Below are 205747 nucleotides of genomic sequence, written 5' to 3'. Positions count from 1 at the left end.
GATCTATGCGCCGCCCCCCGTGGTTTACGCACCGCCCCCGCCGCCGCGGGTGATCTATGCCCCGCCGCCCGTCGTCTATGCGCCGCAGCCGGTGGTTCCGGGCTTCGGCCTGAGCGTCAACATCCGCTGATCCGCCGCTGACCGCACACCGGCACCAAAAAGGACGGCTTCCGGCGGAGCGCCCACCGCATTATGGTGCACGCCGTTCGGTAAAGCCGCCCCGCCGGGGCGCTGCAGCCAGGGAGACGGCATTTGCGGGTTCTTAGTGTGTGCGCCGTAGTCGCGGGCAGCCTTTCGATTGCCTGCGGGATCGCGACCTTCGCCAGTGCGGCGGAGCCGCGCCTGATGGCGGCGCTGGGCAACACCGTGCTGACGATGACCGACATCGGGCCGAAGCACACCCAGGTGGCGGTGAACGACAAGCCGGTGTTCGACGACAAGGAGAGCGACCTGCTGTCCTTCGTCGGTGCCTATTCGATGAAGGATCGCTGGATCGCCCTGTTCCAGTCCGACACCGGCGCCAAGGACTGTCCGACCCGCTTCCGCATTCTGGAGGTCGGCGGCCCGCAGCCGACGGTCTCCTACCCCTTCGGCTCTTGCAGCGATGCCGCCCAGGTCACCATCGACAACGACACCCTGACGGTTTCCATGCCCCAGCCGGGTGGCGGGGCGGACGCCGCCTGGACCTACCGCAACGGCAAGATCGGCCGCAGCAAGTAGGCGGCAACCGGTGCGGGACCTGCGGCCGAGGCTATGCTGGGTCCCGTATCCTTCGCCACACCCTCGATTGACGACGACAGGCGCAGCTTTTAAGGTCCGGACCTCCGCACATTCCCGTTCCGGGACAGGAAGTTCGCCCCAGAAAGTTCGCTCCATGACTGCCAGCAGCGCCAGCCGGCCCAGCCGCCGGCCCAACACTCCGCTCTTCTCCTCGGGTCCCTGCGCAAAGCGTCCGGGCTGGTCGCTCGACGCGCTGGACGGCGCGCTGCTCGGCCGCTCCCACCGTTCCAAGCCGGGCAAGGCCAAGCTGAAGGAGGTCATCGACCTCACCCGCGCGGTGCTGGGCATCCCCGGCGACTACCGCATCGGTATCGTCCCGGCCTCCGACACCGGTGCGGTGGAGATGGCGCTGTGGTCGATGCTGGGCGCCCGCGGCGTCGACATGCTGGCCTGGGAAAGCTTCGGCAAGGAATGGGTCACCGACGTCGCCAAGCAGTTGAAGCTGCCGGACGTGCGCAATCTGATCGCCCCCTATGGCGAGTTGCCGGACCTGTCGACGGTCGATTTCAGCCGGGACGTCGTCTTCACCTGGAACGGCACCACCGCAGGCGTCCGGGTGGCCGATGGCGACTGGATCGCCGACGACCGTGAGGGGCTGACCATCTGCGACGCCACCTCGGCCGCCTTCGCCATGGCGCTGCCCTGGCACAAGATCGACGTCGCCACCTGGTCCTGGCAGAAGGTGCTGGGCGGCGAGGCGGCGCACGGTATGCTGGTGCTGAGCCCGCGCGCGGTGGAACGGCTGGAGAGCTTCCAGCCCGACCGGCCGCTGCCGAAGATCTTCCGCATGACCAAGAACGGCAAGCTGATCGAAGGCATCTTCGAAGGCGACACCATCAACACCCCGTCGATGCTCTGCGTCGAGGATGCCATCGACGGCCTGCGCTGGGCCCTGTCGCTGGGCGGCCTGACACAGCTGATCCGCCGGTCGGAGCAGAATCTGCGCATCGTCGCCGAATGGGTGGAGACCAGCAGCTGGGCCGGTTTCCTGGCGACGGATCCGGTCAACCGCTCCTGCACCTCGATCTGCCTGCGCTTCACCGATCCGGAGGTGACCGCCCTGTCGGAGGAGGCCCAGGCCGCCTTCGCCAAGAAGCTGTCCGCCCTGCTGGAAAAGGAGGAGGCAGCCTTCGACGCCGGTTCCTACCGAGATGCGCCTCCCGGCCTGCGGCTGTGGGGCGGCGCCACGGTGGAGAGTGAGGATATGGAGGCGGTCCTGCCCTGGCTCGACTGGGCTTACGCCACCGTGAAGGCTGAGACGTTCGGTCCCAAGCAGGGCTGACGCCGGAACGGGCACAGGCGGGCAAGCGCAAGCCGGACTGTCGTCCACAGCATCTTCCGCAGCCATCGAACGGCCCCGCCGTGGCACAACCGCCACAGCGGGGCTTTTCGCATGGGCTGGCATTGTGCTTTGCAGCAAAGGATCCGGCCAAGCAACCGTTCGTACACAGCAGCATTTCTGCACCAGTGTGACCGGCGTGACTCGCGTTCGAACCTCACAAGCTTGACCATGGTTATCCACAGAACCGTGGACAAGGTGGTGGATAACCCTGTTGAACCATCGGTCCCGCCTGTCCGGAAACTGTCATGGAGGAAGTGCGGCCGATTCGCCCCTGCCGTCGCCGGACGGACGACGCTGCCTCCCCTGTTGGGGCCCCGCCCTATCCCGAAGATGGTCTGGCAAACCGCCGGTTGTGTCCCGACTCTTGAAGGGGATTTCCGGCAACCCCGCTGCACTGCGGCAAAGCCGGTGCAACGAAGGAAGGGCTTTGACCGACCATGGCGCACTACCTCATCACCGGCGGCTGCGGTTTCATCGGCTCGCATCTGGCCGACCGGCTGCTGGCCGACGGGCATCGGGTGACGATCCTCGACAACCTGTCGAGCGGCAGGCTGGAGAACAAGCCAAGCGCCGCGAAGCTGGTGGTGGGCGACGTGGCCGATCCCGACGCGGTGCGGGAGGCGATGGCCGGCGATGCCGGTGAGGGGGTTGACGGCGTCTTCCATCTTGCCGCCGTGGCGTCGGTCCAGAAATCGCGGGAACTATGGGCCGAGACCCACCGCACCAACCTGTTGGGCACCGTCACCGTTTTCGAGGCGGCGCGCGATGCCAAGCGCGGCGGTCCGATCCCGGTGGTCTACGCCTCTTCCGCCGCCATTTACGGCGACAACGGCAACACCCCGCTGAATGAGGACGAACTGCCGCGCCCGCTGTCCGCCTATGGCGTCGACAAGCTGGGATGCGAGATGCATGCCCGTGTCGCCTGGGCGATCCAGGGAGTGCCGACGGTCGGCTTCCGCTTCTTCAACGTCTACGGCCCGCGCCAGGACCCGATGTCGCCCTATTCCGGCGTGATTTCGATTTTCGCCCGCCGGGTCGCCCGTGGCGAGGATGTGGAGATCCATGGCGACGGCCAGCAGGTCCGCGACTTCGTTTTCGTCGGCGACGTGGTGCGCATCCTGACACTGGCGATGGAGCGGCGCTTTGCCGGGGCGCAGGTCTACAACCTCTGCACCGGCCGCGCGACGTCGCTGGTGATGCTGCTGGAGGTGTTGCAGGAGCTGTGCGGCAGCAAGGTCCGCCGCCGTCACACCGAAGCGCGGGCCGGCGACATCCGCGTGTCGATCGGCGACCCGTCGCTGCTGCGCTCCACCTTCGACACCGTGTGCCAGGTCGGCCTGCTCCAGGGATTGAGCGCCACCCTGACCGGCCGCATGCCTTGAGGTTGGATCCGATACCGGGGTATGAGGAGGCCGATTAAACTCCGTCTCCCGCCCCGGGAGAGGATGCCGCCATCAGGATGATCGAACCATGGCCCGCCGCCGATCCCTTCCCATCCGGGCGCTGCTGATCGTCCTCGCGATCCTCGCCGTCGTCGCGGTGGCCGAGCGGCTCCACATCATCCCGCCCGGCACCCTCGACCGCCTGCTGGGCGAGGAAACACACCGCCCTCGCCAGCCGCGCAAGCAGGAGCCCGCCGAACCGCCACCGCCAGTCGTCGCCCGCCCCACCGACCGGATCGACTATGCCGAGGTCGCCCGCCAGCTCGACGGCATCCGGGTGGAACCCGAAAAGCGCAAGGGCTATCAGCGCGAGGAATGGCCGCACTGGCTGGCACTCGACGGCGGCTGCCTGAATGCCCGCGAGAAGGTGCTGATCCGCGACTCCCGCCGCCCGGCGACGCTCGACGCCAAGGGCTGCGGCGTGAAGTCCGGCGACTGGCTCGATCCCTACACCGGCGAGCGCTACACCGACCCGCAGATGGTCGACATCGACCACCGCGTGCCGCTGGAGGAGGCCTATGCCAGCGGCGGCTATGACTGGAGCCGGGAGAAGCGTGCCGCTTACGCCAACGACACCAGCGACCCGCTGACCCTGCTGGTTTCCAGCCGCGAGGCCAACCGCGCCAAGGGCTCCAAGGGGCCGGAGGACTGGCTGCCCCCCAAGCGCGACGGCATCTGCCTTTATGTCGCCGACTGGATTCTGGTGAAGGCGCGCTGGAGTCTGACCATGGATGAGCGGGAACGGGTGACCGTCGGCAACATCCTGAACGACTGCCGTGCCTCGGCCGGGCAGCAGCGCTGACGCAGCCCTGCCCTGCCCGGCGCTTCGTTGGGCAAACCACCGATTTCGCGCTACCGTCCGCCGCATGATTGGAAGGTCGGAAACGGGAAGACACATGACCGGAGGAGACACCCCGCTGTGGCGGGAAGGCGCCGTCGCCCTCGCCGCGCGGCTGGCCCGGCGGGAGCTGTCGGCCCGCGAGGCGGTCGAAGCGCATCTGTCCCGCATCGCCGCGGCCGAACCGGCGCTGTCCGCCTTCCTGACCGTCGCCGCCGACGAGGCCCTCGCCCGCGCCGATGCGCTGGACGCCCTGCCGTCGCCCGTCGGGCCACTGCATGGCGTGCCGGTCGCGGTGAAGGACCTGACCGACACCGCCGGCATCCGCACCACCTACGGCTCGGCGCTCTATGCCGACCATGTGCCGGCCGACAGTGACATCGCAGTCGCCCGGATCGAGGCGGCCGGCGGCATCGTCATCGGCAAGACCAACACGCCGGAGTTCGGCTTCGGCGCCATCTGCAGGAACCGCCTGTACGGTCCGACCCGCAACCCGGCCGATCCGAACCTGACCTCCGGCGGGTCGAGCGGCGGATCGGCGGCGGCGGTCGCGGTCGGCATGGCACCGTTGGCGCATGGCACCGACTATGGCGGGTCGGTGCGGATTCCGGCGAGCTTCTGCGGCATCGCCTCCATCCGGCCGACGCCTGGGCTGATCCCGGCGCCCGGCCGGGCCTTGGGCTGGGACACGCTGGCGACCCATGGCGTGCTGGCCCGCGACACGGCCGACTGCGCGCTGCTGCTGTCGGCGATGGCCGGCAGCGATCTCCGCGACCCGACCTCCCTCTTCGGCGACCGCGATAGCGGGTCGGAAACCCGGGTGGGTGCCACCGCCGATTTCGGTGTCGCCACCGTGTCCCACGCTGTGCGCGAGCGCTTCGCCGAGGCGGTCGACCGGCTGGAGCGGGTTGCCGGGCCGATGGCGCGCCGCCATCCCGACTGCGGCGACGCCATGGCGACCTTCCGCACGCTGCGCGCCGCCCAGACCCGTCATGCCTTTGGTCCGATGCTGGCAAAGCATGGCGAAGCGCTGACCGACACCATCCGCTGGAACATCGAGGCCGGGGCCGGCATCACGGCCGATGCCTATCTGGAGGCGCAGGCCGCCCGCACAGCGCTGTACCGCCGCTTCGTCGCGCTGTTCGGGGAGATCGACGTGCTGGCGGCGCCAGCCTGCGGCGTGCTGCCCTGGCCGAACCAGGATGGCGAGGTGACCGTCATCGACGGGCAGCCGGTGGGGTCGATCCTCGACTATCTCGGTGTCACGGCAATCGTCACGCTGATCGGCTTCCCGGTGCTGACCCTGCCGGTTGCCGGAGACGGACTGCCCTTCGGCATCCAGCTGATCGCCCGGCCGGGAGAGGAACGGCGCCTGATCCGCCTGGGCCTGATGCTGGAGCGCGAGGCGGGCTTCGCTCATCGCTGGCCCGCCGGCTGGGCAGGTTAATGGGAATCGGGTGACAAGACGCCGCTCCCGACAGCCATTGCGGGCAGCTGACCCATAGGCTATGCACCCCCGCATGAGCGCCGACACCCTTCCCGAATCCGCCCTGCCCAGTTCTGTTCTGTCCCGGTCATCCGCCGCCACGCCTTCGATGGCGGAGGTACGGCGCGCCACCGGCATCGGCTCCATCGCCATCCTGCTGTGGGCGACGGCGGCGCTGCTGACATCGATGTCCAGCGCCATGCCGCCGCTGCAACTGGTGGCGGTCACCTTCGGGCTGGCCTTCCTGACCGGCAGCAGCGTCGCGGTTCTGCGCGGCCGTAGCGTGATCGGAACCCTGCGCCAGCCGTTGCCCGTCTGGCTGGTCGGGGTCGGCGGACTGTTCGGCTATCACGCCTGCCTGTTCCTTGCCTTCCATCTGGCCCCATCGGCGGCGGTCGAGGTCAATCTCATCAACTATCTCTGGCCGCTCTGCATCGTCCTGTTCTCCGCCCTGCTGCCGGGGGAGCGGCTGAAGGCCGCCCATGTGGCCGGCGCGCTGTGCGGGCTGGCCGGCACCGCGCTGATCGTTTCGGGGAGAGGCGGCGGGCTGCACCTGGACGCCGGCACGCTGGGAGGCAACCTGCCCGCCTACGGTGCGGCCCTGGCGGCGGCGTTGATCTGGGGGGCCTATTCGGTCCTGTCACGCCGCTTCGGCTCGGTCCCGACCGAGGCGGTCAGCGGCTTCTGCCTCGTCACCGCCCTGCTGGGCCTGACCGGGCACCTGCTGTTCGAGGATGCCACCGTCTGGCCGCAGGAGGCGCTGGGCTGGCTGGTCCTGCTGGCCCTCGGCATCGGGCCGGACGGGCTGGCCTTCTTCGTCTGGGACCATGGAATGAAGCGCGGCGACATCCGGGCGCTGGGCGTGCTGTCCTATGCCGTGCCGCCGGCCTCCACCCTGCTGCTGATCCTGTTCGGGCAGGCCAGCGGCGGCTGGGCCGTCTGGGCCGCCTGCGCGCTGATCGCCGGCGGGGCGCTGATGGCGAGCTGGGACATGATCCGCGCCAAGTGACAGCGATTTCATGCCCCGGCCGAGGCAAAGGGTGGTAATCGGCAAGCATCGTCCCGACCGCTTGCGAGTGCCCAACCAATGCCCGCGCGTGCGTATTCCCCACCGTCCTCTTCCGGACGCCTGTCCGCCGCCCGCCAATTCCTGTCCGATGTCTGGCGGCTGACCAAGCCCTATTGGTCGTCGGAGGAGAAATGGGCGGCGCGCGGCCTGCTGGCGGCGATCGTCGTCCTCAATCTGGCGGCGGTGTTCATGGAGGTCTGGTTCACCCAGATCAACGCCGACATCTTCAACGCATTGCAGGAGAAGGATGAGAACGGCTTCATCCAGGCCCTGCTGGTGTTCGGCGGGCTGGCGCTGGTCTTCATCGCGGTGGCGGTCTATCGCCTCTACCTGAACCAGATGCTGCAAATCCGCTGGCGCCGCTGGCTGACCGAGCGCTATCTCGGCGACTGGCTGGAGAACCAGACCTATTACCGCCTGCAATTCGCCGACACCGGCACCGACAACCCCGACCAGCGCATCGCCGAGGATCTGCGCAGCTTCGTTCAGCTGACGCTGAGCCTGTCGCTGGGCTTCATGACCAATCTGGTTTCGCTGGTCTCCTTCCTCGCCATCCTGTGGAGCCTGTCCGGATCGGTCACCATTCCCTGGCTCGGCATCGACCTGCCCGGCTACATGGTGTGGGTGGCGCTGGTCTATGCCGTCGGCGGCACCTGGATCACCCACCGGATCGGCAAGCCGTTGGCCCGGCTCAGCTTCGACCAGCAGCGGTACGAGGCCGACTTCCGCTTCTCCCTGGTCCGCCTGCGCGAGAATGCCGAGAGCGTCGCCCTGCAACAGGGCGAGGTGCAGGAGGCGCGCGGCTTCGGCGACCGCTTCGCCCGTGTCGTCGCCAACTGGTGGTCGCTGATGCGCACGCAGAAGCGGCTGGTCTGGTTCACCTCCGCCTATGGGCAGATCGCCATCATCTTCCCGCTGCTGGTCGCCGCCCCGCGCTATTTCAGTGGTGCTCTGCCGCTGGGATCGCTGATGCAGACCTCGCAGGCCTTCGGGCAGGTGCAGGGAGCAATGTCCTGGTTCATCGACGCCTATGTAAACCTCGCCGACTGGCATGCCACCACCAGCCGCCTGACCGGTTTCCACCACGCTGTGGAGACCGTCCGCGCCGATGCCCGCGACCATGCCGGGGTGGAGCGCACTGCGGCGGCCGACGGCGCCCTGACGCTGGACGGGCTGGCCCTGACCCTGCCGGACGGTGGCACGCCGCTGGTCCGCGCCGACCTGACGGTGCAACCGGGCGAGTCCCTTCTGATCACCGGTCCGTCGGGGTCGGGCAAGAGCACCCTGCTGCGTGCCATCGCCGGCATCTGGCCCTTCGGCCGCGGCCGGATCGCGCTGCCAAGCGGCATTATGGCGGCTGGCGGCACCACCGCGGCCAACGGCAGCATGGTCCTGCCCCAGAAGCCCTACCTGCCCATCGGATCCCTGCGCGCCGCCGTCACCTACCCCGCCACTCCCGACGCCTTCCCCGATGAGGCGGTGCGCGAGGTGCTGGACGCCGTCGGCATGGCCGGTTTCGCCGACCGTCTGGCGGAGGAGGACCACTGGTCGCAACGCCTGTCCGGTGGCGAGCAGCAGCGCATCGCCGTCGCCCGTGCCCTTCTGCACAAGCCCGACTGGCTCTATCTCGACGAGGCGACTTCGGCCTGCGATCCGGAGACGGAGGAGCAGCTCTATGGCCTGCTGCGCGCCCGCCTGCCCGGCACGACGCTGGTCAGCATCGGCCATCGTCCCAGCCTCGCCGCTTTCCACGACCGGCGGATGACAGTCCGGCGCAACGGAGACGGGGTCGGAGAGTTGGCGGCGGTGTGACCTACGCCTGAGGTTGCTCTCCCCGCGCCTCGGCCAGCAGCCATTGCCGGAAGGCGGCGAAGGGCGGATGGTTGGCTTTGCCGCGGGGGTGGACGAGGTAATAGGCCCGTGCGCTTCGGTGGGGCCGGTCGATGGCGGGGAGCAGGGTACCGTCGTCAAGCTCGCCACGGACCAGCAGGGTCGGCAGCAGGGCGACGCCCAGCCCGGCCTCGGCCGCCTGGGCGGTGGTGGCGAACTGTTCGAACACCATGCCGGCACCGGGCCGCGGAGGCAGCCCCTGTGCCGACAGCCACTCGTTCCACGCATCGGCGCGCGTGCTCGTGTGCAGCAGCGGCAGGGACAGCAGGTCCCCCGGCTCCGCCACCGGATGCGCCTTGAGGAATGCAGGGGAGCAGACCGGCAGCACCTCCTCGTCCAAAAGATGGTCGCAGACGGCGTCGGGCCAGTCGCCGAAACCGTAATGGATCGCCGCATCCAGATCGTGCAGGCGGAAATCGAAAGGCGCCAGTTTGGTGGTGAAGTGGATCGTCACCTGCGGGTGCGCCGTCTGGAAGGCCGGCAGCCGCGGAACCAGCCAGCGCGTGCCGAAGGTCGGCAGGATGGCGAGGTTCAGCACGCCGCCCTTGGGCGCTGCGATGGTCCGCACCGTGGCCGCCGCGATCTGGCGCAACGCGTCGCGGATCGGATCGGCATAGAGCGCCCCGGTCGGGGTCAGCGTCACCCGCTGGCCCTTGCGGATGAACAGGGCGGTGCCGATCTGGTCCTCCAGCGCCTTGATCTGCCGGCTGACCGCCCCTTGCGTCAGCGACAGTTCCGCCGCCGCGGCAGTGAAGCTGCCGGTGCGGGCGGCCGCCTCGAAGGCGGACAGCATGCTCATGGACGGGAGAAGGCGGCGTTGCAGATCCATGACGACCTCATTACCAAAGCTCATGACGTCTGGAAAGAAAGTCGTTTGCGCCCTGGCGCGCGGCACGGCACGCTCGATATCCTGGAGATCCGGAACATTCCCATAGGCAGGCGGGGCGGGTTCGCGATGAAGACCGGTGGTCAGTTGATCGTCGAGGCGCTGGAGGCGCAGGGCGTGCGGCGGGTGTTCGGCGTGCCGGGCGAGAGCTATCTCGCCGTGCTGGACGCCCTGCACGACAGCCCGATCGAGATGGTCGTCGCCCGCCACGAGGGCGGTGCGGCGATGATGGCGGAGGCGCAGGCGAAGCTGACCGGCCGCCCCGGCGTCTGCCTCGTCACCCGAGGCCCTGGCGCCACCAATGCCGCCTCCGGCATCCATGTCGCCCAGCAGGACGAAACCCCGCTGATCGTGCTGGTCGGCCAGATCGAGCGCGGCATGCGCGGCCGCGATGCCTTCCAGGAGGTGGATTACGGCAAGCTTTTCGGCGGCATGTGCAAATGGGTCGCCGAAATCGACAGCGCCGACCGCGTGCCGGAGATGATTTCCCGCGCCTTCCACACCGCGATGGCCGGCCGCCCCGGCCCGGTCGTGCTGGCCCTGCCGGAAGACACGCTGACGGAAACCGCGGACGTCCCCGTCGCCCCGCGGGCGGAGACGGTCGATGGCGCCCCCACGCCGGCGCAGGTGGCGTCCTTCGACGCCCTGCTGGCCAAGGCGGAACGGCCGCTGCTGGTCGTCGGCGGCTCCCGCTGGACCGAGGAGTCGGTCGCCGAACTTCAGCGTTTCGCGGAACGGCTGGCCCTGCCCGTAGCCGTGACCTTCCGCCGCCAGATGCTGTTCGACCATTGCCACCCGCTTTATGCCGGCGACATCGGGCTGGGCATCAATCCGAAGCTGGCGGCGCTGGTCAAGGACAGCGACCTGCTGGTGCTGCTGGGCGACCGTTTTTCCGAAGTGCCGTCGCAGAGCTACGATCTGCTGGGCATTCCCAATCCGGGCAAGGCGGTGGTCCACATCCACCCCGGCGCCGAGGAGATCGGCCGTGTCTATCGCCCGACGCTGGGCATGGTCGCCACGCCGGCCGCCTTCCTCGAGGCGATGGCCGGGCTGAGCGTGACGGCCAAGCCCGGCTGGGCCGCCCGCGCCGAAGCGGCCCACGCCGCTTACGACGCCTGGAGCACCCCGCCCGACGCCATCCCCGGCGACGTTCAGATGGGCCGCATCATGGCTTGGCTGGACGAGCGGCTGGAGCATGACGCGATCTTCACCAACGGCGCCGGCAACTACGCAACCTGGATCCACCGTTTCCACCGTTTCCGCCGCTTCGGCACCCAGGCGGCGCCGGTCTGCGGCTCGATGGGCTACGGCCTGCCGGCCGCCATCGCAGCCAAGCTTCAGCATCGCACCCGCGATGTCCTGTGCTTCGCCGGCGACGGCTGTTTCCAGATGACGGGGATCGAGTTCGGCACCGCCGTGCAGCAGGGGGCCGCCGTGATCGTGCTGGTCGTCGACAACGGCATGTACGGCACCATCCGCATGCATCAGGAACGCGAGTATCCCGGCCGCGTGTCCGGCACCAGACTGCAGAATCCGGATTTCGCCGCCTTCGCCCGCGCCTATGGCGGACATGGCGAGACGGTGGAGACCACCGAACAGTTCGCCCCGGCCTTCGAACGCGCCCGCGCGTCCGGCCTGCCGGCGATCATCCACATCAAGCTCGACCCAGAGGCCCTGACCCCCAGCCGGACGCTTTCCGAGATCCGCGCCGCCGGGAAGGGAATGTGATCTGAGCGAATACCTCCTTCTCCCGGCATGGGACAGGGAACATCATATGCCTCGCTTTTTGACCCAAGGAGCCACCCCGGTGCAGCACAGCGACATCCTCTCCCGTTTCGGCCTGACCTCCAGCGGAGCTGGGCTCACCGCCCGTTCGCCGGTCGACGGCGCCACGCTCGCCACGGTGGCGGAGACCGCGCCGTCGCAGGTTTCGGACATCGTCGCCAACGCCGCCCGCGCCTTCGAGGCCTGGCGCTCGGTGCCGGCCCCGCGCCGCGGCGAGCTGGTCCGCCTGCTGGGCGAGGAACTGCGCGCCGCCAAGGAGGATCTGGGCCGTCTGGTTTCGCTGGAAGCCGGCAAGATCTACCAGGAAGGCCTGGGCGAAGTGCAGGAGATGATCGACATCTGCGACTTCGCCGTCGGCCTGTCCCGCCAGCTCTACGGCCTGACCATCGCGTCGGAGCGTCCGGGCCACACCATGCGCGAGACCTGGCACCCGGCCGGCCCCTGCCTCGTCATCTCCGCCTTCAACTTCCCGGTGGCGGTGTGGTCGTGGAACGCCGCCCTGGCCCTGGTCTGCGGCGACCCGGTCGTCTGGAAGCCGTCGGAGAAGACCCCGCTGACCGCCGCCGCCTGCCAAGTAATCTTCGACCGGGCCGTCGCCCGCTTCGGCGATGCCCCGGCCAACCTGTCCCAGATCGTCCAGGGCGGCCGTGAGGTCGGTGAAGCGCTGGTCGCCCACCCCGGCTTCCCCATCGTCTCGGCCACCGGCTCCACCCGCATGGGCCGCGAAGTCGCCAAGGTGGTGGCGGAGCGCTTCGGCCGCTCGATCCTGGAGCTGGGCGGCAACAACGCCATGATCGTCGCGCCGTCGGCCGACCTCGACATGGCGCTGCGCGCCATCCTGTTCTCCGCCGTCGGCACCTGCGGCCAGCGCTGCACCACGCTGCGCCGCCTGATCGTCCACCGCTCGGTCAAGGACCAGCTGCTGCCGCGCCTGAAGGCGGCCTACGCCTCCGTTCCGATCGGCAGCCCGCTGGAGTCTGGCGTGCTGATGGGTCCGCTGGTCGATGCAGACGCCTTCAAGGCGATGCAGCGCGCGCTGGAGGCCGCCAAGGCCGAGGGCGGCACGGTGACCGGCGGCGAGCGCACGCTGACCGACCGCTTCCCCAACGCCTATTACGTCACTCCGGCCATCGTCGAGATGCCGGCCCAGACCGAGGTGGTCCGGCACGAGACCTTCGCGCCGATCCTCTATGTCCTGACCTACGACACGCTGGAGGAGGCCATCGCGCTTCAGAACGCGGTGCCGCAGGGCCTGTCCTCCTGCATCTTCTCGACCGACCTGCGTGAGACCGAGCGCTTCCTGTCGGCCGCCGGGTCCGACTGCGGCATCGCCAACGTCAACATCGGCCCCAGCGGTGCGGAGATCGGCGGCGCCTTCGGCGGCGAGAAGGAGACCGGCGGCGGCCGCGAGTCCGGGTCCGACTCCTGGAAGGCCTACATGCGCCGCCAGACCGCGACGGTGAACTACTCCTCCGCGCTGCCGCTCGCCCAGGGCATCAAGTTCGAGATCGGCTGAAGGCTCATAGGCTGAGGCTTTTCCAGCCGGGACGGAGCCGCCGTTGGCGAGCCTGTTCCGGCCGGATCGGCAAGCGTTTCAAATCGCCAGTATCAGATCGCCAGCCTCCCCCGGACCGCTTCGGCCTTGGCCGTCAGATCGTGGGGAGGCAGCCGGCCGATCAGCAGGGCGGCATGGTCCGACCCGTTCCAATAGGCAATGGACAGCCCGCCACGCACTTCCTGCTCCACCCCACGCACGGTGCCGGGACGGCGCAGGATGCAGAGCGCCAGCGGGCCGCTGCGCGGATCGAGATAAGTGATCTGGGCGAGCGGCATGTCGTCATAAGACAGAATTTGCGCCCGGCGGAATTCCGCTCCGGGGACCTCCACCGCCTCCGGCGTCAGGGACAGGTTGAGCGGACGGTTCAGGGCAGCGAGCTGTGCCGACTGGGCGTCATGGCCGGGCGTGGCCCCGCTCAGCGTTTCCCGCGTGTACAACCCCATATATTGCGCGACCACACCATGCCAGTGGTGCTCTCGGTCAGGCCCGCCGTCATCGTCGGCCAACTCGTCGCCGTCACCGGTTCCGAACAGCCGGACCAGAAGCCGGTCGCCCAGCACGCCCGCCGCCACCGACGCGGCGATGGCGCCGAACAGACGGCGGCGTGTCTGCGGAACGACCGCGTTGGCGGCAACCGGCGGCGCGGTCATCCCGTCGAGCATGCGTTGCAGATCCGCCGCCGGGGCGGTGTCCAGCAGGGGCTGGAATGCCTCGCCGTAGGGCAGGCTGGCGCGGGAAAGATGCTCCACCCTCGCGGCGACCGCCGGATCGCGCTCGATCAGGTCAAGCAGGCGGGCGCGACGCTCCTCCTCCAGTTCGCCGTCGATGAAGGCGGTCAGTTCCTCGTCGGAGGGCATCGGGGGATCGTCGTTCTCTCCGGTCATTTTGCCGCTCCGTCACTCATTCTGTCCGCCAGCTTCGCCCGCGCCGCCGCCAGACGGCTCATCACCGTTCCGACCGGCACGTCGAGAACCGCGGCGACCTCGCGGTAGGTCAGGCCCTCCACATAGGCGAGGAACACCGCCGCCCGCTGCGCTTCCGGCAGATCGCCGACCAGCCTCATCACTTGGCCTGCCAGAACCTTCGCCTCGGTTTCGCGCGCACCGTCGACTTCCAGGCTCGTCTCCGCCTCGACGGTTCCCTGGCCGAAGCGGACCCGCCGGGCCCGGACCTCGTTCAGCCAGAGCGAATTCAGGATGGCGAACAGCCAATGGTCGATGCGGGATCCGGGCTGGAACTGGCCGTGCCGCTCCAATGCCCGCAGGCAGGTCTGCTGCACCAGATCGTCCGCCCAGTCGCGCTGCCGCGACAGGACGAAGCCATAGCGCCAAAGGCGCGGCAAGGTGACGGACAAGCCGTGCCTGACTTCCGCTTCGCTTGCGATCTCACCGCCCCCTCGCATGGCATCCGGGCCGATCCGGTCCTTTTGGCACTGTACCGGCCGCGACCAACCATATGCCTCACGGCCGCTCTCGACGATAGCCATCATCCGCCTTCCCGATGACTGGACAATGCGGCGGGAACGCCCCCGCACGGCGTCCCCGCCGGTGGCGTCAGCCCCTGGCCGGCGCGGCGATGGCCTCTTCCAGGTCGCGGTACTCCTCGCATCCTGTGCCGCAGATCGAACGGATCGCCGCCAGCTGCTCCCGCGCCAGATCGGAGCGCCCCTTGAGCATGTAGGCTTCCCCGAGATATTCCCGGACCTTGGCGTAGGAGGGGTCGGCCGACACCGACTTCAGGTAATAGCCGATGCCCTCGTCGATGCGGCCCAGCTTGCGGGTGGCGTAACCTCGGTAATTCAGCACGACCGGGCTGTCCTGGTTGCGCGCCGTCGCGAGGATGGCCAGCGCCTCCTGATAGCGCTCCGCCTTCGCCAGCGAATAGGCGTAGTCGGCGATGTTGTCGTCGGTGAGATTGGCGCCGCTCTGCTTCACGCATTGCTTCGTCTTCTTGTCATAGACCTCGCCCGGCTTGCAGGTCGGGGTGGTGTCGTCGCCCATGGCACGGGCGGAGACGGGGGCCAGCAGGCCGGTGCCGAGAACGGCGGCGCACAGCAGGCCGGCCAGGATGGTGCTTCCGGCTCTTCCGGCCTGGTAACGAACGCTCATCATGACTTCTCCTGGAATTCGGGGGGACGGTTCGCCGTATCTCGGCGCTGGCGGACAACACGCCATCCCCGGCGGCTATTCGGTCGCAGATAAGTTTTTTCGGGCCCTCGGCGGCAGCGAATAGACGGCCCCACCGGCGTGTTCCCCACCCGCCGCACCGCCAGCATCCCGCTTGCGACCGCGATGTCCTGAATGGAGCCGCCCCCCGTGTTCCCACCCGTGGCTTTGCTTGGCTTGGGCCTCGGCCTGCCGCCCCATGTCCTGTCCCAGGAGGAGGCCGCTCTCCTCACCACCCGTATCTTCGGCGACCGGCTTGCCGGATTCCCCCAGTTCGAGCGGGTTTTCGCCAACACCGGCATCGCCCGGCGGCACTGCGCCCGTCCGGCAGACTGGTACGCCGCCACCCATGGTTGGAGCGACCGCATGGGCGCCTACCGGCAGGCGGCGGAGGCCCTGTTCGTTCAGGCGGCGACCGCCGCCCTGGCGGATGCCGGCGCCGCTCCGGCGGAGGTCGATTGCGTGGTCGTCTCTTCCTCCTCCGGCTTCGCGGTGCCGAGCCTGGAAGCGCAGCTCGCCGAGGCCATGGGCTTCCGGCCCGACATCGAGCGGCTGCCGATGTTCGGGCTCGGCTGTGCCGGCGGCGTGGCGGGGCTGGCGACCGCCGCGAGGCTGGCGGCACCCCCCGGCCGCACCGTGCTGTTCGTGACCATGGAGCTGTGCAGCCTCGCCTTCCGGCAGGACGACGGCAGCCGCGCCAATCTGGTGGCAACCGCCCTGTTCGGCGACGGTGCCGCCGCCTGCGTGCTGCGCGGCGGTGCGGAGGAGCGCGCCTTCGCCGTCATCGACGGTGCCGGCCAGCATCTGTTCCCACGGTCGCGGGACATCATGGGCTGGCGCATCGACGATGGCGGCTTCGGCATCGTGCTGTCGGCGGCGCTGCCGCAATTCCTGCAGACCCATCTCCGCCCCGCCCTTTCCCGGCTGCTCGCCCAATGCAGCGCGGAAGAGGAGCGGATCGGCCGCTTCATCTGCCATCCCGGCGGCACCCGCGTGCTGGCGGCGCTGGAAGAGGTGCTGCGGCTGGAGACCGGCAGCCTTGACCATGAACGGGCGGTGCTGGCCGATCACGGCAACATGTCCGCTCCCACGGTGCTGTTCGTGCTGGACCGGGCGCGCCGGGCAGGCTTGCCGGACCGGGCGGCGCTTCTGGCGCTCGGCCCCGGCTTTGCCGCCAACCTGATCACGATGCGGCGGGGGCCGCGATGACGGCCCAGGCCATGACAGTTCCGATCATCGTCATGCTGCTGGTGACGGCGCAGCGCCTCAGCGAACTGGTCATCGACCGGCGCAACCGCGCGGTGCTGTTGGCCCAAGGTGCGCAGGAGCATGGGCGCGGCCATTACCCATGGATGGTGCTGCTGCATGTCGGATGGCTGGCCGGCCTCTGGGATGCCGCACTGGGAGGCCCGCTGTGGACTCACGGACCGGGCATCGTACCCGTCGAGCCCGCCTGGCTGGCGGTTCTCCTCACCATGCAGACGCTCCGTCTCTGGGTGCAGGCGACGCTGCGGCAACGCTGGACCACCCGGGTCCTCGTGCTCGACGGAGCGCCGCTGGTCCGCACCGGCCCCTACCGCTTCACCAACCATCCCAACTATCTGGCGGTCGCGGTGGAAATCGCCGCTCTTCCGCTCGCCTTCGGCATGGCCGGCTACGCCCTTCTCTTCTCCCTCCTCAACGCCACGATGCTCGCCGTGCGAATCCGGGCGGAGGACCGGGCGCTCGGTCGAAGACAGGAGGCCGCTCTCCGCGCCGGTTAAGACAATTTGTGGGCACAGGGTTTGATTTGACGCAATGCCGCAACGCGGCGAAGGGGGCTATCCTTGGGTCTGGTGGTCGATCTGGTTGACGCGTTGCCCTCCACCCCGATGGCGCCGCTCCCGGCGCCCCTTCCCCTGGTCGACGGGGGAAGGTTGGGTGGGGCTTCTTCCCGCAGCGCTGCCGTCGTCATCATCGTCCTGCACGGTTCCCATCCTGCCCAACCGGCCGGAGTGACCATGTCCGTTCAGTCTTCCGCCGAAGCCTCCGCCGACAGGCCCGCCGCCCCGGAACCGCCCCCGGAACCGGGACAGGTGGTCGCCGTCCGCGGCTCCGTCATCGACCTGCGCTTTCCTGAATCAGCCCTGCCGCCGCTGTTCGACGCCGTGGAAATTCTGTGGGACGGCCCGGAGCGGCTTGTGGCAGAGGTCCAAAGCCATCTGGACGCCCGGACCGCTCGCGCCATCGCCCTCCAGGGCACCTCCGGCCTGCGGCGCGGCACACCGGCACGCCCGACCGGCGGCCCGCTGACCGCTCCGGTGGGCGAAGCGGTGCTGGGCCGGTTGCTCGACGTGATGGGGCTTGCGCGCGACGACGGGCCGGAACTGCCGCCCGGCACGCCGCGCTCCCCGATCCACCGTCCGCCACCGTCGCTGGCCCGCCGCAGTCCGCGCCGCGACCTGCTGGAGACCGGCATCAAGGTGATCGACCTGCTGGCCCCGATGGCCCGCGGCGGCAAGGCGGCGATGTTCGGCGGCGCCGGGGTCGGCAAGACCGTGCTGGTGATGGAACTGATCCGCAAGATGGTGGAGCGCCACACCGGCATCTCCGTCTTCGCCGGCATCGGCGAACGGTCCCGCGAGGGGCAGGAGCTTTGGGAGGAGATGAAGCGGTCCGGCGTGCTGGACCGCACCGCGCTCGTCTTCGGCCAGATGAACGAACCGCCGGGCGCGCGCTGGCGCGTCGGCCTGACCGCATTGACCATCGCCGAGCATTTCCGCGACGAGGAAATGCTGGACGTGCTGCTGCTGATGGACAATGTCTTCCGCTTCGTCCAGGCCGGTGCGGAGGTGTCGGGCCTGCTGGGCCGCCTGCCGTCCCGCGTCGGCTACCAGCCCACGCTTGCCAGCGAGATCGCCGAGCTGGAGGAGCGCGTCGCCTCCACCCCCGGCGCCGTGGTGACGGCGATCCAGGCGGTCTATGTCCCGGCCGACGACTTCAGCGATCCGGCAGTGGCGGAGCTGTTCAGCCATCTCGACAGCTCCATCGTGCTGTCACGCGCCATGGCGGCGGAAGGGCTCTATCCGGCGGTCGATCCGCTCGGCTCCACCTCCAGCCTGCTCGACCCGCTGGTGGTGGGCGAGGCGCATTACCGGCTGGCGGAGGAGGTGCGCAAGACCATCGCCCATTACCGCGAATTGCAGGATGTCATCGCCCTGCTGGGAATGGAGGAGTTGAGCGCCGCCGACCGGCTGGCCGTGCGCCGCGCCCGCCGCTTGCAGCGCTTCCTGACACAGCCCTTCCTGGTGACGGAGGCTTTCACCGGCCATGGCGGCGTCAGCGTACCGCTGGAGGAAACGCTGAAGGGATGCCGCGCCATCCTCGACGGCCAGTGCGACGACTGGGCCGAAAGCGCCTTCTTCATGACCGGTACCCTGGACCAGATCCGCGAGCGCGACCGCGCCGGGAGGACGGGATGAACAGCCTTTCCCTCATCGTCACAACTCCAACCTCTGTCGCCGCGAAACTCACCGGCATCCGCCACCTGCGGGCGGAGGATGCCAGCGGCGCCTTCGGCATCTGGCCCGGGCATGCCGATCTGCTGACCGCCCTCGCCATCTCCGTCATCAGCTGGCGCACCGCCGACGGCCGGGAAGGCCACTGCGCCGTGCGCGGCGGGGTGTTGACCGTCCGCGGCGGCGCGCAGGTCGCGGTGGCGACGCGCGAAGCGGTGCCGGGCGACGACCTGCGTACGCTGGAGCGCGACGTGCTTGCCCGCTTCCGCCGCACTGTGGAGGAGGAGGGGGAGGCCCGCTCCGGTGCCCGCCGCATGCATCTGGCGGCGGTCCGCCACATCCTGGCCTATCTGCAGCCGGACCGCCGCTCCACGGGTCCATTCGCCCCCACTGCGGACGGCGGGGAGGACAGGCCATGACCGACGACAAGGATCCGCTTCCCGGCAGCGTCCGCCGCCACCGTGAACGGCGGGAGCATTGGCAGCGCGAGGGCGAACGGCCGATGGGCCGCAACCTTGCCCTGATCGGGGCGCTCGGCTGGCTGGTGATCGTCCCGACCCTGGCCGGGCTGTTCGCCGGACGCTGGCTCGACGAGCGGGCCGGCAGCGGAATCTTCTGGACGGCGGCGCTGCTGGTCGCAGGCGTCGCGCTCGGCGGATGGCTCGCCTGGAACCGCATCGAACAGGAACGCTGACATGACAGTGCCGCCCTATCTGCTCCCCATCCTTGCCGGGGCACTGGCCGGTCTTGCGCTGGGAACCCTGTTCTTCCGCGGGCTGGCGGCGACGGCACGGCTCTATGTGGTTGGCGGGGTGCGGCGGGCGATGCCGCTCTATCTGTTGCGGCTGGCCGGCGCCACCGCCGGCTTCACCATCGCCGCGGTCTGGGGCGGGGCGGAGGCCTTGCTGGCGATGCTGGCCGGTTTCCAGCTGGCGCGCAGCGTGGTGCTTCGGCGGGAGCGGCGGATGCAGGAGGGGCCGCAGGAGAGGATGCCATGACCGAATCCCCGCTGACGACACCGGTCGTCTTCCTGCTGGGCCCGGTCCCGGTTACGCTGCCGGTCATCCTCACCTGGGGACTGATGGCAGCGATGACGCTGGGCTCCGCACTCGCGACCCGGCGGCTGCGGGTGGAGCGGCCCAGCCCGGTGCAGACCGTGCTGGAACTGGTGGTGGAGACCCTGCGCCAGCAGATCGCCGAGACGATGCAGACCGACGCCACCCCCTTCCTGCCGCTGCTGGGCACGCTGTTCCTCTATCTGGCGGTCGCCAACCTGTCGGGGCTGGTACCGGGCATGAAGGCGCCGACCGCCTTCCTGGAGACGGCGGCGGCGCTGGCGCTGATCGTGCTGCTGGCATCGCAGGCGCTGGGCATCCGCCGGCGCGGCCTGTGGAGCTATCTGAAGGGCTTCGCCCACCCCACCCCGCTTCTGCTGCCCCTGAACCTGCTGTCGGAGCTGACGCGCGCCTTCTCGCTGTCGATCCGCCTGTTCGGCAATGTGATGAGCGGGGAGTTCGTCATCGCCATCGTGCTGTCGCTGGCCGGGCTGTTCGTGCCGGTGCCGCTGATGGCGCTGGAGCTGCTGCTGGGCCTCGTCCAGGCGTACATCTTCACCATTCTCGCCGCGGTCTTCATCGGCGGTGCTGTCGGAACCATCGAGAAAGGGTAGCAACCATGGACGTCCATGCCATCAGCATCCTGGGCGCGGCACTGGCGGTGTCGGTTGGCGCCATCGGCCCGGCGCTGGCCGAGGGCCGCGCCGTCGCCGCTGCGATGGAGGCCATCGCCCGCCAGCCGGAGGCTGCCAACACCCTGTCGCGCACCCTGTTCGTCGGTCTGGCGATGATCGAGACGATGGCGATCTACTGCCTCGTCGTGGCGCTGCTTCTGCTGTTCGCCAATCCGTTCGCCTAGTGCTGCAACCGCGAGGTCCGTCATGCACATCGACGGTTGGACCCTTCTGCTCCAGGCGGTCAATTTCCTGATCCTGGTCTGGCTGCTGCGCCGCTTCCTCTACCGGCCGGTCCTGGCGGTGATCGCCGAGCGCCAGGCCGCCACCGAGCGTGTCCGCAGCGAGGCCGAGGCCGCGCGCCAAGCCGCCGAAGCCGCGCGCCAAAGCCTGGAGGACCAGCGCACCGCCCTGCCCGCCGAGCGCGACCGCCTGATCGCCGCCGCCCGCGCCGAGGCGGAGGCCGAACGCGCCGCCCTGCTGGAAAAGGCCAGGGGCGAGGCCGAGCACGCGCTGGAGGAGGCGCGCAGCCGGCTGGCCGAAGAGCGGGCGCAGGCGCTGGAGGGGTTGCAGCGCCATGCCGTCGATCTCGGCATCCGTCTGGCGACCCGGCTTCTGCGCGACGCCCCCGCCGCTGTCTTGACCGTGCCGCTGCTGGACGAGGCCTGCGCGGCGGTGGAGTCTTTGAGCGCGCCCCAGCGCCATGCCCTGGCCGATGGGATCGACCCGGTGCCGGTGCGGCTTACCATCGCCGCCCCGCTGCCGGAAGGCGACACCGCCCGGACGCGCGACCGGCTGGCGACGGCGCTCGGCCGTTCGGTGGCCTTGGAGCTGGTCGAGGACCCGTCGCTGATCGCCGGGGTGGAGCTGCATTTTGCCCACAGCGTCGTCCGCCGCAGCTGGAAGCAGGCGCTGGCCGAGGCGAAGGAGGAGATGACGCGTCATGACTCCGAAAGACACACTGCCGACGCCGTCGCTTAAGGAAGCGCTCAACGCCTGGATGCCGGGCACGCTGCGCCGGCTCGATGGGCTGGAGACGGCTGCGCGGCTGGAATCGGTCGGGCGCGTGGAGTCGGTGGGCGACGGCATCGCCCATGTCTCCGGCCTGCCCGACGTCCGGGTCGACGAACTGCTGCTGTTTCCCGGCGGCGTCGCCGGTCTCGCCATGGATCTGGACGGGCTGATCGGCTGCGTCCTGCTGGGCGATGCCTCGGCGGTCATGGCCGGCGGCACCGTCCATGGCACCGGGACGGTGCTGCGCGTGCCGGTCGGCGACGGGCTGATGGGCCGGGTGGTCGATCCGCTCGGCAACCCGCTCGACGGCAACTCTCTGGAGGGCGGCCCGCCGGTCGAGGCCGAGCGCTGGGAGCCGGTGGAGCGCCCCGCCCCGACCATCGCGGAGCGGGCGGCGGTGTCCGAACCGCTGCTGACCGGTACCGCGGTCATCGACGCCATGTTCCCGCTCGGCCGCGGCCAGCGCGAGTTGTTGATCGGCGACCGCGCCACCGGCAAGACCGCCATCGCGGTGGACGCCATCCTCAACCAGACGGATGGTGACGTGTTCTGCGTCTATGTCGCCATCGGCCAGAAGGCGTCGGGCGTCCGCGCGGCCATCGAGGCGGTGCGGCAGGGGGGCGCGGCTGCGCGCACCCTGTTCGTCGTCGCCGCCGCTGATTCCGCCCCCGGCCTGCAATGGCTGGCCCCCTATGCCGGCTTCACCATGGCCGAGCATTTCCGCGACAGCGGCCGCCACGCCCTGGTGATCGTCGACGATCTGTCCAAGCATGCGGCGGTCCATCGCCAATTGTCGCTTCTGCTGCGCCGCCCGCCGGGGCGGGAGGCCTATCCGGGCGACGTGTTTTACCTGCACAGCCGCCTGCTGGAGCGTGCCGCCAAGCTCAGCCCGGCCAGGGGCGGCGGGTCGCTGACCGCCCTTCCCATCGCCGAGACCCAGGGCGGCAACCTGTCGGCCTACATCCCGACCAACCTGATCTCGATCACCGACGGCCAGGTCTGCCTGGATGCCAAGCTGTTCTACGAAGGGCAGAAGCCGGCGGTCGACATCGGCCGCAGCGTGTCGCGCGTCGGCGGCAAGGCGCAGCCGCCGGTGCTGCGCGCCCTGGCCGAACCGCTGCGGCTCGATTACGCCCAGTTCCTGGAGCTGGAGGTCTTCACCCGCTTCGGCGGTCTGGTGGACGAACGGACCCGCAAGGCGGTGGCGCACGGCCAGCGCATGCGCGCCCTGCTGGCCCAGCGCCATCTGTCGCCCTGGCCGCTGGCGGTCCAGGCGGCACAGCTGCTGGCGCTCGCCGACGGCACGCTGGACGGGCTGCCGCTGAGGGCGATTCCCCGCTTCCAGGCGGCGCTGGCCGGACTGGTCGCCGCCCGCCCGCCGAAGATCGGCGAGGCGCTGGACGACGCCACCAAGACGGCGCTGCGCGACCTGATCGCCCAAGCCGCCACCCAAGCCGCCGCCGCCGGGCTTGACGGAGAGACGCCATGAGCGAGCGGCTGGCCGATGTCGAGGCCCGGCGGGCCAGCGTGCAGGAGCTGGAGGCGGTGACCGACGTCATGCGCTCGCTCGCCGCCATGCGGCTGCAGCAGGCGCTCGGCACGCTGGCGGGAACCCGCGCCTATGCTGAGGTCATCGCCGGGGCGCTGGCCCAGGCGGCTGCCCTGCTGGACGACGTGCCGGTCCAGTGGCCGGCGGACGGGCATGATGGCCGTTCGGCACGGGTGCTGTTCGCGCCGGAGCACGGCTTCGTCGGCGCCTTCGCCGAAAGGCTGGTCGAGGCCGCGCTGGCCGCCCCGGACGGCTGCGCGCTGTGGGTGGTGGGGCAGCGCGGCGCCGCCCTGCTGGAGGAGCGCGGATGCCCGCCGGACTGGAGCACGGCGATGGCGACCAACACCGATGCCGTCACCGCCACCGCCCGGCGCATCGCCGAGGCGCTTTATCGGGCCGCGGCGGAGGGGCGGCTGGTCCGCGTGGAGCTGCTCTACGGCCGGACCGAGGGCGGCGCGGCGCCGGAACCGGTGCGCCGGCCGCTGCTGCCGCTCGGGTTTCCGCGGGACGGCGCCCGGCCAGTGCCTCCGCTGATCAACATGCCGCCGCGCGACCTGATCGCCCGGCTCGTGGACGAGTATGTCTTCGCCCTGCTGGCCGATGCCGCGATGGAGAGCTTCGCCGCCGAGAATGCCGCGCGCCTCTCCACCATGATGACCGCGCGCCACAACATCGAAACCACGCTGGACGGGCTGACAGCCACGGCGCGCCACCTGCGGCAGGAACAGGTCACGAATGAACTGATCGAGCTGGTGTCGGGGGCGGAGGCGATGGGGTGAGAGAAATGAGCCTCTTCCGCCCCGGGAGAGGGAGGGACCCGCCGAAGGCGGGAGGGTGAGGGGCGATCCGGACATGGATTCCTTGATCCTTGCCTCACCCCTCACCCTTCCCAAGCTTCGCTTGGGCCCCTTCCCTCTCCCGGGGCGGGAGAGGGCGCACGAAGGCCACCAGCAGTTCCGCCGCGACGAGGGCCGCGATCACCTCCGGCCGCTTGTCGCCGGTCAGCGCGGTGCCGATGGGACAGGTCAGCCCCGCCAGCGCATTCACCTCCCGCCCGCGTGCCCGGAACCAGCGTTCGAACTTCGCCCGTTTCGTCGCCGAGCCGATCATCCCGACATAGGCCGCGTCGCCGCGCCGCAGGGCCGCCTCGGCGATCTCGAAGTCAAGCGCGTGGCTGTGGGTCAGCACCAGATAGCCGGACCCGGACGGCGCGCCGGCCAGCGGGTCGAGCGGGCTGTCGGTCAGGATGCGCTCCACCCCGGCCGGGATCGTCTCGGGAAACTCCTGCACCCGGCCGTCGATCCACAGCAGCCGCAGCGGCAGCGGGGCGAAGGCGGTCGCCATCGCCCGTCCGACATGGCCGGCGCCGAACAGCAGCAGGGTCGGCCGCGCCGCCCGTACCCGGCGTTCGAGTTCCTCCAGGGCGGCAACGGTGCTGGCATCGGCGCGCTCCAGCCGCAGCACCACATACCCGCCGCAGCACTGCCCGGTCGCCGGTCCCAGCGGAAGGTCGAGCATCTCGGCGGCGCTGCCGTCCTCCAGCATCCGCCGCGCGGCGGCGATGGCGGTCCATTCCAGCCGGCCGCCGCCGACGGTGCCGGCGCAGGCCTCCCGCCCCACCAGCATGCCGGCTCCTTCCTCCCGCGGGGTGGAGCCGCGCGCTTCGGCGACGGTCACCAGAATGGCGGGTTCATCGAGGGAGAGCCAGCGCGAGAGGGTGGCGGAAAGCGGTGTCATGGCTGGGGAGACGCCGCCTCCCGCTCCCGCAGGGCGGCGATGCAGGCCAGCACGCGTTCCGGCGTGGCCGGCGCGTCCAGCCGCGGACAGAGGCGATGCCCGGCGAGGCTCGCCACCGCGTCGGACAGGGCGTGCAGGACCGACATGCCCAGCATGAAGGGCGGTTCGCCCACCGCCTTGGAGCGAAAAATGGTGTCCTCGCGGTTCGGCGCGTTTTCCAGCAGCGCCACGTTGAAGATGCGCGGGCGGTCGGAGCAGGCCGGGATCTTGTAGGTGCTGGGGGCGTGGGTGCGCAGGCGGCCCTGGCCGTCCCACCACAGCTCCTCCATGGTCAGCCAGCCCATGCCCTGGACGAAGCCGCCCTCGATCTGGCCCTTGTCGATCACCGGGTTCAGCGACCGGCCGCAATCGTGCAGGATGTCCACCCGGTCGACGACATATTCGCCAGTCAGCGTGTCCACCGTCACCTCGGCGCAGGCGGCGCCATAGGCGAAATAATAGAAGGGGGTGCCGCGCCCGGCCGCGCGGTCCCAATGGATCTTCGGCGTCTTGTAGAAGCCGTTGGCCGACAGCTGCACCCGCGCCATATAGGCGGCGCGGACCAGATCGGCGAAGCTCATGTCGCGGTCGCCGACCAGCACCCGGTTGCGCTCGAACCGCACCGCGTCCGGCGCCACGCCCCAGTTCTCCGCCGCGAAGGCGACCAGCCGCTCCTTGATGGTGCGCGCCGCCGCCTGCGCCGCCTTGCCGTTGAGGTCGGAGCCGGAGGAGGCCGCGGTGGCGGACGTGTTGGGCACCTTGCCGGTGTTGGTGGCGGTCGGGCGGATGGTGGCGATGTCGACCTGGAACTCCTCCGCCACCACCTGGGCGACCTTGGTATAGAGCCCCTGCCCCATCTCGATCCCGCCATGGTTCAGCTGGATGCTGCCGTCGGTGTAGACATGGACCAGGGCGCCGGCCTGATTGTAATGGCTGGCGGTGAAAGAGATGCCGAACTTCACCGGCGTCAGCGCCAGCCCCTTGCGCAGGATGCGGCTGTTGGCGTTGAAGGCGCGGATTTCCTCCCGCCTTGTCCAGTAACCGCTGCTTTCCTCAAGCTGCGCCACCAGTTCGGGCAGGATGTTGTCGGTGACGGTCTGGTGATAGGGCGTCAGGCTGCGGCCGTCCGTCCCGGGATCGCTGCCGTAGAAGTTCCGCTTGCGGATCTCCAGCGGGTCCTTGCCCAGGGCATAGGCGATTTCGTCGATCACCCGCTCCGCCGCCACCATGCCCTGCGGGCCGCCGAAGCCGCGGAAGGCGGTGTTGGACACGGTGTTGGTCTTCAGCGGCAGCGATTGCAGCCGCGCCGCCGGATAGAAATAGCCGTTGTCGGCATGGAAGAGCGCGCGGTCGGTCACCGGGCCGGACAGGTCGGCGGCATAGCCGGCGCGGGCGGCGAACAGCATGTCCACACCCTGGATCAGCCCGCTGTCGTCGAAGCCGACGCGATAGTCGATCTCGAAATCATGGCGCTTGCCGGTGATCTGGAAATCGTCGTCACGGTCGGGGCGCAGCTTGGCGGCGCGGCCGGTCCGTCCGGCGACCAGCGCGGTGCAGGCGGCGAACAGGTTCGACTGCGTCTCCTTGCCGCCGAAGCCGCCGCCCATGCGGCGCACCTCGACCGTCACCGCGGCGCTGGGCAGGTCCAGCACATGGGCGACGATGTGCTGCACCTCCGTCGGGTGCTGGGTCGAGACGTGGATCAGCACCTCGCCATCCTCGCCCGGCACCGCCATGGCGATCTGGCTTTCCAGATAGAAATGCTCCTGCCCGCCGATGGCGAGCCGGCCCTCCAGGCGGTGCGGCGCCGCGGCCAGCGCCGCGTCGGCATCGCCGACCCGGAGATTCATCGGCGGGGTGACCAGAGTGCGCTCGCCGTCGCGGGCGGCGGCGATGGTCAGGATTGCGGGCAAATCCTCATACTCGACCACCGCCAGCTTGGCGGCGCGGCGGGCCTGGTCGCGGGTCTCGGCGGCAACGGCGAAGATCGGCTGGCCGACATGCTCGACCAGGGATGACGCGAACAGCGGCTCGTCATGCTTGCCCATGCAGCCGATGTCGTTCACCCCCGGCACGTCTTCGGCGGTGAAGACCGCCACCACGCCGGGGGCCTGCCTGACCGGCGACAGGTCGATGGCGCGGATGCGCGCATGGGCCCGGCTGCTGAGGCCCAGATAGACGTGCAGCAACCCGGCCGGCTCGGCGATGTCGTCGACATAGACCGCCTCGCCGCTGACATGCTTGTGGGCGCTCTCGTGCCGGCGGGAGTCGTGGACGGCGCCCTGGATGCGGTCCGGGCTGCGCTCCGGGGCGGCGGCGGGTGCGATGGGTGTCGTGATGTCAGGCGCCATGGAATCAGGCATGTGCAAGCCTCCGGTCGCCGACCAGACGGGTCTCCGCCGCCGGGTCGCTGGTCTCGACATACAGCTTCATCAGCAAATTCGCGGCCACCGTTGAGCGGTAGGCGGCGCTGGCCCGCCAGTCGGACAGCGGCGCATAGTCCCCCGTCAGCGCCTCCATCCCCAGCCGCACGGTTTCCTCGGTCCAGTGGCGGCCCAGCAGCACCGCCTCGGCCCCGGCGGCGCGTTTGGGCGTGCCGGCCATGCCGCCGAAGGCGATGCGGATGTCGGCGACACGGCCCTCGCCGTCCAGCGTCAGGCGGAAGGCGCCGCAGACGGCGGAGATGTCCTGGTCGAAGCGCTTGGCGATCTTGTAGGCACGGAACCGCTCCCCCGCCCCCGGTTTGGGCAGGATCACCGCCTCGACAAACTCACCCTCGCGGCGGTCCTGCTTGCCGTATTCGAGGAAGAACTCCTCCAGCGGCAGCTCGCGCGTCTCCTCGCCGCGCCGCAGCCGCAGGGTGGCGGCGCAGGCGATCAGGGCCGGCGGCGTGTCGCCAATGGGGGAGCCGTTGGCGATGTTGCCGCCGATGGTGCCCATGTTGCGCACCTGCTCCGCCCCGATGCGGCGGATCAGCTCGCCGAAATCGGGATAGAGTGCGGCGATCCGCTCCGCCGCGTCGCTGTAGGTGACGCCGGCACCGATCACCAGCGCGTCGCCACGATCCTCGATCCGCCGCAGGTCCCGGACCCGGCCGGTGTAGACCACCGTCGCCAGCACGCGCTGGAACTTGGTCACCCACAGCCCGACATCGGTCGCCCCGGCCACGATGGTGGCGCCGGGGTTGTCGAGCAGGAGCTGCGCCAATTGCGGCACGGTGGCCGGAGCCAGGAAGCGGCGCCCGGCGGATCCCACGCTGAGGATGTCCTCGTCGCGCAGGGCCTTCAGCTTGTCCGCCACGGCGGCGCGGTCGGCGAACCTGTCCGAGGTTTTGTCGCCGATCTCATACATGGCGTGGGCGGCGCGGACGATGGGCTCGTAGCCGGTGCAGCGGCAGAGGTTGCCGGCAAGCGCGTCATCGATACGCTGGCCGTCCGGCCGGTCCTCGTTCAGGTACAGCGCCAGCAGCGACATGACGAAGCCGGGCGTGCAGAAGCCGCATTGCGAGCCGTGGCAATCGACCATCGCCTGCTGCACCGGATGCAGCGTGCCATCCGGTGCCTTCAGATGCTCCACCGTCAGCAGGCGGCAGCCGTCCAGCGTGGCGAGGAAGCGGATGCAGGCGTTCACCGCCTCGTAGCGCAGGGTGTCGCCGTCCAGCCGCCCGACCACCACGGTGCAGGCGCCGCAGTCGCCCTCCGCACAGCCTTCCTTGGTGCCGACCCGCCGTTCCGACAGCCGCAGCCAGTCGAGCACCGTCAGGGTGGGATCGACCGCGTCGATCTCCCGAAGCTCGTCCCCGAGATAGAAGCGGAGGCGCTGGCGCATGGCTGCTCCCGTTGAACTGGTGACGATGTGACGCAGTATTTCACTGACGTTAACTCTGTCACCAGATCGGCAGCACGGGAAAGAGTTTCAAACGATTTGCAAAAGAGCGGCGGGACGAAGGCCTCCTCGGGCGACAATGCGAAGCGCATCCGGGGGGTGGAACAGCGTGGAACGGTTTCCGGCGGCTGTTCCATCCCGCCCGCCTCACCGGCGGCCGAAGGCGGCCTTGCCGCGGCGTTCCAGCGCCGAGCCGAGGGTGGGATAGGGATCGTCGGGGTTGAGGGTGTAGGGATAGACACCCTTCGGCCCCGTCGATTCCGGGCGGGCCAGGATGGCGGCGACGGCGCGCGGATCGGGCGGGGTGCGTTCGCGGAAGGCGCCGGGGATGCTGTCGTCGTCGAGGTCGGGGACGGTCTCGGCGAGCGGGTCTTGCGGCTGCGGCGCCGGATGCTGCGCCGGCTGTGCTCCAAGCCCGTCGGGGATGCCGAGCCGGTCGGCCAGCCAGCGCACGGTGGACGGATCGCCGGAGGAGACCAGCCGTTCGATCTGCTCGACCACCAGACTGCGCAACGACGACAGGCGCAGGTCGGCCTCGCGGTTCAGGGCCTGCCGTTCCCACCACACCCTGTGACGGAAATCCTTGGAGCCGTAATAGGCACGCCAGAGCGTGGTGCGGCTGCACCCCATGGCGCGGGCGACATAGAGGAAGCTGCTGCCGCGCGCCAGCATGCCGGCGGCCATGACCCATTGTTCCTCGTGGAACTGCGAACCGGGGACCAGCGAGCCTTCCGAGGGCACCGGCGGCTCTTCGGCCCAGAGCGGGAAATGGTCGTTTGCAAGGGTACGGCTGTCGAGGGCCATGGCGTCGCTCCGCAGGATGGTGGAACCGTTTGCGGAGAGGTTATAGGATTCTGTTCCTTTTTTGGTGGAGTTTATGAAAACCGGGAGTTCGGGACATTCCCGGTGCCCCTACGCATTCCCCTCCGGAATCATCCCGGCCAGTCCCACGGCCGCGCCACCTGCGGCGCGCACGGACGCAAGGGTCAGTGCATGCCAGTAGAGGTCCAGCAGGGGCGCCGGCATGCCGCCCTGCTCATGGCCCTCCATCGGCAGGATGGCGGCGGCATGGGCCAGCGCCGCGGTGGCGGCATTCGGGCTGCGCGACACCGCATCGCCCAGCAGCCCCAGCGTCTGGCCCAGTGCGGCGGCGTCGAAGCGCAGCAGGGCGGGCGGCACGGTGATCTGCGCCTCGCCGCCGCGCAGGCGGCCGACGGCAATGTAGACATGCAAAAGGTCGGGCCGCTCCTCCGGCCGCAGCAGGGCGGCGACGATGCGGTTGCCGGTCAGCGGGCCGGTGCCGTCGAACTCGTACATCGTAGCGCGCTCGCCCTGGCGGGTGGCGGCAAGGCCGGCGAGACGGGCGGTCAGCGGCTCGCCCGCGCGGCGGTTGGCCTCGTCGAACAGAGCGGGGTGGCTACCGCCCTCGCTCAGCACCACCAGCGGCGCGTCGGTCGCCGCGGCGGCGGCCAGCAGGCGGGCCAGCACGGCGAAGGGGTCGCTTTCAACAGCGCTCGCTTCTTCCTCCAGCAGGCCGGCGCCACGGCGCAGCATGGCCTCGGCGAAGCTGATGTCGTTGTCCATGGCGGATCCCTTTCCCGTCCGAAGGCGCCCTTTTTAGGCCGGGGCGCCCTCTCCGCTCAATGGTAACCGAAGGCCCCCGTCACCTTTCCGCGGAAGACCCAGTAGGAATAGGCGGTGTAGCCGAGGATCGACGGGATTAGGAAGGCCATGCCGACGAGCAGGAACACCTGCGTCTTGGGCGGCGCCGCCGCCTCCCACACGGTGACGCCGGGCGGGATCAGGTGCGGCCACAGGCTGATGGCAAGCCCGAGATAGGACAGGGCGAACAGCGCCATCGACAGCACGAAGGGCGCCACATCCCGGCTGTTGTCGAGGGCCCGCCACAGGGCGAAGGCCAGCACCGCGGTGACGATGGGCACCGGCGCCAGGAAGAACAGGTTGGGCAGCGAGAACCAGCGCTCGGCGATCTGCGGCAGCAGGAAGGGCGTCCACAGGCTGACCACGGCGACGCCGGCCAGCACCACCAGCATCAGCCGCCGCGCCATGCGGAAGCACCAGTCCTGCAACGGCCCGATGGTCCGCCAGATCAGCCATGTCGCGCCGAGCAGCGCATAACCGACCACCAGCGCCGCGCCGCAGAACAGGGCGAAGGGGGAGAGCCAGTGCAACATGCCGCCGACGAACTGCCGCTCATAGACCGGGATGCCCTGGATGAAGGAGCCGAGCACGACGCCCTGCGCGAAGGTGGCCGCCAGCGACCCGACGAAGAAGGAGCGGTTCCACCAGTGCCGGCCCGCCCGCGCCTTGAAGCGGAACTCGAAGGCGACGCCGCGGAAGATCAGGGCGATCAGCATGACCAGCAGCGGGATGTACATCGCCGGCAGAACCACGGCATAGGCGATGGGAAAGGCGGCGAACAGGCCCGCCCCGCCCAGCACCAGCCAGGTCTCGTTGAAGTCCCAGACCGGCGCCACCGTGTTCATCATGGTGTCGCGGTCCTCCTCCGTCGGGGCGAAGGGGTAGAGGATGCCGATGCCGAGGTCGAAGCCGTCCATCAGCACATACATGAACACCGCGAAGCCGACGATCCCGACCCAGATCAGGGTCAGCAGACTTCCTTCCGCTATTTCCTGCATGGGGCTCACTCCGCGGCTTCGATGGAAGAGTCGGCGGCCGACAGCGGGCGCTTCGGGCTCTGCGCCTCCGGCGGCTGCCGGGCGTCATGGACATGGGTCGGGCCGGTGCGCAGCAGGCGGATCAGGTAATAGGTGCCGGCGCCGTAGATGATGGTGTAGGCGACGATGAAGGAGACCAGCGAGACCAGCGCCGCCTCCACCGTCAGCGACGGGGTCACCGCGTCGGCAGTGCGCAGATGGCCGTAGACGACCCAGGGCTGGCGCCCGATCTCGGTGGTGAACCAGCCGGCCAGGATGGCGACGAAGCCGATCGGCATGCAGCCGACCAGGATGCGGTGGAACCAGTCGCTGTTGTAGAGCCGTCCGCGGAAACGCAGCACCAGATGCACCGCCGCCACCGTCAACATCAGGAAGCCAATGCCGACCATCAGGCGGAAGGTCCAGAAGATGATGCGCGGGTCGGGCCGCTGGTCGGCCGGAAACTGCTTCAGGCCCGGCACGCTGCCGTTGAAATCGTGGGTCAGGATCAGGCTGGACAGGGCGGGAATGCCGATCTCCAGACGGTTGGTCTCCGCCTTCACGTCGGGGATGGCGAAGAGGACCAGCGGGGCCCGCGGACCGCCCTCCCAGTTGCCTTCCATCGCCGCGATCTTGGCCGGCTGATGCTCCAGCGTGTTCAGCCCATGCTCGTCGCCGAGGAAGATCTGAAGGGGCGCCAGCACGGTGATGAGGGCGAGCGCCATGCCGAGCCCCAGCCTGGCATGGTCGAGATGCCGGCGCCTCAGCAGGTAGAAGGCACTGATGCCGGCGACGACGAAGCTGGTGGTCAGGAACATCGCCGTCACCATGTGGGCGAGGCGATAGGGGAAGGACGGGTTGAACACCACCTGCCACCAGTCGGTGACGAAATAGCGGCCGTCCTTGATCTCGAAGCCGGCCGGGGTGTGCATCCAGCTGTTGGCCGACAGGATCCAGAAGGACGACAGCAGCGTGCCCAGCGCCACCAGACAGGCGGCCATCAGGTGGATGCCGCGCGGCACGCGGTCGCGTCCGAACAGCAGGATACCGAGGAAGGCGGCCTCCAGGAAGAAGGCGGTCACCACCTCATACTGGATCAGCGGACCCAGCACGTTGCCCACCGTGTCGGACCAGCGGCTCCAGTTGGTGCCGAACTGGTAGGACATGACGATGCCCGACACCACGCCCAGACCGAAGGACAGGGCGAAGATGCGGGTCCAGAATTCCGCCAAGCTGCGGTAGATGCCCTTGCCGGTGCCGACCCACAGCGCCTCCAGAAGCGCGATCCAGCAGGCGAGCCCGACCGTGAAGCTGGGAAACAGGATGTGGAAGGAGATCGTGAACGCGAACTGTATCCGCGACAGGATCAGCGGGTCGAGGTCCATGGCCGCCGCCTCTTGTGTTTGGGCGCGTGGATAGGCGAGCGCCGGGCGAACACCCGGCGTCGACTGTGGCAGGACCCCATGTAGGCTGGGCGGTTGGGCTGGAAAGGGGGACTGGTCTTTCGGGCTCGGACGAGACTGCGGGAAGCGGTAGCGAGAAAGTGCCGGCGGCAGCGCGCTGCCCCTTTGGACGATTTTGCTGGGTTGGCCGGAGATCAGTGGGGCGGATAGACGGCGGTGATGCCGGAAATCACCGTCTGCGCGGCCAGCGCCGCCAGCACGATGCCGAGCACCCGGCTGACCGTGTGGATCACCGTGCGGCCCAGCAGCCGCCCGACCCGGTCGGCCCCCAGCAGGATCAGCGTCACCCCGCCGATCACCGTCGCCGCCGCCCCCAGCACGCTGACCTGTCCCGCCGCCGTTGTGCCGACGCGGTCCATCAGCAGCAGGATCGAAGTGATGGCGCCGGGCCCGGCGATCAGCGGCACCGCCAGCGGGAAGACGGCGATGTCGTGCGCGTCCTCGTCGGTCATCGCCTCGCCGGTGTCGCGCTCCTTGCGCTCGGAGCGCTTGGCGAACAGCATCTCGAAGGCGATCCAGAACAGCAGCGCCCCGCCGGCGATGCGGAAGGCCGGCATCTCGATGGACAGGGTCTGCAGCACGACCTTGCCGAAATAGGCGAAGAAGACCAGCACGACGAAGGCGATGGCGGTGCCGCGCAGCGCGATGATCCGCTTGTGCCGGTCGTCGAAGCCGCGGGTCAGCGCGATGAACAGCGGCACCAGCCCCGGCGGATCGACGACGACGAAAAAGACGACGAGATTGCTGATGTAGTCCGACAAAGCGGGCTCCAGCCTTTTGTGATCGTGGATTTGGTGGCGACGATCATAGGCTTGGCGGTGCGGAGTGTCACGCCTCCGCCAGGGCATGGGCGAACGCCTCCACCCCCTTGACGCCGGCCGGGGTCAGCGCGTAGGTGCCGCGCCCGACCCGCTCGAACCAGCCATAGACATTGCGCTGCAGCATCGGCCCGACATCCTTCGGCGCCCCGGCCTTGCGCAGCGCCGCGACGGTCAGCGGCCCGCCGCGCAGCAGGCGGGCGATGCGCAGCGCATCCTGGCGGTAGGCGGTGACGATGGCGACCCGGGTGGAGCCGCCGCGGTTGGGATCGCCGACCCGGCGGGCATGCTCGCCGAGCAGGCGGTGGGTGCGCTTCCTGTCCTTGCGCGGGGTGTAGGGGACGGGGTCGAGCAGCACGGCGACCTGCCGCCCTTCGGCCAGACCCGGATCGACCATCAGCAGGCCGAGCCCCAGCCGCCGGCAGAGCTTCTTCACGTCGCCGTCGAGGGGAGACGGCCCGGTCGCCTTGCGCCCCGGCTGCGGCACGGCGAGATAGACGCTGTCGCTGAGCGCCAGCCGGTCAACGCCTTGCAGCACAAGGTCGAGGGTGAAGCGCTTCTTCAGCTCGACGATCACCGGCGGCTCGTCCCCGCGCGTGGCGACGAGATCGCAGCCGCGGATCTCCGCCTTCACGTCATAGCCCTGGGCTTCGAGGAAGGCTTTGACGGGAGCGTAGAGGTCGGTTTCGGCGGTGACGGTCAAAAGTCGCCTGTCAGGACGTCGATGGCGCGGCGGATGTCGGAATGGGCATCGGCTGCGGACGCGATGACGGCGCCGATTTGCGCAACGGGCAAAGCGATGATCTGCGGCGTCACGACGACGAACTGCTCGTTACCGATCATGATCGGGGGCATGATCTTGGGAATTGGAGTTTCAACTTCGGACGACCGCATCAACGGAACGACCACACGGGTTCTGTCGATGCCGACATAATCACCCTGAACGATCAAGAGATAGGGAATGGGGTGATTTTTCTTTCCCTTCGCTGCCGGATTGAGGCAAACGTCGAGAAATCTCATTCGAAGTTCCGGTGCTCTTCACCGAAAAGGCCAAGCCGGTCCACCAACGCATCGTAGGCGGCAAACGCCGCCCGATTGTCCTCCATCCATTTCTTCTTTTCGGCATCCATGGACGACACAGGGGATGCATTTTCCAGCGTATCGGAAACGGGATGCTCATTCTTCTTGGCTGGATCGATCCTGGACATCGAACGGCTCCCGACCATGCGTCACTGTGCTAAGGATAGTGACACTGCTCTATCCTGTCCAGTTCGGGGCCGCCCGAAACAGGAACGGGAAGAGCCTTCGCCCTTCCCGCCACCACTCATCACGCCGCAGTCTTCTGCTTGCGCAGGATGCCCAGGATGTCCGATGCCGCCTTCGGGATGTTGGTGCCCGGACCGTAGATCGCCGCGGCACCCGCCTTGTAGAGGAAGTCGTAATCCTGCGGCGGGATCACGCCGCCGCACACCACCAGGATGTCGCCGGCGCCCTGGCGGCGCAGTTCCTCGATCAGCTGCGGCACCAGCGTCTTGTGGCCGGCGGCCTGGGACGACACGCCGATGACGTGCACGTCGTTCTCCACCGCCTGCCGCGCCGCCTCGTCCGGGGTCTGGAACAGCGGGCCGATGTCGACGTCGAAGCCGATGTCGGCGAAGCTGGTGGCGATCACCTTGGCGCCGCGGTCGTGGCCGTCCTGGCCCATCTTCACCACCAGGATGCGCGGCCGGCGGCCTTCCTCGGCGGCGAAGGACGCCACCTCCTCCTGGATCTTTTTGAAGCCCTCGTCGCCCTCATAGGCCGAGCCGTAGACGCCCGACACCGAACGGATGACGGCGACATGGCGGGTGAAGGCCTTCTCCAGCGCGTCGGAGATCTCGCCGACGGTGGCGCGGGCACGGGTGGCTTCGACCGACAGGGCCAGCAGATTGCCGGTCTTCGCCGCGGCGGCCTCGGTCAGCGCCGCCAGCGCCGCCTGACATTTGGCCTCGTCGCGGCTGGCGCGGATCTGCTTCAGTCGGGCGATCTGCGCCTCGCGGACGGCGGTGTTGTCGATGTCCAGCACGTCCACCCCCTCGGGGTTCTCCGGACGGTACTTGTTGACGCCGACGATCACCTCCTCGCCACGGTCGATGGCGGCCTGACGGCGGGCGGCAGCCTCCTCGATCAGCAGCTTGGGCATGCCGCTCTCGACCGCCTTGGTCATGCCGCCCATCTCCTCGACCCGGCCGATCAGCTCCAGCGCCGCGTTGGCGAGGCTGTGGGTCAGATGCTCGATGTAGAAGGAGCCGCCGAGCGGATCGACCACCTTGGTGACGCCGGCCTCCTCCGCGATGATCAGCTGGGTGTTGCGGGCGATGCGGGCGGAGAATTTCGTCGGCAGGCCCAGCGCCTCGTCGAAGGCGTTGGTGTGCAGCGACTGGGTGCCGCCCAGCACCGCCGCCATCGCCTCGATGGTGGTGCGGATGACGTTGTTGTAGGGGTCCTGCTCGGTCAGCGAGACGCCGGAGGTCTGGCAGTGGGTGCGCAGCGCCAGGGAACGCGCGTCCTTCGGCTGGAACTTCTCCTGCATCAGGGAGGACCACAGCAGGCGCGCGGCGCGCAGCTTGGCGATCTCCATGAAGAAATTCATGCCGATGGAGAAGAAGAAGGACAGGCGCGGCGCGAACTTGTCGACCGGCAGACCCTTCGACATCGCGGCGCGGACATACTCAAGGCCATCGGCGATGGTGAAGGCCAGCTCCTGCACCGCCGTCGCACCCGCCTCCTGCATGTGATAGCCGGAGATCGAGATCGAGTTGAACTTCGGCATGTGCTGGGAGGTGTACTCGATGATGTCGGCGATGATCCGCATCGAGGGTTCGGGCGGGTAGATGTAGGTGTTGCGGACCATGAACTCCTTGAGGATGTCGTTCTGGATGGTGCCGCTCAGCTTGTCCTGGGAGACGCCCTGCTCTTCCGCCGCGACGATGTAGCCGGCCAGGATCGGCAGCACCGCGCCGTTCATGGTCATCGACACCGACATCTTGTCGAGCGGGATGTCGGCGAACAGGATTTTCATGTCCTCGACGCTGTCGATGGCGACGCCGGCCTTGCCGACATCGCCGACGACGCGCGGATGGTCGCTGTCATAGCCGCGGTGGGTGGCGAGGTCGAAGGCCACCGACAGGCCCATCTGGCCGGCCTTGAGGTTGGCCTTGTAGAAGGCGTTCGACTCCTCCGCGGTGGAGAAGCCGGCATATTGCCGGATGGTCCAGGGCTTCACCGCGTACATCGTGGCGCGCGGACCGCGGGTGAAGGGCGGGAAGCCCGGCAGCGTGTCCAGCTCCAGCCCTTCCAGGTCGGCGGCGGTGTAGAGCGCCTTGACGTCCAACCCTTCCGGGGTCTTCCAGACCAGCTTGGAAATGTCGCCGTCGGCGCCGAGATCCTTGGCGGCCAGCTTGTCCCAGTCGGCAAGGGTCTTCTGCGGGAACTCGGTCATCGACGCCTCCTGATGGCTTCTTATGGGCGTAGGGTGTTGGCAGTGCGGTCCCCCCGATGCCCCCTTCCGCCAGACGGACGGCCGGTGGAAGGGGGCAGGGGCGACGCTTCCTCTCGATTGCGTTTCTTCTTCTTATACGGTTACGCGAATTCCACGATCTTCTGATCGACCGCCAGGCTGCCGCCCGGCACCGCGTGGATTTTCGCGACCGTCCCGTCCTGCGACACGCGCAGAATCCTGTTCATCCTTTTCATCCTCGCCGCGCCGAACAGCGGGCGACGATTTTCCAGGCGGCCTGCATCAGCACCGCACCCAGCGCGGTCTTCAGCAGGGTGGCTGCCCAGAAAGGCCACAGGCCGGCCGCCAGCGCCTTGTCCACGCCGAACAGCAGCGCGAGCCACGCCACGCCCGGAACGAACAGCATCGCGTGGCCCAGCGCCATGGCGGCGACCGCCTTGGCCGGGCTGCGGTCCCAGCCGCGTTCGGCCAGCAGGCCGATCACCCCGGCCGCGAGGACGAAGCCGACCAGATAGCCGGCGGTCGGCCCCATCATGTAGGCCGGGCCGGCACCCGCCCCCGCGAAGACCGGCAGGCCGGCCAGCCCCTCGGCAAGATAGAGCAGCACGGTGGCGACCGCGAGCCGACTGCCGTAAGCCATGCCCAGCAGCATGACGACCATGCTCTGCAGCGTCATCGGCACCGGGTAGAATGGCACCTGCACCTTGGCGGAGACCGCCATCAGCACGCTGCCGAGCACGGCCGCCATCGCCATCTTGGCGAGGCCGCCTTGCGGCACCAGCGTGCCGAGCAGCGGGACCGGACGGACGAGGGGCGAAAACTCGTAAGCCATGTCTGAATGCCCTTACGCTGTAAGAGTTTTCCCGTCAGGCGAATTCCACGATCTTCTGATCGACCGCCAGGCTGCTGCACGGGGCTGCGTGGATTTTCGCGACCGTCCCGTCCTGCGACGCGCGCAGGATGTTCTCCATTTTCATCGCCTCGACCACAGCCAGCACCTCGCCGGCCTTGACCTCCTGGCCTTCCGACACCGCCAGCGACACCAGCAGGCCCGGCATCGGCGACAGCAGGAACTTCGACATGTCCGGCGGCGCCTTGACCGGCATCAGGGCGTCCAGCTTGGCCGCCTTCGGCGTCAGAACCTTGACGACCGCCTGAGAGCCGCTGTGATGCAGGCGATAGCCGATGCCGACGCGGTCGATCTGGACGCAGACGTCGGCGCCGTTAACCGTGCCGCGGAACAGAGGCTCGCCGATCCGCCAGTCGCTCAGCACCGTATGGCGCTTGCCGTCGACCTCGACGGTGTAGCCGATGCGCTGCGCATTGCCATCCGCCGGATGCAGGTGCACCGGATGCTGGGTGCCGTCCAGCACCACCACCCAGTCGTCGCGCACAGTCACCTTGTTGCCGGGCATCTTGCCGGAGATCTGGATGTCGCGGTCGTTCAGGCTGCGGTGGATCACCGCGCCAACCGCGACCAGCACCGCCGGGTCTTCCGGCGGCAGGTCGGAGGCATGGAAGCCGGTCGGATATTCCTCGGCGATGAAGTTGGTGGTCAGCCGCCCGTCGACGAAACGCTGGTTCGCCATCAGCGAGGCCAGGAACGGGATGTTATGGCTGACGCCGCGGATGTAATACTGGTCCAGAGCCTCGCGCATTTCAGCGATGGCCTCGTCGCGCGTCTGCCCCCAGCTGCAGAGCTTGGCGATCATCGGATCGTAATACATCGAGATCTCGCCGCCCTCGAACACGCCGGTGTCGACGCGGACATGGGGGCCTGCGGCCGGCGGCCGGTAATGGGTCAGGCGGCCGGTCGAGGGCAGGAAGTTGCGGAAGGGATCCTCGGCATAGACGCGCGCCTCAACGGCCCAGCCGTTGAGCTGCACGTCCTCCTGGCGGAGCGTCAGCTTCTCGCCGGCGGCGACGCGGATCATCAGCTCGACGAGGTCGAGGCCGGTGATCAGCTCGGTGACCGGGTGTTCGACCTGGAGGCGGGTGTTCATCTCCAGGAAATAGAAGTTGCGCTCGGCATCGACGATGAACTCGACCGTGCCGGCCGACTTGTACTGCACCGCGTTGGCAAGCGCGACAGCCTGCTCGCCCATCGCCTTGCGGGTGGCGGCGTCGAGGAAGGGGCTCGGCGCCTCCTCGATCACCTTCTGGTGGCGGCGCTGGATCGAGCATTCACGCTCGTGCAGGTACAGGCAGGTGCCCTGCCCGTCGGCCAGAAGCTGGATTTCGATGTGGCGCGGCTGCTGGATGTACTTCTCGACGAAGACACGGTCGTCGGCGAAGCTGGAGCGCGCCTCGTTGGTGGCCGAGCGGAAGCCCTCGCGCGCCTCCTCGTCGTTCCAGGCCACGCGCATGCCCTTGCCGCCGCCGCCGGCCGAGGCCTTGATCATCACCGGATAGCCGATGTCGCGGGCGATGGTCACCGCCTCGCTGTCGTCGGCGATGACGCCGAGATAGCCGGGGACGGTGGAGACGCCCGCGGCCTTCGCCAGCTTCTTGGACTCGATCTTGTCGCCCATCGCCTGGATGGCGTGGGCGTCCGGGCCGATGAAGGCGATTCCGGCAGCCGCCAGCGCCTCCTGGAACTCGCGCTTCTCCGACAGGAAGCCGTAGCCGGGATGGACGGCCTGGGCGCCGGTCCGCTTGCAGGCATCCACGATCCTGTCGATCAGCAGATAGCTCTGGGCCGACGGGGCGGCGCCGATGTGGACGGCCTCGTCGGCCATCTCGACATGAAGCGCGTTCCTGTCGGCGTCGGAATAGACCGCGACGGTCTTGATGCCCATGCGGCGTGCCGTGCGGATGACGCGGCAGGCGATCTCGCCACGGTTGGCGATGAGGATCTTCTCGAACATGCTGCCGGCCCTCACAGCGGAATGTTGTCGTGCTTGCGCCAGGGGGTCTGGAGCTGCTTGTTCTTCAGCATGGACAGCGCCTTCGTGATGCGGCGGCGGGTTCCGTGCGGCATGATGACGTCGTCGATGTAACCGCGCGACGCGGCGACGAAGGGATTGGCGAACTTCTGCCTGTACTCTTCCGTACGTGCCTCGATCTTCTCGGCGTCGCCGATGTCGCCGCGGAAGATGATTTCCACGGCACCCTTGGCGCCCATCACCGCGATTTCAGCGGACGGCCAGGCATAGTTAAGGTCGCCGCGCAGATGCTTGGACGACATCACGTCGTACGCGCCGCCGTACGCCTTGCGGGTGATGACGGTCACCTTTGGCACGGTGGCCTCGGCGTACGCGTACAGCAGCTTGGCGCCGTGCTTGATGATGCCGCCATACTCCTGGCTGGTGCCGGGCATGAAGCCGGGGACATCGACCAGGGTGAGGATCGGAATTTCGAAGGCATCGCAGAAGCGGACGAAGCGCGCCGCCTTCTTGGAGCTGTCGATGTCGAGGCAGCCGGCCAGGACCATCGGCTGGTTGGCGACGATGCCGACCGTGGAGCCGTTCATCCGGGCGAAGCCGATCAGGATATTCTTGGCGTATTCCGGCTGGAGTTCGAAGAAGTCGCCCTCGTCGACGATCTTGAGGATCAGCTCCTTCATGTCGTAGGGCTTGTTCGGGTTCTCCGGCACCAGCGTGTCGAGCGAGAAGTCCTCGCGGTCGAGCGGGTCGCTGCAGGGGCGGACCGGCGCCTTCTCGCGGTTCGACGAGGGCAGGAAATCGACGAAGCGGCGCAGCTGGAGCAGGGCCTCGACATCGTTCTCGAAGGCCAGATCGGCGACGCCCGACTTGGTGGAGTGGGTGACGGCGCCCCCCAGCTCTTCGGCGGTCACGACCTCGTGGGTGACGGTCTTCACCACGTCGGGGCCGGTGACGAACATGTAGGAGCTGTCCTTCACCATGAAGATGAAGTCGGTCATGGCCGGCGAGTACACCGCACCGCCGGCGCACGGCCCCATGATGAGGGAAATCTGCGGGATGACGCCCGAGGCATCGACGTTGCGCTGGAACACCTCGGCATAGCCGCCGAGCGAGGCGACGCCCTCCTGGATGCGCGCACCGCCCGAATCGTTCAGGCCGATGACAGGGGCGCCGACCTTCAGCGCCTGATCCATGATCTTACAGATCTTCTCGGCATGCGCTTCCGACAGCGCGCCGCCGAAGACCGTGAAGTCCTGGCTGAAGACGAAGACGAGGCGGCCGTTGACGGTGCCGTGGCCGGTGACCACGCCGTCGCCCGGGACCTTCTGGTTTTCCATGCCGAAGTCGATGCAGCGGTGTTCGACGAACATGTCGAACTCCTCGAACGACCCTTCGTCGAGGAACAGCTCGATCCGCTCACGCGCGGTCAGCTTGCCTTTGGCGTGCTGGCCGGCGATGCGCTTCTCACCGCCGCCCAGCCGCGCCGCGGCGCGCTTGGACTCCAACTTGGCCAGAATGTCTTGCATCGGGCGTTCCCATTCCTTGTCGTCTCAATGACCGTCCCCGTTCCGGCGGCAGGCGACGCAATCGTTCACCGGAACGCCGCGGATTATTCACAAACTTCGCAGCGCTTCAAACAGCCTCTTCGCAAAAAGGTGCGAAGTTGCGAAGCCCTTTGCAAATGCCGATTTGTGCTTGCTAAGATTGCGAAGAACGGCTGATTTCCAAGGCCGGCGCCGGGCAGGAATTTATACGCATGCAAAAGAAGCTGTTCCTTGGCTACAAGCTGCGCCGCCTGCGCGAACAGCGCGGCCTGACCCAGGCGTCGCTGGCCAAGACGCTGGAACTTTCTCCCAGCTATCTCAACCAGTTGGAGAACAACCAGCGTCCGCTGACCCTGCCGGTGCTGATGCGGATCGCCGCCACCTTCGAGCTGGAACTGTCGGCTTTCCTGGAGGACGAGGACAGCCGGCTGGTCTCCGACCTGCGCGAGGCGCTGGCCGACCCGCTGTTCGCCGGTGCGCCGCTGACCGCGGCGGAACTGCGCAGCGTGGTGGGATCCAGTCCGGAACTGGCCCGCCGCGTGCTCAGCCTGCATCAGGCCTATCAGAAGCTGCATGAACGGGTGCAGTCGCTGACCGACAGCCTGTCCAACAGCGAGCAGAATGACAGCTTTGCCGGACCGCAATTTCCGTATGAGGAGGTTCGGGACTATTTCCACTACTGCAACAACTACATCGGTCCGCTGGACGAGGCGGCGGAGCGGCTGTGGGACAGCGAGAAGATCCATTCCGGATCGCTGCTGAACGAACTCGCCGCCTATCTGAAGCGGCGCCACGACGTGCGGGTGAAGATCGTCGCCGACGAGGCGGGCGACACCGCCATGCGCAGCTACGACGCCTCCACCGGCACCCTGCGGCTGTCGGCCCTGCTGACCAGTTCCAGCCGCGCCTTCCACATGGCGAACCAGATCGCGCTGCTGGAATTCGGCGACCAGATCGACGAGCTGGTGGAGCAGGCGAAATTCTCCAGCGAGGACGCGCGGTCGATCTGCCGGGTCGGGCTCGCCAACTATTTCGCCGGGGCGCTGGTGCTGCCCTACCGCGCCTTCGCTGCTCAGGCCCGCGCCCTGCGTCACGATGTCGAGCAGTTGCAGAGCCGCTTTTCCGCCAGCTTCGAGCAGGTCTGCCACCGGCTGTCCACCCTGCAACGGCCGGGCGCCCGCGGCCTGCCCTTCTATTTCGTGCGGGTCGACATGGCCGGCAACATCACCAAGCGCCATTCGGCGACGCGCTTCCACTTCGCCCGCTTCGGCGGCGCCTGCCCGCTGTGGAACGTGCACGAGGCCTTCGCCCAGCCCGGCAAGATCCTGGTGCAGTTCGCCCAGATGCCGGACCGCACCGCCTACATCAGCATCGCCCGCACGGTGACCAAGCGCGGCGGCGCCTATCTGAAGCCGTCACGGCAATTCGCCGTCGGGCTGGGCTGCGAGGCCAGCCACGCGCCGGAACTGGTCTATGCCGCCGGCATCGACATCACCGACATGAAGGCAGCGGTGCCGATCGGCGTGAACTGCCGCCTGTGCGAACGCACCGACTGCCAGCAGCGCGCCTTCCCGCCGATCGGCAGCGAGCTGCGGGTGAACGAGCATCACCGCAGCTTCGTGCCCTACCTGTTCAACCCGCCGGACACACCGTCCGGCTGACCGCCCTGCCGCTCTCCCGGAAATCGAATCCGCCATGCAGCCAGGTCTCCGGCGCCGGTCGCCACAGCTTGGTCGACTTACCCAAGTATGTCGTTGCAGGATAACGCGCTTTGCCGCGCGCGGCGCGCGAAACGATGCGCCGCTGGCCCGCAACTTGCTGAGAATTGGTCGCAAGATCGGCCGGATCGCGGACCTCGGTCCTTTTCTGAGCCGATCGATGCAAGCTGCTTTGCATTTTGCCAATGGCGGGCCATGAACGGTGACATTCTGCATCACGCCCCCCACCACAGGGGGACGGCGTTCGCTCCGGAAGCGATGGCCCGCATGCTGGCGGTTTCCACCACGGCCCTGGCGCTGGGGCGGGGGATCTCCCTGGATGTCGGCGTTCGGACCGGCACGCCGCCGCGCCTGATCGGCAATGCGGAAACGGTCAGCAGCCTGTGCAACGCACTGGCCGCCAGCGCCATCGCCAGCGCCGCACCGGGCCGGCTCGATCTGCGGTTGTCGGCGCTGCCCAGCGGTGAGGACTCGGTCGTCCTCCGGGCGGAGCTGCATGGCCGCTATGAGGCCAGGTGCGAGGACGGGTTCAACAAGGATTTCATGCGACGGCTGCTGGCGGGCCTGGGCGCGCAGATGAGCGTGACCGAGGAGGCCGACGGATCGCGGCGCGCGGTGCTCGACATGCCGGCGGCCCTGCCCTCCCGCACCACCGACGGCGAGCTTCTGTTGAACTGGGCGCGGTCGCGCGGCGGGCGGCTTCTGGTGGTGGACGACAGCGCCACCAACCGCATGGTGGTGGCCGGGCTGCTCGCCAAGGCCGGCTTCTCGGTCGAGACCGCCAATGGCGGGGCGGAGGCGGTGGAGGCCGTCGCCCAGGCGCCGGTGCCGCCCGAGGCGGTGCTGATGGACGTCGCCATGCCCGACATGGACGGCGCCACCGCCACCGCCACCATCCGCCGGATGGGCGACGACCGGGCGCGCATCCCGATCATCGCCGTCACCGCCAACGCCCAGCCCGAGGACCGCATCCGCTGCCTGGCAGCCGGGATGAACGACTATCTGACCAAGCCGGTCCGCCGTGCCGACCTGCTGGGTGCGCTGGAGCGCTGGCTGGCGCCGCAACCTGCTTGATGTCGCTGCCGGCCTGGCCTCACATCCTCAGAAGGAGGAGTCGGGTTCCTGGAGGAATGCCTCCTCCTCCGGTGTGCTCGCACGGCCGAGGATGGCGTTGCGGTGGGGAAAGCGGCCGAAGCGCCCGATGATCTCGCGGTGGCGTTCGGCATAGCGGATCGTCGTCTCGTCGCCCACCCGTTCGGTGAACAGCGCAACGGAGCGTTCCTGGCTGCCCATGTCCTCGTCATGCTCGAAGGGCAGATAGAGGAAGGTCCGCTCGTCGGCGGTGCATTCCAGATCGAAGCCGTTGGCGACGGCATGCTCGCTCACCCCCCGCGCCTTGGCATCGGTGGCGAAGGCGCGCGGGTCGTCGCGGAACATGTTGCGCGGCACCTGATCGAGCAGCACGCACAGCGCGATGCAGCCGTCGACATCCTCGATCCAGTCATCGTAGTCGCCGCGGGCCGCCGCCTCGTAATGCGGGCCCAGCGTGTCGGCCACCGCGCGGTCGAAGCTGGCCGACCTGCGGAACCAGTAGGGCTTCATCGCCTCGTCGAACCAGAAATCGACGATCTCGTCGATCAGACTGTCCACCATTGTCTTCTCCGCCTTGCCTTGCGTCGCCCGACGACACGCTCCCCCAAAAAGAACAGGGCGCCCCATGGGGCGCCCTGTCCAGATACCAATTGCCTCAACCGAACCGTCAGGCTCAGTGCAGCGTGCTCCACAGCTTGCGCTTGGCGGCGTACATCAGGCCGGCCAGCACCAGCAGGAACAGGATGACCTTGACGCCCATCTGCTTGCGGGCGTCGAGGTGCGGCTCCGCGACGAAGGTCAGGAAGGTCGCCACGTCGTGCGCCTGCTGCTCCACCGTCGCCTTGGTGCCGTCGGCGAAGGTGACGCCGTCGGGCTGCAGGATGTTCGGCATGCCGACCTGATGGCCGGGGAACACCTTGTTGTAGTTCATGCCGGGCATCACGTGGACGTCGGCCGGCGGCTCCTCGAACCCGGTCAGGAAGGCGTAGAGGTAATCCTCGCCGCCGACGCGGGCCTTGGCCATCAGCGACAGGTCCGGCGGCAGGGCGCCGTTGTTCGACGCGCGGGCCGCCTGATCGTTGGCGAAGGGCGACGGGAAGCGGTCGGACGGCAGGCCCGGGCGCATGAACATCTCGCCCGCGTCGTTCGGGCCGGCCTGCACCTCATAGCCGGACGCGATGCCCTTCAGCTCGTCTTCCTTGAAGCCGATGCCGGCCAGCGTGCGGATCGGCACCAGACGCATGGAATGGCAGGCCGAGCAGACTTCCTTGTAGATCTGGAAGCCGCGCTGCGCCGCCGCCTTGTCGATGGTGCCGAAGATGCCGGCATGCGGCCAGGTCTGCTTGGGGATGTGCACGCCTTCGGAGGCCTGCGCGGCCCCGGCGATGCCGAGAGCCAGCGCCGCCGAGAGGATTGCAGTCTTCAACGCGCGCATCAGGCCTTCTCCATCGGCTTGGCATGGGCGCCGGCGGCGATGCTGCCCCCGCCCTTCAGAATGGACTCGGAGATGCTGTTGGGAAGCGGACGCGTGCGCTCCAGCTTGCCCAGCACCGGCAGCAGGACCAGGAAGTGGAAGAAGTAGTAGAAGGTGCCGATGCGCGCGATCACCAGCCAGGAGCCCTCGGCCGGCATGGCGCCGGCATAGCCCAGGATCAGGGCGTCGATGGCCAGGATCCAGAAGAACTGGCGGTAGACCGGACGGAACTTGCAGCTGCGGACCTTGGAGCGGTCGAGCCACGGCAGGAAGGCCAGCAGCGCGATCGAGCCGAACATCGCCAGCACGCCGCCCAGCTTGTCCGGGATCGCGCGCAGCATGGCGTAGAAGGGCAGGAAGTACCATTCCGGCACGATGTGCGCCGGGGTCACCAGCGGGTTGGCCGGGATGTAGTTGTCCGGATGGCCCATGTAGTTCGGCATGAAGAACACGAACACCGCGAAGATGATCATGAAGATCACCACCGCGAAGCCGTCCTTCAGCGTGACGTACGGGTTGAACGGAACGGTGTCCTGCGGGCCCTTCGGGTCGATGCCGAGCGGGTTGTTCGAGCCGCAGACATGCAGCGCCGCCGTGTGCAGGATCACCAGACCCAAGAGGACGAAGGGCAGCAGGAAGTGCAGCGCGAAGAAGCGGTTCAGCGTCGGGTTGTCGACCGAGAAGCCGCCCCACAGCAGCGTGACGATGGGGTCGCCGACGATGGGGAAGGCCGAGAACAGGTTCGTGATGACGGTGGCGCCCCAGAAGCTCATCTGGCCCCACGGCAGCACATAGCCCATGAAGGCGGTGCCCATCATGACGAGGAAGATGATGACGCCCAGGATCCACAGGATCTCGCGCGGGGCCTTGTAGGAGCCGTAATAGAGCGCGCGGAACATGTGGATGTAGACGGCGATGAAGAACATCGACGCGCCGTTGGCGTGGACGTAACGGATCAGCCAGCCGTAATTCACGTCGCGCATGATGCGCTCGACCGAATCGAAGGCCAGCGAGGTGTGGGACGAGTACTGCATCGCCAGGAACAGGCCCGTGGCGATCATGATCATCAGCATGATGCCGGCAATCGCACCGAACGCCCACAGATAGTTGACGTTCCGCGGCATCGGGTAGTGGTTGTACTCGTGATCCAGCATCGTGAAGATCGGCAGGCGGCTGTCGATCCAGTTCACGACCGGATTCTTGAACTTGGTGGCTTGAACCTGAGCCATCTCGGGGGTCTCCAGAACCGTTGGGCCGCGTTAACCGAGCCGGATCTTGGTATCGCCGGTGAAGGCGTACGTCGGAAGGACAAGGTTGGCGGGGGCCGGGCCCTTGCGGATGCGCCCAGCGGTGTCGTAGTGCGAGCCGTGGCAGGGGCAGAACCACCCGCCGTAGTCGCCGCGCGGATCGGTGACCTTCTGCCCGAGCGGCACACAGCCCAGATGCGTGCAGATGCCGATGACGATCAGCCATTCAGGCTTCTTCACGCGGGCATCGTCGGCAACCGGATCGCGCAGATCGCCAAGATTGACCTTCTTGGCGGACTCGATCTCCTCGGCGGTGCGGTGGCGGACAAAGACAGGCTTTCCGCGCCAGGTGACCGTGATCGCCTGACCTTCGGCCACGGGGGCCAGATCGACGTCGATGGAGGCAAGCGCCAGGGTGTCGGCCGCCGGGTTCAGGCTGTCGATGAAGGGCCAGGCCGCCGAGGCCGCCCCGACGACACCGACCGCACCGGTGGCAAGATACAGAAAATCGCGGCGGGAACCCCCCTCGCCGCTGGAGGCCGCGTGGCCACCCGTCCCGGGCGGATGCGTGGTCTGAGCCATAAGCCTGTTTCTCCTCAAGGCATGCCCGACGCCCTTTGCCCGCGCCGGACGACCGATGGACCATTTTTATGCATGACACGGCACGCCCGCCCGCCGAAGGAAAAACCCTCAGGCATGCCGCATCGGTCCGGAGTGGGTATCTCCAGCTTCTGCGCTGCGGTATACCGTCGCGTCGACATCTTGAAAAGTCCTTGGCCGGGAGACAATTTGTCGCGTGTACAGGGGCAAGAACATTTGTATGCAAAACAAACACTTCGAGGCAAGGCCCGCGTTGCGCCTTGTGCTGTTCGAACCCGACATTCCGCAGAACACCGGAACCCTGATGCGACTCGCAGCCGGGCTGGGGGTGGCTTTGGATCTGATCGAACCCTGCGGTTTCGTGCTGGATGACCGAAGGTTGCGCCGCGCCGGGATGGACTATCTCGACCATCTCGACTGGACCCGGCACAGCTCGTGGGCCGCGTACCGCGCGGCTCCGCAGGGCGGCCGGCTGGTGCTGCTGACCACGCGGGCGGCGATCCCCTACACGGAATTCCGCTTCGCCCCCGGCGACCGCCTGCTGGTCGGCCGCGAGAGCGCCGGGGTGCCCGACGAGGTGCATGATGCCGCCGACGCCCGGCTGGTGATCCCGATGGTGCCGCCCGCCCGCTCCTTGAACGTTGCGGTCAGCGCGGCGATGGTGTTGGGTGAGGCCTTGCGGCAGACTGCCGCATCCTCTTGCGCACAGCCGGAAATGCCATCGCTATGACAGCCGACTCCAGCACCGTCGAAGAGCGCAAGGCCCGCGCCGCCGCCTGGTTCAAGGAACTGCGCGACCGCATCTGCACGGCCTTCGAGGCGCTGGAGGACGAGCTGACCGGCACCCATGCCGACCTGCCCCCCGGCCGGTTCGAGCGCAAGAGCTGGACCCGCCCGGACTATGGACAGGATGGGGGCGGCGGCGAGGGCGGCGGCGGCACCATGTCGGTGATGAAGGGCCGGGTGTTCGAGAAGGTCGGGGTCAACATCTCGACGGTCCACGGCACCTTCAGCCCGGAATTCCGCGCCAACATCCCCGGCGCGGCCGAGACCGGCGCGTTCTGGGCGGCGGGCATCAGCCTGGTCGCGCACATGCGCTCGCCGCTGGTTCCGGCGACCCATATGAACACCCGCCACATCGTGACCACCAAGGGCTGGTTCGGCGGCGGCGCCGACCTGACGCCGATGATGGAGGACGAGCGGGACACCGCCGACTTCCACGCCGGCCTGCGCGCCGCCTGCGACCGGCACGACCCGGACTATTATCCGCGCTACAAGGAGTGGTGCGACCGCTATTTCTTCCTGCCCCACCGGGGCGAGGCGCGCGGCGTCGGCGGCATCTTCTTCGACAACCTCGAGTCGGGCGACTGGGAGGCGGATTTCGCCTTCACCCGCGATGTCGGCACCGCCTTCCTCGACAGCTACGCCGCCCTGGTCCGCCGCCACATGAACCGGCCCTGGACCGCCGAGCAGCGCGAACACCAGCTGGTCCGCCGCGGCCGCTATGTCGAGTTCAACCTGCTCTACGACCGCGGCACCACCTTCGGCCTGAAAACCGGCGGCAACACCGAGGCGATCCTGATGAGCCTGCCGCCCGAGGTGAAGTGGCCGTGACGCGACGACGCGCCTTCGGTTAGGCTGCCGGGCTTGCCCGGTCCGCAGCCGGAAAGGCCCCGCCGGGATTGTCGACGCGGCCGGCCCCGGTGCGGAAGTAGCCTGTCGGCGTCGTCCCCATCGCCTTCTTGAACATCACGATGAAGGCGGTGACGGACTCGTAGCCCAGGTCGCCCGCCACCCGCTGGACCGTCGCCCCGCCGGCAAGCTCGCGCAGCGCGATGACCAGATGGAGCTGGCGGCGCCACTGGCCGAAGGTCAGCCCGGTTTCCTGGACCATCAGCCGCTTCAGGGACCGCTCGCTCATGGCGACATGCGCGGCCCAGCCGGCGAGCGTACGGCGGTCGCCCGGCTCGGCCGTCAGCGCCCTGGCGATCATGGCGATCTTCGGGTGGCTGGACACCGGCAGCCTCAATCCCTCCCTCGGCATCAGCACCAGCTCGTCCAGCAGAACCCGCACGAGGCGGCCGGTGTGGTCGTCCGACGCATAGCCGCCCGGTACATGCGCAAGGCGGAGGATCATCTCGCGGAGCATCGGCGATACGGAGAGCGTGCAGCATTCCCGCGGCAACGCCGCCGCGTCGGGTTCGACGAACAGGTAGGACAGACGGGCGTTGGGCGTGACCTGATTGCTGTGCGGGACGCCGCCCGGAATCCAGACTCCGCAATCCGGCGGGACGAGCCAAAGGCCGTTCGCCGTCGTGCAGGTGACCGCGCCGTGCAAGGCCAGGATGAGCTGGCCCTGCCGGTGGCTGTGCTGCGGCACTTCGGCCTCGTAATCGCTGAAGTCGAGATGCAGGGCAACCGCCGGACGGTCCGAGCGGTCGGAGTCGCAGTCGAAGTCGTCGATGCAGGGACGCGGCGTCACCGCTGATGTGGTCACTGATTGGCCCATTCTGGAGATCCTATGGCATTATCTCCAAATTCATGCGGACGGCAATCCGCTATCACTGGGGAACGACAGCGCGGTCGCCACCCACCCGAGGCGACCCCAAACAGCTGAAACCCATTGGAGATTGCCATGAAAATTGCCGTCGTCGGCGCGACCGGCAGGATCGGCGCCACGCTCACCCGCACCCTGCTGGGCGCCGGGCACCACGTAAAAGCCCTGTCGAGAGGCGGTCCGGCCCTCGACGCCCTCGTCGCGGCCGGAGCGGAGCCGTTCCTGGGAAGTTTCGACACCGGCACCGGACATCTCGGCGACTTCTTTCAGGACGCCGATGCCGCCTTCCTGATGGTGAAGACCGACTGGACCAACATTCACGGGCATTATCCGACGGTCGCCCAGCGCTTTGTCGATGCGCTCCGCGGCTCTCCGGTCAGGCTGGCCGTGAGCCTGACCGCCATCGGATCGGAAGTCGGCGGCAGCACGGGCCATTTCGAAAGCTTCCACCATCTGGACCGGACGCTGAACGGGCTCGACGCCATCGACCTCGTGCATCTGCGTGCCGGCTGGTTCATGGAGAACATGCTGTTCTTCGCCGATGGGGTCGCAAATCATAGCCGGATCGGCTGGTCGCTCGCCCCCGATGTGGCGCTGCCCTGGGTGGCGACGCAGGACATCGCCGCCCTGGCTGCCCGGGAACTGACCAGCCCGACGGGCCAGCACCGCGTCGTCCGCGAGGTCGGGTCGGAGGATCTCACCATGCCCGAGGTGGCGGCGCTCATCGCCCGGGAGATCGGCCGGCCGGTGGAGTATCGCTTCGTCGACCGGAACCGGCCAGAGGTCGAAGCCGCGTTTCTGGAGAGGTTCGGTACGCCGGAGCGATGGCTCGACGACAGCCTGACCCTCGACGCGCTGAACAGCCGGCGGGTGCGGTTCCATGACAGCCGCAGCCCGCTGCCCACCAGGATGGAGGGTTTCCTCAGGGATGTCTGGAAGCCGGCCTATCTGCGGTCGCTCGCCGGGCGCCAGGAAACCGAGACCTTCTTCACATGGTGCGCTCAGGACTGACCGCGGAGGCCATCAGCGCTGCGACGCCGAGCCGCCCCGGCCCCACGGGCTACCCTGGAGCCAGGGCGCCCAGGCCTGCCGCACCATCTCGCCCCACAGCCGCATCGGCGCCATCCACAGCTCGGCCATCCCGGTGGCCGACGCCATCGGGTTGGCGCCGCCTTGCCCGGTCTGCTGGCCGGCCCGCGCGCCGAAGGCGGGGCCGGCCAGCAGCAGCGGGTTCATCATGGCAGGGGCCAGCATGCCGGCGACCGCGTCGAAGGACGGCGTGGCGCGCAACTGGATGGCGATGACCTCCGCCCCATCCTCCCCGGCCTCGCGGTGCCGGATCTGGATTTCCAGGTTCGGCAGATGGGCGGTCAGAATCGTCTCGTCCGGCTTGCGGTCCATGGTCTGGCGCTCCAATCGGAATCGGGTCGGGGTCTCGCGGGGATCTTGCGTCGCAACACTACGGTTTTTGCAACTGCGAAGAAACCCTCTCCGAAGGAGGTAGCGGAAACCAACGCCCGTTCCGGCCGTTGTTGGCCTTATGGACAGCCCCCTCCCCCCGCCCGATGGCGCCACATCCGATGCCGCATCCGACAAGGACGGCCCCTCCCCCGAACAGGAAGCCGCCTGCGCCGGGCTGAGCTACAGCGCCGACGAGACGCCCGGCATCCGGCGGCGGCGCTACGGCAAGGGCTTCCGCTTCCTGTGGCCCGACGGCACCCCGGTGACGGAGGAGGACACGCTGGCGCGCATCAGGAAGCTGGCGATCCCGCCGGCCTACAAGGACGTGTGGATTTGCGCCGATCCCGACGGCCATCTCCAGGCGACCGGACGCGACGCCAAGGGGCGCAAGCAGTACCGCTACCACCAGCGCTGGACCGAGCTGCGCGAGGGCACCAAGTTCGGCCGCATGGTGGAGTTCTGCCACGCCCTGCCCAAGCTGCGCGAGCGGGTGAACGCCGATCTCGGCCGGCGCGGCCTGCCGCGGGAAAAGGTGCTGGCGGCGGTGGTGCGGCTGCTGGAAACCACGCTGATCCGTGTCGGCAACGAAGCCTATGCCCGCGAGAACCGCAGCTATGGCCTGACCACCCTGCGCGACGACCATGCCGAGATCGAGGGGACGGAGGTCCGCTTCTCGTTCAAGGGCAAGTCGGGCAAGGAATGGAACGTCGCACTTAAGGACCGCCGGCTCGCCCGCGTCGTCGCCGCCTGCCGCGACGTGCCGGGGGACGAGCTGTTCCAGTATCTCGACCGCGACGGCCAGCGCCATGCCGTGACCTCGGGCGACGTCAATGCCTATCTGCGCGAGGCGACCGGCGCCGACTTCACCGCCAAGGATTTCCGCACCTGGGCCGGCACCGTGCTGGCCGCCATGGCACTGCGGGAATTCGAGAGCTTCGACAGTGCCAGCGCCGCCAAGCGCAACATCACCCGCGCCATCGAGCAGGTTGCCACCCGCCTGGGCAACACCCCCAGCGTCTGCCGCAAGAGCTACGTCCACCCTGAGGTGCTGGACGCCTATCTGGAAGGCGGGCTGCTGGCGTCGCTCAAGCAGGAGGTGGAAGCGGAGCTGCGCGACGATCTGGCCGGGCTGAGCGGCGAGGAGGCAGCGGTGCTGGCCTTCCTGCGCCAAAGGCTGGAACGGGAGACGGCGGCGCGGGCGCGGGAGGGCGCGCGGCGGAAGAAGTAGGGGGCGGGCGGGAGCATCGCCAGCCGACGCTCCCCCCTCGGACTGCCCCGGTTGTCAGACCGCCTCGGCCGTCTCGGTCACCGGCAGCAGACGGCGCATGACCAGACAGACCAGATCGCCGGCAAGAATCCCGTCCGCGCCGACATGCGCCTGTACGGTGCGCAGGACCATCTCGGTGCGGTCGCGGACGGACATGCCGCGGCTGTGGGCGAGCGCCGCGGCAAGGCGGGCCTCGCCGAAGGGCTCGCGCTGGCCGTCGACGGACTGGAGCACGCCGTCGGTGCACAGGAACAGCGTCTCATCCTGGGTCAGAACCGTCGTGGCTTCGCCGTAGGGGGCGCCGCGGCGCACGCCCAGCGGCGGACCGCCGGCCTCGGACAGATACTGCACCGCGCCATCCGTCGCGATGCGGGCAGCGCCGCGATGGCCGGCGGAGGCATGCACCAGCGTGCCGGTGACGCGGTCATAGAGGGCGACGAAGGCGGTGGCGAAGCCGTTGAAGGGGCTCTCGCCGCACAGGCGCTCGTTGGCATGGGTCAGGATGGCGGCCGGGCCGACACCCGGCCGGGCGGCCTCGCGGATGGCGCCGCGCACCATCAGCATCAGGAAGGCGGCGGGCACGCCGCCGCCCGACACGCCGGCGGCGACCAGCAGGCTGTGCCGCTCGTCCAGCTCGACCACGTCGTAGAAGTCGCCGCTGACGGTGTGTCCGGGCAGCAGGATGCCGTAGAACTGGCTGTCGCGGCCGACCGGAAGCTGGCGCGGCAGCAGGCCGGACTGCACGTCGCGGGCGGCGCGCTGCTCCTCCTCGATCAGCTGTTCGGCGGCGGCCAGCTTCTCGCTCTTGGTCTCAAGCTCCGCCCCGCGCATGACCAGCTGGGCGTCGAGGGTCTCCTCGCGCGCCGTCGCCTCCATCGCCATGCGGCGGAAGACGCGGGACAGGCGGCCGAACTCGTCGTCACGGTCGGCGGCCTCGTTCAGGGTGAGGGGGTTGAAGCGGCCGGCCTCCACCGCCTTGACCGCCTCGCCCAGCCGCTCCACCGGCGCCATCTGGTCGCGGGCGAAGCGCATGCAGGCATAGACGCCCAGCGCCAGCACGAAGATGCCGACCAGCCCGCCGATCTTCAGCTGGCGGCTCAGCATCGCGCCCGGCTCGGTATAGGGCACACGGACAGCAGCGACCGCCGGCACGCCGGCCGCCGAAGCGGCGGCGGCAGTGGGGGTGGGGCCGGCATATTTGATCGGCGCCAGCGCCAGCAGGCTGTTGCCCGACACGCGGAACGTCACATCACCGCCGGGCGGGACCGCCTTGGCCGAGGCGGTGTCGGCATCGGACAGCGACGCGCCGTCGGCCGCCACCGCGCCGCGGGCCAGCACCCGGCCGTCGCGGTCGAGCAGCCACGCCGCCTCCACGGCACGGGTGGCGATCAGCCCGTCGACCAGCCCGTCGGCCCCCGATTTGCGCAGCAGGTCGCCCAGCCGCCGCACGTCGGCGCCGACCTGCACGATGCGCGGCTTGTCGACGCCGGCCACCCCGGCGAACTTCATCAGCTTGCCGTTCTCCATCGCCGGTTCGGAGACCACCGACGCCGGGGAGCGGTTGAGCAGGCCGGCATAGGCGCCATGGCGCGGACCGCCCTTGGCATCCTGGCCGAACAGCGGATCGGGGCCGGACAGGTTGTGCAGATAGGCACGGCCGCGGTTGTCGGTGATCCACATCTCGTCCGGGCCGCCGGCCTCGGCGATCTGCTTCAGCCGGTCGTTGATGGCGCGCGGCGCCAGCTTCGCCGTTTCGGCCAGCGCCACCAGATGCGCGGTCAGCGTCGCTTCCGACAGCAGCCGTTCCGACAGCAGGGCGTCGACGTCCTGCGGGATGTCGCGCGACTGGGCGGCGGCGCGGGCGAGCAGGCCGGCGGCCAGCCGCGCCTCCGTCTCGATCCGTTCGGTCAGGGCGGCGCGCGTCGTCCAGGCCATCGTCGTGGTGACCGCCGCAACCGCCAGCAGCACCAGACCGGTGACCAGCAGGATCAAACGCTGTTGGAACGTCATGGGATTGCGCCCGCCCCTGTCGCTGAAGAAATGGCCGATGCCACCGCTTCTACCGGTCCGGGACGCGCAAGTCCAGGCACCGGGGCGCTGCGCCCCTCATGTCACGGCGACGGATGGCCGCAGCGGCCCGGCGGTCGCCCTTGCACCGGGTTCGGAGCCGATCCACGCAAGATTCGACCGGGAGCGCGACATTATCTCTTTCGTAACCAGATGGCCGGTAAGACGAAAAATCCCGCCGCCCTCCCGCTGGTGCACGCCGATGCCGATGAATGTCCTGGAAATCGCCATCTATGCGATGGTCCTCACCGCGAACCAGCCGCAATCCTTCGAATGCGTCGCGGTCAAGCCGGAGGGGGTGAACTGCACCAACGGCCTGTCGGCGAAGCCCGACGGCCCGAACCTGCTGTTCAGCACCGGCATCCAGGTGATCAAGGACCGTCAGGGCCGGGTGCAGCTGAGCAACGGGGTGCAGACCCGCTTCGACAGCTCCGCCTGGGTGGAATTCCAGGATGCGGGGAAGAAGCCGGTGGTCAGCGTCCGCAAGACCGGTCCGCTGCGCTTCAAATTCTCCAACGGCTTCCAGTGCGAGGCGATGGGCAACCCGGAAGACATGGCCCGCTGCTACAAGCCCTGACGGCCGGCCTTCCTCAGCGGTTGATGCCGCGGCGCTCCATCTCGTCCTCAATGGCGCGGCGGTTCTGCCGGAGCTGGCGCTGTTCCTCGCCCAGCCGGTCATACTGGCTGCGCAGATCGCGGTCGGAATAGTCGCTGTAGGCATTGCCGCGGCGGTTGCCCGATGAGCCTTCGTAGCGGCGGTTATCGCGGTTCACGTCGCGGCCGGCATCGCGGTCATCCGCCGCGCGCCCGTCGCGGTCCTGCGGATAGGCGTTGGGATTGACGGCACGGTTCAGCTGGTCGAGCGCGCCGCCCCAGCCGTTCTGGGATTGGCCGCTCTGGGCCAGGGCGGGCGATGACAGGGCCAGGACGGCGGCGGCAGCGAGGATGACTGTACGCATTGGACGAACTCCCCTAAGCGGTTGTCGTTTCCTTCTGACAACCGCCGGAGAGCCGATCCGTCACGCGTCACACCGGATCCGGCCCGAGACCGCCGCGCCCGTGCGGCGCATCGAGGTCCAGCTTCGGCCCCTTCGGCACGATGCCGGTCGGGTTGATGGTGGCGTGGCTGCCGTAGTAATGGCGCTTGATGTGGTCGAAATTCACCGTCTCGGCCACACCCGGCACCTGATAGAGGTCGCGCAGATAGCCCGACAGGTGCGGATAGTCGGCGATCCGCCGCTGGTTGCACTTGAAATGCCCGACATAGACGGCGTCGAAACGCACCAGCGTGGTGAACAGCCGCCAATCCGCCTCGGTCAGGCGGTTGCCGACCAGCCAGCGCTGCGTCGCCAGCCTGGCGTCGAGGCCGTCCAATGCCGCGAACAGCGCGTCGAAGGCCGCCTCGTACTTGTCCTGGGAGGTGGCGAAGCCGGCCTTGTAAACGCCGTTGTTGACGGCGTCATAGACGTGGGCGTTGACGCGGTCGATCTCCTCGACCAGATCCGGCGGGCAGAAATCGGTGCGGACGTCGGTGAAGGCGTCGAATTCGCGGTTGAGCATGCGGATGATCTCCGCCGACTCGTTGTTCACGATGCTGCCGGTCTTTTTGTCCCACAACACCGGGACGGTCACCCGGCCGCTGTAGCCGGGCTTGGCCTTCAGATAGACCTCGTAGAGCCGCCGGGCGCCGGTGACCGGCTCCGGCTCGGCGAAGGTCCAGCCGTCCGCCAGCATCAGCGGATCGACCACGCTGACGCCGATCACCTCGTCCAGCCGCTTCAGCTTGCGGAAGATCAGCGTGCGGTGCGCCCAGGGGCAGGCCAGCGACACCATCAGGTGATAGCGCCCGGCCTCCGCCGGATAGGGGGTGGAGCCGTCGGCCGACACCCGGTCGCGGAACTGCGCCTCCGTCCGGACGAACGCGCCGCCGGTCTTTTTGGTGTCGTACCACTGGTCTTGCCACTGTCCATCGATCAGCAGGCCCACGGCTCCCTCCCCTTCTTTACTCTATACCCGGTATCAACCGTGCAGCTTGGTCGTGATCTCGGCGACATGGCGGCCCTGGTAGCGGGCACCGTCCAGTTCGACCGCGCTCGGGCGGCGCGAGCCGTCGCCGTCGGCGATGGTGCTGGCACCGTAGGGCGAGTTGCCCATCACTTCCGAAACGCCCATCTGGCCCTGGAAGGAATAGGGCAGCCCGACGATCACCAGACCCAGATGCAGCAGGACGGTGTGGGTGCTGAGGATGGTGCTCTCCTGCCCGCCATGCTGGGTGGCGGTGGAGGTGAAGACGCTGCCGACCTTGCCGACGAGCGCACCCTTGGCCCACAGCCCGCCGGTCTGGTCGAGGAAGTTCTTCATCTGCGAGGCCATGTTGCCGTAGCGCGTCGGCGTGCCGATGATGATCGCGTCGTACTGGGCCAGCTCGTCGACGGTGGCGACGGGGATGTTGCTCTCGTCCTTGTAATGGGCGGACTGGCGGACGGCTTCCGGCACCAGCTCGGGCACGCGCTTCACCGCCACCTCGGTCCCGGCGACGGAGCGGGCGCCTTCGGCCACCGCCTGCGCCATCTCCGACACATGGCCCCAGCTGCTGTAATAGAGGACCAGAACCTTCGCCATCGCCGTCACTCCCTGTTGGTTTGCGTGAATGGGTCGTCGATTTCCGGCCGCCGCGGGCCGTTGCCGGCGCGGCGGTGACATCAGAAATAGGGCGCGGCGGCGCTTCCGGTAATCCCGGATCTTGGCACCTTATTGTTTCCGGGTGTACAACAATGCCATGGATCGCCTCGACGACATGCTCGCCTTCATCAAGGTGGTGGACACCAAGAGCTTCACCGCCGCCGCCGACCGGCTCAATCTGTCGAAGTCGGTGGTCTCCCGCCGTATCGGCGAGCTGGAGAACCGTCTTGGCGCGCGGCTCTTGAACCGCACCACCCGCAAGCTCAGCCTGACCGAGGTGGGGCAGGCCTATTACGAGCGCTGCACCCGCATCCTCGCCGATCTGGAGGAGGCGGAGCAGGCGGTCGCCGACCTGCATGCCGCCCCGCGCGGCCGGCTGCGGCTGAACGCACCGGTCAGCTTCGGCATCATGCATCTGGCCCCGGCGGTGGCGGAGTTCCTGGAGCGCTATCCGGCCATCGAGATCGACATGGACCTGAACGACCGCACGGTCGATCTGGTCGACGAGGGGTACGATCTGGCGGTGCGCATCGGCCGGCTGCGCGACAGCTCGCTGATCGCCCGGCGGCTGGCCCCGGCGCGGATGGCGCTGTGCGCCAGCCCGGCCTATCTGCAAAAGCACGGCGTGCCGCAGACGCCCGACGAACTGAGCAACCACGCCTGCCTGATCTACACCAACGTGCCGACCCCCGACCTCTGGCCGTTCATCGTCGACGGGGAGATGCGCAGCATCCGGGTGTCAGGGCCGATCCGCAGCAACAACGGCGACCTGCTGCGCGAGGCGGCGGCGGCCGGCGTCGGCTTCATCATGTCGCCGACCTTCCTGTGCGGGCAGGCGCTGTCGCGCGGCGAGCTGGTCAGCATCCTGCACCGCCATGTCCCGGCAGAGGTGAGCGTCAACGCGGTCTATCCGCAGAATCGCCACCTGTCGCCGAAGGTGCGGGTGTTCGTCGATTTCCTGGTTCAGCGCTTCGGCCCGCGCCCCTACTGGGACTGCGCGCTGCTCGACACGCTGCCGGAGGAGGCATGGCCGCAGGATTAGGGAGGATTAGGGCGCTGCGGCAGCCCGGCCGAACGGCCTCAGGTGGGCGAGTTCGGCCGGCGGCGGGAGCGCAGGTTCAGCGCGGTGATGAAGTTGGGCTGCTGGCCGACGACCTGCCCCTGGGGAACCGGCTTCTTCGGGGCGGTGGACAGGAAGCCGCCGACCCGGCCGCGCAGCTCGACCGAGTGATGCGCCGCCTCGTCCGCGGTTTGCGCCACCTGGCGGCGGACCGACGGTTCCAGCGTGTTGAAGGCGCGGGAGGCGAATTCGAAGGCCGGCTGCGATTTGGTGGCGATCACCTGACGCAGCGCCTTGGACACCAGCACCGTGTCGAGACCGCCCGGCCCCTCGACCCCATCCAGCACGTCGGCCAGGATGCCGATGGCCTGGAGCGTGCGGTTGTCGTCCAGCGAAAGGTCGTGAGCGTCCATACGGGTCTTCCGATCGTCTCAAGCGGTACGGGTCTCGCCCCTGAGGACACCCGGCTTCTACCGCTTGAATCATAGTGTTTGCGCCGGCATCTGGCAATGGACGGCAGCGCGGGCCGGCAGTTGAATCGTTAAGACCGTGGCGGCCACGCTACTCGGCGACGGTGGTGAGGACGGCGGAACGGACGGCCACGGCGCCCCTGGCGTCGGCAGGCAGCGCCGCCAGCGCGGCGCGCAGGCCCGCCAGATAGGGGCCGGCGGGCTCGACCTCCTCCCGGTCGGCGGGGAACAGCGGGTCGCGGGTCACCAGCGCCAGGATCATCGCCGGGCCGAAGGGCGGTGAGATGGTGTAGATGCGGTCTGTCGCCGACTTCGCGACGCCGAGCATCACCGGCCGCCCGGCCTCCACGTGGTCGTCGCGACGCAGGCGCATCGGTACCATATGGATGACGCTGCCGTCGCCGTCGATGTAATCGACGGTCAGATGGCCCGGCATGCCGGCGGTGACCGTGATCTCCAGCGTCTCGCCCTTGCGGTAGACCAGTGACGGCCTGTTGAAGGAGAGCGTCGGGGCGTCGGACTCCCGTCCATGCGGATTCCCCTCCGGTCCGCCCGCCAACCCGGCGATGCCCAGCGCCTCGCACAGCGGCCAGGGCCGCACGGCCACCTGCGCATCGAGATCGCTGCCGGGCGGCAGCGCGGTGAGCACCGCCTTCAGGACATCGGCATCCTCGACGCTGCCGACATAGCCGGAGATGCGCAACCCCTTGCCGGTCTCCGTTATTTCGACACCGGCGCAGGTCAGGCGGCCGACCGCCGCGTCCACCTCCTTGCGGGCCTCGGCGGTCGTCGGGCGCGGCGTGTCCACAGCGGTCGCCGCCGGCAAGGACTGTGCCTGCGACACCCCGGCCATCAGGAAACCGGCGAGGCCGGCCGCCAGAGGAAGCCGGGTTCCCCGCCTTCGCGGGGACGGCGGATCGGAAAAGAATCGGATCATGATGGACGGTTCCGAACGGGCGCTTTCCAAACAGGCACACTCAAAACAGGCTCTCAGGGCTTCGCCGGCTCCGGCGCCGCCAGCGGGAAGGGGTTCAGTTCGTTGCCGCCGGTCTTGAAGATGGCGGACTGGTTCCACCGCTTTTCCCGCGCCAGACGCGGCACGGCGCGGTTCACATACTGGCCGAGCGTCAGGTTGTAGACCGCCTCGTCGCCCGGCAGCAGGGCCTTGCCCCTCAGCCCTTCCAGCACCGCATGGGCGAAGATGCCGTTGCGGCCGTCATAGCTGTCGAGCGCCTCCTCCTGCTCCGACGAAGCCGCCAGCAGATAGCGCTGGCCCATGTCCTGGTACAGCTTGTCGACCGTGCCGGCGGACACGGCACCCGAATGGCAGGTGTCGAGCAGGACCAGCACGTTGCGGGCGGCAATGGCGCTGACCAGCCGGTTCAGATCCTTTTCCGACAGGCCCTGCCGGGTGATCGCCTCGGGCGTTGTGGCGGTCACGTCCTGGGTGATGAAATGATACAGCTTGACCGACGGGTCCTTCGGCGACGGCACGATCACGCCATGGCCGGCCAGGTAGAGCACGACCGTGTCCTGTTCGCGCGCGGCGGCGGCCAGCGCCTCCAGCCCGGATATGACGGCGTCGCGGCTCGCCTCCTCGTCATAGAGCGTCCGCGACAGCGCCAGCGACTGCTCCCGGTCGTAGGTCGCGGGAATGCGGCCGCGCACCGCCTCGGCGAAGGAGGTGGCGTCGGCACGGGCGAAGCGCAGCTGCGAGCCCGCCGGCCGGTATTTGTCGATGCCGACGACGAAGGTGATCAGCCGCGGCCGGTCCGGCACGTCCCGCGCCTTGCCGTCCTCCGCCTCTGCGACCGGTACCGGCGCCGGCAGAACGAAATCGACCAGGGCCGAGCGCTCGTAGATGGCGTCGGACCCGCTGTAGGCACGGATCTGCACGCGGTTGCTACCGGGATCGAGCCGGACGGTGCTGACCCGCTCCTCCGCCACCGGCGGTCCCTGGTCCTTGGCGGCGTCGCCGACAACCGGCGGGGTCGGCGGCGTGGAAAGCTGCTGGGATGGCGGCGGGGCCGGCTGCGGTACAGGCTCCTTGGCGCGGGCGAAGGCGCGGGACTTGTCCTGGCCGCTGACGTTGCGGCCATTGCGGAACAGATCGACCGACCCGATGCCGCCGCCGGTGTCGGCGATGCGGTAGCGCAGGCGCACCGCGCCGATCCCCTCCGGCAAAGCCACGGTCAGGCGGGGCGTGTCGGCCGTGCCGTCCGGATCAGGCCCCTGCCCTGCCCCTTGCGTTCCGCCCTGCGGCGTCGTCTTGGCGGCGGCTGCCGCAGGTGCGGGAACCGGTGCGGGGGCCGGCTCCTTGGCGCGCGCGAAGGCGCGGCTGACCGGCGTCATGTCCAGCGGATGGCAGGTTTCGGCGTCCGCCGTCACCGCCGGGGTCGCGGCCGGCGCGGCGGCTTCGACCGCACCGCTGCCGAGCGACAGACCGCGGGAGGCGGCGGGCACGGTGCAGTAGTCCAGCAGGGTCACCTGCGGACGGCGCTGGGTCAGCAGGCGGATGTCGCCGATGGCCGACAGGCGCGCCGCGATCTCCGCCTGCCCGGTCTGGCGCAGCTTGGCGCGCACCAGTTCGGGGGCGTCGAACACGCGGTAGACCTGCTTGAACTCCACCCATTGCAGCCCCTTCTTGTTGGGGTCGTTCAGATGGAAGCCGACCAAAGTCTCGCCGCCGCTCTCGGAATGGTCGAAGAAGGCCTCCGGCGTCCACAGCACCCAGCGGCGGCCGTCGCGGTGCGGGAACAGCGCCGCCAGCTCCTCCAGCGGGCGGGCGCCGCCGGACAGGGCATACCAGCGCAGCGTGCCGTCGCCCAGCGCCGCCACGGCGACCCGGCCGTCGGCCGACGCGACGACGCCCCACACGGCGGCCGGCACCTCGGCGCGGGCAAGCTCGGCCCCGGCGGAATCGAGCAGGCGCAGGCTGAACTCGCCGCCCAGCAGGACGCGGCGCTGCGCGCCCAGCACGGTGACGCTGCGCGCCCACTCGCCGCTGTCCAGCTTCACCGGCTGGCCATTGATTTTGGCCGTCCGGCTGTTGCGCCAGTCGGAGACGCCGATCCCCGGCCCCTCGGCGGACGGGCGGTTCAGGCCGGGCAGCGCGTCGGGCGCGGGGGTCAGGCTGCGGGTCAGCACGTCGAAGCGCATCGGCCGCCGGCCGCCCTGCTCCATGCCGAATTCCAGCACCAGCCCGTCGTCCGACAGGCCGAAACGGCCGAGATGGATGTCGCGGTAATCGGCGATGTCGCCGATGCGGGCGAACAGCAGCCGGCCGGCCGGATCGAGCACGCCCCATCCGGGATCGGCGGCGGCGAAGGCCACCCCGCCGCCGGACAGCGCCAGCAGGTGGGTCACCGAATCGCGCGCCACGGGGGTGTCGGCGAAGGCGCCCTTGCCGCCGTCGGCCCAGCGGCGCACCACGTTGCGGGTGCCGTCCTGCGTCGCGGTGCCGGCGGCGACCAGCGCCGTGCCGTCCCAGGCGACGGCGGCGAAGCTGCCGCCGGTGATGCCGGTGGTCTTGGGCGACAGGCGCGCCTTCAGGTCGCTGCCGGACAGCACGTCGACCCGCGTCTGGTCGGCATAGCCGACGGCCAGCAGCGATCCGTCGGGCGAGAAGGCCACCGAATAGGGCATTCCGCTGCCCGGCTTGCGCTTGGCCTTCTGCTTGAAGCCGGCATCGTAGAGGCGGATGTTGCCGTCGAAGGACGCGGTGGCGAGCCGGCCGTCGGGCGAGAAGGCCAGCGCCGAAACCCGCGCGCCGTAGCCGGCATCCTCGGCGACCAGCTTGAAGCCGGCGCTGTCCCACACCCGGATGCCGGCGGTGCCGCCGAAGGCCCCGGCGACGAACCGCCCATCGGGCGAAAAGGCCAGATCGTTCAGCACCTGCGGCTGGCCGGCAAGGCGGGCCTTCAGCCGCTGGGCCTTCACGTCGAACAGGTAGAGCGTGACGCCGTCGCCCCAGCTCGTGCCCGTGTTGCCGGCCGCCACGGCCAGCGACCCGTCGGCGGACAGGGCGACGGCATAGAGCGCCCCTTCGTCCCCCGCCTCCATCGGCACGCGCAGCACGCCCAGCGGCTCGCCGTCGCGGCTCCACAGCCGCAGGGACTTGTCGTTGGACACGGTGGCGATCAGCCGGCCCTGGGCATCGCTGGCCAGCCGGTTGACGCGGGCGGTGTGGCCGCCGGTCTCGATGCGCAGGAACGCACCCGTCGATGCATCGCCCGCCAGCGCGCTTCCCATGGCCAGCCAGCCCAGCAGAAGGCCGAGGAGGGCCGCAAGGAGAGCGCCGGAGCGGATGCCGATACGGGCACCGCGCCGAAGCCGCGCGATCGGGTGAGTGAGACAGCCGGCCATCGTCGGTTCCGCTTGCACTGAATGTCGAAGACCGCCCGGCCGCGGCACCTTTGGAGATGCTGCGGCCGGGCGGATCCTATCGGACCTTGTCGGATCGCGCCTCAGACCGCGCCTCAGACAGCGTCGAGGGTGGCTTCCTTCTGGGCGATCTGCTGGATGGCGTTGGTCGAGGCGTTGATGCGCTCCGACGTTTCGAAGGCGGTGTTGGTGCGCTGGACCACCTGCGACGGCGAGGCGGCGCCGGCGGTAGTGGTCTGCTTGGCCGGCTTCTTCTTGGTCTGCGCCTTGACCGCGGTCTTGGTGCGGATCTTGGCGGCGGCGCCCGGCTCGATGTTGTCGGCGGCGATCAGATACTCGTCGCGGCGCTTGACGATGTTCTGGTTGATGGCGCTGGCGATGGTGTAGTCCTTGTCCAGCTGGCCGCGGATCAGGGCGAGGCGCTGCTCGGCCTCCGGTTTGCCGATGCGGTTCGCCTTGTAGTCGGCCTTGACCCGCGCGATCTCGGCGCGGCGGCAGTTCACCAGTTGGTCGAGCGCGACCTGGGTGCGGTCCAGGTTCTGGTTCTCGGTGTCGAGATCGTTCGCCACGCCCAGGATCGCCTGGTCGCGGCCCTGCTGCATCCTGGAGTTCCAGTAGCCGCCGAGCGTGCCGACGGCGGCCCCGGCCGCGGCGCCGATCAGGGCGCTCTTGAGATTGCCGCCGGCCAGCGCACCGGTCAGCGCCCCGGCACCCGCACCGATGGCGGCGCCCTTCAGCATATCCTCGGCGTAGTAATTGCCGGTCGAATCGAGGGCGACCCGGTACTGGTAGCAGGCATCGGACCCGTCATTCGCGCCGATGCGGTCCTGCTGCGTGGTCACGCAGCCGCTGAGCGCCATGGCGACGATGGTGACGGAGAGGAGGCTTGCCCTGACACGGTTGCTTCGCATTGCCTGGATTCCCGTTTGCTTTTCTGTTTGATCGCGTCTTGCGTTTCAGATCCGAAACCGTGACCATCGGCGCCACCCCCCAGCGGCTGCATCGTCACGGCGGCTCGAACCCGGCTGCAACGCTGCCACAGCAACAACCCTGAAGGAAGGGGTCATTGCTACCAATTCGTGCAGTCTTTTAACTATCGTCGGCCGTAACCCGTTCGGGCGGGCCGGCCTCTTCTGGGGTATCAGGGGGCATCGAATGATTGCAGGATTGCGGCGGCTGACCGTGTTGGCGACGGTGTTCGCGGGCCTCTCGCTCGCCGCCGGACCGATGCTGGCAGCAGGCCCGGCGCGGGCGGAAATCGCCGCGCTGGTGATCGGAATCGACAAATACAGCCGGATCAATCCGCTTCAGGGGGCGGTCAACGACGCCCGTGACATCGCCGATGCGCTGAAGGGTCTGGGTGTGCGGAAACTGCGCCTGTTCCTCGATGGCGAGGCCGAGCGCAGCCGGATCATCGCCGCATGGCGGCAGCTGATCGCCGAAACCTCCCCCGACTCGACGCTGGTGCTGACCTTCGCCGGCCATGGCGCACAACAACCGGAGCGTGTGCCCGACAGCGAGGCCGACGGGCTGGACGAATTCCTGGTGCTGGCCGATTTCGCCCCGCGCGGCCCCGGCACCGCGCAGCGCCTGACCGACGACGAGATCGCCGTCCTGTTCAAGGAGGCGGCACCGCGCCGGGTGATCTTCGTCTCCGATTCGTGCCATTCCGGCACGATGACCCGCGCCTTCGACGACCGTGCCGGCAAGCTCGGCACGCGGGCGGCGACCATCGACGGGGTGCCGGTCGACCGCATCGAGGACGACGCCCTGCCCCCGCCCACCCGCGCCGCCTTGCAGGCGGAGGCGGAAGAGCAGCCGAACGTCACCTTCTTCGCCGCGGTGGCCGACCACGAGCTGGCGCCGGAGGTGCTGATCGACCGCAAGCCGCGCGGCGCGCTGAGCTGGGCCTTCGCCAACGCGCTCCGCGGGCAGGCCGACCGCGACGGCGACGGCGTCGTCACCAAGGGGGAGCTGGAGGCGCACATCCGCGGCGCCGTGCGCATGGCGCTGGAAGGGCGTCAGCATCCGCAGGTCCAGCCGCGCGGCCGGGGCGAGGTCCCGCTGATCGACCCGGTCGCCGGCCGGCCGAAGCCGCCCTCCCTGCTGCCGGCGGCAGGCGCCATCCCGCTGCGCATCCTGGGCAAGCCGGCCGCGGCGAAGACGCTGGCGGCGGGCTTCACCGGCATCGAGCCGGCCGGAAAGGACGATGCTGCCCTGATCTGGGACAGCGCCTCCGGCGAGGTGGTCAGTTCGACGGGCGATGTGCTGGCCAGCATTCCCGGCGATCCGGCGGCACCGGAGACCCGGCGGCGGGTGCAGGGGGTGATCGACAAATGGGCGCTGGTGCTGCGGGTGAAGGCGGCGGCGCAGGACCGCTCGCTCGCGCTGGCCGTCGAGCCGGGCGACCGCGATTACCGCAAGGGGGAGACGGTCTCGCTCGACATCGGCGGCAACAGCGGCACCTATTTCACCCTGATCAACCTCGCCGCCGACGGCACGGTGAACTACCTTTACCCGCTGGCGGACCGCAAGGACCCGCCGCAGATCCCGCGCGGCGGCCCCTACCGGCTGGCGCTGACGGTGGAGCCGCCCTTCGGCGCCGACCATTTCCTCGCCATCGCCTCGCCCAAGCCGATGGCGGCGCTGCAACGCGACCTCGCCGCACTCGACGGCAAGCCGGCCGCCGCGGAGGTCGCCACCCTGTTGAACCGCCATCTGGCCGGACAACCGGTGGAGTTCGGCATCCACGGCGTCTACAGCACGGCGCGCTGAAGCAGGGTGCGCCGACCGGCCGTCGCCGGACCGTCAGCCGAGCGCCGGCAGTTGCGGGGCGAGCGCCAGATGCAGTTCGTGGCGCCCCTCCTGCTGGCCGGGCCGATGGCCGAAATCGAGCGCGATCCCCGACAGCTTCAGCCCGTTGGCCTCGGCATGGGCATGAAGCCGGGCGAAGCCGTCGGCCATCGCCGCCTGCGGGCCGTCCTGCACGGTGCGCAGGTAGCGGCCGGCGTCGAGGTCGAGGCGGACCATGCCGTCCGGGATCTCGCTGGCCTTGGCCGCCATGAAGCCGACCAGCCGGCGGCGGAGCCCGGTCTCGTCCGGCAGCGACACCGCGGCGTAGGCCGCCGTTCCGACATCGGCAGCGAACACGCGCTCCCACGCGGCGGCGACGGCGGCGGGCAGCTCGTCGCCGCCCGCCTCCACCATGCAGCCGATGAGTGTCAGTTCGGGAAAGCTCACGGTTTCGATCATCACGGTCCCTTGGATGGCGACGGATTACAGGTCGGGATCGGCCAGCAGGCGAGCCAGAACCGGTCCCGCCGCCCCGCTGCCGACCGGGCGGCCATCGACCGCCACCAGCGGGCGCAGGCCCAGGCTGTTGGTCAGGATGGCCTCGTCGGCGCGGGCGAGGTCTTCGGGGGTGAGGGGCGCTTCCTCGGCGCCATGGCGCTCCAGGATCAGGGCGCGGCGGATGCCGGGAAGGGCGCCGTCGGCCAGCGGCGGGGTCAGCAGACGTCCGCCGATGGACAGGAACAGGGTGGCGACGCTCGATTCCGCCAGCCGGCCGGCGGCGTTCAGCAGCAGCGCCTCGTCGGCGCCACGCTCCGCCGCCTCCTGCCGGGCCAGGATGGAATCGAGGTAGTTCAGCGACTTCAGGCGCGACAGGGGCGAATGCTCGTTGCGGCGGGTGCTGCGGGCGACGATGGCGGCCACCGGCGCCGTCATGTGGGCGGCGGGCGCCACGGTCATCAGCAGGGTCGGCCGGGCGTCGGCCGGCGGCAGCACGCCGCGCGCGCCGGTGCCGCGCGACAGGGTCAGGCGCAGCACGCCGTCGGCGATGCCGGCCGCCCCGACCAGCGCCGCCATCGCGTCGGTCAGTTCCGCGGTGCCGTAGGGCAGCGGCAGGCGGAGCAGTGCAACCCCAGCCGTCAGCCGGTCGAGATGGCGCGGCAGGTGGCGCGGCAGGCTGTCCTTGATCCGGATCGTCTCGAACAGCCCGTCGCCGAGGGTGAAGCCGCGGTCGGCCGGGTCGATCCGCGCCTCCGCCGCCTGGATCAACCGCCCATTCAGCCAGATCGTCATGGCGTTCCCTCCCCCACCGGTTCCCCCGCCGCGCGCAGCTGGGCACGGGCCTTGACCAGCATTTCCTCATGCTCGTCCGCCGGATCGGAATCGGCGACGATGCCGCCGCCGGCCTGGGCGATCACTGCGTCCGGCGTCACCGACAGGGTGCGGATGACGATGTTGCTGTCCATCGCGCCGTCGAAGCCGATCCAGGCCACCGAGCCGCAATAAGCGCCGCGGCGGGCAACCTCCAGCTCGTCGATGATCTGCATGGCGCGGATCTTCGGCGCGCCGGTGATCGACCCGCCGGGACAGGCGGCGCGCAGCAGATCGACCGGCCCCAGCCCGGGCAGCAGGCGCGCGGTGACCACGGACACAAGGTGATGGACGGTGGCGAAGCTCTCCAGCCCGAACAGCACCGGCACCTTGACGCTGCCGATTTCCGACACGCGCGCCAGATCGTTGCGCAGCAGGTCGGTGATCATCAGGTTTTCCGCCCGGTCCTTGATGCTGGCCGACAGTTCCGCCGCCGCCGCCGCGTCGGCTGCCGGGTTCGGATGGCGCGGACGGGTGCCCTTGATCGGCCGCGTCTCGATCCTGCGGTCGGCGCCGAGCCGGATGAAGCGCTCCGGCGACGCCCCAGCCAGCCGCAGCTTCGGGCCGCAATTCAGGAAGGCGGCGAAGGGCGCCGGGCTCAAGGCGCGCAGGCGCTCGTAGAGCGCATAGGCATCGATGGAGCCCGGCACATCGGCCAGGAAGCGCTGGGTGAAGTTGGCCTGATAGATGTCGCCGGCCCGGATATAGTCCAGCACCCGTCCGACGCGGTCGAGATAGTCGGGGGGCGCCAGCTCCGACCGCCAGCGCAACGGGGCCGGCCCGGCCGATTGTTCCGGAGGCGGAATGGACAGCCGTGCCGCCATGCGGCGGGCGCGGTCCTCCGCCTCCGGCCGGGCGGCGATGACCCAGGCCCGGCGCTCCTGCCGGTCGAAGGCGGCGACGGCATCGTAGAGCCCGAAGGCGAAGTCCGGCTGGCCGCCCGGATTGCCATGGCGGGAGATCAGGCCCTCCAAAGCCGTTCCGGCTTCGTAACCGACGAAGCCCACGGCCCCTCCGGTGAAGGGGACCGGGCCGGCGGAGGGGAGCGGACATGCCGCCAGCGCCCGTTCCAGCGCATCGAAGGGGCTGCCGCCGACCGGCCGGCCGTCGACCAGGGTCTGCCCGCCGGTGGCCTCCACGGTTTGGAACGGGTCCGCAACGATGTAGGAATAGCGCCCGTTCTGCGGGTGAGGGGCGGCGCTGTCGAGCAGCATCGCCCAGGGCTCGGCGCTCCAGGGACGGAACAGGGCGGCGGGATCGCCGCAGGAGATCGGGATCGTCAGCATGGCGGTGGGCAGTCTGCCGGCGGCTTACATCAAGATGGTGGCGCCGCCATCGACGACCAAGACATGGCCGTTGACATAGGACGCCGCGGCCGAGGCCAGGAACACCGCGGCACCGGCGATCTCCTCCGGCCGGCCCCAGCGGCGCATCGGCGTGCGGTTGGCGAAATAGGCCCCGCGTTCGGGATCGCCGGCAATCCCCGCATTCGTTTCGGTTGCGAAAAAGCCGGGGGCGATGGCGTTGCTGGTCAGGCCCTGCGCGCCGTACTCGGCGGCCAGTGCCCGCACCATGCCGTTCAGACCGGCCTTCGCCGCGGCATAGACGCTGTCGTTGGCCCGCGCGATCTGCCCGGCGACGGAGGTGACGGCGATCAGCCGGCCGCTGCCCCGCGGCAGCATGAGCCGCGCCGCTTCCCGCGCCAGGATCAGGCTGGAGGCCAGATCGACGTCGAGGAGGGTGACGATCTCGTCGTCGGTCAGGTCGGCCAGCGGCTTGCGGTTGCGCTGCCCGACATTCTGGACCAGCACGTCGAGGCGGCCATGCTCGCGGTCGATCCGCGCGAAGGCGTCGCGCACCGCCGCCCGGTCCGACACGTCGAAGGCCAGCGCCGACGCGCTGCCGCCAGTGGCCTCGATCTCGGCGACGCGGGCCTCCAGCGTCGCGGTGTCGCGGCCGTTCAGCAGCACATGCGCGCCAGAGCCGGCCAGCGCCCGCGCGATCTCCAGCCCCAGCCCGCGCCCCGAGCCGGTGACCAGCGCCACCTGACCGGCCAGCGAGAAAGTCGACAGGTAGGCCAAATTGGAAGGCGTCGTCGCGGTCATGTCCTGCCCCCTGTCCGGTGCGGCGTTGCAGCGGTCATTTAGCAGACGCAGCGGCCCAAGGGCAGCCCCGGAAATGGAAAAGGGGGCGCAAAGCCTGCGCCCCCCTTCCCCGTCACGTGTCACCCGGTCAGTGGACCGTCAGTGGACCGAGGCCTCGCGGCTGGCGGCGGAACTCGCCACCGGCGGCAGGGCGAAGCCGAGCGGCGGGCGTTCCGGCGCCTTGAAGCCGTGCGCCCGGTCCTCCTCGACCACCACGCCGTCCAGCGCCAGCCGGCCGTCGACCACCGACAGGGTCATGGCGGTCTTGCCCTCCACCTCCTCGTCGAGCAGACGCTCGGCGATGGGGTCCTCGACAAGGCCCTGGATGGCCCGCTTCAACGGACGGGCGCCGAAGGCCGGATCCCAGCCCAGATCGCCCAGCCGCCGCTTGGCCGCCGCGTCCGCCGCCAGGGTGACGTCGCGCTCGGCCAGCCGCTCGTTGACGCGGGACAGCTGGATGTCGACGATCCGCGACATCTGGTCCCGGCCCAGCCGGCGGAAGATCAGGACGTCGTCCAGCCGGTTGAGGAACTCCGGCCTGAAGGCCTTGCGGACCGCGTCCATCACCTCCACCGTCACGCCGGCCATGTCCTCGTCGTCGCCCAAGGCGCTCAGCGCCTCGGCCCCCAGGTTGGAGGTCATGATGAGGATGGCGTGGCGGAAATCGGCGGTGCGGCCCTGCCCGTCGGTCAGCCGCCCGTCGTCGAGCGCCTGCAACAGGACGTTCAGCACGTCGGGGTGCGCCTTCTCCACCTCGTCCAGCAGCACGACCTGATAGGGCCGGCGCCGGATGCGTTCGGCCAGCGAGCCGCCGTCGTCATAGCCGACATAGCCCGGCGGCGAGCCGATCATCCGGCTGACCGCGTGCTTCTCCATATACTCCGACATGTCGAGGCGGGTGATCGCCGTCTCGTCGTCGAACAGGAAGGAAGCCAGGGCCTTGGCCAACTCGGTCTTGCCGACGCCGGTCGGGCCCAGGAACAGGAAGGAGCCGGTCGGGCGGCTGGGGTCCTTCAGCCCGGCGCGGGCGCGCCGCACCGCCTTGGACACCGCACGCACCGCCTCCTTCTGGCCGACGACGCGCTCGGCCAGCTTGTCCTCCATGCCCTTCAGCCGCTGGCGTTCGCCCTCCAGCATCCGCTCGACCGGAATGCCGGTCCAGCGGGTGACGACGGCGCCGATATCCTTGGCCGTCACCTCGTCACGCTCGGCGCTGGCGCGCGATTCGGCCTCGGCCAGACGCTTCTCCAGATCGGGCACCACGCCATAGGCAAGCTCGCCGGCCTTGGCCCAGTCGCCGTCGCGCTGGGCGCGCTCCAGCTTCGTGCGGGCCTGGTCAAGCTCCTCCTTCAGGCGGCGACCCTCGGTGCGGCGGGACTGCGAGGCGCGCCATTCCTCCTCCATCGAGGTCTGGCGGGCTTCCGCTTCGATCAGTTCGCCTTCCAGCACATGCAGACGCTCCTGCGAGGCGGCGTCCGGCTCGGCCTTCAGCGCCTCGCGCTCGATCTTCAGCTGGGCGACGCGACGGTCGACGGCGTCGAGCGCCTCCGGCTTGCTGTCGATGGCCATGCGCAGGCGGCTCGCCGCCTCGTCGACGAGGTCGATGGCCTTGTCGGGCAGGCGGCGGTCACCGATGTAGCGCGCCGACAGGCTGACCGCCGCGACCACCGCCGCGTCGGCGATGCGCACGCCATGGTGCACCTCGTACTTGCCCTTGATGCCGCGCAGGATCGACACCGCGTCGTCGGCCGACGGCTCGTCCACCGTCACCGGCTGGAAGCGGCGGGCGAGTGCGGCGTCCTTCTCGATATACTTGCGGTACTCGTCGGGCGTGGTGGCGCCGACGCAGCGCAGCTCGCCTCTGGCCAGCGCGGGCTTCAGCATGTTGGCGGCGTCCATCGCCCCGTCGGTGCGGCCGGCGCCGATCAGCGTGTGCAGCTCGTCGATGAACAGGATGATGCGGCCGTTGGCCTCCTGCACCTCGCTCAGGACCGACTTCAGCCGCTCCTCGAACTCGCCGCGGAACTTGGCGCCGGCCAGCAGCGCGGTGAGGTCGAGCGACAGGACGCGGCGGTCCTTCAGCCCTTCCGGCACGTCGCCGGAGGCCAGGCGCTGGGCCAGCCCCTCGACCACGGCGGTCTTGCCGACGCCGGGGTCGCCGATCAGGACGGGATTGTTCTTGGTGCGGCGCGCCAGCACCTGGATGGTGCGGCGGATCTCGTCGTCACGGCCGATGACCGGGTCGAGCCGGCCCTGCCGCGCCTCTTCGGTCAGGTCGCGGGTGTAGCGGGCCAGCGCCTCGCCGGCCGTCGTCTCGGTCTCCGCGTCGGCGGGATGGTCCTTGCGCTGGGCATCGGCGGCAGCGGCCAGCGCGTCGGCATCGACGCCGGCGCGGCGGAACAGCGCGCGCAGCGGGCCGCTCTGGCGGGCGAGGCTCTCCAGCAGGCGTTCGGCGGTGACGAAGCGGTCGCCGCCGGTGCGCGCCGAGGCGACGGCGCCCTGCAGCACGGCGGCCAGCGCCGGCGACATGTAGAGCGGCTGCGGGCCATCGCTGGCGCCGGCCTGGACCGGTGCGCGGGACAGTTGCTCCTCGGTCGCGGACTTCAGCAGATCGGGGTCGCCGCCGGTGTCGCGCACCAGACGCGCCGCCACGCCGCTGCCCTCGTCGATCAGGGCCTTCAGCAGATGTTCGGGGAGAAGCTGTTGATGCCGCTCGGCAAGGGCGGCGATCTGCGCGGCCTGAATGACGCTGCGCGCACGATCGGTGAATTGACCGAAGTCCATCCGGCACTCCGTTTCCATGGTCTTCCGCCCAGTCATCCGGCGCGGAACGGCGCCTCCGCAGTCCGCAAAATGCGCGACCGCCCGGTGCCTGAAGAGTAAATGGTTAACGGATTTGCGGCGATCAAGAGGGGGGCCTGCGGGGAGGTGTCGCCCGGCCCATGGACGGCGAGGCCATATTGACACATGATCCCCACCGCCTCTTTCATAGCGCTACGGTATGGGCAGCAGGAGTTCCGGCGTTATGGATGTGCGGCAGCTTCGCTATTTCCTCGGCATCGTCGAGCATGGCTCGATTTCCCGCGCGGCGGATTCCCTGCGGGTGGCGCAGCCGGCGCTCAGCCTGCATCTGAAGCGGCTGGAGGAGGATTTCGGCTGCCAGCTGGTGCTGCGCACGGCGCGCGGCGTGGTGCCGACGGAAAGCGGGCGGCGGCTGGCGCAGCGGGCGGCGGCGCTGATCGGCCAGATGGACGGGCTGCGCGACGAGGTCAGGGCGGTGGAAGCGGTGCCGGCAGGTCCGGCGACCGTCGGCATCCCGACCTCGCTGGGGCCGGTGCTGACCGTGCCGCTGGCGCTGGCGGTGCGGCGCACCCACCCGCAAATCCGCCTGCGGGTGGTCGAGGGGCTGTCTGGCCACATGCTGGAATGGGTGCTGTCGGGGCAGCTCGACCTCGCGCTGGTGTTCGGCACCAAGGAGATGGGCGGGCTGGAGACCGAGCTGGTGGCGCGGGAGAAGCTGCATCTGGTCGGGCCGGCCGACGACCCGCTGCTGCGCGGCCGCAGCGCCATCCCCTTCGCCGAGGCGCTTTCCCTGCCGTTGATCCTGCCCGGCCGCCCGCATGGCGTGCGCGAGGAGGTGGAGCATGCCGCCCTGCTGGCGCGGGCCAGCGTCACCGTGGCGCTGGAGATCGACGCGCTGGAGCAGATCAAGGCGCTGGTGGCTGAAGGCTGCGGCTATACCGTGCTGTCGGACCGGGTGGCGCGCCACGGCGGGACGGCGGAGCGGCTGACCGGCCTGCCCATCGCCGACCCGCAGATCGACCGGACCATCCTGCTGGCCCATGCCGCCGGCCGGCCGATGTCGGCCGCCGCCCGCGCCACCCACGCCATCCTGACGGACATCCTGTCCGGCCTGACGCGGGACGGCGGCTGGCGGTGAGGCCCGGAGAAACGGAGGGGGAATACGTGGGAGCGGCATAGCCCCCTGCTCACGGCCGGCGCATCGCTGCGGACCATTTTTGCCGCAGGAATCTGCGGCCCATGGCCTTGCCCCCGCCACAGTGCGGCGATACCGTGCAGCCCACGCCGCAGCCGTTCCGTGGAACCATGCACGACATCGTCATTCAAGTCCTCGGCGTTGCCGGGCTTCTCGCCCTCGTCAGTTTCCTGCCGCCGCTCGCCGCCCGCTTCCAGGTGCCCTACACGGTGCTGCTGGCCGGCGTCGGCGTGGCGCTGGGGGCCGTGATCCAGACCTTCGCCGGACCGGGCAAGGATCCGCTGCACGATTTCCTGAATTCGCTGGCCGAACTGGACGTTTCGTCGGACGTGCTCCTGCACGTCTTCCTGCCGATCCTGCTGTTCGAGACGGCGCTGGCGGTCGATGTGCGGCGGCTGTTCGAGGATCTGGGTCCGATCCTGCTGATGGCGGTGGTGGCGGTGTTCGTCTGCACCTTCGCCGTCGGCTATGCCGTCAACCTGTTCACCCCACTGCCGCTGGTCGCCTGCCTGCTGCTGGGCGCCATCGTCGCCTCCACCGACCCGGCGGCGGTGATCGGCATCTTCCGCGACCTGGGCGCGCCAAGACGGCTGACCACGCTGGTCGAGGGCGAGAGCCTGCTGAACGACGCCGCGGCCATCGCGCTCTTCACCCTGCTGCTGGAAATGCTGACGCGCACCTCCCACGGCGGGGCGGCGGCGGCGGCGGTGGATTTCCTGCGCGACTTCTCCGGCGGCGTCGTCACCGGCTATGTCTGCGGCCGCATCGTCTGCATGCTGGTGGAGCCTGTGCGCAACCAGCCGATGGCGGAGATCACGCTGACGGTGGCGCTGGCCTACCTGTCCTATGTGCTGGCCGACCATTATGTCGGCGCGTCGGGCGTGGTGGCGACGGTGACCTCGGCGCTGGTCATCGGGTCGGTCGGACGCACCCGCATTTCCCCCGCCACCTGGGGCGCCATGGAGCATGTCTGGCAACAGCTGGGCTTCTGGGCCAACTCCATGATCTTCCTGCTGACCGCCATCCTGGTGCCGCGCCTGCTGGCCGATGCCGGCTGGGCGGAGGTCGGGCTGGTGATGGTGGTGGTTCTGGCGGCCTTCGCCGCGCGCGCGGTCGTCCTGTTCGGGCTGCTGCCGGTGCTGTCCTGGGCCGGGCTGGCGCAGAAGGTCAGCAATTCCTACAAATCGGTGATGCTGTGGGGCGGCATGCGCGGGGCGGTGTCGCTGACGCTGGCCCTGGCGGTGACCGAGAATTTCCGGGTGCCCGACAAGCTCCAGAGCTTCATCGCGGTGATGGTCACCGGCTTCGTCTTCGTCACGCTGTTCGTCAACGGCACCACGCTGCGCTGGCTGATCCGCCTTTTGAAGCTGGACGAGCTGACGCCGGTGGAGCGCGCCATGCGCAACCGGGCGCTGGCGCTGTCCACCGACAGCATCCGCGACCGCGTCTCCGCCGTCGCCCAGACCTATGAGGTCGACGGCGCGGTCAAGGACGTGATGATCGCCCGCTACGAGGAGCGGCTGAAGAAGATCGACCGCGACAGCCAGGAAGAGGCCAAGCTGACCGACGAGGACCGCGTCACCATCGGCCTCGTCATCCTGGTGAACCGCGAGGAAGAACTCTATTACGCCCACTTCTCCGAAGGGGTGGTGTCGCGCGCGGTGATGGAAATGCTGGCCGGCCGCAGCGGGCGCCTGCTCGACGCGGTCAAGAGCCAGGGCCGCAACGGCTATCGCGCCTTCGAAGAGCCGTTCATCGCCTTCTCCCCCTGGATGCGGACCGCCAGCTGGCTGCAACGCCGCTTCGGCATCCACGGCCCGCTGGCACGGCGCCTGTCGATGCGGTTCGAGGTGCTGGTCGCCGTCCGCACGGTGCTGCGCGAGCTGCTGGCCTTCACCCGCGACCGGCTGGCCCGCGTGCTGGGCCAGGAGGTGGCGTTCGTGCTGGAAGGCATGCTGGTCGGCCGGCTGGGCATCGTCGAGCAGGCGCTGTCGGCCCTGAAGCTGCAATATCCCGACTATGCGGTGGTGCTGCAGAGCCGCTATGTCGGCCGGGCCGCGCTGCGGCTGGAGCATGCCGAATACCGCGCCATGCACGCCGAATCGATCATCAGCCAGGAGGTGCTGACCGACCTGGAGCGTGACCTGGAGCAGCGGCGCCGGGTGCTGGAACGGCTGCCGAAGCTGGATGTCCGCTTCGACGTGGCGGAGCTGGTGCGCCGGGTGCCGCTGTTCGCCGAACTGCCGGCGGAGCGGGTGGCGACCATCGCCACGCTGCTGCGCGCCCAGCTGGCGCTGCCGGGCGAGACCATCGTGCGCAAGGGCGAGCGCGGCGACGCCATGTTCTTCATCGCGTCGGGTGCCGTCGAGGTGCTGGTGCCGGTGCTGGCGGAGCCGGTGAAGCTCGGCACCGGCGACTTCTTCGGCGAGATGGCGCTCCTGTCCCGCCAGCGGCGCAATGCAGACGTGCGGGCGCTGGGCTATTGCCAATTGCTGGTGTTGGATGAGAAGGATTTCCGCCGGCTGGTGCAGAAGGACGCGGATTTGCAGTCCCACATCCAGGCGGTCGCCGAAGCGCGCCGCCAGCCGACCCAGTCGTCTCCGGCCGTTCCGGCGGTGAGCTGACGGCGGACGGGGAAGGATTTTGGAGATGAGCGGGACCGCGACGGGCGGCCAGACCTGGCTGCGCCTGATGCCGGGCCTTTTCGTTCTGCTGTGGAGCACCGGCTTCATCGGCGCGAAATACGGCCTGCCTTATGTGGAGCCGCTGACCTTTCTGCTGATCCGGCTGGGGCTGGTCGCCGTGGTACTGGCGCTGGTGGCGCTGGCGAGCCGGGCACCCTGGCCCAAGGACTGGGCGACCGCCGGGCGGATCGCGCTGGCCGGGCTGCTGGTGCATGGCGTCTATCTGAGCGGCGTCTTCCTCGCCATCGCCCATGGGCTGCCGGCCGGCGTCACCGCGCTGATCGTCGGCATCCAGCCGCTGCTGACCGCCGCCCTGTCCGGCCCGCTGCTGGGCGAACGGGTCAGCGGCCGGCAATGGGTCGGCCTGCTGCTCGGCCTTGCCGGCGTCGGGCTGGTGGTGCGCGAGAAGCTGTCGGTCGACGCCGAACATCTGATCGGCATCGGCTATGCCATGGCGGCGCTGGTCGGCATCACGCTCGGCACGCTGTACCAGAAGCGCCACGGCGGCGGCATGGATCTGCGAAGCGGCACCGCCATCCAATATGCCGCCACCGCGGTCCTGCTGGCGGTGGTCGCCCCGCTGACCGAGACGATGCAGGTGCAGTGGACGGGCGAGTTCATCTTCGCCCTGCTGTGGCTCTGCTTCGTGCTGTCGGTCGGCGCCATCTTCCTGCTGTTCGCCCTGATCCGCCGCGGTGCGGCGGCCAAGGTCGCCAGCCTGTTCTACCTGACCCCGCCGGTGACGGCGCTCGTCGCCTGGGTGCTGTTCGGCGAGAAGCTGGGTATCGTCGCGCTGGCCGGCATGGCGGTGGCGGTCTGCGGCGTGGCGCTGGTCAACAGGAAGTGAGACCGGCGCGGCGGGAGACGGTGGGGCGTCAGCCCCACCTCATCTCGCCGGTCGCCACCTTGGCGCCGATGTCGAGCGCGATGCCCATGCCGGCGTCGGGATAGCGCCGCGTCATGGCGGCGATCAGCTCGGCGCTGGTCTTCGCCTTGGCAAGCTCTTCCTCGAAGGCCAGGAGATAGCCCCTGGTGTGGGCGATGGCCGCCGCATCGGGGGCCGCACCCGGTGCGGCATGGCCGGCGACCACCACCGCCGGCTTGCGGGCGGCCATTGCGTCCAGCGCCTTCACCCAGGCGGCCCGTGCCTCCGCCGTCGGAGTGTCGGCGGTCCAGACATGCAGGCCGGAGAACACCAGCACCCCGCCGAAAACGGCCTGGAGCGACGGCACCCACAGGTAACGGCGGTTGGGCAGCCCCTGGGCGTCGACGATCTCGACGGTCTGGCCGTCCAGCGTCAGGGACGCACCGTCGAAGGGCTGCGGCATCACCACCTCGGCCAGCGTCTGCGGGCCGTTCTCCTTCAGCTTCGGCCCCCAGACCGCCAGCTTCTTCTCGACATTGCCCTTGATCGCCTCGACGGTGGCGGGGGCTGCGATGACGCGGGCATCGGGGAAGGCCGCCTTCACCGGACCAAGCCCGAAATAATAGTCGGGGTCGCTCTGGCTGACATAGATGGCGGTCAGCCGCTTGCCGGTCGCCTTTATGGCGTCGGCGAGCGCGCGGCCGTCGGACAGGGTGAAGCCGCCGTCGATCAGGATCGCCTCGCTGTCGCCGGACAGCAGCACCGGAGACCGGAAGAAGCCGCCCTCCCCGGCAGGAAACGCCTGCCAGCGGAGCGGGCCAGCCGTCGGAGTTGCCGCGGCGGCAAGCGCGCCGGCCGGAGCCAGGAGGGTGGCAGCCCCCGCCAGCGTCAGGGCATGCGCAGCGGTGGCAAGGAGGTCCCTGCGTGTGATCATCGTCGATGTCCTAGGGTTGGATGTTCGCTGTCAGCCGGCGCTGAGAATGGCGGCCAGCCGGCCGGGCTTGGAGAAGAGGATTTCGGAGTCGAGCTTGCGACGGTGCGATCCGTCGTCGAACAGCAGGGTCGGCACGCCGCTGGCGCGGTGGGCGGCCATCAGCTGCCGGCCGCGCTCCACCCGCGCGGCGTCGGCGACCGTCAGTTCGTCAGCCCCCTCGGCGAAGAGCGACGCCGCGGCATCGAGGCCCAGACCGGTCAGGATGTCGGCCAGCGTCGCCGCCGCGGTGATGTCGAGCCCGTCGGCATAGCGCCCCGACTGGATGGCCGCCAGCGCCGCGAACTCACGGTCGGGCGCGGTCAGCGCAACGGCCGTCAGGGCCAGCGTCGCCGGACCGCTGTCGATCCTCTGGCTCCGGTCGCCCAGAACGTCGGTGCGGTAGCGCTCGCTGAAGACCTGCCCGGTCAGTTCGTGGATGCGCTGGTCGTAGGCCCAGGCATGGGCGGCGAATCCTTCGTCCAGCGGCCGGGCGCCCGCGCCGGAAAACAGGCCGGTCGGCAGCAGTTCCAGCGCAAGATCCCCGATCGCCGGCAGCATCGCGATTGCCGGCGAAGCGCCGTAGCACCAGCCGCAGAGCGGGTCGAACAGATAGGTGACGGTCCTGGTCCGGCTCATGACAAGCATCCGTGGCTGGCGGTGGGGCGATGGGGATGACCTTAACCGCAGGCGATTACGCTGTGTAGCCGGCACAAAACCGACATATCGTATGCCATCGGCAAACAATCGTCAGGCGCCCGATGAGCGACCCCAGGCATCTGAACCGCATCGCCTATTTCGCCGCGGTGGTGGAAACCGGTTCCTTCACCGCGGCGGCGGCGCGGCTGGGCATCACCAAGGCGGTGGTCAGCCAGCAGGTGGCGAAGCTGGAGGAGGAGGTCGGCGCCAGCCTGCTGGTCCGCACCACCCGCAAGGTCCGGCCGACCGAGGCGGGCATGGCCTTCCACCGCCGCTGCGTCGTGATCCTGCGGGAGGCCGAGGATGCCTTCGGCGAGCTGGCGGAGACCGCGGCGGCGCCGTCCGGCCTGCTGCGGCTGACCGCCCCGTTCGATTACGGGGTGGCGGTCGTCGTTCCGGCCATCGCCGCCTTCGTCGCCGCCCACCCCGCCTGCAAGGCCGACATGTCCCTGTCCGACCAGGCGCTCGATCTCGTCGGCGGCACCTTCGACCTCGCCATCCGCGTCGGCTGGCTGGCCGACACCAGCCTCCAGGCCCGCCAGTTCGGCAGCTTCCGCCAGCTTCTGGTCGGCACCCCGGCCCTGGCTGCCCGGATGGGCGAGGGAGGTGACAAGGACGCCGGGCCGGAGGACATCGCCGCCCTGCCCTTCGTCGCCAACACGGTGCTGCGCAACCCGCTGAGCTGGCAGTTCACCGCCGCGACCGGCGAGGCGCGCACGGTGTCGCCGCGGGCATCCATCGCACTGGACGCCACCTTCGCCGTGCGCGAGGCGGTGCGCGAGGGGGCCGGGCTGTCGGTCCTGCCGGATTACTGCGTGGCCGACGATCTGGCTTCGGGCCGGCTCGTCCGCATCCTGCCGGGCTGGAGCCTGCCGCCGGGTGGCATCCATGCCGTCTTTCCCGCCGCCCGCTTCCGCCCGACCAAGGTGCGGGCCTTCGTCGATCTGCTGACGGAGCGCGAACGGCGGCGGATGGCGGAGTGAACGGGGAGACGGCGGTGTCCGCCGCGAAGGATGCCGCTGCGGCGAAATTTCGCTGGATCGTCCGCCCGGTCAGCAATCTAATACGCCTGACAAATCAACAGATCCCCTGGGGAGGGACGCGGATGGCGGACGGGATGGCGGGCGTGCTCGACTTCGGCAGCTTCGACTACATCATCGCAGGAGGCGGCACGGCCGGCTGCGTGCTGGCCAACCGGCTGTCGGCCGATCCCGACGTCTCGGTCCTGCTGCTGGAGGCCGGCGGCAAGGACAGCTGGATCTGGCTGCACATCCCCGCCGGCTATCTGTTCTGCATCGGCAACCCGCGCACCGACTGGTGTTTCAAGACGGAGGCCGAGCCGGGGCTGAACGGCCGCAGCATCCATTACGCCCGCGGCAAGGTGCTGGGCGGCTGCTCGTCGATCAACGGCATGATCGCCATGCGCGGGCAGGCACGCGATTACGACGAATGGGCCGCCCTCACCGGCGACAGCCGCTGGAGCTGGAGCGAGGTTCTGCCGGTCTTCAAGGGCAGCGAGGATTACTGGCGCGGCGCCGACGAGATGCATGGCACCGGCGGCGAATGGCGGGTGGAGCGGCAGCGGTTGCGCTGGGACCTGCTCGACCGCTTCGCCGAGGCAGCGCGGCAGGTCGGCATTCCCCGCAACGACGATTTCAACCGCGGCGACAATCTCGGCGTCGGCAGTTTCGAGGTGAACCAGAAGGGCGGCATCCGCTGGAGCGCCGCCAAGGCCTTCCTGCGCCCGGCCCTCGACCGGCCGAATCTGAAGCTCGCCATCGATGCGGCCATCGACCGGGTGGAGATCGCCGACGGCCGCGCCACCGGCATCCGCTTCACCGTGAATGGCGAGCCGGCGCGGGCGACCTCCAGCGTCGAGACGGTGCTGGCCGCCGGGTCCATCGGCAGCCCGGCGATCCTCCAGCGCTCCGGCATCGGCCCGGCGGAACATCTGAAATCGCTCGGCATTCCGGTGGTGCTGGACGCGCCGGACGTCGGCGCCAATTTGCAGGACCATCTGCAACTGCGCATGATCTACAAGGTCGACGGCATCGTCACGCTGAACAAGCGGGCCGGCAGCCTGTTCGGCAAGGCGATGATGGGGCTGGAATATGCGCTGTTCCGCAAGGGGCCGCTGACCATGGCGCCCAGCCAGCTCGGCGTCTTCGCCAAATCCTCGCCGGAGGTCGAAAGCGCCGACCTGGAGTATCATGTGCAGCCGCTGTCGCTGGAGAAGTTCGGCGATCCGCTGCACGGCTTCCCCGCCTTCACCGCCAGCGTCTGCGACCTGCGCCCGGCGTCGCGCGGCTGGACCCGAATCACCAGCGCCGATCACCGCGCCAACCCGGCCATCGCCCCTTGCTACCTGTCCGATCCGGCCGACCGGGCGAAGGCGGCCAAGGCGCTGGCGCTGACCCGGCGCATCGTCTCGCAGCCGGCGCTGGCCCCCTACCACCCGCAGGAATATAAGCCCGGCCCCAGCTTCCAGAGCGAGGAGGAACTGGCGAATGCTGCCGGCGACATCGGCACCACCATTTTCCACCCGGTCGGCACCTGCCGGATGGGCAGCACGGACGATGCCACCGCCGTCACCGATGCGGAGATGCGGGTAAGGGGTGTGCGTGGCTTGCGCGTGATCGACGCCTCGGTGATGCCGACGCTGACCTCCGGCAACACCAACACGCCGACGGTGATGATCGCCGAGCGCGGGGCCGCCCTGATGCGGGCCGACCGCCGCGCCGCCCTGCGGGGGTAACTCCGCCCGAACGCGCCGGTGCCGCGCAAAAATTTCGCTCACACGCCCAACAATCCGCAACAGGATTTTCCGAACACCCCCGATCCCCGACCAACCCGCAAAATCATTTGCCTGCGAAAGGCGCAGACTTATCCCCAACGATAGAAATCCGAGGGGACGAGAGATGGACGGCATGCAGCCGGGATTGCGGGGAGGCCTGCGGCCGGAACAGGCGGAGATCGACCGGAGCTATCGCCTGGACGACCGCTACTGCCGCACCGAGGGGCAGGTCTATCTGTCCGGCACCCAGGCGCTGGTCCGGCTGCTGCTGCTCCAGGCGGAGAGCGACCGGCGGGCCGGGCTGAACACCGCCGGCTTCGTCAGCGGCTATCGCGGCTCGCCGCTGGGCGGGCTGGATCAGGCGCTGTGGCAGGCGCGCAAGCATCTCGATACCCACGCCATTCGCTTCGTCCCCGGCGTGAACGAGGATCTGGGCGCCACCGCCGTCATGGGCACCCAGCAGGTCGAATCCTCCGGCGAGGGCACCGTCGATGGCGTGTTCGGGATGTGGTACGGCAAGGGGCCGGGGGTGGACCGTTCCGGCGACGTGCTGAAGCATGCCAACGCCTATGGCAGCTCGCCCCGCGGCGGGGTGCTGGCGGTGGCCGGCGACGACCATGGCTGCGTGTCCTCCAGCATGCCGCACCAGAGCGACCTTGCGATGATCGCATGGTCGATGCCGGTGCTGAACCCGTCGGGCGTGCGCGAGTATCTCGACTTCGGCCTTTACGGTTACGCCCTGTCGCGCTTTTCCGGGGCGTGGATCGGCTTCAAGGCGATTTCGGAATCGGTGGAAAGCTCCGCCACCGTCCGGCTGCCGTCGCTGGAGCGCGGCTTCCTGCCGGTGGCGTTCGACCCGCCGCCGGGGGGCCTGCATTACCGCTGGCCCGACCTGCCCAGCCTCGCCATCGAGGAGCGGCTGGCCGCCAAGGTCGCGGCGGTGAAGGCCTTCGCCCGCGTCAACCGCATCGACCGCAGCGTGCTGGGGACCGGTGGGTGGCTGCGCATCGTCACCACCGGCAAGGCCCATCTCGACCTGATGGAGGCACTGCGCCTGCTGGGCATCGGCCCGGCGGAGGCGGCGGAGATCGGGCTGTCGGTCCACAAGATCGGCCTGTCCTGGCCGCTGGAGCCCGACTTCGCCCTGACCGCCGCGCGCGGGGCCGAGGAGATCCTGGTGGTCGAGGAGAAGGCCCCCGTCGTCGAAGGCCAGCTGAAGGACCTGCTGTTCCACCTGCCGGCTGGCGAGCGGCCGCGCGCCGTGGTCGGCAAGACCGACGAGTTCGGCGCCCCTCTCCTGCCCGCCACCGGGGAGCTGCGGCCGTGGATCGTCGCCAAGGCGCTGGTGGAACGCATCCGCCACCGCTTTCCCCAGCGTGATTTCTCCGGCCGGCTGGCGGAGCTGCTGCCCGGCGAGGCGCCTGCCGCCCCTGCCCTGCCGCGCACGCCCTATTTCTGCTCCGGCTGTCCGCACAACAGCTCGACCAGGGTGCCGGACGGCAGCAAGGCGATGGCCGGCATCGGCTGCCATTTCATGGCGTCGTGGATGGACCGCGACACGGTGGGGCTGAGCCAGATGGGCGGCGAGGGCGTCAGCTGGATCGGGCAGGCACCGTTCAGCAAGCGGCCGCATATCTTCCAGAATCTGGGCGAGGGCACCTATTTCCATTCCGGCCTGCTGGCGATCCGGCAGGCGGTGGCCGCCAGGATCAACATCACCTACAAGATCCTGTTCAACGACGCCGTCGCCATGACCGGCGGCCAGCCGGTGGACGGCCCGATCTCCGTCGACGCCATCACCCGCCAGCTGGCGGCGGAAGGCATCACCCGCATCGCCGTCGTCAGCGACGCGCCGGAGAAGTACGACAGCCGGTCCGGGCTTGCGCCCTTCACCACCGTGCATCACCGCGAGGAGTTGGACGCCGTGCAGCGCGAGATGCGCGAGATTTCCGGCGTTACGGCAATCGTCTATGAGCAGACCTGTGCCGCCGAGAAGCGCCGCCGGCGCAAGCGCGGCACCATGACCGACCCGGCGCGCCGGATGGTGATCAACGATCTGGTCTGCGAAGGCTGCGGCGATTGCGGGAAGAAGTCGAACTGCCTGTCGGTGCAGCCCAAGCAGACCGAATTCGGCGTGAAGCGGCAGATCGACCAGTCCAGCTGCAACAAGGACTATTCCTGCGCCGACGGCTTCTGCCCCAGTTTCGTCTCGGTGGTCGGCGGGTCTTTGCGCAAGCCGGACCCCGACAGCGTCGCCGCGCGCTTCGCCGACGATCTGGCGGCGCTGCCGCTGCCGCAGCTTGCCGCCAGTGACGACCCGGCCGAGATCCTCATCGTCGGCGTCGGCGGCACCGGAATCGTCACCATCGGCGCCGTGCTGGCGATGGCGGCGCATCTGGAAGGCAAGGCGTCCTCGGTGCTCGACTTCATGGGCTTCGCGCAGAAGGGCGGTGCGGTCTACAGCTATCTGCGGGTGGCGGAGGATGCGGGGCGGCTCAATCAGGCGCGGATCGATCCGAAGCAGGCGCAGCTGGTGCTGGCCTGCGACACGGTGGTCGCGGCCTCTCCGGACGCCCTGAAGACGGTGCGGCTGGGCCGCACGCGGGTGGTGGCGAACGCCCATGTCGCGCCGACCGGCGCCTTTACCCGCGACGGCAGCAAACTGCCCGATGCCGGATCGCTGCTGCGCAGCCTGCGCCGCGCCGCCGGACCGGACCGGGTGGAGGTGGTGGACGCCAACCGGGTGGTCACCGCGCTGTTCGGCGACAGCATCCTCGCCAACGTCTTCCTGATGGGCGTCGCCTTCCAGAAGGGGCTGTTGCCGGTCGGGCTTGAGGCGCTGACCCGCGCCATCGAACTGAACGGCACCGGCGTCCCCGCCAACCTGCGCGCCTTCGCCTTCGGCCGCCTCGCCGCACACCGGCCGGAACTGCTGGCGACGCTCGGGGCGGAGGAGCAGGCGCCGGCCACCGATCTGGCCGCCATCGTCGAGCGGCGCGCGGCGTTCCTGACCGACTATCAGGACCGTGCCTATGCCGACCGCTATCGCGCGCTGGTCGAGCGGGCGCGGCAGGCGGAGGCCCGCGCCGCCCCCGGATCGACCGCGCTGGCCGAGGCGGTGGCGCGCAGCGCCTTCAAGCTGATGGCCTACAAGGACGAGTATGAGGTCGCCCGCCTGCACAGCGATCCCAGCTTCCGCAAAAGCCTGGAGGAGCGTTTCGAGGGTGATTGGAAGCCGGTCTTCCACCTCGCCCCGCCCCTGCTGTCGCGCGACACCAACGGCCATGGCGAGCCGCGCAAGATGGCGCTGGGCGGCTGGATCCTGCCGGTATTCCGCGGGCTGGCGGCGATGAAAAAGCTGCGGGGCACGGCGCTGGACCCGTTCGGCTACACGGCGGAGCGGAAGATGGAGCGCGCCCTGGTCACCCGCTTTGAGGCGACGGTGGCGGAGATCGCCGAGCGGCTGTCGGCCGACCGGCTCGCCACCGCGGTGGAACTGGCTGCCTTGCCGCAGGAAATCCGCGGCTTCGGCCCGGTCAAGCACCGCGCGATGGAGGCGGTGGAACCGCGCTGGCGGGCGCTGGAACAACGGCTGCGCGAACGGGCCGCGCAGGCAGCGTGAAAGGACCTTATTTTTCGAGGAAGTGAAGGAAGGGGAAGGCTTCGAAGTCGAAGCGGATCAGGGCCGGCGCCCCGCCGCTGCGGACCAGATGGTCGTGGGTGCAATAGGGGGCCGCCTGATCCAGCCCCCAGAAGGCCCGGCCTTCGTCGAAATGCCGGCCGATATAGGCGACGACGAGGTCGAGATAGCGCTGCGCGGCCGATGAGCGGTTGAAGGCGAGGAAGCCGGCCAGGAAATCGCGGGTCGGCCCGCGGCCCCGGCGGTCCTGCATCACCGCCACGTCCCAGGGCGGCCACTCCGCCATGGCGAGGCCGGGATCGGCGAGCAGCTGCGCATCGATATCGACCTGGATCACCGGCCCGGCCCCGGCCCGCAGAAGCTGCTGAGTCACCGCGAAGCGGGCGGAGGCGTAATAGGTCAGCCGCACCGGCTCCGGCAGGGCGCTGAGATCGACGGCTTCGAAGGAGACCGACAGCGGCAGGCCGCCGTCGCTCGCCAGCCGCATCAGTTGCGCTTCGACGTCGGCCGGCGGGTTGACGACATGGACATGCAGGGCGCAGGACACGGCCTTGCCTTGCCAGCTTTCGAGAAAGCCGGCGCCGAAGCGGCGCCAATAGCCGCCGTCGCAGCCGACCAGCAGGATAGGCCGGCCGTCGGATTTTGGGGCCACCGGCATGCGGCGGGCGGCACGGGCGAAGCAGTCCGGCGGCCCGGCGGCCAGCCCTTCGAAAAAGGCTGGCCCGCTGCGCACCATCGACCACAGCAGCATCTCGAAATCGGCGGCGATCTCCTCCGCCGTCCAATGGCGGGCGAACTTGCGGAAATAGCGCTCGGCAAGGGCGAGCCGCTGCCGCCGGTAAAGGGCGTAGCAGACCACCGACAGGGCAATGCTGTCGCGCGGCTCCCCCATCAGCCGGCGGCGGGCGGCGGCGGCGACCCGCTCCAGCATCGCGTCGTCCATCACGCCGGTCTGGACCGCGACAACAGCTGTCCCGAACAGGTTCCGGCCAGCATCGCCATGGCCGCCGTCGGCAGCGCGGGCGAAGGCGGTGATGGCCTCTGCCAGGGCAGCCCGGTCGACCAGCCGGCCGGCGGCGGCGAGGGTGACGCCCATCACTTGGCTCGCCGCCAGCCGGCACAGGCCGAGACGGTAAAGGCAGTCGGGTCGGCCGGGCTGGAGCACGTCCAGACGGCGGTACTGCTCCTCGGCCTCCGCCGTCCGGTCCTGGGCATAGAGACAGTCGCCGAGCCGCAGCAGATAGCCGTCATTGTCCGGCGCCAGCCGCAAGGCCCGTCGCAGCGCGTCCGCCGCGCCGCCGCTGTCGCCAAGGTCGGTAAAAGCGCCGGCGAGGTTGCCGAATGGCTTGACCCAGGCGGGGTCGAGCGCCAGCGCCGCCCGATGCTGGCCGGCTGCTGCCGCGGCCTGCTTCGCCGCCCGCAGCGCCGATCCCAGATTGTCGCGGTAGGCGGCGCAGAAGGGGTCCCGGCCGATCGCCTCGCCGATCAGCCGCACCGCTTCGGCGGACTCGCCCGACTGGTGATGCAGCACGCCCAGCAGATGCCACGCGTCGGCCACCTCGGGGGCGGCGTGGATGATCTTGCGGTAGATATCCGCCGCCTCGGCCAGCCGGTTGCCCTGGTGCAGGCCGACGGCGATGCGCAAGGCTTCGGATATCGTGGTCATCGCGGGCGCGCTCCTTAGAGTCCTCCCAGATCCTGCGCTTCCAGGATCGTCTCCGGCAGGGTCAGGGTCAGGCCGTCGAAGGGGGCCAGCAGGGCGCGGATGTCGGAGCCGACGCCGCAGACCCGGTACTCCAGCCGGACCGCCTCGATCCGTTCCGGCAGCATCCGCTTGTGGTCGGTGATCAGCTGCCAGGCGAGCACGCAGCTGTTCACCGCGTCCTGGGCGGTGGCGTAATCGTAGTCGCCGTAGCGGTTGCGGCGGGCGCCGTCGGCGACCTTGACCTTCATGTCGGGAAACTCGCGCCGGGTCGTCACCGTCAGCGTTTCCATCGTGTAGAGCGGCACCGGGAAGACGCGCGGCGGCTGGACCAGGGCGCCGAACAGGCTATCCGGCAGGGTCTGCACGTCGACGGTCAAACGGTTCTCCCCCGCCAGGGAGGTCGGGTTGCCCAGCGCCACATTGTAGGTCTTGTAGACCGTGCCGGTGTCGCGCATGCGGGCTGCGACGATGGGAAAGTCGCGGCTGTCCGGCAGCGTCACCGGCAGCGCCGCCGGCTGGATGCGGCGCCAGGGGGTGGCCGACTGGGTCAAATTGTCGCGAACCCAGCCGGCGCAGCCGGAGGTCAGCAGCGTGGCCGCCGCCAGCGCCGCCCACAGCGCGGTGCGCCCTGCTGTCCGGTACATCTGCATCACGGCCATCGGGGCTTCCTTACCAGTCATGGTAGATCGTCTTCCAGGCGGTGGAGACGCCTTCGCGCGATTCCTCGGTGCTCAGCCGGTCGTCGATGGACTTGAACTGGACGTAGGCCTCGTCGAAGCGCATCAGGTTGTACAGCGCCCAGCCGCGCACGATGCCGAGGTTCCGCGGCTCCGGCTCCAGTTCCTTGCGGGCGTCGAGCAGGCGCAGCACGTCGTTGTAGCGCTTGTCCTCCAGCGCCCGGCCGGCCTCCGTCGCCATCAGCGAGGCGCGGATTTCCGCCCGCTGCGTCGCGGTCAAATTGGCGCGCGGCAGGTCGCGGGTCAGGCCGGTCACATCGCCGGTCGCCAGACGCGCGATGGCCTGCCCGTAGGCGTTCTCCTGGGCCGGCGTCGCCGTCTGCGGCAGGCCCGACGCGGCAGGGCCGCGGCTGCCCGCCTTTCCGGGCGCCGAAGCCCCGCCCTTGGCAGGTTCGCGCGCGGCCAGGGTCTGTGCCTCGGCGAAGGCGGCCTCGGCTTCCGACGGGCGCTTCAGCTCCAGCAGGCACCAGCCGCGCTGCTGCAACAGGGCGGCGGTCGGGCCGCTTCTGGCGATGGTGCCGCGGATGATGCTGAGGCACTCGGCGAAGTCGTGGCGGGCCAGCGCGCGGTCGAGCTCGCTCGGGCCCTGCGGTGCTGTGCGTCCGCCACCAGGGCCGGAGGGGCCGCGCGGCGGGTCCACCGCCTTCAGCGCCTGGTCGATGCGGCTCGACTTGCCTTTCCAGGGCGCAGCGGCGGCACGGGCCTGCGCCTTGTTGCCCAACCCGTTGTAGGCCAGCACCAGCCCTTCCGCCGCCTTGTCCGACGGCGCCCACTCGTTGGCCTGGGTGAACCAGCTCTGCGCCTCGGCGAAATTCTTCTGCTTCTGGAAATACCAGCCGAGCGCAATGGCGCCGTCAGCGTCCTGCTTGTCGCGGACGATGCCCTGGACGCGCGACAGGTCGGCCGCCGACAGGGCGCCGGGCTTTGCGTTCCCGAGACGCTCCAGCAGGCGGCCGGTCTCCAGCTCCGCCTCGGCGCTGCGGACGGCGGAGTAATCCTCCCCCGTCGCCGGGTTGGCGGTGGCGCCGAGCGCCGACAGCTCGCGCAGCCGCTCCGGGCTGAGATGGCGCGATGCCTTGAAGATGGTGTCGCGCCGCTCCTTCGCCTTGGGGCAGGTGGTGACGATGGTCTTGTAGGTGTCGAAGGCGCGGTCGGTCTGCTTCAGCTCGGCATAGGCCTCCGCCAGACGCCAGGCATTGTCGAGCCGGTTGCAGGCCACCGCCTCCGGCTGGGCGGCGGCGGCATCGACCACCTCCTGCCAGCGCTTGGTGTCGCTGGCGGAACGGATGCGCCCGGCGCTCTCGGCCAGTTCAAGTTCCTGCAAAAGCTTGTCCGACGGCTGCCAGGACGGCGACTTGCGCCGCTGTTCGGCGATGGCGGCCCGCGCCTCCGCCACCTTGCCGGCTGACATCAAAGTCCAGAACGGCGTCTCGTCGACGCCGGTGGCGGTCGGCTGCGGCGCGAACAGATCCTTGGGTGGTTCCCAGCCGGGGTCGAGTGCCCGCAGGCGGGCGATCTCCGCCTCCATCCGCTCGCCGTCGCCGATGCGGGCGTAATAGCGCAGCGCCGTCTCGTCCACCTTGCCGGCGGCGGGGGCGGAGCCGCTGCCGGGAGCCGGCGCCACCTCCACCTTCACGCCGGGTGCCAGCGCGCGGGCGCCGCCGTTCGACTGCGCCCACGCTGCGGACCCGCCGCCGGTGGCGGTGGCGGCGATGCCGGCGAGGAGGAGGGCGGACAGGAGGACAGGACGGGTCACGGATCGATCCCCAGGCTTTGCGCCGCCAGCGCGGAAAGATGGGCCAAGGTGGTGGAGTAGTAATCCTCGTCGGGCGCCAGCGGCGGCACCGTCACGGCGTCGCCGGCCCCGGCAAGCTTGCAGGCCAGCCTATAGACCGCCAGCATGCCGACCGACGCCGCCACCTGGGTGGTGGTGCCGCCCGGCAGCGACACGGTGGCGGGGACCGCCGAGCCACCAAATTTCGTTGCCAGCGTTGCGAAGGGGCGGAAGTAATAGGGATCGCGATAGCCGTCCATCGCCAGATAGAGCGGCACCCGCACGGCGTCGTAGCCATACTGTTTCTTGAAGCCGTCGGCGATGCCCACCGTTCCGGCGGCGTCCAGGGTCATCCAGTCCGGCGGCAGCTGAAAGCCGCCGAAGCGCGCCTTCGACAGCAGGACCAGCCCGGAATCCGACAGCTTGCCCCAGCGCTCGCCGCCGGCCAAGGCGGCGAAGGCGCGGATGGCGGGAAAGATCCAGTAGCTGGGGTTGAGGACCAGCGTCTCGCCCTTGCGGAAACCGTCGCGTCCCGGCAGCAGCACGGTCAGCCCGGCCTGCTCCACCAGAACCCCGGCAGCCAGCGCCTTGACGATGGCGGCGGCGGCGGTGCGGTAGGCCTCCGCCTGCCAGGTCTCCGCGGCGCGCAGCAACGCCCAGGCGATCAGCATGTCGCCGTCGGACGCGTTGTTGCGGTCGGCGACCCCGCCGTCGGGCGTCCAGCGCCACGCCACCAGCCCGTCGCCGCGCACCATCAGCACGCGCTGGGTCCAGCCCCACAGCCGGTCGAAGGCGGCACGGTCGCCCCCCGCCACCGCCAGCAGCATGCCGTAGCCCTGCCCTTCGGAATGGCTGATGCCCTTGTTGCCGGTGTCGACGATGCGGCCTTCCGGCAGCAGGAAGCGCTCGGCATAGCGGCGCCACGCCGCCCCGTCATAGGGGGCCGCGCGCAAGGCGCCCGGCACTGCCGCGGCCAGCCCGAGGGCGGCTGTCCCGATCAGCATGCCGCGCCGCGATGTTCCGACAGGGGACGTCATGACCCGCTCCGTTCCCGATGCCCGCTCTTCAGCAGAAGGCGCATGCTGACCGTCAGCACCACCGCCGTTCCAAGCAGCAGGGCGAACAGAAGCTCGATCCGCTGCGACAGGTTGCGGGCCAGAATCAGGATCAGGTTGCCGATGTCAAAGGGATTGAGAATGATCTGGTAGGGGCGCGACACCTCCAGCGTGGTGATGGCCGGCGCCGCACTGCTCCACAGCGCCCCGCCGCCGCGCAGCTTGTCCCACAGCCCGGCCTCGCCCAGGCTGCGCATGGCGCGGTCGACGGCGCGCGGATCCGCCGCGGTCAGCAGCGTCCAGGTCAGCGGCTCGGCCCCCGGCGCCCGGTATTGCAGCAAAGCCGCTTCCGGCAGGGTTTCGGCATTCTCTGTCAGCGCGACCACGTCGACCGGCGCCTCCTCCACCGTCCAGCTGTTGATGTAGCGCGCCGCCGCCGCCATCACCCGCCGCGCCCAGTCGGGCACCCAGCCGCGCCCGGTGGCGGCCGAATCCCTGGCATCGCCCGCCATCCGCTGCCAGCGGTTGGCCGCACCGCCATCGGCGGCCAGCGCCGAGCCCGCGGCGCCCATCTGCTGCCCCAGTCCCTGCGGCACGCCCCCCGGCCGCGCCGGCCCCGGACGGGCGGCAGTGCCGGACCAGCCCAGCCGCAGCCGGTCGGTCAGGGCGCGGCGGTCGGCCGCCGCCATCGGCTCGCCACGGGCCTTGGCCTGGGCGATCAGGGCGCCCGCCTCCAGGAGACCAGCCAGCCGGTCGGCCGGCAGCGGGGCCGAGGTGAAGACGGCCTGCGGCAGCGCCGCGACGGGGCCGACGATCAGCGCGTTGTCGTTCGGCAGCCCGTCCCAGCCGATGTAGGGCACCACCGCCATCAGGTCGCCGGCCCGCTGCGCCAGCTTGGCGGTCAGGCTCCAGGCGGCGCCGAACCAGGCGGGATCGCGCCCGACGACGACCAGATCGAAGGGCGGCGCCTGCTCTCCCCCGGCGGTGCCGCCATAGGGAAAGGCGGTGTTGGCGAAGCCGCCCAGGCTCGGCAGCGTGACCAGACGGGCGAAGCCGGGGATCTCGATGCTGGAGCTGTCGAGCAGGGTGAAGGTCGGGCGCCGCACCGCGAAGACGCAGTCGGTGCCGCCGGCCGGCGGCAGTTCCGCCTCCAGCTCGATCAGGTTGGGGCCGGGACGGAACAGCGCCATCGGCAGCGGCATCTCGCCATTCTCGATGATGCCGCTGGAGCGCTTGTCGATCTCCATGGCGCCGGCCGACTTGCCGTTCACCCGGACGTTCAGAAGCGCGCCGGGGCCGAGATTGCCTTCGAACGCCGCGTTGACGTGGAACAGGATGGAACGGTCGCTGACCGGGGCGAAGCCGGCCGGCAGGGTCAGGCCGAAGCGCCCGGTGTAGCGGTAGCCGCTGTGCTGCACCGTCTGGAAGCCGAGGTCCGACAGGCGGTAGCGCCCCTCCACCTGCACCGGCGGGGCCGGTGGCGCGGCCGGGACCGCCGCGTCGGTGACGATCATCGCGGTCTGGGTCGGCAGCGGCCGGGTCACGTCGGCCAGCCGCATCACCGCCTGATCGACCTCCTGCTGGGTCCGTCCCGAGGCGACGGCGACGAAGCCACCGCCGCCGGCACCGCTTCCCTCCGGACCGCCCTTGTTGGCGGCATACGGATAAACGCCGAGGAACGGTCCGCCGATGGCGGCGGCCCGCGCCTCGCCCAGCAGGGGGGCGAGGCGGTCGCGGGTGCCGATCAGGATGTTCTTGCCGCCGGGCAGAGGCAGGCTTTCCAGCGTCGGAGCGGGAGTGCCGGGAGGGTTGCCGGGCGCAGTGCCGGCGGGCTTCACCGGCACCGCCACCACCCGCGGGGTCTGGTCGCCCAGCAGCAGGCCGTAGGACTGCGCCACCATGGAGCCCCAGCCGAGATGGTCGGCATCGATCTCGCTGCCGGGCTGGACGATGGCCAGCGGCTCCCGCGCGCGGTCGGCGGAGGCCAGAAGCTGACGCACCATGGCGAGGTCCGGCTCCGGCACGCCGCCGTCGGACATCAGCGTCAGCGACGAGGCGGCGAGGTTGACCCGCGCCCACAGATCGTAGGTGCCGCGGACCGTGCAGATGGCGCGGTGCTGAGCACTGGTCTGGAAGACGATCTGGTTCTCGCCGGGGCGGATCAGGCTGCCGGGAAGCGTGATGGAGGCATTGACCGGCCCGCGGAAAGCGGCGAGCGGCAGGTCCGCCACCGGAGAGCCGTTGATGAAGACCGACATCGACCCCTTTTCGGGCAGGATGTCGATGCCGTTCTCGTAGGTCAGCGTCAGCATGGCGCTGGTCAGCCCGATCACCGGCGGCAGGACGGCGCGCAGCGCCACCGTCTCCGTCTCGCCATGCAGCGTGACCTCCGGCTGGCCGTCGCGCAGGTTCGACAGCGGGATCACCCGGCGGTCGGCGGCCAGCACAGGCGCCGCCCAGCCGACCGACAGGCCGACCCACAGCGACAGCAGCGCAATCAGCGCCAGCGACATCCGTGGCGACGCCCGCAGCATCCGGCCCCCGCCGGTCTGTTTGCCCATACCCGCCATCGCCGTTACGGAGCCTGGAAGGTCAGGATGCGGCGCAGCGCGCCCGGCAGGGCCAGCAGGACATGGCCCAGCCGCGGCACCACGCGGGTGGCGAAGAACAGCAGCCCGCCGAAGAAGGTCGGGGCAGCCACCCGCTTGCGGTCAAGGAAGATGTCCCAGCCGACGCTGTTGCCGAAGACGAAGCGCGCCATCTCCACGATGTCCTGGCGGTCGCGCGGGGCGAAGCCGGCGCCGACCGCCAGTTCGCCGTTGCGCATCTCGATGCGGAAGAAGCGGACGCCGGTGGTGGTCGCGGCCTCCGTCTCCGTGGCGGCGATGGTCAGCACCGGCGTCTGGTCGGGCCGGCTCAGCAGCTCGCGCCATTTCGGATCGACGATCAGCCCGACGCCGCCGGCCGACACGTCGGCGACCGTCAGGTCGATGCTGGTGCCGTCCTCGAACTTCAGCACCGCGGGGCGGTCGACGGTGAAGCGCTCCTGCCGGCGGACGCGCTTGCGCTCATAGACGACGGCGAGGCCGCCCAGCGCCAGCAGCAGGCTCAGCGAACACCAGACCGCCACCGGAACGATGGCCGCCCGGTGTTCGGGGAAGATGGAATAGCGCCACGCGCAGGCCGCCAGCCCCGCCGCCAGCAACAGCGTGGTGACGATGAAGGGGGTGGCGAGCGGCGAGAAGCCGTCCTCCTCCACCGACTGGCCCTTGGCGGTCACCTTGAACACCGGATCGCGCGGCCGGATCAGCGTCGCCAGCGCCGCGCGGGAGACGTGGAAGGATTGCAGGTACTCGTACAGCTCCGAGAACAGCGGCCAGCGCATCCGCCCGTGCAGGAACTGCGACAGGAAGGCGGCGGCGAAGACGTGCGGAATGACGAAGCAGCCGAAGTCCGGCAGGTTGATGCGGTAGATCTCCAGCCCGAACAGGGCATAGCACAGTGGCGACAGCAGGAAGATCGGCCGCCAGAACCAGAAGAACCAGTAGAGCATGGTGCTGAGGTAGCACAGCCTCTGGGAGAATGTGAGGCCGCGCTTGAACAGCGGATTCTTCAGCAGGAACAGCTGGATCATGCCCTGGGTCCAGCGCGAGCGCTGGGCAATGAAGCTGTCGAAGGTCTCCGGCTGAAGCCCGGCGATCAGCGGGCGCGGCAGATAGACGCTGCGCCAGCCGCGCGAATGCAGCTCAAGCGCGGTCTCGCAATCCTCCGTCACCGTGTCGCCGCTGAAGCCGCCGACCTCCTCCAGCGCCGCGCGGCGCAGGATGGCGGCGGACCCGCAGAAGAAGGAGCCGTTCCAGCGGTCCAGCCCGGGCTGGATCGAGTAATAGAACATCTCGTTCTCGCTCGGCATCCGCTCGAAAGTGCCGAGATTGTATTCGACCGGGTCGGGATTGACGAAGAAATGCGGGGTCTGGACCAGGAACAGGCCGGGGTCCTGCTGGAAGAAGCCGACCGTCGCCTTCAGGATGCCCACGGTGGGCACATGGTCGGCGTCGAGGATCAGCAGCAGATCGCCCGACGTCTTATGAAAGGCGTGGTTGATGTTGCCGGCCTTGGCATGCTCGTTGCGCGGCCGGGTCATGTAGGTGACCTGCAACCGTTCGCACAGCGCGGTCAGCGTCTCCCGCCGGGCCAAAGCCGATGCGGCCTGTTCGGGATTGCTGTGGGCCAGCTTCTGGTCGGTGCCGCCATCGTCCAGCAGATAGACGTGCAGCTTGTCGCGCGGGTAGTCGATGCAGACCGCGGCGGCCAGCGTCGTCTCCAGCAGCTCCGGCTCCTCGTTGTAGGAGGGGATGTAGACATCGACGCTGGGCCAGAAGGCGGGATCGCCCGTCGGTTCCGACGGCTCGCGGGCGAGCGGGTCGATGATGACGAACAGCGAGGTCAGGAACAGGACAAAGGACAGCGCCTCGGCCGCGAACAGGGTCACGCCGGGAATGAAATTCACCAGATCGTCCACCGGGGGCAGCGTGCCGGTCAGCCGCCAGAAGAAGTAGCGGAAGGTGACGAAGGCCAGCAGGAGAACGGTCAGCGTGCGGGCATGCCAGAAGCGCTGGGCGAAACGCCCGAGCACGAAGGCGGCGGCCACCACACCGGCCGAGATGGCGGCGCTTGCAAATCTTCCAACGGGCAAGGCGGCCAACGCAAGAAACAAACCCGCCGACAGCAACAATAGAATCCAAAGCAGAACCGAGCGCAGAGAGAATCGGCGGCTGTTCAGGTTCGGCTGTCGTTTGGATTGCTGCGCCTTATTGTTCAGGGGCCGAACAACGGTCTTGGCGCCGGGCGAGGTTGTCATGCGGATCCGCAGAATGGGGCCATTGCACCCTAGTGGGTGACCCCTTATGGCTCAAGCTTCGTTACAAATCGTTACTGACTCGAGATAAAGCCTGCTCAAAAGCCATATTCCGGCGGGCCTGTGTCGTTCCGATAACGGTCGGGCCGACGCCGTTTTCCCCACCGCCGCATGCGAATGGCTGCGACTCGGGCGGGAGCGAGGAGGAGTGCCTCCAGGGCCATGCCGATCCCTGTTGCGCGGCTGCCCTGCGTCCCGGCTTGGGCTTGGGGGGATGACGGCGGGCGGGAATGCCGCCATGGTGACTGACAGTCCGCCCACCCCCCGGTTGCCGCACAGGGTTCCACCAGCCTCCATGCCCATCTCCACCCTTCTGTCCGACGCCTTCGCCGTGCTGGCCCCGGTTTTCGTGGTGGCGGCACTCGGCTACGGCTGGACCCGCGGCAAGCTGCCCTACGACAGCGCCTTCATCACCACCTTCGCCATCAACGTGTCGTCGCCCTGCCTGGTCTTCGCCGCCCTGACCCGGCTGCACCTGTCCGCCGACGTGATGGGGGAAATGGCGCTGGCGGCGACGCTGTGCATGGCGCTGACGGCATTGGCGTCGGTCCCGGTGCTGCTGGCGTCGGGGCTGTCGCTGCGGGTCTATGTGCCGGCGATGGCCTTCCCCAACGCCGGCAATCTGGGCCTGCCGGTCTGCCTGTTCGCCTTCGGCGAGAACGGCCTCAGCCTTGCCGTGCTGTTCTATGCGGTGATGTCGGTGGGGCAGTTCACGCTGGGGCCGGCGCTGGCCGCCGGGCGCTTCGATCTGGCGCAGATGGCGCGCACCCCGACGATCTACGCGGTGGCGGCGGCGGTGGCGATCCAGCTGGCCGGACTGCCGCTGCCGGTGTGGATCGGCAACACCACCACGCTGCTGGGCAACTGCGCCGTGCCGCTGATGCTGTTCTCGCTGGGGGTGGCGCTGTCGAAGCTGCGCCTTTCCGGCGCGGTGCGGGCCCTGTCGATGTCGGCCTTCCGGCTGGCGGTCGGCTTCGCCATGGGGCTGCTGGTGGCCTGGGCGATGGGGCTGACCGGGGCGGCGCGCGGCGTGGTGCTGGTGCAAAGCTCGATGCCGGTGGCCGTCTTCAACTATCTCTGGGCGCTGCGCTACGGCAACGCGCCGGAGGATGTCGCCGGCATGGTGCTGGGGTCCACCGCCATGGCCTTCGTCGGCCTTCCGGCGCTATTGATGTTCGTGATGCAGTAGAAGGGAGGAACTCCATGGCGCACAGGGAACACCGCTATGCCGTCCGGCTCGACTGGACCGGCAATCTCGGCACCGGCACCTCGTCCTACCGGGCCTACAGCCGCGACCACACGCTGAGCGCCGGGACCAAGCCGGCGATCCCCGCCACCTCCGACGCGGCTTTCCGCGGCGATCCGGCGCGCTGGAACCCGGAGGAGATGCTGGTCGGCGCCCTGTCCTCCTGCCATCAGCTCTGGTACCTGCATCTCTGTTCGGCCGCCGGGATCGTCGTCACCGGCTACAGCGACGATGCGGACGGGATGATGGAGGAGGAGACCGGCGGCGGCGGCCAGTTCACCGCTGTCGTCCTGCGCCCGCGGGTGACGCTGGCGCCGGGGTCCGACGCCGGCAAGGCGCTGGCCCTGCACCACGAGGCGGCGGAGAAATGCTTCATCGCCCGGTCCGTCAATTTCCCGGTCCGGCACGAACCGGCGGTGGAGGTTGAGGGAGAGGCGGCCGGCGATGAGCGCTGACTCCCTGCCCTTGCAGAACGCCCCCGCCCTGCCCGTGCTGGACGCCGTCGCCGGCCGGCGCAGCATCCGCGCCTTCCTAGCCACGCCGGTGGAGCGGGAGACGGTGCGACACATCCTCGACCTCGCCGCCCGCGCGCCGAGCGGCTCCAACATCCAGCCCTGGAAGGTCCACGCCATCGCCGGGGAGGCGCGCGCCGCCCTGTCGGCGGAGCTGCTGGCCGCCCATGAGGCCGGGGAGCCGGAGGTGCCGGAATACCCCTATTACCCCGAAAGCTGGCGGGAGCCCTATCTGGGCCGCCGGCGGGCGGTGGGCTGGGCGCTTTACGGCTCCATCGGCATCGGCAAGGGCGACCGCGAGCGGATGGCGCGCCAGCATGGCCGCAACTGGCTGTTCTTCGGGGCGCCGGTCGGGCTGTTCTTCACCATCGACCGCGACATGGGCAAGGGGGCTTGGCTCGACCTCGGGATGTTCATGCAGAATGTCATGATCGTCGCCCGCGGCTTCGGGCTGGAGACCTGCCCGCAGGCCGCCTTCTGCTACCGCCACGCCATCACCGCGCGGCATCTGGGCCTGCCCGACGGCGAGATCATCGCCAGCGGCATGGCGCTGGGCTTCGCCGACTGGTCGGCACCGGAAAACAACTTCCCGACGGAGCGCGAGCCGGCCGAAGGCTTCACCCGCTTCACCGGCTTCTGAGGGCTCGCGCTCTTAGAGCGTCACGAACCCGTGGGGCGCCACCGAAGCCGGCCCGCAGGGCGACAGCGTCCCGGCGACGAAGGCGGCGGTCTGGACCAGCACACGCGGCGAGAAGGGCTTGGCGATATAGCCCAGCCCAACCCCGCCGGCCTGCGCCCTGTTGGGCGGGTTGCCGGTGGCGAAGACGCAAGCGATCCCCATCGCCTTCAATGCGCGGGCGACGTCGAGCCCGTTCGAACCGTTGGCCAGCTTGATGTCGACGAAGGCCATGTCAGGCTTCTCCTGCCCGGCCAGGGCAAGGGCGGTCGGCAGATCCTCCGCGATGCCCGTCACCGCGTGGCCGGCCGACTGCAAAGTCAGCGACACGCCCTCGGCGATCAGGAATTCATCTTCTATGATCAGTATCTTCATTGTTTTTCTTGTATATTTTGCGGATCGGCCGGGAGGATCACGCCTGGGTTGGGGCAGACGGCTTCATTGGGAAAGTTAAAAGGAAACGCGTCCCCGGTGTCAAACGTTCGATCTCCAGACGCCCCCTTAATTGCCGCGTAAGATTGCGGGCCGTGTTCAGGCCGAAGCCGCCGCCGCTGCTGCCCGCGACCTCCTCCGGCAGGCCAATGCCGTCGTCGGCGACATCGATGCGGACCTCGTTCCCCGCCACCGCCATATCCACCGTGACCCTGCCGCGCCGCCCGTCGGGAAAGGCGTGCTTGTAGCTGTTGGTCAGCAGCTCGTTGACGATCAGCGCCACCGGCACCGCGGTGTCGACCGGGGCCGACAGCAGCGTGCCCGTCGCCAGGGTCATCGCCGGTTCGGCCCCGCCGGTGGGCGGGACGGCGTTCTCGGCGATGCTGCGGATCAGGTCGGTCAGTTCGACGGTGTCGTACACCGCCCCCTCGCCATAGAGACGGCGATGGACCTCGGCGATCGCCAGCACCCGGCTGCTGCTGTCCAGCAGTTCCTGCCGCACCTCGGCGCTGCGGTGCCGCATCGCCTGGGTCCGCAGCAGGTTGGCGACGATCTGCAAGGAGTTCTTGACCCGGTGGTTGACCTCGTCCAGCAGAATCCTGTTTTCCTGCAACGTCGCGGCCAGCGCCTCCCCTTCCGCCCGCTCGGCCAGGTAATCCCGCTCCAGCCGCCGGACGGTGGAGAAGCAGAGCAAGCCGGTGACCGCGTGACGAAGACGACCCCATAGGCGATCATCAGCAACTCCAGGATCGTGGCATGCCGGCTGCGCCGCGCGAGCAGCAGAACCTCCTCCGCCCGCATGGTGGCGGTCAGGCGCCGGATCGCGGCCATCGTGGAGGCGCCCTTTCCCTCGCGGATGGTCGCCAGTGCCTGATCCAGCCCTTCGTCGGTGGCCTGCCGCAGAACCCCGGCTATCTGGTCCAGCCTGTCGGCGGTCAGGGTGCGCAGCGCCTTCACCTTGTCCTGCTGCGCCGGGTTGTCGGCTGTCAGCGTCCCAATGCTGTCCAGCAGCCGGCGGCTGCGCTCCCTCCCCTCCTCGTAGGCGGCGAGATGAACGGGGTCCGGCAACAGCAGGTATCCACGCTGGCCGGATTCAGTGTCGGACAGGGTGGATTGCAGCTCCTCGACCGCGGAGATGACCTCGTGCGTGTGGTCGACCCAGTCGATGGCGCGACGATATTCAATGAAGACGACGACGAGCAGCAGAAAACCGACGAACAGGCCGCCGAGCAGCAGCGCCGATACTCTGGCGGCACGGGCGCGCACCATCCGGCGCGCAAGGCTGGCATCCGTCTTGTTGGGCATGGATCGTCCCCGCTTTGCGCCGTCATTCACCTCACTAAACAGTTCGGACAGTCTGGATCTTCATCTGTCCGGAGCATTGACGTGAATCAAGAAAAGCTGCGGTGGCGAAGGATTGCGGTGACGACCCATGCCCCCGGTCAGCCACTCAGCGCCGACGCCAGCGTATCGTGCAGGCGGCCGGGCTGGATCGGCTTGTGCAGCAATGCGCATTGGGCGCCGGCCGCCTCCCGCAGCCGATCCGCCGAGGTGTCGCCGGTCAGCAGCACGCCGGGAATGTCGCGCGACAGGCGGCGGCGGACCATGTCCATCACCATCAGCCCCGTGGTCCCTTCCGGCAGGCGGTAATCGGCCAGGATCAGATCGGGCTCCTCCCCCGACTCGATCAGGTCGCCCAGCAGCTGCTCCGCCTCCGCCCCGCTGCCGGCCTCCGCCACGCGATAGTTCCAGTCCTCCAGCATCAGGACCAGCGCCATGCGGATGACGGCATCGTCCTCCACCAGCATGACCAGCCGCCCGGCCTCGCCGTCGGCCCCGCTGCGGCCGGCGCTGCCGGACCGGTCGGTCATGTCCGGCCTGGTTTCGGTCAGGGGCAGGCTGACGGTGAAACGGCTGCCGCGGCCCAGCGAGGAGGTCACGTCGATGGTGCCGTCCAGCATGGTGACCAGCCGCTTGGCGATGCTGAGCCCCAGCCCGAGCCCTTCGCGCCGGTCGCGGGCGGCGTTGCCGACCTGATAGAAGTCCTGGAAGATGCGGTCGATGTGCTGGTCGGCGATGCCGATGCCGGTATCCCACACCTCGATCTGCACATGGTCGCCGCGCTGCCGCGCCCCGATCAGCACCCGCCCGCCGGGGGCGAAATGCAACGCATTGGCCAGCAGAGCGCGCAGCACCCGTTCCAGCAGCCGCGGATCGGTGCGCGTGGTCAGAGGCGGCGCCACCAGACGCAGAGCCTGCCCCGCCTTCTCGGCCGCCGGAGCGAATTCCTTATATAGCCGGGCCAGCAGGGCGGCGATGTCGACCGGCTCCGGATTGGGGGCGACCAGCCCGGCCTCCAGCTTGGAGATGTCAAGCATCCCGTCCAGCATGCCGCCCAGCCCGCCGAGCGAGGACTGGATCTGCTCCGCCATCCGCCTGGCGCCGGGGGAAAGCGTTTCCTTCATCAGCAGGTCGGAGAGCAGCAGCAGCGCCTGCACCGGCTGGCGCAGATCGTGGCTCGCCGCCGCCAGGAAGCGTTCGCGCGCGTCCAGCGCCACGTTCAGCTCGCGTTCCAGCGCCTTCACCGCGGTGATGTCGGCGACGCTGGACACCACCGCCTCGACATGGCCGGCCGGATCGGCGACCGGACGGCTCGACACCCGCAGCCAGCGGGTGGGGGCGGTCGCCTCGTCCCCCTCGACCACGCCGATGATGCGCTCGACCACCGGCTTGCCGCTGCGCGCCGCCTCCGCCGCAGGGGGAAGCCCATGCAGCCGGTTGCCGTTGGCGTCGATGAAGCGGCGGCCGGCGGTGGTCGGGACCATGGTGGACGGGGCGGTTGCCGGGACCAGCTGCCCGTCAGCCCGGCTCTCTGCTTTGCCATCTGCGTCGAAGGCCGACGCCATCGGGTCGAGCAGGGCGCGGGCGGGGCCGTCCAGCAGCCGCTCGGCCATGGCGTTCGCCAGCAGGCTGCGGCCATCGACGGCGGTCATCGCCAGCGCATCGTGCAGCGACTGCACCAGAACCCGGTGACGCCGCTCGCTGAGGTTCAGCGCCGCTTCGGCGGTCCGCCGCGCCGTGACGTCGCGCAAGGCGACGACGGCGCCCTGAACGCGCTCCTCCATCGGGGCGAGGCGCATGCCGGACGCCAGCATGGGGGAGATGGTGACCTCCACCAGCAGCGTCCCGCCATCCTCCCGGCGGAGCTTCTCGCAGGCGACGCTGCGCGGCCGGCCATCGGTCAGCGACAGGGCCAGCGCACGGGCCGCCCCGCCCGCCTGGGGTAGCGCCGGATCCGCTCCGCCGCCCGGTAGTCCCGTTCCCGTGCCCTCCGCCGGTCCGGCCAGCAGGTCCGAGGGCGGACGGCCGATCAGGTCGAGGTCGAGATGCCCGGTCATGGCCGTCGCCGCCGCGTTGACGAAGCGGATGCGGCCGTCGGCGTCCACCCCGAGGATGCCGTCGCCGACCGACTGGAGGATGTGGTGATAGTCGGCGCGCGCCCGCTCGGCGTCGTCGCGGGCCTGCTGCACCTCGCGAAGCCAGGCGTTGCGTTCGGTCAGGTCGGTGATGGTCAGCAGCACGTCGCCGCGGTCGCTGTCGTCCAGCGTCACCCGGCGGGCGTCGGTCAGCCCGTCGATGATCGTGCCCTGGGGTCCGAGATAGCGGAACTCCTGCCGGACCCACTCGCCATGGTCGCGCAGCCGGGCGAGCGCGGTGAACAGCCGGCCATGGTCTACGCTGTCGAGCAGCAGGGTCAGCGGGCGGCCCTTCAGCCGCAGCATCGGCAGGCCGAACTGCCGTTCCGCGGCGGCGTTGGCCTCGCCGACGATGCCGGCGGCGTTCACCGCCAGACAGGCCAGCGGCACCGACTGGAAAAGCTGGAGATATTGCAGCCGGGACGCCTCCAGCGCCTGCTGGGCGCCGCGCAGCTCCTCGTTCTGGATCTCAAGCTCGGCCTGATGGACATACAGTTCGTGCAGCAGTTCCTTCATCGAGGTGGCGGTGACGTCCGTCGCCTCGAAATTCCCGCCGTTGAGAATGGTTTCGGCACGGCGCCGCAGTCGGCCGGAGGAATCCTCGGTCATTCCTGGCCTCCGTCGCCCTGGCCGCCTGTGCCGGCACCGTCGACCTGCAATTCCATCAGCTTGCGGTTGGTTATGTTGATGTGGCTGACGACGATGCCGCCGTCATGGTCGTTCATGCGGGTGGCGTGCATCAGGAACCAGCGCTGTTCGTCGGGCGAATGACAGGGATATTCGATGGAGAAATCGTCGGCTTCGCCGTCCAGGATGCGGCGCAGCCCGTCATGCACCGCCCGGGCGATGCCGTCCTTCTTCGCCGCCTCCGGGTTGAGGCAGACGTCGAGATAGTTGGTTCCGACGCCGCAGCGGTCGGCCGCCGGGGCGCCGTTGCGCTGGGCGAAGCCGCGCCAGGCGGCGTTCACCATGACGATCCGGCCGTCCCGGTCGGTCACGGCGATGTGCTCCGGCAGGCTGTCCAGCACTTTCTGCAGCCGCTCCTGCGCCTGCTTGGTCTCCGTCACGTCGACGAAGGTCACCACCACGCCGCCGATCTGATTCTTGTCGGTCAGGTAGGGCAGGATGCGGGTCAGCACCCAGCGGCCGTCATAAACCCGGACATGGCGCTCCACCGCCTCCTGCCCGTCGAACACCTTGCGGATGTCGCCGAGGAAATCGGGATAGTCGATGTTGGTGGACAGATGCGCGATGGACCGGCCGATGTCGCGCGGGATGATGTTGATGAAGCCGGCCGCCGCCGGAGTGAAGCGACGGATGACGAAGTCGCCGTCCAGGAACACCGTGCCGATCTCGGTCGAGCGCAGCAGGTTGTCGAGGTCGTTGGTGATCTCGGTCAGTTCCTCCACCTTCGCCTGATATTCGGCGTTGACGGAGTAAAGCTCCTCGTTGACCGACTGAAGTTCCTCGTTGGTGCTCTGCAACTCTTCGTTCGAGGCCAGCAGCTCCTCGTTGGTGGCCTGCAATTCCTCGTTGGCGGTTTCCAGCTCCTCGATGGTCGCCTGGAGATTCTCGCCGCGCGACAGCAGTTCCTGTTCCAGCCCGCGGATGCGCTCGGCGGCGTCGGCGTTCAGGTCGAAGTCGGAATCCGGAACCGACAGCGGCAGCATGTTGGCGCGGTCCAGCACCACCAGGGCGAAGCGGCGCCCGGTCTTGCGCGCGACATAGGGCTGGACCCGCAGGCTGATCGCCGCCACCCCCTCGCGGTCCTTCACCGGAATGTTGGACAGCGCGAACTCCTCGCCGGAGCGGAAGGCGCGGTTGAGTGCGGTCCCCGTCACCATGGCGACCGATGACGGCAGCATCTTCAGCACGTTCAGCGTCGCCTCCCCCGCCGGCACCTTCAGCAGGGAGGATGCGTCGCCGAACACATGCATGATGGTCATCTGTTCGTCGACCAGCAGGCAGGGCGGCACATAGGCCTTCATCAACGCGCCGATGGCCTCGTCAATGACCGCCCCCTCCTCCATGCCATGGCTTCCGACATCCTCGCCATGGCGGGCCAGCGGGGCCGCCACCGTCGGCACCAGCAGGCGCGACAGCCGGAAGGAGCCGGCGCGCAGGCTCTGGAACACCTTGTTGCGGCTGTCGACGGTGTGGAAATCGGACTGGAGGTCGCCCAGCGTCTCGCTGGTGCCGAGGAACAGGAAGCCGCTCTGGCGCAGGGCGTACTGGAACAGGCTGAGGACCTTCCGCTGCAACGGCTGGTCCATGTAGATCAGCAGGTTGCGGCAGCTCAGCAGGTCGATCTTGGTGAAGGGCGGGTCGCGCATGATGTTGTGGGCGGCGAACACCACCATGCGGCGGATGTCGCGCGACACCGCATAGCCATCGCCGCGCGCGGTGAAGTAGCGGCCCAGCCGGTCCTGCGACACGTCCTCGGCAATCGTGCGCGGATACTCGCCGAGACTTGCGATCTCGATGCTGTCCTGGTCGATGTCGGTGGCGAAGATCTTGACGTCGACGCTGCGGCCCAGCCGTTCCTGCGCCTCGGCGAACAGGATGGCGAGGGAATAGGCCTCCTCCCCGCTGGCGCAGCCGCAGACCCAGACGCGGATCATGTCGGTCGGGCTGCGGTTGGCGAGCAGGCTGGGGATCACCCGGTCGGCCAGGACACGGAAGGCCGCCTCGTCCCGGAAGAATCGGGTGACGCCGATCAGCATCTCCTTGTAGAGGTTGACCGTTTCGGCGCTGTTCCGCCGCAGCAGGGCGGCATACTCGTCCATCGACTCCAGACCGGCTCCCTGCATCCGCCGCTCGATCCGCCGCAGCAGGGTCGCCAGCTTGTAATGCGAGAAATCGACGCCGGTGACGGAGCGGATGACCGCGATGATCTGGGCCAGCGGGTCGTCGCCATCCTCGCGCCGCTGGCGCGCCGGCATCGGCCGGGCGCGGGCCAGGGTCTTGCGCGCATGCTCGATCAGGCGGGCCGGCAGATCCTCCGGCGCCAGGGTGGCGTCGATCTGCCCGGTGGCCAGCGCGCTGCGCGGCATGCCGTCGAACTGCGCGGTTTCCGGCTGCTGGACCGCGGTGAAGCCGCCGGCCGACTTGATCGCCATCAGGCCGCGCGTGCCGTCCGATCCGGTGCCGGACAGGATCAGGCCGATGGCGAAGGGCCCCTGGTCGCGGGCCAGCGCGGTGAGGAAGATGTCGATCGGCAGGCTCATGCCGCCGCCGGCATCCTTGGCGGTCAACCGCAGCCGGCCGTCCTCGATGCTCAGATGCTTGCCCGGCGGCAGCAGATAGACGGTGTTGCGCTGGACCGGCACGCCCTCGGTCGCCTGCACCACATCCATGGCCGTGTGCTTCGCCAGCAGATCGACCATCAGGCTCTTGTGCACCGGCGACAGGTGCTGAACCACGACATAAGCGAGGTCGCTGTCGCCGGGAACCGCGTCGAAGAAGCGCTGCAACGCCTCCAGCCCGCCGGCCGAGGCACCGATGCCGACGATGCAGCAGGCCTGCTCCGGCGACACACCGGATTCCGCCGTAACATTCCCTACGTCCGCCTCGGGCGATGCGACGGGCGTCGGGTCAGGATGCGTGGCGGGCGTGTCCGTTGGCACGGTGATAAACGAGTCCTTCTGGCATCGGCCTGCCGGTCGTCTGCGCAAGCCAGACCCTGCCTATATCCAACGCATTTGATTTGGTCAACTTGACTGTCGCAGGGCGACGTTCTGCGTCATCATCAATTTAATTGGAATTTCCGCACCTTCCTATCGATTTGACTTTGGTTTTATAACGAATGTATCGTGTCTTAAGCATTGCCCGGTGTGCCAGCCCATCATTCCGTACCGCATGCCGGACTGCCGGAGATGAGGTGGGACGGGGGGCCTGACGCGCGCGAAATTCCTGCTATGTTTGCTGCCGTCGGGCGTCGCATCCTGGGGCGTCAATGGCATGCAAGGCAGCGGGAACGGGTCATGAGCTTCACCTCGATCTATCGCCACGGCTTCGCGCGGGTGGCCGCCTGCACCACGCGCAGCACCCCCGCCGATCCGGCGGCCAATGCCGCGGCGGTGCTGGAGGCGGCGCGCGCCTGCCACGACAAGTCGGTGGCGGTGGCGCTGTTCCCCGAACTGGCGCTGTCCGGCTATGCCATCGACGATCTGCTGATGCAGGACCCGCTGATCGACGCGGTGGAGCAGGCGATCCTCGATCTGGTGCAGGCGTCGGAAGGCCTGATGCCGCTGCTGCTGGTGGGGGCGCCGCTGCTGTATGACGGGCGGCTCTACAACACGGCGGTGGCGATCCACCGGGGCGAGTTGCTGGGCGTGGTGCCGAAGCAGCATCTGCCCAACTACCGCGAATTCTATGAGCGGCGCCAGTTCGCATCGGGCGCCGGCACCGAAGGCGGGACGATTTATATCGGCGACCTGACCGCCCCCTTCGGCCCCGACCTGCTGTTCTCCGCCGAGGACCAGCCCGGTCTGGTCGTCCACGCCGAGATCTGCGAGGATCTGTGGGTTCCGGCCCCGCCCAGCACGATGGCGGCGCTGGCCGGCGCGACGATCCTCGCCAACCTCTCGGCCAGCAACATCACCATCGGCAAGTCCGACACCCGCCGGCTGCTGGCGAAATCGCAGTCGGCGCGCTGCCTCGCCGCATATCTTTATTCTTCGGCCGGGACGGGGGAATCGACCACCGACCTCGCCTGGGACGGCCAGACCTCGATCTTCGAGAATGGCGAGAAGCTGGCGGAGACCGACCGCTTCCCCGACGGCGCCCAGATGGCGGTGGCCGACGTCGATCTGGACCTGCTGCGGCAGGAGCGGCTGCGCCAGGGCACCTTCGACGACAACCGCCGCCTGTTCCCCGGTGCCACCGGCAGCTTCCGCACCGTCGCCTTCCGGCTGGACGCGCCGGAGGCGGATGTCGGCCTGCTGCGCGCGGTGCCGCGCCTGCCCTTCGTCCCCGCCGCCGCCGAACGGCTGGAGCAGGATTGTTACGAGGCCTACAACATCCAGGTCGCCGGCCTTGTGCAGCGGCTGCGCGCCACCGGGATCAAGACGGTGGTGATCGGCGTGTCGGGCGGCCTGGACAGCACCCACGCACTGATCGTCGCCGCCCGCGCCATGGACCGGCTCGGCCTGCCGCGGACCGGCATCCTCGGCTACACCATGCCGGGATTCGGCACCAGCGAGGGCACCAAGTCCAACGCCTGGAAACTGATGACGGCGCTGGGGGTGACGGCCAAGGAACTCGACATCCGGCCGGCGGCCAACCAGATGCTGCGGGATATGGACCACCCCTTCGCCCGCGGCGAGGCGGTGTACGACATCACCTTCGAGAATGTGCAGGCCGGCCTGCGCACCGATTACCTGTTCCGCCTCGCCAACCAGCACAACGGCATCGTTCTGGGCACCGGCGATCTGTCGGAGCTGGCGCTGGGCTGGTGCACCTATGGCGTCGGCGACCAGATGTCCCATTACAACGTCAATGCCGGCGTGCCGAAGACGCTGATCCAGCATCTGATCCGCTGGGTCGGCCGCACCGGCCAGTTCCAGCAGGAGGTGTCGGCGACGCTGGACGCCATCCTGAAGACGGAGATCTCGCCGGAACTGGTGCCGGCCGGCTCCGACAAGGCGCTGCAAAGCTCCGAGTCCGTGGTCGGGCCGTACGATCTGCAGGACTTCACCCTGTTCTACGTGCTGCGCTACGGCTTCCGCCCGTCGAAGATCGCCTTCCTGGCCCGCCATGCCTGGTCCGATGCCGAAAAGGGCGACTGGCCGGAGGGCTATCCGCTGGAGAAGCGCCGCGCCTACAGCCCGGCGGAGATCCGCGACTGGCTGCGGGTGTTCCTGCGCCGATTCTTCGGTTTCAGCCAGTTCAAGCGCTCGGCCATGCCGAACGGCCCGAAGGTGACCGCCGGCGGTTCGCTGTCGCCCCGCGGCGACTGGCGCGCCCCGTCGGACGGCAACGCCCGCATCTGGCTGGAGGAACTGGAGCGCGAGGTTCCGGCGGAGTGAGAGGACAAAAAAGGCCGGCGCCCCATCGGAGCGCCGGCCTTTTTCCTGTCGGTCGCGATTCCTGATCGTCCGCGACAGCGGTCAGATCGAGATGCGCAGGGACTCGCGGTTGACCGGGGCGGCGTCCGGGGCGGTCATCGGGCGCGGCGGCACGGCGGGGCGCATGCCGGCCGGCGGCTGGCCCGGTGCCGGAGCGGCCTGCGGAGGCTGGGGAGCCTGCGGAGCGGCCGCCTGCGGCGTGCCCGGATGCGGCTGGGTCGCCTGTTGGGCGGCGATGAACTGGCCCTGGGCGGTCAGGCCGCTGGCAACGTTGCGGTTGATGTTGACCAGCGTGTCGATCTTGTCGAAATCCAGGTCGATCAGACGGTTGGTCGTCTCGCGGTCGACCAGCAGCGACAATGCTGCGATGTTGGTGCGGACTTCCGGCGGATGGCCGCAATCCTCTTCGGTGATCGCCGCCTGGAAAATCGTCCACAGGCGCTGATTCAGCTGAAGAGCCTCGCGAAAGGCCTTTTCGTCCTTGGCATGGCTGGCGGCGATCATACGGCGCGCCGCTTCCGCCAGGGCCCAAGCCTCGACGTCGCGCGGATTGTCCGAGGTCGGCTTGTTGGCGTAGGTGGGAGTCGGCTTCATTCCAAACCCTCGGGGGAAAACCCATCCGGTGGGGGCGGACCTGCCCCTTTGCTTCGTCCCGGAAGTGTCGGTTATCCGACCGGCTTTGTCAACGCAACGGGGGTAGTTCGGCCGGTGCGGAGGACCCTGACGCAAACTGGTCACAAGTTCTATGCGTTTCGGAGAGGAGTGCAGCTGCCGTTTCGGCCACCCGGTCCTCGTCGATGCCGTCCATCAGGCCGCGGGCGTTGGGGTCGGCGGTGACGCGGGCCAGCAGTTCCGGCTGGGGCACGCTGCTGACCACCACCCTGCCGCGCGGTCCCCAGGGGCCGTAGATCGCGGGATAGCCGGGACCGAACAGCCCGACCGTCGGCACGCCCGCCGCCGCGGCGATGTGCATCAGCCCGCTGTCGTTGCCGACATAGAGCGCCGCCCGCTCCAGGCAGGCGGCGGCGGCCATCGGATCGGTGCGGCCGGTCAGGTCGATGGCCCGCGGCCCCAGCGCCGCCAGCACCGGCAGCGCCCGTTCCCGCTCCGGCCCGGCGGCCAGCACCGCCACCCGGGCGCCGGCCAGCGGCCCGCCCTCTCCGGTCAGGCGCAGGGCCAGCCGGGCGAAGCGCTCTGCCGGCCATTCCTTGCCCAGCCAGTTGGCCGTCGGCCCGATGGCGAGGAACGGCCCGGTCCCGGCGGGGATCAGGGCGTCGGCCTGCCGCCTCGCCTCCGCGTCGATCCACAGGCGCGGGGCCGGCGGCGGCGACAGGCCCAGCACGGCGGCATTCTCCTCCACCTTGTGCATCGGGCGCGCCGCCTTGGCGTGGAAGACGCGGCGCCGCGCCGGCACCAGCCGCCCGACCGCCGAATTGCGCAAATCGACCACCAGATCCCAGCGCGTGCCGACACACTCCAGCCACAGCCGCAGCCAGTGCCGCGCATAGGAGCGCTTCGCCAGCGGGATCAGCCGCTCCAGCCCCGGCACCGAGCGGAACAGCGGCGCCGGCAACGGCCCGCAGGCGACGGTCAGCCGCGCGCCCGGATAGGCGTCGGTCAGGTGGCCGAGCAGCCCGGTCGACAGCACCGCGTCGCCCAGACGGTTGGAGGTGATGAAGAGGATGCGGCTCATGACGCCGACGACCCGGCCGGGCCGGTATGGGGGTCGGCATCGGGCGCGCCCTGCCGGCGCCCCGGACGCAGGCTGAGGCCGCGCGACATCACCCACAGCGGCGGCAGCAGCATCGCCAGCGGCATGGCGTACATCAGCGGCACGAAGACGGTCGCCTTGCCGGCAAGGCTGGTCAGACCCAGCGCGCCCGCCTGCAACCCCATCACCGCCAGCACGGCGATGGTGACGCGGGAGGATTGGCCGCGCCGGTTGAACTCCCCCGACAGCAGCGCCGACAGCGCCACCAGCGCATAGGTCAGGGCCAGCAGCGGCGAGGAGAAGCGGTGGTGCAGCTCGGCGATCAGGCCGCGGCGCATGCGGTCGTCCTGGGCCGGGACGTTGCCGTCCATCAGCTCCGCCGTCGTGCGCTCGCGGGCGTCGGGCCAGCGGTCCGCCGCCTGGGGCGCCACCGCCTTCAGATCCACGGCATAGCGGTCGAAGAACAGCTGCGACAGCCGGTTGGTCTTGCGGTCCAGCTCCTGCCGGTTGCCGTCATAGACGACGAAGCGCGTGCCGTCGGGGCCGGTCTGCATCACCGCGCGGTCGCCCATGATCGTTACCGGCTTGTCCGGCTGGCGCCCGTCATGGATCAGCACCTTGTGCAGGTTGCCGTCGGAATCGCGGTCGCGCAGGAAGACGCTGAAGCGGTCGCCGACCTCGTTGAACACGCCCTCGCGCAGGAACAGCTGCGAATAGTCGCTGCGCACGGTGTATTCCATCCGCACAAGCTCGCGGTGGGCGGCCGGGGTGATCCAGATGTTCAGGGTGAAGACGACGGCCGTCACCCCCACCGCCATCGCCAGCGCCGGGGTCGACAGCGAGAAGGGACCGACGCCGGCCGCGCGCATCACCACCAGCTCGCTGTCCGTCGCCATCTTGTTGTAGGTGAACAGGATGGCCCCGACCAGCGCCAGCGGCAGCACGATGCCGAGAAAGGTCGGCACGGTCAGCAGCAGCAGCCACAGGAACATGCCCATCGGCGCGCCGGCGCTGACCACGATCTCGATCAGGCGCAAGGACTGGCTGAGCCAGATGGTCAGCGTCAGGCCGGCCGTCGAATAGAGCGTGGCGATCAGCAGGTTGCGGAACAGGTACCGTTGCAGTCGGTTCATCGGGGATCGGCCGGGGCTGTATACGGCCGGCAAGCTGACCGTCCCGGCCCGCCGGGTCAAGTGTTGAAAACCGCGCGCGCCCACACGGGCGTCCACACGGGGTGCCCGCTTGGACCGGGAAAGCGCTGGCGCCCGCCCGCGCCAGCCGGTATGACGGTCGTCATGGCGACGATCCAGGAAGCGATGGCTGCCGCGGTGGCGCATCATCAGGCCGGCCGGCTCGGCGAGGCGGCGGCGCTCTATCACGCCGTGCTGGACGCCCTGCCCGGCCACGCCGACGCCGCCCATCTGCTGGGCGTCGTCCATCTGCAATCCGGCCAGCCCGACCGCGCCGTCACCCTGATCCGCAGCGCCATCCAGCACAACCACCGGGTCGCCGACTATCACGACAATCTCGGCAGCGCGCTGAAATCGCTGGGCCGGCTGGAGGAGGCGGTGGCCGCGCACCGGCAGGCGGTCCGCCTGCGGCCGGAGTTCGCCCAGGCGCTCTACAATCTCGGCAACGCGCTGGAGGCGCAGGGCCGGCTGGAGGAGGCGGCGACCGCCTTCCGGCAGGCGGCGGCGCGCCGTCCCGGCTATGCCCGCGCCCGCTTCAACCTGGGCAATGTGCTGGCGGCACTGGGCCGGCGGGCGGACGCCGACGATGCCTACCGCGCCGCCCTGGCCGACGATCCGACCTTCGTCGAGGCGCATGCCAACCGCGGCGCCCTGCTGCTGGCGCTGGAGCGCCCGCGGGAGGCGGCGGCGGATCTGGCCCGCGCCCTGGCGCTGCGCCCCGACCATGCTCCGGCCCTGTCCAACCTCGCCGCGGCCCGGCTGGCGCTGGGCAACCGCGACGGTGCCGAGCTTGCGGCCCGCCATGCCGTGGCCGCCCGCCCGGATCTGGCCGACTGCCTGCTGCGCCTGGGCGAAGTGCGCCAGCGCGCCGACCGGCTGGGCGCCGCCGCCGACGCCTACCGGACGGCGCTGGCCTGGAACCCGGCACTCGCCGAAGCACAGGCGAACCTCGCTCTGGTCCGCCAGGGCCAGGGGCTGCTCGACGCGGCGGAGGTCGGGAACCGGCGAGCGCTGGCGCTCGACCCGGCTCTCGCCGACGTGCGGTCCAACCTCGCCTATCTGCTGCTGTTCCGGCCGGGGGTGACGGCGGCGGCGGTGCTGGAGGCGCATCGCGACTGGGACCGGGTGCATGGCGCGCCCCACCGCGGGCGCTGGGTAAAGCCGGGAAAGGCAGGCGCGCGGAAGGGACCGCTGACCGTCGCCATCCTGTCGGGCGATTTCCGCCGCCACCCCGCCGGCCTGTTCGCCCTCCGTACGGTGGAGGCGCTGCCCGGCCACGACATCCGCTTGCTGCTCTACGCCAACCAGAGCGAATCCGACGATGTGACCGGCCGCTTCCGCAGGGCGGCGGCACAATGGACCCCGGTCGCCGGCCTGACCGATGCGGAGCTGGCGGCGCGGATCCGTCACGACCGGCCCGATGTGCTGATCGACCTTGCCGGCCACAATGCCCGCGGCCGTCCCGGCGTCTTCGCCCGCAAGCCGGCCCCGGTGCAGGTGGCGTGGTCGGGCTATATGGCGACCACCGGGCTGGCGGCGATGGATGCGCTGGTCGCCGACCGCCACCATGTGCCGGCGGGGATGGAGCCCTTCTATGCCGAGCGGATCCTGCGCATGCCCGACGCCTTCATCGCCTACGATCCGCCCGGCGAGGAGGATGAACTGCCGCTGACGCCGCCGCCCAGCCTGTCGGGCGGGCCGGTCACCTTCGGCAGCTTCAACATCCTGACCAAGCTGAACGACGGCGTGCTGGCGGCCTGGGCGGAAATCCTGGGCCGGATGCCGGGATCGCGCCTGTTGATGAAGACCAAGGCGCTGTCCTGCCCGGACACCGCCGCCTTGTGGCGCGGCCGGCTGGCCGCCGCCGGCATCGACCCCGGCCGGGTGACGATGGTCGGCGCCACCGGCAGCCTGGACCACATGCGCTGGTGCGCGTCGGTCGATGTGGCGCTCGACCCCTTCCCCTTCTCCGGCAGCACCACAACGCTTGAGACGATGTGGATGGGGGTGCCGGTTGTCACCCTGCCGGGGGAGACCTTCTCCAGCCGCCATTCGCTGGCCTTCCTGACGGTGGCCGGCGTCGAGGGCTGCATCGCCGCCGATCCAGCCGATTATGTGGAACGCGCCGTCGCCTGGGCCTCCGATCCGCAAGGGCTGGCGGAGCTGCGCCGGAGCCTGCGGACCCGCATGGCAGCCGGGCCGCTGTGCGACGGCGGAAAGCTGGCCGCCGCCCTGGCGGGGGAACTGCGGGCCCTGGCCCAGCCGCACTGACGGCGGAACCAACCCGGATGCGCCGGCGTTGAGCGTGGGTACTCCCTCCACGCTTACAGACGCGGGATTTCGGCGCATGCACAGCACCACACGGCTCGCCTTCATGCTTTCGGCGACTGTCGCCGTCCTGTCGCTCGCCGGCTGCGGCGATCAGGCGTCCCTGCCGGTGTCGGCCGGCACCGGCCCCAACCCGACGCTGCCGGCGCCGAAATCCTCGCTGATCCCGACGGTCAACATCGCCGACGCCATCGGCTGGCCGCAGGGCGCGCAGCCGGTGGCGGCCCAGGGGTTGAGCCTCACCGCCTTTGCCACCGGCCTCGACCATCCGCGCTGGATGCTGGCGCTGCCCAACGGCGACATATTGGTGGCGGAGACCAACGCCCCGCCGAAGCCGGAGGACGGCAAGGGCATCAAGGGCTGGGTCATGGGTCTGGTGATGGGCAAGGCCGGCGCCAAGACGCCGAGCGCCAACCGCATCACCCTGCTGCGCGACAGCGACGGCGACGGCAAGGCCGATGTCCGCGAGCCCTTCATCGAGGGGCTGAACTCGCCCTTCGGCATGGCGCTGGTCGGCGGCGACCTCTATATCGCCGACACCGACGCGGTGGTAAAGGTGCCCTACAAGCCGGGCGACACCCGGATCGCCGCCAAGCCGGTGAAGGTCGTCGATCTGCCGGGCGGGCCGATCAACCACCATTGGACCAAGAACATCATCGCCAGCCGCGACGGCACCAAGCTCTATGCCACGGTCGGCTCCAACAGCAATGTCGGCGAGAACGGGATGGAGGCGGAGCAGGGCCGCGCCGCCATCTGGGAGATCGACCTGAAGACCGGGGCGCACCGCATCTTCGCGTCGGGCCTGCGCAACCCGAACGGCATGGACTGGGAGCCGACCTCCGGCGCCCTGTGGACCGCCGTCAACGAGCGCGACGAGATCGGCAGCGACCTCGTCCCCGACTATATGACCTCGGTGAAGGACGGCGGCTTCTACGGTTGGCCCTACAGCTATTACGGCCAGCATGTCGACCAGCGGGTGGAGCCACAGCGCCCCGACCTCGTCGCCAAGGCGATCCCGCCCGACTATGCGCTGGGGCCTCACACCGCCTCGCTCGGCCTGACCTTCTCCCGCCGGGGCGATCTGCCGCCGACCCTGCAGGAGGGTGCCTTCATCGGCCAGCACGGCTCGTGGAACCGCGACCCGGCCAGCGGCTACAAGGTGATCTTCGTGCCGTTCCGCAACGGCAAGCCGGCGGGCGAGCCGGTCGACGTGCTGACCGGCTTCCTCGACAAGGACGGCAAGGCGCAGGGCCGCCCGGTCGGCGTGATCCTGGACAACAAGGGCGCCCTGCTGGTCGCCGACGATGTCGGCAACGCGATCTGGCGGGTCGGCGGCAGCGCAACCGCACAGTCGGCGGAGCGGCCGGACCAGCCGGCGAAGTGATCAACCGGAAATGGGGGCGGGCATTCCCCTCCCCTTCCTTTCGCATTGGCGCGATACTGCGCCATGATCTACCTCGACCATCTGGCCTCGACGCCGCTCGACCCGCAGGTGCTGGAGGCGATGCTGCCCTGGATGCGGCCCGACGCGGCCGGCAACCCGCACGCCGCCCATCCGGCCGGCTGGCGCGCCGCCGACGCCATCGAACAGGCAAGGGGCGAAGTCGCCGCGCTTGCCGGCGCACAGCCGGGAGAGGTCGTCTTCACCTCCGGCGCCACCGAGGCCAATGCGCTGGCGTTGCTGGGCGGGGTGCCGGCGGGCGGCGGCTGCGTCGTCTCGGCGGTGGAGCATGCCAGCATCCTCGGCTGCCTGCCCGAGCTGCGGCAGCGCGGCCATCCGGTGGCCGTCCTGCCGGTCGACGGCACCGGCCGGGTCGATCCGGCCGCCCTGGACAGCGCCCTGGCCGGCCTGCCGAAACCGTCCCTGGTCTCGGTGATGGCCGCGAACAACGAGGTCGGGACGGTCCAGCCCCTGGCGGAGCTGGCCGCAGTCGCCGCACGCCATGGCGCGACGATGCACAGCGACGCCGTGCAGGCGCTGAGCACGCGCACGCTCTACATGGCGGCGCTCGGGCTGCATGGGCTCAGCCTGTCAGGACATAAGCTCTATGGGCCGATGGGCATCGGTGCCCTGGTCGTCCGTCCGCCCTTCCGGCCGGTCCCGGCCTCGGCCGGCGGCGGGCAGCAGCGCGGCTTGCGGGCGGGAACGCTGCCGACGCCGCTCTGCGTCGGGCTGGGCGTCGCTTGCAAGCTGGCACGGGAACGGCGCGAGGAGGATGGCCGGCGCATCGGCGCGATGCGCGACCGGCTTTGGCAGCGCCTGCGGGACCGGCTGCCCGGCATCCGCCGCAACGGTGCCGAGGATGGGCTGGCCGGCTGCCTGAACGTCACCATTCCCGGCATCGACGCCGCCGACCTGCTGCTCGATCTGCCGGAGCTTGCCGTCGCCACCGGGTCCGCCTGCCACAGCGGGGCTGGCGAGCCGTCGCATGTCCTGCTGGCGCTCGGCCTGTCCGCGGCGGACGCCCATGCCAGCCTGCGCTTCGGGCTGGGCCGCGGCACCAGTGCGGCGGAGGTGGACGAGGCGGCGGACCGGCTGGTGGCCGTGCTGGATTCGGCAAAGCCGAGGGAATGAATCGCCGGGCCGGAGCGTCTCCTTCCAACTGGCTCCGCCGGCAGGGGCTGATCTGGCGGGGAAAACAACGGCAAAGGGAGAGAAACCATGATCGGTGCGAGCATCCGGACCGCGGCGGCGGCGGCCTTCCTGTTGGCGATCCCGGCAGCGGCTTCGGCGCAGCAGGCCGGCCCGTCCGCCATGACCTTCTTCGTCACCAGCGTGGGCAGCGGCAAGGGGGCCGATCTCGGCGGGCTGGCCGGTGCCGACCAGCATTGCCAGCAGCTGGCCCAGGCGGCGGGCGCCGGCAGCCGCACATGGCGGGCCTATCTCAGCACCCAGGCCGCCGACGGCCAGCCGGCGGTCAATGCGCGCGACCGCATCGGCAAGGGCCCCTGGCAGAACGCCAAGGGCGAGGTGGTTGCCCGCTCGGTCGAAGAGCTGCACGGCACCAACGCCCTGACCAAGCAGACCGCGCTGAACGAGAAGGGCGAAACGATCAACGGCCGCGGCGACCAGCCCAACACGCACGACATCCTGACCGGGTCGCAGCCGGACGGCACCGCCTTCGACGCCGGCCAGGACATGACCTGCGGCAACTGGACCAGAAGCGGGACCGAGGGTGCGGCCATGCTTGGCCACCATGACCGGATGGGCCTGGACGAGCAGCCGCCGGCGAAGTCGTGGAACTCCTCACACGCCTCGCGCGGCGGCTGCAGCCAGGACGCGCTGAAGAGCACCGGCGGCGCCGGGCTGCTTTATTGCTTCGCGGCGAACTGACCGGTTCGCCACCGGCTGCGGCGGGGGGAGGGAGATGCCATTCCTCCGCCTCGCCCGTTGCGGTCAGAACACCAGACGCGCGCCGACCTTGACCACCGTGCCCATGGATTCGGCCCCGGTGTCGATGTTGGTGTCGGCCATCACCTGCCAGCGCGGCGTGATATGGTAGGCCAGATCGGCAAGGTAATGGCCGCTGGCCGCGCCATTCTCCGGCAATGTCCGCCGCGCCCGGAAGGACAGGGTCATGTCGCCGCGCCCATAGGCCAGCGCCGCGTTGAGGCTGCGCACCGACACGCCGTCGGACTCCTGCTGCTGGCGCAGATCGCCATCGAGCGTCACGCTTTGCCATGCGAACTGGGTGCCGACGATCCAGGACTGGCGCGGCAGACGGCGGCTGTCGCTGCGCACCCGCGCCCGGCTGGTCCCGGCGGAAAAGCGGGTGCTGATGCCGCCCATCAGGACGGTCTTGCGCACCGCCGCCTCAACCAGATGCATGGCCTCGCGCGGGTCGGGCATGTCGCCGGCGCCGCGCGGCATCGGGGTATAGCTGGCGCCCAGTTCGAAACCGCGCAGCGGCGGGGTGTAATAGCTCAGCTTCGCCGTCCGGCTGCCGGCGCCGGTGGAGGCCGGCACGGCCGCCGCCCCGACCAGCCGGTTGCGGGCACTGTCCGCCTGCCCGATCTCCAGTTCGCCCCACGAAACATCGACGGCCAAGAAATGCCGCTGATCTGAAAAGCTACCCTTTTGGTATAGGATATCCGCAGACGCACCGCTTGCCGATAAAATCGCCATTGCCGCCAGAATAGGCATGGAAATGCTTCGTTTCATTTGGCAAGCCCTGTGCTGTTCGGCCGATGGTCGACTGTCCGTTTGGTCGATACGGCCCTCTTGTATCCTTTCCGGTTTGAGGGATGTTCGTCTAAAATTCTGACAAAACTGTGACCCGCTCTTTGCATGCTGCGATGCAAAAAGTTGGGGTCACTCGCGTTGTACGGGAGACGTCAGGCCGGGAAGGCCGTCATGGCAGGCAGCAGTCGCTAGACCACCGCCCGGACCGTCACCCCTGCCGCCTCCAGCGCGCGGCGGACGGTTGCCGCCATAGCGACAGCGGTCGGCGTGTCGCCATGGACACAGATGGTGTCCGCCACGATGGGCAGCCGGGTGCCGTGCCGGCTCTCCACGGCCCCGTCCAGCACCATCCGCACCACACGGGCGGCGGCCAGATCCGGGTCATGGATCACCGACCCGGCCACCGTGCGCGGCGTCAGGGTGCCGTCATCCTCATAGGTGCGGTCGGCGAAGGCCTCGCGCGCCACGCGCAGGCCGACGTCCTGGCCGGCGCGCTCCATGGCGCTCAGCGGCGGGACGACGAACAGCAGGGCGGAGTCGACCGCCTTGACGGCGCGGGCGATGGCGCCAGCCAGCTCCGGCTCCACCGCCGCCATGTTGTAAAGGGCACCGTGCGGCTTCACATGGGTCACTTGCCGGCCCGACAGCGCGGCACAGGCCTGGAGAGCGCCGACCTGATAGGCGACCAGCCGCTCGACCTCTGTCGTCGTGATGCCGCGCATGACGCGGCGGCCGAAGCCGGAGCGGTCTTCGAAGCCGGGATGGGCGCCGATGCGCACCCCCTTCTCCCCCGCCAGCCGGGCGGTGTCGGCCATGATGGTGGGATCGCCGGCATGGAAGCCGCAGGCGATGTTGGCGGAGGTGACGATGTCCAGCATCGCCCGGTCGTCGCCCATGGTCCAGGCGCCGTACCCTTCCCCCATGTCGCAGTTCAGATCGATGCTCGGCATGGCGTTTCTCACAGTCCGTTCTTCAAAGGCCCAGGCGTTTTCACGCCGCATCCGACTGTCGCAGGGAATGGATGAAACCGGCAACCTCGCTGCGCATCGCCCCCATCTGGTCGGCCAGCATGCCGGCGGCGGTGTCCAGTTGCGCCGAGGCATCGCCGGTCTGACCGGCCACTTCGGAGGTGGCGTTCACGTCCCCCAGCAGGGCGCGCACGCCTTGGGCGGCCTCGCTGACGCCGCGGCCGATCTCCGCCGTCGCGGCGTTCTGCTCCTCCACCGCCGCGGCGATGGAAGCGCTGATCTGGCTGAGGCTCTCCACCACGCGGGCGATCTCGACGATCTCATCGGCGGCGGAGCCGGTGGAGCCCTGGATGGCGCGGATCTGGGTCTCGATGTCCTCGGTCGCCTTGGCGGTCTGGGTCGCCAGCGCCTTCACCTCGCCGGCCACCACGGCGAAGCCTTTCCCCGCCTCGCCGGCCCGCGCCGCCTCGATGGTGGCGTTCAAGGCCAGCAGGTTGGTCTGCTTGGCGATGGCGTGGATCAGCGTCACCACCGCCGAGACCCGGTCGGACGCCTGGACCAGCCCGGCCACCTGATCGGTGGCGCGGCTGGCGCGGCGCGACGCCTCGTCGGCGATGGACTGAGAATGCTGGGCCTGGGCCGAGATCTCGCGGATGGAGGCGACAAGCTCGTCCACCGCGGCGGCCATGCCGTCCACCGAGGCGTTGACCGCCGCGGCATTGCCGGCGGCCTGCCGGCTGACCTGCCCGTTGTGATCCGCCACGCCGGCAAGGCTGCGGGTGGCGAGCCCCATGCCGTCGGTGGTGCGCATCACCTCTCCCAGCGTGCTGCCGACGCGCCGTTCGAAATCGTCGGCGACCGCGGCGATGGCGGCATGACGCTCCGCCTCGGCCTGCCGGCGCAGTTCGACCTGTTCGGCCTCCAGCCGCTGCTTGGCGGCGCCCTGCTCCTTGAAGACCTGCACGGCTTCGGCCATACGGCCGATCTCGTCGCGGCGGTCGAGCGAGGGCACATCGACCGCGCGCTCACCGGCGGCCAGTCGGGTCATCACCCCGGTCAGGCGGACGATGGGCCGGGTGGCGCCGCGCACCATCAGGAACAGCACGCCGCACAGCGCGACCAGCGCCGCCAGCCCGCCGCCGGCCAGCAGCCACGCCCGCTCCGCCGCCTGCCGTTCGGCGCGGCGGGGCGACAGGTGGATCTCCACGGTGCCGAGCTTGTCCATCCGGCTGCCGGCCTTGCGCAGGATGTCGGCGCGGCGGACCAGCACCGACGGGTCGCTGTCCGACACGGTGCCGCTCTTGGCGAAGACCTGTCCCTTGGGATCGAGCACCCGGCTGCCGAGATAGTCGGGATCGTTGGCGAGGGCGGCGAGTTGCGCCGCGGCGGAGTCGGCATCGACGTTCCATAGCGGCTCCGCCAGCCCGCCGGCGATGACGCGGACGGTGACCACCGCCCTGTCCTCCAACGCTGTGCGGGCATCCTCGCGGTTGACGGTGACGACGGCGGCTATGCCGGTCGCGCTGATGACGGTGACCATCAGGGCGATGGGAACGACGACACGCATGGCAAGGGTACGGCCCACACGCTGCAGCATCAGGTCCACTCCATTGTGGGTGTTGGGGCGTTGGAAAGGAGAGATCAGTCCCAGCCGGTGACGGCGCCGCCGATCAGGTTGAAGCCGAGCAGCCGGCCGCTGTCGTAGAGCGCGAAGCCGCCGGCCGATTGCAGAAGCGCCGGCAGGCCGTCCACCAGCTCGCGATGGCGGGCCTGGATGCGTCCGGCCTCCGCCGCATCGACGGCGGCGAAGCGCAGCCGCTCGCCGGGCCGCATCTGTGCCAGGGCCGCGACGTCCGGGCCGACGACGCAGGCAATCTTGGGATAGCCGCCGGTGGTCTGGCGGTCGGCCAGCAGCACGATGGGCCGCCCGGTGCCGGGGACCTGCACGGCCCCCAGCGGAATGCCGTCCGACGTGATGTTGAAGCCGCGGGAATGTTCGATCACCGGGCCATCCAGCCGGCAGCCCATGCGGTCGGCCTCGTGGCTGAGGGCGTAGTCCTCCTCCAGGAAGGCTTCGATCCCGGCGGGGGTGAAATAGTCCTGCTGCGGTCCGAGCATGACGCGCAGCCGCCCGCCCCGCGCCGGCAACAGGGAGGGGTCGAGGCAGCGCTCGCCCCGGTCCGCCGCCTGGTCGAGGGCCAGCGGCAGCCGGTCGCCGGCCTTCAGCACCCCGCCGTCCAGCCCGCCCATACGGCTGCGTATGTGGGTGGCGACGCTGCCCAGCACCGGCTGAAGCGCGAAACCGCCCTCCACCGCCCAATAGCCGCGCATGCCGCTGCGCAAGTTCCCGATGCGCAGGGTCTGGCCGTCGGTCAGGCGCAGGCTGGTCCAGCCCGGCACCGGATCGCCATCCACCGTGAGGGCGGCATCGGCGGCGACGGCGATGCGCACCGGCCCGCCCTCGACCGTCACGCTGTCGCCGGCCAGGGTGAACTCCACCGCCCCCTCCCCCGGCCGGTTGCCGACCAGGGCGTTGGCGACGGCATGCAGCAGCGGATCGGCCGCTCCGGCCACCGACACGCCGTAGCGCTGATAGCCGACCCGTCCGCGGTCCTGAATGGTGGAGCTGGGACCGGCTGCCGCGACGCGCAGATGGGTGGTCATGCCGCGGCTCCCTGCATCAGCGTAACGGATGGGGTCACCGTCTCGCAGTCGGGCAGGTAGCCGCTCATCCCCTCCAGCCGGTCATATTCGGCGGCGCTGATCGCGGTGAAGCGGATGCGGTCGCCGGGGGCCAGCAGGAAGGGCGGCTCCCTTTTGAGATCGAACGTCCGGGCCGGGGTGCGGCCCAGCAGGTGCCAGCCGCTGGGCATGGCGATGGGGGAGATCGCCGCCTGTGCCCCGCCCTGCATGACGCTGCCGGCCGGGGTGACCATGCGCGGGTTCTCGCGGCGCGGCTGGTGCAGCACCTCCGGCAGCCCGCCGAGATAGGCGAAGCCGGGGGAGAAGCCGAGCATGTAGACCCGGTAGTCGGCGGTGCAGTGCAGCCGCACCACCTCCTCCGTGCCGAGGCCGGAACGGCGGGCCACCTCGTCCAGATCCTCGCCATGGGCGCCGCCGAAGCAGACCGGCACGATCCAGCGCAGCTGCGGTTCCGCCACCGCCTGCGTCAGCCCGGTTGCCAACCCCAATAGGGCTTGGCCCAGCGGTTCGGCCGCCGTCACCGCCGGGTCGAACTGCACCAGGATCGAGCGGTATGTGGGCACCGTCTCGACGATGCCCGGAAGTTGGGCGTCGGCGATGCGGCGGTCGAGCCGGTGGACGGCGGCGTTCAGATCCGGGGCGATGCCGTCGCCCAACTCGACGATCAGGGCACTGTCCCCGGCCGCCCGCAGAACGGGCGCCGGGACCGGGGTGGTCACGCTCATGGCGGCTTCTCGAAAGCTGGTCGAAGGGGGAAACGCGCCAGCCGATCAGCGGGCGTATTTGTCCAGGATCTGCTGGTAAGCGCCGCTTGCCTTCATCGCCGCGACCCCAGCGTCGAACTCGTCGCGCAGCTTGCCGGTGTCGCGCGCCTTGGTGAAGGCGATGTAGCTGGGAATGTCCTGCACCGCCGGGGTCAGTTCCTTGACCTTGTCCAGGGCGCCCGCCTGCTTCAGGAAATACTGCGCAACATAGCGGTTGCTGGGCATCACGTCGAAACGGCCGGAGACCAGCTTCTTGACGTTGCTGTCGCTGTCGTTGGACTTCTCCACCGCCGGCAGCACACCGGTCTTGATCGCGTCATCGACGATGGAGCCGTAGCTGATCTGGTTGACCACGCCGAACTTGCGGTCGGCCAGCTTGGACAGGTCGCCGTCGAAGCTGACGGCGCTGTCCTTGGCCACGAACAGCGACACCACCTGCGGCACCAGCACCTGGGTCGAGTAGTTCAGGAACTGCTCGCGCTCCGGCGTCTTGTAGGCGGTGAAGACGGCGTCGGCTCCGCCCTCGCGCACGGTGTCGAGCGCACGAGCCCAGGGCATGATCTCCACCGTGACGCTGTGGCCGGCAGCTTTCATAGCCTCGGTCACGATGTCGTAGGCGATGCCGGCCGGCTTGCCGCCGTCGTCATAGATCAGCGGCGGGAAGCTGAGCGCCACCATGCGCAGCTGGTCGGCCGAGGCCGGCGCCGCGACGGCGGTCAGCAAAAGAACGGAGCCCAGAACGCTGGAAGAGAGCAGGCGAACGGAAAACGGGGTCTGCATCGGGCAAGCCTCCACCGTGTCCGCGCGGGGCGGAATGCCCGCGCGGCGGCCGGTATCGCAGGGGATGGAGCGGGGGAGAGGAGCGGTCAGAGCACCGACAGATGCGTGTTCAGCAGGTCGGTGATCAGCATGGCGCCGGGGCTGTGGGTGATGGCGATGGGCGGGCGGGCGTTGCGGATCGCGACCTGTGGCGTCACCCCGCAGGCCCAGAAGACCGGCACCTCGCCGGGCTCGATGGGAACCGCCTCACCATGTTCCGGCTGGGCGATGTCGCGGATGCCGATGGCGGCCGGATCGCCGAAATGCACCGGCGCGCCGTGCACCGACGGGAAGCGCGAGGTGATCTGAATGGCGCGGATGGCGTCCTTCGGCACCATCGGCCGCATCGACACCACCATGGTGCCGCCGAAGCGGCCGGCCGGGGTGCAGGGGATGCTGGTCTCGTACATCGGGACATTGCGGTTCATCGCGATGTGGCGCACCGGCAGCCCGTCGGCCAGCAGGGCCTCTTCGAAGGAGAAGGAGCAGCCGATCAGGAAGGCGACGAAATCGTCCTGCCACAGGTCGCCGATGTCGGTCGGCTCGGCGGACAGCACGCCGTCGCGATAGACGCGGTAGCGCGGCACGTCGGTGCGGATGTCGATGTCGTGGCCCAGCGTCGGCAGGCGCGGGTCGCCGACCTCCGACACCGCCAGCAGCGGACAGGGCCGCGGGTTCGCCTGGCAGAAGCGCAGGAAGTCGCCGGCCCAGTCGGCCGGCAGGATGGCGAGGTTGGCCTGGACATGGCCGGGGGCGAGGCCGGCGGTCTGGCCGCTGTTGGCCCCGCTGCGGATGCGCAGGCGCTCGGCGGCGGAGAGGGGAGTGGTCGTCATGGGGATGGTCCGGAAAAGGAGTCGGAGGGATGGCGCTCGTCGACGGAAAGACTCTCACATGCCCAGATACGCCTGCCGCACCTCGTCGTTGCCGAGCAGGTCCTGGCCGCTGCCTTCCATCACGACGCGACCGGTCTGGATGACATAGCCGCGGTCGGCGATCTCCAGCGCGCGGTGGACATTCTGTTCGACCAGCAGCACCGTGATGCCGCGCTGGCGGATCAGCTGGATGGTCTCGAAGATGCGGGTCACCAGCTTCGGCGCCACGCCCCAGGAGGGTTCGTCCAGCATCAGGAGGTCGGGCTGGCTCATCAGGCCGCGGCACATCGCCAGCATCTGCTGTTCGCCGCCCGACAGGGTGCCGGCCTGCTGGCGGCGGCGTTCGCCGAGCACGGTGAAGGTGTCGTAGGCGAATTGGAGCGTTTGCTCGCGTTTGGCCGCATCGCTGGTGGTGAAGCCGCCCAGCATCAGGTTCTGTTCAACCGTCAGGCGCGGGAACAGGCGGCGGCCTTCCGGCACCAGCACCAGCCCACGCTTCACACGCTCGTGGGCAGGCACCGCGGAGATGTCCTGGCCCTTCAGCAGGATCGACCCGCCGTCGAGCGCGTTCAGCCCGGCGACGGCGCGCAGGGTGGTGGATTTGCCGTTGCCGTTGCCGCCGACCAGCGCGACGATCTCGCCCCGGTTCAGGGTCAGGCTGATGTCGCGGATGGCGGGGACGCGGCGGTAGCTGGACTGGATGTTGCGGACCTGCAGCATCGTCTCGCCCACAGGCGCGACGGCGACGGGGCGGACGGGTTCGGACAGTGTCGGCTGGAGCATCGTCTCACTCCCCCAGATAGGCGGCGATGACCGCCGGGTTCTCGGCGATCTCGGCCGGTGTGCCGTCGGCGATCTTGGCGCCGTAGTCGAGCACGAGCATCCGGTGGGCGATGGGCATGATGCCCTCCATCACATGTTCGACGATGATGCTGGCGATGCCGCGCTGGTGGATGCGGTGTACCAGGGCCGACGCCTCGCGCACCTCGGTCGGGTTGAGGCCGGCCATCACCTCGTCCAGCAGGATCAGCTTCGGTTCGGTGGCGAGCGCGCGGGCGACCTCCAGCCGCTTCTGCTCCGACACCGTCAGGTCGGATGCCGGGGTGTCGGCCCGGTGCGACAGGCCGACGAAGGCCAGCTCGTCCTCCGCCCGCTCGCGTGCTTCGGCCACCCGCTTGTTGCGCAGCATGGCGCCGACCATGACATTCTCCAGCGCCGTCATCGACTGGAAGACACGGACGATCTGGAAGGTGCGGGCGATGCCGAGTGCCGCCGCCGCTTCCGGCGTCGAGCCGGTGATGTCGTGGCCTTCGAAGGCGATGCGGCCGGTGGTGGGGGTGTGGAAGCCGGCGAGGCAGTTGAACAGGGTGGTCTTGCCGGCGCCGTTCGGGCCGATCAGCCCGATGATCTCGCCATGATGGACGATGAAGCTGATGTCGCGGTTGGCGACCAACCCGTCGAAGGCCTTGCCCAGGCCGTCCACGGCAAGCAGGGGGGCGGTGTTCACGGGCGGATCTCCATCTTCTCGGCCTTCACGGTGTCGGGCTTGGCGCCCGGCAGGTGGCGGCGCAGGTCGCCCAGCAGGCCCAGCACGCCGGACGGGCTGAACACGGCGACCAGGATGATCATGGCGGCGTAGATGATCATGTCGGTGCCGGAACCGGTGCTGCCGAACAGGGTGCGGCTGTATTCCTCGATGGTGATCAGGATGACGGCACCCAGCACCGGGCCGGTCAGCCGGCCCACCCCGCCCAGGATAGCGATCAGCGCGATCTTGATCGAGATCGTCGTTGCGAAGACCGAGCCCGGATCGATGAACATCTCCTTCTGGGCGTAGAAGCTACCGCCCATCGCCGTCAGGAAGGCCGACACCGTCAGGGCGATCAGCTTGTAGCGGGTCAGGCTGACGCCCAGCGCGCGGGCCGCTTCCGGCTCGTCCTTGATGGCGCGGAAATAATAGCCGATGTGGCTGCGCTCGATAGCCCAGGACACCAGCACCGTCAGCACCAGCAGGCCGAGGATGACATAGTAGTAGGGCAGCTTCGACAGGAAAATCAGCACGCCCCAGCCGCTCTGGTCCATCGGCAGGTAGAGGCCGACGGCCCCTTCGAGGGCGTCGCTGTTGGTGACCAGGATCTGCATGATCTCCGCCACAGCGATGGTCGCCATGGCGAAATAATGCCCCTTCAGCCGGAAGCAGGGCCAGCCCATGGCGAGCGCGAAGGCCGCCGCCACCAGCCCGCCAGCGAGCGCGCCGATCCAGGGCGTCAGCCCCAGGGTCAGCAGCAGCATGGTCGAGGTGTAGGCGCCGATGCCGTAGAACACCGCATGACCGAGCGAGACCTGTCCGGCATAGCCGCCGACGATGTTCCAGGCGACGCCCATCTGGGCGCCCATCAGGATCAGGATCAGGAAGTTCTGCTGCGACGGCTCGGTGACCGCCAGCGGCAGGATGGCGGCGAGCGCCAGCAGGGCGGCGGTGCCGGCCATCTTGCGTGAGGAGTTGGTTCCGGTCGTCATCAGGCTTTCCCCAGCAGGCCGCGCGGACGCACCAGCAGCACGATCAGCAGCAGCGACAGCACGATGGCGGTCTTGTATTCCGGGCCGACCAGGAAGCCGCCCAGCACCTCGATCAGACCGACGATGATGCCGGCCAGGAAGGCGCCGGTGACGCTGCCGAAGCCGCCCAGCACGACCACCACGAAGGCGATCAGGATGAAGTTCGATCCCACCTCCGGGAAGATCGGGAAGAAGGTGGCAATCAGCCCGCCGGCCAGACCGGCGCAAGCCGCACCGATGCCCCAGGCGAGCGCGAACATCTTCTGCCCGTCGATGCCCATCAGGGTGGCCGCCTCACGGTCGATGGCGGTGGCCTCCAGCGCGGTGCCGAGCCGGGTGCGGTGGAGAAACATCCACAGGGCGCCGGTCACGCCGACGGCACCGAGCGCGGCGACGAATTGCGGCAGGCCGAACTGCACGGGACCAAAGGCGACGTTGCCGCTGACGAGGCTGTGCGGGATCAGCCGGTGATCGGGCTTCCAGAAGAACTGGGCCAGACCGCGGAGCAGGATCATCAGGCCGAAGGTCGCGAAGATCTGCGACAGCATCGGCGCCTTCAGGATGCGGCGGATCACCGTCTGGTAGACGATGACGCCGACCGCGAACAGCAGCAGCGCCGTCAGGGGAAGCGCCACGATGGGGTCGATGGCGAAGAGGGCGAAGGCCCAGAAGCTGGCATACATGCCCAGCATCAGGAATTCGCCATGGGCGAAATTGACGATGTCCATCACGCCGAAGATCAGCGTCAGGCCGACCGCGACCAGGGCGTAGATCAGCCCGATCAGCAGGCCCGAGACGAGCACTTGGAAAAGAATGTCTGCGGTCATTGCAGCACCCCTTTTGCGGTCAGGGTGGGCCGGAGGAGCTGTGCGGGAAAAACCCCTTTCCCATCCCGGAAAGGGTGGCGCCGGTGGCGCCGGGCAGGAGATGCATCGTGGATCGAAGCGCGGAACCGACTGGGCATCTCCGAAGCCCTACCCGTCGCGACGCGACGGGTTCCCCCTTTTCCGGAACGGGAAAGGGTAAGCAGCAGCCCGATGAAAGAAGCGGTGGTCAGCGGCCGTCCCAGGCCGGCATCGGGTAGACGACCGGCTTGGTCGCCACGTCGAACGGCCAGACCGTCACATACTGCCCGCCCTGGACCTGGACGATGATGCCCGTACCCAGCTCGTTCTGGCCGCTGGCGTCGAACTTGACGCCCTTCCACGGCATGATCAGGCCGCTGGCCGGGATGTCGGTCTTCTGCAGCGCCTCGCGGATCGCGTCGGGCTTGGTCGAGCCGGCACGGTCCAGCGCATCGGCCAGCACGGCGATGCCGGTGAAGGCACGGGCGGAATTGCCGTTGAAGTTGACGCCCGCGCGCTGCTTCATCAGGTCGTTGACCTGTTTGATCAGCGGGTTGCGCTCGGCCTGATCGAGCGCCCAGACCTCGCGGCTGATGACGAACTCGCCATCCTTGCCCATGGTCTTCAGGAACTCGCTGTCGTTGAAGCCGGCATCGTTGGCCAGCAGCATCTTCGGCAGGAAGCCCAGTTCCTTGTAGGTCTTCATCGACAGGATGGCGTCGCCGAGATAGCTGGACTGCATGATGACCGCCGGCGCGGCGGCCTTGATGCGCTGCACCTCCGACGTCATCTGCGTCGTCTTCGCCGGGTAGAGGATCTTCTCGGCGATGGTGAACTTCTGCTCCTCCGACAGCTTCACCTGAAGCTTGGTCGTCTCGTTGCCCCAAAGCGTGTTCTCGTTGAACAGCGCGATGTTGCGCAGCTTGTCGCCGGTCTTCTTCTCCATGTCGCCGAGGAAGGTGAAGAAGTTGCCGACGAACAGGTCGTCATGCGGGGTGGTGCGGAAGAACCATTTGAACTTGCGCTGGGTCAGCGAGGCCGAGGAGGATTCGCCGTTCAGGAACGGCACGCCATAGCGTTCGGCGACCTGGCTGGCGGTGGCGGTGACGTTGGAGAAATAGGCGCCGGTCAGCGCCACGACCTTTTCGCTGGTGATCAGCCGCTCGGCCTCGGTGGCGCCGACCTGCGGGTTGCCCTGGTGGTCGCCGAAGATCAGCTTGATCTTGGCCCCCTTCAGGTTCGGCAGGCCGACACCGGCGATCAGACCCGGCGGGGCGGGGATTTCCTTGTTGACGATGGCGGCGGCCAGTTCGGCGGCGGCCTTCAGTTCGACGCCGGTGGAGGCGGCGGCACCGGTCAGCGGATAGATCACGCCGATGCGGATCTCGTCCTCGGCATGGGCCGGAGCGGCGCCGAAGCCGATGCCGGTCAGTGCGGTCGTCGTCAGCAGGGCCGCCGCGGCAAGCATGCGCTTGATCGTCTGACGGCGGGTGGCAGCGTTGGCTTTGGACAGGCGGGTGGGTTCGGTGATCGCTGGCGCGAACCGCATCGTGAAATCTCCTCTGTTCGGTGCCTTGGTGGCTTGCGGCGCCTGCCTTTGCGGCTGGTCGTTTGCGCCTTCTGAACAGGATGATGCCACGAACAGTCTTGGGTCCGTCCAATCGTAAGTTTTGATCTGGATTGATAAGCTGCGGCGATCAATCGCCCTCTAATGCGCGTGGCGCCTCGTTGCCGGTGGCGGCTTCGTATTCGGCGGCAACCGTGGCGGCCAGATCTGCGACGACCGACGCCATGTGGTTCTCCGCCGTGGCGGAATGGGCGGCACAGAAGGTCATTCCGGGCAGGGGCGCCTGCGAGCGGATCAGGCGGAGCCGTCCCTCCGCCAGTTCCCGCTGGACGATCACCGTCGGGATCACGCTGACGCCGACGGCGTCCACCGCCATGCGGACGACGCTGGCGAGCGAGCTGTTGCCGAACATTCTCACCTGCAACCCGACGGAGGAGAACATCTCGCGGATCACGCCATAGGGCTGGGTGGTGCGGGAAAAGGTGATGATCGGCCAAGCCGCCAGATCGCGCAGCGACACCGGCTCCTCCGGCAGGGGCAGAGACGGGCTGACCACCCAGCCCAGCGGATAGCTGCCGACCGGGACAGCCCGGAAGCGCACGTCGGTGTAGGACGCCAGCATCACCGCGACGTCCAGCTCGTGCCGGGCGAGCGCATCGCGCATGCTGGGGGAGGTCTCGACCTCGATCTCCAGCGACACGGCGGGATAGAGGGCGTTCAGCCTCTCGATCAGCTGGCTGAGCCAGGTGTGGACCACGGTCTCGGCCACGCCGAGACGGATGACGCCGCGGATGGCGCTGCGGTCGGCCACCGCGGTCAGCAGCTCCGACCTGAGCGCCATCATCTTCTCGGCATAGGTCAGCAGGACCATCGCCTGTGGCGTCGGCGCCACCCGCCGTCCGACCCGCTCGAACAGGACGACGCCCAGCTCGTCCTGCAGCTGGGCGATGCGCGCGGAGATGGCGGGCTGGGTGGTGTTCAGCCGCTCCGCCGCCCGGCGGAACCCACCGAGCCGCATCGTCCAGATGAAGGTCTCCAGCGACTTCAGGTCCAGCATGCCTCACTCATCCCCGTTTCGGATCATCGCACGCCGTACCGTCGCCGCAGCCCTGTCAGTCCCGGCCGTCCAATGCCGCCAGTTCAACCTCGATCATCGCCAGCCGTTCCCGCAGCCGGTCGCGCTCGGCCTCCAGCGCCTCGCGGCGGCTGACATGGTCGAGGGCGCGGTTCCGCAGGTCGCGCTTGAACCGGACGATCTCCGGCCGGGTCACGTCGGGCCGGATCAGGTTGCTCTGGTCGGCCAGCCGCAGCTGCTCGCCGGTCAGGGTGGCAAGCTGGTAGACGGTGGCGTAGCTGGGCGGCAGCTTCGCCCCCGGGAGGCGACCGCTGTCCACCGCCTCCGCCACCATGCGCAGCTGGTAGGCGACCTGATAGCCGAAGGGCAGCTCGTTCTCGACCATCGCCTGGAACTCGCCATGCGGCAGGCGCGCCCGCGCCTGGACCAGATAGCGGCCGATCAGCAGGAACTTCTCCTGCGCGCTGCGCCAGAGGGTGGAGATCTCCTGGACGAACTCCTCGCGCCGGACGAGGTCGACCGTCGCCTCCGACATGCGCTCGATCCGCTCGTCCACCGCGATGTGGCGGCGGGCCTGGGCCTTGGAAACCTGCTTGAACCCGCTCATTGCGCCAGCTCCAGTTCATGACGGACGAAGGCCCAGACGCCGGCGACATGCTCGGCCCCCTTGCCCCCCTTCAGCTCCAGCAGACCGAGACCGCGGCCGGCGGTGAACTGGATGTCCTCGTAGTCGGGAACCTCGACCGGGCAGATCCGGCCGTCGCCCAGCAGCTTGCGCTGCGCCTCGGTGAAGCCGCGGGTGCGCGGCTTGACGCGGTTCATCACGAAGGCCGCGTTCTTGCCGTAGCGTCGGACGAAACGCATCCAGGGACGGACGGAGTCCAGATCGTCGTCGCTCTGGCCGGTCGGCACGACGATCAGGTCGGACGACAGGGCCAGCAGCTTGAATTCCTCCGGATGGTCCTCGATCGACGGCGGCGTGTCGATGACCAGCAGGTCGAAGCCCGCGATGCCGTCCAGGGCCGCCCGGATGTCGAGCGGCGTCATGCCCGCCTCGAAATGGGTGATGGACGCCATGCCGTCCGGGCGCTTGGCGAACCACTTGGTCAGGCTGCGCTGCGGATCAAGGTCGAGCGTTGCCACCGCGCAGCCATCAAGCGCCGCCGCCACCGCGATGTTGCGGCTGAGGGTCGTCTTGCCGATCCCACCCTTCGGGCCATTGACCAGCAAGCGTTTCACCGGCCCGTGTCCCGTGTCGTTGCTCATTCCCGTGCCCCTTATCGCCATCGGCTGTCGGCCCCTTTTACCAAAGCCAAGCCGTGGCGCAAATCTAAGACATGTCTTAGCTTCGCAGCGGCCGGACAGGGTGTCGCCCCTGCCACAGATTGGCGATCTAAGACAGAAAACTCTCTCATCATCGCATACGACGCATCGCCGACGCCAGCACAGGGCGCACCGCACCGGACCCGCTGCCGGTCTCCCCGGCCCGCTCGCCTGCCATGGCAATGGCGCGCAACCGGTCGGCCAGGGCATTTTCCTCGGCGCAGGCCTCTTCGCACAGGGCGCGGATCTCGGCGATGCTCGGCCGCCATTTGCGGGTGCGCCGCCACCGGCGTGCCGCCTGATCGATGGCCCAGGCCGGGAACTCGCCCAGATCCTCCGCCCAGTCCATCGCGAGCAATTGCTCCACCTCCGGGCTGGTCGCCTTTGCCGGGAAATGGCTCAGCAGAGCAAGCACCCGCCCCAGCAGATGGTTGGCGGACGCCGGCGCCAGGATGGTGTCGTCGATCTCCGACAGAGCGCGGCGGGCCAGTGCGGCATGGCGCGGCGTCACGCCGTCCGGTGGTGTCCAGTCCTCCACGACATCGGCAAAACCGTCTTCGGTGAAGCGGCTGTGGCGCCCGACCTGTCCACGGTCGAGAAGCCGCTGCAACGGTTCCGGCAGGGCGTCGCGCAGCATGCGGCCGCGCAGGGCCGGCGCCATCGTGGGGTCGAAGGGCAGCGGCAGGCCGGGCGGTGCGGCGGCAGAGGCGGAGGTGGGGAACTGGTGCAGGTTGCTCATGCGATCCCCCAGGGGTTGGCGGCCGTGTTCGACGGCATGTTGGATGGCGTGTTGTTCAAGCGTGCGGCAACACTGGCCCAGGCCGACAGACGCTGTTCGGCGTTGGCGGCTGCGGAATTCGGCCCGGAAGCGGCGGTGCGGGAAGTCGTTCGCGCTGCTCGTTCGTTTGGTCCGCGGCTGTTCGGTCCCCGGGCGCTTGCCGCGGGCTGCTGCGCCATACAGCCGGCATCCTGCAACAGCCAGGACCGCCACGCCGCGGCCGGGTCGCGGTAGCGGTAGCCATGGGCCCGGCATTGCTGGACGAAGCGCTCGGCATGGCTGTCGACGTCGATGTCGGGAAAGCGCTCTGCCGCCCATTGCCGGTCGGCCGGGGGCGGCGCCCAATCGGGAGCAACCGGTTCGGCGCCACCGGCAGAGCTGAACGACGTGCCCTCGTCCGCACGCCGGTGGAGCGTGTCAGGAATCTGTTCTGGTTCAGGCTGTTCGTGACTCGCCGCTGAACAGGGGGAGTCCGCCGATGAGTCAGCGGGGATGTCCATTCCTGCACCGTCCTGCGTCCCGTTCGAGGAGATCAGCGCCAGCCGGTAGCGGCAGCTGAGACGCCCGCCATTGGCCGCGCGGCGGTGTTCGATGCCGACCAGCCCGAGCGCCTCCAGCCGGCCCAGGATCCGATTGACGGTCGGGCGGCTGCGTTTCAGCTTGTCGGCCAGCGTCGCTTGCGACGGCCAGCACACCCCCGCCTCGTCGGCATAGGTGCTGAGCGCCGCCAGCACGGCGAGGCCGTCGGCGTCGAGCTCGGGATGGTCGAGCCACCAGGCCGGGATCCGGCCCCAGCGGTTCTGCCCCGTGTTGTTTTGGCCGGTGTGGGGTTGCAGGGCATGGGTTTGCTGGGCATGGGTTTGCCCGGGGCGGTTCGGGCTTGCAGTGCGGTTTGTCATCTGTGGCGATACTCCTCCGCGCCCTGGACGCGAGATTGGCGCAAGATTGGCCGGATGATCGGCCGTCGCGATTGGCGCAGAGGATTCGAAGCGGTCGGCGGAAGAGTCGAATCGCGGGCTCGCACTCCATGGAGCCGCAGCCCGCGGATGGTCAGCGACAGCCCGCGACCGTAAAGCCCCTGCCCGCGACCATGGAGCATCGGCCCGCGATTGGCCGGCGATGCCGCGCCGAATCGGGATCCTGGCGCCTTTGGCCGCGGATGTGGAGCCATTGCCCGCGATTGCCGGCGGTCCGCGGCCCACGATCCTGGAGCAACAGCCCGCGATTGACCGCTGATGCCGTGACGATGGTGTGAATCGCGGGCAATCCGGTCTCTCCACGATCCGCATTTGCCCCCCATGGAGCGGCAGCCCGCGGTTCGCCTCGCCGCGCCTCCCGGCAGGCCGGACCGATTCTCTCCGATTCTTCAAGGGCTCACGGAGTTCGGCCCCGGCGATGGCGCGTCCGGGCGGCAATCGCGGGCTATCGCTCCATGACCGCGGGCCGTTGCTCCATCATCGCGGGGTGCGGCACCATATCCGCGGGCTGTCGCTCCATCCCGGATGCGGTAAACTCACTGCGTTCTGTTGCACCGGCGGGTCCGCCGCGCCATGGTTACTCCCGACATCCGGAGACGTTCATGACCAAGATGGCCCCGACCAGCGCCGCACAGCTCATCCTGTTCGAGCTGGAAGACCGTTCGCAATCGCACCTGATCGCGCTCTACGATCTGGCGCCGCGCTTCGTCTTCGTCTCCCGCGACAACGACAAGGAAAAGGCCGCCAAGGACAAGGGCGAGCTGGTCACCAAGGACAATTTCATCAAGTCGGTGCGGCGCGAGTTCGCCTTCCGCGGCCGCAATTACCGCCTGACCGTCCAGCCCGCCCGTATCGACCGGCTCAGCACCGCCAAGAAGGACGACCGCGCCCCCGGCGCCGGTCCGGATCTGGTCGAAGTCGAGATCTTCCCGTCGGAGCGCGAGCAGGTGGTGGAGCAGGTCGTCCGCCGCCTCGCCATGGACCGCTCGCGCCTGTCGCTGACCGGCGAGAACCGCGACAAGGTGCAGATGCGCTTCAGCCTCTACGAGATCCAGCGCGAGCTGCGGGCGGTCAACCACACCCTGTCGATCCAGGACATCCGCGAATCCCTGACCATCCTGGCGCGGTCGCGCATCATCATCTCCACCGGCGGCAGCGCCGAGCCGGGCAAGAAGAGCCGCGGCCAGAACCTGCTGGAATCGACCGCTTTCCCGGTGCTGGCGATCCGCTCGCGCCCCGATCTGGTCGATGAGGACGGCGGGGTCGAGGAGACCTATCTGGAGTTCAACCCGCTGGTCTCCGCCGCCATCCGCGACCTGGAGTTCAAGCCGGTCTCCTACGCCTGGTTGATGAAGCTGAAGTCGCCGGTGTCGCGCTGGCTCTACAACCGCCTGTCCATCGAGTACGACACCGCCGACGACGAGGCGAAGCCGGTGTCGATCAGCGCCGACGAGATCATCAAGAACAGCGGCATGAACGAGTGGTCGCGCCGCCGCGATACCCTGCGCGTGGTCACCTCCGCCGTCGATGCCCTGGTGGACGAGGGCATTCTCGACATCGCCGACAAGGAGTATACCAAGGTCGGCAAGCGCATCGACGCCATCGACTATGTGCTGACCCCGTCGCAGAAGTTCCTCGATCAGGTCCGCCGCGGCCGCCGGGTGCAGATCACCAACATCGACCTGCTCAAGCAGATCGTCGGCAATGCCATGCGGCCCGACGGCTTCGTGCCGTTGAAGGCTGGCGAGGTGGCGGAAATGCGCAACAAGCGCGCCAAGCGGCTGGCCGATCCGGCCAAGGCGGAACAGGCCAGCCTGCCGCTGCCGAAGAAATAGCCGCTCAGCGTGCCAGCAGGCGCCGCGCCACCAGCGTGATGGCGGTCCCCAGCAGGGCACCGGCCACCACGTCGGACGCCCAATGGCGGTGCTTCACCACCCGGCCGCTGGCCATCGCCGCGGCGGCGCCGTAAATCATCAGACTTTGCGCCGGCGACCGGCTGACCGTGGCGAGTGCGGTTGCGGCGGCGAAGGCGCTTCCCGCATGGCCGGACGGCAGCGAGCGGGCGCTGATCCGCTTGCCCGGCCGCTGCCGCGGCTCGCATTCATCGGGACGACGGCGCTTGACGTAGCGTTTGATCGAGCGGCTGGCCGTCGCCGTCGCCACCAGACCGAGAACGCCGACGCTGCCGGCGCGGCGCAGATCCTCCTGACCGGTCAGCAGCCCGACAAGTCCGGCGATGGCGAAGCTGGGGATCAGGACCGGCCGCTTTATGACGTAATGGCCCGCGCTTGCCAGGACCCGGCTCACCGGTCCCGGATCGCAGGTGACGATGTCGTGGACCTGGGCATCCAGCGTGTCGACCGCGGTCAGGGCCGGCAGAAGCACCGCGGGTGCGGCCCGCCCGCCATATCCGATGCCACGGCCTGGATTCTCGATGCCCTGATTCTCAATGCCGCCCTGGTCGCTGTTCTGTTCGATGATGTCGCTCAACGCCGGTCCCCTGCATGCCGCGCCGCAAAATCCGGCGCAGCAAGGGAACGCGGCGGACGCGGGGGCGGTTCCGCACCCCTGCACGCCTGTCCGCTCCGATCAGCCCTGCGCCGGCCGCCAGCCGGCAAAGGCGTTGAGCAGCGCCGTCAGCACCCGTTGCAGGCTCGCAGCCCGGTCCGGACGGTAGGCGAAGGGCGGCGCCTCCTCGTCCATATAACGGTCCTGCGCCAGTTCCATCTGGATGGCGTGGACGCCGTTCGCCGGCTGCCCGTAAGCGCGGGTGATGTGGCCACCGACGAAGCGGCCGTTGGTGACACAGGTCAACCCCTCCGCCGCTGCGGCGCTCTCCATCGCCGCGACGACCTCGGCGGCGAGCTGCGGGTCGATGCTGGCGCCGCGCGCCGTTCCCAGGTTGAGGTCGGGCAGACGGCCATCGAACAGCCGTGGCACATGGCTGCGGATCGAATGAGCGTCATAAAGCAGGGCGAAACCGTGCCGTGCCTTCACCCGCTCCAGTTCCGCCGCCAGTGCCTCGTGGTAGGGGTGCCAATAGCCTTGCACCCGCTGCGCCACTTCGGCCTCGTCGGGGGCTTGGCCGTCGCGATAGAGCGGCGTGCCGTCGAACATCACGTCCGGGCAGAGGCCGGTGGTCGCCTGTCCGGGATAGAGGCTTTCGCCGGTCGAGGCGCGGTTGAGATCGACGACATAGCGGGAATAGCGGGCGCTGAGCAGCGTGGCGCCCATGTCCTTGGCGAAACCGTAGAGGCGCGGGATGTGCCAGTCGGTGTCGCGCAGGGTCAGCGCCTCCTCCGTCAGCCGCTCGGCCAGACCGGGGGAGAGTTCGGTTCCGCAATGGGGCATGCTGACGACCAGCGGCCCGTCGCCTCGCTCCAGATCGAAGATGGTGTCGGTCATTGTGCGCTCTCCAGGGATACCGGCATCAGATGGTCGAGCGACCCGTCGCGCACCAGGGTACCGATGGCGGCCAGATCCGGGGCGAAGTAACGATCGACCTCGTAGCGCGGCACCTGGGCGCGGATGGTGGCGATGGCCTGCTCCAGCCGTTCCGTGGTCTTCAGCGGGCGATGGAACTCCAGACCCTGAATCGCGGCCAAAAGCTCTATGCCGACGATGTCGGCGACGTTGCCGGCGATGTCGCCCAGCCGGCGTGCCGCGAAGGTCGCCATGCTGACATGGTCCTCCTGGTTGGCGGAGGTCGGCAGGCTGTCGACGCTGGCGGGGTGGGCGAGCGTCTTGTTCTCCGACGCGAGCGCGGCGGCGGTGACATGGGCGATCATGAAGCCGGAGTTCAGACCCGGCTCGGCGACCAAGAAGGGGGGCAGGCCGCTGATGGTAGTGTCGATCAGCATGGCGATGCGGCGTTCGGCGAGCGCACCGATCTCCGACGCGGCGATGGCGAGCTGGTCGGCGGCCATCGCCACCGGCTCCGCATGGAAGTTGCCGCCGGACAGCACCTCGTCCGTATCGACCAGAACCAGCGGGTTGTCGGTGACCCCGTTGGCCTCGATCACCAGCGTGCGCGCCGCCTGCCGCATCTGGTCGAGCACCGCGCCCATCACCTGTGGCTGGCAGCGCAGGCTGTAGGGGTCCTGCACCCGGTGGCAGTCGGGGCCCTGGTGGCTGGCGTTCAGTTCGCTGCCGGCCAGCATATCGCGGAAGGCGGCGGCGACGGCGATCTGGCCGGGCTGGCCGCGCAGCGCGCTGATGCGGGCGTCGAAGGGCCGGTGGCTGCCCATCACGGCTTCCACCGACAGGGAGCCGGCGACCAGTGCCGCCTTGAAGGTGCGCTCGATCTCGAACAGGCCGGCGAGCGCCAGACCGGTCGAGACCTGGGTGCCGTTGATCAGCGCCAGCCCTTCCTTGGCCTTCAGGTCGAAGACGGCCAAGCCGGCGATGCGCAGCCCCTCTTCCGCCGGCAGCGTCTCGCCGTTGACGCGGACATGGCCGATGCCGAGCAGCACGCCGCACAGATGGGCCAGCGGCGCCAGATCGCCCGAGGCGCCGACGGAGCCCTTGCCCGGCACCACCGGCAGCACGTCGGCCTCATAGAGCTTCAACAGCGCATCGACCAGCGCCGGCCGGACGCCCGAGGCGCCGACGGCGAGGCTGACCGCCTTGATGACCAGGATCAGCCGCACGACGCCGTCGGCCAGCGGGGCGCCGACGCCGGTGGCGTGCGACAGGATCAGGTTGCGCTGGAGCTTTTCCAGATCGCTCGCCGCGATGTGGGTGTGGGCCAGCTTGCCGAAGCCGGTGTTGACGCCATAGACCGCCTCGTCGCCGCCGGCGATCCGGTCGATCAGCGCGCGCGAGCGCTCCATCCGCGGATAGGCCGCCGGGTCGAGCGTCAGGGCCGGACGGTCGCGGTAGATGCTGCGCAGCGTGTCGAGCGACAGCGCGCCCGGAACCAGAGTGATGGTCTCGCTCATCCCAGAAGTCTCCCAAGTGTCTTTTTGAAGCGGTCGGCGATCTCCTCCTCGCGCGGGTGGCGGCGGTCGCGGACGACGGCGCGTCCGGCGATCAGCACATCCCGGACGAGGGGAGCGTTGCCGGCGAAAATCCAGCCGTCCAGCAGCGCATCGCCTTTGCGCGCCGCCAGCAGCGGGTGGTCGGTGTCGAGTACGACGAGGTCGGCGCGGAGACCGGCGGCGATGCGCCCGGCATCGAACCCGGTCGCCTGCGCGCCGCCGGACTGGGCATCCTCGACCAGCCGGCGGGCGGTGGAGCGGCGGGGGCCACCGGCCAGCACGGTACGCCGTTCGCTGGTCAGCCGCGCGCCGTACTCCAGCCAGCGCAACTCCTCCACCGGGCTGACGGAGATGTGGCTGTCGGAGCCGATGCCCCAGCGCCCGCCCTGCGCCATGTAGGATTGGGCGGCGAAGAAGCCGTCGCCGAGATTGGCCTCGGTGGTCAGGCACAGCCCGGCGATGGCGCCGCTGGCGGCGACGCCCGCCACCTCGGCTTCGGTCATGTGGGTGGCGTGGATCAGGCACCAGCGGCCATCGACCGGCTGGGTGTCGAGCAGATGCTCCACCGGACGGCGGCCGCGGTAGGCGACGCAATCCTCGACCTCCCGGCGCTGCTCGGCGATGTGGATGTGGATCGGGCCCTGCGGATTGGCGGCGACGGTTTCGGTCAGCAGTCCGTCCGGCACGGCGCGCAGCGAATGAGGGGCGATGCCGAGCTGCACGTCGGATGATTCGCCATAGGTGCGGCGCAGGGCCGTGGTCAGCCGGTCGAACCCTGCCCCGTCATGGATGAAGCGGCGCTGTCCCGCGGTCGGCGGCGTGCCGCCGAAGCCCGACGCGTTGTAGAGCACCGGCAGCAGCGCAATCGGCAGACCGGCTGTCCGTGCGGCGGCAATGGCGCGATGGCTCATCTCCGCCGGGTCGGCGTAGGCGCTGCCGTCGCGGTCATGGTGCAGGTAATGGAATTCGGCGATGGCGGTGAAGCCGGCCTTCAGCGTCTCCACATAGAGCTGGGCGGCGATCGCCTCGAAATCCTCAGGACCCATGCGGTCGAGCGCCCTGTACATCACATCGCGCCAGCTCCAGAAGCTGTCGGAGCCTTCGCCGGAAGATTCGCCCATCCCGGCGATGGCGCGCTGGTGGGCGTGGGAATGCAGGTTGGCGATGCCGGCGACCGCCGCCCCGGCAAAGCGCTCCGCCTTGGCCGGGCAGGCGGCACCGGGCGTCACAGAGACGATCCGGCCCCGGCTGTCCACCGTGACCAGCACATCCTCCGCCCAGCCGTCCGGCAGCAGCGCCGAGGCAAAAAACAGGTTGCTCATGAGGGCGCCCTCGCTATTATAGACAACACTATACAAGTATAGGCAACCTGATGCCAAGAGGGTTGCTGCACGAACTTGTAGGAAGGAGCCGAACCGATGCCGACCAGCGCGCCGTGGGATTCCCTGTGGATCGACCTGTCCGTTGCCACGATGGATGGCGCCGCGACGGGCGGGGCCGACGGCTATGGCGCCATAGCCGACGCTGCTGTGGGCATCAAGGACGGCCGCATCGCCTTCGTCGGCCGCCGCGCCGACCTGACCGATGCGCCGGACGCGCTGGCGACCGAAGTGCATTCGGGGCAGGGCGGCTGGATGACCCCCGGCCTGATCGACTGCCACACCCACCTCGTCTATGGCGGCAACCGCGCCCGCGAGTTCGAGATGCGGCTGAACGGCGCCACCTATGAGGAGATCGCGCGGGCCGGCGGCGGCATCCTGTCCACCGTCACCGCCACCCGCGCCGCCAGTGAGGACCAGCTTCTGGCCGCCAGCCTGCCGCGGCTGGACAGCCTGCTGGCCGAAGGCGTGACGACGGTGGAGGTGAAGTCCGGCTACGGGCTCGACACCGACACCGAAACGCGCATGCTGTGCGTCGCCCGCCGGCTGGCCCAGGTCCGCCCGGTGGAGGTGCGCACCACATATCTCGGCGCCCACGCCCTGCCGCCGGAGTTCAAGAACGACCCGGACGGCTACATCGACCGCATCTGCGCCGAGACGCTGCCGGCCATCGCCGAAGCGGGCCTTGCCGATGCGGTGGACGCCTTCTGCGAGGGGATCGGCTTCTCCGTCGCCCAGACCCGCCGGGTGTTCGAGACGGCGAAGCGGCTCGGCCTGCCGGTGAAGCTGCATGCCGAACAGCTGAGCAATCTTGGCGGCGCCCGGCTGGTGGCGGAGTTCGGCGGGCTGTCGGCCGACCACATCGAACATCTGGACGAGGACGGCGTCGCCGCCATGGCCGAGGCCGGTACGGTGGCGGTGCTGCTGCCCGGCGCCTTCTACGCCCTGCGCGAGACCAAGCTGCCGCCGATCGAGCTGCTGCGCCGCCATGGCGTGCCGATGGCGCTGTCCACCGACAACAACCCCGGCACCTCGCCGGTGACCTCGCTGCTGCTGATGTTGTCGATGGGATGCACCTTCTTCCGCCTGACCCCGGCGGAGGCGCTGGCCGGCATCACCCGCCATGCGGCGAAGGCGCTGGGGCTGGACGACCGCGGCGTGATCGCGCCGGGCAAACGCGCCGATCTGGCGGTCTGGCGCATCGAGCATCCGGCGGAGCTGGCCTACGCCATCGGCCTCAACCCCTGCATGGCTGTGGTCAATGGCGGGGTGGTCCGCAAGCCGCGCGTCGAAGCGGGGGCCGCATGAGCGACACCATCTCCACCGCCCAGCCGCGCTACGCCCAGATCAAGGAGGCCATCCGCCGCCGGATCAGCTCCGGCGACTGGCCGGAAGGATTCCAGATTCCGTCGGAGCACAAGCTGCTGGAGGAATTCTCGGTCAGCCGCATGACGGTCCACCGTGCGCTGCGCGACCTGACCGACGAGGGGCTGCTGACCCGTGTGCAGGGGCTGGGCACCTTCGTCGCCGAACGGCCGCCCAGCACCGACGTGGTGGAGCTGCGCAGCATCGCCGACGAGATCGCCGAGCGCGGCAACGTCCACGCCTGCCGGGTAGAGCAATTGCTCGCGGTTGCCGCCGATGCCGGGCTGGCCCGCCGCTTCAACCTGCCGGTCGGGGCGAGGCTGTTCCACTCCATCGTCGTCCACAGCGAAAGCGACGTGCCGGTCCAGCTGGAGGAACGCTGGGTCAACCCGGCGGTGGCGCCCGATTACCTCGACCAGGACTTCACCCGCCAGACGCCGGGCGAGTACCTGATCCGGCTGGAAGCCTCGCCGCAGGTCGAGCATGTCATCGAAGCGGTGTCGCCGACGGCGGAGATCGCCCGGCTGCTCGACATCCCCGTCACCGAGCCCTGCCTGCGCGTGACCCGCCGCACCTGGGTCGGTGGGCGCGTCGTCACTGTGGCGATGCTGGTCCATCCCGGCAGCCGCTACCGGCTGGGCGCGCGCTTCCAGCTGCCGCCCCATTAGCAAGAACCGATCCTAGAAACGCACATCCCTCCCACCAGGAGCCATCACCAGATGTCATCCCGCCTCGACAACCAGCGCGTCATCCGTGCCCCGCACGGCCCCGAACTGAGCTGCAAGAGCTGGCTCGCCGAGGCGCCGATGCGCATGCTGATGAACAACCTCGACCCCGACGTGGCGGAACGGCCGCAGGAGCTGGTCGTCTATGGCGGCATCGGCCGCGCCGCCCGCGACTGGGAAAGCTTCGACCGCATTGTCTCGGCACTGAAGACTCTCAACGACGACGAGACGCTGCTGGTCCAATCGGGCAAGCCGGTCGGCGTCTTCCGCACCCATGCCGACGCGCCGCGCGTGCTGATCGCCAACTCCAACCTCGTGCCGCGCTGGGCGACCTGGGAGCATTTCAACGAGCTGGACCGCAAGGGTCTGGCGATGTACGGCCAGATGACCGCCGGCAGCTGGATCTACATCGGCAGCCAGGGCATCGTGCAGGGCACCTACGAGACCTTCGTCGAGGCCGGGCGCCAGCACTACAACGGCGACCTCAAGGGCAAGTGGATCCTGACCGGCGGGCTCGGCGGCATGGGCGGGGCGCAGCCGCTGGCCGCCACCATGGCCGGCGCCTGCATGCTGGCGGTCGAATGCCGCCCCAGCAGCATCGAGATGCGCATCCGCACCGGCTATCTCGACCGCCACACCGCCGACCTGGACGAGGCGCTGGCCTGGATCAACGAGGCCTGCGCAAAGGGCGAGGCGATCTCGGTCGGCCTGCTCGGCAACGCCGCCGACGTCTTCCCCGAACTGGCGCGCCGCGCCGGCACCGACATCAAGGCCCGGCCGCACATCGTCACCGACCAGACCTCCGCCCATGACCCGGTGAACGGCTACCTGCCGCAGGGCTGGACGCTGGAGGAGTGGGAGAGCGCCCGCGAAAGCCAGCCCACCGCCGTCGCCGCCGCTGCCCGCAAGTCGATGCGGGTGCAGGTGGAAGCCATGCTGGCCTTCCACGCCATGGGCATCCCGACCGTCGATTACGGCAACAACATCCGGCAGATGGCGAAGGAGGAGGGGCTGGAGAACGCCTTCGACTTCCCCGGCTTCGTCCCCGCCTATATCCGTCCGCTGTTCTGCCGCGGCGTCGGTCCCTTCCGCTGGGCGGCCCTGTCGGGCGACCCGGAGGACATCCGCAAGACCGACGCCAAGGTGAAGGAGCTGATCCCCGACGATCCGCACCTGCACAACTGGCTCGACATGGCGGCCAAGCGCATTCAGTTCCAGGGCCTGCCGGCCCGCATCTGCTGGGTGGGCCTCGGGCAGCGCCACCGCCTCGGCCTCGCCTTCAACGAGATGGTGAAGTCGGGCGAGCTGAAGGCCCCCATCGTCATCGGCCGCGACCATCTCGACAGCGGCTCGGTCGCCAGCCCGAACCGCGAGACCGAGGCGATGAAGGACGGCACCGACGCCGTTTCGGACTGGCCGCTGCTGAACGCGCTGCTGAACACCGCCAGCGGGGCGACCTGGGTCAGCCTGCACCATGGCGGCGGTGTCGGCATGGGCTTCTCGCAGCATTCGGGCATGGTCATCGTCTGCGACGGCAGCGACGCGGCGGCCAAGCGGGTCGAGCGCGTGCTGTGGAACGACCCGGCCACCGGGGTGATGCGCCACGCCGACGCCGGCTATGACATCGCCATCGACTGCGCCAAGGAGCAGGGGCTGAACCTGCCGTTTCTGAAGTAACCGACGCCTCGGGGGGCTCACGCCCCCCGGATCAGGTCCGAATACCAGCGCGCGGACTCCTTCGGGATCCGCGCCTGGGTTTCGAAATCCACGCGCACGATGCCGAACCGCGTGCCGTATCCGCCGCCCCATTCGAAATTGTCCAGCAGCGACCAGACGAAATAGCCACGCACGTCGGCCCCCAGCCGTTTCGCCTCCGCCATCGCCGCGATGTAGGCCTGGAGGTAGGACAGCCGCTCCGCATCCATGACCCGCCCCTCCGCGTCGGGCGTCTCCGCCGCCTTGGTGCCGTAGCCGTTCTCCGTCACATAGACCGGCAGGCGGTAGCGCCGGGTCAGGTCGAGCAGCGTGTCGCGGAAACAGCCGGGATCGTAGGGCCAGTCGATGGCCGTCCGCTTCATCCCCGGCGGCGGCGAGCCGAAGCCGAAGCCCCAGATCAGGCTGTCGTCCTTGCGACCATAGACCGGGGCGTAATGGTTCAGCCCGAACCAGTCCACCGGCCGGGCGATGCGCGCCATATCACCGGGCTGCACATAGGGCTCGATGGCCTCGGCGACGCGGCGCGGGTAATGGGCCAGCAACTGCGCATCAGGGAAGGCGCGGTTCCAATGCTCGTCGAACAGGGCCGCCGCCTCGACATCCTCCGGCCGGTCGGTCTCCGGCCGCATCGGCTGGACGCTGTGCACCGCGCCGATGGAGGCATCCGGCACCATGGCGCGCAGCACATCGACCCCGGCGCCATGGGCGAGGTTGACGTGGTGGATCACCTTCAGGTGGGTGGTGCGGTCGGCGATGCTGGGCGCCCCCCAGCCGAAGGCCCAGCCGAACAGCGTGAAGACCGAGAACTCGTTGAAGGTGGCCCAGCGCTTGACCCGGTCGCCGTAACGCCGGGCGCAGAGGGCGGCGTAATCCTCGAACCAGCCGATGCTGTCGCGGGTGGCCCAACCGCCCATGTCCTGCAGGACCTGCGGCAGATCCCAGTGGTAGAGGCAGAGCCAGGGCTCGATCCCCTTGTCCAGCAGCCGGTCGATCAGCCGGTCGTAGAACTCCAGCCCCTTGCCGTTCGGCGCCCCGCGCCCGCGCGGCAGCACCCGCGGCCAGGAGACGGAGAAGCGGTAGGCCTGCAGGCCCAGCTCCGCCATCAGATCGACGTCCTGCGGCATCCGGTGATAGTGGTCGCAGGCGACGTCGCCGCTGTCGCCGTTGTCGACCCGGCCCTTCAGCTTGCAAAACGTGTCCCAGATGCTGGGCGCCCGCCCGTCGGCCTCGGCCCCGCCTTCGATCTGATAGGCGGAGGTGGAGGCGCCCCACAAGAAGTCTCTGGGAAAAACCGGACGTTCGGCCATGGCGGATCACCCGAATGGAGAGTGCCGGAATCCTACCCCTTTCCCGTCGGCGGGGAAGGGGCCAATCGTCGCTGGCGGCGGCGCTGGCGGACACCACCATCCGCCGGGTAATCCGTCACCATATCGCGGTCGACAGGACGGCGTGGCGCTCCTATGGTCTCGCCGACCGGACGAGCGAATTCAGAAAGGAACGGGCGCATCATGGCGAAAAAGGACGGAGTCAACGGCAAGGGCGGCCAGTTCAGCGGGACGCCGGCCGACCGGCTGGTCCGGCTGTGGCGCAACAACGACGAACGCTTCGGCGCCCTGCTCGACGAGGTGCTGGACGGCAACCGCCAGGGCGTGATCGAGGCCGCGGTGGGCAAGCTGCGCGAGGAGGAGAGCTACGACTTCATGGACGAGGTCGAGGCCTTCTCGGAAACGGCGCAGAGCACCGACGAGCAGGGCGACCCGACCCTGTCGACCCTGTTCTGGCTGGCGCTGGAGGTCGATGGCCGGCTGGACGAGCCGCCGTCGGTCGATACCATCGAACGCGCGCTGGATTCGGCCGGGCTGCTGGAGAAGGCGTCCGACATGCGCCTGCTGCCGCTGTGGCTGGATCCGGAACCGCTGTCCTACCTTGAGGCCGCCGACCGCCGCACCCTGCTGCGCCGCCTGATCGACTCGACGGAGGCGGCAGAGGCCTTCGTGCGCGAACAGGATCTGGTCGCCGCCCCCGACGACGCCGGCATCCGCCTCGTCGGCGTGGTCGGTCTGGTGATCGAGGAGGATGCCGAGCAGGAGGGCGAGGCGATGCCCGACCCGCTCAACCTCGGCTTCGCCGGCGAGGGCCAGGAGATGGAGATCGACCCCATCGAGCAGGAGCGCATCCGCCAGTCGATGGCCGCCTTCGCCGAGGCGGTCGGCGCCGCCGACCCGCGGGTCAAGCGCTGCGAGCCGGTCGGCGGGCTGAACGACCTGCTGGACTTTACCGCCGAAGGCGTCTGGCCGGACGACGTGGATGCCAGCTTCGACGAGGTCAACGACTTCCTCGATATCGCCGGCAACGAGACCGGCGACGGCGTCCTCGACGTGACGGTGAGCGAGGGGCCGGACGGCTTGCATCTGCGCGCCTACAACTCCGACGGCGTGCTGCTGGACGAACGGTCGTTTGACCTGAGCGGCGACCGTGCGGACGAGGCGCTGGCCCTGATCAAGCGCCGCTGCCGCCGCGTCAGCGAAGGCTGAGCGGCAATAGGGCCGAGGGGTGGGGGTCGGGGGCCGGTCAGGCCCCCGGCGCCACCACGAAGCAGGCCATGCCCTGGTTGACCAGCCCGCTGCAGGCGTTGGCCGCGTCCTGCTGCGACAGGCCTGACAGGCGGGCGCGGTAGAGCGGCCCGGTCTGGGTATCCACCGCCTGCACGATCCTCTGCGAGCGCGACAGCACCGGCACCGAGCTGCGGGCGCGGTCGATCACGCGCTGGCTGTCGTCGGGCGAGCGGAAGGCGCCGAGTTGCACCGTCCACACCCCGCCGCCGGCCGTCGCGGCCCCCGCCATCGTCGCCACCGGCCGCGGTGCCGGAGCGTCGGGGGTGGAGGTGTCGGGTGCCACCACGCGCACCGCCGGTGCCGGGGCCGGAGCGGGGGAGGGCAGGGCCGCCACCGCGATGGGCGGGCGGCTGGCTGCCGGCCGGCTGCTGGCGGGCGGCGTGTAGGACGGCGCCGGATTGACGGGGGCCGAATAGGAGGAGGACGGCCGCGCGTAGGGCGAGCCGTAATCCGGCGGCGAATCGGACGAGGTGGATGGCGGCGCGCTGACCAGCACGATGTCGGCGCCGTTGGGAGCCGGGGTGCGGTTCAGCCGCGGCCCGACCGACGCGATGTAGCGCTTGGTCTCGCCCGGCAGGGTGCGCTTGCCGGCCAGATAGTCGCCGTAGCAGCCGGGACCGCAGTTGTAGGCGCCGAGGAAGCCCGGTGCGCCGAACAGATTGTACATCTCGCGCAGGTAGGCGGTGCCGGCGATGATGTTGTCATGCGGATCGAAGGGGTCGGAGCCCAGATTGTGCTTGCGCCGCATCTCGTCATAGGTCGCGGGCATCACCTGCATCAGGCCCATGGCGCCGGCCTTGCTGACGATCGGTTTGCCGTTGACGGTTGTGCGCCCGCCGCTCTCCTGGCGGATCACCTCGCGGATCCACAGCTCCGGCATGTCGAACCGCTTGGATGCCTCTGCGACATGGGCATCGACTTCCTCCGGAGAGGCAACGCGATGTGAACCGCCCCCGCTGGCGCAGGCGCTCAGCAGGGCGGTCAGGGCGGCGCAGGTCAGCAACGGCTTCAGGCGACGCACGGAACCCCCGGTCATCGTTCAGTTCAATCTTTTGGATAAGCCCGATTTGGAGGTACGGACATTTGCACATTCCCGGCCCGCCGTAAACCGTCCCAGCTGTGACCTTCGACGCGGCCGGAGAGCGCGGAGGGGGAGGGGGCTGTCTAGTCCTTCGGACGCGCAAGCGGCCGTCCGGGCATCTGCCGTCCGGTGCGGCCTATGGCGGGATTTCCGTCGCCGGATTTTCGGGCCATCGGCTTTCGCGGCTTTCAGCTCTCCCGGCCCTCAGCTCTCCCGGTCGTCGTCCGGATCGCGGCGGGTTGCCAGTTCGCGCATCAGCCGCTCCTTGGCGGTCTTCCGGCTCGGCCGGCCGCCGCCGCGCCCGAACAGCCCGCCCAGCAGACCGCCGGGCTTCGGCGCGTCCTCCGGCTCCTCGGTCATCTGGGCGCGCTCCGCCTCGCGCCGGGCCAGCATGGCGGCACGGTCGACCAGCGGGTTGCGCAGCCGGCGCGGCAGCGCCTTGAAGGCGAGGTTGGCGCGTTCCAGGTCGGTGAGATCCTCGGTGGAGCGGGCGATGCGCAGCGCCACCCGCAGCAGGTCGAGCCGCCACGCATCCTCCGGCGCATGCGGCAGCGTCTCCGCCGCCGCCAGCAGGGTGTCCAGCCCCTTGCCGGTCAAGGCGCTGGTGGATCGTTCCCCGCCGGATTGCTCCCCATTGGGTCTGTCGGTGTCGCGGTCCCGTCCCATTCCGTCATCGAAGCTGTCGCACCGAAGGCGGACTTTAGGACGCCGACCGCCGCTTTGTCTGCCCCCAAGCGGGGGCCACACCGTTTGGGTGGGGGAGGGAGGATGGTCTGACGAAGAAAAGCCCCCTTCCCGTCGCCGGGAAGAGGGCTTCAAGTCAGTCGGGGAACTGCGCGGCTGGATGCCGGCAACCATGCCGGCGCCCGCGGGGGCAGGCGCGGCATCTCGAGGCCGGCCCCTCCGCGGGTGCCGCGGAAGGGCCGGAGCGTTCACATCACTCCGCGGCCTGCGCCACGGTCAGGCCCAGCCGCTTCGCCACGCCCTCGCCATAGGCCGGGTCGGCGGCCAGGAAATGCATCAGCTGGCGCTGCTGGATGTTCAGCGGGGCGTTGCGCAGGCTGCCGGCGATGTTGTCCATCAGGCGGTCCTGCGCTTGCCCACCGATCAGGCGGAAGAGGGCGCCTGCCTGGGCGTAGTCGTCATTGCCCTCGCGGTGGTCGTAGTGCGCGGCGTCGCCGCTGATGCGCAGCGGCGGCTCGCTCGCCACGCCGGTCTGGGTCGGGCCGCCGAAGCTGTTCGGCTCGTAGTTCGGCCGGCCGCCGCCGTTGCCGTCGGTGCGCATGGCGCCGTCGCGCTGGTAATTGTGCACCGGGCAGCCCTGCGGCTTGTTCACCGGGATCTGGGCGTAGTTGCCGCCCAGCCGGTAGCGGTGGGCGTCGGCATAGGCGAACAGCCGGCCCTGCAGCATCTTGTCCGGGCTGAAGGAGATGCCGGGCACCACGCTGGCCGGGCTGAAGGCCGACTGCTCGGTCTCGGCGAAGAAATTCTCCGGATTGCGGTTCAGCACCAGCTCGCCGATCTCGACCAGCGGGTAATCGGCATGCGGCCAGACCTTGGTCAGGTCGAACGGGTTGATGCGGTAGCCGTCGGCCTCGACCTCCGGCATGATCTGCACCGAGACGGTCCAGGCCGGGAAGTCGCCGTCCTCGATGGCGGCATACAGATCGCGGGTGGCGTGGTCGGGGTCGATGCCGCTCATGGTTTCCGCCTGTTCGGCGGTCAGGTTCTGGATGCCCTGGCGGGTCTTGAAGTGGTACTTGACCCAGAAGCGCTCGTTGGCCGCATTGATCCAGGAGAAGGTGTGGCTGCCGAAGCCGTCCATGTGGCGATAGCCGCGCGGGGTGCCGCGGTCGCTGAACAGGATGGTCAGCTGGTGCATCGTCTCCGGCGACAGCGAGAAGAAGTCCCACATGGCGGTGGGGTCCTTCAGGTTGGTGGCCGGGTTGCGCTTCTGGGTGTGGATGAAGTCCGGGAACTTCAGCGGATCGCGCAGGAAGAAGACCGGCGTGTTGTTGCCGACCAGATCGTAGTTGCCCTCTTCCGTATAGAACTTCACCGCGAAGCCGCGCGGGTCGCGGGCGGCATCGGCGGACCCCTTCTCGCCACCGACCGTCGAGAAGCGCAGGAAGACATCCGTCTCCTTGCCCACGCCGGACAGGAAGGCGGCCTTGGTCCACGCCGTCACGTCGCGGGTAACGCGGAAGGTGCCATAGGCGCCGGCACCCTTGGCATGCACCACCCGCTCCGGAATGCGTTCGCGGTTGAAGTGGGCCAGCTTCTCGATCAGGTGGAAATCCTGGAGCAGCAGCGGACCGCGCGGCCCGGCGCTCAGCGAATTCTGGTTGTCGGGAACGGGCTGGCCGAAGCTGGTGGTCAGGGTGCTCATCCGGATCATCCTCGTTGGGGCGGTGTCGCCTGAAGCGGCGTCATTGTCTCGCCCCTGGTTATCCGGTGTCTTGAACGATATATCCAAGACATAGAAGGAAATGCACCAATAGGCGCCGTCTATGAATGTCTCTATGAATATCGCCGGCCTATCCCTGCGTGACCTGGAATATGTCGTCGCCGTCGCCGAGCTGCGCCATTTCGGCCGTGCCGCCGAACGCTGCGCCGTCAGCCAGCCGTCGCTGAGCGCCCAAATCCGCAAGCTGGAGGAACTGCTCGGCCTTTCCCTGTTCGAGCGGACCAGCCGCAAGGTCCTGCTGACTCCGCGCGGCGAGGCCATCGTGGCGCAGGCCCGCGTCGTGCTGGAGGAGGCGCGGCGCCTGCTGGCGCTGGCCGACGGGTCGGACGGGGCGCTGAGCGGACGGCTGCGGCTGGCCGCGATCCACACGCTCGGCCCCTACCTGTTCCCGCATATCCTGCCGCTGTTGCGCACCTCATGGCCCGACCTGACCCTGATTCTGTCGGAGGGCCGCACCGACAGCCTGCTGGACGAGCTGCGCGACGGCCGGCTCGACGCCGTTCTGCTGGCCCTGCCGATGGACAGCGACGGGCTGACCGCCGAAGCGCTGTTCTTCGAACCCTTCCTGCTCGCCCACCCTGCCGGCCATCGCCTGTGCGGCGCTCCCCACCTGTCGCTGGGCGATCTCGATCCGGCGGAGCTGCTGCTGCTGGAGGAGGGGCATTGCCTGCGCGATCAGGCGCTGGCCGCCTGCGGCCTCAGCGCGCGGGGGGGCGGTGTGCATGCGACCGGGCTGGAAACCCTGCGCCATATGGTGGCTGCCGGGGCGGGCTGCACCCTGATGCCGTTGCTGGCGACCAGGGGGGAGGAGGGCCGGACCGCCACCGTCGGCGGGCTGGTCGATTACCGTCCTTTCGATGGGGCATCCGCAGGGGTGCGGCCGCCCGGCCGCGTCATCGGTCTGGTCTGGCGGACCAGCGATCCGCGCGACCGCGGCCTGCGCGATCTGGCGGCCTTGCTGCGCCGCACTCTGCCGCCGGGCACGGAATCCGTTCTATCCCGAAGAGATGACTGAGGCGGGAGGAACAAGCGCCCATCGGCCGGGTTGAAGGCTCGGTTCGTGCTCCTCACTGTCCAAGAGGACCGGACAATGACTTTCGATCCAGGCGGAGAAACGGGCGACCATGGCAAATATCCTGAAACAGGCAACGCGGCTCGGTGAAGGATTGCCCTTTCCGCTGGGCGCGACATGGGACGGGCTTGGCGTCAACTTCGCCTTGTTTTCGGCAAACGCCACCAAGGTTGAACTGTGTCTGTTCGATGAAAGCGGCGAGGAGGAGCTTGAGCGCATCGAGCTTCCCGAATTCACCAACGAGATCTGGCACGGCTATCTGCCCGACGCCCGCCCCGGCCTGCTCTACGGCTACCGCGTGCATGGCCCCTACGAGCCTGAGAACGGTCACCGCTTCAACGCGAACAAGCTGCTGCTGGACCCCTACGCCAAGGAGCTGGTCGGCGAGATCCGCTGGAACCCGGCCCATTTCGGCTATGTCATGGAGTCGGGCGACGACCTGACCTTCGACGAGCGCGACAGCGCGCCATTCATGCCCAAGTGCAAGGTGATCGACCCCGCCTTCACCTGGGGCCGCGACCTGAAGCCCGGCACCGCCTGGGACCGCACCATCTTCTACGAAACCCATGTGAAGGGCTTCACCAAGCTGCATCCGGCGGTGCCCGACAGCCTGCGCGGCACCTATGGCGGCATGGCGGTGAAGGAGGTCGTCGACTACATCAAGTCGCTCGGCGTCACCTCGGTGGAGCTGCTGCCGGTTCATGCCTTCGTCCAGGACCAGCATCTGGTCGACAAGGGGCTGGCCAACTATTGGGGCTACAACTCCATCGGCTTCTTCGCGCCGGAGCCGCGCTATGCCGCGTCGGGCAATACGATCAAGGAATTCAAGGAGATGGTCGCCCATCTCCACAATGCCGGGCTGGAGGTGATCCTCGACGTCGTCTACAACCACACGGCCGAGGGCAACGAGCGCGGTCCGACCCTGTCCTTCAAGGGCATCGACAACGCCTCCTACTACCGCCTGCTCCCGGACCAGAAGCGCTACTACATCAACGAGACGGGGACTGGCAACACCGTCAATCTCAGCCATCCGCGCGTGCTGCAGATGGTGACCGACAGCCTCCGCTACTGGGCGACGGAGATGCATGTCGACGGTTTCCGCTTCGACCTCGCCACCATCCTCGGTCGGGAGCCCTATGGCTTCGACGAGGGCGGCGGCTTCCTCGACAGCTGCCTCCAGGACCCGATCCTCAACAGTGTCAAGCTGATCGCCGAGCCGTGGGACTGTGGCCCCGGCGGCTATCAGGTCGGCAACTTCCCGCCGGGCTGGGCGGAGTGGAACGACAAGTTCCGCGACACCGTCCGCGCCTTCTGGAAGGGCGACGAGGGCAAGCTGCCGGAGGTGGCGCCGCGGCTCTGCGGCTCGGGCGACGTCTTCAACAAGCGCGGCCGCAAGCCCTGGGCCAGCGTGAACTTCATCACCGCCCATGACGGCTACACGCTGAACGACCTCGTCTCCTACAACGACAAGCACAACGAGGCGAACGGCGAGGGCAACAACGACGGCCACTCCCACAATCTGTCCTGGAACCATGGGGCGGAGGGGCCGACCGACGATCCGGAGATCAAGTCGCTCCGTGAGCGCCAGAAGCGCAACCTGCTGGCGACGCTGCTGCTGTCCCAGGGCTCGCCGATGCTGCTGGCCGGCGACGAGTTCGGCAACACCCAGCATGGCAACAACAACGCCTATTGCCAGGACAACGAGACGGCCTGGCTGAACTGGGACGACATCGACGAGGACGGCCAGTCGCTGATCGAGTTCGTCCGCCGCGTCATCGCCATCCGCCAGTCCTTCCCCATGCTGCGCCGCGGCCGGTTCCTGTCGGGCGAATACAACGCCGAGTTCGACGTCAAGGACGTCACCTGGTTGACCCCCGCCGGCGACGAGATGGAGGAGGGCCATTGGCACGACGGCAACGCCCGCTGCCTCGGCATGCTGCTGGACGGCCGCGCCCAGGCCAGCGGCATCAAGCGCCCGGCGATGGACGCCACCCTGCTGCTGGTCATCAACTCCCACCATGACGTGGTGGAGTTCACCCTGCCGGAGGTGACCGGCGGCAGCGTCTGGCGTTGCCTGCTCGACACCAACCTGCCCGACCCGGACGAGGTGCCGCGCGTCAACACCGGCGAGGGCTATATGGTGACCGGCCGCTCGCTGCTGCTGCTGGCGCTGGAGCCGGACGGCAAGACCTCCTTCGCGCTCCGCCGCGCCGCCCGCGCCCTGCGCAACGTCGCCGAGAGCCCGACTCTGTCCTTCGCCGAGGAGAGCACGGAGGCGGAGAAGCCGGTGGAGACCCCGGTAGAGACCGTCGAGGCTGAGGAGACGAAGGAGCCGGCCGAGGCCGAAGCGGCTGCGGAGCCCGCAGCGGTGACGGGCGAAGCCCCTGCGAAGAAGTCCAGCTGACCCATCGCCTTGTTTCCCCCCTCTCCTCCAAGGGAGAGGGGGCCTCCCGGACCCCGGATCGCCCGCCATGAAACTTTACGAATGCCAGAACTGCCACCAACCTCTCTATTTCGAGAACACGCTGTGCGAGCGCTGCGGATACCGGCTCGGCTATCTGCCGGATGTGGGAACCCTGTCGGCCATCGACCCGACCGACCATGACGGGGTGTGGAGCGCGCTCGCCACCACCGAACCGCTCTACAAATTCTGTGCGAACGCCGAGCTGGACGCCTGCAACTGGATGCTGCCGGCCGATTCGGCCGACACCCACTGCGCCGCCTGCCGGCACAACCACATCATTCCCGACCTGTCCGACACCGACAACCTGACGCGCTGGCGCAAGCTGGAGCTGGCCAAGCATCATCTGTTCTACACCCTGACCAACCTGAAGCTGCCCTTGCAGACCCGGATCGAGAATCCGGAGGAGGGGCTGGCCTTCGATTTCCTGACCGACACGGTGGCCCCCGACGGTACGGTGACGCCGGTGCTGACCGGCCATGCCAACGGCCTGATCACCATCAATGTCGCCGAGGCCGACGATGCCGAGCGCGAGAAGCGCCGCACCGACATGGGTGAGCCCTACCGCACGCTGCTCGGCCATTTCCGGCACGAGATCGGCCATTACATCTGGGACCGTCTGGTGCGCGACGACCCGGCCCTGCTGGAGCGCTTCCGCGCTCTGTTCGGCGACGAGCGGGAGGATTACGGCGAAGCGCTGAAGCGCCATTACGCCAACGGCGCGCCGGCCGACTGGCAGGCGAACTTCGTCAGCACCTACGCCACCGCCCACCCTTGGGAGGATTTCGCGGAAACCTGGGCGCACTATCTGCACATCGTCGACACGCTGGAGACCGCCCGAGCCTTCGGCCTGAAGATCCGGCCGCGCATCACCGAGGGGGCCGAACTGGAGGCGGAGGTCGACTTCAACCCGCACAAGGCCCGGCGGATCGAGGATCTGATCGAACCCTGGCTGCCTCTGACCTATGCGGTGAACAGCCTGAACCGCAGCATGGGCCAGCCGGACCTCTACCCCTTCATCCTGTCGCCCGCGGTGATCGAGAAGCTGGGCTTCATGAACGGGATGGTGCGGGGGCTGTAGCGGATGCCGGCTCCCTAGCCCTCCGCCGCCATCGCCGACCGCATCCAGCGCACCGCGCGGTTGCGCCCGTCACGCTTCGCCTTGTAAAGCGCGGCGTCGGCGTGGCGCATCACCGTCGCCATGTCGCGGTCGTCCTCTGGCCAGGAGGCGATGCCGATGGAACAGCCGACCCTGATCCGCTCGCCGTTGAACGACACCGGTTCGTTGACGGCGGCGATGATCCGGGCGGCCAATTCCCCGGTGTCCGGGGCGGCGCGGCCGGCGCGGCGGGGAAGCACGGCGGCGAACTCGTCGCCGCCCAGCCGGGCGACCACGTCGTCGTCGCGGAAGATGCTGGCCAGCCGGCCGCCGATCTGGCGCAGCACGACATCGCCGGCATCGTGGCCCAGCCGGTCGTTCACCGGCTTGAAGCCGTCGAGATCGATGTACATCACCGTCGCCGAGCCGCCGCCCGTGCCGGTGGAGGCCTCGACATACTGCTCGAAATAGCGCCGGTTCGGCAGCGCCGTCAGCCGGTCCTCGTAGGCGATGTCCTCCAGCCGCATCAGCGCGGCGTCCTTGTTGGTCAGGCTGTCGATCATCTCGCGCAGCGCAGCCGAAAGCCGGCGGATTTCCGCCGCACCGCCGACGTCGGGGATCGCGACCCCGCGCTCGCCCTTGCCGATCTGTTCGGCGGCATCGGCGATGCCGCCCAGCGGGCGGGCGATGCGGCCGGCGGCGATCCAGCCGATCCCGCTGAACAGCAGGGCCAGCAGCACGCCCACCCCGATGATCATCGCCCGCAGGCGGTCGGTCTCGGCATAGACGATGTCGGCCGGCTGGCTGGCGACAACGGTCCAGCCCAGCCCGGCATAGTCGTGCAGCCCCTTGCCGTGTGCGACGCCGGTCACATAGGTGATGCCGTCGGGCCAGACCTCGCTGCGCCAGCCATCGCGCAGCCTGGAGTTCAGCGTCGCCACCGGCAGGGGCTTCCCGACGGCCGAATCGGGGCCGATCAGCACGGTTCCGTCGGCCGACAGGATGTAGAGCGTCAGCCCCTTGTGGTCGGAGAGCGGTTCGACCAGCTGCCGGATCAGGGCATGCGCCCATTCCCAGCTGTAATGGGTCGCCAGCACACCCACCGTGCTGCCGTCGGCCTTTTGCAGCGGGGCGGACACATCGACGAATTTCGGGGTCTCGCCTTCCAGGTAGGGCACCTTGCCACGCAGCGCCACCGCCTCGTGGACATCGCCGACGAACAGGCCCTTCATGCCTTCCTGATGGACCGGACGGCTGGAGATGTCGGCCCCCATCAGCAACCCGTTGGATGCGGCGACCACCTTTCCCTTCACGTCGGTCATGCCGATCCAGGCGATGGTCGGGTCGCGACGCTTCAGCTCGTCGATGGTGGATTGTGCCACCGCCGGGTCCTTCAGCGCTTCGATCCGCGACAGCGCGGCGATCTGGTTGGCGCGCGCCCACATCGTGGAATCGAGCTGCCGCGCCAGCGACTGCGCCAGCCCGGTCATCGAGTTGCCGACCTCCTTCGCCAGCGCGTCCGCAGCACCGTTGCCGACCACCAGCCCCTTAACCAGCGTCGAGCCGAGCAGGAGCAAAGCCACGGTGACCGCAACGGTCGCCCGCAAGCCGATGGCCCGGCCCGGCTTGCGGGCGGGCATGATGTGCTGTCCGGCAGTGCTGCCGCTCGGCTGTCCAATGGCCGTCATCGTGGCATGATCCTTTCGGGCGATCTCGGCCCAGGCCGGATAAGGAACGGTCTGTGAAGACGCTCTATCATCCCAGCCCTTTATAAAGGGTCAAGCGGAACCATGACTTTACTGTGCAATCTGCGGGCGTGTCCGGTCGCGCCGTCGACCCGTTTCGAGCGCATGGCGATCAAAAAAGTTCGCAAAGCTGACTTTCAGCATATTGCGTAAAAAGGAAAAGGCCGCTAGCTATACAGCCGCGGCCCGAGTTTAGGGAGGAAACGCCTGAAAGGCGCTAGAAACAACAAATAATGCTGCGTCGCCGAAAATCCAGCCCGATGAGGCTGGATTTTTCGTTTCCGCCGCAAGAATCTTCCTCGCCGCGCTGTTGCCCTTGTCGAAGGGGGATTCCCCGGACGGTTGGTTGCGCTATCATGTCGGCCCAACGAACCATAAGATCGGGAAGAGTCCTCATCATGAAACGGCGTGCGTTTCTCACCAGCGCCGGTGTCGGCCTTGCCGCCGCCGGGACCGCCGGGACCGTCGCGGCTCCGGCCATCGCGCAGTCCTCCCAGCCCGAGATCAAGTGGCGCATGGCGTCGAGCTATCCCAAGAGCCTCGACACCATCTATGGCGCGGCCGAATTCATCGCCAAGCGCGTGTCCGACGCCACCGACGGCAAGTTCCAGATCCGCACCTTCGCGGCCGGCGAGATCGTGCCGGCGTTGCAGGTGCTGGACGCCGTGCAGAACGGCACGGTCGAGTGCGGCCAGTCGGCGGCCTATTTCTATGTCGGCAAGGACCCGACCTTCTGCTTCGACACCGCCATGCCCTTCGGCCTGAACACCCGCCAGCACATCGCCTGGATGATGCATGGCGGCGGGCTGGAACTGATGCGGGAGGTGTTCAAGGACTACAACATCCACCACATCCCCGCCGGCAACACCGGCGCCCAGATGGGCGGCTGGTTCCGCAAGGAGATCAAGAGCCTGGAGGATCTGAAGGGCCTGAAGATGCGCATCGGCGGTCTGGTCGGCCAGATCCTGACGCCCTTCGGCCTCGTGCCCCAGCAGCTCGGCGGCGGCGACATCTATCCGGCGCTGGAACGCGGCACCATCGACGCGGCGGAGTTCGTCGGCCCCTATGACGACGAGAAGCTCGGCTTCCAGAAGGTCGCCAAATACTACTACTACCCCGGCTGGTGGGAGGGTTCCGCCCAGATCCCGCTGATGTTCAACATGCAGGCCTGGGAACAGCTGCCGAAATCCTACCAGACCATCCTGGAGCAGGCCTGCTGGGAGGCCAACAGCTGGATGATCGCCAAGTACGACACGCTGAACGCCGCGGCGCTGAAGCGTCTGGTCGGTGCCGGCGCCGTGTTGCGTCCCTTCCCGCGCGACATGATGCAGGCCTGCGAGAAGGCGGCGTTCGAATTCTACGACAAGCTGGCCGCCAGCAATCCCCGCTTCAAGAAGGTCTATGACGGCTGGAAGCCGTTCCTGGAGCAGGAGCGCCTGTGGTTCCGCGTCGCCGAGAACGGCTTCGACAGCTTCGTCTACAGCCAGGCGGCGCAGCAGAGATAAGTGGGGTTGGGGCGGGTCGCCTGCGGCGATTCGCCCCTCCCTTCGCGGCAAACACTGATTTTCATGCCGCCGTATGTCCGCTATCTCGATCATCGGTCTTCTCAATCGCACGCGGATGGAGCACACTGACGGTCTAAGTGTGGGCATCGCCTTCGCATTTGCACAAAAAATCGGCAAACTGTTGAATTGATCAAGACATAGTCATTCCTCTTGTCTATTTTCTTAAACGCGTGTTACCGTCAGGGCCAGAAAGACGGACCGGGCCGGGGTGGCGTACCCGGCCGCAGGTCGCCTGTGACGGGAGCGGACGGATGGACGGCGGGATGATCGCGACGACAGATACCCTGGTGCGCTTCACCGGGGTGCAGAAGACCTACGATGGCGAGCATCTCGTGGTGAAAAGCCTCGATCTCGACATTCGCAAGGGCGAATTCCTGACGCTGCTGGGGCCGTCGGGGTCGGGCAAGACCACCACGCTGATGATGCTGGCCGGGTTCGAAGTGCCGACCCATGGCGACATCTTCATCGGCGACCGGCCGATCAAGAACGTGCCGCCGCACAAGCGCGACATCGGCATGGTCTTCCAGAACTACGCCCTGTTCCCCCACCTGACCATCGAGGAAAACGTCGCCTTCCCGCTGTCGGTCCGCGGCGTTTCCAAGGCGGAAACCAAGGAGCGGGTGGCCGCCGCGCTCGACATGATCAAGCTCGGCAACCTCGCCGGCCGCCGTCCCGGCCAGCTGTCGGGCGGCCAGCAGCAGCGCGTGGCGCTCGCCCGCGCCCTGGTCTTCAACCCGGCCCTGGTGCTGATGGATGAGCCGCTGGGCGCGCTGGACAAGCGCCTGCGCGAGCATATGCAGCTGGAGATCAAGCGGCTGCACGAGACGATGGGCCTGACCGTCGTCTACGTTACCCACGATCAGGGCGAGGCGCTGACGATGTCCGACCGCATCGCGGTCTTCAACGACGGCATCGTCCAGCAGATCGACCGGCCGGACGCGCTGTACGAGCGGCCGGTGAACAGCTTCGTCGCCAACTTCATCGGCGAGAACAATGTTCTGAGCGGCGTTGTCGAAAATATCGAACAGGGCTGGGCGCGGGTCGCGCTGGATGCCGGCGGTTCGGTGGTGGCGCAGGCGGTGAACATCGGCGGCGCCGGCAACCGCACCTCGCTGTCGCTCCGCCCGGAACGCGTGGCCATCGAGACCGGCGACAGCGGCGACAGCACGATGAACCGGCTGCCGGCGACGCTGACCGACCTGATCTATCTCGGCGACCACACGCTGGCGGTGCTGAGCACCCCGGCCAACCCGGAATTCATGGTCAAGCTGCCAGCCGGCTCCTACGCCGGCCTGGCGCCGGGCCAGGACGTCTATATCGCTTTCCGCCCGGAGGACTGCCGGGCGCTCGATCCGGTCTGAGGACGTGGTTCCTCAGCACCAGGGTGCCTTCCAGCAACAACAACCACGACGAATAAGGACGGGGATCATGTCGAAGATTAAGGTGGCTCTCGGTTTCGCTGCGACCTTCACCGCCCTCACGGCCCTGTCATCGGCGGCCAGCGCCCGCGACCTCACCGTCGTGTCGTGGGGCGGCGCCTATCAGGACGTCCAGAAGAAGGTGTATTTCGAGCCGTTCAAGGCCAGCGGCACGGCGATGAACGACGAGTCCTGGGACGGCGGCGTCGGTGTCCTGCGCGCCAAGGTCCAGGGCGGCGCCTCGACCTGGGACGTGGTCCAGGTCGAGAGCGAGGAACTGGCGCTCGGCTGCGACGAGGGTCTGTACGAGAAGATGAACTTCTCCAAGATCGGCGGCGAGGATGCCTATCTGCCGTCGACGGTCAACGCCTGCGGCGTCGGCGCCATCGTCTATGACTTCGTCCTGGGCTACGACAAGGACAAGCTGAAGGACGCGCCGAAGAGCTGGGCCGATTTCTTCGACACCAAGAAGTATCCGGGCAAGCGCGGCCTGCGCCAGGGCGCCAAGACCACGCTTGAGATCGCGCTGATGGCCGACGGCGTGGCGCCTGCCGACGTCTACAAGGTTCTGGGCACCGAGGCCGGCATCGACCGCGCCTTCAAGAAGCTCGACACCATCAAGAACGACATCGTCTGGTGGAAGGCCGGCGCCCAGCCGCCGCAGCTGCTGGCTTCGGGCGAAGTGGCGATGACCTCGGTCTATAACGGCCGCATCGACGCCGCCAACAAGAACGAGAAGAAGAACTTCGGCATGGTGTGGAACGGCGCGCTCTACACCGTCGACAGCTGGGTCATCCTGAAGGGCAGCCCGAACGTCGATGCCGCCTACAAGTTCCTGAGCTTCGTCGGCAAGCCGGAGAACCAGGCCAAGCTGTCCGAAGGCATCGCCTACGGCACGTCGAACAAGAAGGCCCCGTCGCTGCTGCAGAAGGCGGTCCTGACCGACCTGCCGACCGCGCCGGACAACATGAAGAACGCGATCGAGATCAACACCGATTTCTGGCTGGAGAACATCGACCGCCTGACCGAGCGCTTCAACAAGTGGGCGGCCAAGTAAGCGTTAGCTTTACGAAAGAGCACTTCCTCTCCCTCTCCCCCCCGGGGAGAGGGTCGGGGTGAGGGGGATGCACAGCGGCACGCATCGGGCCGATAAGCGCCTCCCCCACTTAAGTTTTTTGGCGGACCATTTCCCGCCCTTCGGTGACCGGACGCCATGCGTCCCCCTCACCCATCCCCTCTCCCCGGGGGGGAGAGGGGATGGTCCCGGATTTCGGGGCTTTATGCACCTGCGTCTTTCCAACAGGACAATGCCGATGACAGCCGCATTCGTTGCCGGCGCCGACGTGCCGTTGAAGCGTCGATTGAAACGGGCCGAGCGGGCCCGGCAGTTCCGTGCGCTGGGTCTGGTGCTGCCGCTGCTGGCCTTCCTGCTGTTCACCTTCGTCGTGCCGCTCGCCGGCATGATCTGGAAGTCCGCGGACGACTGGGAGGTGCCGCAGGTGATGCCGCAGACCGTCGCGGCGCTGGAGCATTGGAACGGCCAGGGCCTGCCCGACGAGGCCGCCTTCGCCGCACTCGCCGCCGACATGCGCACCGCGCGCGAGGCCGGAACGCTGGCCGTCGCGGCCAAGCGGTTGAACTACATCGTCAACGGCTACCGGACGACGCTGCTCTCCACCGCGCGCAAGCTGAAGGAGCAGCCCGCTCCCGGCACCGCGAAGGAGACGATGATCGGCCTCTCGCCCGCCTGGGGCGAGCGCGAGAGCTGGACGGCGATCAAGAGCGCCAGCGGCCCGGTCACCAGCTATTACCTGCTGGCCGCGGTCGACCTGACCCGCAACGCCGACGGCGCCATCGTGGCCGCCCCGCCGGATCAGGCGATCTACCGCGACGTCTTCATCCGCACCTTCACCATCGGCTTCGGGGTCACGGCGCTCTGCCTGATCCTGGGATTCCCGGTCGCCTATCTGCTGGCGAACCTGCCGACCGGCCGGTCGAACCTGCTGATGATCTTCGTGCTGCTGCCCTTCTGGACCTCGCTCCTGGTGCGCACCTGCGCCTGGATCGTGATCCTGCAGAGCGAGGGCATCGTCAACGGCTCGCTGCAATGGCTGGGCGTGATCGACGAGCCGATGCGGCTGATCTACAACCGCTTCGGCGTCTACATGGCGATGACCCATGTGCTGCTGCCCTTCATGATCCTGCCGCTCTACAGCGTCATGCGCGGCATCTCGCCGGCCTACATGCGGGCCGCCGCCTCGCTGGGCGCGCCGCCGGCGACCGCCTTCCTGCGCATCTATCTGCCGCAGACCATTCCGGGCATCGGCGCCGGCTGCCTGCTCGTCTTCATCCTGGCCATCGGCTACTACATCACGCCGGCGCTCGTCGGCGGGGCCGCCGACCAGATGATTTCGTCCTTCATCGCCTTCTACACCACGGAAACGGTCAACTGGGGCCTCGCCTCGGCGCTGGGTGCGGTTCTGCTGCTCTCCACGCTGGTGCTGGCGGTGGTCTACGGCAAGCTGGCGCTCGGCCGCCAGACGACGGGAGGTCTGAAGAATTGAGCGCGAACCATTCCCCCCAGACCGCCAGCCAGCGTTTCGCCTGGATGGCGACGGTCGTCGCCTCCACGCTGGTGTTCATCTTCCTGATGGCGCCGATCCTGGCGATCGTGCCGCTCTCCTTCAGCTCCAGCACCTACCTGACCTATCCGCTGCCCGGCCTGTCGCTGCGCTGGTACGAGGATTTCCTCGGCTCGGCCCGCTGGATGAACGCGCTGAAGAACAGCGTCATCATCGGCGTGGCGTCGTCCATGCTGTCGATGGCGCTGGGGACGCTGGCCTCGCTGGGGCTGGCCCAGTGGAAGAGCAAGTGGAAGCCGCTGGTGCTGGCCATCGTGCTGTCGCCGATGGTGGTCCCGGTCGTCATCACCGCGGTCGGCGTCTATTTCTTCTTCGCGCCGCTGGGGCTGACCGGCAACTATCTCGGCCTGATCCTGGTCCACACCGCGCTGGCGACCCCCTTCGTCGTCATCACCGTGTCGGCGACCCTGCAGAGCTTCGACATGACCTTGGCGAAGGCCGCCGCCTCGCTCGGCGCGCCGCCGCTGCTGACCTTCCGCAAGGTGATCCTGCCGCTGATCCTGCCGGGTCTGGCGTCGGGTGCCCTGTTCGCCTTCGCCACCAGCTTCGACGAGGTGGTGACGGTGCTGTTCCTCGCCGGGCCGGAGCAGCGCACGCTGCCGCGTGAGATGTTCAGCGGCATCCGCGAGAACATCAGCCCCACCATCACCGCGGTGGCGGTGGTGCTGACGGTGATCTCGGTCTGCATGCTGTCGACGCTGGAAATCCTGCGCCGGCGCAACGAGCGGCTGAAGGGGAACGCGGAGTAGGGGAGTGGCCGACGGGGAGGGGAGTGTGCTCCTCCCCGATTCCGCTCACAGATAGGGCGGGGTGCAGGCGCTGATCAGCTCGCACTCGATGTCGCCGACGTTGCGGAACCGGTGCGGCACGCGGCTGTCGAAGAAATAGGCGTCGCCGGGGCCGAGAAGCTGTTTGCGGTCACCCACCGTCAGCTCGATCTGGCCCTTGATGACGATGCCGCCCTCTTCGGACTCGTGTTGCAGCATGGTGCGGCCGGTGTCGGCGCCGGGGGCGTAGCGTTCATGGAGGATTTGCAGGTTGCGGCTGCGCAGGTCGCCGACCTGCCGGAAGGAAACCTGGCCGACGGTGCCCTTCAGCTCGCCGGCCAGTTCGATCAGCTCGTCGCCCTTGAAGAAGATCTGCTCGGGCGGCGGCAGGTCATCGGAGGAGAAGAATTCGGCCAAGGTCATCGGGATGCCCTGAAGCACCTTGCGCAGCGACGACACGGACGGGCTGCTGCGATTCTGCTCGATCAGCGAGATCGTGCCGTTGGTCACTCCGGCCCGCTGGGCGAGCGCCCGCTGCGACAGCCCATGCTGCTCGCGGATCTGCTTCAACCTGGCGCCGACATCGAATTCCATCACCGGACTCCTGCTCCTCACCCACTCTAGGCAATAGCCCATTCGCGCAACCCCGTCATCAGAATATGAACAGCTAAACAGGGGTTGTTTAATTTATTAAACATGGTAGGCTTCTGTCCAAGGTCCAGGCCCCCGCGCAGGAAATCCTTGAATGCCAAGGAAGTTTTCGCCGGGCGCGGCCGGCCGGTTCCATAATCCTTCATCCAGGGCGGATCGAACATGCTGTCGCTGAACGACCAGGGCCTTCTCCGAACCAAGGGCTACGTGAACGGTGCGTGGCGCGCGGCCGACTCCGGGAAGAGCTTCCCGGTCACCAACCCCGCCACCGGCGCCGTCATCGCCGAAGTGTCCGACATGGGCGCGGCCGAGACGCGCGCGGCGATCGACGCCGCCAACGCCGCCCTGCCGGCGTGGAAGGCCAAGACCGCCAAGGAGCGCGCGGCCATCATGCGCCGCTGGTACGAGCTGATCCTCGCGGCGCAGGAGGATCTGGCCCAGCTGATGACCGCCGAGCAGGGCAAGCCGCTGACCGAATCGCGCGGCGAGGTCGTCTATGGCGCGTCCTTCATCGAGTGGTTCGCGGAGGAGGGCAAGCGCGCCTATGGCGACGTGATCCCGAGCTTCGCCGCCAACAAGCGCATCGTCGTGCTGAAGGAGGCCATCGGCGTCGTCGCGGCGATCACGCCGTGGAACTTCCCGAACGCCATGATCACCCGCAAGGTGGCTCCGGCGCTGGCCGCCGGCTGCACCGTGGTGGTCAAGCCGGCCGAGGACACCCCGCTGTCGGCGCTGGCGCTGGCCGAACTGGCCGAGCGCGCCGGCTTCCCGGCCGGCGTCTTCAACATCGTCATGGGCAGCGAGCCGGCCGCCATCGGCAACGAGCTGACCCACAGCCCCATCGTCCGCAAGGTCAGCTTCACCGGCTCGACCGAAGTCGGCAAGCTGCTGATGCGGCAGGCCGCCAGCACGGTCAAGAAGGTGTCGCTGGAGCTGGGCGGCAATGCCCCCTTCATCGTCTTCGACGACGCCGACCTGGACGAGGCGGTCAAGGGCGCCATGGCGTCGAAGTACCGCAATGCCGGCCAGACCTGCGTCTGCGCCAACCGCCTGCTGGTCCAGGCCGGCGTCTATGACGCTTTCGCCGCCAAGCTGGCCGAGGCGGTCAAGGCGTTGAAGGTCGGCGACGGCACCGAGCCCGGCGTCACCCAGGGTCCGCTGATCAACGCCGACGCCATCGCCAAGGTGGAAGAGCTGATGGGCGACGCGCTGGAGAAGGGCGCCACCGTCGCTCTCGGCGGCAAGCGCCACGCGCTGGGCGGCACCTTCTTCGAGCCGACCATCCTGACCGGCATCACCACCGAGATGCGCGTTGCCCGCGAGGAGATCTTCGGCCCGGTCGCCCCGCTGTTCAAGTTCGAGACGGAAGAGGACGCCATCCGCATGGCGAACGACACCGAGTTCGGGCTTGCCGCCTATTTCTACAGCCGCGACATCGGCCGCGTCTGGCGCGTGGCGGAAAAGCTGGAATACGGCATCGTCGGCATCAACGAGGGCATCATCTCGACCGAGGTGGCTCCCTTCGGCGGCGTCAAGGAGTCCGGCATCGGCCGCGAAGGCTCCAAGTACGGCCTCGATGATTTCATGGAAGTCAAATATCTCTGCGTCGGCCTCGGCGCCTGACCCCCAAGGGAAAAGACAAAGGAAAGTGAACATGACCACCAACCAGTCCTTCGTCGCCCGTCGCGAGGCCGCCGTCTCCCGTGGCATCTCCGCCGGCATGCCCTTCTACATCGACCGTGCTGAGAATGCCGAGATGTGGGACATCGAGGGCAAGCGTTTCATCGACTTCGCCGGCGGCATCGCCGTGCTGAACACCGGCCACCGCCACCCGAAGGTGATGGAGGCGGTGAAGGCGCAGCTGGAGCGTTTCACCCACACCTGCGCGATGGTCACGCCCTATGACAGCTTCGTCGAGCTGGCGGAAAAGCTGAACGCGCTGGTCCCTGGCCCGACCCCGAAGAAGACCGCCTTCTTCACCACCGGCGCCGAGGCGGTCGAGAACGCCGTCAAGGTCGCCCGCGCCGCCACCGGCCGTCCGGGCGTGGTCGCCTTCTCCGGCGGCTTCCACGGCCGGACGCTGCTGACCATGGGCCTGACCGGCAAGGTCGTGCCCTACAAGGTCGGCTTCGGCCCGTTCCCGGCCGAGATCTTCCACGTGCCGTTCCCCAACGCCTATCGCGGCATCAGCGAGGCGGAGAGCCTGAAGGCGCTGGACACCCTGTTCAAGTCCGACGTCGATCCGGCCCGCGTCGCCGCGATCATCATCGAGCCGGTGCAGGGCGAGGGCGGATTTAACATCGCCAGCCCGTCCTTCCTCCAGTCGCTGCGCGCGGTCTGCGACAAGCACGGCATCGTCATGATCGTCGACGAGATCCAGACCGGCTTCGCCCGCACCGGCAAGATGTTCGCCGTCGAGCATGCCGGGATCGAGCCGGACCTCGTCACCATGGCGAAGAGCCTGGCCGGCGGCTTCCCGCTGTCGGCGCTGACCGGCAAAGCGGAACTGATGGACGCCCCGGTTCCGGGCGGCCTCGGCGGCACCTATGCCGGCAGCCCGCTGGCGACCACCGCGGCGCTGGCCGTCATCAACGTCATCGAGGAAGAGAAGCTGGTCGAGCGCAGCGAGCAGCTGGGCGAGCGCATCGCCGGCCGCTTCCGCACCATGGCCCAGCGCAACAGCCTGTCGGTCATCGGCGACGTCCGCAACCTGGGCGCCATGGTCGCCATGGAACTGGTCACCGACCGCGAGACCAAGGAGCCGGCCGCCGACCTGACCAAGGCGCTGGTCGCCAAGGCGGCGGAAAAGGGCCTGATCCTGCTGTCCTGCGGCACCTACGGCAACGTGATCCGCGTGCTGGTCCCGCTGACCGCCTCCGATGCCCTGGTCGATGAAGGACTGGACATCATCGAGCGGTCGCTGGAAGAACTGGTGTCGGCGTAACGGGACTCCCTCTCCCGCCCCGGGAGAGGGAAGGGGCCCAAGCAAAGCTTGGGAAGGGTGAGGGGTAGTGCAAGGATATGAATCCATGTCCGGATCACCCCTCACCCTCCCGCCTTCGGCGGGTCCCTCCCTCTCCCGGGACGGGAGAGGGTGATAAGAACCAACAGGAGGAAGACACCTTGGCCGGACCCTTGTCGCACATCCGGGTGCTGGAGCTGTCGCGCGTGCTGGCCGGGCCGTGGTCGGCGCAGACGCTGGCCGATCTCGGCGCCGACGTGATCAAGGTGGAACGGCCGGGTGCCGGCGACGATACCCGCGCCTGGGGGCCCCCCTGGGCCGGCGACCAGTCGGCCTATTTCCTGTCGACCAACCGCGGCAAGCGGTCGATCACCATCGACTTCGAACGGCCGGAAGGGCAGGAGCTTGTCCGCAGGCTCGCCGCCCAGGCCGACGTCGTCATCGAAAATTTCAAGGTTGGCGGACTGGTCAAATACGGCCTCGACTATGACAGCCTGAAGGCGGTCAACCCGCGGCTGGTCTATTGCTCGATCACCGGCTTCGGCCAGACCGGGCCGTACCGCAACCGCGCCGGCTACGATTTCATGATCCAGGGCATGGGCGGACTGATGAGCATCACCGGCCAGCCCGACGGCGAGCCGGGCGGCGGTCCGGTCAAGGTCGGCGTCGCGGTGACCGACATCTTTACCGGCCTCTACGCCACCATCGGCATCATGGGCGCGCTCGCCCACCGCGACCGCACCGGCGAGGGGCAGCAGGTCGATCTGGCCCTGCTCGACGTGCAGGTGGCGGTGCTGGCGAACCAGGCGATGAACTGCCTGGTCGGCGGCAAGGCGCCGCAACGGCTCGGCAACGCCCATCCGAACATCGTGCCCTATCAGGCCTTCGCCACCCGCGACGGCTACATCATCCTGGCGGTCGGCAACGACGGCCAGTTCGCCAAGTTCTGCACGGTCGCCGGCCGCCCCGATCTGGCGAAGGACGAGCGCTACGCCACCAACCCGGCCCGCGTCGCCAACCGCAAGGAGCTGGTGGCCCTGCTGGAGGAGCTGATCCGCACCCGCGACAGCCAGGACTGGCTGGGCGCGCTGGAGCAGGTCGGCGTGCCCTGCGGCCCGATCAACGATCTGGCCGCGGTCTTCGAAGACCCGCAGGTCAAGGCCCGTAACATCCACCAGAATCTGCCGCACCCGACCCAGGGCAGCGTGCCGACGGTGGCGAGCCCGATCCGCTACAGCGGCACCCCCCTGGTCCACGACACCGCCCCGCCGACGTTGGGCCAGCACACCGACACGGTGCTCGCCGAATCCCTCGGCCTGGGCGAGGCCGACATCGCCGCCCTGCGCGAGAAGGGCGTGATCTGATCGCCGAAGAAGGGGCCGGAAAGCGCTGACCTTCCGGCCCCATCATTGAACCTTGGCCTCAGAACTCCGTCACCACGGTGACGCCGGTGCCCTCGAACCTGTCCATGCTCATCAGGGCGTCGATGGACTGTTCCAGCGTGATCGTCCGGCCGATCAGCTTCTCCGGCGCCAGCTTGCCGGACCGCATCATCTCCATCATCGCGTCATAGCGGTGAGCCTGCATGCCGTGGCTGCCGAGGATTTCCAGCTCGTTGGCGATGACGCGGCTCATCGGAATGGCCGGCGTGCTGTTCTCGGCCAGCATCAGCCCGACCTGCACATGCTTGCCCCGCTTGCGCAGGTTGCCGATCGAGTTGAAGCAGGTGGTGGGGTGGCCCAGCGCGTCGAGCGAGACATGGGCGCCGCCGCGGGTGATCTCGATGACCGTTTCGGCGACCTCCCCAACCTCCGATGCGTTCACCGTGGCAACGGCGCCGAGCGCACGGGCCAGGGCGAGCTTGTCTTCCGAGATGTCGACGGCGACGACATTGGCGCCCACCGCATTGGCGATCATGATCGCCGACAGGCCGACGCCGCCGCAGCCGTGAACGGCGACCCATTGGCCGGCGGAGGTCTTGCCCTGGTCGATGACGGCGCGGAACGAGGTCACGAAGCGGCAGCCGAGGCTCGCCGCCGTGGTGAAGTCCATGCTCTCCGGCAGACCCACCAGATTGATGTCCGCCCGATGCAGGCCGACATACTGGGCGAACGACCCCCAATGGGTGAAGCCGGGCTGGAACTGCCGGTCGCAGACCTGATGGTTGCCGGAATGGCATTCGGGACAGGCGCCGCAGCCGCCGACGAACGGGACCGTCACCCGGTCCCCGACCTTCCATTTCGTCACGTCCCTGCCGACCGCCTCGACGATGCCGGCCAGTTCGTGGCCGGGAACATGGGGAAGCTGGATGTCGGTGTCATGGCCGACCCAGCCGTGCCAGTCGCTGCGGCAGACGCCGGTCGCCATCACCTTGACGACGACACCATGCGGCTCCGGCGTCGGATCGGGCACGATCATGATTTTGGGCGGGGCGGAAAATGCCTCGTAGACCACGGCTTTCATCGGGGGGACTCCGTCTGGACGCTCCCCGCAGTCTACGACGGGCCTGCTGAAATTGGCTTTCAATTGAAGATCGGTCGAACCGCAGATATGAAGGGTTCTTTCCTCTAATGGCCTAATGGCGAAGGAATTCTTCAGCATGGACCCGCTGGATAAAGTGGATGCCGCGATTGCCGACCGGCTGCAACAGGATGGCAGGCTGTCCAACGCCAAGCTCTCCGAACAGCTGGCGCTCAGCGAGGCGTCCTGCTGGCGGCGTCAGAAGCGTTTGGAGGAAAGCGGGGTGATCAAGGGCTATCAGGCGGTTCTCGACCGCCGCAAGCTCGGCTTCGGCGTCATGGCCTTCGTGCAGATCGTCTGCACCCAGCATGGCGAGGAGGTGACCGCGGCTTTCGAGGCGATCATCCAGTCCTGCCCCTCCGTGCTGAGCTGCCACAACACCACCGGAGAGGCGGATTTCCTGCTGGTCGTCGTCGCGCGCGATCTCGACGATTACAGCGGGTTCGTCGACAGGGTGCTGCGAAAGCTGCCGGGGGTCGCCAGCATCCGGTCGAACCTGTCGCTGCGGGAGATGAAGGAGACCAACCGGCTGCCCGTTCAACAGGCGCCCTATCGCTGAACGCCCCGGCCGCCGTTGGCGGACTCAATCGGGCGGATGGAATTTTCGCATCGCTCCTGCCCGCGGGCGGGGGTTGCGTTCGTCCGCCATTCCAGCAATATCGCTGGCCGCGCAGGTCTGCGGCCTGCTCCTGCGGATCACGCTCTCAACCATTGCCGGACCCTTCCATGACCGCGGCCCCCGCGACCGACACCCGCCGTGGCATCCTGATGATGCTGGGCGGGATGACGCTCTTCACGCTGAACGACGCGCTCGGCAAATGGCTGGTGGCCGACCATCCGGTCGCCATGCTGCTGGCCGTGCGCAGCCTGTTCGGGCTGGCGGTGCTGGCGCCGATGATCTGGCGCGAGGGCATCGCCGCGGTCTTCGCGGTCGACCGGCTGCCGCTGCACATCCTGCGTGTGCTGCTGATGACGGTGGACGTCGCCTGCTTCTACTGGGCGGTCGGTTATCTGCCGCTAGCCGACGTGATGACCATCTACATGTCGGCACCGCTGATCGTCACCGCGCTGTCGGTGCTGGTCCTGCGCGAAAGCGTCGGCTGGCGCCGCTGGGTGGCGGTGCTGGTCGGCTTCGTCGGCGTCGTCATCGTGCTGAACCCGACCGGCCGCTTCGACCTTTGGCCGTCGCTGGTGGCGCTGATCGGCGCCTTCATCTTCTCCAGCGGCGTGATCTCCACCCGCGTCTTGCGCTCCGCCTCCAGCCTGACGCTGGTCGGCAACCAGATGGTGGGCGGCCTGCTGATCGGCGGGGTGACGCTGCCCTGGACCTGGGAAGCGCCGGGGTGGTTCGGCTTCCTCCTGCTGGGGCTGCTGGGCGTTACCGCGCTGGCCGGCCACGCCATGATGAACCGCTCGCTGCAGCTCAGCCCGGCCGCGGTGGTGGTGCCCTTCCAATATGTGTCGATCCTGTGGGCGGTGATCCTCGACCTCGCGGTCTGGGGCACGGCCCCCACCGCCCGCATGGGGGTGGGGGCTGTGCTGATCATCGGCAGCGGGCTGTTCATCGTCTACCGCGAACAGCGCCTCAAGCGCGGCGTCGCCGCCGAAGGGGTGGCGGAGGTGCCGTGAGCTTCCGTGAGATTTTGCCTTACAGCGCGAAATACCGCGGCACCAGCCTGACCGTCACCGGGTCCACCGGACGCCAGCCATAGTCGCGGATGACGTCGTTGGACTCCACCGGGCGCCGCCCGTCCGCCAGCGACCAGGTGATGTGGTAGGTCGATCCGTCCGGCCGGTCGCTGGCGCCGTCGACGGCGACAACCAGCGCCTGCACCCCCTCGCCGTCGTCGGCATAGCCGATCACGTCGGCCTCGGTTGCGGCGGGCAGCGGCTCCTGCGGTCCGACGCCGAAGGTGAGGGTCACATGGTCGGCGACCAGCCTCTCATAGCGGGGCGGAAGCAGGGCCAGCAGGCGCCCGCGCTCGTCCGCCGGCAATTCCCACCCGGTGTATCCCGATCCCATCGCCAATTCCTCCGAACCGCAAGGCGCCGGCACACTCACCGCCGGCCGCTGCTCATGATGTCGTCCATGATCTTATTCGCTTCGGCCGGTCCGGCAATCAGTTCGATCATGCGGATGGCGGTATAGCCGGTGCGGGTGCTGCCGGCCGGTCCGCCCAGCGCCTGCTGCGCCTTTTCCGTCAGCGAGGCGGTGGTCTTCTGCGTCATCTCCCGCAGCTCGCCGCGCAGCCCCAGCGTATCGGCGATGGTCGCGCATTTGCGCAGCGCACGGGCGTGGTTCTCCGCCTGGGCCAGTTGGGCGCGTCCTTCGCTGCCGCCCTCCAGCGCGCCGATGGCGGCGACGATGCCGGCATCGGCGTCCTGCAACACCTGGGTCTTCACCATGGTGTGGACGGAGTTGCGCACCTGCTTCAGCCGCTGGTCGAATTCCTTGTTGCGGCTGTGCTCCATCGCCGCCCGCGTGGCGTCCAGGCTGGCGACGAGGTCGAGCGCCAGATCGGCCACCGCCATGCGGTCGCTGGCCGGGGTGTCCTGCCAGCTGCGCGAGCGGTCCTCGATCTGGGCGACGACGGTGCCGCTCAGCTGCATGAACAGGGTGGCGCGGTCGGTCGACTTCTGGCCCAGATCCATGTCCCACAGCCCGCTCAACAGCACCGACGGATCGGTCAGGCGCGAGGCGGCGAGCAGGATGAAGATCCGCAGCGACTCCGGTCTGGCGCGGGACAGCCGGCGGCCGATGGTCTGGATCGCCTCGATATGATCGCCATGGAGCTTCGGCACCGGCTTGGGCGACAGCGCCGCCTTCAACTCCATGATCTCAGGTGCGATGGACAGTAGGACGGCGATGTCCGCGAGCGCTCGTGTCCGGTTGGGGTTCATCCGCAGGTCGAGCGCTTCGCTGAAATGCCCGGCCACCGCCCCCTGGGCGATGGTCGTCACCGCGGCGGCGCATTCCCCCCAGAAGGCTTCGGTCAGCGCCTTGCGCTCCGGCCCGGCCTGGAGGGCCGGACGGAAGGCGCGCATGCGCTCCTTGCCGACCTCGGCCTCCACCAGCGGCCACAGGCTGTTCATCAGCGACCGTTCGATCACGCTCAGCGGCACCGGGTCGGCCTTGCCCAACGCTTCGAACAGGTCTTCGAAGGGATCGCAGAACAGCCGCTTCAGCGTCGGCCGGCGGTGCAGCCGCAGCTCGACCAAGCGGGGGCGGATCACGGCGATGGTGCGCTGGATGTCGGGATGGTCGTTCATCTGCTCCAGCAGATCGACGATCTGGCGGAACTTGGGCTCGTCGATGTCCAGAAGCTTGTCGCCCAGCGCGACCAGATCCCTCATCTCCATGATCAGGCCGCTCTCCCTTTGATCGTCTCGATCCGCATGACCAGATCGACATCGAGCTGGCCGCTGCGCCAGTCGACATAAGCGCGCACCGACCGCTTGTGGCTGTTGATCAGCTTGTCCGCCAGCGCGGACTGCTCGGCGCGGCCCTCGTCCTTCGGCAGCAGGGGGATGACGCGGAAGATGTCGTGGACGGCCATGTCCTGGGAATAGCGGTCCTGGGTCAGCGCGTCGTTCCACAGCAGGATCAGATATTCCCAGCCGTCGAGCAGCCAGGACAGCCGGCTCGACGCCTTGCGGATCTGCGGACGCTTGGTCTCCCACTGGCGCAGCAGCACCTCGAACGACGCCATCGCCTGATCGAACTGGCCGATGACGTTGCGGGCGTGGTTGACCGTATGCTCCGCCACTTCGGCGCAGAAGCCGCCGATGGGAGCCGCCTCCGACACGTTGTCGGTTGCCCAGTCAGTCATGCTGTCGCGGAAGCCCTGGAGATCGCGCATCAGCCGCCGCAGCCGCGCCGGCTTGGGCGAGCTGGCCAACCCGATGGCCTCCATCATCAGCGCCAGCTCGGCGATGCGGCCATAGAGTTCCTTCGGTTCCAGAGCCAGACGCTGCGCCGCCTTCATCATCAGGTCGCGCGTCAGCTTCTGCCCTTCGGCGGAGGTCAGGCCGACCTTCAGGATCTCCGTCGATTCCAGGCCGACCGCCTTCAGCGCCTCGACGATCAGCTGGTAGTTGATGAGAAGCCGCTGGTCCTCGTCGTCGCTCAGCGCCGCTTCCGCCGCCGCCACGGCACCGCCGCCGGCCAGCCCGCAGCGCGCCGCCTCCAGCACCGCCTTGCGGATGTCGTCGGGCGAGCAGCCTTCGGCCTTGGCGATCAGATCGTGCAGCATCCGGTCATGCACGGTCATCGGGAAGGCCAGCGGCAGCGACTTCCACGGAACCACATAGACGCCGCGCCCTTCCGAAAGGTTGGGCACCAGCACCTCCAGCTGGTCGCGGCTGTCCTTGCGCACGCGGGTCTGCGCCAGCACCGGCGTGGTGAAGGCCACGGCGGCACCGCGTTCCTCGAAGGTGGACGGGGCGAAATTGGTCAGAGAACGCATCTTGTCCTGCGGCCCTGGCTGCGGGGTGGGGGTGAGGCGTCGACGATTACGGCGCTGCGATACTGAATTTTGCGTTAAATCCAATATAAGCGCCATTGGAGTATATGACCTTCGGACAGATGGAGCGGATCTCTTGCGGTACCCCCCGCCTCCGGCCTTCGCTGTTCCGCCTCCTTGTCCGTTGTCAGGGGAAGGGACGGTGCGCGGAGGGCAGGGGGATGAAAGCGGGTGCGGGATCGGTGTTCAAATGGATCGGTTATGGCCTGCTTGGCCTCGTCGGTCTCGTCGTCGTCGGGGTCGGCGCGGTGGTGCTGCTGTTCGACTGGAACGATGCCCGCGGCTTCGTCGCCCGCCGCGCCTCGGCGGCGCTGAACCGCGAGGTCGCCATCGACGGTGACCTGCGCGTGCATCTCGGCAACCCGATCCGCATCCATCTGGAAGGACTGCGCGTCGCCAACGCCGACTGGGCGCAGGACAGGACGATGGCGGAGATCAGGGCGCTGGACGCCTCGCTGCGCCCGTGGCCGCTGCTGCGCGGCAACTGGGAACTGCCGGAACTGAAGTTCGAGGGTCCGAAGCTGATCCTGGAAAAGAACGACAAGGGCGAGGCGAACTGGAATTTCGGCCCGCCCAACGCGGAGAAGGAGGTGGCGAAGGAGACCGTAACCCCCGACAAGCGCGGCGACATTCCGGTGATCGAGCGGCTGCTGATCGCCGACGGGCGGTTGCGCTACCGCGACCCCACCAGCGACATCGACATCGACAACACCATCAACACCGCGACGGGCGACAACAACAGCGACACCGTGCAGCTGAACGGCAAGGGCAACTTCGCCGGCAAGCCCTTCACCCTGGCGGTGGAGGGCGGCTCGCTGCTCTATCTGCGCGACGATCCCAAGCCCTATCCTCTGAAGATCGACGCCGCCGTCGGCAAGACCAAGGGCCGCATCGAAGGATCGGTGGCCGAGCCGGTGAAGCTGGAGGGCGTCGACCTCTCGGTGGCGCTCAGCGGCAACGATCTGGCGGAAATCTTCCCGATCCTCGGCATCCCGACGCCGAAGACCCGGCCCTATTCCATATCCGGCCACCTGTCGCGCGAAGGGGGCCTGTGGGCCTTCCACGGCATGAACGGCAAGGTCGGCGAAAGCGACCTGTCCGGCGACCTGTCGGTCGACACCAACGGGGAGCGGCCGATGGTGAAGGCCGACCTCACCTCCAACCGGCTGGCGGCCCAGGATCTGGCCGGCCTGATCGGCGCCTCGCCGCGCGGCAGCGGCGACTACCCGACCCGCGGCAACGGCCGTGTCATCCCCGCCACCCCGGTGAATGTGGAGATGCTGCGCAACACCGACATGGATGTCCGCCTGCGCGGCAAGCGGGTCGAGGCGCCATTCGCCCCGTTGCAGGATCTGGACATGCGGGTCAGGCTGGCCAACGGCGATCTGCATTTCGATCCGCTGTCGCTGGGCATCGGCGGCGGGCGGATCGCCGGCACGGTGCAGGTGGACGGCAGCCGCAAGGTGCCGGCGATGCGCACCAACCTGGACATCCGCGCGATGAAGCTGTCCACCTTCTTCAGCGAAACCTCCCTGGCGGGCCAGATCGGCGGCACGGTGGCCGGGCGCATCCAGCTTGCCGGTTCCGGCAAGACGGTGGCCGACCTGCTGGGCAGCTCCGACGGCAAGATCGGCGTTGCGGTGGATGGCGGACGGGTCACCAGCCTCGCGGTCAAGGGGCTGAAGACCAACATCCTGGAAACGTTGGGCGTGGTCATTTCCGGGTCGAAGCCGATGCCCTTCAACTGCCTGGTCGGCAACATGTCGGTGCAGAACGGTGTCGCCCAGGTCGAGGCGCTGGTGCTCGACACGCCGGAAACGCTGGTGACCGGCAAGGGCCGGATCAGCCTGCGCAACGAGTCGCTCGACCTGCGCATCGTCGGCGATTCGAAGTCGCCGCAGGTCTTCGCCACCCACGTCCCGGTGCTGGTCGGCGGCACGCTGGGCAACCCCGACATCGGCGTCGATCCCACCGAGTCGGCGGCGCGGGGTGCTGCGGCGGTGGCGCTGGGCGTGCTGCTGACCCCGCTGGCCGGCGTGCTGCCCTTCCTTGACCCGGGCAGTGAGGAACAGCCACAGTGCGGCCGGCTGGTGCAGGATGCCCGGTCCCCCGACAAGGGGGCTGCGGCATCCGGCAGGACAGGGGCCGGCAAGTCGGGCGATGGCCGCGGGGACGGGAAGGGGTCGGGTTCCGCGCGCTGACCGGACGCACAACCGCGTTCCCCTGTCCGGCCCGGCTCCGGATCACAGGATAAGGACGCTGCCTTCCCCAATGACCATCGACCAGATGTTATCGTTCGGGATCATCGGCGCGGTGATCGCGCTGCTGATCTGGGACCGGCTGCGGTACGACCTTGTCGGGATGATCGCCCTGCTGGCCTCGGTCGCCGCCGGAATCGTGCCGGCGAAGGAGGCGTTCCAGGGCTTTTCCGACGACATCGTCATCATCGTCGGATCGGCCCTGGTGGTCAGCGCCGCCGTCGGCCGCTCCGGCGTGGTGGAGGCGGCGATGCGACCGCTGACCGCGCGGATGACCGGCGTCTGGAGCCAGGTCGCGATGCTGGCCGGGGCGGTGACCCTGCTGTCGGCCATCGTCAAGAACATCGGCGCGCTGGCCATCTTCATGCCCATCGCCTTGCAGGTCGCGCGGCGGAGCGGCACGCCGGTGTCGCTGCTGCTGATGCCGATGGCCTTCGGCTCGCTGCTGGGCGGGCTGATGACGCTGGTCGGCACCTCGCCCAACATCATCGTGTCGCGCGTGCGGGCGGAGATGACCGGCGAGCCCTTCCACATGTTCGACTTCACGCCCGTGGGGCTGGTGATCGCGCTGGTCGGCGTCGCCTTCCTGACGGTCGGCTACCGGCTGCTGCCGAAGGGGCGGGCGGCGGGGGCCGGACCGGCCTTCAACATCGACGATTATACGGCGGAGGCGCGGCTGCCCGCCGGCTCGCAGTTCGTCGGCCGTACGGTGGAGGAGTTGGAATCCTTCGGCGAGAACGAGGTGACCGTCGCCGCCATCGTGCGCGAGAATTATCGCCGCTATGTCCCGTCGGGCCATTGGGTGCTGTTCGCCGACGACATCCTGGTGCTGGAGGGCGACACCACGGCGCTGGGCGATCTGGTCAAGCGCGCCGGCCTGCGCATGATGCACGACAAGGACCAGGAGGGGGTCGAGAACGAGGACGACATCGCCGTGGTCGAGGCGGTGGTGGAGCAGCGCTCCGCCATGATCGGCCACAGCATCGAGGAGGTGAACCTGCGCGAGCGGTTCGGCGCCAATCTGGTGGCGCTCAGCCGGCGCGGCCGGCCGATCCGCCAGAGGCTGCGCCGCATCCGGCTGCAATCGGGCGATCTGGTGGTGCTGCAATGCCGGCAGGCCGCCGTTTCCGATACGCTGGCCGAGCTGGGCTGCCTGCCGCTGGCCGAGCGCAACCTCGCCATCGGCCGCACGCCGAAGCGCGCCGCGGCGGTGGCGGTGCTGGGGCTGACCGTCACGCTGGTCGCCACCGGGCTGGTGCCGGTCGCCATCGCCTTCTTCGGGGCGGCGGTGGCGATGACCGCCCTGAAGGTGGTCAGCCTGCGCGATGCCTACGAGGCCATCGAATGGCCGATCCTGGTGCTTCTGGGCTCCTTGATCCCGGTCAGCGAGACGCTGCGCACCACCGGCGGCACCGAGCTGATCGCCGGCTTCCTGTCGGACCTGTCGCAGGGCCTGCCGCCGGTGGGGGCGCTGGCGATGATCATGGTGGCGGCGATGGCGGTGACGCCCTTCCTGAACAACGCCGCGACGGTGCTGGTGATGGCGCCCATCGGCGCCAGCCTCGCCACCCATCTCGGGCTGCGGCCCGACGCCTTCCTGATGGCGGTGGCGATCGGCGCCGGATGCGACTTCCTCACCCCCATCGGCCACCAGTGCAACACGCTGGTGATGGGCCCCGGCGGCTACCGTTTCGGCGATTACTGGCGCCTCGGCCTGCCGCTGTCGATCATGGTCGTGGTGTTCGGCACGACGGCCATCGCGATCTTCTGGCCGCTGGTGCCGCACTGAGGCTGAGGCGCGCCGGAACCCGACCGTTCACGGGATCGTGTGTTCATGACCGGTTCCGTGTTCCCTCCGTCTGGTGTAGGCTTCTTTTCGGGGGCTGAAGCCTGACGGGAGGCGGAAATGTCGGTGTGGCGCCGCTATCTGGTGAAGGACGTGACCGGCCGGCTGGTCGATCTGCCGAGCCGCCTGCTCGACTGTGCCGACGACGGCACCGCGCCGCTGCCGCATTTCGCCGGCCGTTGCGTGGAGGTGGTGGCGGCGGTGATCGTCGGCGACCGCAAGGCCCACGCCCGCGTCACCGAACTGGCCTTCACCAAGCTCTATTTCGACCAGATGGGCTATGTCGATGCCGCCAAGCGCGAGCGGATGATCCGCCTGATGCTGGAAAGCTGCGCCGACCGCCGTTGCCCGCCGCCAAGCCGGGGCAAAGCGCCGGACGGATGCGCCCACCTGTCCCGCCGCGCCATCGCCGCCCGCGACCAGCTGATCCGCGAATTCGGCTGGGAACCCAAGCCCGCGGAACGCGACGCCGCCCTCAGCCGCCTGGACCCGGCCCGCCTGCGCGCCGCGCCGCCGGAACCGATGCGCACGCTGCATTGAAAATCGGGGCATTGAGTCCAGCCCCTTTCCGGGGCAGGAGAAGACGCGCTCCCACACCTGCAAAGGGGAGGGGGGCCTTTTCGAGCCGCTCCCCCAGGCCCATATGCGGACGAACGCAAAGCTTGGAGCCTGTCGAACCGCAGATGAGTCCTCCCGATACCGCCCAGACGCTGTCTTTCGCGCGCGTGCGACAGCTGGCCCTGATCGGCGCCGGATGCACGATCATCCTGCTCGGCCTGCTGATCGCCCCCTTGCCCGGTCCCGGCGGCCTGCCGGTGATGCTGCTCGGTGGCGTGCTGGTGCTGCGCAACTCCGCCGACGCCCGCCGTCTGTTCGTGCGGGGCAAGCGCCGCTATCCCCGCATCTTCAGCCCGGTCGAACGCATCCGGCTGAAGCTGCGCAACCGCCGCCTGCGGAAGATCTACGGCGAGTAAGCCGCAGGCGCCTGCCGGGCGGGCGGTTGCCGCCCGGCAGGCGCAGACGATCCCGTCAGGGAGCGGGCAGGGCCGGAACGCCGTCCTTCCACTGGTCCCAATGGCCGACGATGTGGTCGACCATCCGCGACCCGACCAGCTCCACATTCTCCACCGTCTCGGCGAAGCCGCCGGCGGTCTCGCCCGGCTTCGGGTCGAGGTGCTGGAGCGTGGTCTCGTTCGGATTGCCCTGGTCGAAATTGACCGCACCGCGCAGGCTCATCACCCGGTCGGAGCCTTGCAGCCGCTTGATGACCAGCGTGATCGCCGCAGCCTCCATCTCGGTGATGACGTAGTCGTCCGCGCCATAGAGCTTGGCGATGTACTGCGCCTGGGCCGACATGCCGGGGCCGTGGAAGAAGGTGTCGCCCGTCATGTGCGTGCCGGTGCCCACAAAAGGAGCACGCTGTGCCGCTTCCTGCGGATAACGCTTGCGGTAGGAGCGGGCGGAGTCGCTGTCCTTCAGCGGCGTGTCGGCGGTCAGGCGCATCGCCCAGGACACCAGCGCCGGGTTCATCGGGAACAGCCGCACCGCCTCGTACCCCTTGCGCGGCATGAAGGTCGGCTCGCCCGGCTTGTTCTCCTCCGGCGCCCAGCGATGGCCGAGGTCATAGTCGACCACCCAGGTCGCCCAGCTCACTTCGCCAATGGTGCCGCGCGACGGCGGGGTGCCGGCCACGCCGGTGACCATAAAATAGGCTTGCGACAGGTCGAGCTGCGGGTTCAGCAGGATCGCCTGCATCGAGGCCGACGAGCTGACCTTGCCCATGCCCAGCACCGACCCGCAGACGCCGTCGGCGTTGCAGTAGACCGGGTTCAGCGCGCCCTTCACCGTGATCGGCTCGGCCGTCTGCCAATAGCGCTCGTACCAGTGCTGGAACTCGCCGGCGCGGTCGCCGGTGTTCTTGCCGATCTCGAACATCGAGCCGACGAACACCTTGACCTTGATCGGTTCCGCAGCCTGCGCGGAACCGGCCAGCCCGAACAGGACCAGGGCCGGGACCAAAGCCGACAGGGCGGCACCGCGGCAGCGGGAAGAAAATGACATCGGAATTACACTCCTTGGGACAGAAACTTACCTGAGTATGCAACAGCCATACCATGGCCGTCTCCATCGCTCGGTGGGAGTCCAAACGATTTTGCCGACCGCCGACAACCGCTCCTCTGCGGTCTGCCCTGCGGAAGCGGGCACTGGACAGCGTCGCCCCGCAGCGGCCATCTTGTGCGTCCGTTCGCATGAGGAGGCTTTCCGGTGAAGTCGGGCAACGCGCTGCTGTCCAGCTATGGCACCACCATTTTCGAGGTCATGTCCCGCCTGTCGGAGGAGCATGGCGCGATCAACCTGGGCCAGGGATTCCCCGACGACCGGGGGCCGGCCGACGTGCTGCAAACCGCAGCCGATGCGCTGCTGACCGGGTGGAACCAGTACCCGTCGATGATGGGCACGCCCGATCTGCGTCAGGCGCTGGCCGCCCACGCCGGCCGCTTCTATGGGCTCGATGTCGACTGGAAGACCGAGACGATGGTCACCTCCGGTGCGACCGAGGCGCTGACCGCCTGCCTGCTCGGCCTGATAAATCCGGGCGACGAGGTGGTGCTGTTCCAGCCGATGTACGACAGCTACCTGCCCATCGTCCGGCTGGCCGGCGGTGTGCCGCGCTTCGTTTCGCTGAAGGCGCCGGACTGGAGCTTCAGCCGCGCCGACCTGGAGGCCGCCTTCTCCCCCCGCACCAAGCTGGTGCTGATCAACGATCCGCTGAATCCCGCCGCCAAGGTCTTCGACCGGGCCGAGCTGGAGCTGATCGCCGAGTTCGTGCAGCGCCACGACGCGCTGGCGGTCTGCGACGAGGTCTATGAGCACATCGTCTTCGACGGCCGCCGCCACATTCCGCTGATGAGCCTGCCGGGCATGCGCGACCGCTGCCTGAAGATCGGGTCGGCCGGCAAGACCTTCTCGCTGACCGGCTGGAAGGTCGGCTACGTCACCGCCGCCCCGCACCTGTTGCAGCCGGTCGCCAAGGCGCACCAGTTCCTGACCTTCACCACCCCGCCGAACCTCCAGGCCGCCGTCGCCTACGGGCTGGGCAAGGAGGAGGCTTATTTCACCGGGCTCGCCGCCGGGCTCCAGGCCAAGCGCGACCGGCTGTCGGCCGGGCTCGCCTCGGTCGGCTTCGACGTGCTGCCCAGCGCCGGCACCTATTTCGTCGCCGCCGACATCTCGCGCTTCGGCTTCGACGGCGACGATCAGGCCTTCTGCCGCTGGCTGGTGGCGGAGGCGAAGGTCGCCGCCATCCCCGTCAGCGCCTTCTTCGTGGAAAACGCGCCGACCAACGTCGTGCGCTTCTGCTTCTCAAAGAAGGACGAAGTGCTCGATACCGCCATCGAGCGGCTGCGGCACCGTTTCGTGTCAAAATAGAAATCCACGGGCACAATTGGTGGGTAGACAAACAGTTCGGACATTTGACAAGTCTTAACCGATTGGTGCGATGATCGGCTCCACCCCCGCCGCATCGCGCCCGACGTTACGGATCGGCACTGCGGACCGGATGCGGGGGGCGGTGGAACGGCGGAGCGCAGGGCATGCCACGTCTCCCGACCTTTCGGTTCCCCTCCGTCAGGCTGCTGTCCATCCGGAACGGCATCCTGACGGCAACCGCCCTGGCGTTGGCCGGGGTGTGGATCGGCTATGCCGCGATGGCGTCCTCCATGCTGGAAGGCCAGATGCGGGAGGCCATCGTCAATGCCCAGACGACGGCGCGCGCCTATGAGAGCAGCACCAGCCGCACCGTGCATGACGTCGACACCACGCTGCGCTCCTTCGCCGAACGCTATGCCGAAGGCGGCTTGTCCCGCGCCCGCCGCATCATCGACGACGGGCTCTACGACACCGGCCTGATCCATCACTTCAGCGTCTTCGGTCTCGACGGCGCCCAGCTTTTCCGCAGCGAGGGGATGGGGCCGCCCGAAGGGCTGGAGGGCAGCGGCCTGATCGCCTATCACCAGGGGGAGGGACGGTCGCTGATGAAGATCGGCCTGCCCTTCAACGGCTCGGCGACCGGGCAGCCTCTGCTGCGCTTTTCCCGGCGGCTGGAGGATGCGGCGGGCGAGTTCGCCGGCGTGGCGGTCGCCAATGTCGATCCCGATCACCTCTCGGGCTTCTACCGGCAGGCCGATGTCGGCCGCAACGGTGTGGTCACGCTGGTCGGGCTGGACCGGGTCATCCGCGCCCGCGGCTCCAAGGACGGAAAGGATTCCGTCGGGCTCGACAGCACCGGCTCCAACCTGTGGGTTGCGGTCCAGCAGTCGCTGAGCGGTGTCTTCTGGCAGGACAGCATCGCCGACGGCATCCGCCGCGCCTACGCCTACCGGCCGGTCGAGGGCTACCCGCTGATCCTCGTCGTCGGCATCGCGGTGAAGGACATCGACGCCGCGGTCGCCGGCTTCCGTGGGCAGATGCGGATCATCGCGGCGCTGCTCAGCGTCTCCATCCTGCTGGTCGCCGCCTTCCTGCTGGTCCAGCAGCGCAACGCCGAACGGCTGGCGGCGGCGCTGGCGGTCAACCGAGATTTCCTCGCCCGCGTCAGCCACGAACTGCGCACGCCGCTGAACGCCATCCTCGGCTTTTCCGAGATCATCAAGGACCAGATGTTCGGACAGGACGCCGGTCCGCGCTATGCCGACTATGCCCGCGACATCCATGCCTCCGGCCAGCATCTGCTGACCCTGATCGACGACATCCTCGACCTGTCGCGCCTCCAGGCCGGCAAGTTCGCCCTGCTGATGGAGGATGTCGACCCGGTCGCCGCCGCCGAATGGGCGCTCCGCATTGTCGCTCCCCAGGCCGAGCAGAAGTCGATCCGGCTGGAGATCAACCGCCCGCCGTCGCCCACGCTGGTGCGCGCGGACGAGCGGGCGCTGAAGCAGATGCTGCTGAACCTGCTGGGCAACGCTCTGAAATTCACGCCGGAGAACGGGCGCGTGCTGGTCAGCGTCGCGCGCGGGGTGAGTGGCCGCTGCGTCGTCCGCGTTACCGACAACGGCATCGGCATGACGGCGGAGGAATTGCGGCAGGCCTCCATTCCCTTCGGTCAGACCTCCGCTCTCACCACCCAGCCCGGCCGTGGCACCGGCCTGGGGCTGCCCATCGTCAAGTCGCTGATCGAGGCGCATGGCGGCAGCCTCCGCATCGACAGCCGGCCGGGGCAGGGCAGCCAGGTCACGCTGGAATTCGCCGCCTGACCCTCCCGCCGCCTGCCGTTTCCGGTGCGCGATCAAAGCGATCTTCGGGACGGCGCCGCAAAGCCATGGCGAAACCCCTGCCGCTTGGGCATACTCCGCGCCGGTTTTATCCAGGTCCGAGCCGACGCCAGGGCTGCCCCCGGCCGCGTGCCTTCGGATCCACCCGCGGAATTGGGGCCTGTCTATAATGTTGCGTGCGCTGGCGCGTGTCTGTGCCGTTCTTGCCGCGTGCTCCGGCACGCTCACCGTATCCCAGACCTTCGCCGCCGACCCGCCGGCCGAGCCGGTGCCCTTCGGCGTATCCAGCGTCGAGGTGGTGGCGGAGCGCGATACGCCACAGGCCTGCTTCACCTTCACCGACCGGCTGGAGCGCTCGCGTGCCGTCAACTACCGCGACTATGTCGCGGTGGAGCCGGCGGTCGACGGTGCCGCCATCGCCCGCGACCGCACGCTCTGCGTCGAGGGGCTGCGCCACGGCGACAGTTACCGCGTCACGCTGAAGGACGGGCTGCCCGGCGCCGACGGCAAGCGCCTGCCGGCCGCCGACACCCGCGAGGTGCAGGTGCCCAACCGCAAGCCGTCGCTGGCCTTCCGCGGCGCCGGCTACATCCTGCCGCGCGTCGGCGCCGAAGGGCTGCCGCTGCGCTCGATCAATCTGGACCGTGCGAAGCTCCAGGTCCTGCGCATCGCCGACCGGGCGCTGGTCGAGAAGATCTATTTCGGCCGCATCACCCAGCAGATGACCGATTACGACATCGGCGAGATCCTGGACAAGTCGGGCCAGGAGGTGTGGCGCGGCGAGATGGGCATCGGCAACCAGCCGAACCGCACCGTCACCACCGCTTTCCCGATCGACGCCGTGCTGGGCAAGCTCGACCCCGGCGTCTATGTCGCCATCGCCGGCGCCGACGAGATCAAGCCGGGTGGCTGGGACCGCAAGGCGACCCAGTGGTTCGTCGTCTCCGATCTCGGCCTCAACACCATCCTCGGCGACGACTCGCTGGTGGTCTTCTCCCGCTCCGTCCAGACCGCAGCACCCGCCGCCGGGGTGGAACTGCGTCTGGTCGCCCGCAACGGCACAGAACTGGGACGCCTCCAGACCGGCGAGGACGGGCTCGGCCGCTTCGACCTCGCAGCATTGCGCGCCGCCGGGGCCGAGCCGGTCCAGGCGCTGTTCGCCGCGCGCGGCGACGGCGACTTCGCCGTTCTCGACCTGACCGCCGGCGGCGCCCCGCCGGCCGAGGCGCAGGACAAGCCGGTCGGCGTCGTCCGCCCGGCAGCCGGCGGACTCGACACCTATCTCTACACCGAGCGCGGCATCTACCGGCCGGGCGAGACGGTGCAGCTGACCGCCCTGCTGCGCGACGCCGACCTCAACCCGCCGCCGGCCGGCAAGCAGCTGAGCATCCGCGTCCTGCGCCCCGACGGCCTGGAGGTCGAGCGGCGCAGCCTGACCGACAGCGGGGCCGGCGGCTATGCCACCCGCATCGACCTGCCGATGAACGCCTATCCCGGCAACTGGGTCGTCACCGCCCATGCCGAGCCGGACGGTCCGGCCATCGGCAGGGTCGAGTTCCTGCTGGAGGATTTCGTGCCGCCGCGGCTGGACGTGGCGCTCGCCTCCCCGACGACGGAGCTGGCGTCCGACGGCGAGGCCGACATCGCGCTCGACAGCCATTACCTCTACGGCGCGCCGGCTTCCGGCCTGCCGGGCGAGCTGACGGTGACGCTGCGCGCCGCCAACAACCCCTACCCCAACCTGCCGGGCTACCATTTCGGTCTGGTTCAGGAGGAGGTGAAGCCGGCCCGCGCCGACCTGCCGGGCTTCATCACCGATTCCAACGGCTCCGCCCGCCTGAAGGTCAAGCTGCCGCGCCCGCCCGACAGCACCCGCCCGCTGGAGGCGGTGGTGCGCGCCACCCTGTTCGACATCGGCGGTCGCCCGGTCGGCCGCGACTTCGTGCTGCCGGTGCGCCACCAGCCCTTCGCCGTCGGCATCAAGCCGCGCTTCGAAGGCGACGGCGTGCCGGAGGGGGCCACCGCCGGCTTCGACGTGATCGCCGTCGGTCCCGACGGCAAGCCGACCGACCGCGCCGACCTCTCCTACGAGCTGTTCGAGGAGGAGTACGACTATGCGTGGTACGAGGCCAACGGCCGCTGGGACTACAAGGTCACGGTGAAGGACCAGCGGGTGACCGGCGGGTCGCTGTCGGCCCAGGCCGCCGCCCCGGCCTCGGTGGAGACCCCAGTCGCCGCCGGCCGCTACCGGCTGGAGGTGTTCGACCCCAAGACCGGCGTTGCCAGCAGCTTCCGCTTCGCCGCCGGCTGGTGGATGACCCCGACCGCCGGCGACCGGCCGGACGCGGTCGATGTCTCGGTGATGATGCCGGCCTACCGCGCCGGTGAAAGCGCCTGGGTCTTCGTCAAGCCGCCCTATGACAGCCAGGTGCTGGTGGCGGTGGCCGACCGCGGCGTCAGCTATGCCGTCACCCGCGCCATCGGTCCGCAGGGCGCCTTCCTGGAAATCCCGGTCGGGCAGGGCTGGATCAGTGGCGCCCATGTGCTGGCGACCGCCTTCGCCACCTCCGACCCGCAGTCGAAGAAGCCGCCGCGCCGCGCCGTCGGCCTCGCTTGGCTGGCGATGGACAAGGCCCCGCGCACGCTGGACGTCCGGCTCTCCGCCCCGGCGGAGACGGAACCGCGCCGCGCCATGACCGCCGACATCACGGTGGATGGCGTCGCCGAGGGCAAGCAGGCCTTCGTCACGCTGGCAGCCGTTGACGAATCGGTGATGCAGCTGACCGACCAGCCCTCGCCCGATCCGGCCCGCCATTACCTGCGCAAGCGTCCGTTGACCGTGGAGCTGCGCGATTCCTACGGCCGCCTGATCGATCCGGCCGGCCTGGACGCCGCCCGGCCGCCGGTGCAGCCGACGCCGCGCCTGCGCCAGATCTCCGGGATGGTTCCGCCCAAGTCGGAACGGGTGGTCTCGCTCTATTCCGGCATCCTGACCGTCGGCGCCGACGGCAAGGTTTCGGTTCCCTTCGACCTGCCCGATTTCCAGGGGCGCCTGCGCCTGATGGCGGTGGCCTGGAGCGAAGGGCGGATCGGCCAGGCGGAAAGCCAAATGCTGGTGCGCGACGCGGTCGTCGCCGACGCGGTGCTGCCGCGCTTCCTCGCCCCCGGCGATTCGGCGCAGGTCCTGCTGTCGCTCGACAACCTGAGCGGCCCGTCCGGCGATTACCGCATGACGCTGACCGCCGAGGGCGCCGTCTCCATCGTCCGAACGGAGTCGGCTGGCGAATCGGGCAACGAGCTGGCCGTGCCGAAGCTGGTGCGCGGCAAGCGGGCGACCGCCGGCCGTGTGCTGACCGCAACCGCGGTCGGGGCCGGCCACGTCACGCTGGACGTCACCGGTCCCGACGGCGTGCGCGTCACCCGCCGCTGGGATGTGACGGTGCGGCCGGCTTCGCCGCCGGTGTCCCGCCGCAACGTCGCCGCCCTGCCGACCGACAAAGGCCTGACCGTTCCCGCCGACATCACAGCCGGCCTGCGGCCTGAGACCGTCGCGGTCGGTGCGGAGGTCGCGCCGCTGCCGGACCTGGACGTGCCAGGCCTGCTCTTTGCGCTCGACCGCGCCGCCGCGGGCGGAGCGGAGCAGACCGCCAGCCGCATCCTGCCGCTGCTGTCGCTGAGCGATGTCGCCGCCGGCCTCGGCATCGCGCCGGAGGACCGCATCAAGGCGCGTGTCCAGCGCAGCGTCGACCGGCTGCTGACCTTCCAGCGCATCGACGGCGCCTTCGCCCCCTGGTCGCCGAAGGGCGATCTCGATCCCTGGCTGACCGCCTATGCGGTGGATGTGCTGGGCCGGGCCAAGGCGGCGGGCTACCGCATTCCCGACCAGCCCTATCGCAAGGGCCTGGACTGGCTGAAGCAGGCCATCGACAATGCCTGGGTCGAGACCGCCGACCTGCCGGGCCGTGCCTATGCGCTCTACGTGCTGGCGCGGGCGAAGATGATCGACGCCGGTGCGGTGCGTTACTTCCGCGAAAACTACTGGGACCGGCTGCAGACCGACTTCGGCCGGGCACAGATCGCCGCGGCGACCGCCGTGCTGGGCGACCAGCCGGCTGCTGCGGAAGCCTTCTCCAAGCTGTCCGGCGCCCGCATGGTGACCGCCAGCCTGCGCGACCAGGGCTCGTCCCTGCGGGACGAGGCCGGCGTCGTCTTCCTGATGGCGGAGAGCGGTGCCGTGGAGCGCGACCGCATCTTCCAGGCCGCCGAGCGCGTGGCGAAGACCTTCGCCGCCGTCCGCACCACCAACCTGCAGGAGCAGGCCTGGCTGCTGCTGGCCTCCAAGGCGCTGATCGACCGGGCGGCTCCGATGAAGCTCGCCATCGGCGACCAGACGGTGGAGAACGCCAAGCCGCAGATCCTGGCCGTCGATCCCGCCGCCCCGCCCGCCATCCGCAATCTGGGCGGCGAGGTCCGGCAGATCCTGTCGGTGACGGGTGTGCCCGACCAGCCGGCCGGCGCGGAGGAGCAGGGGATGACCATCCGCCGCCGCCTGTTCGACATGGCGGGGCGTCCGGTCGATCCGGCCGGCATCCGCCACAACGACCTGCTGGTGGTGATCCTGGAGGGTGAGGTCGGCGACCCGCTCGACCATTCGGTGCTGGTCAGCGATCTGCTGCCGGCCGGCTTCGAGATCGAGAATGTCCGGCTCGCCAACAGCGGCCAGCTCGGCAAGCTGTCCTGGCTGGGCGACCTGTCGTCCGCCCGCAATGTCGAGTTCCGGGAGGACCGCTTCCTGGCCGCCGTCGATCTGCCGAAGGCGGCCCCCCGCTTCCGGCTGGTCTATCTGGTCCGCGCCGTCACCCCCGGCGACTTCGCGGTTCCCGGCGCCCAGGTGCAGGATCTCCAGCGCCCCCACCTGTCCGCCCGCACCGCCGCCTCCCGGCTGCGCGTGCTGCCGGAGTAAGTCCGGGCACAGGCTTAGGGGGCGCTGGCAGCAGCGCCCCCCGGCCAGTCGATCCAACCGGCGCTTCCAGGCAAGCGAATGATTCCTAAAGGTAGCTCTGTTCGCCCCGGTGGCTGTCCCGCCGCCGGGCGAGCAGGGTCAATCCTGCGACCACGACAGCGCAGCACAGGGTCAGCATCAGGTAAAAGGCCAATGCAAGGCCGACCGTCATGGTGCCGATCAGCACCATGGCCAGTATCCAGACGCCCAACGATACGATGGCGCGCGCCGACATGGGTTGTCTCCTGTCCCCTGTCCTGATCCGCCCGAAAATTTCAAAACCCGCCCTGAACCCGTCACGGCCTTCCGGCCGTCTGTTTTTTGCCGCCCCCGCTTCCCACATCCGATAGGGGAATGGGGCGGACGCGTGCGTTCACCGCAAAGCCTGCCACAGCTATTGGGAGTGCCGGGGCGTGGCATCCTGTCACTGTGCGGGCGCGCCGCACCTATTGGTGGCTGGACAGGGTTCTGCCTGCTGGCCTGCCAACTGGTTGGCATGGTCAACAAGTCTGTTGACAGCAAGCGGCATCGACCTTACCTTTACGTAAACGTCAAGGAAGGGAGCAGACGGAGTGGATCGGCTTTCGTTCGGCAACGGCGCGATGGAGACGGGGGAGGAGGGCGGCGATGGCTGCCTGTCCGGCCCCAGGCTCGCCATCGGCGAACTGGCCGGGGAGTTCGGTCTGACCCACCGCACCATCCGCCATTACGAGGATGAGGGGCTGCTGTCGCCGGAGCGGATCGGCAATGCCCGTGGCAGTGCACGCGTCTACGGCCACCGCGACCGCGCCCGGCTGGCGCTGATCTGCCGGGGCAAGCGGCTGGGCTTCAGCCTGGCCGAGATCAAGGATTTCCTGAACCTCTACGACACCGACGACGCCCAGATCGAGCAGATGCGCTACATGCGCTCCATCGCGCGCCGCCGGATTTCCGCACTTGAACAGCAGCTTGCCGACGTCCAGCAGACGCTGGCGGAGCTGTGCACCATCGACACCCAGATCTCCGAGCATCTTCGCCGCAACGGCATCACGGAGACGCAGGACATGGAGGAGAAGCACTCATGAAGTCGGTCGTCATCGCCGGTTATGCCCGTTCGCCCTTCGCCTTCGCCCACAAGGGCGAGCTGACCAAGGTCCGCCCCGACGATCTGCTGGCCCGCGTCTTCGCGGCGCTGGTCGAGCGCACCGGCCTGAAGACCGACGACATCGAGGATGTGATCGTCGGCTGCTCCTTCCCCGAAGGCGAGCAGGGACTGAACGTCGCCCGCAGCATCGCCTTCCTGGCCAAGCTGCCGCAGACCGCCGCGGCCACCACGGTGAACCGCTATTGCGGCTCCTCCATGCAGTCGATCCATCAGGCGGCCGGCGCCATCCAGATGGGTGCCGGCGAGGTGTTCGTCTGCGGCGGCGTCGAATCGATGACCCGCGTGCCGATCATGGGCTTCAACCCGATGCCGAACCCGGCGCTGAAGGCCTCCTACCCCGAGGCCTACTGCTCGATGGGCATCACCGCGGAGAATGTCGCCCGCAAATACGCCATCTCCCGCGCCGAGCAGGAGGCGCTGGCCGTCGCCTCCCACGCCAAGGCGGCGGAGGCGCAAGGATCCGGCCGCATGGCCGATGAGATCGTCGGCATCCAGACCCCGGCCGGACTGGTCGACAAGGACGGCTGCATCCGTCCCGGCACCAATGCCGACAGCCTGTCGGGGCTGAAGCCGGCCTTCACCGCCGACGGCACCGTGACCGCCGGCACCTCCTCGCCGCTGACCGACGGCGCCGCCGCCGTGCTGGTGACGACCGAGGAGTATGCCCGCGCCAACGGCCTGCCGATCCTGGCGAAGATCCGCTCGGTCGCCGTCGCCGGCTGCGCGCCGGAACTGATGGGTCTGGGTCCGGTCCCGGCCACCCGCAAGGCGCTGGCCCGCGCCGGCCTGTCGATCAACGACATCGACATCATCGAGATCAACGAGGCCTTCTCGTCGCAGGCCATCGCCTGCATGCGCGACCTCGACATCGACCCGTCCCGCATCAACCCGGACGGCGGCGCGCTGGCGCTCGGCCATCCGCTGGGGGCCACCGGCGCCCGCATCACCGGCAAGGCCGCGGCCCTGCTGAAGCGCGAAGGCAAGCAGTTCGCGCTGGCGACCCAGTGCATCGGCGGCGGCCAGGGCATCGCCACCATCCTGGAAGCGGTCTGACGAACGGGATCGGGGAGGAAACGACCATGAAGATCGAACGCGCCGCCGTGATCGGTGCGGGCGTGATGGGCGCCGGCATCGCCGCCCATTTCGCCAACGCCGGCATCCCCTGCGTCCTGCTCGACATCCCAGCCAAGGAGGGGGCCGACCGCAGCGCCATCGCCAAGGGCGCCGTGGCGAAGATGCTGAAGACCGATCCGGCCCCCTTCATGCATCCCAAGAACGCTAGGCTGATCACGCCCGGCAATCTTGAGGACGACCTCAACCTGCTGGCCGACGTCGACTGGATCGTCGAGGCCATCGTCGAGAACCCGGCGATCAAGGCCGACCTCTACAAGCGCATCGACCCGGTGCGCAAGGCGGGCTCGGTGGTGTCGTCCAACACCTCCACCATCCCGCTGGCGGTGCTGACCGAGGGGCAGAGCGAGCAGTTCCGCCGCGACTTTTTGATCACCCACTTCTTCAACCCGCCGCGCTACATGCGGCTGCTGGAAATCGTCGGCGGCGCCGACACCCGCGCCGACGCGCTGGCCGCCATCGCCGACGTCTGCGACCGCCGTCTCGGCAAGGGCGTGGTCCATTGCAAGGACACGCCGGGTTTCATCGCCAACCGCATCGGCGTCTTCTGGATCCAGGCGGCGGTGAATGCCGCGGTCGATCTCGGCCTGACGGTGGAGGAGGCGGACGCCGTCGGCGGCCGTCCGATGGGCATCCCGAAGACCGGTGTCTTCGGCCTGATGGATCTGGTCGGGCTCGACCTGATGCCGCACATCGCTAAGAGCATGTCGGCGACCCTGCCGGCGAACGACGCCTACCGCGGCCAGATGCGCGAGCACCCGGTCATCACGAAGATGATCGCGGAGGGCTATACCGGCCGCAAGGGCAAGGGCGGCTTCTACCGCATCAACAAGGCCGGCGGCGGCAAGGTCAAGGAGTCGATCGACCTCCAGACCGGCGACTACGCCCCGTCGGAGAAGGCCCGGCTGGACAGCGTCTCATCCGCCGGCCGCGATCTGCGCAAGCTGTGCGAGCATCCGGACAAGGGCGGCCGCTTCGCCCGCCGCGTCCTGGCCCAGACGCTGGCCTATGCCGCCAGCCTGGTGCCGGAGATCGCCGACAGCATCGTCGCCGTCGATGAGGGCATGCGGCTGGGCTACAACTGGAAGCAAGGGCCGTTCGAACTGATCGACCGGCTGGGCACCGACTGGTTCGCCGAGTTGTGCCGCTCCGAAGGCATCCCGGTCCCGGCGCTGGTCGAGACCGCTGCCGGCCGTCCCTTCTACCGGGTGGAGGGCGGCAAGCTCCAGCACCTGACGACGGCCGGCGTCTACGACACGGTGGTGCGTCCGGACGGCGTGCTGCTGCTGTCCGACATCAAGCGCGCCGCCGGCAAGCCGGTGTGGAAGAACGGCTCCGCCAGCCTGTGGGACATCGGCGACGGCGTGCTGTGCGTCGAGTTCACCAGCAAGATGAACGCCGTCGATGCCGACATCATGGCCGCCTACGAGAAGGCGATGCGCCTGATCGGCGACGGGAAAGGTGACTGGAAGGCCCTGGTCATCCACAACGAGGCCGACAATTTCTCGGTCGGCGCCAATCTGGGCCTCGCCCTGTTCGCGCTGAACATCGGGCTGTGGCCGCAGATCGAGGAGATGGTGGAGGGCGGCCAGCGCACCTACCGCGCGCTGAAATACGCGCCCTTCCCGGTGGTGGCGGCGCCCAGCGGCATGGCATTGGGCGGCGGCTGCGAGATCCTGCTGCATTCCGACCATGTCCAGGCCCATGCCGAGACCTATGTCGGCCTCGTCGAGGTCGGCGTCGGCCTGATCCCGGCCTGGGGCGGCTGCACCGAGATGCTGGCCCGTCATCAGGCCAACCCGAAGGCGCCGCGCGGGCCGATGCCCGGCATCGCCAAGGCCTTCGAGATCATCAGCACCGCAACCGTCGCCAAGTCGGCGGCCGAGGCCAAGGAGCTGCTGTATTTCCGCGCCACCGACGGCATCACCATGAACCGCGACCGGCTGCTGGCCGACGCCAAGGCCAAGGCGCTGGAACTGGCGGCGGACTACACCGCGCCGGAGAAGACCACCAGCTACGTCCTGCCCGGCCCCAGCGCCAAGGCGGCGATGGAGCTGGCGGTCGAGGGCTTCGCCCTGCAGGGCAAGGTCACGCCGCACGACAAGGTGGTCTGCGCCGCCCTGGCCGAGGTGCTGAGCGGCGGCGAGGAGGCCGACATCTCCAAGCCGGTCGGCGAGGACCACATCCTGAGGCTGGAGCGCGAGGCGTTCATGGGGCTGGTGCGCACCGGCGGCACCATCGACCGGATCGAGCATATGCTGCTCACCGGCAAGCCGCTGCGGAACTGAGGGGGAGGAACGAGAGATGCCGATCTACAAGGCTCCGCTTGAGGATGTGCGCTTCGTCCTGGACGAGATTGTCGGCCTGGACAAGCTGTCGGCCCTGCCGGGCTATGAGGACGCAACGCCGGAACTCGTCGGCCAGGTGCTGGAAGAAGGCGCCAAGCTGTGCGAGGAGGTGCTGTTCCCGCTGAACCAGTCGGGCGACGGCGAGGGCTGCCATTTCGAGAATGGCGAGGTCCGCACGCCCAAAGGCTTCAGGGAAGCGTACGACACCTATATCGCCGCCGGCTGGCAGGGTCTGGCCTGCGACCCGGCCTATGGCGGGCAGGGGCTGCCGAAGCTGGTCAACACCATGCTGGAGGAGTTCATCTGCTCCGCCAACCTCAGCTTCGGCATGTATCCCGGCCTGTCTCTCGGTGCCTACAACGCGCTGGCGATGTACGGCTCCGACGATCTGAAGCAGCGCTTCCTGCCCAAGCTGGTCGACGGCACATGGTCCGGCACCATGTGCCTGACCGAGCCGCATTGCGGCACCGACCTGGGCATCATCCGCACCAAGGCGGTGCCGGCGGAAGACGGGTCGTTCAAGATCACCGGCACCAAGATCTTCATCTCGGCCGGCGAGCATGACCTGACCGAGAACATCCTGCATCTGGTGCTGGCCCGGCTGCCCGATGCCCCGGCCGGCACCCGCGGCATCAGCCTGTTCCTGGTGCCGAAATTCATGCCCGACGCCGATGGCACGCCGGGCGCGCGCAACGGCGTCGCCTGCGGCTCCATCGAGCACAAGATGGGCATCAAGGCGTCGTCGACCTGCGTCATGAACTTCGAGGACGCCACCGGCTGGCTGGTCGGCGAGCCGCACAAGGGCATGCGCGCCATGTTCGTGATGATGAACGCGGCCCGTCTGGCCGTGGGCATCCAGGGGCTTGGTCTGGCCGAGGTGTCCTACCAGAACGCCGTCAACTACGCCCGCGAACGGCTCCAGGGCCGCTCGCTGTCGGGGGTGAAGGCACCGGACAAGCCGGCCGATCCGATCATCGTCCATCCGGACGTGCGCAAGAACCTGCTGACCGCCCGCGCCTTCACCGAAGGGGCGCGTGCGCTCGGCGCACTGACGGCCTACAAGCTGGACGTGGCGGAGAAGCATCCCGACGAGCGCACCCGCCGCGATGCCGACGAGTTCGTCCAGCTGATGACGCCGATCGTCAAGGCGCTGTTCACCGATATCGGTTTCGACTCGGCCAACATCGCCGTTCAGGTCCATGGCGGCCACGGCTTCATCTGGGAGACCGGCGTCGAGCAGTATGTCCGCGACGCCCGCATCTGCCAGATCTATGAGGGCACCAACGGCATCCAGGCGCTCGACCTCGTCGGGCGCAAGCTGCCCCAGGACATCGGCCGCCTGCTCCGCCATTTCTTCCACCCCGTCGGCCGCGACATCGAGGCGGCGATGGAAAAGGACGAGCTGGGCGAGTTCGTGATGCCGCTGGCCAAGGCCTTCGCCAAGCTGCAGCAGGCGACCGCCCTGATCGCCCAGAAGGGCCTGAAGGATCCGGAGGAGGCCGGTGCCGCCGCCAGCGACTATCTGCGCCTGTTCGGGCTGGTGGCGCTGGGCTGGACCTGGCTGACCATGGTGGAGAAGGCACAGGCCAAGCTCGAAGCCGGGGAGGGCAATGCCGCCTTCTTTGATGCCAAGATCAAGACCGCGCGTTTCTATATGGCCAAGCTGCTGCCGCAGACCAACAGCCTGTTCATCACCATCGCCGCCGGCGCCAAGCCGCTGATGGAACTGGAAGACGCCGCCTTCTGACGGACTGCGCGATCCCTACTTTGTTCGTCCTCCGGGACGCGCAACTTCCATGCCGGTCCGGTGCCCTGAAATGGCCCCGGACCGGCTCTTTTTTTGCCCGCTTTCCGACAGATCCAGCGGCGCATCCGCACATTGACCTGAAATTGTCATAGCTCTTTGGAAATATCACTGCTGGGAAGTGCGGCCTCTGTCTCCTAGGCCTTCGGAGCGGTGACAAAAGTTAATTTCCGGTTGTCGGTCCTCGTCCCTGCGTGTTACATCTCAATAGAGATTACGTTCGGCCGGTGCCTGCTATATCCTTTGGATTTTAGGGAATATGCGGGTGGCGACAACCCCCTCCTTTTCTCAAGCCTTTTGGGCGTCTTTCGGAGGGGCAGCATGGTTCAGGAGTTTGAGCGATGAAGATCCTGATCGGTGATGATCACGTCCTGTTTCGGGAAGGTCTTCGCCGTCTGCTTGAGCAGCTTCGAGATAATGCCGCCTTTGCGGAGGCAAGCAATTTCGATGAGCTTCTGGACATGGCGGCTTCGAAGGACGAGACCTATGACCTCGTCCTGACCGACCTGCGCATGCCGGGATGGCCCGGCTTTTCCGGTATCGGCATGCTGCGCGACCGGCAGCCGAACGCGAAGGTCGTGGTGATCTCCGCGTCGGAGGCGCAGTCCGACGTGCGCGAGGCGCTGGAGAACGGTGCTGCAGGCTATATCCCGAAATCGTCCAGCGTGAAGATCATGCTGAGCGCGCTCGACCTGATCTTCTCCGGCGGCGTCTATGTCCCGGCGACGGTTCTGCGCGAGGGGAACGAGCCCGACCAGCGTGGCGGCGGCTCGGTCATTCCGCCGACCGATCCGCAGCTGGAACAGCTGCTGACCCAGCGTCAGCGCGAGGTGCTGGACCGTCTGCGCGAAGGCAAGTCGAACAAGCAGATCGCCCATGAGCTGGGCCTGTCCGAAGGCACGGTGAAGATCCACATGACGGCGATCTTCAAGTCGCTGGGCGTGCGCAACCGCACCCAGGCGGCGATGGCCTTCCCGCAGTCGCATTCGGCCTGACCCCGCTCTTTCCGAGCAAAAGCAAACGCCCCGCCGGAGCGCTCCGGCGGGGCGTTTGCTTTTCTGGCTGCGGGAGCCGGGTCAGCCCATGCCGGCGACGTAGCCGCGCAGCGACTCGACCTCCAGCTCGGCATCGTCGATGCGGGCCTTCACCACGTCGCCGATGCTGATGACGCCGATCACCCGGCCGGCCTCGACGATGGGCACATGGCGGATGCGCCGTTCGGTCATCACCGCCATCATGTCGGCAACGGTGTCGGTGGGGGCGGCGGTGATCAGCTCGCGCGTCATCAGGTTCGCGGCCGGGCCGTCCAGGGCCGCGGCACCGTTGCGGGCGATTGCCCGCACGACATCGCGTTCCGACAGAATGCCGACCGGCTGCCCGTCGCCATCGATCACCAGCACGGCGCCGATCCGATGCTCGGTCAGCAGGCGGGTGACGGCGGCAACGCTGTCGTCCGGTGCGGCAGAGACGATCCTGTTGCCCTTGCGCTTCAAAACGGCTGCAACATGCATGACGGTACGGCCTCCCTTCCGATGACCCCTATATCGGAATCATGGGAATGACCGTACAATCCGCAAGGCTGACGGTAAAAAGAAAAAAGGCTGCCTCCCCCAAATGGGAGAGGCAGCCCGTCGGATGCCCGGGACGGATCCCGAAACCCGGTCTTAGAAGCGGTAGCCGACGCCGACGCCGACCAGCCACGGGTCCAGCGTGACCTTCGAGGTGACCGGCAGGACGGCGGTGCCCAGGCGGGCGTTGGCGGTCACGTCGGTCTTCAGGAAGACCTTCTTGACGTCGAAGTTCAGCGACCAGTTGCCGGTCAGGGCAACGTCGACACCGGCCTGCAGGGCCCAGCCGAAGCGGTTCTTGTAGTTGGTGTCGGTGATGCGCAGGCCGCCGGCGTTGGGGCTCTCAGCCGCATCCTCGTTGTAGAACAGGGTGTAGTTGATGCCGGCGCCGACGTACGGGCTGATGCGCTCCTTCGGCAGGAAGTGGTACTGCACGGTCAGGGTCGGCGGCAGCAGCGAGACCTTGCCGATCTCGGTGACGCCACCGGCGGCGGCGATCAGGTTGCCCTTCACGCGGTGACGGCTGGTGCCGGCGATCAGCTCGGCGGCGATGTTGTCGGTGAAGAAGTAGGTGAAATCGACTTCCGGAATGTAGTCGTTGCCGACCTTGGCCGAGCCGACGTCACCCAGCGTCGTGTTGTTGATCGTGCCCTTTTCCTGAGGCAGCACGGCCAGGCCGCGCGCACGGACGACGATGTCGCCGGCCGACTTACCCTTGAAGTCCTGAGCGAGCGACGGGGAAGCGATGGCGACGAGGGCCGAGGTCGCCAGCAGGGCGGCGGCGGCGCGCGACAGGATGGTCATGGGGTCTGCTCCAGGCAATGCGTTGTTGCTGTTCTGTGGCATCAGCCGATGGAGCTATTACCAGACACCGAGTACGGGTACTAGGGGGGCTACAACCCTTCCTCTCCTGATGCAGCAGCTATGCAACAGTGACGAGTTGTCGCATGGACAAGGAAATCAAGGGCTTGGTTTGATTGTCCGTTGCGGAACCAGCGCCATGCAGTTCTGGACGATGGCATAGCATTGGCCAAGTCGCGCCGATCCGCCGGTGGCACCGCCATACACAACGCGCTCGACCACGCCATTCCTCAAACTGAAGGTTGCTTCACAGTCGAAGCTGTTGACTTCATAACCATAGGACGGCCAGCCGGCGCCATAGCCGTAGTAAGGCCAGTCCCAGCCGCCGTAATAGCCCACCGGCGGCGGGCTTGGGTAGGAGACGAGGCGGGAACTGCGGTAGGTGAAGAACTCGCGGTTGCCGACGCTGGCCTGGCGTTCCGGCACCCCGGCGCAGGACAGCAGCGTTTCCTTCGGCATGCCGACCAGGGCGGTCTGCGCCACCAGCGCCTCGTCCGCCGCGGGGTTGGCACAGCCGACGAGCGCGCCGGTGGCAGTCAGCGCCGCCACGGCAAGAGCACGCCCGCTCATCGTCCCCGACCGACACACAACCGACCGACGCACACGCATCGCACGCCTCCTGCGCCCCGACGGGCGACTGCCGACTTCCCTGTTAGCGCTTCCTGGCGGGCGACAGATCCTTCTCGGTCACGCCCAGCGCCCGCACATCCTCCGGCAGGCCGCGGCCGGTGGCCAGCCCGGCCGCCACCCGGCCCATGGCCGGCGCCGTCTGGATGCCGTAGCCGCCCTGGCCTGCCAGCCAGAAGAACCCCTCCGCATCCGGCGCGAACCCCACCACCGGCACCTTGTCGGCGACGAAGCTGCGCAGGCCGGCCCAGCGGTGGGCCAATCTGCGAACGGAAAAGCGCGAGGCTTGTTCCAGCCGGTCCACCGTGATGGCGACGTCGATGTCCTCCGGCTGCACGTCGCAGGGCTCAATCGGCGTCTGGTCGGCGGGGGAGGCCAGCAGGCGGCCGGCATCCGGCTTGACATAGAAGGTCTCGGCCACGTCCGACACCATCGGCCAGCCGTCCAGCCCGGCCTTGTCGGCGGGATCCTCGAACACCGGGTCGAAGGTGATGGCGGTGCGCCGCTTCGGCACCAGACCGACGGTGGCGACGCCGGCCAGCTTCGCCAGCTCGTCCGCCCAGGCGCCGGCGGCGTTCACCACCACCGGTGCGGCAAAGCTGCCGGCCCCGGTCTCCGCCACCCACAACCCATCTTTCCGAGCGAGCGTTCGCACTTCGGCGTCGGTCACCACCTGGCCGCCGCGCGCCTTCAGCCCGCGCAGATAGCCCTGGTGCAGGGCATGCACGTCGATGTCGCGCGCATCGGGCTCCCACACGCCGCCGGCGACATAGTCCGGGTGCAGGAAGGGCGCGCGGGCCAGCACCTGCTCGCGGTCGTAGCGCTCCACCGACGGCGTCAGGCTGCGGCCCTGTTCGTACTCCGCGTCCAGCCGGTCGATCTCCTGCTCGCGCCCGACGATGAGGACGCCGCGCGGGGTCAGCATCGCATGCTCGGCGAAGCCGGCGGGCGGGTCGGTGTAGAAGTCCCAGCTGGCCACGGTCAGCGCGCGGATCGGCGCCGGACCGTAGGTCTGGGTGTAGAGAGCCGCCGAGCGGCCGGTCGAGTGATAGCCGGGCTGCGATTCGCGCTCCAACACCAGCACCCGGCCATGGGCGGCCAGCTCGTAGGCCGCGGATGCACCGGCGATGCCGGCCCCGATCACCAGGAAATCGACGCGCTCCAACGGTCCCGCTCCTCTCGCTTTGTTATCGGCCGCCTATCTTGCGGCGGCGCTTTGCTGCGGCATGTGATCCGGCAAGGCGACCATTTCAAGGATCAGTTTCTGCCGCAATGCCGCGACGAAGCTGTCCTTGTCCAGGGCGCTCTTCACGAAGCTGCCCGGTCCGCCGATCACCGACTCCTCGAAATACTCCTCCAGCCAGGGGAATTCGTCGAGGATGGCGAGGCCGTTGACGACGATGCCCCGCTTCGTCACCCGGTCGCGCGCGTCGGCCGGTTCGATCCCGGCATTGGAAAAGCCGTTGGACACCAGATCGATCACCTGCCGCGGCGCCTTGCCTCCGCGGTCGAACAGCTTCGCCGCCTCGACGATGGCGCTGCCGATGGCAGTCGAGTCGCCCTGGAAGCCGCGGGGCAGGGCGTCAATGCAGTCGGCGAAGCGGCCGGCATCCTCCGGTTTGTCGAGCGCGGTCCAGGGGATCAGCACATGCAGGCTGTTCGGCCCGGAATAGGCCGCCAGCGTCACCCGAGCCCCGGCGGAGGCGAGTGCGTCGGCCACGGCCGGATCGCGGAAGGCCGCGGCATGGCCTTGCAGCTGGAATTCCAGATCGCCGGTGGTGATCGAGGCCGATCCGTCGAGCGCCAGAACCAGCGCCACCCCCGCCTTCCCATCCGTCCCGCCGGGCGGGGCGGCCAGCGCCGCTCCGCACAGGCCGAGCAGGGCCACCAGAAGGGCGATCACGACACGCGGCATTCCCATCGGCACTCCATCTCAAGCGCGCCTTACGCGCCCCGCTCAGGCATGCGAGAGGGCGTGGCGCACCACCTTCACCATCACCGACGGCAGGGCGTGATCGCCCAGCCGGTCCACCGGCACCCAAGTGCCGTCGGCCTGACGCCAGTCGGCACCGGCCTGTCCGGCAACCACCTCAAGCTCCAGGTGAAAATGGGTGAATGTATGGCGGACCAGACCGGGCAGCCGGCGCCAGCGGGCGGGCAGGGGCTGCTGCGCCACCACCGCCGCCTCGCCGGGCAGGTCCGGCCCCCAAGCGGTCGAGGGCACCTCCGCCATGCCGCCGAGCAGCCCCTCCTCCGCTCGGCGGCGCAGCAGGACGGCGCCGTCGGGATTCAGCAGCCAATAGGCGACGCCGCGCCGGGTCGGCTTTTCCGACTTGGCGACCTTGCGCGGCAGGGTTTCGGCGATGCCGGCGGCGCGCGCCTCGCAATAATCGGCCCATGGGCACAGCATGCATTTCGGCTTGCGCGGCGTGCAGATGGTGGCGCCCAGATCCATCATCGCCTGGGCATAGTCGCCGGGCCGGAAGTCCGGCGTCAGGGTGGCGGCCAGCCGGCGAAGCGTCGGCTTGGCATTGGGCAGCGGTTCCTCCACCGCGAAGATGCGGGCGATCACCCGCTCGACATTGCCGTCAACCACGGTCGCCTTGCGGTCGAAGGCGATGGCGGTGATGGCGGCGGCGGTGTAGGCGCCGATGCCCGGAAGCTCCAGCAATGCCGCCTCGTCGCCCGGGAACCGCCCGCCATGCCGGTCCACCACCACGCGGGCGCATTTGTGCAGGTTGCGCGCCCGCGCGTAGTAGCCGAGCCCCGCCCAGGCGACCAGCAGATCGTCCAGCGGCGAGTCCGCCAGATCGCGCACGGCCGGCCAGCGTTCGGTGAAGTTGCGGAAATAGGGTGCCGCGGCGGGGACAGTCGTCTGCTGCAGCATGATCTCCGACAGCCAGACCCGGTAGGGATCGGCGGTCTCCCCCGGCTTGGCGCGCCAGGGCAGGTCGCGGCGGTGGCGGTCGTACCAGGACAACAGCCGCCGGGCGGCTTCGGTGGAATCTGGAATCATGAAGGGAAGAAATAGAGGGTTCGGAGCGTCTGGGGAAGGGAGTGGGCAGGTGCCCGTCCAAGTGCCCGTCCAGGTGTTCGGCCAATCCCCGGCCAAACCCCGCTGGCCGGGCGCTGGGCATCGGCCCACGCTTGCGCTAGGGTGCCGCCAACCCACATGACCCGGAACCGGTCGCCAAGGCCGAGGCCGCACAGGAGTGATCGCAGAGCATGAGCGGACCGCGTCGCATCGGCCAATCCGTTCCGGAGGTCGCCGGCAAGGTGCTGGGCAAGCGCGGGCTTGCCTTCGGCGCGCTGATCACCGACTGGCCGTCCATCGTCGGCCACCAGCTGTCGCTGCGCACCGCCCCCGACAAGCTCAGCTTCCCCCGCGGCAAGCGGGAGGAGGCGACCCTGCACATCCGCGCCATGGGCGCCATCGCGCTGGAACTGCAGCATCTGGAGCCGCAGATCATCGAGCGCATCAACAGCTTCTTCGGCTATCGCGCGGTGGCGAAGATCAAGCTGATCCATGCGGCCCTGCCGTCCACCCGATCGCCTGTGGTGCGCCCGCGCGCCCTGACGATGGACGAGGAGATCGGCATCACCACCACCACTGCGACCATCGAGGACGAGGAGCTGCGCGCCACGCTGGAGCGCTTCGGCCGCTCGCTGATGGCCCGGCCGAAGCGGGCGGCGCGCTAGCCGCCTCGCTGGACGCATGGTTGCGTCATTGTCTATACGTCAACATCTGGTAGGAACGAGGGCAAAGTGAACCGCAAAATTCTGGGACGCAGGTATTTCGGGCTGGCCGGGCTTCTGGCCATCGGCTTCACTGCCGCGTTCGGCACCGCCATGACCGCGGCGCCGTCGGCAGCACAGGCTGCCGCCACCCTGCCGCCGGTGTCGGAGCTGATGGCCGACCGCGTCATGGGCGATCCGAAGGCGCCGGTGACGATCCTCGACTATTCGTCGATGACCTGCCCGCACTGCGCCCACTTCCACACCGACATCCTGCCGAAGATCAAGGAAGCCTACATCGACACCGGCAAGGTGAAGCTGATCTTCCGCGACTTCCCCTTCGATCAGGCGGCGCTGAGCGCCAGCATGCTGGCCCACTGCGCGCCGGCCGAGCGCTACTATCCGCTGACCGACGTGCTGTTCAAGAGCCAGGCGACCTGGAGCCGCGCGTCCGATCCGGCCAAGGCGCTGGGCCAGTACGGCAAGCTGGCCGGCATGAGCCAGGAGACCATCGACGCCTGCCTCGCCAACAAGGAACTGGCCGACGCCATCCTGAACAGCCGCCTGACCGGCCAGAACCAGTACAAGGTCGAAGCGACCCCGACCTTCATCCTCAACGACGGCAAGGCCCGCATCGAAGGCGCCCAGTCGTTCGAGGAGTTCTCCAAGGCGATCGACAAGCTGCTGAAGTAAGAGGCCGCCGCGTTCGGGTCCGCTGCGGCCCCGAACGCGCCACCTCGTCAAAGCCCGGTACACCGAAGGTTCTTTCCCAGTGCAGTTCACGCGTCTCCGCCTGTCGGGCTTCAAGTCTTTCGTCGATGCCACCGATCTGGTCATCGAACCCGGCATGACCGGCATCGTCGGTCCCAACGGCTGCGGCAAGTCCAATCTGGTGGAGGCGCTGCGCTGGGTGATGGGCGAGACCTCGGCCAAGCGCATGCGCGGCGACGACATGGACGACGTCATCTTCGGCGGCACCTCCAGCCGGCCGGCGCGCAATCTGGGCGAGGTGACGCTGGCGGTCGACAACCGGTCGCGCACCGCGCCCGCCGGCTTCAACGAGCATGACGAGCTGGAGATCACCCGCAGGATCGAGCGCGGGTCCGGGTCCGACTACCGCATCAACGGCAAGCTGGTGCGGGCGCGCGACGTGCAGCTGCTGTTCGCCGACAATGCGTCGGGCGCCGGTTCGCCGGCGCTGGTCAGCCAGGGCAAGGTGGCGCAGATCATCTCCGCCAAGCCGCAGGACCGCCGCGCCCTGCTGGAGGAGGCCGCCGGCATCACCGGCCTGCATTCCCGCCGGCATGAGGCCGAATTGCGGCTGAAAGCGGCGGAAACCAACCTGACCCGCCTCGACGACGTGATCAGGGCGATGGACACCCAGCTGCAAAGCCTGAAGAAGCAGGCGCGGCAGGCATCCCGCTACCGCAACCTGTCCGACCAGATCCGCAAGGCGGAGGCGGTGCTGTGGCACCTGCGCTGGCTCGCCGCCCAGGAGGAACGCGCCCGCGCCCATGCCGCCTTCGAAGCATCCGAGGCCGAGGTGCGTGACCGCATGCTGGCCGTCAACCAGCTGGCCGCGCGCCGGACCGAAGCCGCCGCCGGCCTGCCCGAGAAGCGCCAGGACGAGGCGCGGGCCGCCTCCGCCCTACAACGGCTGGTGATCGCCCGCGAACAGCTGGATGCCGAGGAGAAGCGCGTCGCCGACCAGCAGCGCGCGCTGGAGGCGCGGCTGCGCCAGATCGCCGGCGACCTCGGCCGCGAGGAGGCGCTGGCCGCCGATGCCGGCGAGGCGCTGGCCCGGCTGATGGCCGAGCGCGACCGGCTGATCGAGGCGCAGGCCGACGAGGAGATGCTGGAGGAAGCCGCCGGGGAGGCTCTGGCCGAGGCGCGCGAGCAGGTCGATGCGCTCGACCGCGAGCTGACCCGGCTGACCGAGGCGGTCGCCACCGACGAGGCCCGCCGCGCCGCCACCCAGCGTCAGGCCGCCGAACTGGAAACCCGCGCCGCCGGCCTTGCCAAGCGGCTGGCCGACCAGCAGGCCCAGCGCGCGGCGCTGGAGGCGGAGATCGCCGCCCGTGCCGACCTGTCGGAGGCCGAACTGGCGGTCGAGCTGGCAGACCAGCGGCTGGAGCAGGCCCGTGACGCCGCCGAGGCCGCCGAACTGGCGAAGGCGGAGGCCGAACCGGCCCAGTCCCGTGCCCGCGAGGCGCTGTCCGCCGCCGACAGCGCCCGTGCCCGGCTGCGTGCCGAGGAGCGTGCGCTGGCCGAACTGCTGGAGGCCGGTGCCGGCGGGCAGTTCCCGCCGCTGGTCGATGCGGTGACGGTGTCACCCGGCTATGAGGGGGCGCTGGCCGCGGCGCTCGGCGATGCGCTGACCGCGCCGCTCGACACGGCGGCGCCGGTGCATTGGCGCATGCTTCCCGCCTATGAGGCTGCGGCACCGCTGCCGGCCGGCGCCGTGCCGCTGTCGAACCATGTGCAGGGCCCGCCCGCCGCCGGCCGTGCGCTCGCCCACATCGCGGTGGTCGCCGATGCCGCCCAGGGCGCGGCGCTGGTGGCGACGCTGGCGCCCGGACAGGTGCTGGTCAGCCGCGACGGCGGGGCTTGGCGCTGGGACGGGCTGACCGTGCAGGCCGGCGCCCCGACCGCCGCCGCCATCCGCCTGAAGCAGCGCAACCGGCTGGCCGAACTGCGCGGCGAACTGGAGTTGGCCGAGGAGCAGGTCGAGCTGGCGCGCGAAGCGCTGGACGTCGCCAAGCGGACGGTCGAGGAAGCGGCCCAGGCCGACCGCCGCGCCCGCGATGCCGTGCGCGACGGCTTCGCCGCGCTGAACGCCGCCCGCGACCGCCATGCCAAGCTGGCGCGCGAGGCCGACGCCGCCTCCACCCGCCTTGCCGCCCTGGCGGAGGCGGTGGAACGGCTCGCTGCCGAGGAGGGCGAGGCCGCCGCCCGCCGTGACGAGGTGCTGGAACTGCTGGAGCAGCTGCCCGACCCGCGCGAAGGGCGGGAGCAGGTCAACGACCGGCGCACCGCCCTGGCCGAGCGCCGCGCCGTCCTGGCCGAGCGGCAGAACGCGCTGGACCGGCTGACCCGCGAGGCCCAGGCCCGGCGCCAGCGCCTTGCCGCCATCCAGTCGGAAACCGCCTCCTGGGACACCCGCTCCGCCGGTGCCGGCGGCCGTGTCGCCGAACTGCGCCAGCGCGCGGCGGAGGCGGAGGGCGAGATCGCCACCCTGTCCGGCCGTCCGTCCGAGATCTCGGCGGAGCGCCAGGAGCTTCTCGACCGCATCGCCCTGGCCGAGCGCGACCGCAAGCGCGCCGCCGACGCGCTGACCGGGGCCGAAGCCCGGCTGGCCGACACAGAGCAGGCACTGCACGACGCCGAAGCGGCGCTGGCCGATGGCCGCGAGGCCCGCGCCCGCGCGGAAGCCGCGGTGTCCGCGGGGCTCCAGCAGGAGCGCACCCTGACGGAGCGCATCGCCGAACGGCTGGACTGCCGGCCGGAGGACACCCGCGCCGCTGCCGACCTCGACCCCGCCGAACCGATACCCGATGCGGGTGCGGTGGAGGCGCGGCTCGACAAGCTGACGCGCGAGCGCGAGAACATGGGGCCGGTCAACCTGCGCGCTGAGATTGAGGCGGAGGAGCTGGAAGCCCAGATCGGCGGCCTGAACGGCGAGCGCGAGGATCTGACCGCCGCCATCGCCCGCCTGCGCCAGGGCATCTCCAGCCTGAACCGCGAGGCCCGCGAGCGTCTGGTCGCCAGCTTCGACGTGGTCAACCGCGACTTCCAGGAGCTGTTCACCCGCCTGTTCGGCGGCGGCAAGGCCTATCTGGAACTGGTCAATGCCGAGGACCCGCTGAATGCCGGGCTGGAGATCTACGCCAGCCCGCCGGGCAAGAAGCTTCAGGTGCTCTCGCTGCTGTCGGGGGGCGAGCAGGCGCTGACGGCCTTGTCGCTGCTGTTCGCCGTCTTCCGGTCGAACCCGGCGCCGATCTGCGTGCTGGACGAGGTCGACGCCCCGCTGGACGAGGCGAATGTCGGCCGTTTCTGCGATCTGGTCGAGGACATCGCCCGGGAGGGCGACACCCGCTTCCTGATCATCACCCACCACCGCCTGACCATGGCCCGCGTCGACCGCCTGTTCGGCGTGACGATGGTGGAGCGGGGGGTGTCGCAGCTGGTCAGCGTGGATTTGAGCCGGGCGGAGGAATTGCGCGGGGTGGCGTGAGATTTGATGAGTTCTGCTGAGAGGCACTGCAAGTTTGAGCCGCTTCTCGTCGGACCCTAACCATGAACGTCTCTCGACCGTCATCCCCGCGGAGGCGGGGATCCAGGCTCACCCATTGGTTCTGTTTGGGAAACTCTGGATCCCCGCCTTCGCGGGGATGACGGTCAAAATAGGCTTCTAAAAACCCGTAGCACCTGAGGGCGTTCATCCCCCCCGCTTCCACACCGTCGTTTCGATGTAGCGGCTCGCCAGGAACCGGTAGGTCTGCTTCTGCAACGCCTCCACCTTGGGCGAGCGTTCCATCGAGATGTCGTCCCAGCCGCGCAGCAGGTCTTCCCACTCCAAGAGCTTGGCGCGCAGATCGTCGCGGATCTTGCGGATGAACTGGATGGTGGGGTGGAAGTTGCGCAGCGCGCCGACGATGTCGCCGGTCTGGGCGTCGGCCTGATCGAAGATCATGTCGTATTCGCGCACCGGCTTGCGGATCAGCCCCTGCATCCGGTTCAGCTCGCTGCAGAAGGTGCGGTCGGTGCGGTAGATGGTGGCGAGCTTGCCCATCGCCTGCTCGATGCGGCGTATGTGCCGGAAGCGGTCGCGCAACGCCTCGATGTAGGACAGCTCCTGCGCCAGATCGTCGATGCGGTCGGTCAGGTACTGTTCGGGATTGTTGGTCAGCTTAAGCCGCTCGGCGATCTTGGCGAAGGCCGCCTTCATCTTCTCGTGCGTCTGCGGATCGTCCAGCAGCTGTTCCAGCTGCGTCTGGTCGGAAACGATGATCTCGTTGCCGGTGAAGGAGGAGACGATCTGCATGGTCAGCCGCCCCTTGGCTGCGATGCGGTGCTTGTCCTCCACCGACCAGGAGGCACGGCCGTCCAGCAGCTCGCCGGGAATTTCCTCGCCCGGCCGGATCTGCTTCACGAAGGCCAGACCCTGCTCGATGACCTCCAGCAGGCGGGCGTCGTGGGTGCCGTCCTCGATCTGGAAGGACTCCATCAGGGTGGGGAAGGCCAGCGCCACCTTCAGATCGCCCAGCAGCATGTTCAGCACGGGATCCTTGGTGTTCGGATCCTGGCAGAAGAAGGCGCCGGGCAGGCTGAAGACCTTGTGCTGGAAATCGAAATGCGTGTCCCGCATCGGCTGGACCAGGACATTCTCCTGCGCCGCCTTCTCGGCGATGACAGCGTCTGGGGCGGCGTCCTTGCCCGGTGCGGCATCCGAAGCGGGGGGAGTCTCGTCGCTGCTGGAGATGTCGGTCATGTGTGGGGGCGGTACTCGGCGGGGGAAGGAGGTGTATAG

169 protein-coding genes and 1 pseudogene are annotated in these 205747 nt (G+C 69.0%); 76 read left to right on the top strand and 94 right to left on the bottom strand.

Annotated elements, in window-relative coordinates:
- The first annotated feature begins 252 nt into the window (after positions 1-252).
- The 7 genes from GBZ48_RS05600 (at position 253) to GBZ48_RS05570 (ending at position 8769) form a co-directional block, all read left to right on the top strand.
- Complete coding sequence (locus GBZ48_RS05600) at positions 253-720, top strand: hypothetical protein (RefSeq protein ID WP_211105635.1); 468 nt, start codon at positions 253-255, stop codon at positions 718-720.
- 154 nt (positions 721-874) lie between these two features.
- Positions 875-2062: a phosphoserine transaminase gene (locus GBZ48_RS05595; protein WP_174470125.1), complete on the top strand. Its 1188-nt coding sequence runs from the start codon at positions 875-877 to the stop codon at positions 2060-2062.
- 497 nt (positions 2063-2559) lie between these two features.
- Positions 2560-3504 (top strand): SDR family NAD(P)-dependent oxidoreductase, encoded by a 945-nt coding sequence (locus GBZ48_RS05590; protein ID WP_174470124.1) that lies wholly within the window; start codon positions 2560-2562, stop codon positions 3502-3504.
- An 88-nt stretch (positions 3505-3592) separates the two neighbouring features.
- Positions 3593-4366: an HNH endonuclease family protein gene (locus GBZ48_RS05585; RefSeq protein WP_174470123.1), complete on the top strand. Its 774-nt coding sequence runs from the start codon at positions 3593-3595 to the stop codon at positions 4364-4366.
- Positions 4367-4460: 94 nt separating this feature from the next.
- Complete coding sequence (locus GBZ48_RS05580) at positions 4461-5849, top strand: amidase (protein WP_246306994.1); 1389 nt, start codon at positions 4461-4463, stop codon at positions 5847-5849.
- Between the two features lie 73 nt (positions 5850-5922).
- On the top strand, positions 5923-6897 hold the full coding sequence (gene yddG / locus GBZ48_RS05575; RefSeq protein WP_246306993.1) for an aromatic amino acid exporter YddG: 975 nt from the start codon (positions 5923-5925) through the stop codon (positions 6895-6897).
- A gap of 78 nt (positions 6898-6975) precedes the next feature.
- On the top strand, positions 6976-8769 hold the full coding sequence (locus GBZ48_RS05570) for an ABC transporter ATP-binding protein/permease (protein ID WP_174470121.1): 1794 nt from the start codon (positions 6976-6978) through the stop codon (positions 8767-8769).
- Between the two features lies 1 nt (position 8770).
- Here the strand turns inward: GBZ48_RS05570 and gcvA are convergent, their stop codons facing one another.
- Entirely contained in the window at positions 8771-9676 is a 906-nt protein-coding gene (gene gcvA / locus GBZ48_RS05565; RefSeq protein ID WP_174470120.1) for a transcriptional regulator GcvA, read from the bottom strand.
- A 126-nt stretch (positions 9677-9802) separates the two neighbouring features.
- Between gcvA and GBZ48_RS05560 the strand changes: the two genes are divergently transcribed.
- Together GBZ48_RS05560 and amaB are read left to right on the top strand one after the other, a co-directional pair.
- Complete coding sequence (locus tag GBZ48_RS05560) at positions 9803-11461, top strand: thiamine pyrophosphate-binding protein (RefSeq protein WP_174470119.1); 1659 nt, start codon at positions 9803-9805, stop codon at positions 11459-11461.
- 79 nt (positions 11462-11540) lie between these two features.
- On the top strand, positions 11541-13034 hold the full coding sequence (gene amaB / locus GBZ48_RS05555) for an L-piperidine-6-carboxylate dehydrogenase (protein WP_174470118.1): 1494 nt from the start codon (positions 11541-11543) through the stop codon (positions 13032-13034).
- A 92-nt stretch (positions 13035-13126) separates the two neighbouring features.
- Here the strand turns inward: amaB and GBZ48_RS05550 are convergent, their stop codons facing one another.
- The 3 genes from GBZ48_RS05550 to GBZ48_RS05540 form a co-directional block, all read right to left on the bottom strand.
- The gene (locus GBZ48_RS05550) at positions 13127-13960 is read right to left on the bottom strand and encodes an anti-sigma factor family protein (RefSeq protein ID WP_174470117.1); all 834 of its coding nucleotides are present in this window, start codon (positions 13958-13960) and stop codon (positions 13127-13129) included.
- Positions 13957-14430 carry an RNA polymerase sigma factor gene (locus GBZ48_RS05545; protein WP_209798268.1) on the bottom strand — a complete coding sequence of 158 codons (474 nt, stop codon included), beginning with the start codon at positions 14428-14430 and terminating at the stop codon, positions 13957-13959. The genes GBZ48_RS05550 and GBZ48_RS05545 overlap by 4 nt, the downstream gene beginning before the upstream one ends.
- Positions 14431-14629: 199 nt before the next feature.
- Positions 14630-15184, bottom strand: coding sequence for a tetratricopeptide repeat protein (locus GBZ48_RS05540; RefSeq protein ID WP_174470115.1), 555 nt, complete (start codon positions 15182-15184; stop codon positions 14630-14632).
- Between the two features lie 207 nt (positions 15185-15391).
- Here GBZ48_RS05540 and GBZ48_RS05535 point away from each other — a divergent pair, with 207 nt between their 5' ends.
- The 11 genes from GBZ48_RS05535 (at position 15392) to GBZ48_RS05485 (ending at position 23809) form a co-directional block, all read left to right on the top strand.
- Positions 15392-16450: a type III polyketide synthase gene (locus GBZ48_RS05535; RefSeq protein ID WP_174470114.1), complete on the top strand. Its 1059-nt coding sequence runs from the start codon at positions 15392-15394 to the stop codon at positions 16448-16450.
- Between the two features lie 11 nt (positions 16451-16461).
- Positions 16462-17004 (top strand): isoprenylcysteine carboxyl methyltransferase family protein, encoded by a 543-nt coding sequence (locus tag GBZ48_RS05530; RefSeq protein ID WP_174470113.1) that lies wholly within the window; start codon positions 16462-16464, stop codon positions 17002-17004.
- 237 nt (positions 17005-17241) lie between these two features.
- Positions 17242-18702 carry a F0F1 ATP synthase subunit beta gene (gene atpD / locus GBZ48_RS05525; protein WP_174470112.1) on the top strand — a complete coding sequence of 487 codons (1461 nt, stop codon included), beginning with the start codon at positions 17242-17244 and terminating at the stop codon, positions 18700-18702.
- A complete protein-coding gene (locus GBZ48_RS05520) occupies positions 18699-19157 on the top strand; it encodes a F0F1 ATP synthase subunit epsilon (protein ID WP_174470111.1) in 459 nt (152 codons plus the stop codon). The genes atpD and GBZ48_RS05520 overlap by 4 nt, the downstream gene beginning before the upstream one ends.
- Positions 19154-19432: an AtpZ/AtpI family protein gene (locus GBZ48_RS05515; RefSeq protein WP_174470110.1), complete on the top strand. Its 279-nt coding sequence runs from the start codon at positions 19154-19156 to the stop codon at positions 19430-19432. The genes GBZ48_RS05520 and GBZ48_RS05515 overlap by 4 nt, the downstream gene beginning before the upstream one ends.
- A gap of 1 nt (position 19433) precedes the next feature.
- Complete coding sequence (locus GBZ48_RS05510; protein ID WP_174470109.1) at positions 19434-19736, top strand: N-ATPase subunit AtpR; 303 nt, start codon at positions 19434-19436, stop codon at positions 19734-19736.
- Positions 19733-20407: a F0F1 ATP synthase subunit A gene (locus GBZ48_RS05505; RefSeq protein WP_174470108.1), complete on the top strand. Its 675-nt coding sequence runs from the start codon at positions 19733-19735 to the stop codon at positions 20405-20407. Before GBZ48_RS05510 ends, GBZ48_RS05505 begins: the two co-directional genes overlap by 4 nt.
- Before the next feature lie 5 nt (positions 20408-20412).
- A complete protein-coding gene (locus GBZ48_RS05500) occupies positions 20413-20652 on the top strand; it encodes a F0F1 ATP synthase subunit C (RefSeq protein ID WP_012977203.1) in 240 nt (79 codons plus the stop codon).
- 22 nt (positions 20653-20674) lie between these two features.
- Complete coding sequence (locus GBZ48_RS05495) at positions 20675-21448, top strand: F0F1 ATP synthase subunit delta (RefSeq protein ID WP_174470107.1); 774 nt, start codon at positions 20675-20677, stop codon at positions 21446-21448.
- A complete protein-coding gene (locus GBZ48_RS05490) occupies positions 21411-22970 on the top strand; it encodes a F0F1 ATP synthase subunit alpha (RefSeq protein WP_174470106.1) in 1560 nt (519 codons plus the stop codon). Before GBZ48_RS05495 ends, GBZ48_RS05490 begins: the two co-directional genes overlap by 38 nt.
- Positions 22967-23809, top strand: a complete 843-nt coding sequence (locus GBZ48_RS05485; RefSeq protein WP_174470105.1) for a F0F1 ATP synthase subunit gamma — start codon at positions 22967-22969, stop codon at positions 23807-23809. The genes GBZ48_RS05490 and GBZ48_RS05485 overlap by 4 nt, the downstream gene beginning before the upstream one ends.
- A 94-nt stretch (positions 23810-23903) precedes the next feature.
- Here GBZ48_RS05485 and xdhC read toward each other — a convergent pair whose 3' ends face one another.
- The 15 genes from xdhC to GBZ48_RS05410 all read right to left on the bottom strand — a co-directional run bounded on the left by xdhC (position 23904) and on the right by GBZ48_RS05410 (position 41560).
- Positions 23904-24767: a xanthine dehydrogenase accessory protein XdhC gene (xdhC, locus tag GBZ48_RS05480; RefSeq protein ID WP_174470104.1), complete on the bottom strand. Its 864-nt coding sequence runs from the start codon at positions 24765-24767 to the stop codon at positions 23904-23906.
- Entirely contained in the window at positions 24764-27169 is a 2406-nt protein-coding gene (xdhB, locus tag GBZ48_RS05475; protein ID WP_246306992.1) for a xanthine dehydrogenase molybdopterin binding subunit, read from the bottom strand. The genes xdhC and xdhB overlap by 4 nt, the downstream gene beginning before the upstream one ends.
- Positions 27162-28634: a xanthine dehydrogenase small subunit gene (gene xdhA, locus GBZ48_RS05470; protein WP_174470103.1), complete on the bottom strand. Its 1473-nt coding sequence runs from the start codon at positions 28632-28634 to the stop codon at positions 27162-27164. Before xdhA ends, xdhB begins: the two co-directional genes overlap by 8 nt.
- Before the next feature lie 204 nt (positions 28635-28838).
- On the bottom strand, positions 28839-29495 hold the full coding sequence (locus GBZ48_RS05465; protein ID WP_174470102.1) for a hypothetical protein: 657 nt from the start codon (positions 29493-29495) through the stop codon (positions 28839-28841).
- Positions 29496-29603: 108 nt separating this feature from the next.
- A complete protein-coding gene (locus tag GBZ48_RS05460) occupies positions 29604-30275 on the bottom strand; it encodes a hypothetical protein (RefSeq protein ID WP_174470101.1) in 672 nt (223 codons plus the stop codon).
- Between the two features lie 56 nt (positions 30276-30331).
- Entirely contained in the window at positions 30332-31351 is a 1020-nt protein-coding gene (cydB, locus tag GBZ48_RS05455; protein ID WP_174470100.1) for a cytochrome d ubiquinol oxidase subunit II, read from the bottom strand.
- A gap of 5 nt (positions 31352-31356) precedes the next feature.
- Positions 31357-32754: a cytochrome ubiquinol oxidase subunit I gene (locus tag GBZ48_RS05450; RefSeq protein ID WP_174470099.1), complete on the bottom strand. Its 1398-nt coding sequence runs from the start codon at positions 32752-32754 to the stop codon at positions 31357-31359.
- A 212-nt stretch (positions 32755-32966) separates the two neighbouring features.
- Entirely contained in the window at positions 32967-33593 is a 627-nt protein-coding gene (locus tag GBZ48_RS05445) for a MarC family protein (protein ID WP_246306991.1), read from the bottom strand.
- Between the two features lie 67 nt (positions 33594-33660).
- Positions 33661-34353 (bottom strand): DUF2161 domain-containing phosphodiesterase, encoded by a 693-nt coding sequence (locus GBZ48_RS05440; RefSeq protein ID WP_174470098.1) that lies wholly within the window; start codon positions 34351-34353, stop codon positions 33661-33663.
- On the bottom strand, positions 34350-34670 hold the full coding sequence (locus GBZ48_RS05435) for a CcdB family protein (protein WP_174470097.1): 321 nt from the start codon (positions 34668-34670) through the stop codon (positions 34350-34352). The genes GBZ48_RS05440 and GBZ48_RS05435 overlap by 4 nt, the downstream gene beginning before the upstream one ends.
- Positions 34667-34858 (bottom strand): type II toxin-antitoxin system CcdA family antitoxin, encoded by a 192-nt coding sequence (locus tag GBZ48_RS05430; RefSeq protein WP_174470096.1) that lies wholly within the window; start codon positions 34856-34858, stop codon positions 34667-34669. The genes GBZ48_RS05435 and GBZ48_RS05430 overlap by 4 nt, the downstream gene beginning before the upstream one ends.
- A 119-nt stretch (positions 34859-34977) precedes the next feature.
- Positions 34978-37131, bottom strand: a complete 2154-nt coding sequence (gene scpA, locus GBZ48_RS05425) for a methylmalonyl-CoA mutase (RefSeq protein WP_174470095.1) — start codon at positions 37129-37131, stop codon at positions 34978-34980.
- Positions 37132-37381: 250 nt separating this feature from the next.
- Positions 37382-37981 (bottom strand): biotin transporter BioY, encoded by a 600-nt coding sequence (locus GBZ48_RS05420; protein WP_174470094.1) that lies wholly within the window; start codon positions 37979-37981, stop codon positions 37382-37384.
- 34 nt (positions 37982-38015) lie between these two features.
- A complete protein-coding gene (locus GBZ48_RS05415; RefSeq protein WP_174470093.1) occupies positions 38016-40016 on the bottom strand; it encodes an acetyl-CoA carboxylase biotin carboxylase subunit in 2001 nt (666 codons plus the stop codon).
- An 11-nt stretch (positions 40017-40027) separates the two neighbouring features.
- Positions 40028-41560, bottom strand: coding sequence for an acyl-CoA carboxylase subunit beta (locus GBZ48_RS05410; RefSeq protein ID WP_174470092.1), 1533 nt, complete (start codon positions 41558-41560; stop codon positions 40028-40030).
- Positions 41561-41790: 230 nt separating this feature from the next.
- On the opposite strand from GBZ48_RS05410, the gene GBZ48_RS05405 reads away from it, so the two are divergent.
- On the top strand, positions 41791-43239 hold the full coding sequence (locus GBZ48_RS05405) for a helix-turn-helix domain-containing protein (RefSeq protein ID WP_174470091.1): 1449 nt from the start codon (positions 41791-41793) through the stop codon (positions 43237-43239).
- A 252-nt stretch (positions 43240-43491) separates the two neighbouring features.
- Positions 43492-44370 (top strand): response regulator, encoded by an 879-nt coding sequence (locus tag GBZ48_RS05400; protein WP_174470090.1) that lies wholly within the window; start codon positions 43492-43494, stop codon positions 44368-44370.
- A 27-nt stretch (positions 44371-44397) separates the two neighbouring features.
- On the opposite strand, the gene GBZ48_RS05395 is transcribed toward GBZ48_RS05400, so the two are convergent.
- The 4 genes from GBZ48_RS05395 to petA form a co-directional block, all read right to left on the bottom strand.
- Positions 44398-44949, bottom strand: coding sequence for a DUF924 family protein (locus GBZ48_RS05395; RefSeq protein ID WP_174470089.1), 552 nt, complete (start codon positions 44947-44949; stop codon positions 44398-44400).
- Between the two features lie 112 nt (positions 44950-45061).
- The gene (locus tag GBZ48_RS05390) at positions 45062-45823 is read right to left on the bottom strand and encodes a cytochrome c1 (protein WP_174470088.1); all 762 of its coding nucleotides are present in this window, start codon (positions 45821-45823) and stop codon (positions 45062-45064) included.
- On the bottom strand, positions 45823-47091 hold the full coding sequence (locus tag GBZ48_RS05385) for a cytochrome b (RefSeq protein ID WP_174470087.1): 1269 nt from the start codon (positions 47089-47091) through the stop codon (positions 45823-45825). The genes GBZ48_RS05390 and GBZ48_RS05385 overlap by 1 nt, the downstream gene beginning before the upstream one ends.
- 30 nt (positions 47092-47121) lie before the next feature.
- Positions 47122-47691 carry a ubiquinol-cytochrome c reductase iron-sulfur subunit gene (petA, locus tag GBZ48_RS05380; protein WP_098738145.1) on the bottom strand — a complete coding sequence of 190 codons (570 nt, stop codon included), beginning with the start codon at positions 47689-47691 and terminating at the stop codon, positions 47122-47124.
- Positions 47692-47962: 271 nt separating this feature from the next.
- Between petA and GBZ48_RS05375 the strand changes: the two genes are divergently transcribed.
- Together GBZ48_RS05375 and hemF are read left to right on the top strand one after the other, a co-directional pair.
- The gene (locus GBZ48_RS05375) at positions 47963-48439 is read left to right on the top strand and encodes a tRNA (cytidine(34)-2'-O)-methyltransferase (protein WP_174470135.1); all 477 of its coding nucleotides are present in this window, start codon (positions 47963-47965) and stop codon (positions 48437-48439) included.
- Positions 48436-49323: an oxygen-dependent coproporphyrinogen oxidase gene (gene hemF, locus GBZ48_RS05370; RefSeq protein ID WP_174470086.1), complete on the top strand. Its 888-nt coding sequence runs from the start codon at positions 48436-48438 to the stop codon at positions 49321-49323. The genes GBZ48_RS05375 and hemF overlap by 4 nt, the downstream gene beginning before the upstream one ends.
- A gap of 19 nt (positions 49324-49342) precedes the next feature.
- On the opposite strand, the gene GBZ48_RS05365 is transcribed toward hemF, so the two are convergent.
- Positions 49343-50218, bottom strand: a complete 876-nt coding sequence (locus tag GBZ48_RS05365) for an AraC family transcriptional regulator (RefSeq protein ID WP_174470085.1) — start codon at positions 50216-50218, stop codon at positions 49343-49345.
- 126 nt (positions 50219-50344) lie between these two features.
- Here GBZ48_RS05365 and GBZ48_RS05360 point away from each other — a divergent pair, with 126 nt between their 5' ends.
- The gene (locus tag GBZ48_RS05360) at positions 50345-51277 is read left to right on the top strand and encodes an NmrA family NAD(P)-binding protein (protein ID WP_174470084.1); all 933 of its coding nucleotides are present in this window, start codon (positions 50345-50347) and stop codon (positions 51275-51277) included.
- Between the two features lie 12 nt (positions 51278-51289).
- Here the strand turns inward: GBZ48_RS05360 and GBZ48_RS05355 are convergent, their stop codons facing one another.
- Positions 51290-51667 (bottom strand): hypothetical protein, encoded by a 378-nt coding sequence (locus GBZ48_RS05355; protein WP_174470083.1) that lies wholly within the window; start codon positions 51665-51667, stop codon positions 51290-51292.
- Between the two features lie 139 nt (positions 51668-51806).
- Between GBZ48_RS05355 and GBZ48_RS05350 the strand changes: the two genes are divergently transcribed.
- Positions 51807-52955, top strand: coding sequence for a DNA topoisomerase IB (locus GBZ48_RS05350; protein WP_174470082.1), 1149 nt, complete (start codon positions 51807-51809; stop codon positions 52953-52955).
- Positions 52956-53009: 54 nt separating this feature from the next.
- On the opposite strand, the gene GBZ48_RS05345 is transcribed toward GBZ48_RS05350, so the two are convergent.
- A complete protein-coding gene (locus tag GBZ48_RS05345) occupies positions 53010-55004 on the bottom strand; it encodes a PP2C family protein-serine/threonine phosphatase (protein ID WP_174470081.1) in 1995 nt (664 codons plus the stop codon).
- A 259-nt stretch (positions 55005-55263) separates the two neighbouring features.
- Between GBZ48_RS05345 and GBZ48_RS05340 the strand changes: the two genes are divergently transcribed.
- A complete protein-coding gene (locus GBZ48_RS05340; protein WP_174470080.1) occupies positions 55264-55638 on the top strand; it encodes a hypothetical protein in 375 nt (124 codons plus the stop codon).
- Between the two features lie 13 nt (positions 55639-55651).
- Here GBZ48_RS05340 and GBZ48_RS05335 read toward each other — a convergent pair whose 3' ends face one another.
- From GBZ48_RS05335 to wrbA, 3 genes are all read right to left on the bottom strand, one after another.
- Complete coding sequence (locus tag GBZ48_RS05335) at positions 55652-56020, bottom strand: hypothetical protein (protein WP_174470079.1); 369 nt, start codon at positions 56018-56020, stop codon at positions 55652-55654.
- Between the two features lie 67 nt (positions 56021-56087).
- Positions 56088-57047, bottom strand: a complete 960-nt coding sequence (locus GBZ48_RS05330; protein WP_174470078.1) for a glutathione S-transferase C-terminal domain-containing protein — start codon at positions 57045-57047, stop codon at positions 56088-56090.
- A gap of 33 nt (positions 57048-57080) precedes the next feature.
- On the bottom strand, positions 57081-57683 hold the full coding sequence (wrbA, locus tag GBZ48_RS05325) for an NAD(P)H:quinone oxidoreductase (RefSeq protein ID WP_174470077.1): 603 nt from the start codon (positions 57681-57683) through the stop codon (positions 57081-57083).
- 157 nt (positions 57684-57840) lie between these two features.
- Here wrbA and GBZ48_RS05320 point away from each other — a divergent pair, with 157 nt between their 5' ends.
- Complete coding sequence (locus GBZ48_RS05320) at positions 57841-58785, top strand: LysR family transcriptional regulator (protein WP_174470076.1); 945 nt, start codon at positions 57841-57843, stop codon at positions 58783-58785.
- A 38-nt stretch (positions 58786-58823) separates the two neighbouring features.
- Here the strand turns inward: GBZ48_RS05320 and GBZ48_RS05315 are convergent, their stop codons facing one another.
- From GBZ48_RS05315 to GBZ48_RS05300, 4 genes are all read right to left on the bottom strand, one after another.
- Positions 58824-59216, bottom strand: coding sequence for a hypothetical protein (locus tag GBZ48_RS05315; protein ID WP_109049593.1), 393 nt, complete (start codon positions 59214-59216; stop codon positions 58824-58826).
- A 148-nt stretch (positions 59217-59364) separates the two neighbouring features.
- Entirely contained in the window at positions 59365-60210 is an 846-nt protein-coding gene (locus tag GBZ48_RS05310) for a DUF4384 domain-containing protein (RefSeq protein ID WP_174470075.1), read from the bottom strand.
- 53 nt (positions 60211-60263) lie between these two features.
- Positions 60264-63638 (bottom strand): caspase family protein, encoded by a 3375-nt coding sequence (locus tag GBZ48_RS05305; RefSeq protein ID WP_211105633.1) that lies wholly within the window; start codon positions 63636-63638, stop codon positions 60264-60266.
- Positions 63639-63751: 113 nt separating this feature from the next.
- A complete protein-coding gene (locus GBZ48_RS05300) occupies positions 63752-64567 on the bottom strand; it encodes a YMGG-like glycine zipper-containing protein (protein WP_174470073.1) in 816 nt (271 codons plus the stop codon).
- A gap of 244 nt (positions 64568-64811) precedes the next feature.
- Between GBZ48_RS05300 and GBZ48_RS05295 the strand changes: the two genes are divergently transcribed.
- Positions 64812-66431, top strand: coding sequence for a caspase family protein (locus tag GBZ48_RS05295; protein WP_174470072.1), 1620 nt, complete (start codon positions 64812-64814; stop codon positions 66429-66431).
- Between the two features lie 33 nt (positions 66432-66464).
- Here GBZ48_RS05295 and GBZ48_RS05290 read toward each other — a convergent pair whose 3' ends face one another.
- The 5 genes from GBZ48_RS05290 to clpB form a co-directional block, all read right to left on the bottom strand.
- A complete protein-coding gene (locus tag GBZ48_RS05290; protein WP_174470071.1) occupies positions 66465-66908 on the bottom strand; it encodes a GyrI-like domain-containing protein in 444 nt (147 codons plus the stop codon).
- A 24-nt stretch (positions 66909-66932) separates the two neighbouring features.
- Positions 66933-67739, bottom strand: a complete 807-nt coding sequence (locus GBZ48_RS05285) for an aminotransferase class IV (protein WP_174470070.1) — start codon at positions 67737-67739, stop codon at positions 66933-66935.
- Positions 67736-69103, bottom strand: coding sequence for an aminodeoxychorismate synthase component I (gene pabB / locus GBZ48_RS05280; RefSeq protein WP_174470069.1), 1368 nt, complete (start codon positions 69101-69103; stop codon positions 67736-67738). Before pabB ends, GBZ48_RS05285 begins: the two co-directional genes overlap by 4 nt.
- Positions 69104-69127: 24 nt before the next feature.
- Positions 69128-69922, bottom strand: coding sequence for an SDR family oxidoreductase (locus GBZ48_RS05275; RefSeq protein ID WP_174470068.1), 795 nt, complete (start codon positions 69920-69922; stop codon positions 69128-69130).
- Between the two features lie 138 nt (positions 69923-70060).
- Positions 70061-72745 carry an ATP-dependent chaperone ClpB gene (gene clpB, locus GBZ48_RS05270; RefSeq protein ID WP_174470067.1) on the bottom strand — a complete coding sequence of 895 codons (2685 nt, stop codon included), beginning with the start codon at positions 72743-72745 and terminating at the stop codon, positions 70061-70063.
- 241 nt (positions 72746-72986) lie between these two features.
- Between clpB and GBZ48_RS05265 the strand changes: the two genes are divergently transcribed.
- The 3 genes from GBZ48_RS05265 (at position 72987) to GBZ48_RS05255 (ending at position 77489) form a co-directional block, all read left to right on the top strand.
- Complete coding sequence (locus GBZ48_RS05265; RefSeq protein WP_174470066.1) at positions 72987-73901, top strand: LysR family transcriptional regulator; 915 nt, start codon at positions 72987-72989, stop codon at positions 73899-73901.
- Positions 73902-74002: 101 nt separating this feature from the next.
- Positions 74003-76582 carry a cation:proton antiporter gene (locus GBZ48_RS05260; protein ID WP_246306990.1) on the top strand — a complete coding sequence of 860 codons (2580 nt, stop codon included), beginning with the start codon at positions 74003-74005 and terminating at the stop codon, positions 76580-76582.
- A 25-nt stretch (positions 76583-76607) separates the two neighbouring features.
- The gene (locus tag GBZ48_RS05255) at positions 76608-77489 is read left to right on the top strand and encodes a DMT family transporter (RefSeq protein WP_174470065.1); all 882 of its coding nucleotides are present in this window, start codon (positions 76608-76610) and stop codon (positions 77487-77489) included.
- Between the two features lie 28 nt (positions 77490-77517).
- Here GBZ48_RS05255 and GBZ48_RS05250 read toward each other — a convergent pair whose 3' ends face one another.
- Complete coding sequence (locus GBZ48_RS05250; protein WP_174470064.1) at positions 77518-78441, bottom strand: MBL fold metallo-hydrolase; 924 nt, start codon at positions 78439-78441, stop codon at positions 77518-77520.
- A 30-nt stretch (positions 78442-78471) separates the two neighbouring features.
- Positions 78472-79116 (bottom strand): DsbA family protein, encoded by a 645-nt coding sequence (locus GBZ48_RS05245; protein ID WP_174470063.1) that lies wholly within the window; start codon positions 79114-79116, stop codon positions 78472-78474.
- Between the two features lie 122 nt (positions 79117-79238).
- Here GBZ48_RS05245 and GBZ48_RS05240 point away from each other — a divergent pair, with 122 nt between their 5' ends.
- The 3 genes from GBZ48_RS05240 (at position 79239) to GBZ48_RS05230 (ending at position 85592) form a co-directional block, all read left to right on the top strand.
- Positions 79239-80159, top strand: a complete 921-nt coding sequence (locus GBZ48_RS05240) for a LysR family transcriptional regulator (RefSeq protein WP_174470062.1) — start codon at positions 79239-79241, stop codon at positions 80157-80159.
- Between the two features lie 134 nt (positions 80160-80293).
- Complete coding sequence (locus GBZ48_RS05235; RefSeq protein ID WP_174470133.1) at positions 80294-81931, top strand: GMC family oxidoreductase; 1638 nt, start codon at positions 80294-80296, stop codon at positions 81929-81931.
- 163 nt (positions 81932-82094) lie between these two features.
- Positions 82095-85592, top strand: coding sequence for an indolepyruvate ferredoxin oxidoreductase family protein (locus GBZ48_RS05230; RefSeq protein WP_174470061.1), 3498 nt, complete (start codon positions 82095-82097; stop codon positions 85590-85592).
- A gap of 7 nt (positions 85593-85599) precedes the next feature.
- Here the strand turns inward: GBZ48_RS05230 and GBZ48_RS05225 are convergent, their stop codons facing one another.
- From GBZ48_RS05225 to bcsA, 6 genes are read right to left on the bottom strand one after another with little or no spacing between them, the layout of a single operon-like run.
- Positions 85600-87276, bottom strand: coding sequence for a tetratricopeptide repeat protein (locus tag GBZ48_RS05225; RefSeq protein ID WP_174470060.1), 1677 nt, complete (start codon positions 87274-87276; stop codon positions 85600-85602).
- 14 nt (positions 87277-87290) lie between these two features.
- Positions 87291-87974, bottom strand: a complete 684-nt coding sequence (gene bcsN / locus GBZ48_RS05220; RefSeq protein ID WP_174470059.1) for a cellulose biosynthesis protein BcsN — start codon at positions 87972-87974, stop codon at positions 87291-87293.
- Positions 87975-87984: 10 nt separating this feature from the next.
- The gene (locus GBZ48_RS05215; protein WP_174470058.1) at positions 87985-89808 is read right to left on the bottom strand and encodes a hypothetical protein; all 1824 of its coding nucleotides are present in this window, start codon (positions 89806-89808) and stop codon (positions 87985-87987) included.
- Positions 89805-90863 (bottom strand): family 8 glycosyl hydrolase, encoded by a 1059-nt coding sequence (locus tag GBZ48_RS05210; protein WP_174470057.1) that lies wholly within the window; start codon positions 90861-90863, stop codon positions 89805-89807. The genes GBZ48_RS05215 and GBZ48_RS05210 overlap by 4 nt, the downstream gene beginning before the upstream one ends.
- Positions 90860-93442: a cellulose biosynthesis cyclic di-GMP-binding regulatory protein BcsB gene (locus GBZ48_RS05205; protein WP_246306989.1), complete on the bottom strand. Its 2583-nt coding sequence runs from the start codon at positions 93440-93442 to the stop codon at positions 90860-90862. Before GBZ48_RS05205 ends, GBZ48_RS05210 begins: the two co-directional genes overlap by 4 nt.
- 14 nt (positions 93443-93456) lie before the next feature.
- On the bottom strand, positions 93457-95742 hold the full coding sequence (gene bcsA, locus GBZ48_RS05200) for a UDP-forming cellulose synthase catalytic subunit (protein ID WP_174470055.1): 2286 nt from the start codon (positions 95740-95742) through the stop codon (positions 93457-93459).
- Positions 95743-96094: 352 nt separating this feature from the next.
- On the opposite strand from bcsA, the gene GBZ48_RS05195 reads away from it, so the two are divergent.
- From GBZ48_RS05195 to GBZ48_RS05185, 3 genes are read left to right on the top strand one after another with little or no spacing between them, the layout of a single operon-like run.
- A complete protein-coding gene (locus tag GBZ48_RS05195) occupies positions 96095-96988 on the top strand; it encodes an AEC family transporter (RefSeq protein ID WP_174470054.1) in 894 nt (297 codons plus the stop codon).
- A 14-nt stretch (positions 96989-97002) separates the two neighbouring features.
- A complete protein-coding gene (locus GBZ48_RS05190; RefSeq protein WP_174470053.1) occupies positions 97003-97500 on the top strand; it encodes an OsmC family protein in 498 nt (165 codons plus the stop codon).
- On the top strand, positions 97490-98197 hold the full coding sequence (locus GBZ48_RS05185) for a nitroreductase (protein WP_174470052.1): 708 nt from the start codon (positions 97490-97492) through the stop codon (positions 98195-98197). The genes GBZ48_RS05190 and GBZ48_RS05185 overlap by 11 nt, the downstream gene beginning before the upstream one ends.
- 12 nt (positions 98198-98209) lie before the next feature.
- Here GBZ48_RS05185 and GBZ48_RS05180 read toward each other — a convergent pair whose 3' ends face one another.
- The 5 genes and pseudogenes from GBZ48_RS05180 to GBZ48_RS05165 all read right to left on the bottom strand — a co-directional run bounded on the left by GBZ48_RS05180 (position 98210) and on the right by GBZ48_RS05165 (position 105677).
- A complete protein-coding gene (locus GBZ48_RS05180) occupies positions 98210-98608 on the bottom strand; it encodes a response regulator (RefSeq protein WP_174470051.1) in 399 nt (132 codons plus the stop codon).
- A gap of 37 nt (positions 98609-98645) precedes the next feature.
- Positions 98646-99359, bottom strand: coding sequence for a sensor histidine kinase (locus tag GBZ48_RS36110; RefSeq protein ID WP_174470050.1), 714 nt, complete (start codon positions 99357-99359; stop codon positions 98646-98648).
- Positions 99360-99487: 128 nt separating this feature from the next.
- Positions 99488-99934, bottom strand: a pseudogene (locus tag GBZ48_RS37030) (CHASE3 domain-containing protein); the annotation flags it as partial.
- 173 nt (positions 99935-100107) lie between these two features.
- Positions 100108-102750 (bottom strand): PAS domain-containing hybrid sensor histidine kinase/response regulator, encoded by a 2643-nt coding sequence (locus tag GBZ48_RS05170; RefSeq protein ID WP_174470049.1) that lies wholly within the window; start codon positions 102748-102750, stop codon positions 100108-100110.
- Positions 102747-105677: a chemotaxis protein CheB gene (locus tag GBZ48_RS05165; RefSeq protein WP_174470048.1), complete on the bottom strand. Its 2931-nt coding sequence runs from the start codon at positions 105675-105677 to the stop codon at positions 102747-102749. Before GBZ48_RS05165 ends, GBZ48_RS05170 begins: the two co-directional genes overlap by 4 nt.
- A 447-nt stretch (positions 105678-106124) precedes the next feature.
- On the opposite strand from GBZ48_RS05165, the gene GBZ48_RS05160 reads away from it, so the two are divergent.
- Positions 106125-108170 (top strand): NAD(+) synthase, encoded by a 2046-nt coding sequence (locus GBZ48_RS05160; RefSeq protein WP_174470047.1) that lies wholly within the window; start codon positions 106125-106127, stop codon positions 108168-108170.
- A gap of 81 nt (positions 108171-108251) precedes the next feature.
- Here GBZ48_RS05160 and GBZ48_RS05155 read toward each other — a convergent pair whose 3' ends face one another.
- From GBZ48_RS05155 to lptF, 3 genes are all read right to left on the bottom strand, one after another.
- The gene (locus GBZ48_RS05155) at positions 108252-108803 is read right to left on the bottom strand and encodes a flagellar biosynthesis regulator FlaF (protein WP_174470046.1); all 552 of its coding nucleotides are present in this window, start codon (positions 108801-108803) and stop codon (positions 108252-108254) included.
- Between the two features lie 88 nt (positions 108804-108891).
- Positions 108892-109902, bottom strand: a complete 1011-nt coding sequence (locus GBZ48_RS05150) for a glycosyltransferase family 9 protein (RefSeq protein WP_174470045.1) — start codon at positions 109900-109902, stop codon at positions 108892-108894.
- Complete coding sequence (lptF, locus tag GBZ48_RS05145; protein ID WP_174470044.1) at positions 109899-111053, bottom strand: LPS export ABC transporter permease LptF; 1155 nt, start codon at positions 111051-111053, stop codon at positions 109899-109901. The genes GBZ48_RS05150 and lptF overlap by 4 nt, the downstream gene beginning before the upstream one ends.
- 162 nt (positions 111054-111215) lie before the next feature.
- On the opposite strand from lptF, the gene GBZ48_RS36660 reads away from it, so the two are divergent.
- The 4 genes from GBZ48_RS36660 (at position 111216) to GBZ48_RS05125 (ending at position 116772) form a co-directional block, all read left to right on the top strand.
- Positions 111216-113381 carry a tetratricopeptide repeat protein gene (locus tag GBZ48_RS36660; RefSeq protein WP_247892643.1) on the top strand — a complete coding sequence of 722 codons (2166 nt, stop codon included), beginning with the start codon at positions 111216-111218 and terminating at the stop codon, positions 113379-113381.
- A gap of 76 nt (positions 113382-113457) precedes the next feature.
- Positions 113458-114822 carry a PQQ-dependent sugar dehydrogenase gene (locus GBZ48_RS05135; RefSeq protein ID WP_425485972.1) on the top strand — a complete coding sequence of 455 codons (1365 nt, stop codon included), beginning with the start codon at positions 113458-113460 and terminating at the stop codon, positions 114820-114822.
- Positions 114823-114885: 63 nt separating this feature from the next.
- On the top strand, positions 114886-116013 hold the full coding sequence (locus GBZ48_RS05130) for a cysteine desulfurase family protein (protein WP_174470042.1): 1128 nt from the start codon (positions 114886-114888) through the stop codon (positions 116011-116013).
- Positions 116014-116100: 87 nt separating this feature from the next.
- On the top strand, positions 116101-116772 hold the full coding sequence (locus GBZ48_RS05125; protein ID WP_174470041.1) for a hypothetical protein: 672 nt from the start codon (positions 116101-116103) through the stop codon (positions 116770-116772).
- Between the two features lie 63 nt (positions 116773-116835).
- On the opposite strand, the gene GBZ48_RS05120 is transcribed toward GBZ48_RS05125, so the two are convergent.
- The 17 genes from GBZ48_RS05120 to GBZ48_RS05040 form a co-directional block, all read right to left on the bottom strand.
- Positions 116836-117564: a porin gene (locus tag GBZ48_RS05120; protein WP_174470131.1), complete on the bottom strand. Its 729-nt coding sequence runs from the start codon at positions 117562-117564 to the stop codon at positions 116836-116838.
- 245 nt (positions 117565-117809) lie between these two features.
- Complete coding sequence (locus tag GBZ48_RS05115; protein ID WP_174470040.1) at positions 117810-118571, bottom strand: LamB/YcsF family protein; 762 nt, start codon at positions 118569-118571, stop codon at positions 117810-117812.
- A gap of 40 nt (positions 118572-118611) precedes the next feature.
- A complete protein-coding gene (locus GBZ48_RS05110) occupies positions 118612-120186 on the bottom strand; it encodes a methyl-accepting chemotaxis protein (protein ID WP_174470039.1) in 1575 nt (524 codons plus the stop codon).
- Positions 120187-120230: 44 nt separating this feature from the next.
- Complete coding sequence (locus GBZ48_RS05105) at positions 120231-121253, bottom strand: 5-oxoprolinase subunit C family protein (protein WP_174470038.1); 1023 nt, start codon at positions 121251-121253, stop codon at positions 120231-120233.
- Positions 121250-122017, bottom strand: coding sequence for a 5-oxoprolinase subunit PxpB (pxpB, locus tag GBZ48_RS05100; RefSeq protein ID WP_174470037.1), 768 nt, complete (start codon positions 122015-122017; stop codon positions 121250-121252). The genes GBZ48_RS05105 and pxpB overlap by 4 nt, the downstream gene beginning before the upstream one ends.
- Positions 122018-122062: 45 nt before the next feature.
- Positions 122063-122836, bottom strand: coding sequence for a substrate-binding periplasmic protein (locus tag GBZ48_RS05095; protein ID WP_174470036.1), 774 nt, complete (start codon positions 122834-122836; stop codon positions 122063-122065).
- A gap of 86 nt (positions 122837-122922) precedes the next feature.
- Positions 122923-123708, bottom strand: coding sequence for a putative hydro-lyase (locus tag GBZ48_RS05090; protein ID WP_174470035.1), 786 nt, complete (start codon positions 123706-123708; stop codon positions 122923-122925).
- A gap of 54 nt (positions 123709-123762) precedes the next feature.
- Positions 123763-124530 carry an ABC transporter ATP-binding protein gene (locus tag GBZ48_RS05085; RefSeq protein WP_246306986.1) on the bottom strand — a complete coding sequence of 256 codons (768 nt, stop codon included), beginning with the start codon at positions 124528-124530 and terminating at the stop codon, positions 123763-123765.
- Positions 124531-124534: 4 nt separating this feature from the next.
- Positions 124535-125254, bottom strand: coding sequence for an ABC transporter ATP-binding protein (locus GBZ48_RS05080; protein ID WP_174470034.1), 720 nt, complete (start codon positions 125252-125254; stop codon positions 124535-124537).
- Positions 125251-126267, bottom strand: a complete 1017-nt coding sequence (locus GBZ48_RS05075) for a branched-chain amino acid ABC transporter permease (RefSeq protein WP_174470033.1) — start codon at positions 126265-126267, stop codon at positions 125251-125253. The genes GBZ48_RS05080 and GBZ48_RS05075 overlap by 4 nt, the downstream gene beginning before the upstream one ends.
- Positions 126267-127133 carry a branched-chain amino acid ABC transporter permease gene (locus tag GBZ48_RS05070; protein WP_109049546.1) on the bottom strand — a complete coding sequence of 289 codons (867 nt, stop codon included), beginning with the start codon at positions 127131-127133 and terminating at the stop codon, positions 126267-126269. Before GBZ48_RS05070 ends, GBZ48_RS05075 begins: the two co-directional genes overlap by 1 nt.
- A 226-nt stretch (positions 127134-127359) precedes the next feature.
- The gene (locus GBZ48_RS05065; RefSeq protein WP_209798271.1) at positions 127360-128700 is read right to left on the bottom strand and encodes an ABC transporter substrate-binding protein; all 1341 of its coding nucleotides are present in this window, start codon (positions 128698-128700) and stop codon (positions 127360-127362) included.
- 148 nt (positions 128701-128848) lie between these two features.
- The gene (locus GBZ48_RS05060; RefSeq protein WP_174470032.1) at positions 128849-129775 is read right to left on the bottom strand and encodes a LysR family transcriptional regulator; all 927 of its coding nucleotides are present in this window, start codon (positions 129773-129775) and stop codon (positions 128849-128851) included.
- 55 nt (positions 129776-129830) lie between these two features.
- A complete protein-coding gene (locus GBZ48_RS05055; RefSeq protein WP_174470031.1) occupies positions 129831-130400 on the bottom strand; it encodes a hypothetical protein in 570 nt (189 codons plus the stop codon).
- Positions 130397-131059: a ParA family protein gene (locus tag GBZ48_RS05050; protein WP_109049543.1), complete on the bottom strand. Its 663-nt coding sequence runs from the start codon at positions 131057-131059 to the stop codon at positions 130397-130399. Before GBZ48_RS05050 ends, GBZ48_RS05055 begins: the two co-directional genes overlap by 4 nt.
- A gap of 148 nt (positions 131060-131207) precedes the next feature.
- Positions 131208-131855 carry a hypothetical protein gene (locus tag GBZ48_RS05045; protein WP_174470030.1) on the bottom strand — a complete coding sequence of 216 codons (648 nt, stop codon included), beginning with the start codon at positions 131853-131855 and terminating at the stop codon, positions 131208-131210.
- Entirely contained in the window at positions 131852-132793 is a 942-nt protein-coding gene (locus GBZ48_RS05040) for a helix-turn-helix domain-containing protein (protein WP_174470029.1), read from the bottom strand. Before GBZ48_RS05040 ends, GBZ48_RS05045 begins: the two co-directional genes overlap by 4 nt.
- A 680-nt stretch (positions 132794-133473) precedes the next feature.
- Here GBZ48_RS05040 and GBZ48_RS05035 point away from each other — a divergent pair.
- Positions 133474-134706: a plasmid replication protein gene (locus GBZ48_RS05035; protein WP_109095725.1), complete on the top strand. Its 1233-nt coding sequence runs from the start codon at positions 133474-133476 to the stop codon at positions 134704-134706.
- Between the two features lie 4 nt (positions 134707-134710).
- On the opposite strand, the gene GBZ48_RS05030 is transcribed toward GBZ48_RS05035, so the two are convergent.
- The 4 genes from GBZ48_RS05030 to GBZ48_RS05015 form a co-directional block, all read right to left on the bottom strand.
- Positions 134711-135361, bottom strand: coding sequence for a phosphatase PAP2 family protein (locus GBZ48_RS05030; protein ID WP_211105632.1), 651 nt, complete (start codon positions 135359-135361; stop codon positions 134711-134713).
- 99 nt (positions 135362-135460) lie between these two features.
- The gene (hutG, locus tag GBZ48_RS05025; RefSeq protein WP_174470028.1) at positions 135461-136276 is read right to left on the bottom strand and encodes an N-formylglutamate deformylase; all 816 of its coding nucleotides are present in this window, start codon (positions 136274-136276) and stop codon (positions 135461-135463) included.
- On the bottom strand, positions 136273-137811 hold the full coding sequence (hutH, locus tag GBZ48_RS05020; protein ID WP_174470027.1) for a histidine ammonia-lyase: 1539 nt from the start codon (positions 137809-137811) through the stop codon (positions 136273-136275). The genes hutG and hutH overlap by 4 nt, the downstream gene beginning before the upstream one ends.
- Positions 137808-139172: a formimidoylglutamate deiminase gene (locus GBZ48_RS05015; protein WP_174470026.1), complete on the bottom strand. Its 1365-nt coding sequence runs from the start codon at positions 139170-139172 to the stop codon at positions 137808-137810. The genes hutH and GBZ48_RS05015 overlap by 4 nt, the downstream gene beginning before the upstream one ends.
- A gap of 96 nt (positions 139173-139268) precedes the next feature.
- Here GBZ48_RS05015 and hutI point away from each other — a divergent pair, with 96 nt between their 5' ends.
- The 3 genes from hutI to hutU are packed head-to-tail and all read left to right on the top strand — an operon-like array spanning position 139269 to position 142996.
- Entirely contained in the window at positions 139269-140537 is a 1269-nt protein-coding gene (hutI, locus tag GBZ48_RS05010; RefSeq protein WP_174470025.1) for an imidazolonepropionase, read from the top strand.
- Positions 140534-141262: a histidine utilization transcriptional repressor HutC gene (gene hutC, locus GBZ48_RS05005; RefSeq protein ID WP_174470024.1), complete on the top strand. Its 729-nt coding sequence runs from the start codon at positions 140534-140536 to the stop codon at positions 141260-141262. Before hutI ends, hutC begins: the two co-directional genes overlap by 4 nt.
- Before the next feature lie 51 nt (positions 141263-141313).
- Positions 141314-142996: a urocanate hydratase gene (hutU, locus tag GBZ48_RS05000; RefSeq protein ID WP_174470023.1), complete on the top strand. Its 1683-nt coding sequence runs from the start codon at positions 141314-141316 to the stop codon at positions 142994-142996.
- Positions 142997-143013: 17 nt separating this feature from the next.
- On the opposite strand, the gene GBZ48_RS04995 is transcribed toward hutU, so the two are convergent.
- On the bottom strand, positions 143014-144342 hold the full coding sequence (locus tag GBZ48_RS04995; RefSeq protein ID WP_174470022.1) for a GH1 family beta-glucosidase: 1329 nt from the start codon (positions 144340-144342) through the stop codon (positions 143014-143016).
- A 201-nt stretch (positions 144343-144543) separates the two neighbouring features.
- Here GBZ48_RS04995 and GBZ48_RS04990 point away from each other — a divergent pair, with 201 nt between their 5' ends.
- Entirely contained in the window at positions 144544-145569 is a 1026-nt protein-coding gene (locus GBZ48_RS04990) for a hypothetical protein (protein ID WP_174470021.1), read from the top strand.
- A 37-nt stretch (positions 145570-145606) separates the two neighbouring features.
- On the opposite strand, the gene GBZ48_RS04985 is transcribed toward GBZ48_RS04990, so the two are convergent.
- The 3 genes from GBZ48_RS04985 to GBZ48_RS04975 form a co-directional block, all read right to left on the bottom strand.
- The gene (locus GBZ48_RS04985) at positions 145607-146686 is read right to left on the bottom strand and encodes a transglycosylase SLT domain-containing protein (RefSeq protein ID WP_174470020.1); all 1080 of its coding nucleotides are present in this window, start codon (positions 146684-146686) and stop codon (positions 145607-145609) included.
- 249 nt (positions 146687-146935) lie between these two features.
- On the bottom strand, positions 146936-147397 hold the full coding sequence (locus tag GBZ48_RS04980; protein WP_174470019.1) for a hypothetical protein: 462 nt from the start codon (positions 147395-147397) through the stop codon (positions 146936-146938).
- Between the two features lie 271 nt (positions 147398-147668).
- Positions 147669-149120 (bottom strand): catalase, encoded by a 1452-nt coding sequence (locus GBZ48_RS04975; RefSeq protein ID WP_174470018.1) that lies wholly within the window; start codon positions 149118-149120, stop codon positions 147669-147671.
- Positions 149121-149253: 133 nt separating this feature from the next.
- Between GBZ48_RS04975 and GBZ48_RS04970 the strand changes: the two genes are divergently transcribed.
- The 3 genes from GBZ48_RS04970 to GBZ48_RS04960 all read left to right on the top strand — a co-directional run bounded on the left by GBZ48_RS04970 (position 149254) and on the right by GBZ48_RS04960 (position 153812).
- On the top strand, positions 149254-150213 hold the full coding sequence (locus GBZ48_RS04970; protein WP_174470017.1) for a LysR substrate-binding domain-containing protein: 960 nt from the start codon (positions 149254-149256) through the stop codon (positions 150211-150213).
- Between the two features lie 109 nt (positions 150214-150322).
- On the top strand, positions 150323-152674 hold the full coding sequence (gene glgX, locus GBZ48_RS04965; RefSeq protein WP_174470016.1) for a glycogen debranching protein GlgX: 2352 nt from the start codon (positions 150323-150325) through the stop codon (positions 152672-152674).
- Positions 152675-152741: 67 nt separating this feature from the next.
- On the top strand, positions 152742-153812 hold the full coding sequence (locus GBZ48_RS04960; protein ID WP_174470015.1) for a zinc-binding metallopeptidase family protein: 1071 nt from the start codon (positions 152742-152744) through the stop codon (positions 153810-153812).
- Between the two features lie 14 nt (positions 153813-153826).
- Here GBZ48_RS04960 and GBZ48_RS04955 read toward each other — a convergent pair whose 3' ends face one another.
- Positions 153827-155518, bottom strand: a complete 1692-nt coding sequence (locus GBZ48_RS04955) for a sensor domain-containing diguanylate cyclase (protein ID WP_174470014.1) — start codon at positions 155516-155518, stop codon at positions 153827-153829.
- Between the two features lie 455 nt (positions 155519-155973).
- Here GBZ48_RS04955 and GBZ48_RS04950 point away from each other — a divergent pair, with 455 nt between their 5' ends.
- The 5 genes from GBZ48_RS04950 to GBZ48_RS04930 all read left to right on the top strand — a co-directional run bounded on the left by GBZ48_RS04950 (position 155974) and on the right by GBZ48_RS04930 (position 161949).
- Positions 155974-157080: a TRAP transporter substrate-binding protein gene (locus GBZ48_RS04950; protein WP_174470013.1), complete on the top strand. Its 1107-nt coding sequence runs from the start codon at positions 155974-155976 to the stop codon at positions 157078-157080.
- Positions 157081-157391: 311 nt separating this feature from the next.
- A complete protein-coding gene (locus tag GBZ48_RS04945; protein WP_174470012.1) occupies positions 157392-158501 on the top strand; it encodes an ABC transporter ATP-binding protein in 1110 nt (369 codons plus the stop codon).
- A gap of 67 nt (positions 158502-158568) precedes the next feature.
- The gene (locus tag GBZ48_RS04940; RefSeq protein ID WP_174470011.1) at positions 158569-159615 is read left to right on the top strand and encodes an ABC transporter substrate-binding protein; all 1047 of its coding nucleotides are present in this window, start codon (positions 158569-158571) and stop codon (positions 159613-159615) included.
- Between the two features lie 256 nt (positions 159616-159871).
- Positions 159872-161122 (top strand): ABC transporter permease, encoded by a 1251-nt coding sequence (locus GBZ48_RS04935; protein WP_174470010.1) that lies wholly within the window; start codon positions 159872-159874, stop codon positions 161120-161122.
- Complete coding sequence (locus GBZ48_RS04930; protein WP_174470009.1) at positions 161119-161949, top strand: ABC transporter permease; 831 nt, start codon at positions 161119-161121, stop codon at positions 161947-161949. The genes GBZ48_RS04935 and GBZ48_RS04930 overlap by 4 nt, the downstream gene beginning before the upstream one ends.
- A 45-nt stretch (positions 161950-161994) precedes the next feature.
- Here GBZ48_RS04930 and GBZ48_RS04925 read toward each other — a convergent pair whose 3' ends face one another.
- Entirely contained in the window at positions 161995-162561 is a 567-nt protein-coding gene (locus GBZ48_RS04925; protein WP_174470008.1) for a cupin domain-containing protein, read from the bottom strand.
- A 219-nt stretch (positions 162562-162780) separates the two neighbouring features.
- On the opposite strand from GBZ48_RS04925, the gene GBZ48_RS04920 reads away from it, so the two are divergent.
- From GBZ48_RS04920 to GBZ48_RS04910, 3 genes are all read left to right on the top strand, one after another.
- Positions 162781-164241, top strand: coding sequence for an NAD-dependent succinate-semialdehyde dehydrogenase (locus GBZ48_RS04920; protein ID WP_174470007.1), 1461 nt, complete (start codon positions 162781-162783; stop codon positions 164239-164241).
- A gap of 31 nt (positions 164242-164272) precedes the next feature.
- Positions 164273-165562: a 4-aminobutyrate--2-oxoglutarate transaminase gene (gene gabT, locus GBZ48_RS04915; protein WP_174470006.1), complete on the top strand. Its 1290-nt coding sequence runs from the start codon at positions 164273-164275 to the stop codon at positions 165560-165562.
- A gap of 179 nt (positions 165563-165741) precedes the next feature.
- Positions 165742-166944, top strand: a complete 1203-nt coding sequence (locus GBZ48_RS04910; RefSeq protein ID WP_174470005.1) for a CaiB/BaiF CoA transferase family protein — start codon at positions 165742-165744, stop codon at positions 166942-166944.
- 58 nt (positions 166945-167002) lie between these two features.
- On the opposite strand, the gene GBZ48_RS04905 is transcribed toward GBZ48_RS04910, so the two are convergent.
- On the bottom strand, positions 167003-168043 hold the full coding sequence (locus GBZ48_RS04905; RefSeq protein ID WP_174470004.1) for a zinc-dependent alcohol dehydrogenase family protein: 1041 nt from the start codon (positions 168041-168043) through the stop codon (positions 167003-167005).
- Between the two features lie 136 nt (positions 168044-168179).
- On the opposite strand from GBZ48_RS04905, the gene GBZ48_RS04900 reads away from it, so the two are divergent.
- Together GBZ48_RS04900 and GBZ48_RS04895 are read left to right on the top strand one after the other, a co-directional pair.
- Positions 168180-168659, top strand: coding sequence for an Lrp/AsnC family transcriptional regulator (locus tag GBZ48_RS04900; RefSeq protein WP_174470003.1), 480 nt, complete (start codon positions 168180-168182; stop codon positions 168657-168659).
- 167 nt (positions 168660-168826) lie between these two features.
- Positions 168827-169729 carry a DMT family transporter gene (locus GBZ48_RS04895; protein WP_174470002.1) on the top strand — a complete coding sequence of 301 codons (903 nt, stop codon included), beginning with the start codon at positions 168827-168829 and terminating at the stop codon, positions 169727-169729.
- Positions 169730-169748: 19 nt separating this feature from the next.
- Here the strand turns inward: GBZ48_RS04895 and GBZ48_RS04890 are convergent, their stop codons facing one another.
- Genes GBZ48_RS04890 through GBZ48_RS04880 form a run of 3 tightly spaced genes read right to left on the bottom strand, consistent with a single transcriptional unit; the run spans position 169749 to position 172566 of the window.
- Entirely contained in the window at positions 169749-170123 is a 375-nt protein-coding gene (locus GBZ48_RS04890; protein ID WP_109049511.1) for a hypothetical protein, read from the bottom strand.
- A 35-nt stretch (positions 170124-170158) separates the two neighbouring features.
- Positions 170159-171460, bottom strand: coding sequence for a hypothetical protein (locus GBZ48_RS04885; RefSeq protein ID WP_174470001.1), 1302 nt, complete (start codon positions 171458-171460; stop codon positions 170159-170161).
- Positions 171461-171462: 2 nt separating this feature from the next.
- Complete coding sequence (locus GBZ48_RS04880; protein WP_174470000.1) at positions 171463-172566, bottom strand: hypothetical protein; 1104 nt, start codon at positions 172564-172566, stop codon at positions 171463-171465.
- 218 nt (positions 172567-172784) lie between these two features.
- On the opposite strand from GBZ48_RS04880, the gene GBZ48_RS04875 reads away from it, so the two are divergent.
- The 4 genes from GBZ48_RS04875 (at position 172785) to GBZ48_RS04860 (ending at position 177701) form a co-directional block, all read left to right on the top strand.
- Positions 172785-174824 carry an AsmA family protein gene (locus GBZ48_RS04875; RefSeq protein WP_174469999.1) on the top strand — a complete coding sequence of 680 codons (2040 nt, stop codon included), beginning with the start codon at positions 172785-172787 and terminating at the stop codon, positions 174822-174824.
- Between the two features lie 70 nt (positions 174825-174894).
- Positions 174895-176670, top strand: coding sequence for an SLC13 family permease (locus GBZ48_RS04870; protein ID WP_174469998.1), 1776 nt, complete (start codon positions 174895-174897; stop codon positions 176668-176670).
- Positions 176671-176787: 117 nt separating this feature from the next.
- Entirely contained in the window at positions 176788-177267 is a 480-nt protein-coding gene (locus tag GBZ48_RS04865) for a hypothetical protein (RefSeq protein ID WP_174469997.1), read from the top strand.
- A gap of 143 nt (positions 177268-177410) precedes the next feature.
- On the top strand, positions 177411-177701 hold the full coding sequence (locus GBZ48_RS04860) for a hypothetical protein (protein ID WP_174469996.1): 291 nt from the start codon (positions 177411-177413) through the stop codon (positions 177699-177701).
- Positions 177702-177756: 55 nt separating this feature from the next.
- Here GBZ48_RS04860 and GBZ48_RS04855 read toward each other — a convergent pair whose 3' ends face one another.
- Positions 177757-178788 carry a purine-nucleoside phosphorylase gene (locus GBZ48_RS04855; protein ID WP_174469995.1) on the bottom strand — a complete coding sequence of 344 codons (1032 nt, stop codon included), beginning with the start codon at positions 178786-178788 and terminating at the stop codon, positions 177757-177759.
- A gap of 204 nt (positions 178789-178992) precedes the next feature.
- Here GBZ48_RS04855 and GBZ48_RS04850 point away from each other — a divergent pair, with 204 nt between their 5' ends.
- The 3 genes from GBZ48_RS04850 to GBZ48_RS04840 all read left to right on the top strand — a co-directional run bounded on the left by GBZ48_RS04850 (position 178993) and on the right by GBZ48_RS04840 (position 186960).
- The gene (locus GBZ48_RS04850) at positions 178993-180156 is read left to right on the top strand and encodes an aminotransferase (protein WP_174469994.1); all 1164 of its coding nucleotides are present in this window, start codon (positions 178993-178995) and stop codon (positions 180154-180156) included.
- 164 nt (positions 180157-180320) lie between these two features.
- Positions 180321-181979 (top strand): sensor histidine kinase, encoded by a 1659-nt coding sequence (locus tag GBZ48_RS04845; protein ID WP_174469993.1) that lies wholly within the window; start codon positions 180321-180323, stop codon positions 181977-181979.
- A 187-nt stretch (positions 181980-182166) separates the two neighbouring features.
- Complete coding sequence (locus GBZ48_RS04840; protein WP_211105631.1) at positions 182167-186960, top strand: alpha-2-macroglobulin family protein; 4794 nt, start codon at positions 182167-182169, stop codon at positions 186958-186960.
- An 85-nt stretch (positions 186961-187045) separates the two neighbouring features.
- On the opposite strand, the gene GBZ48_RS04835 is transcribed toward GBZ48_RS04840, so the two are convergent.
- Complete coding sequence (locus GBZ48_RS04835) at positions 187046-187234, bottom strand: hypothetical protein (RefSeq protein WP_174469992.1); 189 nt, start codon at positions 187232-187234, stop codon at positions 187046-187048.
- A gap of 337 nt (positions 187235-187571) precedes the next feature.
- Between GBZ48_RS04835 and GBZ48_RS04830 the strand changes: the two genes are divergently transcribed.
- The 5 genes from GBZ48_RS04830 to GBZ48_RS04810 all read left to right on the top strand — a co-directional run bounded on the left by GBZ48_RS04830 (position 187572) and on the right by GBZ48_RS04810 (position 194421).
- Positions 187572-188063, top strand: coding sequence for a MerR family transcriptional regulator (locus tag GBZ48_RS04830; RefSeq protein WP_343049261.1), 492 nt, complete (start codon positions 187572-187574; stop codon positions 188061-188063).
- Entirely contained in the window at positions 188060-189196 is a 1137-nt protein-coding gene (locus tag GBZ48_RS04825) for a thiolase family protein (protein ID WP_174469991.1), read from the top strand. The genes GBZ48_RS04830 and GBZ48_RS04825 overlap by 4 nt, the downstream gene beginning before the upstream one ends.
- Before the next feature lie 26 nt (positions 189197-189222).
- Positions 189223-191562: a 3-hydroxyacyl-CoA dehydrogenase/enoyl-CoA hydratase family protein gene (locus GBZ48_RS04820; RefSeq protein ID WP_174469990.1), complete on the top strand. Its 2340-nt coding sequence runs from the start codon at positions 189223-189225 to the stop codon at positions 191560-191562.
- A 16-nt stretch (positions 191563-191578) separates the two neighbouring features.
- Positions 191579-193369: an acyl-CoA dehydrogenase C-terminal domain-containing protein gene (locus GBZ48_RS04815; RefSeq protein WP_174469989.1), complete on the top strand. Its 1791-nt coding sequence runs from the start codon at positions 191579-191581 to the stop codon at positions 193367-193369.
- Positions 193370-193767: 398 nt separating this feature from the next.
- Positions 193768-194421: a response regulator gene (locus GBZ48_RS04810; protein ID WP_174469988.1), complete on the top strand. Its 654-nt coding sequence runs from the start codon at positions 193768-193770 to the stop codon at positions 194419-194421.
- Between the two features lie 81 nt (positions 194422-194502).
- Here GBZ48_RS04810 and GBZ48_RS04805 read toward each other — a convergent pair whose 3' ends face one another.
- From GBZ48_RS04805 to mutY, 6 genes are all read right to left on the bottom strand, one after another.
- Entirely contained in the window at positions 194503-194937 is a 435-nt protein-coding gene (locus tag GBZ48_RS04805; protein ID WP_174469987.1) for a CBS domain-containing protein, read from the bottom strand.
- Between the two features lie 153 nt (positions 194938-195090).
- Positions 195091-195798, bottom strand: coding sequence for an OmpW/AlkL family protein (locus GBZ48_RS04800; protein ID WP_246306985.1), 708 nt, complete (start codon positions 195796-195798; stop codon positions 195091-195093).
- Between the two features lie 156 nt (positions 195799-195954).
- Positions 195955-196425: a hypothetical protein gene (locus tag GBZ48_RS04795; protein WP_246306984.1), complete on the bottom strand. Its 471-nt coding sequence runs from the start codon at positions 196423-196425 to the stop codon at positions 195955-195957.
- Between the two features lie 82 nt (positions 196426-196507).
- Positions 196508-197647 (bottom strand): NAD(P)/FAD-dependent oxidoreductase, encoded by a 1140-nt coding sequence (locus GBZ48_RS04790; RefSeq protein ID WP_174469984.1) that lies wholly within the window; start codon positions 197645-197647, stop codon positions 196508-196510.
- Positions 197648-197680: 33 nt separating this feature from the next.
- Complete coding sequence (locus GBZ48_RS04785; protein ID WP_174469983.1) at positions 197681-198397, bottom strand: DUF1194 domain-containing protein; 717 nt, start codon at positions 198395-198397, stop codon at positions 197681-197683.
- Positions 198398-198439: 42 nt separating this feature from the next.
- Positions 198440-199498, bottom strand: coding sequence for an A/G-specific adenine glycosylase (gene mutY, locus GBZ48_RS04780; RefSeq protein ID WP_174469982.1), 1059 nt, complete (start codon positions 199496-199498; stop codon positions 198440-198442).
- A gap of 209 nt (positions 199499-199707) precedes the next feature.
- Between mutY and GBZ48_RS04775 the strand changes: the two genes are divergently transcribed.
- From GBZ48_RS04775 to smc, 3 genes are all read left to right on the top strand, one after another.
- Positions 199708-200181, top strand: a complete 474-nt coding sequence (locus GBZ48_RS04775; protein WP_174469981.1) for a DUF721 domain-containing protein — start codon at positions 199708-199710, stop codon at positions 200179-200181.
- 66 nt (positions 200182-200247) lie between these two features.
- On the top strand, positions 200248-200910 hold the full coding sequence (locus tag GBZ48_RS04770) for a thioredoxin domain-containing protein (RefSeq protein ID WP_209798273.1): 663 nt from the start codon (positions 200248-200250) through the stop codon (positions 200908-200910).
- A 79-nt stretch (positions 200911-200989) separates the two neighbouring features.
- Positions 200990-204451 carry a chromosome segregation protein SMC gene (smc, locus tag GBZ48_RS04765; RefSeq protein WP_174469980.1) on the top strand — a complete coding sequence of 1154 codons (3462 nt, stop codon included), beginning with the start codon at positions 200990-200992 and terminating at the stop codon, positions 204449-204451.
- A gap of 204 nt (positions 204452-204655) precedes the next feature.
- On the opposite strand, the gene GBZ48_RS04760 is transcribed toward smc, so the two are convergent.
- On the bottom strand, positions 204656-205747 hold a 1092-nt coding region (locus GBZ48_RS04760; RefSeq protein WP_343049254.1), incomplete at its 5' end, for a hypothetical protein.

It is taken from the genome of Azospirillum melinis, from assembly GCF_013340935.1.
GTDB lineage: Bacteria > Pseudomonadota > Alphaproteobacteria > Azospirillales > Azospirillaceae > Azospirillum > Azospirillum melinis.
Note: the sequence above shows the minus strand (reverse complement) of the source record. Positions and strands in the feature narration are given on the sequence as shown.

What these genes read in the sequence shown, in the direction of transcription:
- GBZ48_RS04870 (WP_174469998.1), top strand. Translation starts at nt 174,895, where the DNA reads ATGACCATCGACCAGATGTTATCGTTCGGGATCATCGGCGCGGTGATC.
- GBZ48_RS05225 (WP_174470060.1), bottom strand. Translation starts at nt 87,276, where the DNA reads ATGACCACGATATCCGAAGCCTTGCGCATCGCCGTCGGCCTGCACCAG.
- GBZ48_RS05340 (WP_174470080.1), top strand. Translation starts at nt 55,264, where the DNA reads ATGCCGATGAATGTCCTGGAAATCGCCATCTATGCGATGGTCCTCACC.
- GBZ48_RS05120 (WP_174470131.1), bottom strand. Translation starts at nt 117,564, where the DNA reads ATGGCGATTTTATCGGCAAGCGGTGCGTCTGCGGATATCCTATACCAA.
- GBZ48_RS05015 (WP_174470026.1), bottom strand. Translation starts at nt 139,172, where the DNA reads ATGAGCAACCTGTTTTTTGCCTCGGCGCTGCTGCCGGACGGCTGGGCG.
- GBZ48_RS05035 (WP_109095725.1), top strand. Translation starts at nt 133,474, where the DNA reads ATGACCAAGATGGCCCCGACCAGCGCCGCACAGCTCATCCTGTTCGAG.
- GBZ48_RS05415 (WP_174470093.1), bottom strand. Translation starts at nt 40,016, where the DNA reads ATGTTCGAGAAGATCCTCATCGCCAACCGTGGCGAGATCGCCTGCCGC.
- GBZ48_RS05500 (WP_012977203.1), top strand. Translation starts at nt 20,413, where the DNA reads ATGGACGTCCATGCCATCAGCATCCTGGGCGCGGCACTGGCGGTGTCG.
- GBZ48_RS05465 (WP_174470102.1), bottom strand. Translation starts at nt 29,495, where the DNA reads ATGGCCCTCGACAGCCGTACCCTTGCAAACGACCATTTCCCGCTCTGG.
- gcvA (WP_174470120.1), bottom strand. Translation starts at nt 9,676, where the DNA reads ATGGATCTGCAACGCCGCCTTCTCCCGTCCATGAGCATGCTGTCCGCC.
- GBZ48_RS05505 (WP_174470108.1), top strand. Translation starts at nt 19,733, where the DNA reads ATGACCGAATCCCCGCTGACGACACCGGTCGTCTTCCTGCTGGGCCCG.
- GBZ48_RS05595 (WP_174470125.1), top strand. Translation starts at nt 875, where the DNA reads ATGACTGCCAGCAGCGCCAGCCGGCCCAGCCGCCGGCCCAACACTCCG.
- GBZ48_RS05550 (WP_174470117.1), bottom strand. Translation starts at nt 13,960, where the DNA reads ATGACCGGAGAGAACGACGATCCCCCGATGCCCTCCGACGAGGAACTG.
- GBZ48_RS05060 (WP_174470032.1), bottom strand. Translation starts at nt 129,775, where the DNA reads ATGCTGGACCTGAAGTCGCTGGAGACCTTCATCTGGACGATGCGGCTC.
- GBZ48_RS05570 (WP_174470121.1), top strand. Translation starts at nt 6,976, where the DNA reads ATGCCCGCGCGTGCGTATTCCCCACCGTCCTCTTCCGGACGCCTGTCC.
- GBZ48_RS04900 (WP_174470003.1), top strand. Translation starts at nt 168,180, where the DNA reads ATGGACCCGCTGGATAAAGTGGATGCCGCGATTGCCGACCGGCTGCAA.
- GBZ48_RS04855 (WP_174469995.1), bottom strand. Translation starts at nt 178,788, where the DNA reads ATGTCATTTTCTTCCCGCTGCCGCGGTGCCGCCCTGTCGGCTTTGGTC.
- GBZ48_RS05300 (WP_174470073.1), bottom strand. Translation starts at nt 64,567, where the DNA reads ATGCGAAGCAACCGTGTCAGGGCAAGCCTCCTCTCCGTCACCATCGTC.
- GBZ48_RS05365 (WP_174470085.1), bottom strand. Translation starts at nt 50,218, where the DNA reads ATGGGCCAATCAGTGACCACATCAGCGGTGACGCCGCGTCCCTGCATC.
- GBZ48_RS05460 (WP_174470101.1), bottom strand. Translation starts at nt 30,275, where the DNA reads ATGGACAACGACATCAGCTTCGCCGAGGCCATGCTGCGCCGTGGCGCC.
- GBZ48_RS05320 (WP_174470076.1), top strand. Translation starts at nt 57,841, where the DNA reads ATGGATCGCCTCGACGACATGCTCGCCTTCATCAAGGTGGTGGACACC.
- GBZ48_RS05540 (WP_174470115.1), bottom strand. Translation starts at nt 15,184, where the DNA reads ATGAGCGTTCGTTACCAGGCCGGAAGAGCCGGAAGCACCATCCTGGCC.
- clpB (WP_174470067.1), bottom strand. Translation starts at nt 72,745, where the DNA reads ATGGACTTCGGTCAATTCACCGATCGTGCGCGCAGCGTCATTCAGGCC.
- hutU (WP_174470023.1), top strand. Translation starts at nt 141,314, where the DNA reads ATGTCATCCCGCCTCGACAACCAGCGCGTCATCCGTGCCCCGCACGGC.
- glgX (WP_174470016.1), top strand. Translation starts at nt 150,323, where the DNA reads ATGGCAAATATCCTGAAACAGGCAACGCGGCTCGGTGAAGGATTGCCC.
- GBZ48_RS05260 (WP_246306990.1), top strand. Translation starts at nt 74,003, where the DNA reads ATGGCCTTGCCCCCGCCACAGTGCGGCGATACCGTGCAGCCCACGCCG.
- GBZ48_RS05580 (WP_246306994.1), top strand. Translation starts at nt 4,461, where the DNA reads ATGACCGGAGGAGACACCCCGCTGTGGCGGGAAGGCGCCGTCGCCCTC.
- GBZ48_RS05560 (WP_174470119.1), top strand. Translation starts at nt 9,803, where the DNA reads ATGAAGACCGGTGGTCAGTTGATCGTCGAGGCGCTGGAGGCGCAGGGC.
- GBZ48_RS05450 (WP_174470099.1), bottom strand. Translation starts at nt 32,754, where the DNA reads ATGGACCTCGACCCGCTGATCCTGTCGCGGATACAGTTCGCGTTCACG.
- GBZ48_RS04945 (WP_174470012.1), top strand. Translation starts at nt 157,392, where the DNA reads ATGGACGGCGGGATGATCGCGACGACAGATACCCTGGTGCGCTTCACC.
- GBZ48_RS04775 (WP_174469981.1), top strand. Translation starts at nt 199,708, where the DNA reads ATGAGCGGACCGCGTCGCATCGGCCAATCCGTTCCGGAGGTCGCCGGC.
- GBZ48_RS04840 (WP_211105631.1), top strand. Translation starts at nt 182,167, where the DNA reads ATGTTGCGTGCGCTGGCGCGTGTCTGTGCCGTTCTTGCCGCGTGCTCC.
- GBZ48_RS05295 (WP_174470072.1), top strand. Translation starts at nt 64,812, where the DNA reads ATGATTGCAGGATTGCGGCGGCTGACCGTGTTGGCGACGGTGTTCGCG.
- GBZ48_RS04925 (WP_174470008.1), bottom strand. Translation starts at nt 162,561, where the DNA reads ATGGAATTCGATGTCGGCGCCAGGTTGAAGCAGATCCGCGAGCAGCAT.
- hutH (WP_174470027.1), bottom strand. Translation starts at nt 137,811, where the DNA reads ATGAGCGAGACCATCACTCTGGTTCCGGGCGCGCTGTCGCTCGACACG.
- GBZ48_RS36660 (WP_247892643.1), top strand. Translation starts at nt 111,216, where the DNA reads ATGGCGACGATCCAGGAAGCGATGGCTGCCGCGGTGGCGCATCATCAG.
- GBZ48_RS04865 (WP_174469997.1), top strand. Translation starts at nt 176,788, where the DNA reads ATGTCGGTGTGGCGCCGCTATCTGGTGAAGGACGTGACCGGCCGGCTG.
- GBZ48_RS05585 (WP_174470123.1), top strand. Translation starts at nt 3,593, where the DNA reads ATGGCCCGCCGCCGATCCCTTCCCATCCGGGCGCTGCTGATCGTCCTC.
- GBZ48_RS05315 (WP_109049593.1), bottom strand. Translation starts at nt 59,216, where the DNA reads ATGGACGCTCACGACCTTTCGCTGGACGACAACCGCACGCTCCAGGCC.
- GBZ48_RS04785 (WP_174469983.1), bottom strand. Translation starts at nt 198,397, where the DNA reads ATGCCGCGTGTCGTGATCGCCCTTCTGGTGGCCCTGCTCGGCCTGTGC.
- GBZ48_RS04825 (WP_174469991.1), top strand. Translation starts at nt 188,060, where the DNA reads ATGAAGTCGGTCGTCATCGCCGGTTATGCCCGTTCGCCCTTCGCCTTC.
- petA (WP_098738145.1), bottom strand. Translation starts at nt 47,691, where the DNA reads ATGGCTCAGACCACGCATCCGCCCGGGACGGGTGGCCACGCGGCCTCC.
- GBZ48_RS05245 (WP_174470063.1), bottom strand. Translation starts at nt 79,116, where the DNA reads ATGAGCCGGACCAGGACCGTCACCTATCTGTTCGACCCGCTCTGCGGC.
- GBZ48_RS04995 (WP_174470022.1), bottom strand. Translation starts at nt 144,342, where the DNA reads ATGGCCGAACGTCCGGTTTTTCCCAGAGACTTCTTGTGGGGCGCCTCC.
- bcsN (WP_174470059.1), bottom strand. Translation starts at nt 87,974, where the DNA reads ATGGCCGTGATGCAGATGTACCGGACAGCAGGGCGCACCGCGCTGTGG.
- xdhA (WP_174470103.1), bottom strand. Translation starts at nt 28,634, where the DNA reads ATGCGCCAGCGCCTCCGCTTCTATCTCGGGGACGAGCTTCGGGAGATC.
- pabB (WP_174470069.1), bottom strand. Translation starts at nt 69,103, where the DNA reads ATGCTGACGATCCCGATCTCCTGCGGCGATCCCGCCGCCCTGTTCCGT.
- GBZ48_RS05070 (WP_109049546.1), bottom strand. Translation starts at nt 127,133, where the DNA reads ATGACCGCAGACATTCTTTTCCAAGTGCTCGTCTCGGGCCTGCTGATC.
- GBZ48_RS04960 (WP_174470015.1), top strand. Translation starts at nt 152,742, where the DNA reads ATGAAACTTTACGAATGCCAGAACTGCCACCAACCTCTCTATTTCGAG.
- GBZ48_RS04860 (WP_174469996.1), top strand. Translation starts at nt 177,411, where the DNA reads ATGAGTCCTCCCGATACCGCCCAGACGCTGTCTTTCGCGCGCGTGCGA.
- GBZ48_RS05275 (WP_174470068.1), bottom strand. Translation starts at nt 69,922, where the DNA reads ATGACCGCGACGACGCCTTCCAATTTGGCCTACCTGTCGACTTTCTCG.
- GBZ48_RS04835 (WP_174469992.1), bottom strand. Translation starts at nt 187,234, where the DNA reads ATGTCGGCGCGCGCCATCGTATCGTTGGGCGTCTGGATACTGGCCATG.
- GBZ48_RS04845 (WP_174469993.1), top strand. Translation starts at nt 180,321, where the DNA reads ATGCCACGTCTCCCGACCTTTCGGTTCCCCTCCGTCAGGCTGCTGTCC.
- GBZ48_RS05135 (WP_425485972.1), top strand. Translation starts at nt 113,458, where the DNA reads ATGCACAGCACCACACGGCTCGCCTTCATGCTTTCGGCGACTGTCGCC.
- GBZ48_RS04875 (WP_174469999.1), top strand. Translation starts at nt 172,785, where the DNA reads ATGAAAGCGGGTGCGGGATCGGTGTTCAAATGGATCGGTTATGGCCTG.
- GBZ48_RS05530 (WP_174470113.1), top strand. Translation starts at nt 16,462, where the DNA reads ATGACAGTTCCGATCATCGTCATGCTGCTGGTGACGGCGCAGCGCCTC.
- yddG (WP_246306993.1), top strand. Translation starts at nt 5,923, where the DNA reads ATGAGCGCCGACACCCTTCCCGAATCCGCCCTGCCCAGTTCTGTTCTG.
- GBZ48_RS05050 (WP_109049543.1), bottom strand. Translation starts at nt 131,059, where the DNA reads ATGAGCAACGACACGGGACACGGGCCGGTGAAACGCTTGCTGGTCAAT.
- GBZ48_RS05385 (WP_174470087.1), bottom strand. Translation starts at nt 47,091, where the DNA reads ATGGCTCAGGTTCAAGCCACCAAGTTCAAGAATCCGGTCGTGAACTGG.
- GBZ48_RS05285 (WP_174470070.1), bottom strand. Translation starts at nt 67,739, where the DNA reads ATGACGATCTGGCTGAATGGGCGGTTGATCCAGGCGGCGGAGGCGCGG.
- pxpB (WP_174470037.1), bottom strand. Translation starts at nt 122,017, where the DNA reads ATGAGCGTGACCACCCCGGTCCCGGCGCCCGTTCTGCGGGCGGCCGGG.
- GBZ48_RS05210 (WP_174470057.1), bottom strand. Translation starts at nt 90,863, where the DNA reads ATGACGTCCCCTGTCGGAACATCGCGGCGCGGCATGCTGATCGGGACA.
- GBZ48_RS05400 (WP_174470090.1), top strand. Translation starts at nt 43,492, where the DNA reads ATGAACGGTGACATTCTGCATCACGCCCCCCACCACAGGGGGACGGCG.
- GBZ48_RS05390 (WP_174470088.1), bottom strand. Translation starts at nt 45,823, where the DNA reads ATGCGCGCGTTGAAGACTGCAATCCTCTCGGCGGCGCTGGCTCTCGGC.
- mutY (WP_174469982.1), bottom strand. Translation starts at nt 199,498, where the DNA reads ATGATTCCAGATTCCACCGAAGCCGCCCGGCGGCTGTTGTCCTGGTAC.
- GBZ48_RS05150 (WP_174470045.1), bottom strand. Translation starts at nt 109,902, where the DNA reads ATGAGCCGCATCCTCTTCATCACCTCCAACCGTCTGGGCGACGCGGTG.
- GBZ48_RS05495 (WP_174470107.1), top strand. Translation starts at nt 20,675, where the DNA reads ATGCACATCGACGGTTGGACCCTTCTGCTCCAGGCGGTCAATTTCCTG.
- GBZ48_RS04970 (WP_174470017.1), top strand. Translation starts at nt 149,254, where the DNA reads ATGAATATCGCCGGCCTATCCCTGCGTGACCTGGAATATGTCGTCGCC.
- GBZ48_RS05115 (WP_174470040.1), bottom strand. Translation starts at nt 118,571, where the DNA reads ATGCCGAGCATCGATCTGAACTGCGACATGGGGGAAGGGTACGGCGCC.
- GBZ48_RS05255 (WP_174470065.1), top strand. Translation starts at nt 76,608, where the DNA reads ATGAGCGGGACCGCGACGGGCGGCCAGACCTGGCTGCGCCTGATGCCG.
- lptF (WP_174470044.1), bottom strand. Translation starts at nt 111,053, where the DNA reads ATGAACCGACTGCAACGGTACCTGTTCCGCAACCTGCTGATCGCCACG.
- hutC (WP_174470024.1), top strand. Translation starts at nt 140,534, where the DNA reads ATGAGCGACACCATCTCCACCGCCCAGCCGCGCTACGCCCAGATCAAG.
- GBZ48_RS05095 (WP_174470036.1), bottom strand. Translation starts at nt 122,836, where the DNA reads ATGCAGACCCCGTTTTCCGTTCGCCTGCTCTCTTCCAGCGTTCTGGGC.
- GBZ48_RS05130 (WP_174470042.1), top strand. Translation starts at nt 114,886, where the DNA reads ATGATCTACCTCGACCATCTGGCCTCGACGCCGCTCGACCCGCAGGTG.
- bcsA (WP_174470055.1), bottom strand. Translation starts at nt 95,742, where the DNA reads ATGACAACCTCGCCCGGCGCCAAGACCGTTGTTCGGCCCCTGAACAAT.
- GBZ48_RS04880 (WP_174470000.1), bottom strand. Translation starts at nt 172,566, where the DNA reads ATGCGTTCTCTGACCAATTTCGCCCCGTCCACCTTCGAGGAACGCGGT.
- hutG (WP_174470028.1), bottom strand. Translation starts at nt 136,276, where the DNA reads ATGACCGACACCATCTTCGATCTGGAGCGAGGCGACGGGCCGCTGGTC.
- GBZ48_RS05155 (WP_174470046.1), bottom strand. Translation starts at nt 108,803, where the DNA reads ATGAAGCCGACTCCCACCTACGCCAACAAGCCGACCTCGGACAATCCG.
- GBZ48_RS05395 (WP_174470089.1), bottom strand. Translation starts at nt 44,949, where the DNA reads ATGGTGGACAGTCTGATCGACGAGATCGTCGATTTCTGGTTCGACGAG.
- GBZ48_RS04920 (WP_174470007.1), top strand. Translation starts at nt 162,781, where the DNA reads ATGCTGTCGCTGAACGACCAGGGCCTTCTCCGAACCAAGGGCTACGTG.
- gabT (WP_174470006.1), top strand. Translation starts at nt 164,273, where the DNA reads ATGACCACCAACCAGTCCTTCGTCGCCCGTCGCGAGGCCGCCGTCTCC.
- GBZ48_RS05170 (WP_174470049.1), bottom strand. Translation starts at nt 102,750, where the DNA reads ATGACCGAGGATTCCTCCGGCCGACTGCGGCGCCGTGCCGAAACCATT.
- GBZ48_RS05190 (WP_174470053.1), top strand. Translation starts at nt 97,003, where the DNA reads ATGGCGCACAGGGAACACCGCTATGCCGTCCGGCTCGACTGGACCGGC.
- GBZ48_RS05090 (WP_174470035.1), bottom strand. Translation starts at nt 123,708, where the DNA reads ATGACGACCACTCCCCTCTCCGCCGCCGAGCGCCTGCGCATCCGCAGC.
- GBZ48_RS05065 (WP_209798271.1), bottom strand. Translation starts at nt 128,700, where the DNA reads ATGCGGTTCGCGCCAGCGATCACCGAACCCACCCGCCTGTCCAAAGCC.
- GBZ48_RS05160 (WP_174470047.1), top strand. Translation starts at nt 106,125, where the DNA reads ATGAGCTTCACCTCGATCTATCGCCACGGCTTCGCGCGGGTGGCCGCC.
- GBZ48_RS04895 (WP_174470002.1), top strand. Translation starts at nt 168,827, where the DNA reads ATGACCGCGGCCCCCGCGACCGACACCCGCCGTGGCATCCTGATGATG.
- GBZ48_RS05360 (WP_174470084.1), top strand. Translation starts at nt 50,345, where the DNA reads ATGAAAATTGCCGTCGTCGGCGCGACCGGCAGGATCGGCGCCACGCTC.
- GBZ48_RS04955 (WP_174470014.1), bottom strand. Translation starts at nt 155,518, where the DNA reads ATGACGGCCATTGGACAGCCGAGCGGCAGCACTGCCGGACAGCACATC.
- GBZ48_RS04940 (WP_174470011.1), top strand. Translation starts at nt 158,569, where the DNA reads ATGTCGAAGATTAAGGTGGCTCTCGGTTTCGCTGCGACCTTCACCGCC.
- GBZ48_RS04815 (WP_174469989.1), top strand. Translation starts at nt 191,579, where the DNA reads ATGCCGATCTACAAGGCTCCGCTTGAGGATGTGCGCTTCGTCCTGGAC.
- GBZ48_RS04885 (WP_174470001.1), bottom strand. Translation starts at nt 171,460, where the DNA reads ATGGAGATGAGGGATCTGGTCGCGCTGGGCGACAAGCTTCTGGACATC.
- GBZ48_RS04800 (WP_246306985.1), bottom strand. Translation starts at nt 195,798, where the DNA reads ATGACCATCCTGTCGCGCGCCGCCGCCGCCCTGCTGGCGACCTCGGCC.
- GBZ48_RS05430 (WP_174470096.1), bottom strand. Translation starts at nt 34,858, where the DNA reads ATGTCCAGGATCGATCCAGCCAAGAAGAATGAGCATCCCGTTTCCGAT.
- GBZ48_RS05590 (WP_174470124.1), top strand. Translation starts at nt 2,560, where the DNA reads ATGGCGCACTACCTCATCACCGGCGGCTGCGGTTTCATCGGCTCGCAT.
- GBZ48_RS05265 (WP_174470066.1), top strand. Translation starts at nt 72,987, where the DNA reads ATGGATGTGCGGCAGCTTCGCTATTTCCTCGGCATCGTCGAGCATGGC.
- GBZ48_RS05510 (WP_174470109.1), top strand. Translation starts at nt 19,434, where the DNA reads ATGACAGTGCCGCCCTATCTGCTCCCCATCCTTGCCGGGGCACTGGCC.
- GBZ48_RS05490 (WP_174470106.1), top strand. Translation starts at nt 21,411, where the DNA reads ATGACTCCGAAAGACACACTGCCGACGCCGTCGCTTAAGGAAGCGCTC.
- GBZ48_RS05485 (WP_174470105.1), top strand. Translation starts at nt 22,967, where the DNA reads ATGAGCGAGCGGCTGGCCGATGTCGAGGCCCGGCGGGCCAGCGTGCAG.
- cydB (WP_174470100.1), bottom strand. Translation starts at nt 31,351, where the DNA reads ATGCAGGAAATAGCGGAAGGAAGTCTGCTGACCCTGATCTGGGTCGGG.
- GBZ48_RS05085 (WP_246306986.1), bottom strand. Translation starts at nt 124,530, where the DNA reads ATGCTCCAGCCGACACTGTCCGAACCCGTCCGCCCCGTCGCCGTCGCG.
- GBZ48_RS05435 (WP_174470097.1), bottom strand. Translation starts at nt 34,670, where the DNA reads ATGAGATTTCTCGACGTTTGCCTCAATCCGGCAGCGAAGGGAAAGAAA.
- GBZ48_RS05235 (WP_174470133.1), top strand. Translation starts at nt 80,294, where the DNA reads ATGGCGGGCGTGCTCGACTTCGGCAGCTTCGACTACATCATCGCAGGA.
- GBZ48_RS04990 (WP_174470021.1), top strand. Translation starts at nt 144,544, where the DNA reads ATGGCGAAAAAGGACGGAGTCAACGGCAAGGGCGGCCAGTTCAGCGGG.
- GBZ48_RS05180 (WP_174470051.1), bottom strand. Translation starts at nt 98,608, where the DNA reads ATGAAGATACTGATCATAGAAGATGAATTCCTGATCGCCGAGGGCGTG.
- GBZ48_RS05105 (WP_174470038.1), bottom strand. Translation starts at nt 121,253, where the DNA reads ATGACCACCCATCTGCGCGTCGCGGCAGCCGGTCCCAGCTCCACCATT.
- atpD (WP_174470112.1), top strand. Translation starts at nt 17,242, where the DNA reads ATGTCCGTTCAGTCTTCCGCCGAAGCCTCCGCCGACAGGCCCGCCGCC.
- GBZ48_RS05230 (WP_174470061.1), top strand. Translation starts at nt 82,095, where the DNA reads ATGGACGGCATGCAGCCGGGATTGCGGGGAGGCCTGCGGCCGGAACAG.
- GBZ48_RS05240 (WP_174470062.1), top strand. Translation starts at nt 79,239, where the DNA reads ATGAGCGACCCCAGGCATCTGAACCGCATCGCCTATTTCGCCGCGGTG.
- GBZ48_RS05205 (WP_246306989.1), bottom strand. Translation starts at nt 93,442, where the DNA reads ATGGGCAAACAGACCGGCGGGGGCCGGATGCTGCGGGCGTCGCCACGG.
- GBZ48_RS05075 (WP_174470033.1), bottom strand. Translation starts at nt 126,267, where the DNA reads ATGACGACCGGAACCAACTCCTCACGCAAGATGGCCGGCACCGCCGCC.
- GBZ48_RS04810 (WP_174469988.1), top strand. Translation starts at nt 193,768, where the DNA reads ATGAAGATCCTGATCGGTGATGATCACGTCCTGTTTCGGGAAGGTCTT.
- GBZ48_RS05195 (WP_174470054.1), top strand. Translation starts at nt 96,095, where the DNA reads ATGCCCATCTCCACCCTTCTGTCCGACGCCTTCGCCGTGCTGGCCCCG.
- GBZ48_RS05335 (WP_174470079.1), bottom strand. Translation starts at nt 56,020, where the DNA reads ATGCGTACAGTCATCCTCGCTGCCGCCGCCGTCCTGGCCCTGTCATCG.
- GBZ48_RS04805 (WP_174469987.1), bottom strand. Translation starts at nt 194,937, where the DNA reads ATGCATGTTGCAGCCGTTTTGAAGCGCAAGGGCAACAGGATCGTCTCT.
- GBZ48_RS05520 (WP_174470111.1), top strand. Translation starts at nt 18,699, where the DNA reads ATGAACAGCCTTTCCCTCATCGTCACAACTCCAACCTCTGTCGCCGCG.
- GBZ48_RS05515 (WP_174470110.1), top strand. Translation starts at nt 19,154, where the DNA reads ATGACCGACGACAAGGATCCGCTTCCCGGCAGCGTCCGCCGCCACCGT.
- GBZ48_RS05345 (WP_174470081.1), bottom strand. Translation starts at nt 55,004, where the DNA reads ATGACGTTCCAACAGCGTTTGATCCTGCTGGTCACCGGTCTGGTGCTG.
- GBZ48_RS05350 (WP_174470082.1), top strand. Translation starts at nt 51,807, where the DNA reads ATGGACAGCCCCCTCCCCCCGCCCGATGGCGCCACATCCGATGCCGCA.
- GBZ48_RS05125 (WP_174470041.1), top strand. Translation starts at nt 116,101, where the DNA reads ATGATCGGTGCGAGCATCCGGACCGCGGCGGCGGCGGCCTTCCTGTTG.
- GBZ48_RS05055 (WP_174470031.1), bottom strand. Translation starts at nt 130,400, where the DNA reads ATGAGCGGGTTCAAGCAGGTTTCCAAGGCCCAGGCCCGCCGCCACATC.
- GBZ48_RS04985 (WP_174470020.1), bottom strand. Translation starts at nt 146,686, where the DNA reads ATGACCGGGGGTTCCGTGCGTCGCCTGAAGCCGTTGCTGACCTGCGCC.
- GBZ48_RS05420 (WP_174470094.1), bottom strand. Translation starts at nt 37,981, where the DNA reads ATGGCTTACGAGTTTTCGCCCCTCGTCCGTCCGGTCCCGCTGCTCGGC.
- GBZ48_RS04905 (WP_174470004.1), bottom strand. Translation starts at nt 168,043, where the DNA reads ATGAAAGCCGTGGTCTACGAGGCATTTTCCGCCCCGCCCAAAATCATG.
- GBZ48_RS04975 (WP_174470018.1), bottom strand. Translation starts at nt 149,120, where the DNA reads ATGAGCACCCTGACCACCAGCTTCGGCCAGCCCGTTCCCGACAACCAG.
- xdhB (WP_246306992.1), bottom strand. Translation starts at nt 27,169, where the DNA reads ATGCCTGATTCCATGGCGCCTGACATCACGACACCCATCGCACCCGCC.
- GBZ48_RS05110 (WP_174470039.1), bottom strand. Translation starts at nt 120,186, where the DNA reads ATGCTGCAGCGTGTGGGCCGTACCCTTGCCATGCGTGTCGTCGTTCCC.
- GBZ48_RS05290 (WP_174470071.1), bottom strand. Translation starts at nt 66,908, where the DNA reads ATGATCGAAACCGTGAGCTTTCCCGAACTGACACTCATCGGCTGCATG.
- GBZ48_RS05405 (WP_174470091.1), top strand. Translation starts at nt 41,791, where the DNA reads ATGCAAAAGAAGCTGTTCCTTGGCTACAAGCTGCGCCGCCTGCGCGAA.
- GBZ48_RS05185 (WP_174470052.1), top strand. Translation starts at nt 97,490, where the DNA reads ATGAGCGCTGACTCCCTGCCCTTGCAGAACGCCCCCGCCCTGCCCGTG.
- GBZ48_RS05310 (WP_174470075.1), bottom strand. Translation starts at nt 60,210, where the DNA reads ATGATCCGATTCTTTTCCGATCCGCCGTCCCCGCGAAGGCGGGGAACC.
- xdhC (WP_174470104.1), bottom strand. Translation starts at nt 24,767, where the DNA reads ATGACACCGCTTTCCGCCACCCTCTCGCGCTGGCTCTCCCTCGATGAA.
- GBZ48_RS04950 (WP_174470013.1), top strand. Translation starts at nt 155,974, where the DNA reads ATGAAACGGCGTGCGTTTCTCACCAGCGCCGGTGTCGGCCTTGCCGCC.
- hemF (WP_174470086.1), top strand. Translation starts at nt 48,436, where the DNA reads ATGACAGCCGACTCCAGCACCGTCGAAGAGCGCAAGGCCCGCGCCGCC.
- GBZ48_RS05040 (WP_174470029.1), bottom strand. Translation starts at nt 132,793, where the DNA reads ATGACAAACCGCACTGCAAGCCCGAACCGCCCCGGGCAAACCCATGCC.
- GBZ48_RS04935 (WP_174470010.1), top strand. Translation starts at nt 159,872, where the DNA reads ATGACAGCCGCATTCGTTGCCGGCGCCGACGTGCCGTTGAAGCGTCGA.
- GBZ48_RS04795 (WP_246306984.1), bottom strand. Translation starts at nt 196,425, where the DNA reads ATGAGCGGGCGTGCTCTTGCCGTGGCGGCGCTGACTGCCACCGGCGCG.
- GBZ48_RS05305 (WP_211105633.1), bottom strand. Translation starts at nt 63,638, where the DNA reads ATGGCCGGCTGTCTCACTCACCCGATCGCGCGGCTTCGGCGCGGTGCC.
- GBZ48_RS05250 (WP_174470064.1), bottom strand. Translation starts at nt 78,441, where the DNA reads ATGATCACACGCAGGGACCTCCTTGCCACCGCTGCGCATGCCCTGACG.
- hutI (WP_174470025.1), top strand. Translation starts at nt 139,269, where the DNA reads ATGCCGACCAGCGCGCCGTGGGATTCCCTGTGGATCGACCTGTCCGTT.
- scpA (WP_174470095.1), bottom strand. Translation starts at nt 37,131, where the DNA reads ATGACCGAGTTCCCGCAGAAGACCCTTGCCGACTGGGACAAGCTGGCC.
- GBZ48_RS05355 (WP_174470083.1), bottom strand. Translation starts at nt 51,667, where the DNA reads ATGGACCGCAAGCCGGACGAGACGATTCTGACCGCCCATCTGCCGAAC.
- GBZ48_RS04820 (WP_174469990.1), top strand. Translation starts at nt 189,223, where the DNA reads ATGAAGATCGAACGCGCCGCCGTGATCGGTGCGGGCGTGATGGGCGCC.
- GBZ48_RS05410 (WP_174470092.1), bottom strand. Translation starts at nt 41,560, where the DNA reads ATGCAAGACATTCTGGCCAAGTTGGAGTCCAAGCGCGCCGCGGCGCGG.
- GBZ48_RS04890 (WP_109049511.1), bottom strand. Translation starts at nt 170,123, where the DNA reads ATGGGATCGGGATACACCGGGTGGGAATTGCCGGCGGACGAGCGCGGG.
- wrbA (WP_174470077.1), bottom strand. Translation starts at nt 57,683, where the DNA reads ATGGCGAAGGTTCTGGTCCTCTATTACAGCAGCTGGGGCCATGTGTCG.
- GBZ48_RS05045 (WP_174470030.1), bottom strand. Translation starts at nt 131,855, where the DNA reads ATGAGCAACCTGCACCAGTTCCCCACCTCCGCCTCTGCCGCCGCACCG.
- GBZ48_RS04980 (WP_174470019.1), bottom strand. Translation starts at nt 147,397, where the DNA reads ATGGGACGGGACCGCGACACCGACAGACCCAATGGGGAGCAATCCGGC.